Origin of the sequence: Sorangium sp. So ce1335 (assembly GCF_051521615.1) — a bacterium.
Classification (GTDB): domain Bacteria; phylum Myxococcota_A; class Polyangia; order Polyangiales; family Polyangiaceae; genus Sorangium.
The window spans coordinates 3,828,529-4,059,214 of sequence record NZ_CP150363.1 but is presented as its reverse complement, the minus strand read 5'-3'; the positions used below and the strand labels follow the sequence as shown (position 1 = coordinate 4,059,214).

154 protein-coding genes (2 of these 154 running past the window's edge) are annotated in these 230,686 nt (G+C 72.8%); 71 read left to right on the top strand and 83 right to left on the bottom strand.

Translation table 11 applies throughout. The features are described 5' to 3' along the window. Both WMF24_RS15020 and WMF24_RS15015 read right to left on the bottom strand, forming a co-directional pair. A protein-coding gene (locus tag WMF24_RS15020) for a fibro-slime domain-containing protein (RefSeq protein WP_437737087.1) crosses the window boundary here: on the bottom strand, nt 1-700 show its 5' portion. Its footprint begins 182 nt before the window's first position; the window shows 700 of its 882 coding nt (coding positions 1-700); it begins with the start codon at nt 698-700; the stop codon falls past the left edge of the window. A 207-nt stretch (nt 701-907) separates the two neighbouring features. Further along, the gene (locus WMF24_RS15015) at nt 908-1,735 is read right to left on the bottom strand and encodes a hypothetical protein (protein WP_437737086.1); all 828 of its coding nucleotides are present in this window, start codon (nt 1,733-1,735) and stop codon (nt 908-910) included. Between the two features lie 117 nt (nt 1,736-1,852). Here WMF24_RS15015 and WMF24_RS15010 point away from each other — a divergent pair, with 117 nt between their 5' ends. Beyond that, nucleotides 1,853-2,620: a hypothetical protein gene (locus WMF24_RS15010; RefSeq protein ID WP_437737085.1), complete on the top strand. Its 768-nt coding sequence runs from the start codon at nt 1,853-1,855 to the stop codon at nt 2,618-2,620. 154 nt (nt 2,621-2,774) lie between these two features. Here the strand turns inward: WMF24_RS15010 and WMF24_RS15005 are convergent, their stop codons facing one another. The 3 genes from WMF24_RS15005 to WMF24_RS14995 form a co-directional block, all read right to left on the bottom strand. Further along, complete coding sequence (locus WMF24_RS15005; RefSeq protein WP_437737084.1) at nt 2,775-4,610, bottom strand: L,D-transpeptidase; 1,836 nt, start codon at nt 4,608-4,610, stop codon at nt 2,775-2,777. Nucleotides 4,611-4,914: 304 nt separating this feature from the next. Further along, complete coding sequence (locus WMF24_RS15000; RefSeq protein ID WP_437737083.1) at nt 4,915-6,279, bottom strand: DUF1552 domain-containing protein; 1,365 nt, start codon at nt 6,277-6,279, stop codon at nt 4,915-4,917. Further along, nucleotides 6,276-7,970: a DUF1592 domain-containing protein gene (locus tag WMF24_RS14995; protein WP_437737082.1), complete on the bottom strand. Its 1,695-nt coding sequence runs from the start codon at nt 7,968-7,970 to the stop codon at nt 6,276-6,278. Before WMF24_RS14995 ends, WMF24_RS15000 begins: the two co-directional genes overlap by 4 nt. A 316-nt stretch (nt 7,971-8,286) precedes the next feature. Here WMF24_RS14995 and WMF24_RS14990 point away from each other — a divergent pair, with 316 nt between their 5' ends. From WMF24_RS14990 to WMF24_RS14980, 3 genes are all read left to right on the top strand, one after another. Beyond that, the gene (locus WMF24_RS14990) at nt 8,287-9,651 is read left to right on the top strand and encodes a hypothetical protein (RefSeq protein WP_437737081.1); all 1,365 of its coding nucleotides are present in this window, start codon (nt 8,287-8,289) and stop codon (nt 9,649-9,651) included. A 16-nt stretch (nt 9,652-9,667) separates the two neighbouring features. Beyond that, the gene (locus tag WMF24_RS14985; protein ID WP_437737080.1) at nt 9,668-10,291 is read left to right on the top strand and encodes a hypothetical protein; all 624 of its coding nucleotides are present in this window, start codon (nt 9,668-9,670) and stop codon (nt 10,289-10,291) included. 108 nt (nt 10,292-10,399) lie between these two features. Next, nucleotides 10,400-12,835 carry a hypothetical protein gene (locus tag WMF24_RS14980; protein WP_437737079.1) on the top strand — a complete coding sequence of 812 codons (2,436 nt, stop codon included), beginning with the start codon at nt 10,400-10,402 and terminating at the stop codon, nt 12,833-12,835. An 86-nt stretch (nt 12,836-12,921) separates the two neighbouring features. Here the strand turns inward: WMF24_RS14980 and WMF24_RS14975 are convergent, their stop codons facing one another. After that, on the bottom strand, nt 12,922-14,484 hold the full coding sequence (locus WMF24_RS14975; protein WP_437737078.1) for a tetratricopeptide repeat protein: 1,563 nt from the start codon (nt 14,482-14,484) through the stop codon (nt 12,922-12,924). Nucleotides 14,485-14,857: 373 nt separating this feature from the next. On the opposite strand from WMF24_RS14975, the gene WMF24_RS14970 reads away from it, so the two are divergent. Both WMF24_RS14970 and WMF24_RS14965 read left to right on the top strand, forming a co-directional pair. Next, the gene (locus WMF24_RS14970) at nt 14,858-18,889 is read left to right on the top strand and encodes an RHS repeat-associated core domain-containing protein (RefSeq protein ID WP_437737077.1); all 4,032 of its coding nucleotides are present in this window, start codon (nt 14,858-14,860) and stop codon (nt 18,887-18,889) included. A 42-nt stretch (nt 18,890-18,931) separates the two neighbouring features. Continuing rightward, the gene (locus tag WMF24_RS14965) at nt 18,932-20,257 is read left to right on the top strand and encodes a hypothetical protein (protein WP_437737076.1); all 1,326 of its coding nucleotides are present in this window, start codon (nt 18,932-18,934) and stop codon (nt 20,255-20,257) included. Nucleotides 20,258-20,338: 81 nt separating this feature from the next. On the opposite strand, the gene WMF24_RS14960 is transcribed toward WMF24_RS14965, so the two are convergent. From WMF24_RS14960 to WMF24_RS14950, 3 genes are all read right to left on the bottom strand, one after another. After that, nucleotides 20,339-21,826 carry a hypothetical protein gene (locus WMF24_RS14960; RefSeq protein ID WP_437737075.1) on the bottom strand — a complete coding sequence of 496 codons (1,488 nt, stop codon included), beginning with the start codon at nt 21,824-21,826 and terminating at the stop codon, nt 20,339-20,341. Between the two features lie 310 nt (nt 21,827-22,136). Next, complete coding sequence (locus WMF24_RS14955; RefSeq protein ID WP_437737074.1) at nt 22,137-23,045, bottom strand: hypothetical protein; 909 nt, start codon at nt 23,043-23,045, stop codon at nt 22,137-22,139. Next, entirely contained in the window at nt 23,042-24,568 is a 1,527-nt protein-coding gene (locus WMF24_RS14950) for a hypothetical protein (protein ID WP_437737073.1), read from the bottom strand. Before WMF24_RS14950 ends, WMF24_RS14955 begins: the two co-directional genes overlap by 4 nt. Before the next feature lie 351 nt (nt 24,569-24,919). Here WMF24_RS14950 and WMF24_RS14945 point away from each other — a divergent pair, with 351 nt between their 5' ends. Then, entirely contained in the window at nt 24,920-28,810 is a 3,891-nt protein-coding gene (locus WMF24_RS14945; RefSeq protein ID WP_437737072.1) for a serine/threonine-protein kinase, read from the top strand. 237 nt (nt 28,811-29,047) lie between these two features. On the opposite strand, the gene WMF24_RS14940 is transcribed toward WMF24_RS14945, so the two are convergent. The 8 genes from WMF24_RS14940 to WMF24_RS14905 all read right to left on the bottom strand — a co-directional run bounded on the left by WMF24_RS14940 (nt 29,048) and on the right by WMF24_RS14905 (nt 53,897). Continuing rightward, nucleotides 29,048-30,706, bottom strand: coding sequence for a protein kinase domain-containing protein (locus WMF24_RS14940; RefSeq protein ID WP_437737071.1), 1,659 nt, complete (start codon nt 30,704-30,706; stop codon nt 29,048-29,050). Between the two features lie 191 nt (nt 30,707-30,897). Further along, nucleotides 30,898-42,456 (bottom strand): tetratricopeptide repeat protein, encoded by an 11,559-nt coding sequence (locus WMF24_RS14935; protein ID WP_437737070.1) that lies wholly within the window; start codon nt 42,454-42,456, stop codon nt 30,898-30,900. Nucleotides 42,457-42,532: 76 nt separating this feature from the next. After that, nucleotides 42,533-43,441 (bottom strand): tetratricopeptide repeat protein, encoded by a 909-nt coding sequence (locus WMF24_RS14930; protein ID WP_437737069.1) that lies wholly within the window; start codon nt 43,439-43,441, stop codon nt 42,533-42,535. A gap of 612 nt (nt 43,442-44,053) precedes the next feature. Beyond that, nucleotides 44,054-46,087 carry an AgmX/PglI C-terminal domain-containing protein gene (locus WMF24_RS14925; protein ID WP_437737068.1) on the bottom strand — a complete coding sequence of 678 codons (2,034 nt, stop codon included), beginning with the start codon at nt 46,085-46,087 and terminating at the stop codon, nt 44,054-44,056. Between the two features lie 89 nt (nt 46,088-46,176). Next, entirely contained in the window at nt 46,177-46,404 is a 228-nt protein-coding gene (locus tag WMF24_RS14920; RefSeq protein WP_437737067.1) for a hypothetical protein, read from the bottom strand. Nucleotides 46,405-46,829: 425 nt separating this feature from the next. Then, nucleotides 46,830-48,290: a tetratricopeptide repeat protein gene (locus WMF24_RS14915; RefSeq protein WP_437737066.1), complete on the bottom strand. Its 1,461-nt coding sequence runs from the start codon at nt 48,288-48,290 to the stop codon at nt 46,830-46,832. 11 nt (nt 48,291-48,301) lie between these two features. Then, nucleotides 48,302-52,153: a hypothetical protein gene (locus WMF24_RS14910; protein WP_437737065.1), complete on the bottom strand. Its 3,852-nt coding sequence runs from the start codon at nt 52,151-52,153 to the stop codon at nt 48,302-48,304. 85 nt (nt 52,154-52,238) lie between these two features. Next, entirely contained in the window at nt 52,239-53,897 is a 1,659-nt protein-coding gene (locus WMF24_RS14905; RefSeq protein WP_437737064.1) for a tetratricopeptide repeat protein, read from the bottom strand. Nucleotides 53,898-54,536: 639 nt separating this feature from the next. On the opposite strand from WMF24_RS14905, the gene WMF24_RS14900 reads away from it, so the two are divergent. Together WMF24_RS14900 and WMF24_RS14895 are read left to right on the top strand one after the other, a co-directional pair. Beyond that, nucleotides 54,537-55,397, top strand: a complete 861-nt coding sequence (locus tag WMF24_RS14900) for a hypothetical protein (RefSeq protein WP_437737063.1) — start codon at nt 54,537-54,539, stop codon at nt 55,395-55,397. 7 nt (nt 55,398-55,404) lie between these two features. Continuing rightward, complete coding sequence (locus tag WMF24_RS14895) at nt 55,405-55,956, top strand: YraN family protein (protein ID WP_437737062.1); 552 nt, start codon at nt 55,405-55,407, stop codon at nt 55,954-55,956. Nucleotides 55,957-56,088: 132 nt separating this feature from the next. Here WMF24_RS14895 and WMF24_RS14890 read toward each other — a convergent pair whose 3' ends face one another. Together WMF24_RS14890 and WMF24_RS14885 are read right to left on the bottom strand one after the other, a co-directional pair. Further along, the gene (locus tag WMF24_RS14890) at nt 56,089-56,958 is read right to left on the bottom strand and encodes a HAMP domain-containing protein (protein WP_437737061.1); all 870 of its coding nucleotides are present in this window, start codon (nt 56,956-56,958) and stop codon (nt 56,089-56,091) included. A gap of 76 nt (nt 56,959-57,034) precedes the next feature. Further along, nucleotides 57,035-57,811, bottom strand: a complete 777-nt coding sequence (locus tag WMF24_RS14885; RefSeq protein ID WP_437737060.1) for a HEAT repeat domain-containing protein — start codon at nt 57,809-57,811, stop codon at nt 57,035-57,037. Nucleotides 57,812-58,320: 509 nt separating this feature from the next. Between WMF24_RS14885 and WMF24_RS14880 the strand changes: the two genes are divergently transcribed. The 9 genes from WMF24_RS14880 to WMF24_RS14840 all read left to right on the top strand — a co-directional run bounded on the left by WMF24_RS14880 (nt 58,321) and on the right by WMF24_RS14840 (nt 69,826). Continuing rightward, a complete protein-coding gene (locus tag WMF24_RS14880; RefSeq protein ID WP_437737059.1) occupies nt 58,321-60,090 on the top strand; it encodes a carboxypeptidase regulatory-like domain-containing protein in 1,770 nt (589 codons plus the stop codon). A 137-nt stretch (nt 60,091-60,227) separates the two neighbouring features. After that, a complete protein-coding gene (ftsY, locus tag WMF24_RS14875) occupies nt 60,228-61,592 on the top strand; it encodes a signal recognition particle-docking protein FtsY (protein ID WP_437737058.1) in 1,365 nt (454 codons plus the stop codon). Nucleotides 61,593-62,017: 425 nt separating this feature from the next. Then, nucleotides 62,018-62,944, top strand: a complete 927-nt coding sequence (locus tag WMF24_RS14870; RefSeq protein ID WP_437737057.1) for an outer membrane beta-barrel domain-containing protein — start codon at nt 62,018-62,020, stop codon at nt 62,942-62,944. 140 nt (nt 62,945-63,084) lie between these two features. Beyond that, entirely contained in the window at nt 63,085-63,885 is an 801-nt protein-coding gene (locus tag WMF24_RS14865; RefSeq protein ID WP_437737056.1) for a hypothetical protein, read from the top strand. 161 nt (nt 63,886-64,046) lie between these two features. Further along, nucleotides 64,047-64,808, top strand: coding sequence for a HEAT repeat domain-containing protein (locus tag WMF24_RS14860; protein WP_437737055.1), 762 nt, complete (start codon nt 64,047-64,049; stop codon nt 64,806-64,808). A 172-nt stretch (nt 64,809-64,980) separates the two neighbouring features. Next, nucleotides 64,981-66,723 carry a hypothetical protein gene (locus WMF24_RS14855; protein ID WP_437737054.1) on the top strand — a complete coding sequence of 581 codons (1,743 nt, stop codon included), beginning with the start codon at nt 64,981-64,983 and terminating at the stop codon, nt 66,721-66,723. Between the two features lie 11 nt (nt 66,724-66,734). Next, nucleotides 66,735-68,270 (top strand): cytochrome c3 family protein, encoded by a 1,536-nt coding sequence (locus tag WMF24_RS14850; RefSeq protein WP_437737053.1) that lies wholly within the window; start codon nt 66,735-66,737, stop codon nt 68,268-68,270. Between the two features lie 108 nt (nt 68,271-68,378). Continuing rightward, entirely contained in the window at nt 68,379-68,633 is a 255-nt protein-coding gene (locus tag WMF24_RS14845; RefSeq protein ID WP_020735484.1) for a hypothetical protein, read from the top strand. Nucleotides 68,634-68,710: 77 nt separating this feature from the next. Next, on the top strand, nt 68,711-69,826 hold the full coding sequence (locus WMF24_RS14840; protein ID WP_437737052.1) for a hypothetical protein: 1,116 nt from the start codon (nt 68,711-68,713) through the stop codon (nt 69,824-69,826). Between the two features lie 28 nt (nt 69,827-69,854). On the opposite strand, the gene WMF24_RS14835 is transcribed toward WMF24_RS14840, so the two are convergent. Beyond that, nucleotides 69,855-70,751, bottom strand: a complete 897-nt coding sequence (locus WMF24_RS14835) for a diguanylate cyclase (RefSeq protein WP_437737051.1) — start codon at nt 70,749-70,751, stop codon at nt 69,855-69,857. A 77-nt stretch (nt 70,752-70,828) separates the two neighbouring features. Here WMF24_RS14835 and WMF24_RS14830 point away from each other — a divergent pair, with 77 nt between their 5' ends. Then, a complete protein-coding gene (locus WMF24_RS14830) occupies nt 70,829-71,602 on the top strand; it encodes a DUF3105 domain-containing protein (RefSeq protein ID WP_437737050.1) in 774 nt (257 codons plus the stop codon). Between the two features lie 71 nt (nt 71,603-71,673). Then, nucleotides 71,674-76,101 carry a sigma 54-interacting transcriptional regulator gene (locus tag WMF24_RS14825; protein ID WP_437737049.1) on the top strand — a complete coding sequence of 1,476 codons (4,428 nt, stop codon included), beginning with the start codon at nt 71,674-71,676 and terminating at the stop codon, nt 76,099-76,101. Between the two features lie 21 nt (nt 76,102-76,122). On the opposite strand, the gene WMF24_RS14820 is transcribed toward WMF24_RS14825, so the two are convergent. The 6 genes from WMF24_RS14820 to WMF24_RS14795 all read right to left on the bottom strand — a co-directional run bounded on the left by WMF24_RS14820 (nt 76,123) and on the right by WMF24_RS14795 (nt 83,101). Continuing rightward, nucleotides 76,123-76,851 (bottom strand): SCO family protein, encoded by a 729-nt coding sequence (locus WMF24_RS14820; protein ID WP_437737048.1) that lies wholly within the window; start codon nt 76,849-76,851, stop codon nt 76,123-76,125. A gap of 51 nt (nt 76,852-76,902) precedes the next feature. Next, nucleotides 76,903-77,904: a heme o synthase gene (gene cyoE, locus WMF24_RS14815; protein WP_437737047.1), complete on the bottom strand. Its 1,002-nt coding sequence runs from the start codon at nt 77,902-77,904 to the stop codon at nt 76,903-76,905. Between the two features lie 360 nt (nt 77,905-78,264). Beyond that, nucleotides 78,265-79,602, bottom strand: coding sequence for a hypothetical protein (locus WMF24_RS14810; protein ID WP_437737046.1), 1,338 nt, complete (start codon nt 79,600-79,602; stop codon nt 78,265-78,267). Between the two features lie 24 nt (nt 79,603-79,626). Then, a complete protein-coding gene (locus WMF24_RS14805; RefSeq protein ID WP_437737045.1) occupies nt 79,627-80,133 on the bottom strand; it encodes a T3SS (YopN, CesT) and YbjN peptide-binding chaperone 1 in 507 nt (168 codons plus the stop codon). Nucleotides 80,134-80,177: 44 nt separating this feature from the next. Then, a complete protein-coding gene (locus WMF24_RS14800) occupies nt 80,178-81,935 on the bottom strand; it encodes a hypothetical protein (RefSeq protein ID WP_437737044.1) in 1,758 nt (585 codons plus the stop codon). A 320-nt stretch (nt 81,936-82,255) separates the two neighbouring features. Beyond that, nucleotides 82,256-83,101 carry an SDR family NAD(P)-dependent oxidoreductase gene (locus WMF24_RS14795; protein WP_437737043.1) on the bottom strand — a complete coding sequence of 282 codons (846 nt, stop codon included), beginning with the start codon at nt 83,099-83,101 and terminating at the stop codon, nt 82,256-82,258. 264 nt (nt 83,102-83,365) lie between these two features. Here WMF24_RS14795 and WMF24_RS14790 point away from each other — a divergent pair, with 264 nt between their 5' ends. Continuing rightward, on the top strand, nt 83,366-84,160 hold the full coding sequence (locus WMF24_RS14790) for a J domain-containing protein (protein ID WP_437737042.1): 795 nt from the start codon (nt 83,366-83,368) through the stop codon (nt 84,158-84,160). Between the two features lie 30 nt (nt 84,161-84,190). Here WMF24_RS14790 and WMF24_RS14785 read toward each other — a convergent pair whose 3' ends face one another. Both WMF24_RS14785 and WMF24_RS14780 read right to left on the bottom strand, forming a co-directional pair. Further along, nucleotides 84,191-84,925: an OAM dimerization domain-containing protein gene (locus tag WMF24_RS14785; RefSeq protein WP_437737041.1), complete on the bottom strand. Its 735-nt coding sequence runs from the start codon at nt 84,923-84,925 to the stop codon at nt 84,191-84,193. A 350-nt stretch (nt 84,926-85,275) separates the two neighbouring features. Further along, complete coding sequence (locus WMF24_RS14780) at nt 85,276-86,820, bottom strand: lysine 5,6-aminomutase subunit alpha (RefSeq protein WP_437737040.1); 1,545 nt, start codon at nt 86,818-86,820, stop codon at nt 85,276-85,278. 147 nt (nt 86,821-86,967) lie between these two features. Between WMF24_RS14780 and WMF24_RS14775 the strand changes: the two genes are divergently transcribed. From WMF24_RS14775 to WMF24_RS14760, 4 genes are all read left to right on the top strand, one after another. Next, on the top strand, nt 86,968-87,549 hold the full coding sequence (locus WMF24_RS14775) for an FxsA family protein (RefSeq protein ID WP_437737039.1): 582 nt from the start codon (nt 86,968-86,970) through the stop codon (nt 87,547-87,549). A 482-nt stretch (nt 87,550-88,031) separates the two neighbouring features. Next, a complete protein-coding gene (locus WMF24_RS14770; RefSeq protein ID WP_437737038.1) occupies nt 88,032-88,547 on the top strand; it encodes an NUDIX hydrolase in 516 nt (171 codons plus the stop codon). Between the two features lie 335 nt (nt 88,548-88,882). After that, nucleotides 88,883-89,566 (top strand): oxidoreductase, encoded by a 684-nt coding sequence (locus tag WMF24_RS14765; protein WP_437737037.1) that lies wholly within the window; start codon nt 88,883-88,885, stop codon nt 89,564-89,566. 171 nt (nt 89,567-89,737) lie between these two features. Next, nucleotides 89,738-91,930, top strand: coding sequence for a RecQ family ATP-dependent DNA helicase (locus tag WMF24_RS14760; RefSeq protein ID WP_437737036.1), 2,193 nt, complete (start codon nt 89,738-89,740; stop codon nt 91,928-91,930). Nucleotides 91,931-92,078: 148 nt separating this feature from the next. Here WMF24_RS14760 and WMF24_RS14755 read toward each other — a convergent pair whose 3' ends face one another. The 4 genes from WMF24_RS14755 to WMF24_RS14740 form a co-directional block, all read right to left on the bottom strand. Then, nucleotides 92,079-92,291: a hypothetical protein gene (locus WMF24_RS14755; RefSeq protein ID WP_437737035.1), complete on the bottom strand. Its 213-nt coding sequence runs from the start codon at nt 92,289-92,291 to the stop codon at nt 92,079-92,081. Nucleotides 92,292-93,043: 752 nt separating this feature from the next. Continuing rightward, nucleotides 93,044-94,099, bottom strand: a complete 1,056-nt coding sequence (locus WMF24_RS14750) for a tyrosine/phenylalanine carboxypeptidase domain-containing protein (protein ID WP_437737034.1) — start codon at nt 94,097-94,099, stop codon at nt 93,044-93,046. Nucleotides 94,100-94,303: 204 nt separating this feature from the next. Continuing rightward, entirely contained in the window at nt 94,304-95,623 is a 1,320-nt protein-coding gene (locus WMF24_RS14745) for a PhoH family protein (protein ID WP_437737033.1), read from the bottom strand. 170 nt (nt 95,624-95,793) lie between these two features. Further along, complete coding sequence (locus WMF24_RS14740) at nt 95,794-97,155, bottom strand: sigma-54-dependent transcriptional regulator (protein ID WP_437737032.1); 1,362 nt, start codon at nt 97,153-97,155, stop codon at nt 95,794-95,796. 464 nt (nt 97,156-97,619) lie between these two features. On the opposite strand from WMF24_RS14740, the gene WMF24_RS14735 reads away from it, so the two are divergent. Then, nucleotides 97,620-99,296, top strand: coding sequence for an aminotransferase class I/II-fold pyridoxal phosphate-dependent enzyme (locus tag WMF24_RS14735; protein ID WP_437737031.1), 1,677 nt, complete (start codon nt 97,620-97,622; stop codon nt 99,294-99,296). 64 nt (nt 99,297-99,360) lie between these two features. Beyond that, nucleotides 99,361-100,095 carry a glutathione S-transferase family protein gene (locus WMF24_RS14730; protein ID WP_437737030.1) on the top strand — a complete coding sequence of 245 codons (735 nt, stop codon included), beginning with the start codon at nt 99,361-99,363 and terminating at the stop codon, nt 100,093-100,095. 16 nt (nt 100,096-100,111) lie between these two features. On the opposite strand, the gene WMF24_RS14725 is transcribed toward WMF24_RS14730, so the two are convergent. Next, nucleotides 100,112-101,716: an alpha-amylase family glycosyl hydrolase gene (locus WMF24_RS14725; protein ID WP_437737029.1), complete on the bottom strand. Its 1,605-nt coding sequence runs from the start codon at nt 101,714-101,716 to the stop codon at nt 100,112-100,114. Between the two features lie 399 nt (nt 101,717-102,115). On the opposite strand from WMF24_RS14725, the gene WMF24_RS14720 reads away from it, so the two are divergent. From WMF24_RS14720 to WMF24_RS14705, 4 genes are all read left to right on the top strand, one after another. Continuing rightward, nucleotides 102,116-103,015, top strand: coding sequence for a hypothetical protein (locus WMF24_RS14720; protein WP_437737028.1), 900 nt, complete (start codon nt 102,116-102,118; stop codon nt 103,013-103,015). A gap of 156 nt (nt 103,016-103,171) precedes the next feature. Continuing rightward, nucleotides 103,172-104,632, top strand: a complete 1,461-nt coding sequence (locus tag WMF24_RS14715; RefSeq protein ID WP_437737027.1) for a serpin family protein — start codon at nt 103,172-103,174, stop codon at nt 104,630-104,632. Between the two features lie 61 nt (nt 104,633-104,693). Further along, entirely contained in the window at nt 104,694-105,863 is a 1,170-nt protein-coding gene (locus WMF24_RS14710) for an acyl-CoA dehydrogenase family protein (RefSeq protein WP_437737026.1), read from the top strand. 76 nt (nt 105,864-105,939) lie between these two features. Beyond that, nucleotides 105,940-106,995 carry an LNS2 domain-containing protein gene (locus tag WMF24_RS14705; RefSeq protein ID WP_437737025.1) on the top strand — a complete coding sequence of 352 codons (1,056 nt, stop codon included), beginning with the start codon at nt 105,940-105,942 and terminating at the stop codon, nt 106,993-106,995. An 87-nt stretch (nt 106,996-107,082) separates the two neighbouring features. On the opposite strand, the gene WMF24_RS14700 is transcribed toward WMF24_RS14705, so the two are convergent. Further along, on the bottom strand, nt 107,083-108,330 hold the full coding sequence (locus WMF24_RS14700; protein WP_437737024.1) for a vWA domain-containing protein: 1,248 nt from the start codon (nt 108,328-108,330) through the stop codon (nt 107,083-107,085). Between the two features lie 295 nt (nt 108,331-108,625). On the opposite strand from WMF24_RS14700, the gene WMF24_RS14695 reads away from it, so the two are divergent. Further along, nucleotides 108,626-109,225 carry an HAD family hydrolase gene (locus WMF24_RS14695; RefSeq protein WP_437737023.1) on the top strand — a complete coding sequence of 200 codons (600 nt, stop codon included), beginning with the start codon at nt 108,626-108,628 and terminating at the stop codon, nt 109,223-109,225. 48 nt (nt 109,226-109,273) lie between these two features. Here the strand turns inward: WMF24_RS14695 and WMF24_RS14690 are convergent, their stop codons facing one another. Next, nucleotides 109,274-109,945, bottom strand: a complete 672-nt coding sequence (locus WMF24_RS14690) for a DUF2293 domain-containing protein (RefSeq protein WP_437738807.1) — start codon at nt 109,943-109,945, stop codon at nt 109,274-109,276. Nucleotides 109,946-110,100: 155 nt separating this feature from the next. Between WMF24_RS14690 and WMF24_RS14685 the strand changes: the two genes are divergently transcribed. Beyond that, nucleotides 110,101-110,667 carry a class I SAM-dependent methyltransferase gene (locus WMF24_RS14685; RefSeq protein ID WP_437737022.1) on the top strand — a complete coding sequence of 189 codons (567 nt, stop codon included), beginning with the start codon at nt 110,101-110,103 and terminating at the stop codon, nt 110,665-110,667. Between the two features lie 113 nt (nt 110,668-110,780). Then, nucleotides 110,781-111,602: a fumarylacetoacetate hydrolase family protein gene (locus WMF24_RS14680; protein WP_437737021.1), complete on the top strand. Its 822-nt coding sequence runs from the start codon at nt 110,781-110,783 to the stop codon at nt 111,600-111,602. Nucleotides 111,603-112,003: 401 nt separating this feature from the next. Here WMF24_RS14680 and WMF24_RS14675 read toward each other — a convergent pair whose 3' ends face one another. The 3 genes from WMF24_RS14675 to WMF24_RS14665 all read right to left on the bottom strand — a co-directional run bounded on the left by WMF24_RS14675 (nt 112,004) and on the right by WMF24_RS14665 (nt 116,124). After that, the gene (locus WMF24_RS14675; protein ID WP_437737020.1) at nt 112,004-113,464 is read right to left on the bottom strand and encodes a serine/threonine-protein kinase; all 1,461 of its coding nucleotides are present in this window, start codon (nt 113,462-113,464) and stop codon (nt 112,004-112,006) included. Between the two features lie 170 nt (nt 113,465-113,634). After that, a complete protein-coding gene (locus WMF24_RS14670; RefSeq protein ID WP_437737019.1) occupies nt 113,635-114,498 on the bottom strand; it encodes a hypothetical protein in 864 nt (287 codons plus the stop codon). A gap of 9 nt (nt 114,499-114,507) precedes the next feature. Then, nucleotides 114,508-116,124 (bottom strand): hypothetical protein, encoded by a 1,617-nt coding sequence (locus tag WMF24_RS14665; protein ID WP_437737018.1) that lies wholly within the window; start codon nt 116,122-116,124, stop codon nt 114,508-114,510. Between the two features lie 119 nt (nt 116,125-116,243). Between WMF24_RS14665 and argJ the strand changes: the two genes are divergently transcribed. The 6 genes from argJ (at nt 116,244) to WMF24_RS14635 (ending at nt 121,815) form a co-directional block, all read left to right on the top strand. Next, a complete protein-coding gene (gene argJ, locus WMF24_RS14660) occupies nt 116,244-117,419 on the top strand; it encodes a bifunctional glutamate N-acetyltransferase/amino-acid acetyltransferase ArgJ (RefSeq protein WP_437737017.1) in 1,176 nt (391 codons plus the stop codon). A 340-nt stretch (nt 117,420-117,759) separates the two neighbouring features. Then, nucleotides 117,760-118,653, top strand: coding sequence for a hypothetical protein (locus WMF24_RS14655; RefSeq protein ID WP_437737016.1), 894 nt, complete (start codon nt 117,760-117,762; stop codon nt 118,651-118,653). 176 nt (nt 118,654-118,829) lie between these two features. After that, nucleotides 118,830-119,426, top strand: a complete 597-nt coding sequence (locus tag WMF24_RS14650; RefSeq protein ID WP_437737015.1) for an OmpH family outer membrane protein — start codon at nt 118,830-118,832, stop codon at nt 119,424-119,426. Between the two features lie 38 nt (nt 119,427-119,464). After that, nucleotides 119,465-119,932, top strand: coding sequence for a 3-hydroxyacyl-ACP dehydratase FabZ (gene fabZ / locus WMF24_RS14645; protein ID WP_437737014.1), 468 nt, complete (start codon nt 119,465-119,467; stop codon nt 119,930-119,932). A gap of 19 nt (nt 119,933-119,951) precedes the next feature. After that, complete coding sequence (locus WMF24_RS14640; protein ID WP_437737013.1) at nt 119,952-120,677, top strand: TlpA family protein disulfide reductase; 726 nt, start codon at nt 119,952-119,954, stop codon at nt 120,675-120,677. 28 nt (nt 120,678-120,705) lie between these two features. Beyond that, nucleotides 120,706-121,815: a dipeptide epimerase gene (locus tag WMF24_RS14635; protein WP_437737012.1), complete on the top strand. Its 1,110-nt coding sequence runs from the start codon at nt 120,706-120,708 to the stop codon at nt 121,813-121,815. A 158-nt stretch (nt 121,816-121,973) separates the two neighbouring features. Here the strand turns inward: WMF24_RS14635 and WMF24_RS14630 are convergent, their stop codons facing one another. Both WMF24_RS14630 and WMF24_RS14625 read right to left on the bottom strand, forming a co-directional pair. Continuing rightward, nucleotides 121,974-122,648 (bottom strand): pseudouridine synthase, encoded by a 675-nt coding sequence (locus tag WMF24_RS14630; protein WP_437737011.1) that lies wholly within the window; start codon nt 122,646-122,648, stop codon nt 121,974-121,976. Nucleotides 122,649-122,662: 14 nt separating this feature from the next. Next, entirely contained in the window at nt 122,663-123,871 is a 1,209-nt protein-coding gene (locus tag WMF24_RS14625; RefSeq protein ID WP_437737010.1) for a protein phosphatase 2C domain-containing protein, read from the bottom strand. Between the two features lie 391 nt (nt 123,872-124,262). Here WMF24_RS14625 and WMF24_RS14620 point away from each other — a divergent pair, with 391 nt between their 5' ends. Both WMF24_RS14620 and WMF24_RS14615 read left to right on the top strand, forming a co-directional pair. Beyond that, a complete protein-coding gene (locus WMF24_RS14620) occupies nt 124,263-124,412 on the top strand; it encodes a hypothetical protein (RefSeq protein WP_155799138.1) in 150 nt (49 codons plus the stop codon). 277 nt (nt 124,413-124,689) lie between these two features. Further along, nucleotides 124,690-125,655 carry an FHA domain-containing protein gene (locus tag WMF24_RS14615; protein WP_437737009.1) on the top strand — a complete coding sequence of 322 codons (966 nt, stop codon included), beginning with the start codon at nt 124,690-124,692 and terminating at the stop codon, nt 125,653-125,655. A 41-nt stretch (nt 125,656-125,696) separates the two neighbouring features. Here WMF24_RS14615 and WMF24_RS14610 read toward each other — a convergent pair whose 3' ends face one another. The 7 genes from WMF24_RS14610 to WMF24_RS14580 all read right to left on the bottom strand — a co-directional run bounded on the left by WMF24_RS14610 (nt 125,697) and on the right by WMF24_RS14580 (nt 132,344). After that, nucleotides 125,697-126,836 (bottom strand): acyl-CoA dehydrogenase family protein, encoded by a 1,140-nt coding sequence (locus tag WMF24_RS14610; RefSeq protein ID WP_437737008.1) that lies wholly within the window; start codon nt 126,834-126,836, stop codon nt 125,697-125,699. 78 nt (nt 126,837-126,914) lie between these two features. Next, a complete protein-coding gene (locus tag WMF24_RS14605; RefSeq protein ID WP_433936012.1) occupies nt 126,915-127,058 on the bottom strand; it encodes a hypothetical protein in 144 nt (47 codons plus the stop codon). Beyond that, entirely contained in the window at nt 127,058-127,336 is a 279-nt protein-coding gene (locus WMF24_RS14600; RefSeq protein WP_437737007.1) for a CcmD family protein, read from the bottom strand. The genes WMF24_RS14605 and WMF24_RS14600 overlap by 1 nt, the downstream gene beginning before the upstream one ends. Nucleotides 127,337-127,340: 4 nt before the next feature. Then, nucleotides 127,341-128,093: a cytochrome c biogenesis protein CcsA gene (gene ccsA, locus WMF24_RS14595; RefSeq protein WP_437737006.1), complete on the bottom strand. Its 753-nt coding sequence runs from the start codon at nt 128,091-128,093 to the stop codon at nt 127,341-127,343. Between the two features lie 147 nt (nt 128,094-128,240). Further along, nucleotides 128,241-129,626: a TolC family protein gene (locus WMF24_RS14590; RefSeq protein WP_437737005.1), complete on the bottom strand. Its 1,386-nt coding sequence runs from the start codon at nt 129,624-129,626 to the stop codon at nt 128,241-128,243. A 59-nt stretch (nt 129,627-129,685) separates the two neighbouring features. Next, nucleotides 129,686-131,182: a sigma-54-dependent transcriptional regulator gene (locus WMF24_RS14585; protein ID WP_437737004.1), complete on the bottom strand. Its 1,497-nt coding sequence runs from the start codon at nt 131,180-131,182 to the stop codon at nt 129,686-129,688. Nucleotides 131,183-131,198: 16 nt separating this feature from the next. Beyond that, a complete protein-coding gene (locus WMF24_RS14580; RefSeq protein WP_437737003.1) occupies nt 131,199-132,344 on the bottom strand; it encodes a diguanylate cyclase in 1,146 nt (381 codons plus the stop codon). 90 nt (nt 132,345-132,434) lie between these two features. Here WMF24_RS14580 and WMF24_RS14575 point away from each other — a divergent pair, with 90 nt between their 5' ends. Beyond that, the gene (locus WMF24_RS14575) at nt 132,435-133,406 is read left to right on the top strand and encodes a COX15/CtaA family protein (protein WP_437737002.1); all 972 of its coding nucleotides are present in this window, start codon (nt 132,435-132,437) and stop codon (nt 133,404-133,406) included. Between the two features lie 41 nt (nt 133,407-133,447). Here WMF24_RS14575 and WMF24_RS14570 read toward each other — a convergent pair whose 3' ends face one another. Then, entirely contained in the window at nt 133,448-134,155 is a 708-nt protein-coding gene (locus tag WMF24_RS14570) for a hypothetical protein (RefSeq protein ID WP_437737001.1), read from the bottom strand. Nucleotides 134,156-134,215: 60 nt separating this feature from the next. Between WMF24_RS14570 and WMF24_RS14565 the strand changes: the two genes are divergently transcribed. Then, nucleotides 134,216-134,791, top strand: coding sequence for a DUF99 family protein (locus tag WMF24_RS14565; RefSeq protein ID WP_437737000.1), 576 nt, complete (start codon nt 134,216-134,218; stop codon nt 134,789-134,791). A gap of 48 nt (nt 134,792-134,839) precedes the next feature. Here WMF24_RS14565 and WMF24_RS14560 read toward each other — a convergent pair whose 3' ends face one another. Further along, complete coding sequence (locus tag WMF24_RS14560) at nt 134,840-136,309, bottom strand: hypothetical protein (protein ID WP_437736999.1); 1,470 nt, start codon at nt 136,307-136,309, stop codon at nt 134,840-134,842. 272 nt (nt 136,310-136,581) lie between these two features. Here WMF24_RS14560 and WMF24_RS14555 point away from each other — a divergent pair, with 272 nt between their 5' ends. The 4 genes from WMF24_RS14555 (at nt 136,582) to WMF24_RS14540 (ending at nt 145,838) form a co-directional block, all read left to right on the top strand. Then, a complete protein-coding gene (locus WMF24_RS14555) occupies nt 136,582-137,151 on the top strand; it encodes a bactofilin family protein (RefSeq protein WP_437736998.1) in 570 nt (189 codons plus the stop codon). Between the two features lie 168 nt (nt 137,152-137,319). Further along, nucleotides 137,320-138,156, top strand: a complete 837-nt coding sequence (locus WMF24_RS14550) for an SRPBCC family protein (protein ID WP_437736997.1) — start codon at nt 137,320-137,322, stop codon at nt 138,154-138,156. 498 nt (nt 138,157-138,654) lie between these two features. Beyond that, nucleotides 138,655-141,786: a PD-(D/E)XK nuclease family protein gene (locus tag WMF24_RS14545; RefSeq protein WP_437736996.1), complete on the top strand. Its 3,132-nt coding sequence runs from the start codon at nt 138,655-138,657 to the stop codon at nt 141,784-141,786. Further along, complete coding sequence (locus WMF24_RS14540; RefSeq protein ID WP_437736995.1) at nt 141,783-145,838, top strand: UvrD-helicase domain-containing protein; 4,056 nt, start codon at nt 141,783-141,785, stop codon at nt 145,836-145,838. The genes WMF24_RS14545 and WMF24_RS14540 overlap by 4 nt, the downstream gene beginning before the upstream one ends. A 42-nt stretch (nt 145,839-145,880) precedes the next feature. Here WMF24_RS14540 and WMF24_RS14535 read toward each other — a convergent pair whose 3' ends face one another. The 5 genes from WMF24_RS14535 to WMF24_RS14515 form a co-directional block, all read right to left on the bottom strand. Then, on the bottom strand, nt 145,881-146,672 hold the full coding sequence (locus WMF24_RS14535) for an SDR family oxidoreductase (RefSeq protein WP_437736994.1): 792 nt from the start codon (nt 146,670-146,672) through the stop codon (nt 145,881-145,883). Between the two features lie 13 nt (nt 146,673-146,685). After that, a complete protein-coding gene (lon, locus tag WMF24_RS14530) occupies nt 146,686-149,100 on the bottom strand; it encodes an endopeptidase La (protein WP_437736993.1) in 2,415 nt (804 codons plus the stop codon). 52 nt (nt 149,101-149,152) lie between these two features. Further along, nucleotides 149,153-149,989 (bottom strand): hypothetical protein, encoded by an 837-nt coding sequence (locus tag WMF24_RS14525; protein WP_437736992.1) that lies wholly within the window; start codon nt 149,987-149,989, stop codon nt 149,153-149,155. 101 nt (nt 149,990-150,090) lie between these two features. Beyond that, nucleotides 150,091-152,055: a hypothetical protein gene (locus WMF24_RS14520; RefSeq protein WP_437736991.1), complete on the bottom strand. Its 1,965-nt coding sequence runs from the start codon at nt 152,053-152,055 to the stop codon at nt 150,091-150,093. Beyond that, nucleotides 152,055-153,059: a PEGA domain-containing protein gene (locus WMF24_RS14515; RefSeq protein WP_437736990.1), complete on the bottom strand. Its 1,005-nt coding sequence runs from the start codon at nt 153,057-153,059 to the stop codon at nt 152,055-152,057. Before WMF24_RS14515 ends, WMF24_RS14520 begins: the two co-directional genes overlap by 1 nt. Nucleotides 153,060-153,213: 154 nt before the next feature. Here WMF24_RS14515 and WMF24_RS14510 point away from each other — a divergent pair, with 154 nt between their 5' ends. Together WMF24_RS14510 and WMF24_RS14505 are read left to right on the top strand one after the other, a co-directional pair. After that, nucleotides 153,214-154,959, top strand: a complete 1,746-nt coding sequence (locus WMF24_RS14510) for an OmpA family protein (protein ID WP_437736989.1) — start codon at nt 153,214-153,216, stop codon at nt 154,957-154,959. 75 nt (nt 154,960-155,034) lie between these two features. Next, nucleotides 155,035-157,401, top strand: coding sequence for a thrombospondin type 3 repeat-containing protein (locus tag WMF24_RS14505; RefSeq protein WP_437736988.1), 2,367 nt, complete (start codon nt 155,035-155,037; stop codon nt 157,399-157,401). Nucleotides 157,402-157,488: 87 nt separating this feature from the next. On the opposite strand, the gene WMF24_RS14500 is transcribed toward WMF24_RS14505, so the two are convergent. The 3 genes from WMF24_RS14500 to WMF24_RS14490 are packed head-to-tail and all read right to left on the bottom strand — an operon-like array spanning nt 157,489 to nt 161,089. Next, nucleotides 157,489-158,418, bottom strand: coding sequence for a hypothetical protein (locus WMF24_RS14500; protein WP_437736987.1), 930 nt, complete (start codon nt 158,416-158,418; stop codon nt 157,489-157,491). After that, on the bottom strand, nt 158,415-159,491 hold the full coding sequence (locus tag WMF24_RS14495; protein WP_437736986.1) for a PEGA domain-containing protein: 1,077 nt from the start codon (nt 159,489-159,491) through the stop codon (nt 158,415-158,417). The genes WMF24_RS14500 and WMF24_RS14495 overlap by 4 nt, the downstream gene beginning before the upstream one ends. Continuing rightward, nucleotides 159,488-161,089 (bottom strand): serine/threonine-protein kinase, encoded by a 1,602-nt coding sequence (locus tag WMF24_RS14490; protein WP_437736985.1) that lies wholly within the window; start codon nt 161,087-161,089, stop codon nt 159,488-159,490. Before WMF24_RS14490 ends, WMF24_RS14495 begins: the two co-directional genes overlap by 4 nt. A gap of 274 nt (nt 161,090-161,363) precedes the next feature. Here WMF24_RS14490 and hisB point away from each other — a divergent pair, with 274 nt between their 5' ends. Together hisB and hisH are read left to right on the top strand one after the other, a co-directional pair. Then, nucleotides 161,364-161,951 (top strand): imidazoleglycerol-phosphate dehydratase HisB, encoded by a 588-nt coding sequence (gene hisB, locus WMF24_RS14485; RefSeq protein ID WP_437736984.1) that lies wholly within the window; start codon nt 161,364-161,366, stop codon nt 161,949-161,951. Between the two features lie 2 nt (nt 161,952-161,953). Beyond that, nucleotides 161,954-162,631: an imidazole glycerol phosphate synthase subunit HisH gene (hisH, locus tag WMF24_RS14480; protein WP_437736983.1), complete on the top strand. Its 678-nt coding sequence runs from the start codon at nt 161,954-161,956 to the stop codon at nt 162,629-162,631. 39 nt (nt 162,632-162,670) lie between these two features. On the opposite strand, the gene WMF24_RS14475 is transcribed toward hisH, so the two are convergent. Beyond that, the gene (locus WMF24_RS14475; protein ID WP_437736982.1) at nt 162,671-163,552 is read right to left on the bottom strand and encodes a sensor histidine kinase; all 882 of its coding nucleotides are present in this window, start codon (nt 163,550-163,552) and stop codon (nt 162,671-162,673) included. Between the two features lie 366 nt (nt 163,553-163,918). Between WMF24_RS14475 and WMF24_RS14470 the strand changes: the two genes are divergently transcribed. Further along, nucleotides 163,919-164,395 (top strand): pyridoxamine 5'-phosphate oxidase family protein, encoded by a 477-nt coding sequence (locus WMF24_RS14470; RefSeq protein ID WP_437736981.1) that lies wholly within the window; start codon nt 163,919-163,921, stop codon nt 164,393-164,395. Between the two features lie 130 nt (nt 164,396-164,525). On the opposite strand, the gene WMF24_RS14465 is transcribed toward WMF24_RS14470, so the two are convergent. The 8 genes from WMF24_RS14465 to WMF24_RS14430 form a co-directional block, all read right to left on the bottom strand. Further along, nucleotides 164,526-165,341, bottom strand: a complete 816-nt coding sequence (locus tag WMF24_RS14465; protein ID WP_437736980.1) for a Cof-type HAD-IIB family hydrolase — start codon at nt 165,339-165,341, stop codon at nt 164,526-164,528. 192 nt (nt 165,342-165,533) lie between these two features. Further along, nucleotides 165,534-166,418, bottom strand: a complete 885-nt coding sequence (locus WMF24_RS14460; RefSeq protein WP_437736979.1) for a PP2C family protein-serine/threonine phosphatase — start codon at nt 166,416-166,418, stop codon at nt 165,534-165,536. 550 nt (nt 166,419-166,968) lie between these two features. Beyond that, the gene (locus WMF24_RS14455) at nt 166,969-169,482 is read right to left on the bottom strand and encodes a penicillin acylase family protein (RefSeq protein WP_437736978.1); all 2,514 of its coding nucleotides are present in this window, start codon (nt 169,480-169,482) and stop codon (nt 166,969-166,971) included. 981 nt (nt 169,483-170,463) lie between these two features. Continuing rightward, nucleotides 170,464-171,129 carry an HAD-IB family phosphatase gene (locus WMF24_RS14450; protein WP_437736977.1) on the bottom strand — a complete coding sequence of 222 codons (666 nt, stop codon included), beginning with the start codon at nt 171,127-171,129 and terminating at the stop codon, nt 170,464-170,466. Nucleotides 171,130-171,324: 195 nt separating this feature from the next. Next, a complete protein-coding gene (locus tag WMF24_RS14445) occupies nt 171,325-172,362 on the bottom strand; it encodes an aldo/keto reductase (RefSeq protein ID WP_437736976.1) in 1,038 nt (345 codons plus the stop codon). A gap of 289 nt (nt 172,363-172,651) precedes the next feature. Further along, complete coding sequence (locus WMF24_RS14440; RefSeq protein WP_437736975.1) at nt 172,652-173,200, bottom strand: non-canonical purine NTP pyrophosphatase; 549 nt, start codon at nt 173,198-173,200, stop codon at nt 172,652-172,654. Between the two features lie 6 nt (nt 173,201-173,206). After that, the gene (locus WMF24_RS14435; protein WP_437736974.1) at nt 173,207-174,049 is read right to left on the bottom strand and encodes an SIR2 family NAD-dependent protein deacylase; all 843 of its coding nucleotides are present in this window, start codon (nt 174,047-174,049) and stop codon (nt 173,207-173,209) included. Nucleotides 174,050-174,177: 128 nt separating this feature from the next. Then, complete coding sequence (locus tag WMF24_RS14430) at nt 174,178-176,313, bottom strand: response regulator (protein WP_437736973.1); 2,136 nt, start codon at nt 176,311-176,313, stop codon at nt 174,178-174,180. A gap of 763 nt (nt 176,314-177,076) precedes the next feature. On the opposite strand from WMF24_RS14430, the gene WMF24_RS14425 reads away from it, so the two are divergent. The 7 genes from WMF24_RS14425 to WMF24_RS14395 all read left to right on the top strand — a co-directional run bounded on the left by WMF24_RS14425 (nt 177,077) and on the right by WMF24_RS14395 (nt 184,923). Further along, the gene (locus WMF24_RS14425; RefSeq protein WP_437736972.1) at nt 177,077-178,228 is read left to right on the top strand and encodes a formylglycine-generating enzyme family protein; all 1,152 of its coding nucleotides are present in this window, start codon (nt 177,077-177,079) and stop codon (nt 178,226-178,228) included. 104 nt (nt 178,229-178,332) lie between these two features. After that, nucleotides 178,333-179,970, top strand: coding sequence for a protein kinase domain-containing protein (locus tag WMF24_RS14420; RefSeq protein ID WP_437736971.1), 1,638 nt, complete (start codon nt 178,333-178,335; stop codon nt 179,968-179,970). Between the two features lie 76 nt (nt 179,971-180,046). Beyond that, nucleotides 180,047-181,045, top strand: a complete 999-nt coding sequence (locus WMF24_RS14415; RefSeq protein ID WP_437736970.1) for a hypothetical protein — start codon at nt 180,047-180,049, stop codon at nt 181,043-181,045. 139 nt (nt 181,046-181,184) lie between these two features. Beyond that, nucleotides 181,185-181,910 carry a 1-(5-phosphoribosyl)-5-[(5-phosphoribosylamino)methylideneamino]imidazole-4-carboxamide isomerase gene (gene hisA, locus WMF24_RS14410; RefSeq protein ID WP_437736969.1) on the top strand — a complete coding sequence of 242 codons (726 nt, stop codon included), beginning with the start codon at nt 181,185-181,187 and terminating at the stop codon, nt 181,908-181,910. 37 nt (nt 181,911-181,947) lie between these two features. Further along, complete coding sequence (locus WMF24_RS14405; RefSeq protein ID WP_437736968.1) at nt 181,948-183,729, top strand: tetratricopeptide repeat protein; 1,782 nt, start codon at nt 181,948-181,950, stop codon at nt 183,727-183,729. Beyond that, entirely contained in the window at nt 183,719-184,375 is a 657-nt protein-coding gene (gene pgsA / locus WMF24_RS14400; protein WP_437736967.1) for a CDP-diacylglycerol--glycerol-3-phosphate 3-phosphatidyltransferase, read from the top strand. Before WMF24_RS14405 ends, pgsA begins: the two co-directional genes overlap by 11 nt. Nucleotides 184,376-184,419: 44 nt before the next feature. Then, nucleotides 184,420-184,923 carry a hypothetical protein gene (locus tag WMF24_RS14395; protein ID WP_437736966.1) on the top strand — a complete coding sequence of 168 codons (504 nt, stop codon included), beginning with the start codon at nt 184,420-184,422 and terminating at the stop codon, nt 184,921-184,923. A gap of 2 nt (nt 184,924-184,925) precedes the next feature. Here WMF24_RS14395 and WMF24_RS14390 read toward each other — a convergent pair whose 3' ends face one another. Continuing rightward, the gene (locus WMF24_RS14390; protein WP_437736965.1) at nt 184,926-187,208 is read right to left on the bottom strand and encodes an MYXO-CTERM sorting domain-containing protein; all 2,283 of its coding nucleotides are present in this window, start codon (nt 187,206-187,208) and stop codon (nt 184,926-184,928) included. A 223-nt stretch (nt 187,209-187,431) separates the two neighbouring features. On the opposite strand from WMF24_RS14390, the gene epmA reads away from it, so the two are divergent. The 3 genes from epmA (at nt 187,432) to WMF24_RS14375 (ending at nt 189,743) form a co-directional block, all read left to right on the top strand. Continuing rightward, nucleotides 187,432-188,718, top strand: a complete 1,287-nt coding sequence (gene epmA, locus WMF24_RS14385) for an EF-P lysine aminoacylase EpmA (protein ID WP_437736964.1) — start codon at nt 187,432-187,434, stop codon at nt 188,716-188,718. Beyond that, nucleotides 188,715-189,266, top strand: a complete 552-nt coding sequence (locus tag WMF24_RS14380; protein ID WP_437736963.1) for a hypothetical protein — start codon at nt 188,715-188,717, stop codon at nt 189,264-189,266. Before epmA ends, WMF24_RS14380 begins: the two co-directional genes overlap by 4 nt. An 84-nt stretch (nt 189,267-189,350) precedes the next feature. Further along, nucleotides 189,351-189,743: a DUF423 domain-containing protein gene (locus tag WMF24_RS14375; RefSeq protein WP_437736962.1), complete on the top strand. Its 393-nt coding sequence runs from the start codon at nt 189,351-189,353 to the stop codon at nt 189,741-189,743. A gap of 64 nt (nt 189,744-189,807) precedes the next feature. Here the strand turns inward: WMF24_RS14375 and WMF24_RS14370 are convergent, their stop codons facing one another. The 3 genes from WMF24_RS14370 to WMF24_RS14360 form a co-directional block, all read right to left on the bottom strand. Continuing rightward, nucleotides 189,808-193,107 (bottom strand): efflux RND transporter permease subunit, encoded by a 3,300-nt coding sequence (locus WMF24_RS14370; protein ID WP_437736961.1) that lies wholly within the window; start codon nt 193,105-193,107, stop codon nt 189,808-189,810. Further along, on the bottom strand, nt 193,108-194,334 hold the full coding sequence (locus tag WMF24_RS14365) for an efflux RND transporter periplasmic adaptor subunit (RefSeq protein ID WP_437736960.1): 1,227 nt from the start codon (nt 194,332-194,334) through the stop codon (nt 193,108-193,110). A 445-nt stretch (nt 194,335-194,779) separates the two neighbouring features. After that, nucleotides 194,780-199,336: a DEAD/DEAH box helicase gene (locus tag WMF24_RS14360; RefSeq protein WP_437736959.1), complete on the bottom strand. Its 4,557-nt coding sequence runs from the start codon at nt 199,334-199,336 to the stop codon at nt 194,780-194,782. A gap of 125 nt (nt 199,337-199,461) precedes the next feature. Here WMF24_RS14360 and WMF24_RS14355 point away from each other — a divergent pair, with 125 nt between their 5' ends. Both WMF24_RS14355 and WMF24_RS14350 read left to right on the top strand, forming a co-directional pair. After that, nucleotides 199,462-200,115 carry a Uma2 family endonuclease gene (locus WMF24_RS14355; RefSeq protein WP_437738806.1) on the top strand — a complete coding sequence of 218 codons (654 nt, stop codon included), beginning with the start codon at nt 199,462-199,464 and terminating at the stop codon, nt 200,113-200,115. A 259-nt stretch (nt 200,116-200,374) separates the two neighbouring features. Beyond that, entirely contained in the window at nt 200,375-201,622 is a 1,248-nt protein-coding gene (locus tag WMF24_RS14350) for a serine/threonine-protein kinase (protein WP_437736958.1), read from the top strand. A 55-nt stretch (nt 201,623-201,677) separates the two neighbouring features. Here WMF24_RS14350 and WMF24_RS14345 read toward each other — a convergent pair whose 3' ends face one another. From WMF24_RS14345 to WMF24_RS14330, 4 genes are all read right to left on the bottom strand, one after another. Then, nucleotides 201,678-205,553: a M36 family metallopeptidase gene (locus WMF24_RS14345; protein WP_437736957.1), complete on the bottom strand. Its 3,876-nt coding sequence runs from the start codon at nt 205,551-205,553 to the stop codon at nt 201,678-201,680. 451 nt (nt 205,554-206,004) lie between these two features. After that, nucleotides 206,005-206,916, bottom strand: coding sequence for a hypothetical protein (locus WMF24_RS14340; RefSeq protein ID WP_437736956.1), 912 nt, complete (start codon nt 206,914-206,916; stop codon nt 206,005-206,007). Then, a complete protein-coding gene (locus WMF24_RS14335; protein ID WP_437736955.1) occupies nt 206,906-207,655 on the bottom strand; it encodes a hypothetical protein in 750 nt (249 codons plus the stop codon). The genes WMF24_RS14340 and WMF24_RS14335 overlap by 11 nt, the downstream gene beginning before the upstream one ends. Continuing rightward, nucleotides 207,652-208,578, bottom strand: coding sequence for a ParA family protein (locus WMF24_RS14330; RefSeq protein ID WP_437736954.1), 927 nt, complete (start codon nt 208,576-208,578; stop codon nt 207,652-207,654). The genes WMF24_RS14335 and WMF24_RS14330 overlap by 4 nt, the downstream gene beginning before the upstream one ends. A 351-nt stretch (nt 208,579-208,929) precedes the next feature. Between WMF24_RS14330 and WMF24_RS14325 the strand changes: the two genes are divergently transcribed. Further along, nucleotides 208,930-209,688 carry a CDP-alcohol phosphatidyltransferase family protein gene (locus tag WMF24_RS14325; RefSeq protein WP_437736953.1) on the top strand — a complete coding sequence of 253 codons (759 nt, stop codon included), beginning with the start codon at nt 208,930-208,932 and terminating at the stop codon, nt 209,686-209,688. A gap of 583 nt (nt 209,689-210,271) precedes the next feature. Here WMF24_RS14325 and WMF24_RS14320 read toward each other — a convergent pair. Then, the gene (locus WMF24_RS14320; protein WP_437738805.1) at nt 210,272-210,838 is read right to left on the bottom strand and encodes a GNAT family N-acetyltransferase; all 567 of its coding nucleotides are present in this window, start codon (nt 210,836-210,838) and stop codon (nt 210,272-210,274) included. Here WMF24_RS14320 and WMF24_RS14315 point away from each other — a divergent pair. After that, nucleotides 210,808-212,490, top strand: coding sequence for a L,D-transpeptidase (locus tag WMF24_RS14315; protein WP_437736952.1), 1,683 nt, complete (start codon nt 210,808-210,810; stop codon nt 212,488-212,490). The genes WMF24_RS14320 and WMF24_RS14315 overlap by 31 nt on opposite strands. 287 nt (nt 212,491-212,777) lie before the next feature. Then, a complete protein-coding gene (locus tag WMF24_RS14310) occupies nt 212,778-214,079 on the top strand; it encodes a UDP-glucose dehydrogenase family protein (RefSeq protein ID WP_437736951.1) in 1,302 nt (433 codons plus the stop codon). A 77-nt stretch (nt 214,080-214,156) separates the two neighbouring features. Here WMF24_RS14310 and WMF24_RS14305 read toward each other — a convergent pair whose 3' ends face one another. The 6 genes from WMF24_RS14305 to WMF24_RS14280 form a co-directional block, all read right to left on the bottom strand. Beyond that, entirely contained in the window at nt 214,157-215,650 is a 1,494-nt protein-coding gene (locus WMF24_RS14305; RefSeq protein WP_437736950.1) for a sigma-54-dependent transcriptional regulator, read from the bottom strand. Next, a complete protein-coding gene (locus tag WMF24_RS14300; protein ID WP_437736949.1) occupies nt 215,647-217,971 on the bottom strand; it encodes an ATP-binding protein in 2,325 nt (774 codons plus the stop codon). Before WMF24_RS14300 ends, WMF24_RS14305 begins: the two co-directional genes overlap by 4 nt. 267 nt (nt 217,972-218,238) lie before the next feature. Further along, the gene (locus tag WMF24_RS14295; protein ID WP_437736948.1) at nt 218,239-220,212 is read right to left on the bottom strand and encodes a S8/S53 family peptidase; all 1,974 of its coding nucleotides are present in this window, start codon (nt 220,210-220,212) and stop codon (nt 218,239-218,241) included. Beyond that, on the bottom strand, nt 220,209-221,315 hold the full coding sequence (locus tag WMF24_RS14290) for a hypothetical protein (protein WP_437736947.1): 1,107 nt from the start codon (nt 221,313-221,315) through the stop codon (nt 220,209-220,211). Before WMF24_RS14290 ends, WMF24_RS14295 begins: the two co-directional genes overlap by 4 nt. A gap of 144 nt (nt 221,316-221,459) precedes the next feature. Continuing rightward, nucleotides 221,460-221,768 (bottom strand): hypothetical protein, encoded by a 309-nt coding sequence (locus WMF24_RS14285; RefSeq protein WP_437736946.1) that lies wholly within the window; start codon nt 221,766-221,768, stop codon nt 221,460-221,462. Between the two features lie 309 nt (nt 221,769-222,077). Beyond that, nucleotides 222,078-223,556: a DUF4178 domain-containing protein gene (locus tag WMF24_RS14280; RefSeq protein ID WP_437736945.1), complete on the bottom strand. Its 1,479-nt coding sequence runs from the start codon at nt 223,554-223,556 to the stop codon at nt 222,078-222,080. A gap of 65 nt (nt 223,557-223,621) precedes the next feature. Here WMF24_RS14280 and WMF24_RS14275 point away from each other — a divergent pair, with 65 nt between their 5' ends. From WMF24_RS14275 to WMF24_RS14265, 3 genes are all read left to right on the top strand, one after another. Then, the gene (locus WMF24_RS14275) at nt 223,622-225,220 is read left to right on the top strand and encodes a polyamine aminopropyltransferase (RefSeq protein WP_437736944.1); all 1,599 of its coding nucleotides are present in this window, start codon (nt 223,622-223,624) and stop codon (nt 225,218-225,220) included. A 4-nt stretch (nt 225,221-225,224) separates the two neighbouring features. Beyond that, on the top strand, nt 225,225-226,904 hold the full coding sequence (locus WMF24_RS14270) for an FAD-dependent oxidoreductase (protein WP_437736943.1): 1,680 nt from the start codon (nt 225,225-225,227) through the stop codon (nt 226,902-226,904). A 251-nt stretch (nt 226,905-227,155) separates the two neighbouring features. Continuing rightward, entirely contained in the window at nt 227,156-227,974 is an 819-nt protein-coding gene (locus WMF24_RS14265; RefSeq protein WP_437736942.1) for a PP2C family protein-serine/threonine phosphatase, read from the top strand. A gap of 118 nt (nt 227,975-228,092) precedes the next feature. Here the strand turns inward: WMF24_RS14265 and WMF24_RS14260 are convergent, their stop codons facing one another. Both WMF24_RS14260 and groL read right to left on the bottom strand, forming a co-directional pair. Then, a complete protein-coding gene (locus WMF24_RS14260; protein ID WP_437736941.1) occupies nt 228,093-228,860 on the bottom strand; it encodes an MBL fold metallo-hydrolase in 768 nt (255 codons plus the stop codon). A gap of 367 nt (nt 228,861-229,227) precedes the next feature. Further along, nucleotides 229,228-230,686 carry the 3' portion of a chaperonin GroEL gene (gene groL, locus WMF24_RS14255; RefSeq protein ID WP_437736940.1) on the bottom strand. The gene runs 230 nt beyond the window's last position, so 1,459 of the gene's 1,689 nt are visible here — the last part of the coding sequence; its start codon lies off the right edge, out of view — the gene reads right to left on this strand; it ends in the stop codon at nt 229,228-229,230.

Sequence of the window (230,686 nt, the reverse complement as noted above, 5' to 3'; positions counted from 1 at the left end):
CGATCGCGAGGTGGCCGTTGATGAAGGTGAAGAGGTCGTCGTCGCCCGAGAAGGTGAACACCTCGCCACCCTCGTATTCAAACTTGGTGCGGAGCTCGAGCGTGAAGTGGTAGTTGTGGAGCCGCTCCTCGTTGCCAAACCCCATGTCGTCGATCGGGAAGAAATCGGAGCTGTCGTACGTGGACGTGCCATCCCCGTTGTCGGCGAGCGGGATCGATATCTGGACGGCGGTGTTCACGTCGGGCACGTCGCGGAACCACTGATCGAAGGCCTCCTTGCCGGTCGTGGTCCGCGTGCCCTCGACGTCGCCCGCATACACCGGCTTGCCGTCCGCGCCGAGCAGAGCCTCCACGAAGCCCCGGTCCTCCCCGAACCGGCCCGCCTCGAAATCAGGGTGCGTGTCCTTGAAGTCGCGGACGATCGCGATGAGATCGCTGCCACAGGCGTCGCCCGAGCCCGGGTCGCCGCCCGAGCTCGAGCTACCCCCGATGTCGCCGAAAGAAGGGTCCTCCCCGAAGTCGCCGCCGCTCGTCGTCCCGCCGCTCGTCGTCCCGTCGCCGCCGCTCGTCGTCCCGTCGCCGCCGCTCGGCGTCCCGGCGCCGTCGGAGCCAGCGTCGCCGTTCCCCTGTGCACATGCGGTCGCCGCCACGAGGGCCACGAGCGCCGATACCGCCACCACCATCCGCCGATAAGCCATCATGTCTTGCCCCTTTTCCCGGCCGCCAGAAGCCATCGAATCCGCATGGGACGCCGTCGGAGGCCCCACGTCGCCAGCGTCCTCCCCCGTGGGCAGTGGTGGGTCGAACGGGTCAAAAATTCTTCGACAAAGAACGCTCGGCGTCCCCGGCCGGCAACCCCGGAGACACGCTGCATCAGGAGCAGAAAGTTCAAGCGCGTCTGAAGCCCGTCACGGCCTTTCGACGCCGCGCGACGTGCCGCTCCGCGCAGGGACTCCGTAAAAGTAGTACCCCTTACCCCACAGCGGGAATCGGTACGTGCCGTACTCCCAGGTGAACCTGTCGCCGAGCGGGGCGACCATCTCCCGCAGCTCGGCCTCGGAGTAGACGCGCAGCGTGCTCACCACGCCGTCCCACACGCTGGCCGCGGCGGCGATCGGCGTCGCCCACGTGAGCCACGCCTTGGCGGCCCGGGAGCGGCGCGTGAGCAGCGGGTTCGCGGCGAGCGCGGCCACGCCGACCGGGACCATCGGCAAGAAGCCGAGCGGCGTCCGCTCGAACCCCTCGGACAGGAAGATGCCGGACGAGCCGCGCGCCGCGTCCGCCAGGATGGCCCGCGCGAGCTCGGGAGAGAAGTGGTGGAAGGCGTTGATCATCAGCCGCGCGCGGCCCTCGGCGAGCGCCGGCGGGATGCGCGTCGCGTCCACCGGCGAGGGCTCGAAGGCGACGAACGCCGGGTGCCGCGCCGCCGCCGCCGCCCACGCCTCGGGCTGCGGCAGGAGATCCGTGAGAACGAACCGCGGCGGCGTCGCGCCCGCGCGCAGCAGCTCGCCGATGAGCACCTCCGACGGCCCGGCCGCGCCCGCGCCGAGCTCGATCACCTCGGTCGCCCCCGAGGCGGCAAGGAAGCGCCGGAACGGCTCTATCAGGCCGCGCAGCATGCCGCCCCACCGGATCGTCCGGCTGAGCGACTCGATGATGAGCTCGCGCAGCGGGCCTGGCGACCACGGCGAGTCGTTCCACTCGAACAGCGAGAGGCGAGGAAGGGAGCGCGGCATCGGTTGGTCGTGGGCCTGGGGTCGGCTCGTCGTCAGCTGCCGTCGGTTGGCGTCAGCCACCGTCGGTCACGGCAACTTACCGTCGACCGCCGCGGGTGGCGGCGCCATTCTGCACGCATGAACTTCCTGCTTCATCGCCACCTCGCGGCGCGCGACCTCGGCTCGGTCGCGGCTGGCGCGGGGGCGATGCTCCCGGACCTCTGGCGCATGGCCGACCGGCGCGTGAGGCCCGCGCGGGCAGCCGATCGCCCCGCCGCGCCGCCGTCTCGCCTCGCCGAGGTGCTGGCCGGCATCGATCACCACGTCGCCCTCGACCGCTGGTTCCACGCCGCGCCCGTCTTCGTCGAGGGCGAGCGCCGCCTCGCCGCCGCGCTGCGCGGCGCCTCGATCGGCGCGCCGCGGCTCCCGCTGTTCGCCCACGTGCTCTGGGAGATGTGCCTCGACGGCGCCCTGTTGCGCCGCACCGGGCTCGCGCCCGTCCTCGACGCCCTCCGCGCCGGTCTCGCCGCCATCGACGGCGCCCCCAGCGAGGCCGCCGCGTCCCTCCACCACTTCGACCGGCGCGCCCCCTCCCCTGCCGGCGCGCCCTCCGATGCCCTCTCCTCCGCCGGGGCCCCCTCGCCCGCCGCCCTCGCCGACCGCGCCGCCTTCGAGGCGCGGCTCCGGCGCATCTGCGACGACCTCGCGCGCGGCCCCTGGGTCGCCGGCTACCAGGACGGCGCCGGCCTCGCGCAGCGCCTCGCTGGCGTGCGTTCGCGCTTCGGCATGCTCCCGTTCACGCCGGAGCAGCACGACCGCCTCGCCGCCCTCCTCGACGGCCTCGCCGGCCCCGCCGACGACGCGCTCGACGACCTCCTCCGCACAGCGCCCCCCGGCGCCTACTGAATCGCCCCCTCTCTCTCTCTCTCCAGACGGCGATCGCGGCGGTCGCCCGCACAGGAGACGGGCCCAGATCGGCGTTTTCGGCGCGGAGGCGTACTCTTGTACGCCGAGCACCGAAAACGTCGAGATGGGCCCGTATCCGAAGCGGGCGACCGCCTCATTCGTGGATGATGATCGTGGTGCCTTCGCCCATCTCCTCGCCCGTGTTGATGGCGTGCCAGCCGCGCGGCACCTGGGGCTCGGTCCACATGAACACGCGGTGGGCGTCGATCGGCGACAGGTTGATGCAGCCGTGGCTGCGCGGCGTGCCGAAGACGTCGTGCCAGTAGGCCGCGTGGAGCGCGTAGCCGCTCGCGAAGTACTGGATGTACGGCACGTCCTTGAGGGCGTACGTCCCCTCGCCGCGGCGCCGCGTGACGCCGTACTCCCCGTCGCCCTTGCGGGGGACCTTCGCGTCCGCGTCGGGCTTCGCCGCGGCGCCCGGCTTCTTCGCGGAGCGCTCCTTCGAGGGGCCGCCCTTGTCCGGCTTCGCCCCGCGCGACGACGACGGCGCGTCGGCCGTGGTGTCCGCGCGGCCGCCGACGCTCGACGACTCGTTCGAGTCCATCGTCGCCGTGATGTGCTTGTTGCGCATGCGGAAGACGCCCCGCACCGTGGCCGTCGTGGTCTTGGGGTCCCCCATCCCCGCCTGGCCGGTCGAGACGAGCGTGGCGTAGACAGGGCGCTTGCCCTCCCAGAGGACCAGCGTCTGGTGCTGGATCGAGACCTCGATCCACTTCTCGCCCTTCTCCGCGACAGCGGGCCACGCGGACGGCGCGACCGCCAGCCCCACGTCGAGCTGGCTCACGTACCGCTGGTCCTTCGTGCGGTAGTACTTCACCCCCTCGATCCGGCGCATCCTGCCGGACAGCGAGATGATCTCGCGGAAGGGCAGCTCCTTGCCCGGCGTGGCCTTGTCGCCCTGGATCTGCACGTCGCGCGCGTTCCGCGCGCGGACGAAGGCGAGCGGCAGCGTGAGCTGATCGTTCAGCTCGACGCCGTGCCAGGGAGAGCCCGTGTCGGGCTTCACCTTCGTCGTCGGAGCGAGCCGCAGATCGGTGGTGATCGCGAACCGCCGGTTCAACGACTCGGGCCCTGTCGGGAACGAGCCGATGAAGGAGAGGCCCGTGAAGCGCCGCGCGCGATCGGCGAACACCGCGTAATCCGGGACCTTGAAGTCGCTGATGTTGCGGATGAGGCGCTTGCCGCCCTCGAGCCAGAACGGGATCGGGTCGTTCTCCCCCTCCCCGCCGAACAGGGCGCCCTCGCCGAGCTCGAGCGAGTTCTTCCCGAGGCCCAGCTCGCCGAGCTGCTTGCCGGGCAGCGGCACGCCGCGCCCGTCGAGCGCCACGTCGTTCGCGCCGAGGACGACCCGCTGCACCGTCGCCTTGTTCTCCTCGAACCACGCGAGGTGCTCGTCGAGCTTGAACTCCGACTTGCGCTGCTCCTCGGCCGTGGGCACGCGCAGGTAGAGCGGCAGCACGGCGCGGACGAACCCGTACCTGTACGGGAGCGCGGTCCTCAGGTTCGGCCCCGGGCCGGCGGCCTTGAGGATGGGATCGTCGAGGTCGAGCGTCGCGTCCTCGCCGACGCAGAGGAAGCCGCGGGGCTCGATCTCGTACCAGCCGCCCGGGCAGCCGGCGGTGCCGGCGGGCTCCGCCGAGCGCGCCACCCTGGAGCCCACGCGCAGGTAGCCGAGCTTCTTCGACGTGTCGCGCGGCTCCTTGTAGACGGTCGCCACGAAGGCGGTCACGCCGAGCAGCGGCTTGTCGCTCGGCGGCTCCGTCGCGGCGAGGACCGGCGCCTCCGCGGCGGTCGCGGGCGCCGCCGCGGCCGCGTCGTCGGCCACGGCCGTGGCCCCGGCGTCCGCCGGCGCGTCCGCGGGCTTCTTGCACGAAAGCGCCCCGCACGCCGCCGCAGACAGCGCCGCGAGGCGCGCGAGACGAGGAATCAAGCGCGCTGCGCGCATCGAGCGCAGCGCACCACGAGGCTTCCCGGAGGACAGCAGGCCGCCCATGCGGGCGTACTTGCCAAAATCGGCGCGCGACGAAAAGCCCAAAACACCCGCGGCCGGCGCGCGGCGGTCCAGCGCCGGGCGCGCGGTCCGCCGCCCGACAGCGCGCGCGGTCGGCCCGCGGCCGGCGCGTTGTCCACCGCCGGGCAGTCCACCGCCCGGCAGCGCGCGCGGTCGGCCCGCGGCCGGCGCGTTGTCCACCGCCGGGCAGCCCACCGCCGGGCCGCGCGGCGCCGCCCGCGGCTCAGGCCAGGAGGCCGGGCAAGAGCCCCGTGCAGTACGCGGGGTTGCCGAAGGTCGAGACCTCCACGCCCATCGCGTTGCACAGCGTGACGAGCAGGTTGTTGTGAGGGTCGCCTGCGTAGCGCAGGTACCTCCCGGTCCGGAGCGCCCCGCCGGCGCGCCCCGCGATCACGTACGGCATGTCGCGCCGCGAGTGGCTCTGCCCCTCCGAGATGTCGGTGCACCAGAGCACGATCGTGTTGTCGAGCAGCGTGCCCGCGCCCTCCGGGACGGCGTCGAGCTTCCCGAGCAGGTACGCGAGCTGCTCCGCCTGCCAGCGGCCGATGTCCACGAGCTGCTGCTGCTTGTCCGCGCTGGACGGGTTCGAGTGCGAGAGCGCGTGGTGCGTCTCTGACTGGCCCAGCCAGGTGAACACTTTCCCCGCCTCCGTCGCGCTCCACTGGATCGACGCGATCCGCGTGAGATCGCACGCGAGCGCCATCGCGAGCAGATCGACCTGGAGCCGCCCGATCGCCGGGAAGCTGTCGTTCGCGTACACGTCGACCGGCTCCCCGAGCTCCGGCAGCGCGCACGCGCCGCCGAGGAGCCCCGGCGCCTCGAGGCGCGCCTCGATCTCGCTCAGGGCCTCCAGGTGGTGCTGAAGCTTCTGCCGGTCCTCGCCCCCGAGCTTCCGCGAGAGGGCGCCGTAGTCCTCCATCACGTCGCCGAGCACCCGCCGCCGCAGCGCGCGCCGCCGCGCGAGGTCCGCCGGATCGGCGCTGAGATCGGTGAACAGCCGGTCGAACGCCGCGCGCGGATCGTCCTCGGGCGGGACGGGCTGGCCCGGGCCCCGGTACGAGATGCGCGACGAGACGTTCGCGTACTGGACCTGGACGCCGAGCTCGAGCGACGAGAGCTTCGTGCGCTGCCCGAGCTGCGCGGCGAGGAACTGGTCGACGGAGATCCCTCCGCCCCAGCCGACCCGCGCGGCGGGGTTGCAGGCGTAGGGGAACAGCGTCCCCTCCTGGAGCTCCGTGCCGGTGAGCGCCTGGCCGATGCCCTGCTGGTGGGGGTCGCCCGGCCCGCTGTGGGCCGACTCCATGTCGACGCCCCCGAGGACGAGCAGCTTGTCGCGGTAGGGCGCGAGCGGCGCGAGGATCTCGCCGAGCTCGAACGCCGTCTCGGTCCCCGTGGGCTGCCAGGCCGGCTTCACCGTGCCGAGCCCCGTGAAGAAGACGACGAAGCGCTTCGGGAACTCGACGGCGCTCGCCGATCCGCTCATCGCGTCGAGGAACGGGAGCGCGACGGCGAGCCCGCCGGCCCCGCGGAGGAACGTGCGGCGGTCGAGGAGACGCCTCGACGGCCGGGGGCGCGCGGCGCCGCTCACGGCGCCCCCCCGGCGCCCGGCGCCCGGCGATAGCGGAACGCGTCCGTCTGCGTGAGCGCCACGAGCAGCGCCTTGATGTTGTACCCGCTGTCGGCGAACGCCTGCTGGATCTGGGTCATGCTGCACTCGTCCTCCGCCTGCTCGGCGCGGCCGTAGCCGAAGCGGAACCACTGCGTCGCGACGCACTGGCGCACCTCGTCGCTCTCCGCGAGCCGGTGCGCGAGCTCCACCGCGCCGTCGAAGGGCCCGTCGGTGCCGCGGCTCCCGGCGATCTCGCCGCGCGCGTCGACAGGGACCTCCTGGTCGGTCTCGCGGTAGAGGCCGACGCCGTCGTAGTGCTCGAACCCGAAGCCGATCGGATCCATCAGCCGGTGACAGCCCGCGCACGCCGGGTCCTGCGCGTGCTGCTCGAACTGCCGGCGCGTCGGGATGCCCGGCCTCACCGCGGGCGGCCGGATCTCCACGCCGGGCGGCGGGGGCGGCAGGGTCTGGCAGAGCAGCCGCTCGCGGACGAACTTGCCGCGGTGGATGGGCGAGGACTGGTCCGGCTTCGCGAGCACCGACAGGAGGCTCGCGTGCGTGAGGAAGCCCGCGCGCTGCGCCGGATCGAGCGGAACGACGGCGAAGTCGCCCGGCGCCGCCGCGCCGTCCGCCGGCGCCTCGACGCCGTAGAACGCGCGGAGCTCGGCGTTCATCAGCGAGTAGGGCGCCGTCAGCAGGGTCGCCACGTCGCCGGCCTCGTCCTCGAACACGACGTGGTCGAGGAACGCCTCGGTCTCGGCGCGGAGGAGCGCCGGGAGCCCGTCGTGGAAGCGCGGGTAGACCGCCGCGTCCTTGGCGATCGTGTCGATGTGCGTGAGCTTCAGCCACTGCGTGTGGAAGTTCGCGACCGCGGCGCGCGCGCGCGGATCCTCGAGGAGGCGCCGCGCCTGCGCCGCGATCTGCGCCGCGGTGCGCAGCTCGCCCGCGTCGGCCGCGGCGAACAGCGCGTCGTCGGGCATCGAGCTCCAGAGCAGGTACGACAGCCGCGAGGCGATCTCGTGATCCGACAGCGGCGCGACGCCCTCCCCGGCGGGGTCCGGCATGCCGAGCTCCACGCGGTAGAGGAAGTGCGGCGACTGGAGCATCGCCTGGACCACGACCTCGACGCCGGTCGAGAAGCCGTGCTCCTCGTTCCCCCAGGCGAAGAGCCGCTCGAAGCGCTCGATCTCCTGCGGCGTGAGCGGCCGGCGGAACGCGCGCTTGCCGAGGCGCTCGATCACCTCCGCGGCGCACGCGTCGGGCCCCTGCACCGCCGGGTCGCACCGCCCGAGGAGCCGCCCGAGGTCCTTCACGGCGCGCGCCGCGACCGCCTCGGAGGCCTTCATGAGCTGCTCGGCGAGGAGCGGCGTGACGCCGAGCGCCGCCGCCTGGTTGTTGAACCCGAGCGCCTCCTCCTCGACGACGAAGGCGTCGGCCGGCGCGCTGTCGTCGCCGAGCAGGTCCCGGATCGTGTTGTTGTACTCGAAGCGCGTCATCCGCCGGAGCGGCGAGGCGCCCGGCCGGATCTCCGCGCAGCGCGGCGCCTCGTGCGCCGCGCCGTCGTCGGGCTTTCCGGAGCAGGCGACGGCCGTCGCGAGGATCATCGCGAGCCCGAGCGTGCCGCCGGCCCCGCGCTCCGCGCGGCGGCGCCGTCCTCTTGACCGATCCATAAGCCCTCTCCCCAGGACGTGATGGCCCACGATGCATCGCGTTGCAACGCGGGGCATCGGGCGACGACTTTTCTTACTTCACTGAAGGCAGTCACGGAAGGAGCCGCGGCCGCGAGACGCCGTGAGTCCGGCAGCAACGTAGTCTCCTAGCGACACTGCGCGTCGCTGGAAAGATCGCCCAGCGCATCGAAATTACGCTGGATTCTGTGGGGTGGCAGCCTGTAGGCTCGCGCGCGTGCAAGCTCCGGTCGACGTCATTGCCGCTAGCGAGAGGCCCGTGCGCAAACCCTCCAGGACCACAACGCTGTTCCTTTCTATGAGCCTCTGCGGGCGGATCCTGCTCGGGCTCTCCGCCGCGACCGCCGTCACGTTCGCGATCGAGCCCGTCACGCTCGCCGCCCCGAAGGCGTCGAAATCGATCGCGGTCCACATCGAGGGCCCCAACGCGGCTGCCATCCGCGAGGACATCCTCTCCCTCGTTCCGGAGACGCTCGAGGTCGTCGACCGAGGCGACTTCTCGAAGGCGCTGAAGGGCGCCGGCCAGACGAAGCCCGCCGGGGACACGCTGCTGTCGAAGGCCCAGCGCAAGAAGGTCCTCGACCGCATCCGCAAGGCGGGCAAGGCCGTGAAGGCGGAAGGGGTCATCTACGGCGTCTCGCGGACGAACAAGAAGAAGAAGAAAGAGGTCCACCTCGTCTACGTCGACGACAACGCCGGCGACCTCGCCGTCGACAGCGCCGTGCCGGCCGCCGGCTCGCGCGACGACCGCAAGAAGGCGCTGGAAGAGCTGCTCGGCCCGACGCTGGCGCAGATCGCGCCCCCGCCGGCCGAGGAGGAGAAGCCGAGCGGGGACGGCGAGGGCGAGGGCGGCGAGGGCGGCGACGGCGAGGACGGCGGCGGCGACGGCGAGGAGAAGGGCGGCGACGAGGACGGCGGGGACAGCGGCGGCGGCGGCAAGCGCAAGCGCAACGACGTCAACTCGGCGCTCTTCTCGGTCGAGCTCGGCGTCGAGTTCGTCGGCCGCTGGTTCGACTACTCCGATCCGCGCACGAACAACCTCCGCCCCTACAGCGTCTTCGGGCAGCCCGCGCTGTCGGTCGCCGGCGAGGTGTACCCGCTCGCGTCGACGGACATCCCGGTGCTCAAGGGCCTCGGGATCACCGCGGGGTACGCGCGCGCACTCGGCCTCAACTCGGCGGTGGGCGGCGGCGATCCGATCAGCACCACCTACCAGCGCATCAACCTCGGGCTCCGGGAGCGGCTGTCGCTCGGCGAGGCGTCCCAGCTCGGGATCTCCGCCGGGCTCCGGTTCGTGACCTTCGAGATCGAGGCGCCGGCGGATCTCGCCCGGACGGTGCCGAACGTCGACTACACGCTGTTCCGCGCCGGCCTCGACGGGCGCTTCCCTGTCGGCCCCGTCGCGCTGGCGCTGGGCGCCGAGTACCTCCTGCCGCTCTCGTCGGGCCCTGTCTACGATCGGTTCACCGCGGCGAGCGTGCAGGGCATCGGCGCGATGGCCGGGGTGATGGTGCCCATCGCGACCGGCATCGAGGGGCGCGTGCTCGTCGAGTACGCGCGGTTCTTCTCGTCGTTCCAGCCCGAGCAGGGCGACGCTTACATCGCGGGCGGGGCCATCGATCAATACCTGGGACTGCGGCTCGCGGGAGCCTACGTCTACTGACAGAGAGAGGTACCACGTGACGTTCCTATCTTCACTTCACGGGCGCACGGCGTTCACCGTGGCCACGCTGCTGACCGGCGGCGCGCTCCTCATCAGCTGCGCGGGGACCCTCGACGACGACGAGTTCCCCCCCGGCGAGCAAGGCGCCGGCGGCGACATCCAGGGGACGCCCAGCGGCACCCCCGCGGCGAGCGGCAGCGGCGGCGGCACCCCCTCGGCGACGACCGGCGGCGACCCCGCCGCCACCACGGCGGCCACCGGCGGCGAGCCCGCCGCCACCACCGCGGCGACCGGCCCCGACGCGGCGACCACCACGAGCGCGGCCACCGGCTCCGAGCCGACGGGGTGCGCCGAGGCGACGACGCTCGTCGCAGAGAAGTGCGCCACCTCGGGCTGCCACGACGCGAACTCGAAGGCGGCCGGCCTCTCGCTCGCCGCGGGGTGGGAGACCGCGGTCCGGAGCCAGGCCTCCGTGTGCGGCGGCATGGTGCTCGTGCCGGGCGACCCGGACGCCAGCTCGATCTACGCGAAGGTGCAGCCGAACGTGCCGTGCGGCGGCCGGATGCCGTTCGGCAAGGCGGCGCTCGGCGACAGCGAGATCGCGTGCCTCCACGACTTCATCGCCGCGCTCGCGCCCTGAGGAGCTGAATGGGCCTCTGACCGCCGCGGAAGGCGCGGGCGGGGCGGTCGTCCCCTGGATGAGACCGCCTCGTTGGCGCCCCGACGGGCAGAGGCTACGCTCGCCGCGATGCTGCGCCGGCGCTCGTTCTGGATCGCCGCGGCCGCCGTCGCCTACACCGCCTTCGCCGCGCTCCGGGCGTCCGGCGGCCACGGGCCCGCGTGGCTCGCCCTGCTCGGGCTGCCGGCGCTCCTCGCCCTCGGCTTCCGGTGGGTCGAGCGGCCGCCGCGCGGCGAGGACCGGATCGAGCCGGCGGCGCGCAGCGCGGCCGCCGTCTGCCTCACCGGCGCCGCGATGCTCGCCGCGGCGCGCAGCGGCCCCACGGGCCTCGCGCTGATCGCGCTCGGCAACCTCGGCGCCGCGATGGCCTCGATGGCCGCGCTCGTCGGCCTCGCGCGGATCGCGGGCCTCGGCGGCCTGCTCGAGCCGCCGCCCAGCACGCGGCGCCTCGACGCGGCGGCGTTCGCCTCGCTGTTCTGGACGGTGGCGGTCGCCCTGCCCGCGGTCTCGGCGGTGGCGCCCGCGCGCGCGGAGGGCCTCGATCCGCTGCTCGTCCACTACGCGACCTCCGCCGCGTCGCTCGGCTCGCTCGCGGTGACGCTCGTGGCGCTCGCGCGCCTGCGCATCGCGCGGCGGCTCGAGCTCGGCGTCGCCGACCGCGTGGAGGCGGCGCTCCTGCTCTCGGCGACGGCGCTCGCGGTCGGCGTCGCGGCGGCGTTCGTCGGCGTCGCGAGCCCGGAGGCGATCTTGCCCGTCACGAGCGCGGTCGCGGCGGTGTGCGTCGCGCTCTGCACCGTGGCGGCGGACGCCGCGCAGGTCTCGCGCGCGCTGCGCCTCACGCTCGCCCTCGCGGCGCTCGCGACCCCGCCGGCGCTCCTCGTCGTCTACGCCGTGCACGAGGCCCCGCGCGGCGATCTCGGGCTCCGCGGCGCGCCGCAGTCCTCGATCGGCGTCGCCGTGTTCGGCGCGTGCGCGATCTGCGCGCTCGCGGGGCTCGCGGCGCCGGCCCTCGCGCGCCGGTTCGCGCCGGAGGGGGCGCGCTGGCTCGGCGCGTTCGACGCCGCGACGCGCGCGGCCATGAACCCGGAGCCGGAGGCGGCGCTGGAGACGGCGCTCTCCGCCCTGCGCGAGGCGTCGGACGCGGGCACGGCGGGGCAGGCCCCGCCGGCGCTGTACCTGCTCTCGCCGCCCGAGCGGGTGACCGTCGATCGCGCGGGCTACGCGCGCACCGAGCCGTCGCAGGTGCCGGCGCGCCTCATCGAGCTCGCGCAGGTCGAGCCGGAGCGCGTGCTGCGCGTCGAGGCCGCCGAGGCGGTCGAGGTCCGGCGCCCGGAGGTGCGCCCGCTGCTCGCCTGGCTCGCCGAGCGCGACGTCGGCGTCGTGGCGCTCGTGAACGACGCGGAGGGCCCGATCGGGGCGCTCGCGATCCCGCGGGGCCGGCGCGCGTCGCCGATGACGCTGGAGGAGGTGAACGGGCTGCGCGCCCTCGCCGACCGGCTCGGGGCGGTGATCGCCGTGTCGGCGATGCTGTCCGGGTCGCGCGGCCGGGAGGTCGCCGCCCGTCGCGAGGCCGAGGAGCGCGCGCGCGAGGTGGCCCGGCTGGAGCGCGCCGTGGCGCAGAGCGCGGGGCGGTTCCGGGCGATCGCGGCGCTGCTCGCGCGGCCGGCGCGGGCGGCGGCCTACAGCCCCGCGGCGCGCGCGGCGATCGAGCAGCTCGAGCGGCTCGGCGAGGCGGGCGGCCCGGTCACGCTGCTGACGGCGCCCGGCATCGACGCGGTGGCGTGGGGCGCCGTGGTGCACCTGAGCTCCGCGCGGGCCGCGGGCCCGCTGGCGATCGTCGACGGCGCGGCGCCCGCGCCCGAGGCGTTCGCGCAGCCGTTCCCGCACGCGCGTGGCGCCTCGGCGGAGCGCGACGGCGCGGCGGGCGTCGAGGAGGCGCCGCGCGCGCTCGTGCTGTGGCGCGATCCGGACAGCTCGCCGATCGAGGCGGCGCGCGGGGGCACGCTGCTCATCCTCGACGCCCAGGCGCTGTCGGCCGAGGTGCAGAGCTACCTCGGCGCGGCGTTGCCGGACGACGTCGGGCTCGTCGTGGCGGTGCCGCAGACGGTCGACGCGCTGGTGGCGACGGGCCAGATGAGCGAGCGGCTCGCCGACCGGCTCGGCGATCGGGCGGTCGCGCTGCCGTCGCTCGCGTCGCGCGCCGAGGATCTCCGGGCGCTCGCGCTGGATCACCTCGCGCGCATCGGCGTCCGCCTGCGCGGCCGCCCGTTCGGCCTCGACCTGCGCGCGCTGCAGGCGGTGCTCGATCACCCGTGGCCGGGCAACGACGCGGAGATGGGCGCGGTCCTGCTCCGCGCGGCGCTCGTGGCCGAGGGCGACGTGGTCGGCGAGAAGGAGCTCGCCGCGATCGGCTTCGCCCCGCCGGCGGCGCCCTCCGAGCGGCCCGACGGCGTCTGGAGCGAGCCCCGCCGCGCCCGCCGGCGGCGCGCGAGCAAGGCGGGGTAGCCGGGCGGCCGGTGATGCGCGGTCCGCGTGGGGGGACGCCCGCCGGCGTGCGCCGCCGCGTGGAGGGACGCCCGCCGCAGGGATCGCTACGCCTCCGGCTGGAGCCGCCGCGCGGCCCTGGGCGGCACGCCGGGCCGTAGCTGGGCGGGCCGCAGCATGTCTTTCTGGAAGAAGTGCGCGAACATGTGCTGGCAGCCGGGGCAGGGGCTGATGGGATCGCCGGCGTCGAAGTACCTCGACGCCTCGGCCTGGATCGCGATCCCGCCGTCGGGGAGTTCGCGCAGCGCCTGCCGGACCCTCGCCTCGCCCGCGATCCCGGGTGGGAGCCTTCGCTCGCGCTCCCACGCCATGAGGTAGTCGCTGATCGCAGGGGGCGCGGAGCACCGGCGCGCGTCCACGGGGATCTTGGCCGGCTCTCCCCTCGAGAGCTGCTCGATCCAGTCGCGGTACCACGCGGTGAAGCTGTCGTGGGTCGGGAGCAGGCCCGAGCCCGCCGCGCGGAGATCGGCCCAGACGCTGCCGGCGCGCGGGCCGCGCACGACGAGCACGGAGAAGTAGCCGCAGCCCATGTGCGCGAGCGCGATCGTGCCGCGGACCGCCTCGTCGGCCCGGAGCGCGGCGCGCTGGGATGCGCTCATCGCCCGCGGCTCGGGCCGGTAGGGCCGCGTGTGGGGGAAGTCGCCCGTGAGGCTCTCGAGCTGCCCCGGGCCGTCGAGCGGCAGGAGCCCGTGGTAGGGGCCCGCGCCAGCGCTGCCGACGCGGGTGAGGAACGCCGCGTAGTCGGCGGGGATGCGGGCGCCCGAGGACGCCTCGATGCGGCGGAGCTGCTCCGGCGCGAGCGGCGGGAGGAGGCGGTAGCCGTGCTCGCGGGCGCCGAAGCGGTTGAGCCACGGGTCGTGATCGCGGTGGACGTGGGCGAGCGCCTCGGCGACGCCTGCGATGAAGCCCTCGACGACGGCGACGGGCGCGGGATGGTGGAGCCCTTCGGCGCGCAGGCGCTCGAGCGATCGCGCGGCGCCGACGCTGTCGGGATGCGCCTCGTGGTACGCCGCGAGCTTGTCGTACCAGGAGGCGTCTCCATCGCGCACGGCGCGGTGATAGGCGTAGGCCGGGAAGGCCACGGGGTGGACCGGTTGCTGGTCGAGGACGGCCTCGAGGTGGCGCAGCCCCTCGTCGGCGCGGCCGGCTTCGCAGAGCATGGCGCCGAGGTCGCAGCGGGCTGAGACGTCGGCGGGGTCGAAGCGGGCGGCGGCCTCGAACGCGCCCTGGGCCGCGTCGATGTCGCCTCGCTCCCGGAGGGCATACGCGAGGCTAACGGCGGTGGCGAACGAGGGGTCGAGCTCGAAGGCGCGATGGGCGGCGCGGAGGGCGTCGTCGAGGCGGCCGAGCTTGCGGAGGTAGATGCCGGAGACCCACGCGACCTGCGGGTGGTCCGGGTGGCGCGCGCGGAGGGCGTCGAGGACGGGCAGCTTGGCGTCGAGGGAGCGGCGGGCGCCGGGGTCGAGGCGCTCGTCGGGGAAGCGGCTGAGGAGCTTCACGAGGCGGTAGACGGCGGCGTCGACGTCCATGCGCGCGACGCTGGTCGGGGTGAGCTCCGGGGCGCCCTGGCGCGGCGTGGGTTTCTGCTTGCGCCGCCCCGTCCTGGCCATGGGCGGGGACGGTAGCGCGTCTCGGCGGGGGGCACCAAGGAAGGCAGCCGGGCGGGTTGCGCGACGCGCCCGGGGAGAGTGGGGCACCTGGCGCGCATGGGTCGAGATGGGATGTCCGGATGGGCGGGCGGCGTGTCCGGATGGGCGAGGGCATGTCCAGATGGGCGGGCGGCGTGTCCAGATGGGCGGGCGGCGTGTCCAGATGGGCGGGCGGCGTGTCCAGATGGGCGGGCGGCGTGTCCAGATGGGCAGGCGGCATGTCCAGATGGCGGGCCCGCGTGTCCAGATGGCCGGCGGCGTGTACGAGCGAAGCCCTGAGACCGGGAGCTGCGCGCGGCTTGCAGCGGGCGCTCCTGCCGCCGAGCATCCCCGCATGGCACGAACAGCCCCCTTTCCGAACGCGCTGCTGATCCCCGGCATGAACCCCGGCGTCTTCATCCTGGGCGGCGGCGGAGCCGGCGGCGGCGGCAACGGCCGAGGTGGCAACGGCCGCGGCGACGGCCAGGGCGGCGGCGGCAAGAACGGCGGCAACGGCGCGCGCGGCGGCGGCAAGGATGCAGGGAGCTGCGGGCCGGGCAGCGGCGGCGGCTGCCCCAACCCATCGCACGGCAGCGGGGGCGGCACGCACGCCGGCGATCCGGTTGATCCGATCACCGGGCGCGTCACCACGGTCGCCGTCGTCGACCTGGCGCTGCCCGGCACGATCCCGCTCGTGATCAGGCGCAGCTACAGCTCCGGGCTCGTCGAGGAGGACGTCGGCCTCGGCTTCGGCTGGACGCACTCGCTCGCGTGGCAGGTCGAGGAGAGGCGCCGTGGGCTGCGCATACTGGAGCCGCACGCGGCGCCGACGGCGCTGCCGAGGAAGCTCGAGCCGGGCGAGTCCGTGCGGCTCCCGTGCGGCGTGCTGACCCGCTGTGCGTTGGGCTACGCGCTCGCCGCGGACGGGCTCGCCTACCTCTTCGCCGAGCCCCGGGGCAGCCGGTGGCTGCTGAGCCGGATCGTCGATCTCCACGACAACGTGATCGAGCTCGTCTACGAGGACGGCCGCCTCGCCCGCGTGATCGACAGCGTGGGCCGCGTCGTGCGGGTGCGGCGGCACGAGGACGGACACATCGCCGCCTTCGAGGTCAAGAACGCCTCGGCGCGAGGGCGCTGGGAGGCGCGGCGCAGGTACGCGTTCGACACGCGCGGTGATCTGGGCGCGGCCGAGGACGCCGCGGGGCACGCGCACCGCTTCGCCTACGACGAGGACCACCGCCTGGTGCGGCGCGAGGAGCCCGGCGGCCTCGTGGCGGAGTTCCGCTACAAGGACCAGCGCTGCGTCGAGGCGTGGTGCCACCGCGCGGGCAACGACGCGCTCGACGACGACGTGCCGGAGGCCCTGCGCGACGGATCGCCGGCCAAGGGGTTCCTGCACGTCAAGATCGACCGCCACGACGGCGCGCACGCGGAGGTGATCACCTCGCGCGCCATCCGGCGTGTCGACGGCAACGTCTTCGGCAAGCTCGACACGATGGTCTGGGGCGGCGGCAGCGGCGTGCATACCTTCCGCTACGACGACGCTGGCGCGCTGCTCGAGTACGAAGACGCGCTGGGTCAAGTGTTCCGCTGGGAGCGGGACGCCGACGGGCGGCTGCTGGCTGAGGTGGACCCCGTGGGGAGCAGGACGGACTACGAGCACGACGCGCGCGGTTTCGTCTCGGCCATGGTCGACACGCTCGGCGGCGCCGCGCGCTACGAGCGCGACGCGCGCGGCGACGTGATCGCCGTCCATGACGACGCGGGCTTCGTGGTGGGCTTCGCCTACGACGGCCGCGGCCTGCTCGTCGGCGCCACGTTGCCGAACGGCGGCGAGACGCGCATGGAGTACGACGCGCTCGCGAACCGCGTCCGCGTCATCGAGCCCGACGGCGCAGAGCGGCGCATCCGCTACGACTTCCTCGGCCGGGTCATGGGCTCCGTCGACGAGCGCGGGCTCGAGACCCGCTTCGCGTACGACGCCTGCGGCCGGCTCGCGGCCGTGTTCGGACCGGACGGCGGCGTGACGCGCTACGACTTCGACATCGATGGAAACCTGGCGAGGATCACCGACGGCGACGGACGCGCCACCTCGCTGCGCTGGGGCGGCTTCCATGTCGTCACCGAGCTCCTCCGGCCCGACGGCAGCAAGGTGCGGTACAGCTACGATCGTGAGCAGGACCTGGTGCGCATCGCCAACGAGGCCGGAGAGGAGCACCGGATCGAGCGCGACGCCGAGGGGCGCATCACCGGCGAGCGGACCTTCGATGGGCGCGAGATCCGCTACAGGCTCGATCTGCTGGGCAGGATCACGCGGGTGGAGCGGGGAATCGACAAGGTCGATCTCGAGTACGACCCGCTCGGCAGGCTCGTCAAGCGCACCACCTCCGATGGGCGCGAGGACGTGTTCGACTACGATCCGCTCGGCAGGATCGAGCGCGCGGCCAGCGGCGACGTCGAGTGCGTGTACGCCTACGATCTGCGCGGACGCGTGACGGCCGAGGTGACGCGGCGGGGCGCCGAGGTGCTCGCGGCCTTCGCCTGGACCTACGACGCCATGGGCAAGGCCACGAGCGTGCGCGGGCCGGACGGCGAGGTGCGCGTCGAGCGGGATCGGAGGGGACGGCCGATCTCGGCGTGGATCGGCGGTGAGCGCGCGCCGGTGCGCTTCGGTTACGATGCCGCGGGGTTCGAGGTCGAGCGGCGCTTGCCTGGTGGCGGAACCATCGCGACCGACGTCAACGCCGAGGGTCTCGTGGAGCGCCGGCGCGCGCTCGGCAAGCCGACGGCGCCGCACGTTGGGCCGGGCGAGCCGCCGTGGGTCGGGCCGCTCGTGACGCCCGAGGCGTGGCGCAGGACATACGCGTGGTCGCCCGCGGGGAGGCTCCGCGCCGACGAGGACCTCGGCGGCGGCAGGAGAGAAGTGCTCCGCGATACGAACGGCCGCGTCGTCGAGCGGCGCAAGGCGGCCAAGCCGGCCGAGCGGTTCCGGTTCACCGCGGCGGGCGAGGTGGAGCGGGACGGCGAGCAGCGGACGTACGCGCCGGGTGGGCGCTTGACGGAGCGCGCGACGGCACGACAGACCGTGCGCTACGAGCACAGCGAGCGCGGCGACGTGGTGCGAAGGCGCGCGAGCGAGGTGCGGGCCGATGGCGAAGGCGAGCAGGCGCCCGAGCGCGCGTGGATCTACGCATGGAGCGCCGACGGGCGGCTCCTGGAGGCGCGGACGGCGGAGGGGAACGTGATCTCGTTCGCCTACGACGCCTTCGGCCGAAGGATCGAGAAGCGCGTCGCGCAGGGTGGGAAGGTCGAGCGCGTGATCCGGTACGCCTGGCGCGGCGACGTGCTGGTCCACGAGCGCACCGAGCGCACGCGGGATGATGGCGAGGCGACCGCTGTCGAGGAGCGGAGCTACGTCACACTGCCGGAGGCCGCGCTGCCGCTCGCCCAGCGGGACGGCGCCGTGGGGCCGCTCAGGTACTTTATCCATGGGGTCCATGGGTTCCCCGAGGCGCTCGTGGAGGGCGACGGGCGCGTCGCGGCCGAGATCGAGGCGGGGCTGTACGGCGGTGTGCCCGACGAGCATGCCGGGATCACGCCGCTCAGGTTCCCGGGGCAGTACGCCGACGACGAGACCGGGCTCTACTACAACGGTCACAGGTACTACGACCCGGAGGCGGGGGCGTACCTCAGCCCGGAGCCGATCGGGATCGAGGGGAGCCTCAAGCCGTACGCGTACGTCGACAACTACCCGCTGGAGTGGGTGGACGCCGATGGTCTCGCGCGCATGGAGTGCACGATCACGCGCACGGATGGCTCGACGATTACAGGTACTAGCCGTGGGCGTCCTCGCAGCGATCTCCACCCTGCCGTTCAGGCGGCGCTCCCCCCCTCGAACGCTCGTGGCCAGGACGCCAGCGTGCAGCCGCAAAACTGCGCAGAGCCCCAGGCGCTGAGCGACCATCTGGAGGATTGGCAGAACCGGACCGGCCTGTCGTGCCGTCCCGGAGATCCGGGCTGGAGGAGGAACCTGCGTGCGGCCATGGGTGAGATTGATCCGAACGGTGGCATTGCTTCATCCATGGGAGGAACGCCGAGGGCGTCCTGCCCCAACTGTTCGCAGACGATTCCGCGACTTTACGCGCTCGCCGGCATGGCTCCGCCGAACAGCGTGATCGCGCCGGGACATCAGGATCAGGAGCGCAACGGACCTCAGACAAGGACCACGAGACCTGCGGGCGGTTTCCTGTCTGACCCGGGTAACCGCGCAGCTTCCAGCTTCAACGACTCCCGAAACCGCGGCGGGACCCCGGGCAACGTCCCCGGACGCGGCGGCCTCGGCACGTGGACGTACGATGAAGAACGCGGATTCTGGCATCGCCATTGAGGTGCCCCGGCGCCCGCACCAACACATCGAGGGACAGACGCCATGTCAGATTCCAGGATGCTCGGAGAGCCTCGCGAACGACTGAACGGCGGCGCGTTCGAGCTCGGGCTATGCCAGCCGGGCAGCGCACGGCACGCCGAGCTTCGCATCCTCGGGAACGTGTTCGAGCAATCCACAGGGGATGTTGGCTCGCAGGAGACCAAACGCCGGACGTACGCGAGCGCGATCGTCGCCGTAGCCGCCTTCGAGCATTGCTTGGCAAAGCTCATGACTGCGGGATTCCGCTACGCCTCGCCCCCCCGTTCGCCCTACGAGGACATCGAGGAGCTGATCGACGACGAGCCCGACGAACCCGCAGGCTATCTCCTCCTCGCGGAGTCGCTCCGGGCCTGCGCGGACCCCCGCGGGGAGCTCATCGAAATCGCCGCGACGCGCATCGAAGCGGACTCCCCGGAGCTGAACGAGCGCGAGGAAAAGCTGCTCCAGGCGCACGGAGCTCGTCTCTTCGGCGCGCTCGATGACGTGCGGCGTGCTCTACCGGGCACGTTCTCGTACGAGCGTTTCCTCGGCTTCGTCCGCGATGCCTGCGTGGCCGACGCCGATGCGGCCGCGCTGGCCGACGTGTTCGAACCGCCGCTGCTGCAGGTCGATCCGCGCGAGCTCGGCTTCGATCCCCGCGTGGAGCGGCCAGCCCCGCACACCTACGCTGTCCACGCGCTCCGCCGCTTGCTATGCCACCCGGCCGGGCGCTTCCTCCGCCGCCTGCGGATGGAGATCCGCGAGGAGATCGAGCCCATCCTGTCCTTCCTCGTGGAGCACGGTCGCGTCGACCGCGTCTCGCACCTCGCGGTGACCTCACGAGCGGGGCGTGCGCTGGGCGCGTGCTTTCCGGAGCTCCACGCCCTGGCCTGCTACGCGAGGGGGCTCGATCGCTGGCTCGCAGCGCCGCTGCCCCGGCTTCTACATCTCACCGTGCGCTGGGAGCCGGCGACGCTCTCCTCCGTGCTCGCCGCGCTCGATGCAACCCGCCTTCCGTCGCTCCAGCACGTCGCCTTGTGGGACACGCCACTCGACGCGAAGTCGACGGCGTTGGTGCTCGATCATCCCGTCATCGCACGGCTCACCCGCCTCGATCTATGGTCGCAAATCGCGCCTCAGCGCGGCATGTACGAGGCGGTGCTCTTAAGGCGCCGAGAGCTTCAGCATCTGGAGCGCCTCGTCCTCGCGCTCCATGGCGCGCCAGCCGAGCTCGTCGCACGATTTGCTGACTGGCCAGCCGTGGTCTGGGCGGACCGGAGCCGCTCCGGCCTCGAGGAGGCGGATCGAGAGGCCATCGCAGGCTTCCCTCTTGGAGGATTCTTTTTTTAGGCCGAGCGGTAGCGCGCGACGCGGATGCGACGGGGATGATGCGGAGACCAGGGAACGCGAGCTCCTCGACCTGGAGCGCGGTCAGTAAAAGCGGTAGCTGAGGCTCGCCGGCGCGACGAGCACGAAGCCGTCGAGCCCCTTCATGAAGGTCGGCGAGACGCTCAGGAGAAGCGCGCCCGACGTCCAGCGCGCGCTCGGCAGATCCGCGAGCACGAGCGACACATCGACGCTCCCGCCGAACGCGAACGTCTCGACGAGCGCTGTCTCGGGCAGGGTGCCCTCGCGCGCTGTCACCTCGACCTCGGTCCGGCCGTAGTTGAGATCGACGAGCTCGGACGGGATCTCGCCCTTCACGCCGGTGATCTTCGCGTTCTGCCCCACCGCGCCGGCGAGCCCCGAGAGGCCGAGCCAGAGGCGCCCGAAGCGCATCGCGAGGGACGGGCCGCCGACGGCGAGGTAGCCGCCGCCGAACCGGTAACCGCCGAGCGCGCGGACGCCGAGGTGCACCTCCTCGGAGAGCGCCAGCCCCACGAAGGCCTGGCCCCCGGCGAACGGCCCGACCGCCGGATCGAAGGCCGCGCGGCAGACGTCATCGTTGCAGGGCGCGATGAGCTCGCCCTCGGGTACGTTGTAGCTGTACGAGTACGAGCTCAGGTTGCCGAAGCTGCCCGCGTCGATCAGCCCGATCAACGCGCCGCCGGCCAGGCCGGCCTCGACGACCAGCGCCCCGGCGTGCCGGGGCGAGGCGTCCTGGGTCCGCTCCGGCTCCTCGGCCGCGGCAGCATCGGCGGACGCCGCGGCCGTCTCCGCCCCCGCCGCGCCCTTCCCTGGCCCCTCCGCGCCCTTCTCGGCCCCCGCTGCGCCGCCCTTCCCGGGCCCCGTGGCTGCCGCGTTCCCGGCCCCCGCCGCGCCCTTCCCGGCCCCCGCCGCGCCCTTCCCGGCCCCCGCCGCGCCCTTCCCGGCCCCCGCCGCGCCCCTTTCCGGCGCCGCGGCGACCGGCGCCGCCTCCTTCACGGGCGCCTCCGCGGCCTTCGCCGGCTCCGGCGCGGCCGAGCCGTCCCTGGCCAGCGCGGGGACCGTCACGGCCTTCCGCTCGCCCCGCTTGATCGAGACCTTCCCCTCCCACCGCTTTCTGCCGGGGGCGGCCGCGCTCACCCTGTGCTCACCGGGGTCGATCGGCCTGGCCTGGCCAAAGACCCCGCTGTCGACCGGCGCCCCGTCGAGCGTCACCTCGAGCCCCTCGACGGCGGCGGCCCGGGGCACGTTCACCGTGAGCCGCGGGAGCCGCAGCTCGAGCCGCGCTCCCCTCGCCTTCGCGTCGGCCTCGAGGCGCTTGTTGCCCTCCTTGCGCGCCGCGGCGCCCAGGTCGATGTACTCGGCCCAGGCGGTCGCGATCTTCCCCTGCTTCTCGTGGCAGGTGGCGAGCGCGAGGAGCGTCGACGACCTCGGGCTCAGCCGGTAGCTCTCCTCGATCTTGGGGCAGGCCTCCGCGAGCTTGCCCTTCTTCATGAGCTGCTTGCCCTCGTCGAGCAGCGCGTCCGCCTGCGCGAACGCGACCCCGGGGCTCACCGCGAGCGCCAGCGCGAGCGCCGCGCCTACGACGCGCGCGCTCGAGCGCAGAGCGCGCCGGGCCGCCTCCTCAGGGCGACCACCGAGACGGAAGGAGTGCCAGGGGAAAGAAGGGGTCTTCTCGGCGGGTTCAGCGTCTTGCCGGTTCAAACGGTTCGTCGCTCCGGAGCGATGCTCGTGACGTGAAGTCGAAGGCACGATGAGCGAGACGGCGGTCTCTCTCGAGCGACCGGAGCGTATCACGCCCCGTTTGCGCCGATCAAAGCCGCGCGGCGTGGCGCGGGGCCGCCGACCGCGCGCCCGCGCGCGCTCACGCCGCCCCGGAGCGCTCGTCGAGCAGCTTGATCCCGGCGGCGACCTCGCTGGCGAACGACTCGGCGATCGCCCGGGCCTGACCGAACCGGGACGGGACCTCCCGGGCGGCGCGCGCGAGCGCGGCGACGGCGAGGTCGTGGGGCTGGCGCACGAGGAGGCGGTACGCGAGGGTCCGGCCAGGGGGGGTGGCGACGATCGCCAGCGTCGAGGCCGACCACGCGAAGGGCGGGCTCTTCCGCGTCGCGGTCGCGAGATCCGTGAGCGGCGTGCGCGTCAGCCAGAGGGAGAGCGCGTCGGCGAAGTCCGCCGGAGCGAGCCCCGGGATGCCGTGGGCCATGTCGGCGAGGTCGACGCGCCGGGTATCGACCTCGACGCTGCGGAGCTGCCGCCAGCGGAGCAGGCGCGCGGGCGGGCGCTGGCCGCGGAAGCTCGCCCGGCCCGTCCACCAGGTGACGAGCGCGTCCGTGCGGAAGCAGTCGAGCACGCGCGCGAAGGTCGCGTGCCGCGAGAGCGCTGTCGCGACGTCCGCGGGCGCGGGCACGAGCTCGCAGAGGTCGCGCACGCTCGCGAGCAGGCGGGGATACCGGCTGCGCGTGAGGGCGCCGGCGAGCTCGTGGTTCGTGAGCTGGAGCAGGTCGTTCAGCGCGGCGAGGAGCGCCCAGTCGGCGGCCGCGAGCTCCGGGAGCGTGTCGACCGGGGCGACGAGGCGCGCGACGCGGACGCGCACGAGGTCGATGCGCGAGCCGAGATCGCGATCGATCGCGCCCGCGCCGTCTCCGAGCAGGAGCGCGAGCCGGACGCCGAAGGGGCGCACGAGGTGGACAGGGCCGCCGAGGACGAGCGGGGCGAGCACGCTCGCCTGGAGCTCTGTGATGCGCTCGGCGATGGCGTCGGGGCCGCTCATGCCCGGCCGGCGCCCGGCGGGAGCGCCTTCGGCTCGGCGGACGCGTCGGGCGGCGCGAGGTCGCGGAGCGGCCGGATGCCGACGCCGCCGAGGACGACCTCGGGCAGCTCGGTGGCCAGCGCGGCCGTGAGGCCCGTGGAGTGCGCGGCCACCGGCGTCCACTGCTGCGCCTCGAGGAGCGCCGCCTCCAGCGGGACGAACGCGTCCTCGGCCACGCCGACAGCGCGCCCGTCGCGCCCGATGAACAGCGCCTGTCCGGCAGGGGCGCCGAGCGCGCGGAACAGCACCGCGGGCGCGACCGCCGGGACCGCGTCGTAGCCGGCCGGGATGTAGAGGCCCGGGTGGATCTCGCGGAAGAACTCGCCGACCGGGATGCTCTCGACGCCCGTCGGGTGGCGGAGGAAGGCGCCGGAGGCGGTGAAGGCGATGCGGGCGCGGCGCAGGGTGTCGGGGCCGAGCGCGTAGGCGACGTGCCGGAGGAGCTGCATCTCCTCCGGCCGGATCCACGAGGCCGTCACCGACCGCCACGGCTCGGAGCTCGGGACGAGGCGGAGCGACAGCACGACCGACGCGGGGCGCTGGGCGTCCGCCGCCGCCCGCGCCACGGCGGGCTCGCGGCTGAGCTCGACGCGCGCGAACGCGGAGACGTCCCCCATCGCGGGCAGCTTCGCGATCTCCAGCGCCTCGCGGCCCTTGCCGCGGAAGAGCACGAGGCCCGCCTCGCTGAACACAGGGCAGGCGCGGAGGTTCACCGGGTGCCGGAAGCCGATCTCCACCGCGGCGCCCGGCGCGACCGGGACGAAGTAGCCGAGGCCCGGCGTGCCCGTGAGCAGCGGGACCATCCGGCCGGGGATCGACGGCACGCGGAAGAGGTACCGGAGCACGGGGGCGTCGTCGAAGCTCGACTCCGGCGGCCACTCGCAGAGGCCCACCTCGGCCTCGACGCTGCTGCGGGAGAAGTAGCGGATCAGCGCCGGGCCGAGCCCCGACTCCGCGAGGAGCCAGCGCGGGCCGGGCTCGCGCCCGGCGGCCGGATCGAGGTGCGGCTCGAGCCGGAGCAGGAGCCCGCGCACGTCGAGGCGCCGCTCGACCTCGTACGTCTGCGAGAAGGCGTTGTGGTAGAGCGAGAGCGCCGCGTCGGTCGGCAGGATCTGCGGGACGTCGTACCCGAACGGCGCGGCGGCGTCGCGGTACTGGACGAAGTGCCGGCTCGTCCCCGTGAAGCAGTAGCCGCCCGCCAGCCGGGCGATCTCCGCCACGCGGTCGAGGCGGTCGCTGCTCTCCGCCGCGAAGAGGAGGGTGACCTCCCGGGCGCCCAGCTTCGACCGCACGATCTCGACGACGAGCGAGCGGAGGATGTCCGCGAGCGAGCCCTGCCGCGTGTAGAGCGCGAGGAACGCGACGAGCCGGTCGATCGACGGCAGGAGGACGAGCCCCTTGGCCCCGAGCGCGACGCCCTTGGCATCGAGCCCTAGGCCGGGCGTGCGCAGCCGGGTCTGGTGAACGGCGACGCGATCGAGCATCGAAATGGCTCCCGACGTTGGCGCAGAGGGCGACCGTAGGAGGTGCCGTCGGATCCGTCAAGAAGGCCCGGCGAGCTCGATCGACCGGCGCGGCGCGGCGCGACCACGCCGCGCGCGGCGTGGTCGCGCGTGGGCGTGGTCACGCGCCGGGTCGCGCCGCGCGCCCTCGCCGCGCTGACGCCGGCCGCGCGCAACCGCGACACTGGAACTGCCAGGAGCGACGGCGTACTCTCCTCTCCGATGCGCCCTGTCGGAACACCGCAGGCCCACCCGGCCCGGCGCCCCGAGATCGCCTCCCCGCCGCGCCGGAGCGCCCGCGGCGACCATCCCGTGCCCCCTCTCGGATAGCGCATGGACACCGTGCGCATCGAGCCAGCAAGGCCGCTCGTCGCGGGCCGCTTCCACATCGAGCGCGAGGTGGGCCGGGGCGGCGTCGGCACCGTGTACCGCGCGTTCGACGTGCAGACCGAGCGGTACGTCGCGCTCAAGATCATCGCGACCGTCGGGGTCGACGCCGAGGGCCAGGCCCGCCTCTCCCGCGAGGGGCAGGTCCTCTCGGAGCTCGATCACCCGGGGATCGTGCGGGTCGTGGCGTTCGGGACGCTGGAGGCGAGCGCGTCGGACGCCGAGGGGCGCCGCATCGACGAGGGGGCGACGTTCGTCGCGATGGAGTGGCTCGACGGGGAGGACCTGGCCACGCGCCAGCGGCGCTCCCCGCTGTCGCTGCGCGAGGGGCTCGAGGTCGGCCGCCAGGTGGCGAGCGCGCTCGCGGCCGCGCACGACGCGGGCGTCGTCCACCGCGACATCAAGCCGTCGAACATCCTCCTGCTCCGCGGGCAGCCGGACGGGGCGATCCGGACCAAGCTCGTCGACTTCGGCGTGGCGTCGTCGAAGGAGGTCGTGCTCACGACCGACGTGGGCGGCCTCGTCGGCACGCCCGCGTACATCTCGCCGGAGCAGGCGCGCGGCGACGCGACGGTGGACGCGCGCAGCGATCTCTACTCGCTGGGCGCGACGCTGTTCGAGCTCGTCTGCGGCCGGCCGCCGCACATGGGGCCGACCTCGATGGCGACCCTCGTGCGCCTGGCGACGACGCCCGCGCCGCGCCTCTCGGAGTTCCTGCTCGACGTCGTCCCCGCGCTCGACGACCTGATCCACGACCTCTTGCTCGCCGACAGGGAGCTCCGGCCGAGCTCGGCGCGCGAGGTGGCCGAGCGGCTCGCGGCGCTCGTCGGCGAGCCGCACCTGCCCACCCCGTCGCCGCTGCGCGTGAGCGACAACCCGCCGGGGGTGATGGGCACGCGGCTCGTGACGACGATCGTGGCGCTGCACGTGGCCACCGGGGAGGAGCGGCAGCGGGAGCTCGAGGCGCTGCGGCGCCGCGGGGCCGACGCGCTGCCGCTCGGCGCCGACTCGATCGCCGCCCACCTCGGCGTGCGCCAGGCGCACGGCGACGAGGCGTCCCGCGCCCTGGAGCTCGGGCTCGCGCTCGGCGAGCGCGGCGGCCGCGTGGGCGTCGCCTCCGGCCGCATGCGCGTCGACAGGACGCGCTCGGCCGGCGAGGTCGTCGACCGCGCTGTCGCGCTCGCGCGCGAGGCGGGCCTCGGCCGGGTCCTCGCGGACGCGACGACGGTGGAGCTGTCGCGCGGGCGCTTCCTGTGCGAGCCCCAGGAGGGCGGCGCCGTGCGGGTGCTCTCGCGCGCGCCGAAGCGGCCCGACGCGCAGACGCCGTTCGTGGGGCGCGACGCCGAGCTCATCAGCACCGTCGCGGCGTTCGACCGCTGCGTGGAGGAGCGGACGCCGGTCGTCGTGAGCATCTCGGGGCCGCCGGGGATCGGCAAGAGCCGGCTCGCGCGGGAGTTCGTCGCCCGCATCGCGGATCGCCCCGACCCGCCGCGGCGCGTCCAGCTCCGCTGCGAGTCGTTCGGACGGGCGCAGGCGCTCGGCGTCGCGACCGACGCGCTGCGCGTGCTCATGGGCCTGCCGAAGGGCGCGTCGCTGGAGCAGGCCGACGACGCCGTGCGCGCGCGGCGGCTGCTCCACGGCGACGGCGGGCTCCTCGCGCGCCTGCTCGCGAACCAGCCGTTCCCCGACGGCGTCGACCTGCGCGGCGCGCGCGATGCGCTGTACCTGTCGATGACCGACATCGCGGTCGGCGCCGCGTCGGTCGAGCCGTGCGCGCTGCTCGTCGAGGACGCGCAGTGGGCCGACCCGGAGAGCGTCGCGTGGCTCGACCACCTCCTCGGGCGGGCCACGGGCAGGGCGCTCTTCATCATGCTCATGGTGCGCCCGGCGTTCTGGCGCGACCAGGGCCAGCGCTTCGCCGGCCGCGACCACGTGCGCGTGGAGCTGCGCCCCATCGCGCGGCGGGCCACGCGCGAGATCGCGCGGGCCGTCTTCAGCGCGGCGGCCGCCGAGCGGCCGGTCGACGACGCGGCGCTCGACCGCGTCGCGCAGCAGGCGGCAGGCTCGCCGCTGTTCGCCGAGGAGCTCGCGCGGGTCATCGCCTCCGGCAAGGACGCGGCCACGGCGCCGACCATCGAGGCGGCGATCCAGGTGAGCCTCGACGCGCTCGACGAGGGCACGCGCGAGGCGGTCGTGCGCATGAGCGTCTTCGGGCTGTCCGTCTGGGACGTCGGCCTCGCCGAGGTCGGCGTCGTCGAGCCGCCGGCGGCGCTGAAGAAGCTCATGGCCGCGGAGCTGCTCGTCGAGCAGCCCGCGTCGCGCTTCCCTGCCGCGCGCGAGTACCTGTTCAAGCACGCGCTCGTCCGCGACGTGGCGTACGCGTCGGCCGGCGAGGAGCTCCGCCAGAAGCTGCACGCGGCGGCCGCGCGCTGGCTCGATCGCATGGGCGAGGACAGCGCGACGGTGGCGCAGCACTTCGACCTAGGCGGCGAGCACGAGGAGGCGGCGATCCGCTGGGAGGCCGCCGCGCGGCGCGCCCTCGCGACGAACTCGCTCCGCGACGCGGTCACCATGGCCGATCGCGCGCTCGTGTTCGCGCCCGACAAGCCGACGGCGTTCGCGCGCGCGGTGCTCCTCGAGGAGGCGTACTCGCGGCTCGACGCGCGGTCGCCCGAGCGCGACTCCGCGATCCGGGCGATGTGGGAGAACGTCTACGACGAGGCGAGCGAGCTCCGCACCCTCACCGCGCGCGCCCGCTACGACCAGGCCTGCGGCTCCGGGATCGACCTGGAGGAGCGCCTGACGGCGCTGCGCGACCGCGCGCGGGCGATCGATCTCGTCGAGGAGGAGGCGCAGTGCTCGGCCACGCTGGCGCAGGTCCACGCGTTCGCCGGGCAGCTCGCGATGGCCGAGCAGGAGGCGGCGCACCTGCTCGACCTCGCGGCGCGGCGGGGCCTCGTGTGGGCGGCGGTCGACGCCTGGCAGACGCGCGCGGTCGCGCACCAGACGCGCGGCGAGCCCGCGGCGGCGCTGGAGGCGCGGCGGAACGCGGCGCGGGCCGCGCGCCGCGCGGGGCTGCAGGAGCGGGAGGCGATGCTGACGATGAACGTCGGCTTCGCGCTCACGACCATCGGCGCGCGGGCGGAGGCGCTCCAGGAGATCGAGGGGGGCATCGCCCGGGCGCAGGCGATCGGCAGCTCCGGGGCGGTGCGGCACGGGCAGATGATCCTGCTCTGCTGGGCGGCGACGTTCGGGCCCGAGCCGCGGCTCGACGCGGGGCTCGCGGAGCCGCGCGCGAGCGCGGACGAGGCGGCGGGGAGCATGTGGGTCGTGCGCGACCGGGTGACGCTCGGCATCCTGTTCTACCGGGGCTGCGAGCTCCTGCGCTTCGAGTCGTCGGGGCTCGCGCGGGCGCGCTCGCTGCTGAAGAAGGCGACGGAGGCCTACCGGGTCACGGAGAACCGCGACGTGTTGCCCGTGGCGCTCGGGTTCTGCGCCGAGGCGGAGCGCCGCTTCGGCAACGCCGAGCAGGCCCGCGAGATCGCGCGGGAGGCGGCGGCGCTCGTCGAGGCGGGCGCGCCGAGCCTGCTGAACGAGGCGCCCATCTACCTCGCGCTCCACGACGCGTGCGTCGACATGGGCGACCTGGAGGGCGCGCGGGAGGCGATGGAGCGCGCGATGCCCCCGCTCCTGCGCCGGCTGAAGGGGCTGGAGGGGACGCCCTACGCGAGCTCGTTCCTGCTGAACCTGCCGCAGAACTCGGCCCTGCTCGCCGCGGCCGAGGCGTACGGCTGCGTGCCGCCGCAGCTCGAGGCGATGATGAACAGCAGGCCGTAGGGCCCGCGCGCGCTGCATGGCGGCGCGGCCAGAGGCCTGCGGCGCGCTGCATGGCGGCGCGGCCAGAGGCCTGCGGCGCGCTGAGATGGCGGCCAGGCGCCAGAGGCAGCGACGCGCTGCATGGCGGCGCGGCCAGAGGCCTGCGGCGCGCTGAGATGGCGGCCAGGCGCCAGGGCCGGGGACAGCGGCGCGACATGCGGGCCGCGGGCGGCTACGGAGCGCCCGCGGCCCTGCCTGTCACTTCCGGGGCGACGTGCCGCCCCCCTTGGGGGTCGGCGCCTGCGCCACCGGGCGCAGGTTGATCGTCAGCACCTCGTCGCGCGTGAACACAACGAAGCGCGCCTCCGGCGTGTACCCGTCCGCGGTGACCCGAATGCGGTGTCCGGTGCCGTCCCGGCTGAACCGCGCGAAGAACGGGTTGCTGGGGAGCTCGACGTCGTCGAGGTAGATCTTCGCGTCGAGCGGCGTGGCGATGATCCGGAGCTCGATCAGGTTGGCGATGGGGGCAGGCGTCGGCCCGGGGCCAGGTCCCGGGCCCGGACTGGTGGGCTCGACGGCAGGGATCTCGTCCTGGGGCCCCGGCGGCGGCGTCCACTTCATCGTGATGACCGCCCACGCGGCCCCGGCGATCAGCAGCACGGAGAGCACGGCGATCCCGGCGGTCCACAGCGCCTTGCGCCGGGTCGACTGCGTGTTGGCGACCATGATCGTGGGGATGGTCTGCCGGTTCGAGATGCTGTCCTCGCGCGCGCCGTCGTCGCCCAGCGTGTGGTCCGGCACCGGCTGCGCGAAGTGCTGAGACATCTGAGACATCTGAGACATCTGAGATGCCATCTGCGACATCGGCATCCGCTGCGACCACGGCGCGGCGCCGCCGCGCTCCTCGAGCACCGGCAGGATCTCGAACTCCTCCGGGCTGTCGGCCGTGTCCGCGTGGAGCCGGCCGAGCTGATCGCTGATCGCGGACCGCACCTCCGCGCGGCGGTTCGCGAACGTCTCCCCGATGAGGCGGCCGATCTCCGCGGACGAGGGGCGCCGCCCCATCGTCGCGAGGTACGCCTCGACGTCCTCGCGCATCTGGGCCGCGGTCGCGTACCGGTCCTCGGGCCTCATCGCGAGCGCGCGCGAGCAGATCCGGTCGAGCGCCTCGGGCGCCGCGGGCCAGCGCTCGCGGAGCTGCGGGATCTCGCCGAACGTGAGCCGCTGGAGGATCTGCACGTCGGAGAGATCTCCCCAGAAGCGCTCGCCCACGACGAGCTCCCAGAAGATCAGGCCCATGGAGAAGACGTCGGCGCGGCGATCCACCATCGTCGCGAGGGCCTGCTCCGGCGCCATGTACCGGATCTTCCCCTTGACGACGCCGGTGCTCGTGTCCGCGTCGCGCGTCGCCCACTTCGCGATGCCGAAGTCGACGACCTTCGCCTGCCCGTCGTACGTGACGAAGATGTTGTGCGGGCTGATGTCGCGGTGGACCACATGGAGCGGCTGCCCGTTGAAGTCCATGAGGTCGTGCGCGTAGTGAAGCCCGGCGAGCGCGTCGGAGAGGATCGCCAGGTAGACCGCGCGGTGCCGCGAGGGGTCGAGCTTCCGGCAGATCCGGTCGAGCGAGTGCCCCTCGAGGTACTCCATGACGATGTAGTACTGGTCGTCGATCTGACCGCACTCGTACGTCTGCACGACGTTCGGGTGGTTCAGCCGCGCGGCCAGCCTCGCCTCGTCGAGGAACATCGCGTTGACCTCGGGCTCGGTCGCGATCCCCGGCTTCAGCCGCTTGATCACGACCAGCTTCTCGAACCCGAGCGGGCCGCGATGGGCAGCGAGGAAGACCTCGGCCATCCCTCCCTGCCCCAGCTTTGCGATCAGCCTGTATCTCCCGAAGCCTCTCGCGGACTGCACGGGGAGCCGGACGATCATCGATGACGAGGTCACAGCACCCGATCGTTCGTAAGGATTGCTGACTCGTCAAGCAGACTCATGGAGATGTGCATCTCGACCGACACCCGGGGCCTGGAGCGGGCGGCTCCCGGCCCCGGGTGCTCCGATGGTTGAGGAAAATTCCGCTGGCTGGGCCTGTACTCCGCGGGCGCTCAGCCCTCGCCGATGGCGATGCCGAGCGCCTGACGCAGCGCGAAATACTGATCGCTTGTCGAGAAGACGATGAGCTCCTTGAGCTTGTCCTGGGGCGGGAGATCCCCGGGCTGCTGCGGCTCGGCGGCGATGATCTTCTTGGCGATCTCGAGATCGCCCGAGAGGAGCAGGCCCGCGCGCGCCGCCGTGATGTCGACGCACTGGACCCACCGCTTGATGTTCGCCTTCGCGCCCTCCGCGAGGAACTTCTTGACCACCATGCGGAGGCCCTCGAGCTGCATGGGCTGCATGAACCCGCGGAGCGTCTGCGCGGTGGCCATGATCTGCTTCTCGATGTCCTGAGGCACCGGCGTCTCGGGCGCGACGAGCTTGATCCCCGCGAAGAGGAGCACCGTCAGCTCGGTGACCGTCGGGAACAGCGTCTTGATGTAGTGCTCGCCGCGGTACATCGCGAGGTGCTTGCCCACGATGAACGTGAGCTCCTGCGGCGAGAACCCGGTCAAGACGGTCTGCCCCGCGACGGACGCCGGCTGGTCGTTCGCCACCGCGACGAGCGCGCCGGGCACGTCGCTGCGCACGTAGAGCCGCGGCGGCGTGATCCCGAGGACGTTGGCCGCCCAGCCGAAGGTCCGGGCGAACGTCACCGTCGACGTCGCCGGATCCTGCAGGAACCGCTGGTCGAGGACCGGCAGCTCGCGGCGCTGCTTCAGCGTCTCGATCTTCGCCCTGAGCGCGGCGCCCGCGATCATCTCGAAGATCTTGCCGACGTAGAGGTTCTCCTCCTCGTGGAACAGGTTCCTGATCCACTGCTCGTTGTCGAGCCGGCTCTTCGCCTGGATGAGGCCCTGCGGGCGGTAGTCCTCGAAGTACTGCTGCTCGTCCGGATCGGCCTTGCGGAGGAACGAGAGCGCCGCCGCGACGCACCAGGCCTGGTCGTACTGCTTGCCGTCCACGTACAGGCGGTAGAGCCGCTTGTACGGGTCGATCTTCATCGGATCGAGCTTGACCATCGCCTGGAACTCGCCGGTGGCCAGATCGAACTGCTCCGCCTGCTCGTAGAGCTCCGCCAGGATCAGGTGCTCCGTGGCGTCCTCGGGCTTGAGCCGCGACGCCATGCGGAACGTCTCGACCGCGGCCGTCCTGTCGCCGAGCCGGTCGCGGTAGATGAGCCCGAGCGCGTGCCAGAGGCTGTACTCGAGGTCCGTGTTCCCCTTGCCCGCGACCCGGTGCAGCATCTTGCGGTACGCCCGCTCGAGCTGCTTCCACTCCTTCTGCGCCGTGAGGATCTTGTTGATGCGCTCGAAGGCCTCGAGGGAGTGCGGGTTCAGGTCCAGCGTGTCGTTGAACAGCTCCACCGCGCGCGCCGGGTCCTCCAGCTTGTCGCGGTAGATCTGCGCCATCGTGTAGAGGTAGCGGCTCTTGCGATCCGGCTGCGACTCGAGGTCGGCGATCTGCTGGAGGCACTGCACCATGCGCTCCCACTGCCCCGTGCGCTGGTAGAGCTGGAGCAGCTTGTGGAGCAGCACGTGGTTGTGCGGCTCCAGCTCGAGCGCCTCCTCGAGGGCCTCCACGCCCTTCGGGATGTTGTTCTCCTTGTCGACCCAGATGTCGCCGATCTCGTTCAACATCTTGAACCGCTCGGGGCCGTCCACGATGTTGTCGAGGATCTGCCGCTTGTAGTGGCAGACCTGCTTCCAGTCCTTGAGCGCGTCGTAGACGGCGACCATCGCCTCGAGCGTCGGCCGGTGCGCGGGATCGGCGCCGAGGGCCTTCTCGAAGTTGTTGACCGCCTGCTTCGCCTGCCCCTGCGCCTGCTTGATGCAGCCGAGCTTGTAGTAGACCGTGGCGCGCTCCTCGGTCTCGACCTCGTCCAGGCTGGTCAGCACCTTCTGGTAGTTCGTCAGCGCGCTCGCCCAGTCGCTGAGCTTGAAGCTGACGTCCGCCAGACCCCGGATCGTCTCCTGGTCGGTCAGGTCGAGGTTGTGCGCGGCCGTGTACGCCTTGAGAGCCGCCTCGTCCTTCCCGAGCCGCTCGAGGACCTTGCCGAAGGTCCGCTGCAGCCGGTGCTGCTCCGACCTGTCGCGCTTGCCGCTCTTCCGGACGAGCATCTCCGCGAGCGGCTCGGCCTGGGCCCACCGCTCCGTGGAGACGTACTCGCCGAGGAGCGGCATCGCGGCGTCCTCGTTGTCGGGGTCGCTCTGGAGCGCCATCTCGTACGCCTGCACGGCGAGCGCGTGCTCGCCGAGCATGTCGTCGCGGAGCTTGCCGAGCTCGACGAGCAGCCGCGCCTTGGCGCGGGGCGCGTCGGTGTTCATCTGCTCCTGATCGAGGTAGCGCGCCGCCCGATCCCAGTCTGCCGCGTCGATCGCGATGACCCGCAGCGCCGCCAGCGTCGGCACGTGGGTCGGGTCGAGATCGAGCGCCATCTCGAACCGCTCCTGCGCCTGCACGCGCTCGCCGAGCTTCTCGTCGAGCTGCCGGCCGATCCGGTAGTACATCTCGACGCGCTGCTTGCCGTCGGCCGTGAGGTCGGCGACGCGCGTCATGTACTCGATGGCCTTCGACGAGTTGTCCTGCTTCTCGTAGAGCTTCGCCAGCGCCTCCAGGGCCGGGATGTGCGTCTCCTGGATCTCGACGATGTTCAGGTAGGCGTCGATCGCGCGGTCGAGATCCTCGATCTCCTCCGCGTAGACCTTCGCCGTCTGGGCCCAGAGCTCGATCTTCTTCTGGCGATCCTCCGCGGCGTTGATGTGGCGGTCGTACGTGTTGATGAGGTCGTGCCACTGGCGGAGCCGGCGGTAGCAGCGCTCGAGGGCCTCGAGCGCCGGCTCGTGCGACGGGTCGATCTCGACCACCTGCTCGAGCCGCGCGGCCGACAGATCGGGCTTCAGGAACTGCTCCTCCTGGAGCGTCGCGATCTTCATCAGCACGTCGATGCGCTCGCGCTCGGTGGTGACCACGTCGAGCTGCATCTCGAGGACGCGCACGAGATCCGGCCACTGGTGCGTGGACGTGTACACGCGCTCGAGCCCCCGCATGGCGAGGAGGTTCGAGGCGTCGATCTCCAGCACCTCGCGGTAGACCGCGCCGGCCTTCTCGATCAGGCCGAGCTTGGTCTCGTAGAGGCCGGCGGTGCGCAGCTTCACGGACGCGACGACGTCGGGCTCGGTGACCGCCCGCGCCTTACGGAGCAGGACGTCGACGAGATCGTTCGGCTGATCGCGGTCCGTGTAGATGCGCTCCAGCGCCTCGAGGGCCGGCAGGTGGAGCGGATCGACGTCGAGGGCGCGGCGGTAGAAGCTGAGCCCCTGCTCGACCTCGCCCATGTGCTTCTCGAGCACCTCGCCGAGCTCGGTCAGGATCTCCTTCCGGTCGACGTCGGTGACCGCGACGTTGAGGGCGCTCGTCAGCATCTGGCCCTGCTGCTGCCACTGGCCGGTCTTCTTGAGGTAGTTGGCCATCTGGCGCAGCACGGCCACGTTGTTCGGGTCGTACGCGAGGATCTGCTGGTAGTACGGCTGGGCGTACTCGGGGTGGCCGAGGTCCTCCGCGTACCACTTGGCGAGCCGCAGGCAGAGCGTGATCTTCTGGAGCGGCTGCGTCTGCTGCTGCAGCCAGCCGTTCACCGTCTGGACGAGCTCGGGCCAGCGGTTCGTCGCCTGCGCCATGCGCTCGAGGTAGCGGACCGTGTCCATGTCGGAGAAGTCCATCTCGAACGCCGTGAGCAGCGCGTCGAAGGCCTGGGGCTTGTCCTCGAGCTGCTCCTCGAAGACCCGGGCCACCTTGCGGAGGATCTCGGTCTTCTCGTGCACCTCCTCGCGCGACTCGAGCCGCGCGAGGTAGAGCTCGATGAGCGGCTCGCTGCGCCGGGCCGCGTCGTGGAGCTGCTCGAGCGCCGCGAACGCCTGGTCGTGCGTCGGATCGAGCTCCAGGACCTTCTCGTACGCGAGCGTGCCCCGGTCCCTCTCCTCGACCTGGTGCTCCCAGATCTGCGCCACCTCGAGGTACTCGCGGATCTTGTCGGCCGGCGACTCGTAGGCCGCCGCCCGGCCCATCTTGACGTCGATGACCTCGACCCAGCGCCCCTCGGCCCGGAGCAGGTTCTCCAGGGCGGCCATCGCCTCGAAGTCCTTCGGGTCGACCTCGAGCAGCTTCCGCCACGCGTCGATCGCGTCGTAGGACTGCCCGAGGACGTGCTGGTAGGTCGTCCCGAGCTCGCGGTAGAGCGCGATGACGTTCTCGGCCGGCAGGATGTCCCGCGCCCGATCCACCGTCTGGTGGAGCGCGCTCACGATCTGCTCGGGCTCGTTGCGAAGCCGCCAGATCGCCGCGATGGCGTAGAGCGCCTCGAGGTTCGCGTAGTCGATGTCGAGGACGCGCTGGTAGTCGTCGAGCGACGAGTCGTCGCGGCCGAGCTGCTCGTGGAACAGCTTGGCGCGGCGGAGCAGCACGGCGACGCGCGACTCGTCGTCGGTCGCGATGTCGTAGTGCCGCTCGAGGACGTCGCAGAGCTCGGCCCACTGCCCGACCCGCTCGTACAGGTTGGACAGCGCCCCGAGCGCCTCCGGATCCTCGCCGCGGAGGTCGAGGACGCGCTTCCACGTCTCGACCGCGCCCTGGACGTCGTTCAGCCGATCGGCGAGCAGGTGCGCCATCTTGGCGCGGATGTCGGCCTCCTGGCTGTCGCCCATCGCGTTCTCGAGCTCCCGCTCCAGCACGACCTTGAGCTGCGTCCACGCCCCCTTGGTCGTGTAGATGCGCTCGAGCGCGCTGATCGCCTGCTCGTTCGTCGTCTCGAGCTCGTCGAAGATCCGCCGGAAGGCGCGGATGGCGTCGTCGAGCTGGCCGAGCCGCTCCTCGTACGTCTGGCCGAGCCGGAGGTACAGGTCGACGAGCTCGGGGCGGTCCTCGGTGGCGCGCACGCGCTGCTCGAGGACGCTCGCGAGCTCGGGGTACTGCTCGAGCTGCGTGTAGATCCGGTCGAGGTTGGAGAGCGCCTCCGCCTCGAGCGGCTCGATGCCGAGCACGTACCGGTACGTCTCCTCCGCCTTCGCGACGTCGCTGAGATCGGTCTCGAAGACGCGCGCCAGCCGCTTGCCGATGCTGGTCTGCACGTCCTTGTCGGCGTGGATGCCCAGCACGTCGGCGTACGCGTTGGCGAGCATCTCCCAGCCGCCGTCGACCGAGCCGGCGAGCCGCTCGACCTCCTCGAGCGTCTTCTCGTCGCGCGGGTACTCCTTCAGCGCCCGGATGTAGACGCTGAGGGCCCCGTCGACCGAGATGAGCCGCTCCTCGTGGAGCTCGCCCAGCCGGTAGTACATCGCCAGCCGGTCGGGCTCCTGGGTGAGGTGCGCGAGCTCCGCCTCGAGGACGCCGCCGAGCTTCTCCCACTCGGCCGCGGCCTGGTAGAGCGGCTCCAGGATCGCGCCGATCTCGATCTGCTTGATCCCGGCCGCGAAGAGCCCCTCGAGGGCCTCCAGCGTCGGCGTGTGCTCGGGGGCCGCGGTGAGCACCTCGCGGTACGCCGCGATCGCCGCGGGCAGGTCGTTGAGCCGCGTCTGGTGCACCACGCCGAGCCGGTACTTGAACTCGAGGATCTCGTCCGGCGACTGCGCGATCTCCGCCTCGCGCGAGAGGATCTCGACGAGGTCGCTCCACCGCTCGGTCGCGGTGAACAGGCGGTCGAGCGACGCGATCGCGGCCTGGTTCTCCGGATCGACCTCGAGCACGCGCCGGTAGCGCGCGACGGCGCTGTCGATGTCGTCGAGCTGCGTCTCGAAGATCTGCGCGAGCCGGAGCCCGAGCTCGACGAAGCGCGACGGCTCCTCGCCGAGCCGGCCGAGCTCCGCGTCGTAGAGCGCGGCGACCTGCGGCCAGCGGTTCACCATCATCGCGAGCCGCTCGAGGTTCGCGAGCGACTCCTCGTTGCCGATGTCGCACGTCACCGCCCGCGCGTACGTCTCGAAGGCGGAGAGGTGATCGCTCAGCATCTCCTCGGAGAGGCGCGCGACGCGGTGGAGCAGATCGACCTTCTCGTACGGGTCCTCGGCCACCCGGACCCGGACCTCGAGCACGCTGATCAGCTTCTGCCACTCGCCGGACGCGTCGTAGATCGGCTCGAGCACCAGGGCGGCGCCGAGCGCGTCCCGGCTCCCGTCCTTGATCTGCTCGAGCGCGCGGAGCGTCGGCTCGTGATCGGGCATCTGCTGCAGGAGGTCGCGGTAGAGCTCGATGGCGCGGGGCACGTCGTCGAGGTGCTTCTCGTAGAGCTCCGCGATCCGGTACTGGTAGCTGATGCCCTCGGCCGGATCCGACGTGATCTCGGCCTCGTGCTGGAGCACGCTGAGCAGCTCGAGCCAGTTCTGCGAGGTCTGGTAGAGGACGTCGAGCCGACCGAGCGCCTGGAGGTCGTCCGGATCGATCTCGAGCACCCGCTGGTACGTGTCGATCGCGCTCGCCACGTTGCCGAGCTCGCGCTCGTACACCGCGCCGATCTGGTAGTAGATGCGCTTCTTCTCGCCCGAGTCGAGCACGAGGTCGGCCTTCTTCGCGTAGACCGAGAGCAGCTCCTGCCAGCGCGAGAGGCTGAGGTAGAGCTTCGTCAGCGCGTCGATCGCCCTGAGGTCCTCGGCGTCGAGCTCGAGCACCTTGCCGTAGACGGCGATCGCCTGGTCGTGCCGCTCGAGCACCTCCTCCTCGATGCTCGCGGCCTGGAACAGGGCGAGCTTCTTCTCGTTGAGATCGTCGAGGATGTCCGCCTTCTGCTGGAGGATCTGCGACAGCTCGTTGTAGCGCTCCGACGTCCGGAACAGCCGCTCGAGCGACTCGGCGGCGTGCAGGTTGCGCGGATCGATCTCGAGCACGCGCCGGTAGTGCCCGACGGCGCTGTCCATGTCGCCGAGGTCGCTCTCGTAGATGCGCGCGCTCATCGTGTAGAGCGTGCTCGCGAGCTCCGCGTCGGTCTGCTGCGCCGCCAGGGTCTCGAAGACGCGCGCCAGGTCGGCGAAGCGACCGGTCGCGCGCGCGAGCCGATCGAGCCCCTCCTGGGTCGACTCCGAGGCCGGATCCTGGCTCAGCGCCCGGGCGTAGGTGTCGAAGGCCGAGTTGAGATCGCCGCCCGCGTCCTCGTAGAGCACGGCGATCTGGTGGAGCAGCTCGACGCGACGGGTCACGTCGTCGCTGCGGCGCACCTGGACCTCGTGCACCCCGATGAGCTTCTGGAAGTCGCCCGACTGGCGGTACAGCGGCTCGAGGATCTCCGCGATCGCGACCTCGTGCTCGGGGAGCTTGCCGAGCCGCTCCAGGGCCTCGAGCGCCTCGACGTTCGTCGGCTCGCGCTCGAGCACCTGCCGGTAGATGTCGATCGCCGAGTCGACGAGCCGCATCCGCGACTCACGGAGCGCGGCGAGCCGGAGCATCAGCCGGATCTGCGCCTGCTCCTCGACCGCGATGCTGAGCTGCGCCTCGAGGTTGTCGGCCAGCTCCTCCCACATGCCCTGGCGGCTGAAGAGCCCGTCGAGGGCGGTCAGCGCGACGAGGCTCGTGTCGTCGATGGAGAGGACCTCACGGTAGGCGGCGATCGCCTCCTCCGGCTGCCCGAGCCGCTGCTCGTAGACCTCGGCCATCTGCGCGTAGAGGCCCTCGCGCTCGGAGGGCTCGTGAACGAGCTCGATGCGGCGCCGGTAGACGCCGATGAGATCGCTCCACCGCTCGGTGCGCCGGTAGAGCGCGTCCATCGCCTCCAGCGCCTCCGAGTCGGCGGGATCGATCGAGAGCACGCGGAGGTAGCCGTTCGCCGCGTCATCGACCTTGCCGAGCCGCTCGTGGATGCTCGCGAGCCGCATCCAGTACTCGCGGCTCAGCCGCGCGTCGCTCAGCGAGTCCGCGATCTCGCTGAAGATGACGTCGAGCCGGTCCCAGGCGCCCGCCTGCGCGGCGAGCGACTCGAGCTCCGCCCGCGTCTCCGCGTGCGACGGGTCGTCCTTGAGCGCCCGCGACTGCGCGTCGAACGCGCGGCCGAGGTCGTTCAGGCTCTCGGCCGCCGTGCGCGCCACCTTGCGGAGCAGCGAGACGCGCGTCGCGGTGTCGCCCTCGGCCGCCGCGAGGATCTCGAGCGCCTGGATCAGCTTCTCCCAGTCGCCGCGCCCCTCGTAGATCTCCTGGAGGATCGCCGCCGCCTCGGCGCGCAGCGACTCGTTCGAGAGCAGCGCCTCGAGCGCGAGGCGCGCCGCGTCGTTGCCCGGATCGAGGATCAGGATTTCCTTGTAGTTCTCGAGCGCTCCGGCCGCATCGTTCAAGTGCTTCTCGAGGGTGCTCCCGAGGCGGAACTTGAGGTCGATGAGCGCCTGCTCGTCCTGCGGGGAGTCGATGCGCTTGCGGAGCACGTCGACGTACGACTCCCAGTCCTGCTGCTCGCGGTAGAGCTTGTCGAGCGCCGCGAGCGCCTGCGGGTCGGTGGGCTCGTCGTCGAGCACCTGGCGGTACGTCGCGATCGCCCGCGCCGCGTCGCGCAGCTCCCCTTCGTAGAGCTCCGCGATCGCGTAGAGGATCTGCTTGCGCTCCTCGGGCTCGGTGATGATGTCGAGCTTCTTCTCGTAGATGCCGAGCAGGTCGCCGAACCGCCCCGTCTCGCGGTAGAGGCGCTCCAGCGCGCTGATCGCGGCCTGGTTCTCGCCGTCCGCCTCGTACACGGCGCGGAACTGCGAGAGCGCCTCGTCGATCCGCTTCACCTCGTCGAGCAGCACGCGCCCGAGCCGGAGCCGGAGGTCGACGCCGAGCGCGATGTCCCCCTCCCCCTCGGCGCGCGAGATCGCCGTCGAGTACGCGTCGATGAGGGCGTCCCACCCCTCGGTGACGCGCGCGGCCCGCTCGACGTCCTCGATGCACTGCTCGTCCTGCGGCGCGATCTGGAAGGCGGAGAGGTAGCGCTCGAACGCGCGCTGCGGCTCCTTGAGCCGCGTCTCGTAGAGCGCGGCCACCTGCCGGTAGAGATCGAGCCGCGAGGCGTCGTCCTGGTCGTGCGAGAGCTTCACCTCGATCGCGCCGGCGAGCCCCTTCGAGTTGTTCGCCTGCGTGTAGATCGGGATCAGCGCCTCGGCCGCGGCGAGGTGCGAGCCGTCGATCGAGAGCACCTTCTCGTAGGCGCGCGCCGCGCGATCGGCCTTCTGCTTCTGGTTCATCCAGAGCTCGGCGATCTTGAGCAGCAGGCTGATCTTGGCGGCGTCGTCGGTCTCCTTCGCCTCCTGCGACTCGAGGACGCGGATGAACTCGTCCCACTTGCCGCTCTCGGCGTAGAACACCTCGAGGTCGTCCCAGCGCTGGAGCTGGAGGTACGCCTTCTTGAGCGCCTCCTGGGCCTTGCGGTCCTGGGGGTTGAGCGCGATGACCTCCTGCCAGGCGCGGACGGCGGCCTCGTCGTCCTTGAGGCGCTCGCCGTAGAGCTGCGCGAGCTTGCTGAGGAGCGCGAGCTTCTGGGTGCTGTCGAAGGTCGTGTCGACCTGCTTCTGCAGCACCCGCGCGAACGCCTGGTAGTCCTTGTTCTTCTCGTAGAGCCCGGCCAGCGCGTTCAGCGCCTCGGGGTTCTCCGGGTCGTTCGCGAGGACCTCGTCCCAGAGCTCGATGCAGAAGTCGACCTTCTTCACGCGCTCGGACGCGAGCTTCGCGATCTCGAGGTACTTCGCCGCGCGCTCGCCGCCCTCCGGGAGCGCCGCGGCCTCGCGGCGGAGCAGCCCGATGAGCTTCTCCCAGTCGCGCCGCTTCTCGTAGCTCTGGCGGAGGAAATCGATCGCCTGCGTGTGCTCGCCGTCGATCGCGAGGATCGCCTCGTAGCACTTCACCGCCTCGGCCGCGTTCGAGAACTTGCCCGAGTAGAGCTCGGCGGCCTTCGAGTAGTTCTCGATCTTCTCGGCCGGATCCGACACCGCCTCGGCGATCTCGATCAGCGTCTTGACGTACTCGTTGTACCGCTTGGCCTGCTCCTGCTTCTGGGCCTTGGCCTTGAGCTCTTCGACCCGGCCCGCGACCTCCGCGGCGGGGGGCGGCGGCGCCGTCGGGCGCCGGCCGACCTCGGAGTCGGCGGGCCTGCTCTCGGCGGGCGCGCGCGCCGGCGGCGCCGGCTCTGCCCCGACCACCGAGGTCCTCGCGCCGCCGTCGTCCGACGAGGCGTCGGCCGGGACGTCCGCGGGCGTGCTCGCCCTGCCGCTCACGGGCGCGGGCGCGCTGACAGGCGCCGGCGCGCTGACCGGCGCGGGCGCGCTGACCGGCGCCGGCGCGCTGACGGGAGCGCGCACGCTGACCGGCGCGGGCGCGCTCACGGGGATCGGCGTGGCATCCGCCGCGCGATCCACAGGGGCGGGGGCCACGGGGGCGGGAGCCACGGGCGCGGGGGCCACGGGCGCGGGCGCGGCGGCCGCGAGAGGCGCGGCGGCGACGGCCGCGGGCGGCGCGGCGCCGGAGAGGCGCTCGCCGATCTGCGCCTCGAACGCGCTCACGCTCGGGTGCGTCGGGGCGACCGCCGAGAGCCGCTCGAACCAGCTCCTCGCCCGGATGAGGTTGCCGAGCTGCCGCCAGGCGATGCCGCCCGCCTGCGCGATCATGTACGGGGAGCTGCCGTTCTGGTTCGCGACGCTCTCCGCCAGGGCCGCGACGCGCTCCCAGTTGCCCTCCTTCGTCCCCCAGAGCTCGCGCAGGTAGGCGAACGCCGCCTCGTTCGACGGGTCGTACCGGAGCGCCTCCTCCAGGAGCCTCGAGCCGTTCTCGACGTTCTGGTGCCGCGTGGCCCAGCGGACGCCGAACTTGAACGCCGCCTCGCCGCGCGCCACGCCGGTGCGCGCGTCGAGGATGCGGCGCTGCGTCTCCACGAGGACCTGCGGCCGCTCCTCCTCGGCGAGCAGCCCCTCGAACATCGCCGCGGCCTGCTTGTCGGAAGGCGACGCCTCGTACGCCCTCCGGAGCAGATCCTCGAGCTGACCGCGATCGAAGCGCTTCGCGAGCCGCGCCGCGCGCAGCAAGAGCCGCTTGCGCTCGCTCGTGGTCGCGGCCGCGTCAGCGGCGTCGACGAGCTCCGCCATGTGCGCCGCCCACGACGACTGATCGACCTGCATGTCGCCGAGGCAGGCGCGCGCCTCCTCGCTCGTGCCGCCGGACACGCCGAGCGCGCGCGCGTACGTCGCCGTCGCTCGCTCGAAATCGCCCGCGTCGCAGAGCACGTCGCCGAGCTCCACGAGGAGCTCGGCGGCCTGGGTGCCCTCGGGGGCGTTCCTCAGCTCGAGCTCCAGGAGCTTCTGGACCATGTTGGTCTTGCCGAGGTCCCAGTAGATGGAACGAGCCGACTCCAGCGCTTCGAGCAGCGCTGGATTCAGTTTGTAGGCGTCCTGGAAGTGCTTCAGCGCCTTGACGGCCTGAAGGAACTTCTCCTCGAGCAGCCGCCCGAGCTTCAGGTGATATGCCGCCTTCCGGGTCGCGTCCCCTTCGGCCGCAATCCCCTTCTCGAGCTCCTCGACGAGCCCTTGCCAGTCATGAACCGACTCGAGATGATTGAGACGCTGCGCAAGATCCATTGATTATCGACCCTCGGCCCCGACCTTCGAACGGATTGAAACGCTCACGTGTCCCGCGCGGCGCGCGGCATCACGGCTACTGGCCACCGAGCCGCGCGACGAGCGTGTTCGCCGTCTCGCACTCGGTCTTGAAGCTCGCCGCCCTTGATCCCTTGCAGGCGCGCGTTGTGAACCCCTTGAGCATCTGGATCGCCTCCTGCTTCCGCGGCGGATCCAGGGTCGCGTACGTGCTCCCGAGACTCCAGAGGATCTGTACGGACTCGGGGCCGTCCTGCGGCGCAGCCGCCTTGGCGGCCTCGAGCTCAGCCACCATCTCCGCGGTGGATCCGCGCTCCTGGTAGACCGACGCGAGCAGGCTGTGGACGCCGAAGAGGTACTTGTCCCCGGGCTTCGCGAACGACTTCGCCTCCTTGAGCACCTGCTCGGCCTCCTTCGCGTAGCCGAGGCGGATGTACAGGTCGGCGAGCGCCGCGTAGTAGCGGATCTCGTTCGGGTTGTGCTCGATCGCCTTGGTGAGGTTCTCGAGCGCCTTCTGCTCGTCGTCCGTCCAGAGGTAAACGTTCCCCAGCTGCGAGTAGCAGTCGGCGAAGTTGGGGTCGTTCTCGATACACTTCTGGTAGGGCTCTTTGGCCTCTTCGTAGGAGATCGTCTTCTTCTTCGCCTGCTGCTCCAGCGCCCAGCCCCGCTCGAACCAGTAGTTGGCGAACTTCGGAGCGATCTGCGTGGCGCGCGCCAGCGTCGACGCGACCTTGTCCCACTCATCCCTCTTCTTGTAGGCCATCGCCAGCTTGAAGAAGATGCGGTGGTTCGTGGGGTCGAGCTTTGTGGCTTGCTCGTACTTGGTGGCCGCCCCTTCGGGATTGACGGCGACCTCCTTGTCGGCCTGATTCGCCAGGATCACGGCCTCCTGCCGATGCCGGGAGCAGCCCAGCCCCGCCGCGCTCGCCGCGACCAGCCCAACCATCAAGAATGCCCCAAGCTTCATCTCACTCACCTTTCGAGTGGAGCCGGCACCGTCGGCTCCTCAGTGATCCTGGGCGTCGCGCCGCCCTCTCCAGCATCCCGGCAGCGGCTGCGCCGCTCCGTGTCAGCAACCCGGAGCCGGCTGCGCCGCTCCGTGTCAGCAACCCGGAGCCGGCTGTGCCGCTCCCTCCGCAACCCGGAGTCGGCGGCGCCGGCTCCGTCCACAACCTGGAGCGGGCTGTGCCGCTCCGTCCGCAATCCTGGAGACGGCTGCGCCGCTCCTTCAGCAATCCCGGGGGCGGCTGGCGCCGCTCCGTGGTGTGGCACCGTCACAAGCGTCCTGAGGTGGCGCGCGTTCAACCTCGCGCGGCGTCGCGAGAATAGGCGGATGCAACCGCGGAAGTCCAGGGCTTCAGACCCCGCTCCTGCGCGGGTCTGCACGGCGTTCGGGCGGCGCCTGCCCCCCTCCCCCGCGGCGCGACGCGCGACGACCGGGCCACCCTGCCGCCGACCCCCGCGCGACCGCCGGGGGCGCCGAGCGGCCCTCCGCTCCGGCCGCGTCCGGCGCTCGAAATGGCAAACGCCCTACACGGTCCGTGCAGGGCGTTCACACGCGGCGCGCTGTCAGGCGAGCTCAGCCGCCGGGGCTGAGCATGATCGGGTAGACGACCGTGACGATACCGCCCTCGGGCTGCGGGAACGACAGACCGTAGAAGGCCCGCACCACGCAGGAGACCACGCCGTTGTCCGGCAGGTCCGAACCGCCGTTACCCACGTTGGACACGGCACCATCGCGGCCGATGACGAAGCGCACCGCGACGCGGCCCTGGAGGTTCGGGTTGTTCCTGAGGCCGTTCTCGTAGCAGAGCCGGAACCGACCGAAGTTCTGGCGAACGATACGCTGGATGACCTCGGGCGGCAGACGGCCGCTGACGCTCGTCGCACCCATACGCACCTGCGGCGGCTTGGTGCGATGCGACCCACCGAGGCGGCCATGGCCGGAGCCGAAGCCCTGGCCCGTGCCGGTGCCGGCGCCGTGGCCGATGGTCCCGATGTTGCCGAGGCCGATACCCTCGCCGCGACCGCCGCCGCCCTCGCCGATGCCGGAGAGGCCGAGGCCGCCCGCGCCGAACGAGTCGCCGATCTGATCGCCCCACATGTTGCCGCGGGCGCTCAGCGGATCGTTGCCGAGCGAGTCGTCGCGCCCCCACGGCGCGGTCGGGGCGTTCGGATCGCCGCCGGCGCCGGCGTTGAGGAGGCCGATCATGCCGAACTCCGCGGCGTCGCGCAGCGCCGCCTGGCGGGCGATGTGCGGGTCGGGGTTGTCGGCCGGGCCCTGGACGCCGTAGCGGTTGCCGGTGGCCTTGGTGTTCGGGTTGCCCATCGAACCCTCTTCACCCTTGGCGCGCGTGCCGGTGCCGCCCTCCTTGTTGTCCGCGGCGTTCTCGGCGACCTGCTCGGTCTCCTTCTCCTCCATCTCCTTCTCGGCGGCGGCCGCGAGGTACTGCTGGATGAGGAACTGCTGGTCCGCGGAGATCCCGTCCTCGCCCGTGTCGCCGAGCGGCGGCATGAAGAAGGCCATCGCCGCGAGGAGGCCGAGGTGCACCGCCATCGACAGGCCGGTGTACAGAAGGCTCTGCGTGTCGAGCTGGAAGTGGCCGGCCACGACGCGGCCCGCGTTCACGGCGGACACCTGGAAGATGATGCCGTCGAGCTCGACCTTCGCCTTGGCGCCGGACGGGAGCGACATCTGGTAGGCGCCCGAGAGCTCGGAGCACGGCTGGGCGCGCCCCTGGTCGATCGCCTGCTGCAGCGTCAGCTTGGCGTGCCCCGGGACCTCGATCGTCCCGGTCGCGCGGGGCAGGAGCACCACGGAGACCGAGCCGCCGCGGTCCGCGAGGATGATGGGCGCGCGCGTCGTGCCGAGCTTCTCCGACGGGATGAAGTAATCGCACTTGAAGTTCTTGCCCTCCTCCTCACCGACGTAGAAGGAGCGCGGCGGGGTGAGGTGCGCGACGTGGAGCACGGCGGCATCCCACATGATCATGATCTCGACGGACGCCGCCGGGACCTCGACCTCCTCGCTCGGCACGTCCGGCCCGTTCTTCACGAGCGTGTACGTGTAGGAGCCCTCCGGCGCGTCCGGCGGCACCTCGTCGACGGCGGGCGCCGACTGCGCGAACGGGTTGTTGTAGGCAAACGGGTCCGCCCCCGCGGTCGCGGCGAACGGGTTCGCGGGCGCGGCGGCGAACGGGTTCGCGGGCGCGGCGGCGGCGAACGGGTTCGCGGGCGCGGCGGCGAACGGGTTCGCGGGGACGGGCTTCGCAGGGCCCGCCGCCGCGGCGACCGCCACCGGCTCGGCGCGCTCCAGCATGATCTTCGTGCCGCCGATCTGGAGCTGATCGCCTGGGCTGATCTTGCACTTGTTGACGCGCGCCCCGTTCACCATCGTCCCCGGCTCGTTGCCGAGATCGATGAGCGTGATGTCCTGCGGGGAGGCGACCTCGATGACCGCGTGCATGCGCGAGGCAAGCTCGTCATCGACACGCAGATGGCTCTTCGCGTCCTTGCCGACCTTGACGATATCCTGCGTGATCGTCTCCCGACGGACGAGCGCCTCGTTCTGGTAGAGCGCAAATGTGAGAGCGACCCTTTGCTTGCCTTCCATCTCCGCCAGCCTTCCCTATGCGCTCCGCGGCGCACGCCCCCAGCATCTGGGGATAAATCGACAGGGCAGGTCCCAACCTGCCCGGTACATCAGAGGTTCTCGACCGACTTGAGCATCTCCGGGACGAACGAGGTGCGGGGCCGGATCAGCGTCGTCCGGACCGGGCCGGGACGAACGCGGATGGTGGCGTCGTTGGGGCCGAACCCGCCGGCGTTCAGCGGATCGTCGGAGAACTCGTACCCGTAGCCCTCCTCCTTCTTCCCACCGCCGCCGCCCGTCGCCTGGGCCTCCTGCGCGAACGCCGATGAGGCGACCATGCTCGTAAGAACGGCAGCCACGACTCCCGCACCCAATCGGGTCAACCCTCTCATTCCAGCCTCCTCAGAATGTTCCGACGCAGTTACAGTGCCATTGTACCGCCTCACGCGGCGGCCGGTCAACCAGCTTCGCAAGCCATCGAGGCGGCAAAGAGCACGACCCACGTTCGCCTCGACAACCGATTCAACCCAAGGTTCCCAGAGCGGTGCCACGAAAGTGATCAGCCCCCCTCTCCTTGATGCGGCGGGCATACGGCGCGCGCGCGACGAGAGAGGGGGGCTGGCTGCGCTGTCCGACGCGCTGCGGTGAGGTCGATGCACCTGTCGAGCTCGCCTGGAAACCTGTGGTATTCCTGGCTCGCACTCCTGGGCTCGTGCCGCTCATGACGTGCGTCGGACAGCGCTCGGGACAACGCTCCTGCTGCTTACGGAGCCGGAGTGGCTCCCTCCTCCTCGCTCCCGGCAGCAGCCTCCTGCTCGGCCTCCTTCGTCTTCATGTCGGCCTCGGCCGCCTTGCGCTCGGCCTCGGTCTGCTTGTTGAAGGCGATGATCTGGTCGATCTCCTCCATGCGCTCCTTCGACCGCTTCACCGCGTCGGCGAACTCGGCATTGGAGCCCGCCTTCTGGATGAACTGGCCGAAGAGACCCTTCGCCGACTGGAGGGCGCCCTCGGCGGCCTTGCCGCCCGACTTCGCCTTGTACTCCTGGGTGAGGATCGCCTCGTTGTAGTAGGTCTCGGGGCGATCGGGGGCGATCCGCTTCGCGGCGTCGAGCTCCGCGCTGGCGGCCGCCACCATGTTGTCGAAGTTCGCGTCGTCGATCTGACCGCGCAGGGCGAGCGCGAGGCCCAGGTGAGCGTCGTAGTCGTTCGGACGCATCTTCAGGGCCGCGCGGTACGCCTCCTCCGCCTGCTGGAACCCACGGAACTGGAGGTTCACCGCGGCGTAGTTCATCTGCGCCTCGTAGAAGGTCGGATCGAGCTTCCGGGCCAGGTTGAACTCCTGCACGGCGCCGTTCAGGTTCGAGAGCTCGACCTGGATCATGCCCGCGGTGTTGTGGATCGGCGCGTAGTTCGGGTTCTTGCGGATGGCCTGGGAGCAGACGAGCGCGGCGAGCTCCAGCGCCTGCGTGTCGACCTTCTTCTGCTTGCTGACGTTCGTCGCGACCGCCTTGCCCGACTTCCGGCCGGCCTTCTGCTTCGCCGTCTCCAGGTAGTAGATGGCGAGCTGGTTGAACGCCGGCATGAAGGCGTCGTCGACCGCCAGCGCGCTCTGGATGTACCGCTTCGCGCGCTGGAAGTCGTTCGGGCCGTCGCTGTCGGCGACCTGGTTGCCGCGCTTCATGTACAGGAGCGCGAGGTGCACGAGCGCCTCGACGTTCTTGTACTGGGCGTCGACGACCGCCGCCTGGCGCATCTCGCGGATCGCCTCGTCGATGTTCTTCTCGCCCGATTCGGCGAAGTTGTAGAGCGCCACCTGGACGCGCGCCGGGTGGAACTTCGGGTTCTTCTGGAGCGCCTGCTGGAAGTGCTGCTTCGCCTCCGGGTGCTTCTTGCAACGCTGGTACGCGAGCCCCGCGTTGTAGATGGCCTCGGCGAACGTCGTGTCCCCCTGCTCGTCCGCGGCGTCGAGGAAGAGCTGGGCCGTCGAGCTGCACGTCGCCTCGGTCCAGTCGTCCGCCTTGTCGTGCTGGACCATGGTGTCCATGGCGGTCTTGAACTTGTTGGCCGCCGCGACCGACACGGCGTTGCCCTTGCTGTCCGTGAGCGCCTTGCCGGTCGTGGGATCCTTCGCCCCGCGCGCCGTGCCGCCGGCGCTCCCGCCGCCACAACCCGTGGCGGCAAGAAGGAGCACCGCGACCGCTGCCAATGACGTGATGCTTCTCATGGTTCGCTCCATCACTTCTTGCGTCGGGTCGTGGCCCGATCGAGCGCCGAGCCTTCCTTGGAGGCGCCGGGACCCGCCGGTGCTTCCTTCTTCTCGTCGCCCTCTTCCTTGCCGGCAGCCGGCTTGTCAGCGACCGTCAGCGCCTCGCGGTACGCGGTCCCGTCGAGGTTCAGCGGCGCGGGACGATCGCTCAGGCCGGAGTTGACGCGCGACGGGGAGCCGCGGAATTCGTCGATGAGGTGGTACTCGGCGCCGTAGTTCTTCGACAGCCACACCTCGCAGGTGCGCGAGTAGTCGTCGAAGTACTGGTACTTCACGGACAGGTCGAGGCAGGTCTTGAACGCGCCCTTCGCCATCTGCTTCTGCGGCTCGCTCGCTTCGTCCAGGCGCGAGTAGTACTCGCCCCGGATCTCGTCGTACGAGACGTCGGTACCCGGCACCATCCCGCGGCCCTTCCACTCCTTCGGGATCGGCGCGGCGCGGAACTCGGCCACGAACTTGCCCCACATCTGGCCGACGCGCGCACCGGCCGCGATGACCCACTTCGGCGGAGGCGTCGGCTCCAGCTTGAGGATCTTCTGGTACTCCGCGTCGGCCGCCTCGATCGCCGGGCGCTTCTTCTTCACCCAGTCGGCGACCTTCGTGTTGATGTGCTTGAGGACGTCCTCGCGGTTCCCGGCGCCCTTGTACTCGGGGAACCTGATCTTATCGACCTCCTTCCGCTTCTGCTCGGCGAAGTGGAAGTAGGCCTCGCCCACGGCGGTCAGCACCTTGCCGAGCCGGCGCAGCTTCTCCGGCTCCTCGCCGCCGATCGCGTCGAGCTTCTTCAGCGCGGCCGCCGGGTCCTTCCAGTAGTTCCGGACCTTGTTGTACTCGGCGTTCGCCGGGGTCACGCTCTTCGTCTGCAGGAGGACGCGCGCGTACATCGTGTGCGCCTGGACCTGGACGTCGAACGTCGCGTTGCGGTCGATCTGCGGCATCGCCGTCGACAGCCGCCGCCGCGCCTGATCCCAGTCCTCGCGGTCGATGTAGTGCGCGCCGATCGCGAACGCGATCTGCGCCGTCTGCGCCGGCTTCGCCCTGCCGTAGTTCTTGTTGAAGAGGTCCGCGTCCTTGATCGCCTGGTCCTCCTGGCCGAGGCCGAGCCGCAGCACGACCGCGTCCTGGAGCGCCTCGGCGGCCTTCTCCCCCTTCGGGTTCTCGCGGGCGTAGCGCTCGTACCAGTTCGCCGCCTCGTCATAGACCGCGATCGCCTGGTAGTTGCCGCCGATCTCGTAGATCGACGTCTTCGCCAGCTCGGTGTTGTGGAGGTTGTACCGCGGGTCGAGCAGGATCTTGCGCGCCGCGATCGACTTCGCGATGAGGCGAGCGGCCTGGAACGCCTTCGCGGCGTTGTAGAGGATCTCCTCGCTCTTCTCGCAGGCGGGCTGCTTGGCCTCGCAGGCGGCCTCGCCGTACTTCTTCCACATGTCCATGTACGCGACGGCGGCCTTCTCGTAGTTCTTGAGGGCCTCGACGCCGCCGGACGCGTCCGCCGCCTCGACGAGCTTCTGGGCGCGCAGGCGCTCGATGTCGCGCTGGATCCGGATCAGGATGCCGCACTGCTCGGCGTTCTCCTTCTCCTTGCCGCCCTTGCAGTAGAGATCGATGAACTTGGGCACGTCCGCGGCCATGTCGTCGTAACAAGACGGACGCGGCGGGTCCATGTTCGCGCCGAGGACGTTGAGCGACTCGAGGTAGAGCTGCGAGGCGTAGATGCCGACCTCCTTGTCGGCGTGGTTCAGCGCCACGTCGCGGAACGCGAGCGCGGCCTCCTCCCAGTGCTGCGCCTCGAAGTACGTGCGGCCGCGCGCGTACTTCACCTCGACGTACTGCTCCTGCGCCTCCTTGTCGTTCGCGGCGGGCTTGATGTAGCAGACGTACCGGTTGAAGGCGGTGATCATGCCCTTCTGGGAGTCGCTGAACTCCTTGGGCTGGAACTTCGCCTTCTCGGCCTTCTTGTCCTTGTCGCCCTTCTTGCCCGTGCCGGGATCGGGGAGGTTGCCGCCCCCCTTCCTGTCAGAGCCGTCCTTGTGGGTCTCGGTGTAGATGTTCTGGTAGCAGAGCACCGACGCGTACGCGGCCTCGGCCGCCTGCGGGCCGTTCGGGTCCTCGGCGACGACCGAGTCGAACGCGGGGCCGCACTTGGCCCAGTCCTTCTGGAAGTACAGAAGGTCGGCCATCGCGTACTTGATCTTGAAGATGTTCGGCCAGTCCTCCTTCAGGATGCGGGGGAACTCGAACTTGGCGAACTGCTCCTGCTTGAAGTTGTTGACGACCTTGTCGTAGAGTTGCGCGGCGAGCTGCATCGTCTTCTTGTCGCCGGTGCCGCGCACGCCGCCCGAGCCCACCGCCTCGAGGTGCCAGGCCATCGCCGTCTCGGTCAGCAGACCGGCGGTGATGTTCGAGCACTTCAGCTTGGCGTCCGCCGGGTGCCCCTCGTTCTGGAACTTGTTGTGGACGTCGAGCTGGCGCCCGAGCACCTCCGTGATCTGGTCCTTGTTGCCAGACTTCATGGCGAGCGTCGCCTCGGCGATGTGCCCCTGGTAGACGCAGGACTTCGGGCCCCGATCGCGGGTCATCAGGTCGGTGTAGAGCTCGATGCCCTCCCGGTAATGACCGGTGTCGAGGTAGCTCATCCCGAGGTCGTCCATCATCTTGAACGTCTTCTCGGAGCTGCCGCCGGCGTCGCCGCTGAGCGGCCGGAAGAAGTCGTGCGACTTCCGCGGGTCGCCGGCGAGCGCGTAGACGGGGATGATGTCGCGACGCGCCGACACCGCGAGCTGGGCCGCGTTCGGCATCTGCTGGAACTGCTGGCCGTACTCGATCGTCTTCTTGAACTCGCTGATCGCGCGGGCGAAGTCGCCCTTGTTCCAGTAGACGTACCCGAGCTTGTAGTGGGCGTAGCCCCAGACCTTGTTCTCGGGCGGCGGGTACTGCGTGACCTTGACGTACGACTGCTCGGCGAGGTCCCACTTGGACGGGTCGCCCTGCGCCTCGTTGAAGAAGAGCTCGCCGAACGCGAGGTACGCGTTCGGGATGTACTTCGAGTTCGGCCAGTTCTTGATGAGCTCGAAGTAGACCTTGCGGGCGTCCTCGAGCTGCTGCGCCTGCTCGTACTCGTAGGCGAGGTAATAGAGGACCTCGTCCGTGCAGCCCGTGCTCTTCGCGGGGTCGGCCGCGTTGGTGCTCTGGCAGTACTTCGGGTACTGCGTCTTGAGGTTCGTGTAGTACTTGATCGCGCTCTTCCGCGCGGCGACGAGGATCTTGTCGGCCTTGCTGGCCTCCGCCCGGAGCCCGGCGGCCGCCTTCGGGTTCTTCCGCTTGGCCTCGTCGGCCTTGATCTGCGCCTCGGTCTTGTCGCGGAAGGCCGCCGACTCGAGCTCGACGTAGCCCTCCGCGAGCCGCCGCATCAGCTTCGGCCGATCCGGCGCGTTCTTCGGCGTCGAGGCGAACAGGCTCTCGAGGCCCTGGATCTCCGTGATCAGCAGGCTCCTCACCTTCGGGGCGAGGCGATTCCGCCGCTCGTCGCGCTGCGCGGAGGCCTGCGAAGCGGTCGGGTTGGCCGGCTTCGTCACCTGGTCCCGCTTCTTCAGGTTCATCCCCTGCGGGGCCGACTTGAAGCTCACCTGCGGCTTCTTGCCCGCGGACACCGTGAGCTTCCCGCCCGGACAGGCGGCGATCGCGTCCTTCGCGGGCTGCGTGATGCACGCGTCGGCCGCGGACGCGGGGCTCGCCGTCGCCGCGCACGCCGCCACGGCCAACGTGCCTGCCGCCGCGCGGAGCGCATGCAGTACACTGAACTTCGACTGCTTCATCTCCATCTCCGTCCCTCCGCCACGGACCCCCGTGAGGAAGCGCTTCCTGCCCCGCGGCCCACGGCCGCGGGGCAAACCATGATGAAACCTCTCACTTGCTGCATTTCGACGTCACGACCTGCCGGTAGAAGCCCAGCTCATCGCGCCAGTACTCGCCGTCGAACGGCCACAGCACGTGCTCGTCGTCGGGCTTGACGACGCCGTAGGTGAGCGCGTCCTCCTTCGAGAGCTGCCCGCTGACGACCTGCTGGTCGAGCTTGTTCCTCTCGGCCGCGGTGATGTCGATGAGGATCTTCGACGAGTCGCGGAGGTGCTCGTTGAGCTCGTCGAGGTTGCGCTGGTAGCGCTCCCGTCCGAGCGTGCCGGCGTTCCGGACCGCGAGGCTCCGCGCGAACTCGAGGGCGTCGGTCACCTCGCTGCCCACCGGGGAGTTGCGGAAATTCGCGGGCGCCTTCTTGAACCGCGCCGCCTCCTCGTCGAGCACGCGCACGTACTCCATGTTGCGGCGGAGCTGGCGGTCCGAGAGCGCGTTCTCGACGATCGGGCGGACCGTCGGCGACAGGTTGGCCTTGCCGTCGCTCACGTCCTTCAGGAACTGGAAGAAGCGCTCCTCGTTCCCCTCGCCCTGGAAGCGGGTCAGGATCGCCTCGAGCTCCTTCTTGATCGGCTCGTACTTCTTCTTCATCTTCGCGACGATCGTCGTCGCGTCGCCGTACTGGCAGATCGTGAAGGAGACGACGGCCTTCAGGATGTCGGCCTCGGGATAGAACGAGTTCGGGAAGTAGGGCGACTCGATCGTGTGGATGTTGCCGAGGGCCTGCGGGTACAGCCCGGCCATGAAGTACGCCCAGGACTGCTCGAAGAGGCTGTCCAGCCAGTACTCGCTCGCGACGTCGACGCGGTTCCAGTACTTGACGGCGGCCGAGAGCTTCGCGGCGTCGATCGTCGGGACGTTGTTGTCGTCGAGGCGGACAGACGCGGAGTAGTAGGTCCGCGCCATCGAGAGGAACGCGAGGTCGCGCATGCGCGCCTCGTCCTCGACGCCCTCGACGCCGTCGTCGATCGCCTGCACGATGCGCTGGAACGACTTGACCGCCGGCACCGACTTGCGGAGCTGGACGTACGAGATGCCGCTGAAGAACTGGGCCTGGACGTAGTACTTGCTGTTGGGGTCGACCTTCGCGAAGAGGCTGATGGCCTCCTCGTAGTTCCGGTTCCGGTACTTGTAGCGGCCGAGCAGGTAGTTGAGCTGCCAGTAGAGGTCGCGCTGCTGGGGGTTGTTGAACCGCGCGATCTGCTCGGTCTTGTACTTGCCGACGCGCTCGATGATGTCCGCCGGCTCGGGGAGCTGCGTCGCGAGCTTGGACAGCCAGAGCAGCGTCTCGTTGAACTTGAGGTGGTTCGGCTTGTCGGCGATCTGCGAGAAGATCGCGTAGCTCGCCTGGTAGAACTGCAGCCGGTAGAGCGCGATCGCGAGGTGGTACTGCGCGATCTGCCGGTTGCCCTCGTCATCGCCGGTGTCGCCGTCGACGACGCGCTTGAGCTGGAGCGCGGCGTCGCTCCACCGCTCGCTGTCGAACAGCCGCTTGCCCTGCGCCGCCTGCTCGGTCATCTGGCCCGCGGTCACGGGGCCAGCATCCTCGTCGAGGTTGATCTCCTTGTTGGGCTTCGTGCCGCCCTTGGCGTCCGCCTTTTCAGCCGCGACGGGCTTACCCTTGCCCTGCGCATGCCCCATGGCGGGGGTGAGCAACAGGGCAGAAGCTACAAGGCAGATACTCGCCACCCGGTTCCGCATCGTCGTTCCTCGCTTTCGGCGACGTAAAGATCGTGGCCCCTTCGCCCCGTTCGCGGCTCCACACACCGGAAGCGCGCGCCGTAGACCCCCGAGGCGACTCGGTCGAGAACCAAAAAGTTCAATGAGAATCAACGGATACTTGCGTGTGGCCGGGGATGGTAGGATTGTGGCGCGCGGCTTGTCAAGCGATGCCAACGGTCGGGCTGCTCTACATTCCGGCCCTCAGACACGGGGCCCCGCGTCGAGCTTGGGGTGGCGCACTGCGTAGGAGTCGAGGGTGGAATGTTGGAACCGAGGTGCGCTTCCCTCACGGGCGCGCCGGCGCGGCGCCACGGGCGACGGCGCGGCGGTCAGGTGACGGGCGGCTGCCAAGGGAGCGACCGGCGCGGGGTCGAACGGTCCGCGCGGGCGACGGCCCCCCAACGTCGGCGGTGGCGCGCTCCATCCGGCAGTTGACGCTCCCGGCGCGGTTCGTCTAGGGTCCAACCGCTGACGTTGTGCCTTTGAGCACCTCGACTTGAGCGTTTCTTGCCTCCCGTCCGCGCGCCTCTGCCGAGGCGATGGCGCGCACCGCCGCCGAAGGAGCACGTTCTGATGACCCGTTCCATTCTGTCCGGCCTGCTCGGCCTGCTCAGCGTCGTCGCTATGGCGAGCCTGCCCTCCGCGTGTGAAAGCGGCGGCGTGGGCGACCCGTGCCTGCCCGAAGACGAGTACGATCCGCAGTTCGCTGGCTTCAAGGTGACGGAAGAGAACATCGAATCGCGGTCCTTCCAGTGCCAGACGCGGATCTGCCTGGTGAACCACTTCCAGGGCCGCGTGAGCTGCCCGCGCGGCCAGGAGGCGCCTGCGACCTGTAAGCCCGGCGAGGGGGGCTGCACGGACTGCAGGCCGTCAGGAACGTACGCGCCCGACTGCGATCCGACGACGGATGACGCGGGCGCGGGCCAGTGCCTGAGCGGCGCGTGCGATCCGACGGGCTCCTTCTGCCGGTGCGACGGCACCGAGGACTGCCCGAGCGATGATTGGGTCTGCCTCGAGGGGGTGTGCACGCTGCACATCTGCCGCGACGGCTTCGAGGGCTGCCAGGACCCGACGAAGTCGCCGGAGGAGAACGAGGGCAAGGCCTGCTGCGTGCCGGGGACCGAGGATCCCGTCGCGTCGCCTGTCTGCGGCCAGTGCGGCGCCGACTCGAACCGGAACGCGGAGCAGGCGGTGTACTGCTCCTGCCGCTGCGGCGTGGCCGAGGGCGAGCGGGAAGAGGACTACCAGGACTTCAACTTCTGCGAGTGCCCGCAGGGCTTCGAGTGCGCGGAGATCCGTCCCAACGTCGGGCTCGGGGATCGGAACATCACCGGCAAGTACTGCATCAAGCAGGGCTCGCAGTTCAGGGGCGAGCAGGACTGCGGCCAGGTGCAGGGGCGGTACAATTCGGAACAGTGCGAAGGCACCCCGTAGGCGTCGGGTGACGGGCGGCCGCCCCCCGCGCAGCCCTCGACGAGCGCCGGCCGATCAGGCCGGCAGCTCCCTCCCCTCAGAAGACGGATCCAGCTCAACCGAAGGCCGGCGCTCCGGGCGCGCGGCGCGCGCCGAGCGCGCCGAGCGCGCCGAGCGCGCCGAGCGCGATGATGCGCCGCGCGCTCCGGCGATCGAGGACGCCCGGCGTGCGCTCGGGGCGCGCGCGGAGGACGCCGTCGTCGCTTACCTGGCGGCGCAGGGGCTCGAGGTCCTCGCGCGCAACGCGCGGGTCGGCCGGCTCGAGATCGACGTGATCGCGCGCGACGGCCCGGTCATCGCGATCATCGAGGTGCGGACGCGCGGCGCCGGCTCGTACGTCCGCGCGCTCGACAGCATCGACGCGGGCAAGCGCGCCCGCGTGCGGCGCGCGGGCGAGCAGCTCTGGCGCGCGCGCTTCTCGCGCGTGCGCGGCGTGGAGCGGATGCGCTTCGACGCCGCCTCGGTGACGTTCCTCCCGGACGGCGAGGTCGCCGTCGAGCACATCAAGGCCGCTTTTTAGGCGCGGGGCTCGCCCGCGCGGCGACGGACAGCCGGGCGGGGCTGCGCGGGCCGCGGAGGCTTTTCTCTTTTCTGGGTTGATTTCAGGGCGGTTTCGAGCGGCTGCGGGGCAGCTCGATGGAGTGCGCACGCGTCAGGCGTCGAGCTGCTCTTGCATCTCGCTGCGGAGGCGCCGGAGCTGCGCGAGGCCCTCGGCGTCGACCTCGCGCGCGCTCTTCGAGGCGCGCGCGTCGGCCTCGATCTTCTCGAGGATCGCATCCATCTTGGCGATCTTGGCCTGCTGCCGCGCGCGCAGATCCTCGACCATCTTCTCGAACGCCTCGAAGAAGTGCTGGAGCTCGTCGCCCTTCCGCAGCCGCTCGCGGACGACGAGCTTGCCCTCGCCCACCTGGCGGAGCAGGCGCTTCATCTTGAAGATCGGGCCGGCGATCTTGTGGGTGAAGACGATGCCCGCCACGCCGACGCCGAGGACGAGCAACGACAGGAGCGCGACGATGAGGCGGAGCAACATCTGCTGGTTGTGCGCGACCTCGGCGGCCTGCCGCTCGAGCGCCTCGGCGCGCTGCTGCAGCGTCGCCGCGTCGCGCTCGAGCCGCGCCTGCTCGTCCTTGAGCTTGCTCTCGTCGCGCTGCGCCGCCTCGCCGAAGGTCTTCGCGAGCTCGGGGTCGTCCTTGTACTCCTTCGCGATGTTCATCGCGACGACCTCGCTGACCCGCCGGCTCTGGACGAGCACCTCCTGGCCGCGCTTGACGGTCTCCTGGCCCTGACGGACGGTCTCTTGCCCCTGCTGCACCGCCGTGCGGCTCTGCTCGATGATCTTCGAGCTGGCGTTCCACAGGAGGACGCCGAGCGCCACGGAGAGCGCGAGGCTGATCCCCACGAGGAACCCCGTGTATTTGAGCTGAAATTTCTGATCGAGCAGGTAGTTCCGCGCGCTCCGCTGGTAGCGCGCTCTGACCTCCGGCGCGGAGGTCTGCGGGGCCGTGCTGGAAGCGTCGCTCATGGGATCCTCGAAGCTGGCTGGAGATGACAGGGGTCGTGACGCACTGGGAAAGCCAATGTCGAGCTGCGGTGACGCGTCAGAGCGAGGCCACGATCTTCTGGAAGGTCTCGACCGCGTTCTCGACGCACATCTTCATCAGGACGTTCTCGCTCTGGACGTCCTTCGTCGGGGTGCCGCTCTGCGTGAGCTTGGGCGCGAACTCACCCTGGAGCGACTTGGACGGATAGGTCCACATGCTGACGCGGACCACCTGCGTGAGGTTTCCGCCCTGGTACACGGCCGGCTCGACCGTGGCGAGGAGATAGAAGCCCTTCAGCTTCTTGCCGTTCAGAATCTTCTTGCCTTGAGCCACCGTCTCGCCCTTGGGCGCGACGGCGTAGCCGGGCCTCGCGAGGATCTTCGACTGCATCGCGGCCCGGAGGAGCGGCTCGATCTCGGACTCGGGGCGGCCGGTCTTGTTCGTGATCTCGATCGCCACGTAGTACTTCGTGTCCGCGCCCGGCGGAGGCGGCGCCGCCACGCCGCCGCCAGACAGCGAAGCGATCGACTTCTGGATCTGCGACTTGACGGCCGGCGTCTGCTCCCGGCCCTCGGCCCGCTGCAGGCACGCGAGCCCCGCGGGCTTGCCGAGCTTGCCGAGCGCCGCGGCCGCCGCGACCTTGACCGACGCGTTGGCGTCCGAGAGGGCGTCGCAGAGCGGCTTCGTCGCCGCGTCGTCACCCGACGCGCCGAGCGCGAGCGCCGCCTGCGTGCGCACGCGGTAGTCGTCGTTCGTCTTGAGCTGCTGGGCGAGGTAGCTCGTGCGCTGTTCCGCGTAGAGCCTCGTGGGGATCAGCGAGAGTACGAGCGTCACAGCCAGCAACACGAGCACAGGAGAGGGGCGACGCATTCCACGTCCGACGATACACGAGCGCATCGCCGCCGTGGCGATCGGATGATCGCTCCTGCCCCCGAAAATCGGTGCGCACACGCTCGCACTTTTGCCTTGCATTCGCTCGCTCCTCGCTGCGGCCGGACTGAACGGTTTGACGCGCACTCCCCGCGGGGCTTCAAGGCCGTGAAGCATGGTGGGCACAGGGCGAACACGACATCACCATCCACTTATCCATATCGGCATCGGCGGCGCCGGACGCGCGCCGACGTCCGCGGCGTGCACGTCCGCTCACGTCCGCTTACGTCCGCGCTCGCCACGCGCCCTCGCGCTCGGCGCTCGGGGCGAGGTCGAGGCGACATCGAGACGAGGTCGAGGCGAGCGGGCGCGAGCGCGGCGCGGCGGCGGCGCTGCTTCTCCTTGCCCGGGCTCCGCCCGCGTGACGAATAATGCGCGATCATGACGACGGGCTCGCCGGAGGCTTTCGGGAGATGAGCGCCGTGACGCGATGGTGGCCGGGGGTGCTCCTCGCGACGACCGCGCTCGCCGCGGCGCCCTCCGCGCGCGCGCAGACGCAAGGTGCGCCGCTGCGCATCCATGTGCGAGGCAGCGCGCAGATCGACGCGGTCGCGTGGACCGAGCCCGACGGGTTCGTCGTGCGCGGCAGCGTCGTCGACGACGCGCGGAGCGCGATCGCGCAGGCGCCGATCTCCATCGAGGCGCTCTCGAGCGGCGGCGCGCCCGTGGACCTGCCGCCGGCCGAGGCGTGCGCGGCCGAGGGCGCCGGCCGCGCGCGCGAGCACCGCGCCTCGCAGGGCGGGTACGTGATCGCGACCGACGAGCGGGGCGCGTTCTGCCTGCGGGGGCGCGCGCCGCTCGCGGACGCGACGCTGCGCGTCCGCTTCGCGGGAGGCAAGCTCCACGAGCCCGCCGAGGCGAGGATCCCGATCGAGGCGCACGCGGCGCCGCTCGCGCCGGTGAGCCTCCAGATCGATCCGCCGGTCGACGCGATCGATCTCGATCGCCCGACCGTCAACGTCACGGTGTCGCTCCGGATCGAGCGCAGCGCAGCGCTCGCGCGCGGCGCGCCGTTCGAGCGCGAGCGGCTCGCCGTCGCGCTCGAGGACGAGCGCGGCGCGAGGCTCGCGGAGGCGCCGACCGGCGGCGACGGCCGGGCGCGGTTCGAGCTCGCGACGGAGAGCCTCGGCGGCGCCGGGCAAGGCGTGCTGCGCGCGCGCTTCGAGGGGACCGACGCGCTCGCGAAGGCGAGCGTCAGCCAGGGGGTCATCCGGTACGCGCAGGTCGCGCTCGCGCTCGCGCGCCCCGTCGAGCGGGCGCGCGCGGAGGACGGCGTGCCGATCGACGTCGACGTGACGTCGTCCCGCGGCCCGGTCGACGGCGGCGTGGTCGAGGCGCTGCGCGCGGGGGAGCCCGTCGGCGCGGCGGACGTCACCGCCGGCAAGGCGCGGGTCATCGCCGCGTTCACCGCCGAGCGCGAAGGGACGGAGCCGATCACGCTCCGCTACGTGCCCGCCGCCCCGTGGTGGATCCCCGGCGCGGAGCTCGCGATCGACGTGCCCGTCGCGGGCCCCGGCGTGTGGCGGCAGGTCGCGCTCGGCGCCGCCGTCCTCGCGATCGCGGGCTGGGTGCTCGGCGGCTGGCGCCGGGCCCCGAAGCGCGCGGAGCCGCGCGCGAGCGACGAGAAGCCCGCCGCGCCGCCCGGCCGCGCCGGCGTGCGGATCATGGGGCCGATCGAGGACGCGACCGGCTGGCGCGGCGTCGTCTCCGACGCCCACGACGGCGCGCCCATCGCGCGGGCCGAGCTCACGATCGTGGTGCCCGCGTTCGACGGCAGCGGCGTCGTCGCGCGCGCGGTGACCGACGACGACGGCGAGTTCTCGATCGAGGCGCCGCACCGGAGCGACGCGAAGCTCGTGGTGCGCGCGGCGACGCACAGCAGCTACGAGCAGGCGCTCCCGCCGCCGAGCAGGCTGGGCATCGCGCTGGTCACGCGGCGGCGCGCCGTGCTCGACCGGCTCGTACGCTGGGCGCGGCGGCAGGGCGCGCCGTTCGAGGGGCCGCCGGAGCCGACGCCCGGGCACGTGCGCCGCGCGGCGAGCAGGGCCCAGCAGCACGAGGTGGAGCTCTGGGCGACCCGGATCGAACACGCGGCCTTCGGGCCCGAGCCCGTGGACGAGCGGGTGGAGCAGGAGCTCGGCGCGTCGGAGCCGAAGCCGGGCATCTCGCAGCTCGCCCCGTGAGCCGGGCGGCGCGCGGCGGCCGCTCCGCCGCCGCGCCGGCCTCGTGTTTCGATGGCCGGATCGGGCGACCCCTCGAGCGCACGTTGACGTATGGGGTGCGTCCCATATAGTCGGGCCCCTCGCCGGAGAACGCCAACGTGGAAATCGCCCTAATTATCGTCGGCCTCGTCGTGGTGGCGGCGATCGTCTACTTCGTCACGAAGAAGGCGGCGCCACCCGAGATCGAAGCGCCCCCCGAAGCGAAGAAGCTCCCGGAGAAGGCGAAGCAGCCCACCGCCAAGCCGGCCGACAAGCCGCGCCCGCAGAAGAAGCCTCCGGCGGAGGAAGAGCCTCCGGCGAAGGCGAAGGAGCCCGCGCCGCGGGAGGAGCCGCCCGTCGCGCCGCCCGCGCCGCGCGAGGAGGCGCCCGCCGCGCCGCCTGCCGCCGAGCAAGCGGCGCCCGAGGCCGCTGCGCCCGTCGTGGTGGAGGAGGCTCCCCCCGCGCCCGTGGTCGAGGCGCCGGTCGCCAGGCCGGCCGCGAGGCCCGCGCGGGAGACGACGCCCCCGGGCGCGCGCAAGCGCGACATCGAGGGGCTCCGCAGGGGCCTCACGAAGGTGCGCGAGAGCGAGGGGTTCTTCGGCCGGCTCAAGGCCCTGTTCGCCGGCAAGAAGGAGATCGATCCCAACGTCGTCGAGCAGATCGAAGAGGTGCTGCTCACCTCCGACGTCGGCGTGAAGACGACAGAGCTCCTCCTCGACGAGATCCGCTCGGCGCTCAGCAGGAACGAGCTCGCCGACACGGACAAGGTCTGGGACGCGCTGCGCGAGCACGCGAAGCGGATCCTCCGCGTGGGCGCCGGCGGCGGGCTCTCGCTGAAGACGCAGCCCACCGTCGTGATGGTCGTCGGCGTCAACGGCGTGGGCAAGACGACCACGATCGGCAAGCTCGCCACGCAGCTCAAGGCCGAGGGCAAGACGGTGGTGCTCGCCGCGGGCGACACGTTCAGGGCGGCGGCGGTGCAGCAGCTCAACGTCTGGGGCAAGCGCGTCGGCTGCGAGGTCGTGCGCGGCAAGGACGGGGCGAACCCCGGCGCGGTGATCTTCGACGCGATCCAGAAGGCGAAGGACACGGGCGCCGACGTGGTGCTCGCCGACACCGCGGGCAGGCTGCACACGAAGACGAACCTCATGGAGGAGCTGGCCCGGGTCGCGCGCACGATGAACAAGGCGATGGAAGGGGCGCCCCACGAGACGCTGCTGGTGCTCGACGCCACGAACGGACAGAACGCCATGCAGCAGGCGGCGCTCTTCAAGGAGGCGCTGCCCATCACCGGCATCGTGCTGACGAAGCTCGACGGCACCGCCAAGGGCGGCGTCATCCTCGGCATCTGCGCCGAGCACGGGCTGCCGGTCCGCTACGTCGGCATCGGCGAGCGCGCGGAGGATCTCCGCGAGTTCGAGCCCGACGAGTTCGTCGAGGCGATGCTCGGCCGCGCCAGCGGCTCCGAGGACGCGGCCGCCTGACGCGCGGCGGGGCGCCGCGCGCCCCGATCGACCGATCTCTACGTCACCCCCCAATCACTTTTCTCGACAGCGGTCCAAGAAACGGGCGATGGTCGTGGGGGCTCGGGCCGCCGCGGCCCCGCCGCTGGACCGTCAGGAGCCGCCATCGTCATGTACGCCCGTCGCACGCACATCGGCGGATCCGAGCCTGCGGTGATGTTGCAGTCCATCCGCGGGTCGGCGCGAGTCGACCGGGCGCGCCGTCGACGGCCCGCCACGGTCGTCCGTGGCAAAAGGATTTGGTTGTTGATCCTTCGATTTTCGGCGTGATATAGTCCGTCGGGCTTGGCGGTTGACCGAATTAACTAATAAATTCGAGTAGTTAGGAAGCTGTACTACCTGGGCGATCGATCGCTCGCATCGCACGGACTTCGGAAGGGATGGCGATGAACCAGGCTCGCGTGGGGCTTCTCGTTGCGGCTGCGCTGGTCGCGGTGCCGCTCACGGCGTCAGCTCAGCAGAATGAGCAACCCAAGGAAATCAACCTCGACGAGCCAGAGACTCCTGCCGAGGGCACGGAGCCGGCGGAGGCCCCGGAGGCCGGGGCCGAGGGCGACGATGAGGCGGGGCTCGGGGACATCTGTAAGATCGACCCGTCCGCGTGTCCCACGATCGACCTGAACAAGGAGGCCGCGAAGGAGCTCAACCCTGAGACCTACGCGGTGCAGCAGATCTACGCGCTGCGCTATCACCGCTTCGAGGTGAACCCGTACTTCGGGTTGACGATGAACGACCAGTTCGTCGGTCACAACGGCCCCGGGCTCGCGGTCAACTGGTACCTGACCAACGTCCTCGCGATCGGGGTCAACGGCAACTGGTACGGCGGCCTCAACACCCCGTCGGATTTCAACTTCCAGACGAGCAGGGCGGCCCGTATCGGTGAGCCGATCACCGAGTATCAGTGGAACGCGAACGCGAACTTCACGTACGTCCCCGCGTACGGCAAGTTCGCCGGGTTCAGCGACTTCATCTTCCACTACGACTTCTATGTGCTGGGCGGCGTCGGCGCGATCTCGACGCGCCCCATGGCGGTCGTCGATCCGGACAACCGCACCTTCGAATGGAAGCCGAAGCTCGCATTCCACGTCGGCGGCGGCCTCCGCATCTTCTTCAACCGCTGGTTCGCGGCCATGGCCGAGGTCAGCGACTACATCTTCTTCGACGAGCTCGAGAACCCCAGAGTCGTTCAGGGCCGTGAGCAGGACAAGAGCACGTGGCTCGCCGAGGGGAACAGCTTCACCAACAACGTGCAGGCACAGGTCGGGTTCTCGGTCTTCCTGCCGTTCTCCTGGGAATATCGGCTGCCGAAGTGAGGCCTTTGGACGTGGGGACGCGCGGACGCCGAGCGCGTGACATTGGGATGATTCAGCCAAAGACGGGGACAGGCATGATGCGTCGATTCGTCCAGAGCCTCTGCACCGTGGTGGCAGGGCTTACCGGCTGTGCACTTCTGATGACGGCTGCGCCCGCGGAGGCGCAGGAGATTCAGCTCACGGGCCCTCTGGCCGGTGCGCCCGCCGTGCGGAAGCTCCGGCTCCACCGCGACGGGCGGTTCGAGGTCGCGCCAGGCGCATCGTTCACGCTGCTCGACGAGTACCGGCGGACGATCATGCCGGGGATGCGCCTCACCTACCACCTCACGGACTGGTTCGGCATCGGCGCCTGGGGAGGCTACGGCTTCCAGTACAACACCGGGCTGACGGACGAGCTCCAGCGCGTGGCGATCGACGCCCGCGACTGCAGAAACCGTTCGTTCACGAAGGAGTGCCAGCTGACCCGGGTCAACCTGACACGGGGCGACCTCACGAAGGATCAGCTCGGGCAGATCCAGTGGGTGGCGGCGCCGCAGCTCACGTTCGTCCCCTTCCGCGGCAAGCTGGCGCTGTTCGCCGAGCTCTTCGTGGACACGGACGTGAACTTCTTCGCGGGCTACGCGGCGATCGGGGTGAAGGAGCGCAAGCAGTGCACCGAGAACTGCGCGAACACCTTCGGGCTCGAGAGCCGCCTGGCCTTCGCGCCGACGTTCGGCCTCGGCCTGAACTTCTACCCGGCGGACTTCCTCGGCTTCGGCGCGGAGTGGCGCGCCCTGCCGTTCTCGTGGAATACTTCGGGCTTCGACAACCACGGGCTCGGCACGGACGAGGCGTTCCCCGACAACAAGGTGGACGACAAGGACCGCGAATTCCACTTCACCAGCATGGTGACCGTGAGCTTGAGCATTCAATTCCCCACCGCCATCAAGACGACGGAGTAGACGGCTGCGCCGGCTCGGCTCGGCCGAGCCGGCTCGTCCGGAGCAATCCGGGCGAGGATCCCACCTGCCGGGGGCTGCAAGCCCGGCCCTCGGCGGTGGAGACCGGCGGCTACGCCGGGTAGCTCGGACCGCGGCGGCGGGACAGCCACCAGAGGTCAGCGTTGGGTATTTTCGATTTTCTCCGCAAGAGCAATCCCCCTGCCGGAGGCGCGTCCTCCGACAAGAAGGTGGCCGGTCTGGCCAAGGTCGTCGCGGACAAGCGGGCGCAGACGTACGACCGCCTCGACGCCATCCAGTCGCTCGCCGCGATGAAGAGCGCGGACGCGGCCGCGGCGCTCCTCCGGCGCTTCACCTTCTCGATCGACCCCTCGATCACGGATCAGGAAGAGAAGGATCTGGCGTTCCGGGGGATCGTGGACGCCGGCAAGGACGCGGTGCCGGCCGTCGTCGAGTTCTGCCTGAAGGCCGAGGCGCTCACCTGGCCGCTCAAGGTCCTGCGGGAGGTGCTCGACGAGGCCGATTACCGCACCGAGCTCGTCCGCCTGCTCGATCGGTTCGACACCGAGTATGCGCGCAACACCGAGCCGAAGCAGCAGCTCATCGTCGCGCTGGGCGGCATCAAGGGCGACGACGTGCGGGTCGCGGTGGAGCGGTTCCTCGACGACGTCAACGAGACCGTCCGGTTCCACGCCGTGCAAACCATCTTCGCCCAGGAGAGCGAGGCGAGCGTGCCGGCGCTGGTGAAGATGCTGCCCGCCGAAGAGTCGGTGCGGGTGAAGAACAAGGTGGCCGAGGGGCTGTTGGCCCGGGGCTGGACGGTGCCGGCCGAGCTGCGGAGCAGCGCGAACGAGGCGCTCCAGGACTCGAACGGCTTCAGCGTCGGCGCCGACGGCAAGCTCCGGAAGGCCGCCGGCTACGGCTGACAGCGCGCTTTTGTGACAAGGCTGCTCGTCCTGCGATCGGGTTGACAGCATCGCCGCGCGTGGACGAAACTCCGCGCCATGCTTGTTCAGCCCTCGGCGGCTGCTGAGCGCGAAGGCCGCGCACGCCGGCCCGCACAACAGGAAGCACCACAGGAAACGGAGCGCAGCGTCCGTGATTGAGCACCGCTCGTCGATGGCGGAGCTCCCGTCACGACGCCGTGAGCCGCGCCCTCGCTCCGGCGGGGCGCGGCCAGCCCCTCCCCGACGGAGCGCGCGGCGCGTCTCGCTGCCGCGCGCGATCGCCGCTGCCTGCCTGCTCCCGTGCGCGCTCGCGCCGCGCGGCGCGGCCGCGGCCGACTTCCAGGTCGAGTCGACGACGGGCGTCCAGGCCTACGAGGTCGCGAGTCCCTGGGGGAACACGAACATCGAGCGACGGCGGCTCCTGCAGACGCTGGGGCTCGCCGTCTACAACCTCCAGGGCGACTCTGCCCCGGGCGAGGCCGACTACTCGGCGACCCTGCGGCTCCGGCTCGACGCGGACTTCGGGGTGAACGGCCACCTCGAAGGCCCGTACCAGGGCGGCGAGACCGACTACAGCGTCGCCGGCGGCTCTCGCTTCATCCCGGGGCTGGAGGAGGCGCCGCTCGACCTGATGTACGCGTACTTCGAGGGTCGGAACGTCGCGAACGGGTGGCTCGGCTTCCGGGTCGGCCGGCAGTACATGAGCGACGTGCTCGGGTGGTGGTCGTTCGACGGCGCGCTCCTCCGGGTGACGACGCCCTACTACGTCCAGATCGAGGCGTACGGCGGGCTCGAGCAGCGCGGTGGACTGCCGCTCTCGACGTCGCGCTACGAGCGGCAGGGCGTGTGGCGCGGCAGCCACCGCGGCTTCGGCAGCGACAAGACCCGGCCCGGCAGCCTCGCCGACTACCCGTCGTACAACGAGGCCGGCCTGGCCCCGGCGTTCGGCGTCGCGCTCGAGAGCGCCGGTCCGAGCTTCCTCCACGGCCGGCTGACCTACAGGCGCGTCTACAACCTCGGGACCACGGTCGGCCGGCAGTTCCCGGACCAGGACGGCCGCGTCCACACGGTCGAGGGGTCGCGCATCTCGCAGGACCGGCTCGGGTACGCCGCCGACATCAACAAACCGGATCTCGGCGGCATCAAGGGCGGCGTGACCTACGACTTCTACAACCAGCTCGTCGGCTCGTTCTACGGCGGCCTGGAGGTCTACGCGGGCAGCCGCGTCACGCTGGGCGCGGACATCGACTACTTCGTTCCGACGTTCGACGCCGACTCCATCTGGAACTGGTTCACCCACGATCCGATCACCACGATCACCGGGCGGGCGTCGGTCGACATCACCCGCGAGGTGGACCTCGCGGCCTGGGGCGGCACGCGGATGTGGATCGCCGAGGGGAACCCGGAGGAGTTCGGCGCCGATCAGTGCGAGATCGCGACGGGCCGGCGGGATTGCCTCGGGACGACGGTGCTCGATCCCTCGAGCGACAGCAGGCTCGAGGGCTACGCGCGCGACGAGGAGAACCGCGCCGCGACGATCACGACGGACGTGCTCGCGAACCTCGCGGGCCGCTACCGCACCCGCACGACGTCGGTCGAGCTCCGCGGGATGCTGCAGACCGGCGAGCGCGGGCGCCGGACGGGGGCCGATCTCTCGGGAGAGCGGCGGCTCCACGGGCAGCGCTACGCGCTCGGGGCGCGGGTGTCGCTGTACAACTGGGAGGACCCGCTCCGGCCGGACCGGGGCGCGACGTCGTTCGGGTATGTCCTCGGGGCGGGGTACCGGCCGGGTGAGGCCGCGGACTTCAAGCTCGAGTGGGAGCACGACATGAATCGGCTGGTGGGCCAGCGCTTCCGGGTCGTCGGCCTCGTGAACCTGCGGGTGGCGCCGTGAGCGAGGATCGGATGGAAGCAGGACAGGACGGCCGGCGCGAGGCCGCAGGGCAGGACGGCCGGCGCGAGGCCGCAGGGCAGGACGGCCGGCGCGAGGCCGCAGGGCAGGACGGCCGGCGCGGGGCGCGGCGCGACGAGGTGAGGTTCGTCCCCGGGTGGGTGGCGATCGTCGCGTGCCTGGGCGCGCTGGCGCTCGCGATCGTGGGGCCCGAGGCGGCCGCCCAGCCGAAGCCGGCGGCGACCGCGGATGCGGAGGACGAGAGCGAGGAGGCGGCCGACGACGCGGAGGGCGCCGAGGAAGGCGAGGGCGAGGCGGCCGCGAAGCCGCCGCGCGGCGCGTATACCTCGGGCCTGCACCCGATGCCCGGCGATGCGGAGGTGCCGCTCGCCTGGATGCCGCCCGGGACGAGCGCGACGCCGACCCCGAGCGACGAGATCTATCCCCCGCAGACGCTGACGATCCGCTTCAACCACAAGACGCACGTCAAGGGGCTGCGTCAGACGTGCAAGTCGTGCCACGCGGGGGCGTACACGAGCAACGCGGTGTCGGACCGGCTGCTGCCGAGGCCGGCAGAGACCTGCGACAACTGCCATGACGTCGATCACTCCGACATCACCCAGGTGAAGGCGGGGACGAACGAGAACGGGCAGTGCGTCTACTGCCACATCGGCGAGGACGCTGGCGCCGGCGGCAAGGTGGCGCCGCTCGTCCTGCCGCACGCGAACCTCCGCTTCCCGCACCAGAAGCACGTGGGACGCAACATCAAGTGCAGCCAGTGCCACGGTCGGGTCGACCGGCTCGAGCTCGCCACCCGCGAGCAACTGCCGCGCATGGCCGGCTGCTTCACGTGCCACAACATGAGCGGCGCGGCCCAGGGCGACGCGAAGAGCGACTGCGACGTGTGCCACCTGACGCGCCCCGACGGGCGGCTCGTGACCACGTTCGCCACGGGCGATCTGCTTCCGCCCCGGTGGCTCCACAACGCGGGGCACACCCCGGACTGGCTCGAGCGGCACAAGCAGATCGCCGCGAACGACAGCGCGTTCTGCGGGACGTGCCACACGGAGAACTACTGCACCGACTGCCACGACGGGAAGGTCCGTCCGCGCAACGTGCACCCGAACGACTTCCTCTCGATGCACGCGCAAGCGGCCAGACAGGACAATCCACGCTGCGTGAGCTGCCATCAGGAGCAGACGTTCTGTGCAGACTGCCACCGCCGGACGGGCGTGGCGCGCGACGCGCCGAGCGCGACCCGTCCCGCGGGGCGCCGCTTCCATCCGCCGCCGGCGGAGTGGACGAACGCGCCGCGCAGCGCGAAGCACCACGCCTGGGAAGCCGAGCGAAACCTGAATGCGTGCGTTTCTTGCCACACCGAGCGGGACTGCGCGACCTGCCACGCCACGCGCGGCGCATCAGGCGGGCAGGGGCTGAACCCGCATCCGCTCGGGTTCGAGAGCAAGTGCAAGACGGCGTTCTCCCGGAACCCGCGCCCGTGCCTCGTGTGCCATCAGTCGAGCGACATGTTCGTCCAGCGTTGCCAATGAAAAGTCAAAATCGGTCAGTATATTCCTTGCCCTGGCCTTCCGGCGACGGGTATAGCGAAGTGCGCGCGGCTTCCCTGACGATCGCCGCGAACGCCAAGGAGAACGGGCGTGAAGGAGCTGATCAAGTACCTGATCGACAACCTCTATCTCGATTTCCAGGGGGAAATCACGCTGGAGACAGTGCGGGGCTTCCTCCGCGAGGACGACGGACGGGAGGCGCGCCAACTTTTGTCGAAGCTCATCGAGGAGAAGGGGGTCGACGACATGCTGATCACGCTGGCCGACTGTCTCAAGGAACACATCCAGAGCGGGGTGAACGAGAAGGTCGTGCGCGAGCAGCTCTCGCTCTACGCCGAAAGCTGAGCAGGACGGCGCGCGCGGCGCGCCTTGCTCCCCTCCCCTTCTGCCTGCTCGCTGCCCTCGCCACGTCCGGCTGCGACGTGGGCGAGGCCTCGTACCAGCGGGCCGACAGCCCTCCCGTGCAGCTGCTCGAGGCGCGGGCGACGACCAGCCTCGACCAGAACTACCAGCCCGTCCGCACCCCGCTCGATCCGAGCGGCGCGATCCCGGTGCTCTCCACAGCGAGCATCGTGCTGAAGTTCGATCGCTTCCTGCTGCCCCGCTCGGTCGGCGGCGCGGCGCTCGCCGACTTCGTGTGCCTCTCGGGCGACCTGGCCGCAGAGGTCCGGACGCCGGCGGACTGCGTGAACCCGATCCCGCTCGCGGCGACGTACAACCCGGTGCAGCGGGAGGTCATCCTCCGCCAGGTCGAGGGCATGCAGGGCCTCGTCCCGGGGAGCCGGTACGCGCTCACGGTCCTCGGGCCGGTCGACGAGGACGCGCCGTCCGGCGTCCGCGCGTTCGACGGCGCGCCCCTGCGCGACAATGTGCGCATCGAGTTCACCGTCGCGGCGACGAACCCGCCGCAGGCGACGCCGGAGTTCAGGATGCCGGGCGGCGACTTCTACTGCCAGCGGGACCTGGAGTGCGTGATGGAGAAGTGCGACGACGACCCGGTGTGCACCATGTGCGTGAGGGGCGCGGCGTATGTCCTCTTCAGCTGCGCGGGCTGCCACATCGATGGGAACGCCTCGGCGGGGCTGAACCTGAACGTGGGGGCGCCGCTGTTCAACAACGTCGCGCCGCTCCTCGAGACCGCGATCGGGCGCGCCGCGCACCAGACGCAGGTGGGCGAGCACGCGCACCTGGCCGAGCAGACCCCGGAGCGCTTCGGCCGGGCCATGCCGATCATCGACCCGAACAACCCGGGGAACAGTTACCTGCTCTACAAGATCATCATCGGGGAGAACGCGATCGACCCCTCGTTGACCGGCGAGGCGGCGGAGCAGCTCCGCGAGGAGATCGAGCGGCTGCGCGCCGCGTTCGTCATGGGCGTGCCGATGCCCCCCCCGGAGTGGGGCATCCCCCAGTTCCGGTTCTTCCCCGAGAAGCCGGACGATCCGACCCTCACGCAGTACGTGGACGGGATGGACATCCTGTCCGCGTGGATCCTCGCCGGCGCCGTGCCGCGCGACTGCTCGATGCCAGCCCCGTGAGGGGCCCCGCGACGGCGCCCGCGCGCCGTCACATCACGCGATTCCGCCCGCCCTTCTTCGCGTGGTAGAGCCGCTCGTCGGCGCGGCGGTAGAGCTCCATCGGCGAGACCGGCGCGTCCGGCGTGACGGCAGCGACGCCGAAGCTCGCGGTCACGGCGATCTCGCCTTCCTCGAAGCGGAAGGGCGTACGCTCGACGAGGGCGCGCAGCTTCTCGGCGACGAGGCGCGCGCTGTCGAGCGGGATCTCCGGGACGAGCAGCGCGAACTCCTCGCCGCCGACGCGCGCGAGGATGTCGTCGCGGCGGACGTTCGCGGCGGCGAGCGCGGCCATCTGGCGGAGCACCGCGTCGCCCGTGAGGTGCCCGCGCGTGTCGTTGATGCTCTTGAAGTGATCGATGTCGAACATGACGAGCGAGAGGTGGCGGTGGTAGCGGCACGCCCGCGACACCTCCCGCTCGAGCGCGACCTCGAAGGAGCGCTTGTTGTGGACCTGCGTCAGCCCGTCGAACGTCATCAGGCGGTAGATCTCTTCGTGGTACGAGAGCTCGACGTTCCCACCCTGGATGAACTTGAAGATCGTCCGGCCGATCTTGACCTGATCGCCGTCCTTGAGGACGCGCTCGTCGACCGAGACGTCGTTCACGTAGGTGCCGTTGGTGGAGCCGAGATCGCGGACGACGTAGCTCATCCCGGTCCAGGAGATGCGCGCGTGGCGCCGGCTCACCGCCTCGTCGTCGAGCGGGATATCGGTCTGTATCGCGCGCCCGCACTCGATCGATCCAGTGCCGAGCGCGATGCGGCGCCCGAGCTCCGTGCCGTAGATCACGACGAGGCACGCGGTGCCGGGCTCCACCGGGATCGCGGGCGGCGCGATCGAGGTGCAGGTGACGAGCGTCTGCCGATGATCGTTCTCTTGCTTCGCCACGCTGGAGGACCCAAGTACACCAGAGCCGGCCTCGCAGGGCAACGCGCGTCGCGCGTCGGACATGGTAGCCTGCGGCCATGAAATGCAGCGGTTTCGCGCGGATGTGTGGCGCTGTCGCGGCGGCGTCCGCCGCGCTGCTATGCGGGTGTGGCCAGAGCGCGCCCCCGGTCATCCACGACGAGGGCGACGCGTCGACGCCGCCGGAGCAGCCCGAGCCCATCACCCTCTTCCCGGACGCGCCGCCGCTGCCGGGTGAGACCGAGTGCAAGGTCGTGATCCAGACGGGGATCCCCGTGCCCTCGGCGCTCCACGTGCCGGCGTGCACGCCCGTCCAGTACGCGACGAACCCGCCGAGCGGCGGAGATCACTGGAGCTCGTGGGCCGCGTACAAGCGCTACGAGGCGGAGGTCCCGCGAGAGCTCTACGTGCACAACCTGGAGCACGGCGCGATCGTCCTCGCCTACCGGTGCCCCGCGTCGGGCTGCGCGGAGGTGACCGCGATGCTCGACAAGGTGCGGACCGAGGCCGCGTCCGATCCGCGGTGCCTCACGCTGCCCGGAGGGCCGGAGGCGCGCCTCGTGATGACGCCGGACAGCGCGCTGGACACGCCGATCGCCGCCGCGGCCTGGGGCGCCACGTACACGGCGACGTGCCTCGACAAGGCGTCGCTGTCGCGCTTCGTGGCGGACAGCTACGCCAGGGGGCCGGAAGACACGTGCAGCGGCGCGGCGGCCGTCGACGTGGATCGGCCGGACGGCGGCGCGCCGCGCTGCGACGAGGCGCTGCCCGACGCCGACGCGCCGGACGCGTCCGGCGCAGCGGCGGCCGGCGGCGGCCCCCCGGGGCTGTAACCGGGTTGACAGGTACGCCGCATACCGGGACCATTCGCGGTATGCTCGATCCATCGACCCTGCCAACTCGGTTGGCAGAGCGCTTCCGTCTGCTGGAGCTCGCGGGATCCGGCGGATCGGCCGAGGTCTGGAGGGCGGCCGATCTGGAGCGCGGCGGCGCGGTGGCGCTCAAGATCGAGCGGCGCGACCGCGGCGCTTCCCGGGAGGAGCGCGCGGCCGCGCGGCAGGCGCTCGCCCGCGAGGCGCTGTACGCCGCGCTGGCGCTGTCGCCGCGGCTGCCGGAGCTCGTCGACGTCGGCTGGCTCGCGGGGCGGGACGGCGTCGCGCGCGCCGAGGGCGCGCCCGGCGACGACGGGCGCGCGTTCGTGGCGATGCGCTGGAGGGAGGGGCAATCCGTGGCCGAGGCGGCGCGCGGGCTGCCTCCCGGCGAGCGCGCGGCGCTCGCGCTCGCCGTCGCGCGCGACGCGGGCGAGGCGCTCGGCGACCTGCACGGCATCGGCCTGGCCCACGGAGACCTCAAGCCGGAGAACCTGATCCTGACGCCGGAGGGGCGGGTCGGGATCATCGACCTGGGGCTCGCCTGCTCTCTCCACGAGACCTCCGTGGAGGGGGCGACGCTCCGGTACATCGCGCGCGGCGACCCGGAGCTCGGGGACGCGCGGGCGAGGGATCTGCTCGCGCTGGGGACGCTGCTCGCCGAGGTGGCCTTCCCCGGCGTCGTGGCGGCCGCGGCGGATCCGATCGCGGCGGCGCGCGCCGCGGTGGCCACGGAGAGCGCGGCGGGGGCGCCGCTCGACGCGATCTGCAGGGCCCTGCTGTCGCCGAGCCCCGCGGCGCGCCCGTCCGCCGCGTGGGTCACCGAGTCGGCGCGCGGCGCGCTCGCGGGGCGGCGCGCGCCGACAGGGCGCGCCGGCCGCGAGGACCCAGGCGCGGCGGGCGCAGAGCGCGACCGGCAGGACCGCGACGCGCGCCGCGTGCGCGCGGCGTACCTGCGCCTGCGCCGGCACGAGCTCGAGACGGCGCTCGGGGTGCGCGACGACGTCGCCTCGTGGCTCGAGGACGCGTTCGCGGTCGTCCAGCGGGCGCGCGCGCTCGCCAGCGCGGAGCCTGGCGCGGCGCGCGCGGGCGACGGCGCGGCGCGCGCGGGCGCAGCCGAGGGCGGGGCGCAGTGGCTCGGGCGGCTCGGCCCGGATCGCGTCGCGCGCTGGCTCACCGCGCTCGTGGGGACCAGCGCCGCGGCGTGGCCGATGGGGGTCATCGCGTCCGTGCCGGAGCGCGCGCTCGCGGACGCGCTCGCTTCGCTGGCGCGGCAGATCCCGCCGCGGGCATGGACGCTCGCGGACGTCGAGGCAGCCGCGCTCGGGGACGGGGCGCGGCGGCGGCGGACCGCGGCGAAGGATCACCGCGGCGACGGCGACGGCGTCGCCGCGGCGGAGCGCATCGGCGCCGCGGAGGCGGCGGAGCTCGCGCTCGCCATCGCGCGGGTGCCGCCGGATCCGCTGGCGATCGAGGCGATCGAGCAGCGCCACGACGCGCCCGCCAGCCTCGTCGTCGCCGCGGCCAACGCGCTCCGGCTGCACGGCGATCTCGGGCGCGCGCGGAGCCTCGTGCTGCGCGCGTGCGTGCGGGACGCGACGGACGCCGCGCCGATCGCCGCGGAGGTGCTGCGGCGCGCCGGCGACCGCGCCCTCGCCGAGGAGCGCGCCCGCGCGGCCGTCGACGCCGGCGCGGACCCGGAGGGGCGCGCGCGCGCGGTGCTCGCGCGCATCGCCATCGACGCAGGAGCGCTCGGGACGGCCGAGGCGCTGGCCGGGAGCGAGCTCACCACGCCGCTCTGCGAGGTGCGGGCGCTCCTCGCCGTGGTGCGCGGCGACGCCGCGCGCGCGCTCGCCGAGGTGGCGCGCGGCGAGGCGCTCGCGGGCTCCGTCGAGGAGCTCGCGCGCCTGGCCGCGGTGCGCGGCTACGCGTGGCACGCGAGCGATCCGGAGCGCGCGCACGCGTCGTTCAGCGCCGCGGCCGACTACGCCGTCCGCGCCGGCGCCGTGGTCGAGGAGGCGACCTACAGGACCGGCGAGGCGGCGGCGGCGGTGGACCTCGGCGATCTCGGCGGCGCGATCGCGACCTCGACGCGCGCGGCGCTGCTCTGGGAGCACCTCGGCCGGCCGGCGCAGGCGGCGCGCGCGCTGCTGGCGTGCGCGGCGGCGTACGCCACCGCGGGCCTCGCGCACGAGACCCGGCGGATGGCCGAGGAGGCCATCGCGCGGGCCCGCGACGCCGGGGACACGAAGGCCGAGGCCTACGCGCTCTGGGCGATCGCGGACGTGGCCGCCGCGCGCGCTGACGGCGCCGCGGGCCCGGACGCCGGGGCGCAGCTCGGCGCGCGCGCGGCGGCGGCGCGGGCCGCGGCGCTGCTCGCCGGCGGCTCCGCGGACGACACGCTCCGGGCGGCGGCGCGGCTCCTGCGCCACGACGCCGACGAGCTCGACGGCGCGCGCGTCGAGCAGCTCGACGAGCTCGCGAGCAGCCCGGAGATCGCCGCGGCCTCGCGGCTCGACTGGTGGGGCGCGCGCGCGGCGCGCGCGCTCGCCGTGGAGGAGGCAGGCGCGGCTCCCGCCGCCGAAGATGCGCCTGGCGCGGCGGCGCGAGCGGCGGCAGAGGGCCCCCCCGATCGCGCCCTCGCGGCGCTCGCGGCGCTCGCTGGCGCGCGCGCGCCGATCGCGTCGCGCGGCCCGGCGCTCGCGGCGGCGCACGCGCTCGCGGTGCGGGCCGGCCAGACGGACGTCGCGCACCGGGTGCTCGCGGCGCTCGCCGAGGCCGCGCGCGAGCTCTGCAGGCGCAACGCCGACGCGGGCTCGGCCGGGACCGCCGTGCCCGGCGCGCCGGAGATCGCCGGCGCGGTCCGATCGCTGCCGTGGGTCGCGCGCGCGCGGGCGCTGCCGGAGAGCGGCCTCCGGCCCGAGCAGGCGCGCGATCTGGAGGTGCTCGTCGGCGCGCTCGGCGAGCGCGAGCGGCTCGCGCCGCTGCTCGACCGCGTCGTCGACGCGCTCGTGCTCTGGACGGGGGTCGAGCGGGGGCTCTTGCTCCTGCCCGCCCCGAACGGGCGGCTCGTCCCGCGGGCGGCGCGCAACCTGGCGCGCTCCCGCCTCGGCGCCGAGCAGCTCGAGCTGTCGCAGACGCTCGCGCGCCGCGCCCTGGAGGCGCGCGAGCCGGTGGTCGCCGTCGACGCGGCCGGGGAGCTGCCGAGCGTGCACCGCAGCGTGCACGCGCTGAAGCTGCGGAGCGTGCTGGCCGTGCCGCTCATCGCGCGCGGCGAGGCGCTCGGGGTCGTCTACCTCGACGACCGCGTGCGCCGCGGCGCGTTCGGGGCCCAGGAGCTGCGGTGGGCGCGCACCATCGCGTCGGTCGCGGCGCTCGCGATCGCCGACGCGCGCGCGCAGGTGGAGCTGCGCCGCGCCGCGCGGCGCGCGGAGCGCGCCTCGTCGCGGCTCGCCGAGGAGCTCGCGCGGCGCGAGGCGGAGCTCGACGCGGCGGCGCTCGAGCTCGCCAGGGCGCGCGGCGGGCGGGACACGCGCTACAGGTACGACGCCATCGTCGGCGAGAGCGAGCCGGTCCGCGCGATGCTGCGCCTCGTCGATCGCGTGACCGCCTCGGACGTACCGGTGCTCGTCGTCGGCGAGTCCGGCAGCGGCAAGGAGCTCGTGGCGCGGGCCATCCACCAGAACGGCCCGCGCGCGGCGCACCCGTTCGTGACGGAGAACTGCGGCGCGATCCCGGAAGGGCTCCTCGAGTCGGCGCTCTTCGGCCACGTGCGCGGCGCGTTCACGGGCGCGGAGCGGCCGCGCGCCGGGCTCTTCGAGGTGGCGGATCGGGGCACGCTGTTCCTCGACGAGATCGGGGAGATGAGCCTCGGCATGCAGACGAAGCTGCTGCGCGTCCTCGAGGACGGCCTCGTGCGGCCCCTCGGCTCGGAGCGGGCGCGCCGGGTCGACGTGCGCGTGATCGCTGCGACGCACAGGGACCTCGAGGCGCTCGTCCGCGCGCGCGCGTTCCGCGAGGACCTCCTCTACCGGCTGAACATCATCACCATCCGGGTACCGCCGCTGCGCGAGCGCGCGACGGACGTGCCGCTCATCGTCCGGCACCTCATCGCCAAGCACAGCCGCGCCCCGATCCGGGTCACGCGCGCGGCGATGGATCGCCTCTCGGCCCACGCGTGGCCCGGCAACGTGCGCCAGCTCGAGAACGAGATCCGGAGGGCGATCGTGCTGTGCGACGGGACCGTCGACCGAGAGCACCTCTCGCCGGAGGTCGCGCACGGCGGCGCGGCGCCGCGCGAGCTCGGCCTCAACGTCCGGGCGCGCATCGACGCGCTGGAGACGGAGCTCGTGCGCGACGCGCTCGAGCGCACGCGCGGGAACCAGACGCAGGCCGCCAAGCTGCTCGGTCTGTCGCGGTTCGGCCTGCAGAAGATGATCAAACGGCTCGCGATCGCGGTGTGAGCCGCCCCCGCGCGAGCGCCGTTACTTCACGAGGGCGCCGGCGTCGCGCAGGATCGCGGAGATCCCCTCGTCGTTCGCCTCGTAATAGCCGCGGATCGCGCCCTCCTTGTCGACGAGCACAAGGCGCTCGCCGTGGAAGATGCTGAAGATGCCGGGGCTCGACTCCTTCTTACCCATCGCGATCTTGAAGCCGCGCACGATCGTCGACTCGATCTGATCGAGAGGGCCTGTCAGCAGCGTCCACCGCTCGAGCGGGAGCTGGTTCGATGCGGCGTAGGCCGCGAGCACCTCCGGCGTGTCGTTCTCCGGGTCGACGGTGAACGTCGCGAGGTGGAGCGCGCCGCCGAGATCGCGGCTCCGGACCTCGATCTCCTTCATGCGCTGCGTGAGCTTGGGGCAGACGGTCGGGCAGGTCGTGAAGATGAAGTCCGCGATCCACACGCGGCCCCGGAGCTGCTCCAGTCCGAAGCGCTGGCCCCGCTGGTCCGTCAGCTCGAAGGCGGGCAGCGGGATCCGGATGGCCGGCGGCTCCGCGGCGCCGGGGCGGATGGCGCGGCTGACGAGGAAGAGCGCGACGAGGCCGACGAGCGAGGTGAGCGCTATCCAGAAGAGCGGCCGCCCGGCGAACGCCCCACGCCGGGGCCGCTCCGCGTGGCCGCCCTGCGGCGGAAGCGGCTGACTGATCGGTTGCGCGAGCTCTGCGAGAGGAGGAGCGCCGTTCGCCTGGCGCGTCGGCTCCATGGACGCCATCGGCCGACGCTTAGGAGCCGGTCCCCGGCGCGTCAAGCCGGGCGGGCCCGCTCACGCGCCGATCATCAGCGCGGCGAAGAGCAGCACCAGATACACCATGGAGGACACGAAGACCCCGCGGGCCCAGCGATTGCCCGTGCCCGGACGGAGCCCGTAGGCGCCGAGGCCGAAGAAGGCGCCGCCGAGGACGATCGCCGCGCCGAGATACACAGGACCCCCGACGCCGAGGGGCACGAGGAGCACCGACGTGAAGACGAGCAGCGCGAGATAGCCGACCATGTGGAGCCGCGTTGTGCGATCTCCCTTCTCGACCGGCAGCACCTTGAGCCCCGCGCGCTTGTACTCCTCCCGACGGAACGTCGCGATGGCCAGGAAATGCGGGATCTGCCAGAGGAACATGACGGCGAAGAGCAGGAAGCCGGGCGCGTCGATGCGCCCGGTGACGCTCGTCCACCCGAGCAGCGGAGGGATGGCGCCCGGGATCGCGCCGATCGGCAGCGCGAGCGTGGTCCGGCGCTTGAGCGGGGTGTAGACGAGCACGTAGCTGAGCAGCGCCAGCGCGGCGAGCGCGCCCGTCGTCGCGTTCACCCACACCAGCAGCAGCGGAATCGACGCGGCCGACAGCGCGACGCCGAACCAGAGCGCCACCTCGGGCGCGAGCCGCCGCGCCGGCAGGGGGCGGCTCCGCGTCCGCTCCATCAGCACGTCGGTGTCGCGCTCGATGTACATGTTGAGCACGTTGGCGCCCGACACGACGAGGACCGTCCCGAGCAGCGCCAGCAAGAGCTGTGTCGTCGGGACCGCCGCGCGCTCGATCGCGGCCTCTCCGGCCAGCCCGGAGCGCAGATAGCGGCTCGCGACCCACATGCCGCCGAGCATCGTGGCCACGACCATGCGCGTGATCCGCGGCTTGGTGAGGCTCACCAGATCGGCCGCCACCTTGAGCAGCGGGCGCGCGCTCGTGCGAAGCGCGCCGCTTTCATCGCTCGAGGAAGGCTCTGCCTGCCGGACGTACGGGACCGCAGCCCGCTCCGTGACCTGTTCGGCGCTCATGGTCACGCGGACACCTCGCTGTCGCGCCCGGCGCCCACGCCCGGCGGCAGCGCGACACCTCCGAAGACCCCCGCTCGAGGGGTGGCCAGGCCGGAAAACGACTTCATCGCCGGTGCGAGGGTGACTGGAAAGAACAGCATCTGGGCCGGGACATTAGCGCGCGCGACGCGCCTCGGGGAGTCGAGATCGTCAGTCGTTCGCGCTCGCCTCCGCTAGGGAACGAGCCGCCGTTCGGCAATGGTCACGGCGCGCCGCAGCGGCTCCGTCGCGCCCAACACCTGTCCACAGGCCGGCAGTTCCAGGCAGGGTGTGCACGGTGTTCCAGCGGCGAGGCGTCCTTAACGAGTGTCGTCGCTCGCGTCAACCTGAGGCGCCCCCGGTGGGGTCCGGCTTCCCGGCCTCCGGGAGCGCGCTCGAGGTGCGCTCGCGCTCGCTCGCGAGCACGGCCGCCCAGAACCCGCGCTCGTCGCGGGACGCGAGGGCGACGCAGAGGGCGGCGATCACCAGCGACAGCGCGCCGAGCGGCACCTCGGGGGCGCTGCGCGCGACGAGCAGCAGCGCGAGCGCGCCGCCGAGCGCCGGCAGCCGCGGCGGGGCGACCAGCGCGAGCGCGACAACCACAACGGAGAGCGCGGCGGCGAAGAGCTGCATCGAGAACGGCACCACCGGAGCGGGGCGCGTGAGCAGCCGGTCGAGCGCGCGGCGGAAGAGCGCCTCGACCATCGACGCGTCCTCCGCGGCGCCCGCGAGCGCCGCCCGCGTGGCGAGCAGCGCCGAGGCGAGCGCCGCGAGCGAGAGGGGGCTCACGAGGCGCGGCCCGGGCCGCTCGGGCTCGGCGTCGCGCGGGCGCGCATCGCGGCCGGCGCCGAGCGCGACCGTGGCGACGAGGACCGCCAGCGCGTCGAGCGCGAACGCGGCCGTGGCGACGGAGCTCGTCGCGCCGGCGAGCGCCTTCGAGCCGCGCTCGTTCGCCCACACGGCCAGCAGCACGCCGGTGAGCCGCACGAGCGCGGAGGCGCCGACGAGCCCGAGCGCCGCCGCGACCGGCCGCATGAACGGCACGCGCAGCGCCTCCCAGGCGCTGCCGAGCGCGAGGACCGCCGCGCTCACGCCGATGAGCGCGGCCGAGAGGTCGGGCACGCGCTGCACCGTCGCGTGCAGGACGACGAGGATCACGAAGCTTCCCGCGACGACCGCGGCGATCCGCAGCGTGTAGGGGACGCGGCTCCGGACGACAGCGCTGATCAGCGCCATCGCCATCACGATCGCGCCGATCGCGAAGAGCTGCGAGGCGCCGGCGCCGGCGAGCTCGACCGTGTGGGCGGCGCGCTCGATGCCCACCGCGAGGCCGACCATCGCAGGCGCGAGCATGCGGCCGAGGAGCATCGCGAGGAGGGCGAGCACGGCGAGCGGCCGGATCAGCGCGAGCACCGGCATGCCGGCGAGCGGAGGCCGCGCGGCGGCGGAGGGCCGTCCATCGGCGGGCCCGGCGGCGGCGGGCCCGGCGGCGGCGGGCCCGGCGGCGGCGGGCCCGGCGGCGGCGGACGGCGCGTCGCCGCCCTCCTCGCGGCGCGGTGGGGCGGCGGCGGGCTCGGCGGGCGGCGCGTCGCCGCCCTCCTCGCGGCGCGGTGGGGCGGCGGGGTCCGGCGCGGCGGAGGGAGGAGGGCCTTCGGGGGGAAGATCGATGTTGAGGAGCATGAAGTGAGGAGGTGCGCCCGTCGCTCAGCCCTTGTCCCAGGCGCGGGGGACGGCGTCGAGATCGGTGAAGACCGCGGCGGTCGCGGAGGCGTCGATCAGGTCCTGCATGCGCTGGCCGCCGGCCTCCTCGACGATGCGGTCGTCGTACTCGTCCGCGAGCACCGACAGATCCCGGAGGGCGACCAGGATCTCGTCGGCGTCGAGCGTCTCGCCGCCGAGGAGCGTGTGAACGATGACGACACACGAGCCCTGCGCGACGTAGCCGAACGCGCCGAAGCGGATGCGCGCGTTCAGGCGGAGCAGCTTCATCGCGAGATCCGGCGTCATCTCGACGCCGCGGGCGAGCTGCGCGACGAGCCGCACGAGCGCGCGATCCGGCGCCCACGGCAGTACATGCAGGTAAACGTACGCGGTCCCCTGCCGGACCACGTAGAACTGCGGCTCGACCCGGGTGAACGCCGGGGAATCCGCGAGCGCCGCCTCGATGCGCGCGATGGTCACTTGAACGGCCGCGTCGGAATCCTTCGACATGACGCCGAGGATACATCGCCGCGGTCCCGATGCAGAGCCGGGACCTATCGCCGGAGCGGAAGCAGCGGCCCCGGAGGCGCCATCGTCTTCTCGTCGCCCGGGACGGGCCGCGGCGGCCTGCGCACAGGCGGCGGCTCGACCGGCGTGGCCTGGGACGGCGCCTTCAGCAGGAAGGGGCGGGCGTTGCGGGTGGAGCACGCGTCGTACGGATCCCGGTGGAACTCCCAGTGCAGGTACACGTTGCCGTCCGGCGACACGATCGCGTCCGGGGCCTTTCCGAACGGCGACGCGCGGTGCACCGAGCTCAGCGCGACGATGTCGAACGCGGTCATCCCGCTCGGCCGCGTGACGCCGAGACGCACGATGCTGCCGCTGTCCTTGTTCAGCACGATCTCCAGGTGCGTCACCCGGTTCTGGTTGAACGCGTGCCCGGCGGGCAGGCTCTCGAGCGACGCGAGGAACTCCTCCGCGAAGATCGGGTGGAGCCGGTTGTGGATCATGTTGATGTACGTCGCGAACGGCACCCGCGCGGCGTTGAGGGAGGTCTGGTTGCCGGGCTTGACCGAGGGGTCGTAGTTCTCGATCGCGGCGCGCCACTTCTTCCACTTGTCCGTCGTCTCCCACGAGCCCCGGTGCGCGCTCTTGCGGGAGGCGCCGTCAGCGGCCCGCTCCGCCTTGAGCTTCTCGTTGCCCACGGCCGCCTGCACGCCGGCCATGTTCAGGTTGAGGTTGGGCCCGCCGGGGAGCCCCGGCGCGCCGAGGCCGATCGAGCCGACGCGGACCGGGCTCTTGTACGGCTGCGGCGTCGCCTTCTTGCCGGCGACGCGGCTCTTTCCGTCGCCGCCCGGGTTCGCCGGGTCGAGGGAGTAGCCCCCGTGCGCGCTGTCGACGACCTCGGGCGACGCCGGGCCCGCGCCGCCCGCGGCGCCCTTGTCCGGCGGCGGCACGGCGGCGGGCGGCGCCTGCGCGACGCGGCCGCCGCCGCTCGCTCCCGGCACGCTCGGCGGCGACCCCGACCGGGCGGCCTGCGCGGCCTTCGCCGGCGACGCCGGGCTGTGGTGCTCCGCGCTCTCGCTGTCGGGGTTGTTCTCCCCGGGCGCGTTCTTCTCGTTGCCGGCCCTCTCCTCGCTGTGGCCGCTGTGATCGTGGTCGCTGTCGCCGACCTTGTCCTTCGGCCCCATCGGGCCGGACGGCGTCCCGGGCGTCGGCGTCGGATCGTCCTGATCCTTCGAGCGGATCTGCGCCATGGTCTCCTCGGCGACCTTGTTGGCGTCGTCCGCGATCCGGCTCGCCTCGGGGTTGTCCTCCTGGTCCTTCTCGACGTGCTGGCGGACGGCGATCCGTCGATCCGGGGGCGGCATCGGCGGCGGCGGCACCGGCTTGGCCGGCACCACCTTGACCACCTCTTCCTTCGGCGGCTCGGGCTTGGGCGGCGGGGGCGGAGGGGCCTTCGGGCGAGGCGACTCCGGCCTGGGCGGCGGCGTCTGGGCCACCTTCGCCGGGTCGGGCTTCTGCTGCGGATCGGGCGGCGTGTCTTTGTCCGGCTCGCTGTCGGCGGAAGGCGGCCGCTCCGGCGGCGCGACCGGGGCGGGAGGCGGCGTGGCCGCGACGCCGTCGGTCAGCACCTCGAACGTCATGTCGCCCGGCCGGAGGCCCTGCCGCACCGCGTGGACCATCTGGCGGAGCTGGGCCCGGTCCTCGATGACCTGCGCCACCTCGACGGCGCCGCCGCCGCCCGCCATGTGCGCCACGATCGCCGCGCAGATCCAGAGGGCGAGCGGGATGTGGGCGTCGCGGGCCATGGAGCTCAGCGCCTCCGCGCTGCAGAGACGGCGCCGCGCGAGGGGGCGCAGCCGTAACAGCAGCGAACGACGGTCACCGGTGGCACCTCCAGACTCCGCGTGAACGACCTGCTCGAACCGTACGAACCGTACGCCGACCGCACGCCGATGCGCCGATCGCACCCAGGAAGCGGTTCGAACCTAGCATCCGGGGATCAGCACAGCAACGGTCGGCGCGCCCCAGATCCGTCGCATCTGCCGCGTCCGCCGCGCGCCGCGCGCCGACCGGCGCCTCCGCGAAGCCCCCGCGCCGGCGCGCGCCGGTGGTTCCGATGTTGCCATCAGAGCTTGTTGATGGCGTCCCAGTGATCGGCGATCTCCTGCGCCGTCCAGATACCGCCCTCGTCCTTGAACTTCCCGGGGCTCTGGACGACCTTGTAAATGTACATCTGCGCGCCGGCGACCGCGAGGACGTTGCCGGTGCGGTCGGCGCAGAGGTCGGACGCGAGGAACAGCGCCGCGGGCGCGACGTGCGCCGGCGTCAGCGTGTCGCCGGCCGACTGGAACATCGGCAGATCCTCGGTCATGCGCGTCCTGGCGATCGGCGCGACCGCGTTGACCGTGATCCGCTGCTTCTGGAGCTCGATCGCGGCGGTGCGGGTGAGCCCGTAGATGCCGGCCTTGGCAGCGGAGTAGTTGGCCTGTCCGAAGTTGCCGAGCATCCCCGAGACGCTCGTTGTGTTGACGATCCGCCCTCCCCCGCCCTGCGCGACCATCTGCTTGGCGGCGGCCTGCGTGCACAGGAAGGTCCCCTTCAGGTGAACGGCGATGACGGCGTCCCACATCCCCTCATCCATCTTGAGGAGCGTCTTGTCGCGGAGGATTCCCGCGTTGTTGACCAGGATGTCGACCCTGCCGAACGCGTCGACGGCGGTCTTCACGATCCTCGCCGCGCCCTCGGGGGTCGTCACGCTGTCGAAGCTCGGCGCGGCCTGCCCGCCCGCGGCCCGGATCTCCTCGACGACCTGCGACGCCATCGCGTCGCTCGAGCCCGCCCCGTCGCGCGCGCCGCCGAGATCGTTGACCACGACCTTCGCGCCCTCCCGGGCGAAGAGCAGCGCCTCCTCGCGGCCGATCCCGCCGCCGGCGCCCGTGATGATCGCGACCTTTCCGTCGAGCAAGCCCATCGCAGATTCCTCCTGATCCGCGCGCCGGCGCGGTGCGCCGGGCCGTTTGCGCGCGGAGCTTCGCACACCGGGCCTCCGCCCGGGCGCACATTCGTGCGCGCGAGCCCGTGATCTCTCGATCTTGCGAGGCGCGCGAGGCGCACGGGGCACGCGCGGGCGGGCCCTTCCGCGCCGGTCCACGCCGGCCGCCCGACCACGCCGGGCGCGCTCTGCCGCCGCTGCTTGTTTGGCCGATCGCGGGTTGCGATGGTAACGCCGCGTTCGATGCAACTGCCCAGCCGCCTCTCCACGTCGACCCTGGGAGACCTGCTCGGCGCGCTGTACCGTGAGAAGACGACCGGGCTCCTGGAGCTCTGTGAGCTCCGGACGCCGAGCGGCTCCACGGTGCCCGGCCGCCAGCATCGGATCCAGCTCTTCTCTGGCCTCGTGACGGCCGTCGAGACGCCGCTCCGGGTGCCCCGCATCGGCGAGATCCTCGCGCAGGACGGCTCCGCGCCCGGGCCGTCGATCCAGCGGCTCGCCTCGCTCGTCGCGGCGCACCGGGGGCGCCGGACCGGCGAGGTGCTCGTGGCCGCGGGGCTCATCCCGGAGAGCGCGGTCGAGCGCGCGCTCCGGATCCAGCTCCGCGCCCGCCTCGAGGCGCTGTTCGCCATCGAGGAGGCGACCATCTGCTTCCACACAGCGAGGCCGCTCGCCGGCGCGCTGCGGCAGACAGGCCCGCTCTCGCCGAACGATTTCCTCCACGGCCGCCCGCGCGCGCGGGACCGCCACCGGCGCGTCGCGGACGTGGGGGCAGCACACCGCGCCTCGTCGAGCGCGCCGCCGCGCGGCGCAGCGGGGGGCGCGCCGCGGGCCGCCCGCGTGGACGAGCCGCGCCGCCGGGCGCTCGCCGTGCTCGGCCTGCGCGAGGGCGCGAGCGAGATCGAGATCCGCCGCGCGTTCCGCCGCCTGGCCGCGGTGATGCACCCCGATCTCGGCGGCGCGCAGCCCGGCGAGCACGCCCGGCGCACCGCGCGGTTCGCCGAGCTCTCGGCCGCCTACCACCTGCTCGTCGCCTGACCGCCTGCCACCCGCTCGTCGCCTGACCGCCTAGGCCCTGCCCACGAGGCGCTCGACGAGGAACGACGCCACCGTGATCGGCTTCGTTCCCGGGCCGAAGCCGGCGTCGAAGCCGAGCTCGACGGCGAGGTTGTGATCGATGCGCGGGCCGCCGAGCAGCAGGATGACCTTGTCCCGGAAGCCCTGGCGCGTCGCCATCTCCACGAGCGCCGCCGCGTTCTCCTTGTGGCAGTTGCGCTGCGTGATCACCTGCGAGACAAGGATGGCGTCGGCGCCGAGCGCCCTGGCCTTCTCGCACAGCTCGGCGTTCTCGACCTGCGCGCCGAGATTGTGGGCGTCGAAGCACTTGAAGCTCTCGAGGCCCTTCTCTCCAGCGAACCCCTTGTAATTCAGGATCGCGTCGATGCCCACGGTGTGCGCGTCGCTGCCCGTGCAGGCGCCAACGACCACGATCTTGCGGCCGAGCTTCTTCGCCTGCGCCTCGATCTCGTCGCGCGTGAGCGGCTGGGCGGCGAGCTCCTGAACCTCGATGTCCGAGATGTCGACCCCGTGCTGGGAGTGTCCGTAAACAACGAAATAGGTGTGCTCCCGGCTGGCCTGTTCCATGGCCGTGACCAGCGGCTCGCGCAGGCCGTGCGCCTCGGCGAAGCGCTTCGCCGCCTCGCGCGCGCGGTCGCCCGGCAGGACGCGGAGCGTGAACGACATCTGGACCATCCCGTCGCCCTCGCGGTCGCCATACGCACGCAGGATGTTTCTCGGTGCCATGCTCACCTCCGTCTTCAGGGGACGGACTGCGCCGCTCCCTCGTTGACAGTAGCGCCAGGCGGCCTCGCGCGGCTAGGGCTATCGCGTCATCGAGCGCGGACGAAGACGACACGAAAGCTCAGGGAGCATGCCTTTTGAAGACTCGAGTGACGTGGCTTCCCGGGGCGGTCCGAGCCCGCCTCCGGCGCCGGCGCGGAGCTCGAACGAGCACGGATCATCCCGCCTGGACACCAGGATGAGAGTTCCCTGGTTTTCCTGGCGTCCCCGGCGCCTCGGCGGCCGTCCTCCGTTCCTTCCGTTCCCCTCGAACCCCGCGTCAGCGCTGCGACGAGAGCGGCGCATCGCAGCGCCTAGGAGCGCTCCAGCACCTCGAGGATCGGGTTGAGGTACTCCGGGTGCCGCGCCGCGACGCCCGCGTACCCCTTCCCCCCGGTGCGCGTGCGCTTGACGTCGCCGAAGGCGCCGCGCCCGATCGCGTCCCACAGGGTGTCCCTCTCGACCTCGCGCAGCAGCGCGTGCGCCTTGTCGAGGACCTCGCGGGCGCGCGACTCGACGATGCCGCCCGGCTTCCACTGGATCTCGTCGCCGAGGTGCCGCGCCGCCGTGAAGATGTAGCGGGCGCTCTTCAGCGACAGATACCGGTCCATGAGGAGCGGCGTGTGGACCGCCTCGCTGAACATCCCGAGCAGCTCGATCGACTGGCCCGTCGTGATGCCGACCAGGTTGAACATCGCGTCGTGGACGTGGCTGTGGAAGATGTCGCCCGTCTTGAACTTGGTGGGCGGCATCCACTTGATCGGGTGTCGATCGAAGATCTGCCGGACGAGCTGGGCCTGCGCGAGCTCGAAGAGGAGGCTGTCCTCCAGCCAGGGGTTGATCTCGAAGGCGTGGCCGAGGCCCATCTGCTCCTCACGGAGGCCGGCGCGCCGGGCGAAGGCCTCGTTGATGAACTGCGACGCGAGCACCGTGTGGGCCTTCTCGACCGCGTCGGCCGTCGTGAGGTAGTTGTCCTCCCCCGTGTTGATGACGATCCCGCTCCTCGCGATGATCCTGCGGGAGAAGTACTGATCGACGAACGTCCGCTGCATGTTGATGTCGCGGAACAGGATCCCGTACATCGCGTCGTTGAGCAGCATGTCGAGCCGCTCGACCGCCGCCATCCAGGCGATCTCGCTCATGCACAGGCCGGACGAGTAGTTCGTCTGCGCGAGGTAGGTGCCGGTGTCGCGGGCCGCCTCGTCCGTGGCGCGGCGGATGATCCGGAAGTTCTCCTGCGTCGCGTACGTGCCGCCGTACCCCTCGGTGGTCGGCCCCTCGGGGACGTAGTCGAGGAGCGACTGCGCTGTCGCGCGGATCACGGCGACGATGTCGGCCCCGGCGAAGCCGGCGGCCTTGGCCTGGACGGCATCGTCGTAGATGTTGCCGGTCGCCACGATGACGTACTTGAGCGGCGCGGCGCCGACCCGGTGAGCGGCCTTGTTGGCCTCGCGCTCGTCGCGGGCCCTGTCGATCCGGGCGATCGCCTCCCGCGTCGCCGCCTCGAGCGCGCCGCGCGCCTCGGCCACGGACGGGCCCTGTTCGAAGTCGGCCGACTCGCTGAAGGCCAGCATCTCCGCCGCCTCCTGGACCGAGGCGGCGCCCTCGGAGAGCGCCCGGCCGAGGTGGTACGCGACGCCGCGGCCGATCTGCCCCGCCTTATGGATGCGATCGACGAGCGCGTTCGCGAGCGGCGTCCCCTCGGCGTCGGCCCCGACAACGCCGTAGGCGCGGGCCACGGTGCGCTCGACGCCGACCGTCGTGTGGCCGTCGATGAAGCGCTGCACCTCGTCGGCGATGTCGGCCGCAAATGCGCGGCACGCCTCCACTTTTTCCTGCTCCACGGGGACGGTGGTCATGGATTTCTCCGGGGCAGGCGGTCTTAGCGCACTCTCACCGCGGCCGGTACTCCGGCGCGGGATCCGCGGCGGAGCGGCCGGCCGCGAGGGATGACTGCGCGCGGCCATGCCGCGTGCGCCGCGCGGCGGGCGGCGCTAGACGGGGTCATGGGCAAGCTCATCCTGCTCTTCACGGTGGTCCCGATCGTGGAGCTCTGGCTGCTTCTCTCGATCGGCGACCTCATCGGCTTCTGGCCCACCGTCGCGTTCGCGCTGGGAACGGCGGTCTTCGGCGCGGCGCTCGGCAAGCGCGAGGGGCTCAAGGTGCTCGCCGCCTGGCGGGGCGCGATGGCGGAGGGCCGCATCCCCGACGAGGGGCTCACCGGAGGGCTGCTCGTGCTCCTCGGCGCGGCGCTGCTCGTCACGCCGGGCGTGCTGACCGATCTGGCGGGGATCCTGCTCCTGCTGCCGCCCACGCGCCGCCGGATCGCGGCGCTGGTGCGCGCCCGGCTCGAGCAGCGGGTGGCGGCGAGCGCCGCGGGGTTCGGCGGAGGCGGCCCGGGCGCCGGCACGTTCTTCAGCATGCGGGTCATCGACATCGGCGGCGCGCCGTTCGGCGGGCGCTCCGGCGCGCCGTCCTGGCGACCTCCGCCGCCGGGGCAGGTCATCGACGTCGAGGCGGCGGAGGTGACCGACGACGACGCGCCCGGCGGACCGGCACACCAGACGACGCGACGACTGCCCCGCTGACGCCCCGGCGACGCAGACCCCCGGCGAGCCCATCCGCGCTCGCCGCCCCCGGGGCATCAACGCTCCTTCGTCGCCTCTCCGACAACCTCCCTTCCACGCCTCCACGCCCGCGTCAGCAGCTCGCGAAACGCGCAAGCAACAGCGCCATCAACAACACAAGTTGATGATTCACGATCGGGCTGCACGAATGAAACGACAAAGAAACAAAGCCTATTGTAGGCTCCTCAACGTCGTCGGAGCGATCCGACAACTCAGGAGAAGCGACATGAAGATCTGAGCCCGTACAACGCGACGTGACAACGCACAACGACCCCAGCGCAACACCCTATGCTAGATCCAGCTCGAACCGTGATCCCATCGACCCAACCGCGCCGCTCGGGGAGCGGCACGACGAACGGCTCTGGCACGGCGTCCAGCCCTGAGCCGCGCCGGCGGGCGACGAGCCGGCGGCCCCACCTCACGCTGTCGAGGGGGGTGACCCGATGAGGCTCTTCAAGTCCGTGGCCGACTGGCTGCTCGGGCACGTCGATCCGAGGGAGCCGATCGGCAGCTCGCTCATCAACGCCATCTCGCGGCTCCCCATCCACCTCGCCGCGGACGCCGTGTGCCTCCGGAAGAACGCCGACTCCGGCGCCCTGGAGGTGCTCTTGACCCAGCGTGGAGCATCGGAGTCGGAGCCGGGCGCGTGGGGCTGCCCCGGGAGCGTCCTCTCGCCGGGCGAGCAGCCCGAGCACGTCCTCGATCGGGTCGGGGTGGCGATCTCCGACTTCACGTTCATCGGCGACTATTTCTCGGCCGCAGCGCGCGGCTGGATGCTGTCCCGGGTCCATCAGGCGAAGCTCGCCGAGGTCCCGGCCACGGGCACCTGGTGGCCCGTCGAGCAGCTCCCGAACAACATGGTTCCCAAGCACCGGGAACAGGTCATCCCGATGGCCGTCAAGGCGTTCCACGCCCAAAGGACGAAGAGCTCCCAGAAGGTCAGCCCCATCCCCGCGTGAGCAGCGCGCGCCGCGCTGCGCGACCAGGCGGCTGTAGAGCCCGCACACACGAAGGAAGGAAGCGTGGGTGCTCCGCGCAGGCTGGCCGCCCGCGCCGCACGCGGTCGGCCGCCATCGCCCAGGCTGGCCCCGCGCTGCGATGGACGATCGCGGTGGCCCAGGCCGGCCGCCGCGCTGCGCGGGCGGACGCTCGCTGTCACCCGGGCGCGCCGCGCTCTGCGCTGGTCGGACGATCGCTATCGCTCACGCGCGGCTTCGGTTACGCTGCGCGGTACGGCTGTGGATCCCCGCGGCGGCGCTCTCTCCGCAGGCGATTCTGCAGGGACATGGAGCTCATGACGGTCGACAAGACAGCCCTCATCGTGGGAGGAACAGGCCTCGTCGGCGGCCATTGCTTGCGCCTCCTCGTGCAGCAGCCCGCGTACGCGCGGGTGGTCGCCCTGCTGCGCCGCCCCGCCGCGATCGAGGATCCGCGGCTCTCCCAGCGCATCGTCGACTTCGACCAGCTGGACGGCGCCGAGTTCGCCGGCGTCACCGACGTGTTCTGCGCGCTCGGGACGACGATCGCCAAGGCCGGCTCCGAAGAGGCCTTCTATCAGATCGATTATCGTTACCCGATCACCGTCGCCAGGCTCGCCGAGAAGGCGGGCGTGAAGCAGCTCGTCATCGTCTCCTCCGTGGGCGCCGATCCGCGCTCGACCAGCTTCTACCTGCGCGTGAAGGGGGAGCTCGAGCAGGAGCTCTCCGCCGCGAGCTTCGCGTCGGTGCACGTCATGCGCCCGAGCCTGCTGCTCGGCGAGCGGGGCGAGGTCAGGAGGGGTGAGGCCATCGGCGTCGCGGCGGCGCAGACGCTCCGGTTCACGATGAAGGGCGGCCTGCGCAGGTACCGGCCGATCGACGCGAGGACCGTCGCCGGCGCCATGGTCGCGGCCGCGCTCCAGGGGAAACCCGGACGCCACGTGTATCACTTCGACGACATGGAAACGCTCGCCAAGGGCATCGGCGTCGTCCAGGCCTGATCGCCGCCCCCGGGCCGCGCCCTGCGCCCGGCCGGACAGGCGTGTCGCCGCTCGCTCCGGCCGGCGCGGGGCCTCCCGAGGCCGCCATGGCGCCGCCACCCCTGCCGCGACGCAAGCGCGCGGAAGTGCTAGGGCTGGCGGCGGGCACGGCGCTCGCTGGAGGCCGCCGCCATGGTCTTCGCGGAGCCCCCCTTGTCGATCCCGATCGAGCGCCTCACCCCTTCCCTGCTGCGCCCTCCAGAGGGCGCGCCCCCGTCGATCGACGCGGTGCTCGCGGAGCGGTTCGGCATCGCCTCGTTCCGGCCATGGCAGCGCGAGGCGATCGACGCCCTGCTCGGGGGCGCGGGGCGCGTCCTCGTCGTCGCGCCGACCGGCGGCGGCAAATCGCTCTGCTACCAGCTCCCGGCCGTCGCCCTGCCCGGAACGACGCTCGTCCTGAGCCCGCTCATCTCCCTGATGGAAGATCAGGTGCGCGCGCTCGAGGCGCGGGGCATCCCGGCCACGTTCGTCGCGTCCAGCCTCTCGCGTGAGGAGAACGGCCGCCGCCTCGCCGCCCTCCGCCGGGGCGAGTACAAGCTCGTCTACGCGGCGCCCGAGCGCCTCGCGCTCGACGGCTTCCTCGAGGCGCTCTCCGCGAGCCGGCTGTCGCTCGTCGCCATCGACGAGGCGCACTGCATCGTGCAGTGGGGGCACGACTTCCGGCCCGACTACCTGCGCATCGGCGCCGCGCTCGCGCGGCTCCGCCCGCCCCGGGTGCTCGCCTGCACCGCGACAGCGACCCCCGACGCGCGCGACGAGATCATCCGCCGCCTCGGCTGGCCGCTGCCCTCGTCCGGAGGCGACGGCGAGGCGGAGGACGAGGGCGGGGCGCGCGCGTCGCGCGGGTCGGACGAGCCGCCGCCCACGGTGATCCTGCGCGGGTTCGCGCGGCCCAACCTCCACCTCCAGGTCTCCGCGGTCGACGGCCCGCGCGAGGCCGGGCGCCGCGCGGCGCGGGCGCTGTCGGACGCCCTCGGCGACCCGGGTCGGCCCCGCGGCGCGGGCATCGTCTACGCCGCGACCCGCAAGGGCGCGGAGCGGCTCGCCGAGGCGCTCCGCGACGCCGGCTGGAACGCGGAGGCGTACCACGCCGGCCTCGCCCCCGAGTCGCGCGCGCGCCTGTCGGCCGGCTTCGCCGACCGCAGCCTGTCCGTGGTCGTGGCGACGAACGCCTTCGGCATGGGCATTGATCGCCCCGACGTCCGCCTCGTCGTGCACGCCCAGCCGCCGTCGTCGATCGAGGGCTATTACCAGGAGGTCGGGCGCGCCGGCCGCGACGGCGATCCGGCGCGCGGCCTCCTGCTCTTCGCGCCCGCGGACATCGCGCTGCGCCGCCGGCTGTGCCAGCTCGGCGAGGGGGGCGTGGAGGCGAACCCGGAGGACGCCGCGCGCGCCTGGGGGCTCTTCCGCGAGCTGCTCCGCTACATCGACGCCGCGACGTGCCGGCACGACTTCATCCTTCGCTACTTCGGCGACGAGGCCGAGTCGCTCGGCGGCTGCGGCCACTGCGACGTCTGCCTCGAGGTCGACGCCCTCGAGGCGAGCGACCCCGCCGCGCTCGCCCGCGACAACGATCTCGTGCGACGCGCGCTCGCCGGCGTCGCGCGCGCGAAGGGCGGCGCCGGGATGCAGGCGATCGCGTCCATGCTCGTCGGCGAGTCGAACGAGCGCGTCCGCCGCATGGGGCTCGATCGGCTCTCCACGTTCGGCGTCCTCGAGAAGAAGAGCCACGACGAGGCGATGTCGATCCTGCGGGTCCTGCTCGCGAACGGCTGGATCGATCTCACCACCGGCGAGTTCCCCGTCCCCCTCGTCACGCCGTCGGGCTGGCGCGTGATGCGCGGCGAGGTGCCCGCGCGGGTGCGGCTCCCGCTGCCCGCGGCGCGCCGGAGGCCGCTGCGCCGCGCGGCGCCGGGCCCCTCGCCCGCCGCGCGGCCGTCGCCGGCGACGGCCGCGGCCTCCGGGCGCGCGCGCGCGGAGGCGGCCGCGCCCGTGTCATGGGCGGCAGCGCCCCACGCCGGCGCGGCGCCCCCGGAAGCGGCCGCTCCCCTGCCCGCCTCGCGCGCGGAGGCGGCGCCCGACGCCGATCTCGACGAGCAGGACGTCCCGCTGTTCGAGGCGCTCCGCGCCCACAGGGCCGCGCTCGCGAAGGAGAAGGCGCTGCCCGCGTACATCATCGCGCACGACAGGACGCTCCGCGAGATTGCCCGGATCCGGCCCGTGTCGCTGGACGATCTCGCGCTCGCGCGCGGGATGGGGCAGGCGAAGATCTCGAGCTATGGGGAGGGCATCCTGCGCGTGGTGCGGGAGTTCTCGGGGCCGTGATCGCCGGAGGGGCGCTCGGGCGCGGGGAGCGGCGGGGTCCGCGCGAAGGGGCGCCCGGGGCGATGTGAGGGCGCGGGAGGGCGGGAGGACGCTGGAGGCGTCTGCGCCGTTCTCCACGCTGCCCTGGTCGACGCGGCGTCGCCTCCGTTCAGGCGTGACCTGCGACGCGGAGCTCGGCGATGAGCTGGCCGTCCAGGCTGACGAACGTCGTGAGCCGGCCCTCGACGTTGATGAACACGTCGAGCATCACGCCGGCGCCGAGGTCGACGACGTGCAGGTCGCCCTTGAGGACCACCGTCGGGGCCTCGCTCCCCCTCGGCGCCCGCCTCGGGCCCCGCTCCATGGTCTTCTTCGAGTTCATGTCCCCCTCCGCCCGCTGGCCTCTCCGTGCCGTGTCCTCCCGGAGCCGGCTCCGCGCGGCGCGCTGTCGACGGGATCGAGACCCCGCGCGCGGGACACCTTGCTTCCCGGCGGACACGACAAGCGCGTTCCATGCCGTGCTCGTACGGCTGAAGTGATCCTTCCCTTCACGCAGCCCCCTTTCCCTCCGCTCGCTGACCGGCGGTACCTCCATTTCACTGGATAGGCTTCGCGGGAAGGCATGAAGTTCGGGGGATGATCGGAATTTTCTTCCCGGCTTCCCAACCTCCGGCACGAATCCGGCAACCCGGTCGCCAGCTCCCCGCTCACCCCGGACTCGGTCGGCCTCAACCTCGGTCGGCGGCGAGACCCCAACCTCGGTCGGCCTCAACCTCGGTCGGCGAGACCCCAACCTCGGCGAGACCCCAACCTCGGCGAGACCCCAACCTCGGCGAGACCCCAACCTCGGCGAGACCCCAACCTCGGCGAGACTCCAACCTGGCGAGACCCCAACCTCGGCGAGACCCCAACCTCGGCGAGACCCCAACCTCGGCGAGACCCCAACCTCGGCGAGACCCCAACCTCGGCGAGACTCCAACCTGGCGAGACCCCAACCTCGGTCGGCGAGACCCCAACCTCGGTCGGCGAGACCCCAACCTCGGTCGGCTCAACCTCGGTCGGCCTCAACCTCGGTCTGCGGCGAGACCCCAACCTCGGTCGGCCTCAACCTCGGTCGGCCTCAACCTCGGTCGGTCAGCTCACCCGTGCCCAGGACGCAAGCGACGCTGCCGCGGTCACGGAGACCCTTCCCGACGCGAGCACCTGGCCGAGCGCCGGTTGCGCCAGGAGCAGCGCCTCGACCCGCAGCAGCGCCGGCAGGTAGACGACCTCCCGCGCCAGGCCGCCGCCCCGGTGGACGCGCGCCGCGATGCGCAGGGCGTCCCCGGTGGAGCGCGCCCCGTGCGCCTCGATCAGCCGCGCCGTCTCGACGAAGCCAGCCCCGCGCTCGACGCTCCTCGCGGCCAGGTGGCGCAGCCCGAGCTCGCTCCGGCGCGCGCCGACCAGGTAGCCCGCGGCGCGCTCGCGCGCGAGCGCCCAGCCCTCCTGATCGTCGCCGCCGTTGGCCGTCCCGATCGCGAAGATCCCGAGCGGCAGCGCCGCCGCGCGCAAGCCGGGCGCCGCGTGCCCCTCGATCTCGTGGAGCACCGTGCGCTCCACGTCCTCGCGCGTGAGCATCCGGCCCCGCGCGATCTGGATCACCCCGTCGCCCGTCGCCGCGAGCGGCGCGATGTCCGCGATCACCACCCGCAGCGGCAACCGCCGCGCCCCGATCTCGCGCCGCATCCGCGACACGAGCGACCCCGGCGCGCGCGCGTCGTCGCTCCGCACCCGCGCCTCGTCGCGCGCCGCCGCGCCCGCCTCCTCCTCGACCCAGGCCGCGGCGAGCGCGTCCGCCTCCTCGTCGAACGCGTCGCGCGCCGCGTACCGCAGGCGCGCGGCAGCCCAGCACCCGGCCCCGCCCGCGGCCTCGCAGATGGCGGCCTCCGCGGCGAGCTCGCGGGCGCGCCCCGCGTACACAGCGCCGAGCTCCCCCTGCTCCGCGAGCCGCTCGGCGGCCGTCTCCATCGCCCTCCGCACGTCGCTGTGGTCCTGCGCCGGCGCGTACGTGAAGCGCGGCACCTCGCCGCCGCTCCGCCCCCACGACGAGGCGAGCCGCGCGAGCTCCTCGACGAGGTTCACCGGCGTGCTCGCGCCCACGACGCGGATCCGCCGCGCCGCCGCGCCGAGGAGCCGGTCCGCGTCCGGCACCCAGGCCGGCGGTGCAGGCGGCTCCGCCGCTCTAGCCCGAGGACGCCGCGCCACGCTCCTCCGCTCCTTTCACGCTCACCCGGCCCCCGCCCGCTCGGTGCCAGCTCGCCCCGCCCCCGCCCGCTCGGTGCCAGCTCGCCCCGCCCCCGCTCGCTCTGTTCCCGCTCGCCCCGCCATCGCGCCGCGCGCCCGGTGCTTCCCGCCTCAGAGCAGGTTCGCCGCGAGCTCCGCGAGCTCGCTGCGCTCGCCCTTGGCGAGCACCACGTGCCCCGCGATGCGCTCGCGCTTGAACCGCTCGGCCACGACGAGCAGGCCGTTCGACGCGTGGTCCACGTACGGGTTGTCGATCTGCTGCGGATCGCCGGTCAGCACGATCTTCGTCCCCTCCCCGCACCGCGTGATGATCGTCTTCACCTCGTGCGGGGTGAGGTTCTGGGCCTCGTCCACGATGAGGTACTGGTGCGGCAGGCTGCGCCCGCGGATGTACGTCAGCGGCTCGACCTGGATCCGCCCGCTCTCGAGGAGCTCCACGAAGCCGCGCGCGTCGCGCCCCGGCTTCGTGCCCCCGTTCGAGAAGAGGAACTCGAGGTTGTCGAAGATCGGCTGCATCCACGGGTTCAGCTTCTCGTCCACGTCGCCCGGAAGGAAGCCCAGATCGCGCCCGAGCGGCATGATCGGCCGGCTCACGAGCAGCCGGCTGTAGGCGTTGTCCTCCGTCGTGCGCTTGAGCGCCGCCGCGAGCGCCAGCAGCGTCTTGCCCGTCCCCGCCTTGCCGACCAGCGTGATCAGCCGGACGGAATCGTCGAGCAGCAGGTCGAGCGCGAAGGCCTGCTCCTTGTTGCGCGGCCGGACGCCCATCACCCCCTCGCGCCCCACGCGGAGCGCGACGATCTGCCCACGCGCCGCGTCGAAGCGGCCGAGCGCCGTGTGGCTCGGCGCCCCCGCGTCGCGGAGGAGCACCGCCGCATTCGGCAAGAGTTCCGCGAGGTTGGGGCCGGCGAGGAAGCCGTTCTGGAAGAACGCGTCGACCTCGGCGCCGGGCACCTCGAGCTCGACCACCGACTGCTCGATGGACGGGTCGTGCACCCGCTGGTTCTCGTACGTCTCCGCCGGGATCCCGAGCGCGTCGGCGCGGATCCGGAGGTTCGTGTCCATCGTCACGAAGATGGTCGGCCGGTCCTTGTGCCGGTCGCGGATGTCCATCGCCGTCTGCAGGATGGCGTTGTCCTGCGAGCCCGACTCCAGCCCCACGAGCAGCTCCGGCCGCCGCTCCGGGATCGCGATCCGCAGCGTGCCGCCGCTCTCGAGGAGCACGCCTGTCGCGAGGGTGCCGGCGCCGCGCACCTCGTCGAGCAGCCGCGCGATGGTCCTCGCATTGCGCCCGCGCTCCGAGCCCTCCCGCTTGAACTGATCGATCTCCTCGATCGCGTAGATCGGGATGATGACGTCGTTGTCCTCGAACTTGAAGATCGCGTGAGGGTCGTGGAGCAGGACGTTCGCGTCGAGAACGTAATTCTTCTTCATGGGTGGGGCGCGACGACGTACCCCCCTGGAGGGACGGGCGCAAGGGAGCTGTTGTGTCGCCCGCCCCCGGATGTCGTCACCCGTTGATCGGCGGGCGCCCCTCCCCGACATCCGGGGAAATCACGCCCTTCGCCTCGGCCGGATCGCCATGTTCCGGGCGTCCGTGGCGGTCAGAGATCGATCCGGTAGTCCTTGATCTTGTAGAGCAACGCCCGGTGGCTGATCTCGAGCACCTCGGCCGCCTTGGTCCGGTTGCCCTTGGTCTTCTGGAGCGCCCGCCGGATGAGGATCTCCTCGATCACGCGCGACGTCTTCTTGATCGACAGCTCCCCGCTCGTGAGCTGCATCTGGATGGGGTCGCGCGCCTCGCGGATCCGGTCGGGCAGGTCGGCCTCGCCGATGCGCTCGCCCTCGCAGAGCACCATGGCGCGCTCCACGGTGTTCTCCAGCTCGCGCACGTTCCCCGGCCACCGGTACTCCAGGAGCAGCCGGCGCGCCTCGGGCTCGAAGCCGCGGATGTTCATGCCGAACCGCGCGTTGTTCCTCGCGAGGAAGTGGTCGAGCAGGATCGGGATGTCCTCGCGCCGCTCCCTGAGCGGCGGGATCGCGATCGGGAGCACGTTGATCCGGTAGAACAGGTCCTCCCGGAACCGGCCGGCCTGCGTCTCGGCCGAGAGATCGCGGTGCGTCGCCGCCAGGATGCGGACATCGACCTTGATGTCCCGGTTGTCCCCCAGGCGGCGGATCGTCTCCTCCTGGAGCACCCGGAGCAGCTTCACCTGCAGCGACAGCGGCAGCTCGCCGATCTCGTCGAGCAGCAGCGTGCCGTGGTTCGCCTGCTCGAACAGCCCCGCCCTGTCGTTCATCGCGTCGGTGAACGCGCCCCGCTTGTACCCGAAGAGCTCGCTCTCCAGGAGGTTCTCCGGGATCGCCCCGCAGTTCACCGCCACGAACGGCCCCCCGCGCCGGCCCGATCGCCGGTGGATCGCCCGGGCCACGAGCTCCTTGCCCACGCCGCTCTCGCCCGTGATGAGCGCCGTGGTCTTGTACTCGGCCACCTTCGCGATCGTCTTGAAGATCGCCTGCATCGGCGGGCTCTTCGCGAGGATCTCCTCGAAGAAGTTCTCCCGCCGGATCTCCTGGCGGAGCGCGCGGTTCTCGCGGCGCAGCGCCTCCCGCTCCTCGGCCTTGCGGAGCGTGAGCAGCACCTCCTCGGCCTTGAACGGCTTCTGGATGTAATCGTAGGCGCCCGCCTTCATCGCCTCGATCGCGAGGTCGATGTTGCCATAGGCGCTCATCACGATGACGGTGGCCTCGTTGCCCTTGGCCTTCAGCGTCGCGAGCAGGTCGAGCCCGCCCATCTTCGGCATCCGCACGTCGGTGAGGATGACGTCGGGCCCGAACGTCTCGACCATCGCGAGCGCCTCCTCGCCGCTCGAGACCGCCTCGACCTCATAGCCGTCTCGCTTGAGGAAAGTGCGCACCACGAGGCGCAGGTTTTCTTCGTCGTCAACGACCAGGACACGGCGCATAGACCCTGAAAACTTTTCCTACACCGGCGCGCAGCACTCCGCAATGAGTTGCACCTCGGCCCATGCCGCGGTGCGCCCATCTGCCGCCCATTCGCGGGCGGCGCGCCCGGGTACAGGCCCGCCCGCGCGCCCGGGTGCGGCCCTCGGAGCGGCTCGGTGCGGCCCTCGGCGCGCCCGGGTGCGGGCACGGCGCGCGGGGGAGGCGGGCGGGCTCTGCGAAGGACGTCGCGCACCGCGCGAAGCCCGCTGCGCGAGTCGGGATGCGCCTGCGCGGCCGATGCGCTGCGCGGCGCCGCGGTGACGTCGTGCGGGCGGCGGCCGTGCCAGTTGACGCCTGTCGCGCAGGCTGCTTTAGCGGCGACGCGCACCGGGATCGAGCAGGGCCGCGCGCGGCCCGGACGACGCCGGCGCGGCTTTCGCAGGCAGGACTGCGTCCCTTAACCGATCGCGTGAGGAGCCACGGCATGAGCATGAAGGATCGTCTGGTCGACCAAGCAAAGAAGCTCGCCTCGTCGAGCACGGTCGTCCGTGTCGTCAGCAACGATCGCGTGATGCGGCTCGCCACCGGGGTCATGGACGCGAAGAACCGCCTGCGCGCCGCCCGGGAGCGCGCGGCCGAGGCGTGGGACATCCTGCTCAACGGGCACGCGCTCCCGAACATCGACCCGGCGCTCGACGACGAGGCCGGCGTCCACGGGGCGACCCCGGCCCGCGCGGCGCCCTCCCGACCCGCCGCCGGCGGCGCGGGGCTGTCGACCGTGGAGGAGACGGTGAGCGCCAGGGCGCAGCCCGCCGCCGCGCGCGCGCACGTGAACGGCGTCGGCGCGAACGGGGCGGCCAACGGCGCGGGCGCGAACGGCGCCGGCACCTACGTCGCGGCGGCGGCCGAGCAGCAGCTCGCGACGCAGATGGCGGCGCGGACGTCGCTGTCGCGGATCGGCGGGCGCGACGTGTTCGAGAAGGCGTACAAGTTCATGACGGCGGACAACGCCCGCGCCATGGGCGTCTACCCGTTCTTCCGACCGCTCGACTTCAACAACGGCCCCGAGGCCCAGCTCGAGGGGCGGACCGTGATCATGCTCGGCTCGAACAACTACCTCGGGCTGACGACCCACCCGAAGGTGCGGGAGGCCGCGAAGCAGGCGATCGACAAGTACGGCACGAGCATGACCGGCTCGCGGCTCGTGAACGGGTCGATGCGCCTCCACAACGAGCTCGAGGAGAAGCTCGCCGCCTACCACGGCAAGGAGGCGGGGCTCGTGTTCACCACGGGCTACCAGGTCAACATCGCCACCATCTCGGCGCTCCTCAGCAACAAGCGCAGCGTCGCGATGATCGACAAGGACGATCACGCGTCGATCTACGACGGCGTGCGGCTCGCGCAGGCGGCCGGCGCCCGGATGGTGCGGTACAAGCACAGCGACCCCGCGGCGCTCGACAGCGCGCTGTCCGAGATCGCCGACACCGAGGGGGCGCTCGTGATCACCGACGGCGTCTTCAGCGCCCAGGGCGAGATCGCGAACCTGCCCGGCATCGTCGAGGTCGTGAAGAAGCACAAGGCGCGGCTCCTCGTCGACGACGCGCACGCCCTCGGCGTCATCGGCCCGGGCGGCCGCGGCACCGCGGCGCACTTCGGCCTCGGCAAGGACGTCGACCTCATCGGCGGCACCTTCTCGAAGTCGCTCGCCTCGATCGGCGGCTGGCTCGTGGGCGAGCGCAAGGTGCTCGATTACATTCAGCATTTCGCCTACAGCTTCCTCTTCGCGGCGAGCGCGGCGCCGCCCTGCGTCGCCGCCGCCATGGCCTCGCTCGAGGTCATGCAGGAGGAGCCCTGGCGCCAGGAGAAGCTCCGCGAGAACTTCACCTACATGCGCACGGAGCTGCAGCGGCTCGGCTTCGAGCTCGGCAAGACCGAGACGGCGGTCATCCCCATCTACATCCGCGACGACCTCAAGACCGTGATGATGTGGAAGTCGCTCCTCGACGACTACTCCCTCTACGTGAACCCGTTCATCACCCCGGGCGTCCCGCCCAAGCAGCAGGTCCTCCGCACGAGCTACATGGCGACCCACGAGCGCAAGCACCTCGATCACGCGCTCGAGGCGTTCGAGAAGGTCGGCAAGAAGTTCGGCGTCATCTAGCCGGGTCACGGGCGGGCGGCCCGGGCGGCTCTGCGCCCGACGCCGCCCGTGGTATCGGGGAGCGATGACGATCGTCCTGCACCGCTTCCCGCTCAGCCACTTCTCCGAGAAGGCCCGGGCGGCGCTCGACTTCAAGGGGCTCGAGTACCGGATCGTGGATCACCGGCCCGGTCCCGAGCAGATCGCCATCTACCGCCTCTCCGGCCAGCGCAAGCTCCCCGTGATCGAGCACGACGGCACGGTCGTCGCGGACTCCACCGAGATCGCCCTCTACCTCGAGCGCACCTTCCCCGATCGCCCGCGCCTGCTCCCCGAGGACCCCAGCGCGCGGCTCGAGGTGCTCGCACTCGAGGCGCAGCTCGACGACGCGCTCGGCAGGTGCGCGCCGCTCGTCTGGGTGCGCCACGCCGTCCGCGACGAGCGGTACCTCGACGCGCTGGGCGCCGCGACGACGCCGCTCGTCAGCCTCGGGCTGCGCGCCCTGGCCGCCGTCCTCCCGCTGGCCGAGGCGCGGCTCGGGCCCGTCCAGCGGCGGCTCGACGACGCGGAGAGCACCGTGCGCGCCACGCTCGCCGACCTCTGCGCCCGGCTCGAGACCTCGAGGTATCTCGTCGGCGACCAGCCGTCGCTCGCCGACATCGCCGCCGTGACCCTCGTACACCCCATCAAGTTTCCGCCGTCGCGGCACCTCTTCCAGCCGGCGCTCGCGGGCGCGTCCGTGCACAGCATCGCCGAGCACCCCGACCTCGCCCGCTTCTTCGAGTTCCGGGACGGCTTCTACCGAGACCACCTCCACTGAGCGGCGCGCAGGCCCCTCAGCCCTGCGCCGCGCTGGCCTCGGCGATGAGGCCCTCATCCGGGCGCAGCTCGGCGATCGGCGGGAGCCGCTCCCCGGCTCGGTCGAGGCCCGTGGCCAGCAGGATGCGCCCGCCAAAGGCGCCGCCCGGCAGCTCGATCCGGCGCGGCTGCGAGGACAGGTTGAGCACGACGACGAGCCGGCGGCCGTCGCGCGCTCGCTGGTAGGCGAGGAGGTCGTCGCCCGCGACGATCGGCGCGTAGCTGCCGACGGCGAGCGCCGGCTCGGCCCGCCGGAGGGCGATGAGCGCGCGGTAGAGCGACAGGATCGACCGCGGATCGGCGCGCAGCGCCGCGACGTTGGTGCGATCGGCGTCGGCCGCGAGCGGCAACCACGGCGCGCCCGTCGTGAAGCCGCCGTTCGGGCCGCCGTCCCACTGCATGGGCGTGCGCTCCGGATCGCGCCCGACGCCGAGGCCGGGCACGTTCTTCTCGAACGGGTCCTGGACAAGCTCGGGCGGGATCGGGACGTCGCTCATCCCGATCTCGTCGCCGTAGTAGAGCGTCGGGGTGCCCCGGAGCGTGAGGAGCAGCATCGCCGCGACGCGCGCCTGGGCGGCGCCGATACGGCTCCTGATGCGGGGCTTGTCGTGGTTGCCGAGCACCCAGTTCGGCCACGCGCCCGGCGGCAGCGCCGCCTCGTACTCCCGCACGATCTCCGCGATCGCCCGCGCGTCCCAGGGCGCGCCGATCAGGTGGAAGTTGAAGGGCAGGTGCATGCCGGACAGGTCCTGTCCGTAGTAGGCCATCAGCCGATCGAACGGCAGGTAGGCCTCGCCGATCAGCACCCGATCGTCGTACGCGTCGAGCACGCGGCGCATGGCGGCGACGGCCTCGTGCACCTCGGGGCGATCGGTCGTGTACAGCCGGAGCAGCCTCCGGTGCGGCGGCATGCCGGGCTTCCAGTGGGGGTTCGGCGGGTTGTCGCGGAGCTCGCTGTCCTTGATGAGGTGGTGAATGGTGTCCACGCGGAAACCGTCCACGCCGCGCTCCAGCCAGAAGCGCAGCACATCGAGCATCGCGTCGCGCACCTCGGGGTTGCGCCAGTCGAGGTCCGGCTGCTCCTTCAGGTACGCGTGGTAGTAATACTGGCCCGTCGCGGCGTCCCACGCCCACGCGGGGCCGCCGAACTCGCTGAGCCAGTTGTTCGGCGGGCCGCCGTCCGGCGCCGGATCGCGCCAGATGTACCAGCCGCGCTTCGCGCTCGCGCGCGACGCGCGGGACTCGACGAACCAGGGGTGCCGATCGGAGGTGTGGTTCGGCACGTAGTCCAGGATGACCTTGAGGCCCGCGGCGTGCGCGTCGCGCACGAGCGCATCGAACTCGTCCAGCGTGCCGAAGCGGGGATCGACGCCGCGGTAGTCCGAGACGTCGTAACCGAAGTCGGCCATGGGCGATGTGTAGATCGGAGAGATCCAGATCGCGTCGACGCCGAGCCACGCCAGGTGGTCGAGGCGGGACCGGATCCCGCGCAGATCGCCGATGCCGTCACCGTTCGAGTCCATGAACGAGCGAGGGTATATCTGATAGACGATCCCCCGCTGCCACCAGCGTGCATCGAGCATGTCGCGCGCCCCGTTGGTACCTGTCGCGACGCGACGATAGCACGCGATGGCGGCGCCACGGGGGCGCCGCGCTGCCCGCCCGCGCCCGGCAAGCTCGACAGGGCAGCTCGGCGTCGCCCGGCGAGGCCCCCGCGGCCGTGGCCGAGCGGCGGGCCCGCGGGCGCGCCGCCGGGACCGCAGCGCACGTGGCGGGCGCCGCCGGGACCGCAGCGCAGGTGGCCAGCGCGCCGCCTCGCTCACGGCGCGTCGCGGGCACGACGTTTATCGCTCGCGCCCGTGCACATCACCTTTGCGTATTTGCTCACCACTACGTTAGTGTCTTCCCGCTGCCGTTACGTTGCATGTTGCACGCACGTTTCATGTTGCTTTCACGCCATGTTGCGCAGAGGAGGCAGTTCAATGATGGATAAGGGTATGGGGAAATGTTGCGCGGCGCTCGCTTGCGTCGCGGGGTTGCTCGCGTCCCCGGCCGCGTGGGCCCAGGATCCCGCGCCGCCCCCGGCTGATCCGGGCGCAGCAGCGCCCCCGGCGGAGCCGACCCCGCCGGCGCCGACAGTGGAGCCGACCGCGACCGCGCCCGCGCCCGCGAGCGACGCGGGCGCCACGGCGCCCGTCCCGCCGGCGCCGGGCACCGCCGAGCCGGTCGGCGAGCCGAAGGCCGAGCCGAGCCCGATCGCGAGCTGGTTCCGGATGGACATGGACAACCTCGGTCTCCAGCTCTGGGCCGGCGCCTCGCACCAGCTCGGCCCCATCAGCCTCTCGAGCGACATCTACATCACCCCGCTGCTCGGGACCGCGGAGTTCGACATCGGCCCCGCCTTCACGTTCGGCCCGGTCACCCTCAACCCGATGGTGGGCTTCGCGTTCAACTTCCTCACGCAGCAGCCGGCGGCGCTCGTCGCCCCGCAGCTCTTCACCTACGTCGACGCGAAGCCCGTTTATTTCGAGTCGTGGATCCTGGGCTCGTTCTCCAGCATGTTCAACGAGACAGCGTCGGACTACTTCTACTCGCGGGACTTTCTCCTCTTCTACCCGACCGACGATTTCGGCATCGGCCCGCACCTGGAGCTCACGATCGAGGCCAACGAGATCAACATCGCGGACGACCCGGCGACGGCGGATGTGAACGAGGCGAGCGTCGATGAATCCGGCCTCTCCAGCCTGCAGATCGGCGGGGCGATCGGCCTGAACTACGGCACGGGAAACAAGCTGCTCCTGTATCTCGGCTACGAGACGCAGGCGGAGAGCCAGCTCGGCGACAAGCTCGCTGGCCGGTTCACCTTCATCCACAACTTCTGAAGTGGCGCCGGGTCGCGCGGAGGGCCCGTCGCGCCCCGGCCCCCTCCACGCCGCCTCCGCGCAGGGCGGACGCGCGCGACCGGGGCCGTCTCTCGCGCGCCGCCCGCGGGCTCGGAACGGCTTCCCAGCGCCCTTGTGCGCTGGTACCGAGGCGGCATGGCCAAAAGGTTCCTGTTCGCCACCGCGCTGTGCAGCCTCCTCGGACTCGGATGCCAGGCCCAGAGCAACGTCCCGCTGCCCGCGTCGGAGCCGGGCGCCGCCGCGTGCCAGCCCGCAGACTGCGGTCCGCTCGCGAAGATCGCCCGCATCTGCGACGACGGATCCACCGCCTCCCCGCAGTGCGCGCGGGCCGAGGGCGGCGCGTGCCGCTGGGAGCACGTCTGCCCCGGCGCCGCGCCGGCCGCCGCGACGCCGGCGCCCACGCCGAGCCAGCCCGCCCCGCCCGAGGCGCAGCCCGAGGGCGCGCAGCAGCCCACGCCGGCGAGCTTTGCCGACGCGAACGCGGCGTTCGCGCAGCGGCTCCACGGCAAGCTCGCCGCCACGACGGGCAAGCTCTTCTTCTCCCCCGCGAGCATCTCGACGGCGCTCGCCATGACCTACGCCGGCGCCCGCGGCGAGACGGCGGCCCAGATGGCGAAGACGCTCGAGTTCACCCTCCCGCCCGAGGCGCTGCACCCCGCGTTCGGCGGGCTCGTCAAGGAGCTCACGCAGGCGACAGGCCCCAGGGCGCCCGAGCTGCGGATCGCCAACCGGCTGTGGGGCCAGGCCGGGCTGACGCTCGAGCCCGCGTTCCAGAGCACCACCCAGCAGCACTACGGGGCCGGGATCGAGCTCGTCGACTTCAAGGGCGCGAGCGAGCAGGCGCGCGCGCGGATCAACCAGTGGGTCGAGCAGCAGACGAACGCGAAGATCAAGGACCTGATGCCGCCGAACAGCGTCACCGCGCTCACCCGGCTCGTCCTCACGAACGCGATCTACTTCAAGGGGAAGTGGGCGACCCCCTTCGACAAGAAGGCCACGAAGAACGAGCCGTTCACGGTGAAGCCCGGCACCGCGCCGGCGGTGCCGATGATGCGCAAGACCCTCCAGGCGAGGCTCGGGCAGGCGGCCGACGCCTCGGTGCTGGAGCTCGCGTACGAGGCGCAGAACCCCGAGCGCCCGCTGGCCATGGTCGTCATCCTGCCCTCGCAGGCCGACGGGCTGCCGAAGGTGGAGCAGCGCCTCTCGGCCGGGCAGCTCAAGGGGTATGTCGATGCGCTCCAGCCGGCGCGCGTCGACGTGGCGCTCCCACGTTTCAAGATGACCGCGGAGTTCGAGCTGTCGAAGGCGCTCAGCGAGCTGGGAATGCCGCTCGCGTTCGACGACACGAAGGCCGATTTCTCCGGGATCACGCGGGCGGAGCAGCTCTTCATCTCCCAGGTGCGCCACAAGGCGTTCGTGGAGGTCAACGAGGAGGGGACCGAGGCCGCCGCCGCCACCGGCGTCGCCATGGCGACGCGGGCGGCCCCGGCGCCGCCGCAGGTGTTCCGCGCGGATCGCCCGTTCGCGTTCCTGATCCGCGACGTGGCGACCGGCGCCGTGCTGTTCATGGGCCGCGTGACCGATCCGCGGGGATGAGCCGTCTTGCCGGTCTCGCTGCGCCCCGATACTCCTCGATGTCGAGGAGCGAACGACGACGATGACCAACGAATACGCCGCGAAGGTGCTGCAAGCCGTCCGTGACCTGGCCCCGACGATCGCCGCGCGCGGAGCGGAGCTCGACGAGGCGCGGCGCCTCCCGGCGGACCTGCTCGGTGAGCTGAAGGCCGCGGGCTGCTTCCGGATGTTCCTGCCGAGGAGCCACGGCGGCTACGACGTCGACCTGCGCACGGGGATGGATGTCCTGGAGACGCTCGCACGCGCCGACGGGGCCACCGGCTGGACGGTGATGCTCGGCTCGGAGAGCCCGCCCCTCTTCGCGCTCCTGTCGCGCGAGCGCTTCGACGCCGTCTACGCCAGCGGGCCGGACGTGATCATCGCCGGCGCGTTCAACGCGCAGGGAGAGGCCCACGCGACCGAGGGCGGCTACCGCGTCACGGGGCGCTGGGGCTTCGCGAGCGGCTGCCAGCACGCCGACTGGCTGTTCGGGAACTGCGTGATCATGGACGGCGGCCGCCCGCGCATGGGGGCGGGGGGTGATGTACCCGAGATGCGGGGCATGCTGTTCCCGGCGGGCGAGGTGCGCATCCTCGACACCTGGTCCGTGCTCGGCCTGCGCGGCACGGGCAGCCACGACATCGCTGTCGAAGGGGCGTTCTGCCCGGCGGAGAACAGCGTCGACATCTTCCAGGGCCAGCCGTCGGTGCCCGGCCCGAGCTTCGTCGCGCCGGTGCAGCACTTCGTGCTGCACATGGGCGCCGTCGCTGTCGGCATCGCCCAGGGGGCGCTCGACGACGCCGTGACGCTCGCGACATCGGGCAAGAAGCGGCTGTATGCGCGCGCCGAGCTCGCGGGCTCGCCCGTCTTCCAGGTGCACCTCGGCCGCGCCGAGATGAGCGTGCGCGCCGCCCGCGCCCTGCTCCGCGACACGGCCGACGAGTTCTGGGACGCGTGCGTCAACAACCCCGGGGCCGCCATGGCCATGGCGCCGCGGATCTCGGGCGCCCTCGCCTGGGTGACGGAGGTTGCCGCGCGGGCCGTCGACGCTTGCTACAACGCCGGAGGCGGCGGCGCCGCCCGGAATGCGTCGTCCCTCCAGCGGCGGTTCCGGGACATCCACACGTTCTCTCAGCACGCCGCCGCCGCGGAGGGGTGGTTCGGCCAGGCCGGCGCCGCGCTCCTCGGGCGCCCCACCGGCTACTGGACCTGACGTCGCGCGGGCCCCCGGCGCGCGCCGCCCGAGGGAGCGCGCCGCGGCCCGCCGCCGCGGTATAGGTGATCCCGCCTTGCGCTCCGCTCCGCCCGCATCGCTGGCCCTCGCGGCCCTGTCGCTCGTCGCCTGCGCCGGCGCTCCTCCTCCCGTCGCCGAGAGCCCCGCGCCGCCGGCCCGAGCGGGCGCCTGCCCCGCCCGGCCAGCGTGCGACGCCCCGCCGCCGCTCGCCCTGCCGCGCGGGTTCAGGCACACGCGCTCGCGCCTCGTCGCGAGCGGGTGGCCGCGCCACCGCGGGCGCGACCTGTTCGTGCGCGCCGACGGGCCCCAGTGGGCCATCGCCAAGTTCGCTTACGGGCCGTTCGACGACGATCTCGAGGACGAGGACGTCGAGGCCTATCTCCTCCGCGGCTGCAGCGGCGCCTGGGAGCGGCTCGGCGCCTTCCGGACGAGCGACGACGACCACCTGCACCCGACCGTCGAGGGGGTCCGGGACACCGGCGGGCGCATCTACCTCGATCTCACCGCGGGGCGGCGCCTCGGGGTCGGCCGACACCGCCTCCACCTCGTCGTGGCCGGCGACGGCACGAGCGCGGATCTGTTCATCGAGGTCCTCCCTCCGGGCGCGCGGGTGGCGGTCACGGACGTCGACGGGACGCTCACCTCCAGCGAGGTGGCGATGGCCGGCGAGCTCTTCGGCGGCGGCCCGCCGGCCGCGCACCCCGGCGCCCCGGAGGCCATGCGCGCCCTGGCAGCCAGCGGGGTGTACCTCTTCTACGTGACCGCGCGCCCCGAGTGGCTCGTGGCCAGCACACGGGTCTGGCTGAGCGAGCGGGGCTTCCCGCCGGGCATCCTCCACACGACCGTGGGCGTCACGGGCGCTGCCGGCCGGGCGGCGGCCGCTTACAAGACCGTCGAGCTCGCGTGGCTCAAGGCGCGCACGGGCGTCGTTCCCGCCTTCGGATTCGGCAACATGCCGAGCGACGTGGCGGCCTACACGGCCGCCGGCATCGCCCCCGCGCGGTCCTATTATCACAAGCTCGGCGGCGACCTCCGCGGCGGGGTCGGCCACGACGACTACCGACGCCTCGTCCCGACGCTCTTCACCCCGCCCGCCGCGTGCCCTCCTTGACCGCTGGGCGCGGCGACCTCCGCGCGGCGCCTCACGCGCGCGCCGGCGGGCCCCGTCGAGGGCGCGCCGGCGGGTGAGCGCCTCCGCTCAGAGCGGGACCTCGATCACATCCTCGCAGGTGAAGTCGACGCCCAGGGACACCTCGAACTGGGCCTGCACCGCGGCGCACGTGTCGTTGCAGAGCACGATGGCGGTCGGGTTCAGCGGCACGTCGTAGCGCCACGCGTTCTCGGTCGTGCAGGCCTGGTCGTAGGCGAGGCTCGTCGGGGCGCTCGTCGCGGCGCTCGTGTACGTCACGACGACCTTCTGCTTGTCGAACGTCCTCCCGTCGGGCGCCGGCGGGATCGGGATCGTGCACGAGACGGCGGCGCCGCGGATCGCCTCGATGGCCTCCGTGAACGCGGCCGACGTCGCGGCCGCGTTGCCGGTGTCGAGCATGAACGCCTCCCCCGTGCCGCCCGCCTCCGCGATCTGGTGCAGGTTGGTGAGGCTCGGCGGCGAGCCCTCCCCCGGCGGGCTGTCGACCCCGATCACGAAGGTCGAGATCTCGCTGGCGAGCGCCGCGCCGACGCGCTCCACGACGGCCTCGATCGAGTCCGTCGCGTCGCGGCACTCCTGCGGATAGCCGTCGGTCACGAGCACGATCGCGTATTTCCCGGGGTTCCGCTCCCGCTCCGCCTGGATGAACTCGAGGATGCCATCCATCGCGTAAGCCGTCGGCGTGCCGATGCGCCAGCTCCGGTCGTCCGGGGGCGTGACGGCATCGATCGCCTCGCCGAAGGCCGGAGAGGGCAGCAGCGTCATCGGGACAGCCGGGGTCGTGTACGCCTCGCTCGAGCACATCTCCCGCCGCCCGCCCGGGCCCGGGAAGAACGTGAGCGACGCCATGAACCCCGTCGACGCGGTATCCAGGAAGAACTGCTTCGTCGCGGCGACGACGGGATCCCACTTGAGCGCCTTGCTGCGCCACTCGACGTCGTTCGCGCCCATGCTGGCCGACACGTCGAACGCGAAGGCGAGATACACCTGTTGAAATCCGGCCTCGGACGTCTTCGTTGCGCACGCGTCGCCCGTCGTGCCGCCGGTGCCGGTGCTGCTCGCGCTACCGCCCGGGTTCAGATTGCCTGCCTGACCAAAACCGCTGTCGGAGTCCCCTCCTGTTCCACTTCCACTTCCGCTTGTGCTCCCGCTCGTGCTGCCGCTCCCGCTCGCGGCCCCGGCGCCGGCGCTGTTCTGAGAGGCGTCGGCGCCGTCCTCGGCACCCGGGTTCACGCTGCACGCCGCGCCGACCGCGGCGACCAGCGACAGAGCGATGGCCATCGTGGGCAATCTCATGTGCTGACTCCTCTCCAAGCGCACACCAGCGCCCTGCGCTGGCGCGAAAGCAACGCGACGCGTGAGGCTCCCGGGGGTCGGCCCCAAGCCGGCTCGTGGCGCCGGGACCCTCATGACCAGACCAGGGCGGAGTATATGCGAGAAAGCCGGCCAATGCTCCACATATGCGCTGCCGATAACACGTTGTCACAGAGCACCACCATCGCAACTCACCCGTGTGGACGAAAGTTGCGCTGTGTGCGCATGTGACCCGCGTTCTTATACCGCGCGGCGCGGGTGCTAGGCTCCGCCGCGCATGGTGCGCGCCGTCTGTTTCGATCTGATGGACACCGTCCTCTACGACCCCTATCGCGAGGCGCTCGCCGCGGCGATCCGCGCCGTCACGCCTGCCGAGGTCGCCAGGCACCGCGACCCGACGTGCTGGCCCGCGTTCGAGATCGGCGAGATCGACGAGGCCGAGTTCGTCCGCCGGTTCTTCCGTGAGGGCGCCGAGGGCGTCTCCTTCGATATCGAGGCGTTCAACCGGGTGCGGCGCGCTGGATATCGATTTTTGCCGGGCGTGCGGGAGATCGTCGAGGCGCTCGAGGGCCGCGCGCTGCGGTTCGTGGCGAGCAATTACCCCGTGTGGGTCGAGGAGCTGCGCGAGACGTTCGCGCTCGACGCCCTGTTCGAGGGTGTCTATTCGAGCCATCACCTGCGCGTGCGCAAGCCGGCGCGCGAGTTCTTCGACAGGCTCGTGGGCCGCATCGGCGTCGCCGCGGGCGCGTGCCTGTTCGTCGACGATCGCGCGGAGAACTGCGACGCGGCGGTCGCCGTCGGCATGCGCGCGCACCGCTTCGACGGCGCCGCGGGGCTGCGCGCCCGGCTCGTCAGCGAGGGGCTGCTCGACGGCTGAGGCGCCCGGCCGCGCCGCGCCAGGGCGCGGGGGCCGGCGCCGCCCGCGTCAGGGCGCCGCCGCGCAGAGCGGGCACGACGCGCTCGCGTGCGGCGCGTCGACGCGGTGCAGGTCCAGCAGGGCCCGCGAGATCTGCGCGAGCTCGCGCCGCACCTCGCGGCGCATCCCCTTCACGCGCGGGATGCTCATCGAGTCGTAGGCCGTCGTCTGGTGCCGCATCCAGGCGATCACGGCCGACTCGGCGCGCTGCGCGACAGGGATGCGCTCCGTGCGGGCCACGGTGCCGCTGCCCACGGGGGTCGCGTGCTGCGTCACCTTCGCCGCGAGCGCCCGCGAGAGCGCGGCGTAGCGCGGCGAGAACCGGAGGAACGCGGCGACCTCGGCCTCGAACTCGCGCACGTACTCCGCCTGATCGCGCTCCCGCCGCCGGGCGTCCGCCTCCCGCTTCTGCGCGTAGGCCGGCGTGCTCCGCTCGGCGTCGAGCGCCGCCCGGGCGGCCTCGATCGTGGCCGCCGGCGCCCACAGCCCGCGGGAGAACGTCTTGTTCCCGCGCTTCTCGACGACCATCCAGGACGGGCCCGCGAGCTTCACCCGCCGCGTGAGCCCGGCGTCGCCCGGCGGGAGGCACGCCCAGCCTTCGGGGGGCGAGAGGAGCGCGCCGTCGGGCGCGCGGAAGCGGCGGGGATCCGGCGTGGGGGCCAGGGTCAGGCACTCGGGCATGGCAGGGCGGCCGGCGTGGTAGGCCAGGTCGTGCTGCGCGTCCAGCCGGCGGCGCGGGAGGCCCACGCTCGGCGTGCGTCCCTCGCCGTTCCTGGCCATCATCGCGCCGGTGTCGGGCGAGGCGCCGCGCGCGCCCGGGTGAGCAGGAGGCAAGTGTGTCGGACGACGATCGCATCAAGTGGGACGCTCGCTACCGCGACGGGGGCGCCGATCCGGGCGCGCCCTCGGCGGTGCTCACGGCGCTCGATCCGCTCCTGCCGCGGCGCGGGCGCGCGCTCGATCTGGCCGGCGGCGCGGGGCGGCACGCCCTGTGGCTGGCGCGGCGCGGGCTCGACGTCACCCTGGCCGACATCTCGGAGGTCGGGCTCGGCGTCGCGCGGAGCGCCGCGGCCCGGGAGGGGCTCGCGCTGCGCACTGTCGCGCTCGACGTGGAGCGCGACCCGCTGCCGGGCGGGCCGTGGGATCTGATCCTGATCTTCTACTTCCTCGAGCGCCGGCTCGCGGCCTGCGCCGCGGAGCTCGCCCCGGGCGGCCACCTCGTCGTCGTGCATCCGACGCGGTCGAACCTGCTGCGGCACCCTCACCCGAGCGCGCGCTGGCTCCTCGAGGACGGCGAGCTCCCAGGGCTGCTCGGCGGCGCGCTCGAGGTGGTCCGCCACGACGAGGGGTGGCTGGAGGAAGGGCGCCACGAGGCGCGCCTCGTGGCGCGACGGCCGGGGTGACACGGCCGGGGTGACAACGCCTCGGGCGTGACGGCGCCCGCGGCGCGGAGGCGCGGCGGCGCGCGCCGAACGCAGGTTGCCGCGACGCGGAGATCGCGCTTTGCTCTCGCGCCATGCGCATCGCCCGCCTCGTGCCCCCGGAACAGGATCGTCCGGCCTTCTTCGCCCGCCTCGAAGGCGCGGCCGCGCTCGTCTACGACGGGCCCCCCTGGCTCGGCGGCAAGACAACGGGCGAGGCGGTGGCGTGGACCGACGTCGACCTCGTCTGCCCCGTGATCCCCACGAAGATCGTCTGCGTGGGCCGCAACTACGCGGCGCACGCGCAGGAGCTCGGGAACGACATCCCGGTCGAGCCGCTCCTCTTCCTCAAGCCGCCCTCGGCGCTCATCGGTCCCGGCCAGTCGATCGTGCTCCCGCCGGAGAGCCACCGGGTCGAGCACGAGGCCGAGCTCGGCGTCGTCATCGGCCGCCGCTGCAAGGCCGTCCGGCCGGAGGAGGCGCTCGATCACGTGTTCGGTTACACCTGCATCGGCGACATCACGGCGCGGGACCTGCAGCGGAAAGACGTGCAGTTCACGCGGGGCAAGGGGTTCGACACCTTCTGCCCGGTGGGGCCGTGGATCGAGACGGAGGTCGATCCGGCGGCGCTCCGCGTGCGCGCCGTCGTGAACGCGCAGGTGCGGCAGGACGGGATGACGGCGCAGATGCTCTGGGGCGTGCCCGCGCTCGTCGCCTACATCAGCCGGGTGATGACCCTGGAGCCCGGCGACGTCATCGCGACGGGGACGCCCCAGGGCGTGGGGCCGCTCGCGCCCGGCGACGAGCTCGTCATCGACATCGGCGGCGCCGCGGCCGCGGCGCCGGGGATCGGCGCGCTGCGCGTCTCCGTCGAGGCGCCGACGCAGGCGCAGGGCAACGGCCGCAGCGCGCACTGAGCCGCCGCGCTCGACGGGACCTTCGTGGCCCCGGTGATGCCTGATCGGCTCACCCGCCGGCCCGCGCCTGCGGCGTCCTGACATCGCGCGGGCGCCGCCCCGCTGCCGTGGAGGGCCCGATCCGACGGACGAATCTGCCGGTCGAGCGAGCCTGTGCGCCCGCGGCGCGGCGTGGCAGGCCCTGTGCATTGCCCCGCAGGCGAGCGCATCAACATCCCCCATCCCATCGCTCTGGCCGTCGCGGCGCCCCCGTCACGGGGCGCGGCGCGCGCCGCAGCAGATACCGAGAGGTCACGATGACGTCTTCTGCGAGCTACCGGAGGTGGCACCCCATGGCCCTCCTCGCCTTCGGCGCGGGCGCCGGCGCGACGGCGCGCGCCTCCGCCGCGCCGGACGAGAGCTCAGAGCGACGCCCCGTCCCGGAGCACGATGGTCACGTGCGACAGCCCGGTCCCGGCGAGGAGCATGGCCTTCACGAGGAACTCGACCATGGTGTCGAGGCACTCGGCGGGTGAGAAGCCCGCCCGCCCCGCCCCGAGCAGCGGCAGCGCCATGCTCCGGAGCTTCATCGTGTCCGCGTGGTAGAAGCACCCTTCGAGCAGCCGCACGATGAGATCGCGCGTCGGGCGGTAGGTCGCCACGTGGTCCCAGTCGAGCGTGATCGCGTGGAACACGAACCGCGCGCTCAGCCGGCCGGCGGACGTGACGACCACCCCGCCGTGCCGCACGGGCACGTACTTGCGCGTCTCCATGTGGCACACGCCGCCGCTGCCGTGGTTGAGGGCGAACGCCACGCCGGCCGACATGGTGAGCTGCCCGTCGTCCGCGCTCACGAGCGCGTCGGCCGACACGGCCGCGATGTTCGCGCGCACGATCGCCAGCGTCCGGTCCCCGTGGAACTGGAACGCGGTCACCGGCCCGGGAGGGCCGCCCGCGAGGAGCACGGGGCGGACGCGCTGGTACTGCTCCAGGTACGTGCGGAGCGTCAGGTCGTGCGGATCCCCCCAGCGCGTGCTCTGCGCGCCCACGAGCGCGGCCTCGATCTCCTCGAACGACTGGAAGCGATCCTTCGGGTCCTTGGCCAGGCAGCGCTCCAGGACGGCCTGGATGTCCTCGTCGAGCTCGGGCCGGAGCGCGCGCGGCCTGGCCGGGATGTCCTGCCGGTGCGCGAGCAGCAGCGGGAGCAGCTCCTGCTCCTCGAACGGCCGCTGCCCCGTGGCCGCGTGGTAAAAAGATGCACCGTAGCTGTAAACATCCGCCCGCGTGTCGCTCTCCTGCGGGCTCCAGGCCTGCTCGGGCGCCATGTAGTACGGCGTGCCGAGCACGGTCCCCATGGCCGTGAGGGGCTGCTCGCGCAGGGCCGAGGGCCCGGTCGTGGCCGTCAGGCGCGCGAGGCCGAAGTCGGCGACCTTCAGCTCCCCGGACGGCGCGATCAGCATGTTGGACGGCTTGAGGTCGCGGTGCATGACCCCGAGCTCCGTCGCGGCGGCCATGCCGCGCGCCGCGTGGAGCATGTAGCGCCGCAGATCGTCGAGCGGCAGCGGCCCGCCCTGGAGCCGCGCGGCGAGCGACGGGCCGCCCACGTACTCCATGACCATGAACGGCGACCGGTTCGAGAGGAAGCCGAAGTCGTAGCAGCTCACGACGTGCGGCGACTTGATGAGCGCCGAGATGCGCGCCTCGCGCAGCATCCGCTCCCCCGCGTTCGGGTCCGCGTGCCCCGTGAGCACCTTGATCGCCACGGTCCGCGCGAGCGCGAGGTGGCGCGCGCGGAAGACGGCGCCCATCGAGCCCACGCCGAGCAGCCCCTCCACGCTGTACCGGCCCGTGAGCTCCCTCCCCAGCGTTGACGCGTCGATCATGAACGAACCTTCGCTCCCCCCTCGGGGATGTTCGGAACCCCGCGCGCCGCGGTCAAGGGGCACGGCGCGGCGGGATCGGGACAGCGCGGCGGTCATGGTCCACGGCGTCGTCGATGGAGGATCGCCCATCGCGCCGCGCCCCTCGTCGGTCCTCGTCGGTTCTCGTCCGTTCACCCGCCGCCGCGCGGCCTCTCCCGGCACGCCCGGATGAAGCCGAGCTCGCTCTGCCCCGCCTCGATCCGATCGATCCACCACGCGAGCCCCGGGTACCGCGTCCGGATGATCTCCGCCTGCTCCGCCAGGCGCGCCGCGTCGCCCCGCGCGGCGTGGAGCTCGGCCCGGAGCGCGTGCGCCTCCGGCGCGTAGACGCCGTCGAGGGCGTCGAGCAGGGCCGGATCCACGTCGCAGAGCGGCTCCGGCCCGTACATCAGGGCGCGCAGGATCCGGTTGAAGCGCAGCGGATCGCCCGGCTCGACGCGCCCCGAGAGCGGCGCGCCGCCGTCCGGGGGCAGGTTCGTCCAGCGGCCCCACGAGCCGGCGCGGGCGAGCTCGGGCGCGAGTCGCCGGAGCTCTTGCTGCTCCTCAGGGCTCGGCGCCGCGAGCTCGATCGGCGCCGGCTGGCTCTCCACCCGGTCGGGCGGCGCCGCGTAGACGATCGTCAGCGTGTAGCTCCCGGGCTCGATCCCCGCGGGCAGGTACGACGAGACGTCGATGAGCATGCGCCGGCACGCGCCCGGATCGAGGAAGAACATTGGCGTGCCGAGCTCACGGCTCACGATCGCCGAGGGCTCGAACCTGACGACCTCCTCGCCGGTGTCCGCCCGCGCGAGGCGGACGCCGATCGCGCCCGCGTTGCCCGCCCAGCTCGGGCGCGGCAGCCGTAGCATGCAGGTCCCGGGTCGATCGGCGCACACGGTGATGGCCACGTGCAGCGGAAAGCCGAGCACGTAGCGGCGATCGTGATCGAGCGAGCGCAGCGCCAGGCCGGGCGGGCCGGGCGGGGTCGCTTCGTCGCGCTCGAGGTCATCCGACATGACAGCCCCTCATCTCCATCGAAGCCCCCTGTTGTCCTCCAGGCGCACGCGCCGCGTCTCCTTCACGTGGCGCCCGCACAGATCGGCGCCGACCCGACCGGCCGTCCCGGGGATGAGCTGCTGGTCGGCGTCGATCATCCAGTGGGATCGATAGTTCATGCAGCACGTGGTCCGGCGCGGCGTCCGGTAATCGAAGTAGCCGCATTTGTGCGGCATCCCGAAGGCGTGCGTGAGCTCGTGGACGATCGTGTGGAGCGTGCTTTGCTCGAAGCCGGGCCGGGGCTCTGCGAGCGCGGGGTCCCACCACGCCCGGTGATGGGTGAAGAGGATGGTCCTGCCGGCGAAGTACCTCGCCGGGCCGATGTCGATCGTTGGGCTCATGCCGGCGGCGTAGGCGGCCCCCGGGCCCCGCACGTCGACCTGGACGCGCGTCGGGATGCCGTAGCCCGGCGGCTCCCACGCCGCGCCCCTGCGGCGGGCGCGGGGGAAGAAGAAGAGGCGGCTCCTGTAGGCGTGCGCCACGGACCCGTCGCCCGCGGTGAACTCGCTCTGGATGTCGTGCGGCTCGAGCCACAGGCGCGTCCGCGGCGGGTCCGAAAGGAGGGTGACGATCCCGACAGCGAAGCTCATCGCCTCACCGTCCCAGCGGAACGTGACGTGGCTCGCGTCCGGGTGCTCTCCCGGGATCTCGACGTATTCGCTGCGTCGCTCTCCCTCGCCGCTGTCCCGGATCGTGACCATCCCGGTGAACAGCAGCGCGCCCCGGGCCTGGGGCACGGGGTGCGGCTCGAGCGCGGCGATCAGGCAGAACCAGCCCGGCTCCCCGGCGTGGGAGAAGACCTCGGCCACGAAGCGGGAGGCCGCCTCTCCGAGCGTGCCCCCGTCGAGCGCGAGGTGCTGCTGGTCCTGGATCACCCGCTCCTCGGTGAAGTCGAGCTGCGAGAAGACCGGCTCGAAGTGCTTCGGCACCTGCTCGACGGCCAGCGGCGGCGCGCTCTCCATCCGGATGTACTCGACGTCGATCCGGCGCCAGAGCGTCATGATCCCCGTCTCGTCCCCGGACGCCTCCTCGAGGTCGTCGGCCTCGAGCTCCGCGCGGACGATCAGGTTGTCTCCGGCGATATCGGTCATGTGGCGCCGGATCTTGCTCCTCATCCCCTCGATCGCCGTGCTCGCGCTCGTCTCCGTCGCGTCGAGCAGCGCATGGCCCTCCACCTCTTCCCAGCCTGGGCTCCTGGCCGGCGTGCCCTCGTTGTCGTCTCCCGCCGGCCCCACGTAGCTTCCCTCGATGTCGTGATCGTTCTCGTCGAGCGTGGGTGCCCAGTCCGGGTGCACCTCCGGCCGCTCGTTGAACGGATCGTCCGGATCGCGCGTACTCCAGCGGATCCGCGCGCCCTCCGGGAGCTCCCCCTCGGGGCTCGTCACCTCGACGGTGATCTCGATGAGCTGCGTATTTCTTGCCCACCGCCCGTCGAGATCCCGGTTGATGTAGACGCGACCCTGGTTGTCGAGGCTCGTGTAGCCGGGGTTGTATCCAGCCGCCCGGGTCTCCCCCGGCGGCGCCGAGCTGTCCGGAAAGCCCGGCTGATACAGGCCCTTGATGTCGACGATCCGGACGGCGCTCATCGGAGAGAAGCATTGCAAATGCCACGCTCAGCTCGGACGCCTCCGGACGTCTCATCCGGCGTGGCGGGCCCATTGCCGCTTTCTCCCGGCGCCGGTTCGTGCATAGACTCCGCGCCCTCATGAGCTTTGAGCCAGTTGCAGGGTTTCGCTTCGGCGCCGTCAGCGCCGGGATCCGGAAAGACGGGCGCATCGACGTCGCGCTCGCGGTGGCCGATCAGCCGGCCGTGGTGGCCGGCATGTTCACGAGGAACGTGGTGCGCGCGGCGCCGGTGGAGATCGCCACGCAGCGCGTCCGGTCGGGGCGCGCCCGCGCCGTCGTCGCCAACAGCGGATGCGCCAACGCCTGCACGGGCGAGGCCGGCTGGAAGGCGGCCCTCGACACGACGCGCGCGATCGCCCAGGCCATCGGCGCCCCGGAGGACGAGGTCCTCCCCGCGTCGACCGGCGTGATCGGCGCCGTCCTGCCGGCGCACCGGATCGTCGAGCGGGTCCCCGAGCTCGCGGCGCGCCTGTCGCCGGAGGGGTACCACGACTTCGCCCAGGCGATCTGCACGACCGACCGATGGCCGAAGCTCTCGCAGCGCAAGCTGGGCGCGGGCGCCACGCTGCTCGGCATCGGCAAGGGCGCGGGCATGATCCACCCCGACGTGGGGCCCCCGCACGCGACGATGCTCGTCTTCCTGTTCACCGACGCCGTTGTCGACCTCGGCGACGCGAGCCAGGCGCTTGCGGCCTCGTGCGACGTGACGTTCAACGCGTGCAGCGTCGACGGGGACACGAGCACCAACGACACGGTGCTCCTCCTGTCCTCCGGCGCGTCGCAGCGCCGCGTCTCGCGCGACGAGCTCTCGGCGGGCCTCACCGAGGTCTGCGGCGAGCTCGCGCGCTCGATGGTCGCCGACGGCGAGGGCAGCACGCACGTCGCGGAGATCCGCGTCCGCGGGCTCGCGACGCGCGAGGCGGCGCGCGCCGTGGCGCGCACGGTGGCGACGTCGATGCTCGTGAAGACCGCGCTGTTCGGCAAGGACGCGAACTGGGGGAGGCTGCTCGCCGCCGCGGGGCGCGCCGGCGTCCCGTTCGACCCCTCGCAGGCCCAGGTCCTCGTGGGCGGGATCCCGATCGTGCGCAGCGGCGGGCCCATCGGGGCCGAGGCCGAGCGCCAGGCGAACGAGGTGCTCGCGCGCGACACCTACGTGATCGAGCTCGTGCTCGGCAGCGGCCCCGGCGACTTCTCCTACCTCACGAGCGATCTCGGGCACGGCTACGTCGACGTGAACGCCGGCTACCGCTCGTGATCGTCGCGGGGCGGCCGGCCGGGCCGCCCGCGTCGAGCGCGCCTTCGCCCTGACCGGACGCCCTGCCGCGCCTGGCAGCCGCCTGCCGCATTCCGGGGCTGGCACGCCGGCTGTTCTTCTCCTGACGCTTCCTGACGCTGCGCATCCCACGCCGGGCGCGCCGCGGGGCCAGTGAACCTCGCGCGACGAGCGCAGGTGAACGCAGGTTCACAGCGCGATGCGCCGGTCCGGCTTCCCGGCCGTCGCGCCCCGAAGGCCCGTGGCACGCTGCGTGTTAGCGCGCGGCATGGTAGTCGTGCGGGAGGGCCGCGCCGGTGCCGGCCGCCGCTGGAGGACTTCGATGCTTCTTCATTCCCCCCTTGCGAAGATCCTGGGCCGAGGCGCGCTGTTCCTTGGGTTCGCCGCGACAGCAGCGGGCTGCGGCGGCTGCGGTGACGCCACGCTCCAGTGCGACAGCGACGGCGAGAACTGCATGATCTGCGACGGCTACGGCTGTCACCCGGCGGAGCCCGACGTCGGCGGCGTTGGCGGGGGCCCGGCCAACCCGGGCCAGGGCGGCGCGGGCCAGGGCGGCGCGGGCCAGGGCGGCGCAGGCCAAGGCGGCGCGGGCCAGGGCGGCGCCGAGCCCACCTGCGACGCGGAGCTCACCACGTGCCCCTGCGACGGCGACGCCGCGTGCGACGACGGCATGCGCTGCGTCGATGGGCTCTGCATCGCGGCGTGCGAGTTCAGCTACCAGTGCGGCGCGGGCAGGGTGTGCGTGAACGGCGAGTGCGCCGAGGGCTGCTCCGACAGCGTCCCCTGCGCCGAGCCCGGCACGCGCTGCGACCGCGGGGTCTGCGTCCCCGACCCCGAGAACCCCGAGTGCGGCGACGCGGCGCCGTGCGAGGGCGGCGCGATCTGCGTCGACGGCGCGTGCACCACCGGCTGCGCGACGCACGCGGACTGCGCGGACGGCGAGGTCTGCAACGCGGTGACCGGCGCGTGCATGCCCGACCCCTCGCCGCAGCCCGGCTGTGGCGGCACGACCTGCGCGGCCCAGGGCCAGGAGTGCATGGAGGACGGCTACTGCCACTATCCGTGCACCAGCGTGCAGGCATGCCGCCTCATCGACAGCCGCTTCGTCCGCTGCGATGACGGCGTCTGCAAGACGCGGGAGGAGGTCGCGCCGGAGTGCTCCCTCGACGAGCCCTGCCCCGACGGCCAGGACTGCATCTCCGGCGCGTGCCTTTGATCCGCGGCCTCTGACCGAGGCCGCGCGGGCCGCCCTCCCGCCGCGCCGCCCGCCGTGGAAGAAGCGGTGAGGTGCGGCGCGGCCGGGCGACCCGCGGCGCCCTCCTCACCTTCCGCCTCTGCGGTCCTTGTCCCGCACACCTTGACCGTCCGTCATGTGGCGGGTAATCGCCTCGGATGGTCGCCCGCTCCCCCGTGCATCGGCCCGCCCCGCTCCTCGCCCGGATCGCCCGCGCCGCCGTCGTGTCGCTCGCCCTCGCCGCCCCGGGCGTCGCCGCCGCCGAGACCCGGATCGCCGTCGTCGACGTGCAGCACGCCGTGATGCAGACCGAGGACGGCATCCGCGCGCAGGCCACCCTGAAGAAGCTCTTCGACCGGCGGCAGCAGGAGCTCGACGCGAAGCAGACGGAGCTCCAGCGCGCGCGCGAGGACATCGAGAAGCAGTCGCGCGTGCTCTCGCGCGAGTCGCTGCAGAAGCGGATGGAGGACTGGCAGCGCCAGATGGTCGAGCTCCAGACCGTGTTCGTCGACTACAACAAGGAGCTGCAGAAGAAGCAGGGCGAGCTCACCGGGCCCATCATCAAGAAGATGATGATCATCGTCGCCCGGATCGCGAAGAAGTCGGGCTACGAGGTCATCCTCGACAAGCAGGCGGCCCCCTACGTGCGCGCCGATCTCGACCTCACGGAGCAGATCATCCAGCTCTACAACACAGGCGGGGGCGAGGACGACGCGGGCGGCGACAAGGCCGAGAACAAGGACGCCCCGAAGTAGCGCGCCGCGCGCGCGCCACGCCGTGAAAGGAGCCGGCCTTGCCTGACCGAACCCAAGAGCCCGTCTCGCTCGACATCCATCAGATCCTGTCGATCCTGCCGCACCGTTACCCGCTCGTGATGGTGGACCGGGTGACGCAGGTGACCGCCAACAAGAGCATCCGCGGCTACAAGTGCGTCGCCTACAACGAGCCCTGGTTCCAGGGGCACTTCCCCCAGCGGCCGATCATGCCCGGGGTGCTGATCCTGGAGTCGCTCACGCAGCTCGGCGGCATCCTCGCCTACGCGTCCGACCCGTTCGACGCGACGTCGAACCTCATGTTCTTCCTCGGCATCGACAAGGCGAAGTTCCGCCACACGGTGACCCCCGGCGACCGGCTCGATCTCTACGTCGAGGTGCTGCACCACCGCTCGAACGTGTGGAAGCTGCGCGGCGAGGCGAGCGTCGACGGAACGCTCTGCGCCGAGGGGGAGATGCTCGCGTCCATCGTCGACCGCGAGCCCTGACAGGGAGGATGATCGCGCCATGAGCCGGAGCCCGTCGTCGCCTCTTTCCCGCATCGCCGCCGTCCTGTGCGCCTCGCTCGCCCTCGCGCCCGCGGCCGGCTGCGGCGGCGCCGCGCCTCCCGCGCCCGCGCCCGTCGTCGGCGGCGGCCTGATCGGCGCCGCGGCGCCCGAGATCGCGGCCGAGATCGTGAGCGGCGAGGGGCCGTCCACGCTCGCCGAGGCGCGCGGCAAGGTGGCGATCGTCGACTTCTGGGCGACGTACTGCCACCCCTGCCGGAAGTCGTTCCCCGCGTACCAGAAGATCGTCGATCGCTTCGGCGCCGACGTCGCCGTGCTCGCCGTCGCGCTCGACGCCCCGGAGGACGTCTCGAAGGAGCAGCTCGTTGCGTTCGCGAACGAGGCCGAGGTCAGGTTCAGGATCCTCTGGGACAAGGACCAGAGCGCGGTGAAGAGGTACAACCCGCCGAGGATGCCGACCGCCTACGTCGTCGACCGGAGGGGCGTCGTGCGCCACGTCCACGCGGGCTACGAGGACGGCGAGGAGGAGACGATCTCCCGGGAGATCGAGGCGCTGCTCGCCGAGGCGGGGCCTGCTCCGGCCGAGGCGCCTCCCGCGGCGGCGACGCCTCCGGCCGAGGCGGCGCCTCCGGCGGGGCCCGCTCCGGCCGAGGCGCCTCCCGCGGCGGCGACTCCCCCGGCCGGGGCGGCGCCCGGGCCGGGCGACGGCGCCCGCCCCTCTCCCTGAGGCTCGTGCGGAGGCGGCGGCTGCCCTCATGTCCCCTACCCTGATCCGGCGCGTCTCGGTGGAGGCGCTCGACATCCCGCTGCACGAGCCGTTCGGCATCGCCGGCGGCGCGCAGGAGCGCGCGGCGAACCTCCTCGTCACGGTGGAGCTCGCCGACGGGACGCTCGGCTTCGGCGAGGCGGCGCCGCTGCCGGCCTTCAACGGCGAGACGCAGGAGGCGTCGCGGGCCGCGGCCCTCTCGCTGCGCGGCGCCGCGGTGGGCGCGGACGCGCGCGCGTGGCGCGCCATCGCGAGCGCGCTCCGCGCGGCCGCCCTCACGATGCGCGGCGGCGCGGGCGCGGCGCGCTGCGCGCTCGAGACGGCGATCCTCGACGCGCTCACGAGGCGCGCGGGCATGCCGCTCTGGGCCTTCTTCGGCGGCGCCGGGACGGCGCTCGCGACCGACATCACGATCACCACGGGCTCGCCGGAGCGCGCGGAGGAGGCCGCGCGGCGCGCCTCGGCCATGGGCTTCCGCGTCCTCAAGGTGAAGGTCGGCGGCCGCCTCGCCGCGTCGGACCCGGCGCGCATCGAGGCGATCTTCGCGGCGGCGCCGCGCGCGTCGCTGATCCTCGACGGCAACGGCGGGCTCACGGCGGGCGAGGCGCTCGCGCTCGTCGCGCACGCGCGCCGGCTCGGCGCGGACGTCGCGCTCCTGGAGCAGCCGGTGCCGCGCGACGACTGGGAGGGCATGAAGGAGGTCACGCGGCGCGCCGGCGTCGACGTGGCGGCCGACGAGAGCGTCACGTGCGCCGAGGACGTCGTCCGCATCGCGGCGGAGCGCGCGGCGACGGTCGTCAACATCAAGCTGATGAAGGGCGGCATCGCCGAGGCGCTCGACATCGCGGCGGTCGCCCGCGCGTCGGGGCTGCGGCTCATGATCGGCGGGATGGTCGAGTCGGTGCTCGCGATGACGACGTCGGCGTGCTTCGCCGCGGGCCTCGGCGGGTTCTCGTTCGTCGATCTCGACACGCCGATGTTCCTCGCCGAGAACCCCTTCGACGGCGGCTTCACCCAGGCGGGGCCCGCGCTCTCGCTCGACGGGATCGGCGCAGGCCACGGCGCCGTCCCGAAGCGCCGCGATCCGGAGGCTGGCTAGAGAGCAACAAACGGGTTGAACCCGCCTGAAACGAGCAGAACTTGGAACCGCCAAGACGCCAAGAAGGAGACAAGATCTTGGCGTCCTTGGCGCCTTGGCGGTTTATTTCTCGCTCGCTCAACGAGATCGTTGCTGTAGGCCTCGATCCCGGGGCGCCCTCAGGCCGCGGGCGCCGCGCCGATCCACGCGGGCACGCCGAGCTGGTCGAACGGGCCGCGCAGGTCGTCGGGCAGCGGCGCGGCGATGCGCAGCGGGGCGCCCGTCTCGGGGTGGGCGACGGCGAGCTCGGCCGCGTGGAGCGCGAGGCGGTGCAGCGCGTAGCGCTCGCGGAAGAGGCGGTTGTGCTCGCCCTTGCCATAGTTCACGTCGCCGATGATCGGGTGGCTGATGTGCTTCAGGTGCCGCCGCACCTGGTGCAGGCGGCCCGTGCGCGGGCGCGCCTCGACGACGGCGTAGCGCTCGAGCGCGTGGAGGCGCTCGAACTCGGTGACGGCCGGAACGCGCGGGCCGCCCTCGCGCCGCGGGATCGGGTGATCGATGCACCCGCGCTCCGGGGGCACGCCGCGGACGAGGGCCAGGTAGCGCTTCTGCGCGAGGCCCTGCTCGAACTGCGCGCCGAGCAGGGCGGCGGCGGCGGCGTCGAGCGCGACGAGCAGCACGCCGCTCGTCGCCCTGTCGAGGCGGTGCACCGGGAACACCTTCCGGCCCAGCGCGCGCTGGGCGAGATCGACGAACACGACCGGCGCGTCGCCCCAGCCGCGGTGCACGAGCAGCCCGGACGGCTTCGCGAAGGCCGCGACGCGGTCGTCCAGGTGGAGCAGGGGGAGCTGCATCAGGCGGGCCGCGCTCAGCCGGTCCCGAGCGCGAGGTAGCGCGCGAGCCGCTGGTACAGGGCGGCCGCGAGCTCGGCGTCGTGCTCGCAGACCTCGGCGAAATCGTCCTTGCGGATCCGGATGAGGCGCGTCCGAGTCGCCGCGACGGGCAGATCGCCCTTGCGCCGCGCGCCCACGAGCGACTCGGGGAAGAGCAGGCCGGACGACCCGATCCGCCGGCCGTCCGGCAGATCCACCGCCCCGTCGAGCACCAGGTAAGCGACGAGATCGCTCGCGACGTCGCGCGGGATCCGGTCGCCCGCGGCGAGCTCCACCTCGACGCCCGCGGCGAGCGCGCCGAGCACCGCGGCGGGGCTCATGCCGGAGAGCAGCGGGCACGCGGAGAGCACCGAGAGCTCGCGCGACGATGGCCCGGCGTCGTCCGCGCGCTTCACGAAGCGCTCCTTGATGTCGATGACGATCACGCTCGCGTTGTCGAGCCCGCCGCGCTCGCGCGCGTGCGCGAGGAGGCCGGCCGCGACGTCCTCGGGGCCGCCCTTCGCGCAGAAGCGCGACAGTGACGCCTCGCTGTCGATCGCGTTGTGGACGCCGTCGGTGCAGAGCAGGATGCGATCGCCGCGCGAGAGATCGACGAACAGGGTGTCGACGGAGACGGTGCCCGCGAGCCCGATCGCGTTCACGAGCGGGTTCCGGTGCGGCTTCCTCGCCGGCGTCGTCCTGCCGGCCGCGCGGAGCGTATCGTAGAGGGCGTGGTCCTGGGTGAGCTGGACGGTGGTCGTCGGGCGAACCAGGTAGGCGCGGCTGTCACCGGCGTGGGCGAAGAACGCCCGGCTGTGCGCGAGCACCACGAAGTCGAGCGTCGTGCCCATCCCCTGGTAGCTCGGCTCCTTGCGGCGCGCCTCGAGGATGGCGCCGTGCGCTGCCTCGGCCACGCGGCGGAGCAGCGCGAACACCTCGCGGCGCGCTTCGATGTTCGGGTCGGCCACGTACGCGTCGAGGATCGCGGCCGCGGGCGGGCCGGTCACCTCGTCGCGCACCGTGTCGATCGCGATCTGGGCGGCGACCTCGCCGGCGGCGTGGCCTCCCATCCCGTCCGCGATGGCGAAGAGGGCGAGCTCGGGGCAGCAGAGGAGCCGGTCCTCGTTGCTCGGGCGGACGAGGCCAACATCGGTCGATGCGGCGAACTCGATGCGGTAGTCGAAGCGCGGAAGGATCCGGGACACCGCGACCAGGATAGACACCGCCCGGGCGGCGTCAAAATCGCTCAGCGGCTGGCGACCGCGCGCCCCCGCGACCGCGCGACGCTCGCCCGCCACCGCGCTCGCCCGCCACCGCGCTCGCCCGCCACCGCGCTCGCCCGCCCGCGGTCGCCTGGGGCTCGCTGGGCTCCACCACCGCGCTCGCTCGCCCTCGGTCGCCCCGCCCCCCAGGCCGTGCGGGCCCTGCCGCCCCGGAGCGCGGCGGCGCGCTCCCGCGCGACATTACCGGGCACACGCCGGCGCGGGCAAGGCGCGCCATGCCGCCCCGCGCGGCGCGACCGTGCCCCCGGCGGACACACCAGCGTCCGACGCGCACGGATCCACGGTTGGCCCGAGTCTCGCGTCTTCGGGGGGCATGCAACTCATCGAAGTGGATGCCGGGCGCTTTCGGCTCGAATTCGGCGGCGGGCTCGGGCTGGAGGTCATCCTCCTGTTCAGCCGCTCGGTGGCCTTCTGGCGCTGGGGCGGCGAGCTCGTTGCGGAGGTCAGCGTCGGCGTGAGCTGAGCCGGACAGCCGTCGTCTCGACCGGAGCCCGAGCCACGCAGCAGATTCGAGGCGTCAGCGAAAGAGCCCCAGACAAAAAATTCCGGTAGGATTCGGCTCGACCGATGAGGCCTTGCTGCTGTCTGCTCTCCACCACGCCCCTTCCTGCCGCGGATTCACCGCAGGCCCGCGCAGCGATCCCGCGGTTCACGCCCGAGCTCGGCGGGCTGACGCGGCCGTCGCGACCGGCGCAGCGAGCGCTCTCGGGCGCGACGTCGCGCAGAAGCTGGAGCGCTCGATGAGCGTAGAACCGCGGATCGACGTCGCGACGATGCGGCGCGCCCTGTCCACCGCCGAGGCGGTGATGGCGCTGAACCCGCCCGAGTCGCCCATGGTCGAGGGATACCGCCTCTTCCGCGTGTCGGGCGGGGACGTCGCGTGGCTGGATCTGCCTGCGAACACCGGCGCGTACGCCGTGTTCGGCTCGCACCCGCGCTGCGACATGAAGTTCGCGTCGGGCGACGACGTGTGCGTGCGCCACCTGGTCGCCACCTGCTGCAACCTCGGCGACGGCGGCTTCGGCCTGCGGCTCATGGACCTCCAGACCTCGATCCCGTTCTTCGTCGACGACGACGTGCCGCGGCGCTCGATCGTGGTCAGCGGCCCGCTGCTCGTGCGCATCGGCAAGCACGTGGTCGGCGGCATCCCGGTCGGCCCGCGGGCCTCGTCGCGGGTGCTGCAGGTGAGCTCGTGCGGCATGAGCGAGCCGCCGCGCGGCCTCGAGAGCGTCTCGGAGAAGCCCGCCGTCGAGGGCGCCGCGCCCCCGGCGCCGACCGAGGGCATCACGACGAGCCACCGCTTCGCGCGCGGAGAGATCTCGCACATCACGTCGGTGCGCCCCGTCTCGCACATCGAGGAGATGGTCGCGCCGCGGGCGAAGACGGGGTACGTGCGGCTCACGCTGCAGTCGAGCGAGCGCAGCGCCGCGGTCGAGCTGCCCGAGCAGGCGCTCGACGACGGCGTGCTGCTCGGGCGCGCCGACAACTGCCTGGACCGCGGGCTGCGCGCCGTCCTGAGCACGCACATCTCGCGCACGCACCTCTTGCTCCTGCGCGACGGCAAGGACGTCATGGCGCTCGATCTCTGCTCGACGAACGGGACGAGGTACGCGGGCCAGAAGGTCCGCCGCGTGATGATCCCCGCCGAGGGCCTGGCCCTCACGCTGGGCCCAGAGCTGACGCTGATCTGGCACCCCCAGACGTGAGGCGGACGTGAGGCGGCCCTCTCGCGAGGGCGAGCTGTGCCCTACGACAGGAGCTGGCGCGCGATGACGATGCGCTGGATCTGGCTCGTGCCCTCGTAGATCTGGAGGACCTTCGCGTCGCGCATCATCTTCTCGACGGGGTACTCCTTCACGTAGCCGTTGCCGCCGAACACCTGGACGGCGTCGACGGCGGTCTGCATCGCGCTGTCGGCGCCGTAGGCCTTCGCGAAGCTCGAGACGATCGGGTCGCGCACCCCGTTGTCGAGGTTCCACGCGGCCTTCTGGTAGAGCAGGCGCGTGCCCTCCACGCGGATCGCCATCTCCGCGAGCATCCACTGGATGAGCTGGTGGTTGCCGATCGGCTGGCCGAACGTCTTTCGCTCCTTGGCGTAGGCGACGCACTCGTCGAGGCAGCGCCGCATCAGGCCCGTGGCGGCCGCGCCGATGTCGGGGCGGGTCTGGTTGAACGTCTCCATCGCGAGCTTGAAGCCCTGCCCCTCCGCGGCGAGGAGGTTCTGCTTCGGCACCTTCACGTCCTCGAGGAACACCTGGGCGGTGTCGCTCGCCCGCTGGCCGAGCTTGTCCTCCTTCTTGCCGACGCGGAGGCCGGGCGTGTCGCGATCGACGATGAACGCCGCGATGCCCTTGTGCCGGAGCTCCGGGTTCGAGGTCGCGAAGATCACGTAGAAGCGCGCGAAGCTCGCGTTCGTGATCCAGCACTTCTGCCCGTTCAGCACGTAGTCGTCGCCGTGCTTCGTGAAGCGGGTCTTGAGGCCGGCGACGTCGCTGCCCGCGTCCGGCTCGCTCGTGCAGTAGCTCGCCATGACCGGCTCGGCGGTGAGCATGCCGAGGTACTTCTTCTTCTGCTCCTCGCTCCCCGCGAGCTTGATGGGCGTGAGCGCGAGGCCGTTCGCGAGGAAGCTCGTCTGGATCCCGGTGCACCCGTACGAGAGCTCCTCGGCGAGCAGGGCGTTCTCGAACTCGCCCATCCCCGGGCCGCCGTACTCGGCCGGACACGTCGGGTTGACGAGGCCGAGGTTCCAGCCCTCCACGAAGACGTCCATCGGGAAGTACGATTTCTGATCGCACTCGGCCGCGATCGGGGTGATGCGCTCCTTCGTGAAGCGGCGCGCCGTATCGATGAGAGCCTTGTGCTCTTCGCTCAGAGAGAAATCGACCACCTGGGACCTCCGGCTAGTGGGACGGGCGCGGCGCTCGCCGCGCCCGCCGGCAACGCGGGACGAGGGCTCGCGCCCCCGTCACTCCTTCATCCTGCGCCTACGTCGCTCGAGCTCGGCGCGCACGGCGCGGCTGCCCAAGATGTAGCCGATGATCAGCCCCAGCATCAGCACCACCGGGATGTAGAGCGCGTGCTGCGGGGTCATCTCCCCGAGGTTCGGCATCAGGTCGTCCCCTGGCCCGAGCCGGCCCGCGCCCGCCGCACGGCGGCCTCGAGCGCGTCGATGCGCCGGTCGATCTGCTTCTGCCGGCGCCAGGAGAGGAAGATCATCGCGAAGATGATGAGCCAGATCGCGGCGTACGCCTCGACGAGCAGCTTCTCCCCGCTCTGCATCTCGTTCCCCCCCTGCACGGGGCGAAACGCCTGCGCTCGGTCGTCCGTTGTGGTGCCCGTCGGTTGCTGCAGGGCCGCGTGAGCGAACAAGGAATGAAGGGAATTCACGTTCTCAGTCCTCTCCGATGCCGGCTTCGAGGGCCTCCTGCTCGAGCTCCGCGAGCCGCGCGGACGCGAGATCGACGCGGAGGCGCGCCCACAGGAGCGCGAGGGAGAGCAGCGTGAACGAGAGGAAGCCGAAGCCGAGCGCCAACTTCATGTCAGGGTGCCCGAGGCCGCCGCCTTTGCCGGTGATGACCGTGGGGTGGTTACCGCCCCACATCTTCACCGAATAATGGATGATCGGCAGGTTGGCCGCGCCGAGCACGCCCAGGGCCGCGGCGAACTTGCGCTCGGCGTGGCTGTCGCCGGTGAAGGCGCGGAGCACGACATAGGCGATGTAGATAAGGACGCTGAGCAGCGAGGTGGTCAGGCGCGGATCCCACGTCCAGTACACGCCCCAGGCCTTCGCGGCCCACAGCGGGCCGGTGATGAGGACGATCAGGCCCATCGCCACGGCGACCTGCGCGCCGGACTTCGCCAGCGAGTCCCACCACTGAGTGCCGCGCGCGAGGTAGCCGGCGGAGCCGATGAAGCAGGCGGTCGCGCCGAGGTACATCGCGTACCCGGCGGGAGCGTGGAAGTAGAAGATCTTCTGCACGATCCCCATCGAGGCCTCCGTCGGCACGACGTAGGCGACGAAATGGAGGGTGCCGATGATGGCGGCGGCCGACGCGGCGAGCAGCACCGAGAACGCGACGCTGGAGGCGCCGGAGCTGCCGCGCGCGCTGGGACGCGCCGCGTCCCCGTTCGCTGCCAGGGCCATTCTGTGTGCGTCCTGCCGGTCGTCAGCTCCCATGCTGGGCCGCACGGTAGTGCCAAGGACGGCCGCGTTCAAGCCGCGGTGACGCGCGGAGGCCGGCCGGAGGAAGCGAGGGCGGCCCCCCTGGCTCAGCGCGTCCGGTCTCATGGCTCAGGTGCCGTCGGGCGCGATCACATCCCAGCCGGTCGCCTTCGCGAGGCGCGACATCGCCATGTCGAGATCCATCGTCGCGTTGAGCTGATTGAAGCGGTTGGTGGCGTACGCCTTGGCTGGATCGATGAGGTCCTTCTCGGCCATGGTCCCGACGTCGATCCCCTGCTGCACCATCACGAGCCACCGTTTGCCGTACCTGGCCGCCTTGGTGTAGGCGTCGAGGCGCCGCTGGGCCTCGACGACCTCGGCGTAGGCGGTCTCGACCTCGGTGGCGACGCCGCCCATGGCGAGGCGCTGCGTCGCGGCCATCTCCTCGAGCTGCGCCTCGGCGAAGCGGATGCGGGCCGATTGCGGGAGCAGATCGAGCTTCCATTGCAGCACGAGCGCGGCGCCGTAGTGGAAGTAGTTGCCCGGGTCGCTGGTGAACGGGTTGAGCTGATCGGCGACCTCGGGCGCGGCGCTCACCCCGGCCTGGAGGCCGAGGCCGATGTCGGGGAAGAGCTGCGCGCGCGCGAGCCGCACCTGCGCCGTCCGCGCGTCGAGGCCGGCGCGCGCCTGCGCGAGCTCGGGCCGGTACAGGCGCGCCGCGGTGAGGTAGCGGCTGACGTGCCCGAGCCGGTGCTTCGGCGGGCGGATCGGGACGTCGGGGATGTCGAGGTCCGGGACGCCCGTGTAGAAGCGCAGGCCGGCCAGCGCGACGGCGATGTACTTGTCGACCTCCGCGCCGCGCGCCTCGAGCTCGGCCCCGAAGGTCTGGAGCTTGAGGAGCTCGATGGGATCGCCCTCGTCGCGCTCGACCTGCTCCTCCAGGCGCTGGAGCGCCTTGTCCATCTCGCGCCGCACGTCCGTGAGCAGGGCCCGCGAGTCGCGCGCGAGCTGGAGGCCGAAGTAAGCCTTGCGGACGTCGAGCCGCACCGCGTCGCGCTCCTTCTCCACGTTCGCCTGGTTCACGCGGACGTTCGCCTCGGCGGCGTCCCAGAGGCTCGTGATCTTGCCGAAGGTCCAGAGCGGCACGACGCCGTCGATGTTCCCGCGCCAGGCCACGCCGAGGCTCGAGGTGAGCGAGACGTCGGTGTTGGGGCTGAAGACGTTGTTGCCGCGGACCGTGGGCGCGAGCGCGACGCCCCCGGTCAGCTTGAACTGCGAGAACGGGGCGTAGTGGGCCTCGTCGAGCTGCGCGCGGACCTGGTTCAGCTTCGCGCGGGCGGCGGCCACGTTCGGGTGATTGCGGTCGGCGAGCGCCAGGACGCGAGGGAGATCGTGGACGACCGCCGCTTGCCGCCGGGGCGCCTCGTCGGCAGCGGCAGCGGGGGACGGGGCGAGCCGGACCGCGAGGGAGACGGCGGCGGCGACAAGAGCACCTCGTGCAGCGCGTCGGGCCATTTTCGGCGCAACGTAGCACGAGCCGGCCGCGCGCTTGCGCCGCGGGGCGCGCGGCGCCATCAGTCCGCGTCGTCCGCGTCCGGCCCTTCCGCGGCCTCCCGCGCTTCTTGCGCCTCCCGCGCTTCCCGTGCTTCCCGCGACGGGTCCTCGTCGCCCCTCGACGCGATCTTCTTCTTGAGCCGGCGGAAATTCGAGCGATCCATGCCCGCCTGCCGCGCCGCTTCGCTCAGATTGTTGCCCGCGCGCTGCAGCAGGCGCCGGACGTAGATCCGATCGAACGCGTCGACGGCGCGCTCCTTGGCCTCCGCGTACGGGAGCTCGCAGAGCTGCGCCGGCAGGACGAGGGCGTCTCGAGGGGGGCGCTGCTCCGGCCCCGCGCGCCCGGACACCGAGCGCGGGAGGTCCGCGGGCAGGATCGCCTCGCCGCGCGCGGAGATCACGGCGTGCTCGATCGCGCTCTCGAGCTCGCGGGCGTTGCCCGGCCAGGCGTGTTCGCGCAGCAGGCGCGCCGCCTCGGAGCCGATCCGCGCGACGTCCCGGCCGTGCGCGCGCGCGTACCGGTTCAGGTAATGGCTCGCGAGCAGCGCGATGTCCTCGCGGCGCCGCCGGAGCGGCGGCAGCTCGACGACGATGACGCCGAGGCGGTAGAGGAGATCCTCGTGGAGCTGGCCGGCGGCGGCGCGCTCCCGCAGGTCGGCGGACGTCGACGCGATGACCCGGACGTCGACGCGCCGCGGCTCGCCGCCTGCCCTCGCGACGTCGCCGTGCTCGAGGACCCGGAGCAGCCTGGCCTGGGCCGCCAGCGACAGCGCCGAGACCTCGTCGAGGAAGAGCGTGCCGCCGTCCGCCGCCTCGACCAGGCCCGCGCCGGCGCGCCCGTCCGGCGCGGCCTCGCGATCGCCGCCGAAGAGCTCCTCCTCGGCGCGCGGCCCGGGGAGCGCGCCGCAATCGACGGCGACGAAGCGCCCTCCGGCGCGCGGCCCGCGCCGGTGGACGGCGCGCGCAACGAGCTCCCTGCCCGTCCCGCGCTCGCCGACCAGCAGGAGGGGCGCCGCCAGCGCCGCCACGCCGAGCGCCTTCCGGTACGCCTCCTGCATCGCGGCCGAGCTCGTGATCACCTCGCCGAGCTGCTCGTGCTCGCCGACGCGCTCCTCGAGCGCCCTGGCGCGGGCGACGAGCCGCCGGCGCTCGATCGCGCGCTCGATCACGATCGAGGCCGCCGCCTCCGGATCGACGGGCTTCATCACGAACGCGTACGCCCCGGCGCGCACGGCCGCGACCGCCGCCTCGACCTCGCTGTGGCCGGCCATCACGACGGCCTCGACGTCGGGGTATTTCGCCTTGATGTGCTCGAGCACCTCGGCGCCGCTCATGCGCGGCATGGCGAGGTCGAGCAGCACGGCCTCGACGCGGGTCGTCGCGAGCAGCCCGAGCGCGGCCGGGCCGTCCTCCGCCGTCAGGACGTCGAAGTCGCGCACGAGCGCGCGCGCCAGGCCGCGGCGCTGGGCCGGCTCGTCGTCGACCAGGAGGATGCGGGCGCGAGCGGCGGCGTTCACGAGGTGAAGCGGCGGACTAGAGCGGCTTGCGCGGGAAGGACGGGAGATCCGCGCCCCGGCGCGTCTGCGGCTCCCTCGCGTCGTCCTGGGCCGCGACGAAGGCGGGGTCGCTGGACCGCCGGAGCTTGCCGGGGGGCGGCGGGGCCGGCGGCTCGGCGCCCCCGGTCGGCGTGTAGATCTGGCCGTGCTGCTGGAAGACGCAGATCCGGTTGCCGCCCTCGCGCTTCGCCTGGTGGAGCGCGCTCTCCGCGGCGCGGATGAGCGCGTCCTTGCTGCGGACGTCGCGCGAGGGGTAGAGCGAGACGCCGATCGACACGCTGCACGGCCGCGTCGCGCCGCCGAACTCGACCGGGTTGCCGGAGGCCTCGCGCCAGATCCGCTCGGCCACGGTCAGCGACCCGGCGAAGTGCGTGCTCGGCAGGACGACGAGGAACTCCTCGCCGCCGTAGCGCGAGACGACGTCCACCTCGCGGACCGAGCGGCGGATCCCGTCGGCCACGCGCCGGATCACGGCATCGCCGAGCGTGCGCCCGCCGATCTCGTTCATCGCCTTGAGCCGGTCGATGTCGACGAGCACGCAGGCGAACGGCTCGTGGTAGCGCTCCGCGCGCTTGAACTCCTCGTTGAGCCGCGTGAAGAGGTAACGGTAGTTGTAGAGCCCCGTCATCTCGTCGTGGATGGAGAGCTGCTCCAGGTAGGCGCGCTGCGCCGCCACCTGGTCGTGCAGCCGCTTGATCCGCAGCATCGCCCCGACGCGCGCGAGGAGCTCCTCCTCCTCGAACGGCTTGCAGACGTAGTCGTCGGCGCCGATCTTGAGCCCCTCGACCCGGCTCGCCGTGTCGGTCTTCACCGTGACGAGCACCACGGGGAGGAACGACTCGGCGGTCATGCTCTTCAGGAGCCTGCACGCCTCGAGGCCCGTGAGCCGGGGCATCACGATGTCGAGGAGCGCGAGGTCGACGCCGCCGCGCCCGATGAGCTCGATCGCCTCCTGACCGTCGTCGACCGCCTCGACCTGGAAGCCGGCCTTGCTGAGCATGCTCACGAGCATCTGGCGCGCGAGCCGGTCGTCGTCCGCCACGACGATCCTGGGCGGACGGCTGCTCATGAGCTCGGCCGGCGCAGAGGGCGGAGCGCTCCGGATGTCCTCGCTGATCGGCACCGGCACATCCTCCCTTCGGCCGGGTCCGGGCGCAACGAGATCGCACGACGGCGGAGGCCGCCGCGCTGGTTTCGCGGTAAGGACCCCCTCATGACTCAGGCGCGGTTCTGGAAGCTCGCGGCGCTCGCGCTGGCCTTCACGCTCGGCGTGATCCTGTGGGGCGCGTTCGTGCGCGCGACCGGCTCGGGGGCCGGCTGCGGCAGCCACTGGCCGACGTGCAACGGGGACGTCATCCCACGTTCACCCAGCGCGGCGACCTTCATCGAGTTCACGCACCGGGCCACGTCGGGCATCGCGTTCCTGCTCGTCGCGCTGCAGCTCGTCTGGGCGTTCGTCGCCTATCCGGCGGGGCACCCGGTGCGCGGCGGCGCGTCCGCGTCGATGCTGCTCATGATCACCGAGGCGGCGGTCGGCGCCGGGATCGTCCTGCTCGAGTACGTCGCGCACAACGCGTCGGCGGCCCGCGCGCTCTGGATGGCGGTGCACCTCATCAACACGTTCCTGCTCGTCGGCGCCATGACCTGCACGCTCTACTGGGCGCGCGGCGGCCGGCGTGTGCGCCTGCGCGGCCAGGGCGCGACGGGCGCGCTGCTCGCCGCCGCCCTCGCCGGGGTCCTCGCGGTGGGCGTCACCGGGGCCATCGCGGCGCTCGGCGACACGCTCTTCGCGGCGAGCTCGCTCCGCGAGGGCATCGCGCAGGACTTCTCGCCGACGGCCCACTTCCTGCTGCAGCTGCGCACGCTCCACCCGGCCGTGGCGGTGGTCGTGAGCGGCTACCTGCTCTTCGCGCGCGGCGCCATCGCCGCCCGGCGCCCCTCACCGCTCGTCGAGCGGCTCTCGATGGCGACCGGCGGCCTCGTGCTGCTGCAGGTCGGCGCCGGGGTCGTCAACCTCCTGCTGCTCGCGCCGGTGTGGATGCAGCTCGTGCACCTCCTGCTCGCCGATCTCCTGTGGATGGTCCTCGTCACGCTCGCCGCGGCCGCGCTGAGCGAGCCGGCCGCGGCCGCCGACCCGGGCCCGCGCGGGGAAGAGAAGGCGCGCTCGGAGGCGGTCGCCGCCTGAAGGCGACCGCGCCGCCGCCCGGAGACCTCGGGCGAGCGGCGCTAGAGATCGCTCGCTCCCTCGTCGGCGCTGCCGGGCTCCTGGGAGATGGTGCGGCGGACCGCGCGCTGCCGCGCTCCCTCGGGCTGCGCCGCGGCGCGCTGGTCGGGGACGAACGCAGGAAAGTCGACCTGGAGCACCATGCCCTCCGCGGTCTCGATCACGCGGTGGGTCGCCTCGGTCGGCGCGCGCAGGTCGATCACCATGTCGAGGTCGTTGCCCTGGTCGACGAGCTGCACCTGCGTCACGGGGGTCGCGAAGAACGTTGTCACGAGCGGGAAGCGGTTCGTCTGGATCGCCGCGGCGCCCTTCATCCGGTAGACGAGGCGCCCCGCGGCCTTCGACTCGGCGACGTCGACCTTGCCGCCGTGGATCTGCACGAACACGCGCGAGCCCCCGGTCGGGAGCATGCGGAAGCCCGGGAACGTGGCGACCGGCCTCCCCTCGAGATCCGCCTTCGGCTTCGGCTTGCGCGCGCGACCGGGGCGCTGCCGGGCCGCCGGCGGCGCGCCGGCGGCGCTCGGACGCGGGGCGCCGGCCGCCGGCTTCGCCGCGGCGGAGGCGTCCGCGGGCGCCGGGGCGGTCTTCGCCGGCGCGGGGGCGGCCTTCGGGGCCGCCGGGGCGGCGGGGGGGCTCTGCGCGAGGGCGAGCGACGGGGCGAGGCCGAGCCCCAGCGAGAACATCACGGAGAGGTACCGGGGAGGTCGCACGATAGCAGTACAGCACGACCGCCCGGCCCGGCAAAGCCGGCGGCGCGATATGCTCGGCGCGTGCCGCCGCGCGCCCCTCGCCTGTCGCACGTCGTCGGCGTCGACGACGCCCCGTTCGCCCGCGAGCACCGTGGCGACGTGCCGGTCGTGGGGACGGTCTTCGCGGGCCTGCGCCTCGAGGGGGTGCTCTCCACCCGCGTCCGGCGCGACGGGCGGAACTCCACGCAGGCGATCGCCGCGATGGTCGCCGGCTCCCGCTTCTATCCCCAGCTCCAGGTGGTCATGCTCCAGGGCATCGCGGTCGCCGGCTTCAACGTCGTCGACATCGCCGCGCTGCGCGACGCCCTCGGCCTCCCCGTCGTGGTGGTCGCGCGGCGCCTCCCGAACCTCGACGCGATCCGCGACGCGCTGCTCTCGCGCGTCCGCGGAGGTCGCCGCAAGTGGGCGCTCATCGAGCGCGCCGGCCGCATGGAGCCCGTCGGCGGCGTGTACGTGCAGCGCGCCGGGATCTCGCTCGAGGACGCGAGCGCGCTCATCGCGCGGCTCTCGGTGCACGGCCACCTCCCCGAGCCCCTGCGCGCCGCGCACCTCATCGCCGGCGGGCTGACCACGGGCGAGAGCCGCGGGCGCGCGTGACCGCGCGCAACGTGCGTGGCCGCGCGCGCCCGCCGCCGACCGCGCTCGCTAGAGCCCGCGAAGGCCCGCAGCGCTGGCCGTGGCCGGCTCCTCGGGCTTCTCGCCGCGGCCGGTCACCTTCGAGTAGATGACGTCGAGGTTCGCGGTGATGTCGAGATAGAACTGCGCCTCGGGGCTGTAGAAGAAGCTCCTGCGGCCGCCGTCGAGCCCGATCTGCCGGTTTGTGTTGTTGTACCCGAGCGTGAGACCGACGACCTCGTAAACCGGGTAGCTCAGGCTGAGGTTGAACGCGGTCTGGGGGACGTAGGTTGTCCCGCCGGAGCCGTCGTACGGGGCGCAGCCGCCGAGGATCTCGACGCACCCCTCCCCGAACTCGTGCTTGAAATCGCTGAGCAGACCGACGCTCGTCGCCAGGGTGAGGTCCTTGTAGAGCGGCAGGCTGAGCTCGAGGCTCGTGGTCAGGCGATCCATGGCGAAGGACCACCCGGTGAGCTGCTCGTCGAGCGCGACCTCACCGCTCGGGGACTGCCGCGGTCGCCGGAGGTCGCCGTTCACCGGCGTGTACGACTCCGCGAACAGGTGGGCGTAGGTCACGCCGAACGTCGCCGTCACATGGTTGAGGCCGTCGGCCTTCGATCCGAGCAGCTTGACCTTCTGGATGAGCTGCGGGCCGAGCCCGACCGTGAAGTACTTGCCGGAGTTCCAGCTCGCCGGCGAGGTCGGCAGGGTCGCGCGCAGGCGCATGGCGGCGTCCGTCTTGTATTCGCCGCGGTTCGCGCCGCCGCTCTCCCAGAGCTCTCGGCTGTACCGGGCGTTGAGGGCGACGTCCTTGAATTGCGGCTCCCGGTAATCGGTCGTGATGTCGCTGTTCGTGAGCTCGACGACCCAGCCGATGTCGGCGGACACCGAGAGCTTGTCCTTGGGTCGGTCGAGCACATAGAAGTTCGGCCGCAGGGTGAAATCCCAGCCGTAGACCTGCATGGCAGGGATGTACTCGCCGCCGACGCCGAAGAGCGTCGTGCTCCCTCCCTGGTTCCAGGTGAACGTCGACCCGCGCCAGCGCAGGGTCGTCTCCTCTTCTTCTTCGAGCAGGGTGTCTGCCGCGGTGGCCTGGTTCCAGCGCACCGCCGGTGTTGTGACCGGCCCGACGTCGGGCCCCGGGGTCTTCGTGGCCGGTGGGGGCGTGGCCGCGGGCCCCGGCTCCGGGGGCGGCGGCGCCGGCTCCGCGGGCTGCGCCGCGACGGTCCCAGCAGGGACGCCCGGGCCAGCGGCAGGAGCGCCGGGAGCAGCGGAGGCACCGGGAGCAGCAGCGGAGGCGCCGGCGGCACCAGGAGCAGCGGTCGGAGCGGCGGCGGGGGCACCGGCGGGAGCCGGCGCTGCGTCGGCCGGCGGAGCTTGCTCGGCGGGCGGCGCCGGATCGGCCGGCGGAGCCTGCGGCGGCTCGGGCGGCGTCTGCGCGGACGCCACGGAGATGCTGCCCAGGACACCGGCAGCCACAAGCAACGATCGGAACGTCATCTCCACTCTCTCTCCTGGTCGCTTCGGACCCTCACCGCTGCACGACGCGCTCGGCCAGACGTCCGCCCGCCTCGCCCGCCGCCCGGCGCGTCGACGCGCCGGGCGATCTGCTCGGCCCGCCGCCTGTGCCCTGCAGAAATCGTACCCCGCAGCAAGATCATCTCAAAGCATCGAATTCATTGATGAAAATTGGCTGCACAGGCGGGCGCGTTACAGCGCTGACGCGCGCCCCCGTTGCGAATGTGACGATGCCTGAAGTAAGCCAACGGGCGATGGAGCCGACGTCCTTCCCGGGCGACAGAGACTCGCCCCTCTCCCCGCGATCCTCCGGAGGCCCCCGCGGCGACGACGCGGGGGGCCACCGGCCCACCGAGATCAACGCCCTCCTCGGCCGCGGGACGCACTTCGAAGGCAAGCTCTTCTTCGAGGGCCGGGTGCGCATCGACGGCAGCTTCCGCGGGGAGATCCGCGGCGAGGACGTGCTCGTGATCGGTGAGGGGGCGCTCGTGATCGGCGAGATCCACGTGGTGACGTGCATCGTCACGGGCGGCGAGGTCCAGGCCAGCATCCGCGCGCGCGACGCCATCGAGCTCTACGCTCCCTCCAAGGTGACCGGCGCCCTTCACGCGCCCGCCATTTTCATCGATCGCGGCGTCCAGTTCGACGGTTCGTGCAAGATGGCCCCCCTCGACGACGAGCCCGGTGAGCGGTCCGCGCGGCCTCCCGCGGCGTCCGTCGATCCGGACGCCGATGCCGCCCCGCAGGGCGCGAGGACCGCCGAGGACAGCGGCGCCCCCGCGCAGCGCGGCGTGACAGCGAAGCGCTCCGACGCCGAACGCTGAATTCCGGCCGCATCCGACGAATGCACACTTTCTGTGGTGTGCAGGGATGCGGCTGCCCGTTCAGCGAGTTACATGTAACGGGAGGCTGCGTCCTCGCCGCCCGAGGCGCACGCCCGCGGCGTGGTTGGCAACCACACGACGACGGACGCTGCTCGCACAGGAGAGTCCATGAAGAAGTGGTGGTCCCTGTCCCTGATCGCCTTGTCGCTTGCCGTCCTTGCCCTCTCGTATTCGCCGCGCCCGGCGTGGGCCGCGGACGCCGAGTCGGAGAAGCTCGCGTCGCTCGGGAGGGCGCTGCGGTACACGCTGAAGACCACCGGGCCGGCCTCCGCGATCGACACAGGGGGCGCGGCGATCCTCGTGAAAGCCCCCCTGCCGGCCGTCCGGAAGCTCGTCACCTCCTACGGTAACTACAAGACCTTCATCAGCTCCTTTGATCAGAGCCGCGTGCTCTCCAAGCGCAAAGGCACGAGCGAGGTGTATCTTCAGGTGCCCATCCTGAACGGCGCCGCGCACATCTGGACCGTCGCCGACATGTCGCCGCCAGCCAAGGACGGCTCCGACGAGGTGATCTCCGGGCGCTTCAAGCGCGGCAACGTCGCCGACTTCCGCGCCCGCTGGCGGCTCCGCGCCGTCGACGAGCATCACACGATCCTGAAGCTCGAGATCTTCGTCGCCCCGAAGCTCCCGTTCCCGCCCTCGGTGGTGACGACGCAGCTCGTCCGGGCGGCCGACAGGGCGGTGACCGCGGTGCGCGATCGCGCCGAGGGCAAGCCGCCCGCCGGCGCGCGATCGACCACCGCATCCACCGCCGCGCCCGGCGGCTCGGCGCAGGTGGCCGCGAGCGCGTCCGCTACAGCGCCGAGCGGCTCTGCCCCCGCCGGACAGAGCGGTGGGCAGGACAGCCGTGCGGCAGCCCCTGCCCCGTCGCCGGCCAGCATGTCGAACCTGCCGCCGGCCGAGGATGCCAGCGTGCACCGCGCCAAGGACGTGGCGCGCCGGTAGCTCGACGTCCGCCAACACGTCGCCGCGAGCCAGCAAATTCCCGGCGGAGCGCTCTGCCGCTCGTCTGTCCCACGTTCCCCACGCTGCTGTAGAGCCCGGCCAGACTCCTTTCATGAGTCCGGTCGCCGATGTCCCAGCACGCCAGGACGCTGCGCCTGTCGAACAACCGCAAATCGCCCGAGACGTGCATCAGCTCGCAAGTTCCATTGTGATTGCGAGGCTTTATGGGCCAATGCGGCTCCGTCCGCCCGCAGCTCGGAACAGGGTTCTCAACCTGCCTTCCGATCTTCCCACAGGAATTCCCACGTTCCGCGGGAGTTAATCAACACCCCATGCGCCCGACGGAGGTTGCGAGGGGACGGATGCATGAAGTAAAGGCTGTGCGGTGAGGTTCCCCTTGCCGGATGATCAGTCAGGCGCACGGGCGCCCTCTCCGCATCCTCCAGCAGTGTGGGGCGACCGGGCTGCCCAGGAGCGGCGCTCGGCCGGCTGGCGGCGGTGATCAGGACATCGCTCCTCCTCGTGCCGACCGAGCGGCACGTCGAGCGCGAGCTTGCCGCGACCGATCCGCGCGCCGCGGGCCAGGAGGTCCGCTCGCGGTGGAGCTTCGTCTCCGAGGCGCTCGCCCTGCTCGCGCCGGACGTCGCCATCGCGGGCCCCCAGGCCACCCGCCTCGCCACGCGGATCGCCCTCGACGCGCTTCCACCCGGCCGGCTGCGGCAGCCGGCCGAGCCCGCCGCGCGCGTCGCCCTCGCGCACGCCCTGGACCGCGCCCTCGGGGCCTTCCGGCGCGCCGGCACAACCCCGGCGGAGCTGCGGGCGCTCGGCACACCGTACGCGATCGCCGTCGGCGAGGTCCTCGAGCGGGCGGACGCTGCGCTGCAGGCTGCTCGCCTCGTGGACCCGCGCAGCGCGGGCTCCCTGCTCGCGCGGGCGCTCCGCGCCGCCGGCGCGTCCGGCGCGCCCCCGCTGCCGCGTAAGGTCACGATCCGCGGCGCCGTCGCCTGGGAGCCCGACGATCTGGCCTGGGTCGAGGCGCTCCACGCCGCCGTCCGCGCCCGCGACGGGGCGGGGGTCACCGTCGAGCTGCCCGCCCTCGAGGGCGACGCCGCGGCGCCGGTCGCCGATGCCCTCGAGCGGCGCTGGGCCTCGCTCGAGGATGCGCCGGAGATCGCGTGGGTGCCCGACACGGGCGCGGAGCCGCTCTCCGCGATCAGCGCCAGGACCGCGGAGGGCGAGGCGCGCGCCGCCGCCGCCGAGGTCGCCGCGGCGCTCGGCCGCGGGGTCCCGCCCGAGCGGATCGCCGTCGTCGTGCCCGCGCTCGACGACGCCGCGCTCGAGCCGCTCCGGGCCGCGCTGGCGGACGCGGGCGTCCGCTTCTGGGAGCCGCGCGGCCGCGCCGCCGCGAGCTGCCCCGACGGGCGCGTCGCGCTCGCGCTGCTCCGCCTCGCCATGGGGCCGGTCCGGCGCGAGCAGGCGATCGAGATCCTCCGCGCGCCAGGGGTCCACGCGGGCGCCTGGATGGACCGCGCGTCCGTCGCCGAGGCGGAGAAGCGCTCGGCCGAGCTCGCCCACCGGCTGCGCGACGTGCCGGTCGAGGTGGATCGCACGGGCCGGCTGCTCATCGAGAGCCTCGTCTCCGTCGTGGCGGCGCGGCGCGCGGACCGCCGCGCCGCGCCGACGCGGGCCGCCGGGCGCGCGGGGTCGCTCGACGAGGCAGAGCTCGATCTGGGCGCCGAGGTGCTGCGCCGCACGGGCGACGGCCACGGGGACGACGAGGAGGCGTGGATGCCGCACGCGCTCGAGCGGCTGCTCGCCAGCGCCCGCTGGATCGGCGAGGCGACGACGCGGCCCGAGATCGTGCGGCGGTTCCTGTCGCTCCTCGACAAGCTGGGCTTCGGCGAGCCCGGGGTCGAGGAGCTCCGCGCCGCGCTGCGCGGCGAGCGGCGGGGCGGCGGCGCGATCGCGCTCGAGGCGATGGGCGCGATGGGTCAAGGCGCGCGGGCCGCGCGCGCGATCCGTGAGCAGGCCGAGGCGCTCGCGCGGGCCGCGCGCGACCTCGGCTGCGAGGATCGGCCCGCGACCGTGGCCGAGGTCCACGCCGAGCTCGAGCGGGCCGCGGCCGAGCAGGGCGCGGGGCCGCGCGGCGACGCGGGCCGCGCCGGCGCCGTGCGCGTCGACGTCGCGGCCGGCTTCACGGCGCTCGAGCACGACGTCGTGGTGGTCACAGGGCTCGACGCGCGCGCCTACGGCGGGAGCCCCGGCGCGGACGAGACCCTGCTCGGCGAGGCGCTCCGGGCGCGGCTGCTCGCGCCGAGCCGCCCCGCGTCGGGGCGCGAGCGGCAGGCGGCCCAGCGCGCGGAGCTCGGCTGGGCGCTCGCCGGCGCGGGGAGCGTCGCGGTCTGCTTCACGCGCGGGGACGACAGCGAGCCGAACGAGCCTCACCCGCTCTTCGAGGCGATCGCCGCGGCCGGCGGGCGCCGCAGGACGGAGCCCGCCTCGCGCGTCGCGCCGGACGCGGCGGCGCTCGGAGCGCGCGACGCGGAGCTCATCGCCCTCGCGGGCGGCGGGCCGCCGGCGGCGGACATCGCGGAGCGCGTCCGGATCGAGCGCGCGCGCGCGGACTTCTTCCTCGATCCGCGGGCGCCGCTCGACCTCCACACCGGGCGGGTGCTCCTCGACCAGGATCCCGCGCTGGGCGCGCAGCTCAGGGCGGCGATCGGCGGGGCGCACCCGGGCCGGCCTATCGCCGTCACCCACATCGAGCGCGCGGTGGGCTGCGCGTTCGCGGGGTTCGCGCGCCGCGTGCTCCACGTGCGCCGCGCCGAGGACCTCGCCGAGTCGGCCGACGCGCGCGAGCGCGGCACGCTGATCCACCGGGCCCTGCAGGCCTCGTTCGAGGCGCTGCGCGAGCTCGGCCCGGACCGCGACCCGGCCGAGCAGCTCGCCGCCGCGCGCGCGGCGGCCGAGGCGGCGCTCGGCGTCTCGGCGCCGATGGCCCCGCTCCGCCGCGAGGCGGTCGAGAAGGCGATCGCGGACGTGATGGAGGTCGTGGTCCGCGCCGTCGACGGGGAGGAGTCGTCGCCGGAGCTCCGCTTCTTCCTGGCCGAGCGGCGCTTCGGCGCCGGAGAGCCGCCCCCCTGGCAGCCGCTCGAGCTCCCCCCGTCGGACGACGACGAGGAGGGCGCGGCCGGCGCGCCGAGCCTGTGGGTCGACGGCCAGATCGATCGCATCGATCGCTCGAGCGACCAGCGCGTCGTGCGGGTCGTCGACTACAAGACCGGCAAGCTGCCCGACGCGAAGGAGCGGCGGCGCGCGCTCCAGCTCCCGCTGTACAGCGCCATCGCGGCGCGCGCGCTCGGCGCGGAGGAGGTGCGCGCCGTCTACATCAGCGTGCGCCAGCGCGGGCTCGTCGAGCTGTGGCCGCGCACGGCCGAGGAGCAGCGCGCGCTCGCGGAGGGCTGGGCGGAGGCCGCGCGCACGGCGCGGGCGGCGGTCGTCGCGCTCTGGCACGGCAGGGCCGCGCCGCGGCCGGCGCTGCCGACGCTGTGCGCGCGCTGCGACGCGCGCGACGTGTGCCGGCGGCCCGCGGTGGTGCCGACCGACGAGGCCGCGGAGGAGGTCGCGTGAGCGCCGCGCCGCACGGGGCGGAGCTCGCCGAGGGCGACGCGCTCATCTACGCCTTCCGCCGCAACGTCGTCGTCGCGGCGAGCGCCGGCACCGGCAAGACGCACCGGCTCACGGCGCTCTACGTGCTGCTCACGCTCGGCCTCACGTCGCTCGGCCGGCCCGACGCCGCGTCCGCCGCGCCGCCGGTGCCGCCGGACCGCATCGTCGCGACGACGTTCTCGCGCGCCGCGGCGCGCGAGATCGCCCACCGCGTCGAGCGCTCGCTGCGGGAGATCGCCCGCTGGGACGGCGAGGCGAGCATCCCCTTCGCCGACATCCTCCGCGCGCGGCAGGCGGCCGTCGGCGCGGGCGGCGAGGCGCTGCCCCTGGCCGAGCTGCGGAGGCGCGCGGAGGAGGCGCTCGCCCGCCTCCCGGCCGCGCGCATCGACACGCTGCACGGCGTGGCCAAGCAGATCGTGGACCGGCACGCGATCGCGATGGGGCTCTCGCCCTCGGCGCGGATCCTCGATGAAGAGGAGGCGCAGGCGCTCAGCGACCTCGCGGTCGACGAGGCGCTGAGCCGCGCGCTCGCGGAGGGGGGCGAGCGCGCCGAGGCCGCGCGCGCGCTCGTCGCCGCGACGGGCAGCGTGGAGGCCGCGCGGAGCGAGGTGACGCGCCTGCTCGACCGGCTCGACGAGGACGGCCTCACGCCGCGCCGCCTCGCCCTCTCCGACCACGCCGCCGAGGCCCGCGCGCTCGCGCGGGAGCTCCAGCGCCTCGCCGCCGAGAGCGCGGCGCTCGGCAGCGCCGCGTTCCGCGAGCCGGCGGCCGCGCTGGCGGCGGCGCTCGGCGGCGAGGGCGCCGCGCCGTTCCCGACCGGCGCGGCCGGCGCCGCGCTGATCGAGCTGCTCACGCAGCGCAGGCCGCACAAGAGCAAGTGCACGCCGGCCGACGAGGCGCTCCTCGCCTTCCGTGAGGCGCTGCCGGGCGAGACCCACCGCGACAAGGCGCAGCAGCTCCTCGGCTTCCTCCGCGAGGCGCCCGCGCTGTCGCGGCGCGAGGCGCGGATCGTCGATCTGCTGGAGGAGATCCGCGAGCGGCTCGCGGCCATCCGCCGCACCGAGGGCGGCCTCGGCTTCGGGGATCTGCTGCGCGCCGCCCGCGACGGCCTGCGCGACGACCCGGCGATCGGCGCGGCGGTGCGCGAGTCGGTCGACGTGCTGCTCGTCGACGAGTTCCAGGACACGAGCGCGGTGCAGCGCGATCTCGTGTACCTGCTGCGCGAGCGGGACGACGCCGCCCTCTCGCGCCCGGCCGGCGCCGCCCCGACGGCCGCCGGCCTGCGGGGGCACGGGCTGTTCCTCGTCGGCGACCGCAAGCAGTCGATCTACGGGTTTCGCGGGGCCGACGTCGCGATCTTCTGCCGCGTGTGCGCGGAGCTCGCTGGCGCCGCCGCGGGCAGGGCGCTCGAGCTCTCGCCGTCCCTCTGGTCGCGCGATCCGAGCGCCGATTTCGTCGCCCTGCGGGAGAGCCGCCGGTCGACGCCCGAGCTGCTCGCGTTCATCAACGCGTTCTCGGGGCGCGATTTCTCCCAGGACCGCACGCGCGAGGGCGGCGACGGCGCGACGCGCGAGTTCGAGATCGCCTACAGCGCGGCGGAGCACCTCGTCGCGGCGCCGGGCGGGGCCGCGCAGGGCCCGACGGACGTCGTGCTCCTCCACGACGACGGCAGCGCGCCGGACGGGGTCGACGCGCTCGTCCGGGACGCGCGGGGGCAGCTCCGGGAGGCGCTGATCGCGGCCGCGTACATCGCGCGGCGCGTCCGCGGCGCTGGCGGCGCTGCGGGCGGCGACGGCGCCGCGCGGGAGGCCGCGGGCGGCGATCTGCGCTTCCGCGACGTCGCGGTGCTCGCGCGGCGCCGGAGCACGATCCCGCTCGTCGAGCTCGCCCTCGCGCGCCTCGAGATCCCGTACGTGGTGGCGGGCCGCGCGCTGTTCGACGCGGCGGAGGTCCGCGACGTCGCCGCGATCCTCCGCCTGCTGCTCGATCCTCAGGATCGCCTGGCCCTCGCGACCGTCCTGCGCGGGCCGATGGTGGCGCTCTCGGACACGGCGCTCGCGATCCTGGCGCCCCCCGGCCGTGGCCTGACGGTCCCGCTGCTCGGCCGCTGGCCGAGCGCCGCCGCGGCGCCGGGGGGCCGGGCGCCTTCGCCGGACGACGCCGTGCCCGGGGACGCGCGCCCGCTCGCCGCGATCGCGCGGCTGCCCGCGGCCGATCGCGAGCGGCTCGAGGCGTTCCGCGCCCGCTTCGCCGGGCTGCGCCGCGCGGCGCTCCGCTCGACACCAGGGGAGGCGATCCGCGCCGCGGTCTCCGCGTTCGATCTCGACCGCGTCCTCGCCGCGCTCCCCCGCGCCCAGGCGCGGATCGGCAACGTCGATCGGCTGATCTCCATCGCCCGCCGCCGGGGGGGCTCGCTCGCGAGCTTCGTCCGCTGGCTCGATCGCCGCATCCGCGACGAGGCGGACGAGCCGGAGGCCGCCGTCTTCTCGCCCGACGACGACGCCGTGCGGCTCACGACGATCCACGCCAGCAAGGGGCTCGATTTCCCGGCCGTGGTGCTCCTGGATCTGAACGCGGAGCCTCGCGCGGACCAGCCCGGCCTGAGCTACGTCCCCGCCGCCGGAGACCGCGCCGCCGCGCTGCTCGTGCGACACCACGCGCGGCGCGCCGACAGGCCGTCGCGGGCCGGCTCGCTCCACGACGCCGAGGCGTCGGCGCACGGGCCGTCGTGGCCCATCAGCACGCCCGCGCTCCAGGCGGCGCGCGCCGAGGTGCGGGCGCGGGAGCGCGCCGAGCGGCAGCGGCTCACCTACGTCGCGATCACCCGCGCCCGGCGCGAGCTCGTGCTCGTCGGCGCCGCGGCGAAGCCGCGGGGCGGCTCGGCGTGGCTCACGCTGACGGCGAACGCCGAGCCGCGACCCACGCCGGCCGAGGCCGGCGCCGCGCCGCGAGCCACGCCGGCCGAGGCCGGCGCCGCGCCGCGAGCCACGCCGGCCGCGGTCGATACCCAGGCGCCCGCGCCGCTGGCCGGCACGATCAGCGCCACGCTCGCGGCCCGCGCGCTCCTCGCCGAGGCGAGGCCGCCGGCCCCTGGCACCGACGCGTACGCCCGCGCCGCGCCGATACCGCCCGCACCGCCGGCCGCAGCGCCCGCGCGCGCGCAGACGGTGCGGATCGCGACGGCGTCGCTCGCGACGTTCCAGGGGTGCCCTCGCCGCTTCCGGTTGAGGCACCTCCTCGGCATCGGCGAGCCCGCCGGCGAGGGCCAGCTCGGCCTGTTCGACGTCGAGGGCCCGCCCGAGCTGCCCGGCGAGGAGCGCGTCGAGCTCGAGGACGGCGCGGACCCGCGCCCCCCCGGCCGCGCCGCGCACCGGGTGCTCCAGCGCTGGCCGCGCGCGCGGTGGGGCGAGCCGACCGACGCCGCGGACGTCGGCGCGCGGCTCGCCTTCGAGGGGCTCGCGCCGCACGGCCCGGACGCGCTGCGCGCCGCGGAGGGCATCGCGCACTTCCTGGGAGGACCTTACGCGCGGCAGGTGCGGGAGGAGGAGGCGGCGCTGCTGCGGGAGGAGGCGTTCGTGCTCGACGTCGAGCCCCAGAGCGCCGGAGAGCGGCGCGGGGCGAGGCTCGCGCTGGCGCTCGCGATCGACCTCGCCGTGCTGCATCCCGGCGGGCTCATCGACGTCATCGAGTACAAGCGCGCGCGCCCCCGGGCAGATCTCGCGCCGTACGAGCTCCGCCTGCGGGCGAGCGCGCTCGCGCTGAGAAAACGCCACCCGGATCGACCCGTCCGCGCCGGCGTGCTCTTCCTCGGCGCCGCGACGGAGCCCGCATGGATCAGGGGCTCGGGCGAGACGGGGACGATCGCGGACGACGAGCACGCCCGGTTCGAGCGCGAGCTCGCCCGGCTCGCCGAGCGCTTCTCCGAGGCGCAGGGCGAGGGCCGCTTCGACGGGGTGCCGGTCGAGACCTGCCGCCGGCTACGCTGCGGGTTCGTGCGGGCGTGCCACGGCTAGCGCCGCGCACCGGGGAGCCCCGCCAGGGACCCCCCGCGCGGCTCACCAGCTCGCCGGGGCCCTGTCGCGGAACACGCCGCCCTGCGGGCCGTCGCTCGGCAGCAGCGCGAGCCACACCGGCGTCTCGGCCCCCTCCTCCACCGACCGCGGCGCGTTCGCGCCGCCCATGTCCGTGCGCACCCAGCCCGGACAGGCCGCGTTGCAGAGGATCCCGCGCCCATCGCCCGCGAGCTCCCTCGCGAGGACGCCGGTGAGCGCGTTCAGCCCGATCTTCGAGACCGCATAGGCCGACGACGGCCACCCCTCGGCCGTGTGCCGCCCCGCGCGCACGTCGTCGACGAACCTGCGCATCAGCCCGACGAGCTCATCGCGCCTCAGGTCGTCCTTCCCGAGCTGTGCCCCGAGCGACGCGGAGACGCTGCGCCGGTCTCCGAGCCCGCTCGTCACCATGACGACCCTCCCCTCTGGCCGCATCAGCGGGAGGAGCGCGTCCGTCACGCGGAGCGGTCCGAAGAAGTTGACGTCGATGGTGGCGCGCGCGACCTCGGCGTCGAAGCCCTTCATCGCGATGCCCGCGTTGTTGACGACGATGTCGACGCCGCCGTGCTCGGCCGCGAGCGCGCGCGCGAGATCCGCGACGCTCGCCTCGTCGGACACGTCGAGGCGCCGGGGCTCGACCGAGAGCCCCTGCTCCGCGAGCGCGGCCGCGGCGGCGCGGCCGCGGCCCTCGTCCCTGCTCCCCAGCACGACGTGGACCGCGCGGCGCGCGAGCTGCCGGCAGATCTCGAGCCCGATCCCCCTGTTGCCGCCCGAGACCACGGCCACCCGCTTCATCGCGCGGTCTCCCTCACGCCCCCGCCTGCTCCTCGAGCTCGTCCGCCGACGCGCTCTGCGCCGGAGAGCGGCGCGGGGGCTCGAGGACGAGCGGCAGGATCTCCTCCATCGAGGACACGAGCGTGATCTTGATCTGATCCTTCACGTCCTGCGGCACGTCCTCGAGGTCGCGCCGGTTCTTCGCGGGGATGAGCACGTGCCGGATGCCGGCGCGGTGCGCCGCGAGGAGCTTCTCCTTCACGCCGCCGACAGGCATCACCCGCCCGCGCAGGGAGATCTCCCCCGTCATCGCGACGTCGCTCCGCACCGGCGCGCCGAGGAGCAGCGACGCCACCGCGGCGAACATCGTCACCCCGGCGCTCGGCCCGTCCTTCGGCGTGCCGTGCTGCGGGATGTGGACGTGCAGATCGATCTCCTTGAGCCACTCGGGATCGAGGTGCAGCCGGTCGGCCTTGCTGCGCACGAAGCTCACCGCCGTGCTCGCCGACTCCTGCATCACGTTCCGCATGTTGCCGGTGAGCACCACGTTGCCCTTGCCCGGCATCTTCGTCGCCTCGATGAAGAGGATCTCGCCGCCCGCCGGGGTCCACGCGAGGCCGGTCGCGACCCCGGGCTGGAGCGTCCGCTCGGCCAGCTCGGGCCGGTGCTTGTGCGGGCCGAGCACCTGCTCCACGTGCTCGGGCGTCACCACCTCGCGCACGTCCTGGCCCTCGGCGACCTTCACCGCCGTCGCGCGGCACACCGCCGCGACCTGCCGCTCGAGGCCGCGCACGCCCGCCTCGCGCGTGTAATGGTCGACGATCGACGCGACGCCCGCCTCCGTGAACTCCAGGCGCTCGTCCGTGAGCCCGTGCGCCGAGAGCTGCTTCGGCACCAGGAACTCCCGCGCGATCCCGAGCTTGTCGGTCCGCGTGTAGCCGGGCACCTCGATGACCTCCATGCGGTCGACGAGCGGCCCAGGGATGCCGTCCCAGTTGTTCGCCGTCGCGAGGAACATCACCTGCGACAGATCGAACGGCAGGTCGAGGTAGTGGTCCTGGAACGTCGAGTTCTGCTCGGGGTCGAGCACCTCGAGGAGCGCCGCCGCCGGGTCGCCGCGCAGGTCGACGCCCATCTTGTCGACCTCGTCGAGCACGAGCACCGGGTTCCGCGTCCCCGCCTTCTTGAGCGCCTGCAGGATGCGCCCGGGCAGCGCGCCGACGTACGTGCGCCGGTGGCCGCGGATCTCCGCCTCGTCGCGCACGCCGCCGAGCGCGATGCGCTCGTAGCGCCGCCCCATGCTGCGCGCGATCGACTTGCCGAGCGACGTCTTGCCGACGCCCGGCGGCCCGATGAAGAGCAGGATCGGCCCCTTCTTGTCCGAGCGGAGCTGCCGGATCGCCGAGTACTCGACGATCCGCTTCTTCACCTTCTCGAGCCCGAGGTGGTCCTCGTCGAGGCAGCGCCGCACGCTCTCGACGCTGAGCTTGTCCACCGTCGTCTTGGACCACGGCAGATCCGCGATCCACTCGAGGTACGTCTTCGTCACGTTGAATTCGGCCGACTGCTGCGCCATCGAGCGCAGACGGCTGAGCTGCTTGCGCACGACCTTGTCGACCTCCGGCGGCACCTTGGCGCGCCGGATGCGCTCGCGGAGCTCCTCGATCTCGTCGTCGTCGCCGCCCTCGCCGAGCTCCTCCTTGATCGACTTCATCTGCTGCCGGAGGATGTACTCGCGCTGCGACTTGCCCATCTCCTCCTGCACCATGGAGGAGATCTCCTTCTTGACCCGCAGCACCTCGAGCTGTCGGCCGACCATCGCGAGCACGAGGCGCACGCGCGCCTTCACGTCGAACGCCTCGAGGATCTCCTGCTTGTCGCCGACCGACGCCTGCGCCTGCGGGAAGTTCGAGGCGATGAGGTCGGCGAGCGCGCCGGGCTCGCGCACGTTGTCCAGGATGCCCGCTGTGTCGCGCGGCAGGTTCGGCATGAGGCCGAGCACCTCGCGCGTCGCCTCGCGCAGGCCGGCGCCGAGCGCCTCGAGCTCCACGTCGCGCACGAGGGACTCCGGGATGCGCTCGATCCGCGCGCGCATGTACGGCTCCAGCGAGAACGCCGCCTTCACCCGGAAGCGACCGAGCCCGTTCAGCACGACGGAATAGTTGTTCGGCCCGAGCCGGATGACCTTCACCACGCGCGCGATGGTCCCGACGGAGTAGAGCTCCTTGAACGTCGGCTCGTCGACGTCCGGCGACCGCTGGCTGATCACCCCGACGAGCGCGCGCTCCCGGCCGAGGAGATCCTCGACAAGGCGGACGCTCCGAGGCCGTCCGACGTTGATCGGCACGACCGACATCGGAAACAGGACCGAGTTGCGGAGCGGGAGGATCGGGACGCTGTCGGCGTCGGGCGAGGGGGGCGTTCGCGAAGAAGGATCGCCTGTCGGCATACGGACAACCCTAGTACAGCGCTCTTCGCGAAGCCATGTCGCGGGCAAGCCGCTAGAAGTCCTTGATCTTCCAGACCCCGTGCTCTCGGATGAGAGCGACCGTGCCACCAGCGCCGTAGGACATCGACGCGCTGTCCCCGGTCTCCTCGATGGTCGCGGTCGGCAGCGCCGCCTTGATCGCCTGGACGACCCGGTTGATCTGCTCCCGCTGCGGCCCCTCCCAGGCGGCCTTCAGCTTGTCGGGCGTGAGCTGCGCCGCCCCGGCCGTCCCGGGCCGACCGCCGGCCTTTTGCGACGCGTCAGCGCGCGCGCTGCCCGCCGCGCCCGCGGGCCCAGCGGGCTGCGCCGCGCCCTCTCCGGCCGCAGCGCTCGCCTCGCCGGCGGCTGCGCCCGCCTCGCCGGGCGCGCTGGCCGCCGGCTCGCCGAGCCCTTCCTTCTCGGCGTCGGGAACGTAGCGCATGATGACGTCGTAGCGCCGGCGCTCGAAGGCGCGCAGGAACCCCACGAGGGCCTGCCGCGGCGTCGCCTGGCCGTAGAGATCGACCGCCGCCGCGTCGAGCCGCCAGCGGCCCCCCTCGAAGACGAGCAGGAGCTCCTCGCCGTTCGGCATGGTGACCGTCGCGGTCACCACCGGATCCGCCGCGGGCCGCGCGATGGCGCGGGCGATCTCGAGCGCGTCGTCCGGGTTGTCCCGGACCGCGCGCCGGAAGGCCTCGAGCGACATCGAGCGCTTGGCCTCGTCCGAGAGCAGCCGGTAGGCCGCGTCGACGCGCCCCTCCTGGAGCGCCTGCGCGTAGGCCCGGAGCGTGTCGCTCGGGCCCTGCTGGGCGTAGCTCGATCCGCACGCGGGGAGCGCCAGCAGGAACAGGAGAAGGGCCGTTCGCTTCACGGATCCGGCCATAGCACACGCGGCGGCGAGCGCGCAGGCGGCGCGCGGCGGGGGCGCGCGCCGCGCCTCGATCCGCGCCGCGCGCCCGCGCGACGCCCGTGTCACTTCGCCAGCTTCAGGACGGCCCCGTCCCTCACCGGCGTGCCGTCGTCCTGATCCGGCGAGCCCTCGTTGATCCAGTAGACGGCCGCCGCGTCGACAGCGACGCTGCCCGGCCGCTGCTGCTGCGAGGCCAGCACCTCCGGCTCGCCGCCGTCCTTCGGCATGCGCACGACCGTGCCCGCGTCGCGCCGGGTCCAGTAGATGTGGTCCTCGTCCAGCGCGAGCCCGTTGAGCTGGCCCTGGCCCGACGCGATCTCGGCGGCCTCGCCGACCTCGTCCTCACCCAGCGCCGCCCGAAAGACGCTGCCGCCCTCGAAGCTCGCCCAGTAGACCGCCACCGCGTTCCCCTGGCCGTCCGCATCGAGCGCGATCTCCCGCGGGGTCAGCTGCTCGGAGGCGACGAGCAACGTGGCCCCTCCCCTGCTGCACGCCACCGCGCCGTCGGTCCTGCCGAGCGTGCCCTGGTAGGTCCAGCACACGGTGTCCCCGGCGCTGGCCACGCGGTAAGGCGACGCGACGACCGCGGCGGGCGGCGCGAGCTCCTCCGGCGCGCCGAGCTCGACCTCGGCGCCGGCGCCGCTCAGCGTCGCCCGGAAGACGCCGCCGCCCCAGAGCTCGGTCCAGGTGAGCGTGTCGCCGGAGAGCGAGAGCCCCTCGGGCTGCTCGAGGTCCTCGAGCAGCGCGCGCGGCTCGCCGCCAACGAGCGGGGCCGCCATCAGCGTGCCGTCCTCCGCGTTCGTCCAGAGGACGACCTGCCGCGCCTCGTCGATCGCGAGGTCCCGGGGCGAGGCCTGCGCCGCGCCGAGGATCAGCGGCTCGCCGCCGCCCTGCGGCGCGACCTTCAGCTCGCCGTCGCGCCGGGACATGCCGGCGTCGTCGAAGGTGGCGCCGGAGATCCAGGCCACGCCGCCCGCGGTCACGCGCAGCGACACCGGGTGGACCTGCGCGACGGCGACAGGGATCGGCGCCGACGCGTCGGGCTCGGTGTACTGGCCCCCGCCGGACGCCGACCAGGGGCCACACGTCGGCAGGTCCGTGCCCTTCCTGCGGCACTTTCCCTCGCCGGCGGGCGCGATCGCGATCCCCGCGAGCTTGCCCTGCTGCGCCCGCCGGCACACCTCGACGGGCAGCCGGAGGACGTTGCCGTCCTCGACCCGGAAGCCCGCGTCGCTCTCGGCGTCGAGCGGCACGAAGCACGCGCGCTCGCCGCAGATGCCGCCGCCTTGCGTGAGCAGCGCGACGTTGATCTCGCCGCCCGGCGCGGCGGCGAGGCAGGAGGTCTCGTCGGCGGCGAAGGCCTCCAGATCGACCGGCGCCGACGCGGCGGCGGCGAAGCACCGGAGGGTGTCGAAGCAGAGCCCGTCGCTGTCGCCGTCGCCCCCGCCGAACACGGCCGCGGCCTCGTACTCGGGCAGGGCGCGCGCGTCGATCTCGCGCGGCACGCACGAGCCGGCGACGCAGCTCTGGCCCTCGGGGCAGCCGTTCTTCACGCGCACGTTGCCCTGCGCGTCGCGCAGCGCGTTGCCCTGCGCGTCGCGCTCGACCTCGGCCGAGCCGTCGCAGAGGAACTGGATGGGCATGTGGAGCGTCGCGGTGCGGCCCTCCGGGACGGTCGTCACCACCTCGCGGAGCAGCCGCACCCCGTCCTTCCCGCCGCGGCTCGCGATGACGCGGACCTGCAGCGCCTGCGTCGGATCGTCCGGGGTGAGGAAGCCGAGCGTGGCCGGCAGGCGGATCGAGCCCTCGCCGCCGAGCCGCTCGAACGTCTCGTCGTAGACGACCGACCCGTCGAGCGTCGCCTCCACCCGGATCGTGTCGATGTCCTTGGGCAGCGACATGTCCGTCTGGAAGACGACCATGAGCTGCCCCTTCTCGCCGCCGCAGGCCGGGACCCCCGCCGCCGCCGCGAGGGTGAGCAGGCACACCGCCGCGATCGAACCCGCCCTCGTCCGCCTCGTGCGCATCAACGCCTCCTTCCAAACCCGAGCGGGACCGTGCCGAGGCTGCCCTGCTCGGCCGGCGTGCCCGGCTCGAAGAGCAGGGCGCCCGCGACGAGCGCGCCGGCGAAGATCGCCGCGCCGCCGCCGATCCATAGCCATCGGCTCGCGCCGCCTCGCTCCGGCGCGCGCTCCAGCGAGACGTCGATGCGGCGGAGCTCCTCGTCGCGCACGAGGATCGAGACCTCGTGGGGCGTCATCCCGGGCGCTGTCACGCGCAGCGCGTGGGTCCCGCTCGGCACCGATCCCTCCCAGCGGCCCTTGCCCACCACCTTGCCGTCGAGCGCGATGAGGTCGTCCTTGCCGGCGACGATCGCGAGCCTCCCCCGGTGCACAGCCCTGTCGAGCCGCGCCAGGAGGGCGACGCGGCCGCCGCCCACCACCTTCTGCCGGCGGACGAAATCGACGAAGCCGGGCTTCGACACGCGGATGAGGCGCTCGCCGATGTCGATGGGCACCGGGGCCTCGATCGGCGTCGTCCCGACCGGCTCGTCGTCCACGAACACCGTCGCCCCCGGCTCGCTCGCCGTGATCTCGAGGTGGGAGACGTACGCGCCGGCCGCCTGGATCAGGTCGGCGATGTCCTGCCGGTCGCGCGCCGACAGCGCGGCGCCCGCCTCGACCTCCATCCGGCGCAGCGTGGCGAGCATCTTCGCGTAGCGCCGCAGGTTCTTCTGGCAGAGCGCGACGTTCCAGAGCAGGCGGTGATCGCGCGACAGCTCGTGGGCGCGCTCGAAGCGCGCGAGCGCGCCCGCGTAGTCGCCCTCCTTGAACAGCGCCGTGCCCGCCCCGTGCTCGGCCTTCGCCATGCCGGTCAGCGACTCCGAGAGCGGCGTCTCGGCCGGCGCAGCGGGCGCCGGCTGGGCCGACGCAGCGGGCGCCGGCTGGGCCTGAGCGACGCTCGCCGCGAGCCCGACGCTGAGCGCGGCCGCGACGGCGCGCCACCCCTGGCCCAGGTGCTTCCCTCGCATCGAATCTCCTTGCTCCGGCGGAGACAGTCCTCGCGGGCCGAGCTCCGGTCGCCGCGATGCTACCCGATACGCGCGCCACGCGGACAACAACGGAAACGTCATGGACGAATCGCCTTTGCTCCGCCTGCGCTGGCGAGGATACCATCCGGCGCTCATGAGAGGCCTCATCACCGCGGGCGCGGCGCTCGCGGGCGCGCTCGTCGGAATCGCCCTGCGCTCGTCGCCCGCGCGCGCAGAGGGGCCTGGCGCCGTCGCGCTGAGCCGGTTCGAGCCGACCCCCGCGGTCGACCCGCTGTTCGCCGTGCCGTCGCCGTTCATCGGCGGACACCTCGTCCCGCGCGGGCTCGTCGTGCTCGATCACGCGGAGGATCCGCTCACGATCTCGGATGGCGCGGCGCCCGAGCGCCCGGTCGTCGACAGCCAGTCGCTGCTGCACGTCGGCGGATCGCTCTCGCTCTGGGATCGCCTGCTCGTCTCGGCCTCGCTGCCGCTCGTGCTCGCGCAGAGCGGCGACGGCCCTGCCGCCGCGGCCGGCATGGGCGCGCCCGAGGCGCCGCCGTCCCCGGCGATGGGCGATCTGCGCCTCGGCCTGCGCGTCCGGCTGCTCGGCGACGAGGGCGACGCGCTCCAGATCGGCACGGGCGCGGCCCTGCACCTGCCCACGGGCGCCTCGGACGCGTATATCGGCGAGGGCGCGGTCCGCGTCACGCCGCAGATCCTGCTCGGCGGCCGCGTCTCGCGCGCGGTGTGGAGCGTCGCGGGCGGCGCGGTGATGCGGAGCTCCGGCAACCCGTCGACGCTCACCTACGGCGGCGGCGCGGCGGTGCTCCTCCTGGACGAGCGGCTCCAGGTCGGCCCGGAGCTGTACGCGGAGACGATGCTGCAGGGCGGCTCGCTCGCGCTGACCGGGAACGAGCGCGTCGCGGTGGACAGGACCACGAGCGCCGAGCTGCTGCTGAGCGCCCGGCTCCGCCCCCTCGCGGGCCTCGTCGTCGGGGCGGCCGCCGGGCCGGGGCTCGGGGAGGCGATCGGCACGCCGTCGTTCCGCGCGATGGCGATGGTGGCGTGGGCGCCTCCCGCGCCCCCGCAAGAGAGCGCGGCAGACCCGGACCCGGACGCAGACGGCATCGCCGGCCCCGCGGACGCGTGCCCGTACGCGCACGGGGCGGCCAGCGCGGACGCACGGCGAAACGGCTGCCCCGTCGAGGACCGCGACGAGGACGGCGTCGCCGACGAGGACGACCGGTGCCCCGACGACGCGGCGGCGGGCGGCGGCGATCCGGCGCGGCGCGGCTGCCCCGCGGACCAGGACGGCGACGGCTTGCCCGACGCGCTCGACGCGTGCCCCGCGGAGAAGGGCGACGCCGCGGGCGGCGCGACGCGCCCCGGCTGCCCCGCCGCGGCGCCGAGCGAGCCCGCGGACCAGGACGGGGACGGCCTGCTCGACGACGCCGACGCGTGCCCCGCGGAGAAGGGCCCGGCGAGCGACGACCCGGCCGCGCGAGGCTGCCCGACGCGGGTGCGGGTGCAGGGCGCGCAGGTCGTGCTCCTGGAGCCGGTCTTGTTCCGCGTGCTGAAGAGCGACCCGGCGCCGATCGACCCGAAGAGCGAGGCGGTGCTCGCCGAGGTGCGCGACGTGATCGCGCAGCACCCGGAGTGGGCGAAGATCGAGGTGTCGGCGCACACGGACGGCGCGGGCAACGCCAGGTTCAACGAGACGCTCTCGGCGGCGCGCGCGGAGGCGGTGCGCAGGTGGCTCGCCGACCGGGGGATCGCGGCCGAGCGGCTCGTGGCGAAGGGATACGGGTCGAGCCGGCCGATCGCGGACAACAAGAGCGCGGCCGGGCGGGAGAAGAACCGGCGGATAGAGATCCTGGTCCTGGAGAAGAAGCAGCCCTGAGGCCGCGATGTCCGGCGCCGTGACGGCGACGGGCCCGGTCGGGTCGCGAGGCGCGGCCCGGGGAGCAAGAGGGAGATGATGAAGCGAACCGTCATGGCCACAGCGCTCGGCATCACGCTGGCGATCGCGACGGCGCCGCGCAGCGCGGCGGCGCAGTGCTCCAGCGCGGGCCCCTCTCAGGAGCTCGTCGATGGCCTCAACTTCCTGTGGGATGTCTACACGGACGGGGTGATCCAGGGCGGGACCAACGACGCCTTCGACACCGGCATGCGGCTGCGGGTCGACGATGTCTTCTTCCCCGCCTCGGACCGGGCGGCGGCGGAGATGGATGGGCGGCAGATCGTCCACGGGCCGGCGCTCCTCGGACGGCTCGAGGTCACCCGGAAGGTGTACGTGCCCGCGGACGCAGGGTGGGCGCGCTTCCTGGAGATCTTCCACAACCCCACCGGCGGCGCGCTCACCGCCGTCGTGCGGATCGAGACGAACGTCGGAGCCGACCGCGGCACCGTCATCACGCAGTCGCACAGCGGCGATCGGGAGTTCACGCCGGCGGATCGATGGCTCGCCACGGACGACGTCGACATGGCCGGCGATCCGAGCCTGCACTTCAACTTCCATGGGCCCTCCGCGTCGCTCGCGCCGAAGAGCGTGGGGATGACCGTCTTCGACTGCGCGGGGACCGAGGGGCCCTTCGTCGAGTTCGTCCTGCCGGTGCCGCCCGGAAGGACGCAGGTCCTCATGCACTTCGGCGGCCAGCGCGGGAGCCAGGCCGAGGCGCACGCGAGCGCGATGTCCCTCGACACGGTCCCCGAGGAGATGCTGCTCGGGATGACGAGGGCGGAGCGCGTCGGCGTCGTCAACTGGGACATCGACGACGGCATCGACGACGACAGCGACGACGACGGGGCGAACGACGCCGAGGACAACTGCCCGTCGACGCCGAACCCCGATCAGACAGACACCGACGAGGACGGCGCCGGCGACGCCTGCGATCCCGACGACGACGGCGATGGCGCGGCCGACGCCGAGGACAACTGCCCGTCAACGCCGAACCCCGATCAGACAGACACCGACGAGGACGGCGACGGCGACACCTGCGATCCCGACGACGACGGCGACGGCGTGCCCGATGCCGCCGACAATTGCCGGCTCGTGCCCAACGCCGATCAGACAGACACCGACGAGGACGGCGCCGGTGACGCCTGCGATCCAGACGACGACGGCGACGGCGTACCCGACGCCGGCGACAACTGCCCGCTCGTGCCCAACGCCGATCAGTCCGATCTGGAGGGCGACGGGGCCGGCGACGCCTGCGATCCAGACGATGACGGCGACGGCGTGCCCGACGCCGCCGACAACTGCCCGTCGGTGCCCAACGCGGGGCAGGAGAACAACCCCGCGGAGTCGCCGCCGGACGACATCGGGGACGCGTGCGACAGCGACGACGACAACGACGCGCACGTGGATGGGGGCGACAACTGCCCCCTCGTCCCCAACCCCGATCAGGCCGACGAGGACGCGGACGGCCGGGGTGACGCGTGCGATCTGAACGCCAGGGACATGGATGACGACGGCGTGGAGGACGGCGTCGACAACTGCCGCGCCGTACCGAACCCCGACCAGGCCGATCTCGATCGCGACGGGGACGGCGACGCGTGCGACGACGACGACGACGGCGACGGAACCCCGGACAGCACGGACAACTGCCCGGTCGCGTCGAACCCGAGCCAGAACGACGCCGACGTCGACGGGGCCGGCGACCGCTGCGACGACGATGACGACGGCGACGGCGTTCCCGACGCCGACGACAACTGCCCGCTCCTGTCGAACGGCGCGCAGGAGGACACGGACGGCGACGGCGTGGGCGACGCATGCGCCTGCGACGCGCCGCCGAAGCCCGACGGTACGCCGTGCGACGACGGCGATCCCTGCACGCTGACCGACGCCTGCCAGGGCGGCGTCTGCAAGGGCAGCGATCCGCTCCAGTGCGCGCCCTCCGGGGACGTCTGCACCGCTGCGCGGTGCCATCCGAGGTACGGCGAGTGCGCCCTGTTCCCGAACGAGGGCGCCCGCTGCCCCGGCGGCACCTGTGTCGCCGGCGGCTGCGTGCCGGACGGCGCGGGCGCTGGAGGCGGGGGCACAGGCGGCGACGGTGAGGGTGGCGCGGGCGGCGGCGGCGACGGGGGTGACGGCGAGGGCGGCGGCCCCGGTGCGGGCGGCGACGGGGGCGCCGGCCAGGGCGGCGGCATCGGCGCGGGCGGCGACGGGGGCGCTTCGCAGCCCGGCGGCGGCACGCCGCGGGCGCACGGCAACGGCTGCGGGCTCGCGGCGCGCGCCGAGGGGCCGCCGGCGTCCTCGTCCGTGGGGTTGCTCGCCGCGATCGCGGCGCTCCTCGCCGGTCGCCGGCGTCGACGGGGCGACGCGCCCACATCGGCCAGGTAGCGACGGAGCGCTGCGCCGGCGGCTCCGGCGCTCCGCGTGGCCTGATCCGGGCGTTGTTCGGGGCGCGCAGGGCGACGCCCCCTCGGGTCAGGGCGCCTTCGACCCCGACGCCGACCACGGCCCGCACGTCGGCAGCCCCGCGGTCTTCTGGGCGCATGCCGCCGTCGTCGGCGCCGTCAGCACGGCCGCGATCCTGTCCGCCATCCGCCCGCACACGGCGGGCGGCAGCGCGATCCGCCCGTCGTCCTCGACCCGGAAGCCGGCGTCGCTCCCGGCGTCGAGCGCCACAAGGCACCGCTTGTCGTCGCCCTCGCCGTCGTCGCAGATGCCGTCCCCCGCGGCGGTCTGCAGCGCCACGTTCAGCGTGGCCCCGCGCTCGGTCGCGATGGTGCACGTCTCCCGGTCGACGTCCGCCGGCGTCCCGTCCTCGAAGCAGGTCGTCACGTCGAAGCACTCCCCGCTCCCGTCGCCGGCGCCGCCGCCGTAGACGTCCCCCGGCGCGTAGTCGGGCAGCGCGCTCGCATCGATCTGGCTCGACACGCACGCCCCCGCGACGCAGGTCTGCCCTTCCCCGCAGAGCGTGCTCACGACGTCGCCGCTGCCCTCGCTGCGCGCCGAGCCGTCGCATAGGAAGTCGAGCGGCAGGGTCAGGAGCACGATGCGATCCTTCGGGATCCTCGTGACCGCCTCGCGCAGGATCCGCACGGGGCCGAGCGCGTCGTTGACGCGGGCGCTGACCTTGATCCGGATGGCTTCCCCCCCGTCGCCGGACGAGAAGAAGCCGATCGTCGCCGGCAAGCGCGCGGCGGCGTCGGCCTCGCCGAGCCGCTCGTAGGCCTGCTCGAATTTGCGCGTGCCGCCCTCGAACACCTGGACCTGGAGGACGTCGAAGTCCTTTGGCAGGGCCAGATCCGTCGAGACGGCGACGACGATCTCGTCGGGCGCAGAGCAGCCTCCGCACGCGAGCGCGCCGAGCACGACGAGCGCGACGGGAGCGAACCGGCGGCCGCGGATCATCGGCCCCCCCCGAACGGGATCACGAAGGTGGCGCCGCCGCCTCGCGCGGACAGGGCGACCGAGCCGGGCGACGTGTTGCCGCTCACCGGCGCGTCCCCGTCGAAGGCCCCGAGGCTCAGGAGGACCACGCCCGTGAGCGCGACGACGCCGCCGCCGATCCAGATCCAGCTCTCGAGGTTGCTGTCCTTGGGCAGCGGCTGAAGCGAGATCTGCACGCGGCGCGTCTGGTCGTCGTGGATCATGACCTCGGACTGGTGCGACGCCATCCCGGACGCCGTGACGCGGAGCGCATGCCCGCCGCTCGGCACCGGGCCCTCCCAGGTGCCGCGGCCGACCACGCGGCCGTCGAGCGAGATGACGGCATCCGGCGGCGCCGCGACGATGAGCCGGCCCTGGTGGACCTCTCTCTCCAGCGTGGCCTTGACCGTGACCACGCCGCCGCCCGCCACCTGCTCGGAGACCTCGACGTCCTTGAATCCCCTCTTCGTCACGCGGATCTTGCGGGTGCCGATGTCGAGCAGCACGGGCTCGCGCAGCGGGGTCTGGCCGACCTCCTCGCCGTCGACGAGGACGGTGGCGCCCGCCTCGCTCGCCTGGAGATCGAGGCGGCTCACGTAGGCCTTCGTCGCCTCGATGAGCTCGGCGGCGTCCTTGCGATCCTGCTCCGTGAGCTGCGGGCCGGCGTCGCGAAGGAGCTGCTCGATCGTCGCGAGCAGGCGCGTGTAGCGCTTCAGGTTCTTCTGGCAGAGCGCGATGTTCCAGAGCAGCCGCGGGTCGCGGGAGAGCTCGTAGGCGCGCTCGAACTTGATGATCGCGTTGCGGTAGTCGCCGTCGTTGAAGAGGATCCGCGCCGCCTCGTACTCGGCCTTGGCCTCGCCCGTCAGCGTCTCGGACAGCGGGCGCGGGGCTGCGGGGGCGCTCGCAGCGGGCGCGGGCTGCGCTCCAGCGGGCGCGGGCTGCGCTCCAGCGGGCGCGGCCCCGGTCAGCGCGGCGCCGCCGAGCGCGAGCGCGGCCGTGATGCGGAGACACCTGCGGCGCCACCGGGGGAGTCGTTTATTTTCAGGCAAGCTCACTTGGGTGCTCTCTCGTTGAGCCGGTCGAAGACGCTGGGGTTCGCATTCCCCTGCGGCGCGGCCGTCGTTGTCGACGGGGCGGCCGAGGACGAAGCTGCCGTGGCGGGTCGAGCCGACGCCGACCCCGCCGGGGCCGTCCGCCGGGGCGCCGTGGGCGCGGGGGTCGCGGTCGTGGCCGCCGGCGACGCCGATGCGATCGCCGGCGATGCCACCGGTGCGGCCGCGGGCGCCGATGCCGTCGCCGGCGCGGTCGCCGTATCTGCCGGCGCTGCCGCGGTCGCGGCGGTCACGATCGGAGCGACCGGCGGAGGCGCCGCGGCCGTGGCGGGCGCGGACGGCCCGGCGGTGGTTGTCTCGGCCAGGGCCGACGGATCCGCCGGATCGCTGCGGAACAGGACGAGGCGCAGGACCCCGCCGAGCACCGCTGCGACGCCCACCCCGGCGAGCGCGAGCACGAGGCCCGTCCGCTTGCGACCGGCGGACGCGGAGCCCGCGGCCGCCCAGCCGGGCGCCGTGGCCGCCGAGGGGCCGACCGCGGCGCCGGCGGTCGCGGCCGCAGCGGTGCCGGCCGCAGCGTCCGCAGGCGGCATGACGCTGCCCCGCGCCTGCGCCGTCGGCCCCGGGGGGACGCTCATCCGCTCGCGCGCGGCGCTCGCCCTGTCGCGCCAGGCGACCGCGGGCACGAGCCCCAGCGTCCGCTCGATCCGCTCCAGCGAGGCCAGCGCGAGCGGAGGACCGAAATCGACGATGGCGCCCGCGAGCTCGGCGACCGACCTGAAGCGCTTCGCGACGTCCCTCTCGAGGCAGCGAAGGATCGCCGCCTCCAGGCCCGGCGGCAGGTCGCGCCGGAAGAGGCTCGGAGACGGCGGCGCCTCGGTGTTGATCATCAGGATGAGCTCGGACAGGGAGCTCGCATCGAACGGGACGCGCGCCGTGAGGAGCTGGTACAGGATGGCGCCGAGCGACCAGATGTCCGCGCGCGTGTCGACCGTCCGCGCCGAGCGCATCTGCTCCGGCGCCATGTAGAGCGGCGACCCGAGCACCATGGCCGTCTTCGTCAGCCCGAGCTCCGGCTCGGCCCCGGCCGCCGACGGATCCGCCAGCGCCTTCGAGATGCCGAAGTCGAGCACCTTCACCATGCCGCTGCCGTCGGCCCCGCGCGTGAGGAACAGGTTCGCCGGCTTCAGATCGCGGTGGATGATGCCGGCCGCGTGCGCCTCGGCGATGGCCTCGCACGCCTCGAGCACGTAGCCGACGGCCTCCTCCAGCTCGAGCGGGCCGCGCTCCCGCAGCGTCTGCTGCAGGTCGCTCCCCTCCAGGTACTCCATCACCATGAACGGCGCGCCGGTCTCGAGCGTGCCGACGTCGAGCACGCGGGCGACGTGCTCGCTCTTCAGGCGCACCGCCGCGCGCGCCTCGCGCACGAAGCGCTCCACCATCTCGGCGTTGGCGCCGGGATGGAGCAGCTTGATGGCGACCCGCTGCTGGAGCTGCTCGTGCAAGGCGGCAACGACGACGCCCATGCCCCCCTGCCCGAGGATGCGCTCGACCCGGTATTTTCCCGACAGAACTTGACCTTCGGCAACCGGTGCGCTCACGGACGCTCCTGCGCTGGGGCTGCCTTCGGGCGCCACCATCGCCACGTTATCCAGGGGCCACCTTATTCCATCCGGCGCTGGCCTCCAAGACTTGCCGGCCGGCACCGGGAGCCGCCGGCCGGGCAGCTGGGGCCTGATGAGCCGGACAAGACAGACGTGTTCAGACGTCGACCTGGCCACGACGGCGGCCGCGGAGCCGGCCCGGGCGCGCAGCGGACGGGCGGCTCATCCGTGGCGCTCCCCATGGCGGTCCGGGGCGACTACCCTACGCGCCATGCCCCGCATCGCCAACGTCGAGCGCAAGACGCGCGAGACCGACATCCGCATCGAGATCGATCTCGACGGCCAGGGCCGCTCGTCGATCAAGACGCCGCTCCCCTTCCTCACGCACATGCTCGATCAGATCGCCCGCCACGGCCTGTTCGACCTCACCATCCACGCCGAGGGCGACGTCGAGATCGACGGCCACCACACGACCGAGGACTGCGGCATCACCCTGGGCACGGCCGTGCAGCAGGCGCTCGGCGACAAGGCGGGCATCGCGCGCTACGGCGAGGCGACGCTCCCGATGGACGAGGCGATGGCGCAGTGCGCGCTGGATCTCTCCGGCAGGCCGTACTTCGTCTGGCGCGTGCCGCTGCCGAAGGCGAAGCTCGGCACCTGGGACGTCGAGCTCGCCCCCGTGTTCTTCGAGGGCTTCGCGCGCGGCGCGGGCGCCAACCTCCACGTCCGCCTCATCGAGGGGGACAACCTCCACCACATCGTCGAGATCTGCTTCAAATCCTTCGCCAAGGCGCTGATGAAGGCGACCCGGATCGAGCCGCGCGTCGCCGGCATCCCGTCCACCAAGGGGAGCCTCTGACCATGCAAGCGATCGCTCTCGTCGACTTCGGGATGGGCAACCTGCGCTCCGTCGAGCGGGCGCTCCTCCAGGCCGCCGGAGAGGCCGGCGCGCCGTGCGCCGTGACGCGCACGGGCGATCCGGAGCTCGTCGCGCGGGCGGACAAGGTGGTGGTGCCGGGCCAGGGCGCCTTCCGCGACTGCGCGGCCGCGCTGGCGAACGGCCTCGGCGAAGCGCTCCACGAGCAGATCCGCAAGGGCACCCCGTACCTCGGCATCTGCCTCGGCATGCAGGCGCTCCTCGACGCGAGCGAGGAGGCCGAGGGCGCGCGAGGGCTCGGCGTGTTCCCCGGCGTCGTCAAGCGCCTCACCCCGGCGCTGAACGTGGCCGAGGCCGGCGCGCCGGCAGGCGAGCCCTGGTCCGGGATCAAGATCCCCCACATGGGGTGGAACCGCATCGCGCTCACCCGCGAGGTCCAGGGCCCGCTCCGCGCGTTCGCCGGGGAGAACCCGTTCGTCTACTTCGTCCACAGCTACCACGCGGTCCCCGACGACCCCACGCTCGTCGCGGCGACGACGCAGCACGGACCGCACCGGATCACCGCGGCGATCGAGCGGGACAACGTGACCGCGACGCAGTTCCACCCCGAGAAGAGCCAGGAGACCGGCCTCCGCCTGCTCGTCCGGTTCCTCGGCGGGTGAGCCGCGGCGCCAGGGTTCGGCGCGAAGCCTCGAGAAAACCTAGTGCGGGCGGTGCGCTCGGTGGTGCGCGAGCCCGAGGTGCGCGCGCCGCAGCTCCGGCTCGCGCGCGGCCAGGCCGCGCCGTGACGGGAGCGCTCGCCCCTTGCGCGCCGCGACCCCGCGCTCCGTCGGCCGCGGCGTGAGGGGGAGGTCGACGATGAACGCGGCGCCGCGGCCGAGCTCGCTCTCCACGCGGATCGCGCCTCCGTGCGCGCGGACCGCGGCGTGCGCGATGTAGAGGCCGAGCCCCAGGCCGCCGAAGCGCTCCACCGGGACCGCGCGCTCGAAGCGCGCGAAGATGCGCTCCTGGTCCTCGCGCGCGATCCCCATGCCGTGGTCGCGCACGATGAGCCGCGCCCACAGGCGCGTCGCGCGCACCTCGACCGAGATCGGCTTGTCCTCGCCGAAGGTGATCGCGTTCTTGATCAGGTGGAAGATCATGCGCTCGAGCTGCGATCGGTCCCACCGGCCGACCACCGCGCCCTCGGCGGCGACCGCGATCGCGCCGCGCGCGGCCGGCCGGTGCGCGGCGGCGGCCGCGACCGCCTCGCGCACGAGCACGGCGAGATCCACCCGCTCGCGGGCCGGGGCGCGCTGGACCGGCTCGGCGCGCCGCGCCTGGAACATGTCGTCGCACAGCCTGGCGAGCCGGCCGAGCTGACGGTCGAAGACGGCCAGCATCGCCGCCGCCCACGCCGGGGTCTTCTCGGGCTCGCGCTCGCTCATCCGCTTCGTGAGCTGGAGCTGGAGGAGCAGCGAGGTGAGCGGGGTCCTGATCTCGTGCGCGGCGAGCACCAGGAACTCCTCCGGGAGCCGGGCAGCGTCATCGTGGCTCGCGACGGCGGAGGCGAGATCGTCGAGGTTGGGGCAGAGCGCGGTCATGGCAGAGCCTGATAGCGGATCCGAGGTGTGCCCTGCGATGAGCAGGATGCGTGCCGTCCACGCGCCTTCGCCGACTGGCACTTCCGACATGGATAAGGTCCTTTCGGCCGAGCGGACGCGCGTCATGGCGTCGCCTCGCGCGCTCGTCCCGCCCGCCAACTGCGCAAATTCCCGCTGTCAGTGAGCCTCGGGACAGCGGCGGCTCGGGAGGCGCCGTAGCGCCGGTAGGCCGCGGCGCAGGCCGGTGCGGGCTCGCCCTTGCTTGCGGGTCGGGGCCCGCGGACAAGCTTTGTGGTCATGCAACACCAGAGTGGAGAGCAACACCAGAGTGGAGAGCCCGGAGCCAGGGCTCAGGCCCGCGGGTCGATGAGCGAGCTGCGCGCGCTGCTCCGGGAGTTCGACACCGCCATGCTGGTCACGATGACCCCGGAGGGGCTGCTGCGAGGGCGGCCGATGGAGATCCAGGAGCCCGCCGAGCTGATGGATTGCGATCTCTGGTTCGTGACGCAGGAGGAAACGCCGAAGACCGGCGAGATCGCCCGCGAGCACCAGGTCGCGGTCTGCTGCTACAGGCCGCGGGATCGGGCGTACGTCTCCATCTCGGCGCGCGCGACGATCGACAGGAACGAGGAGAAGATCCGGAGCCTGTGGAAGCCGTCGTGGAGGGCGTGGTTGCCGGACGGCCCCGAGCACCCGCACGCCGCCCTGCTGAAGCTGAGCGTCGAGCGCGCCGAGTACTGGGAGCCCGAGGGCGGCCGGCTCCGGATCCTGTACGAGAAGGCCAAGGCGCTCGTTCAGGGAAAGCCGGCGGACGAGAAGCTGAATCCACCGAAGCACATCTGAGCGCCGCGCCGGCCTGCCGCCACGGCTCGGCCGCGTCTGGCCCCTGGGCTTCCTCCGCTGTGACAATCGTCGTATCCGAAGGGGCGCTCGGGCGTGGCGCGGCCACGGAGCACCGAAGCAGGTGGACGACTCAGGGCGACGGGAGCAGGCCGAAGAGGCGACCGAGCGCCTCGGTGAGCGAGCCGTCGTCGTTGCTGCCGACGACCAGCTCGGCGATCTGCCGGAGCGATCGCGGGCCGTGGCCCATCGCGATGGGATAACCGCACGCCTTCAGCATGGGGATGTCGTTCTCGCCGTCCCCCGCCGCGGCCATCTCCCGCGCGGACAGCCCCCTGGAGGCGGCGATGAACGCGAGCGCGCGCCCCTTGTCGATCTTGCTGCGCGTGATCTCGATGTAGTTCTGCTTCGAGCGCGCGACGGCGACGTCGTCGTCGAACGCCTCGAGCTCCTCGGCGAGCCGTGCGCCGTCGTCGCCTCCCTCGTCGGTGATCATCAGGATCTTTTCGGTGACGGGGCGGCTCGCGAAGCCGACATCGACCGTGGGCGCAAAGCCGATGATCTCCGCCTCGCCCCAAACGCGCCGATCGACGGACTGAACGATCCAGTCGAAGCCCGCGTAGAGGTTCAGGCTGACGCGATCGTCTCGCCCGTAGCGCGCCAGGAGGCGCTCCACGCTCGCCTGCGGCAGCGGCGAGCGGTCGAGGATCTCCCGGCCGGCGCCGAAGACGAAGGCCCCGTTCAGCGCCGCCCAGGGCCCTTCCAGCCCCAGGTCGCCGGCGATCTCCTCCACGGAGCGAGGGGGGCGCGAGCTGATCAGCGTCAGCAGGATCCCCTTGCGGGTCAACGCCGAGCACAGCGACCGCATCTCCGCCGACACCGAATGGTCGGATCGCAGCAGCGTCCCGTCCAGATCCAAGGCGACGCCCCGAAGTGCTCCCGAGCTCATGCGCGCTCTCCTGTCCTGCCGCCCGCCACTAGCACGGCCGAGCCCGGGCGCGCGATATGTCCGGAGGAACCTCGCCGCGCGCCGCGTCGGATCGTGACGCCGGCGGCGACGCGCTCGCCCCATCGCCGCGAGGCGCGCGCAGGCGGGCCCGAACGGGTGAGAGGTCGCTCGGCGGCGCCGGCGCGGCGACGCTCAGATCTTCTTCTTCGGCTCGAACTCCGTGACCGTGTGGAGCGTCTGGGCGGCCCTCTCGCCCCTCCTCGGCGGCGTGAGCCCCTCCCCGTGCACCTCGGCGACGATGGCCGTGATGTTGTCCTCGCCGCCGCGCTCGTTCGCGAGCGCGACGAGCCGCTCGCACGCGGCCTCGATCGAGGGACCTCGCTCGATCACGGCGAGCATATCCGCGGCCGAGAGCTTGTTGGAGAGCCCGTCCGAGCAGAGCAGGAAGCGATCATCACGCCGTAGATCGAGCCGCGCGACGCTGGCCTTGACGTCAGGGTCCAGGCCCATCGCCTGGAGCAGCATGCTCCGCATCGGGTGGCGCTCCGCCTCCTCGGGCTGGATCATGCCGGCGTCGATGAGCGCCTGCACGAAGCTCTGGTCGTGCGTGATCTGGAGGATCTGCCCGTTGCGGATCAGGTAGGCACGTGAATCGCCCACCTCGGCGACGTGCGCCTCCGTCCCGTGCACGCAGACCGCGGTGAGCGTCGCGCCCATGCCCTTGCGGCCCGGCTGCTGCGAGGCTTGCCACACCTCGCGGTTCGCTCGCTCCACGGCGACGAGGGTCGCTTCGTCCCAGTTGCCGCGCGCCGAGGCCATGGCGCGCCGCAGCGCCTCGACGACAAGGGCGCTCGCGACCTCGCCGGCGGCCGCGCCGCCCATACCGTCGGAGACGGCCAGCAAGACGGGATAGGAGGCTTCGAAGGTGACCGCCTGGGCAGGCGGCGCTGTCTTGGCGACCGACGTGAGGTGCGCGATGAGGAGCGTGTCCTCGTTGTTCTTACGAACACGGCCAACGTCGGTAATACCACAGGCCCTCACCGTGATGTCCTCAGCTCGCAGTGCCGTCGATGTCATGTATTCTCTCCTGTTTCGTTGCTTTCACCCACGGATCGGCCATCCCCCCGGGCAGCAGGATTGTAACCGTCGATACGTGCTCGCCGCTGAGATCCAGCGCGCGTATGCCGGTGCCTCCTGGACTTCCTGATGCGCATAGGGCGGAAGCGCAGAAACTGTCGTGTGATTCACACACACGCGCGAAAATCGTCGATCAGCCGTGGGTGCGTCGCACGTCTCCGCCATCGATACGTCGTCTGGTGCGGCGGCGGGCCACGTCAAGGAGGGCGTCGCGACCTGACCGACGTCGGCGCCTCGCCCTCATGAAGGAGAGGCCTTGCCACCTGGTCGGCGGCGGCACCTGGCGGTGGCGGCTCCAGCCGGACCGATGGCCCGACGGGCTGGAAGTGGAAGGAGGCTTCGAGGTCGGGCGCCGGGCAGACGCCCGACCCATGTGAGACGCGGGGGCGTCTGATCGTCAACGCGTCGGGCTCGGTCGTCGAAGATGGGGGGGACCGCCGTCAGGTCGGGCTCCTGATGGGGCAACGACGATCAGGTCGTCTCGGTCAGCTCAAGGGATCGCGGCGGGAGTGAACGGCATCGGGAAGATCTGCCCCTCCCTCCACGCCTCGGCGTGATCCGCGTAGTGGCACGTGCGCGGGTCGCCGCTCATGCCGGTGCTCATCACCCCCAGCGAGCCGTCGAGCGGCGAGAGGTTCCAGACGAGGCGCGTCGCGCTGAGCGCGTCCTGATCGAGCGCGCCCCGCACGCCGCCTTTGCTCTCGAAATCACCGGGCGGAAGATCCAGGATCCCCACCTTCGCGAACCAGCCGCCGATGTTCACCGTCTCCACGTCGCCGGCCGCGGGGAACGTGCCGATGGCGAAGCGGTCGTCCTCGCCCGCGAGCGGGTGGTTGTAGGTCAGCGTGTGAATCCCGCCCCACGTCCACGCGCTCACGTCCGGGCCCAGCGTGTCGCGGAGCATCGCGTCCGCCTGGCCGAGCGCTGCGCGAACGGCCTGGTCCCGAGCGGCCGTCGGGTCGATGCCCGGCTCGATGCCGAAGTACGGCGCGCGCGGGTTCTCGAGCACGTCCATGAGGCCGGCGAGCTGGTTCGTGAGGAACACGCTGGGCGCGAAGAGCTCATACTCCGCGGCCCCGACCACGTCCCTCACCGTGTTGCGCAGCAGGATCAACGTGAGCATCTCGTAGACGGCCGCGCCCTGGCTGCTCGCCGCCGCGTTTCCGTCCCACGCTTGCAGGGCCGCCATCGCAGCGGCCGCGCTCGGATCGTCGGCCGGCAGCCCGACGCGCCCGAGCGCAGCCAGGTAGATATCGCGCAGCGGCAGCCCGATGGTGGTCTGGGTGTCGAGCTGGATCGACGCCATGTCCTGCGGCGTGAGCGGCGCCGTCGCCGTGGTCAGGCGGGTGGTGATCCGCTGCGCGCGCCACGGCATGTCCCAGTAATTGGCGAGGTGGATCGGCCGCCCCTTGGGGGCGTAGCTCCGCGGCACCATGCGGTGATTGGCAGTCACCAGGATGTGCGAGGGCGGATCGTAGACCGAGGGCAGCTCCGCGTCGGTAGCGTACCCGGTCCACTCGTGTCCACCCGTCCCGGGCACCGGGTAGAGCGCGTTCAGCGGGCTCTCGCGCTGCGGCGCGAGGCCCGAGTTCTGATAGCCGATATGGCCGTGCTGACCTGTATAGTCCGCAAAGATGAAGTTCCAGCCGATGCTCTGCTTCAGCGCCGCCGCCCTGAACTGCGTCCAGTTCTTCGCCGCCGGCATCTCGAAGAAACCATCGACCTTCCACTCCGGCTGCCCCGCGGTGGACTTCAAGGCGAGCGTGCCGACCCCATCCAGCCCGTCGAGGCCGTCGTTGATGACTGGCCCGTGCGGCGTCGAGCGGAACGTCCGCTGGACGTCCGGCTGTCCCTTCACGCGGATGGTCTCCACGCGCGTGGTGACCGGCCTCCACTGGCCGCCCACGAGCACCTCCTCGCCCCCTCCGCTCGCCTCGCGGAGCGTCTCTATATAGAGATCCACGCTGTCGAACAGCGAGTAGGTCGGCACCCAGGCGATACGCTCGGTGTGGCCGCTGATGAACCCAGGGAACCCGGGCACCATCCAGCCCGCCACGTTGTACTGCCCGGGCACGTTGAGCTGCGCCACGTAGACGGCGGCCGGGGTCGAGTGAGGGAAGTGCGGGTCCGTCGCCAGGAGCGGCTTCCCGGTGGACGTGAGGTGCCCGTCGACGGCCCAGGCGTTGCTCGCGCGCCCGCTCGCGGGCGCCATGCGCAGGAGCTGCTCCGCGAGCTCGCGCGGGCCCTCCAGGCAAGACGGCGGTGGCGGGTTGACGATGGCCGCCGAGGGCGCGCTCGGGCCGGGCGGCACGAGGAACTGGGAGATCGGGTTCAGGTTGCCCTGCGCGTCGAACATCGACACATGGTCCGGGGCCTCCTTGATCAGCGTCGTCGAGACCTCCGTCCCGGCGATCCCGGCCACCGCCGCGCGCTCGAGTTTGGTGAACCACGTCAGGGTGTCGAACGTGACGCCCACGTAGATGTAGGCGAGGACGCTATCCTCGGGCGTCCACGGATCCGGCTGATACCCCAGGGTCTGGAACTCGAGAGGCAAGCCGCTGCTCGAGAACTTCGCCCTGGCGATGTACTGGTTCACGCCCGAGGCGCAGCCCTGCAGGGCGCGCTTCGTCCGGGAGGTCGCCGTCGCGTAGCGCGCCGCCGCGAAAGCCTGCAGGTTCTGTGCGCGCGCGAGGAGGTCCTGCTCCAGGATGCCGTTGTCCTCGCCGGGGCCGTAGATCTCTGCGAGGCGCCCCTGAGCGCTGCGGCGCAGCACGTCCATCTGGAAGAGCCGATCCTTCGCCATCGCGTAGCACAGGCCGGCGTAACCGGTCTTCTCGTCCCACGCGGTCACGTGGGACATCCCTTGATTGTCCACACGGATGTACGCCACGCCCAGCTCGTCGATCGCAACGGCGGTTTGCTCATCCGGCAACTCGCCATCGTGGGCAACGCTGCACGCAGCAGCAGACAACAGGAATGCCACGCCGGTCATTCGCCTGATCATACAGCTCTCCTTCTGCTGGCCGTTCTCGCAACAGCCGCAATTTACAGTTCACCTGCACCACGTCCGCCCTGCGCCGCTGAGGCTTCTCCGCTGCGAATTCACAGAGAGCGGCCAACGGTGCGACATGCCGCTTCAGACGCACGAGCGCGCGTCAAAGCGGCCACCGAGGCAACGGACAAGACGAACGGGCGAGCCTCCTCTGTCGCTCTCACACACCCGAGTTAAGCGGATACGAACTAACCAATACGATCAGAAAGTCAAGCTCTTCTTGCTATTCAGTCCCGTGCTCGTCCCGTGCTTGTCCGGTGCTTGTGCTGTTCCTGGCCGTGTTCCTGGCCGTGTTCCTGGCCGTGTTCCTGCCTTGCCACCGATACAGCCGGGCTGTATGCCGCCGCTGATAGGCACCGTCTAAAGCGATCTAGGTGCCTCGCTGCGTGTGTACTTCTCGCAAAACCTGCAATCTAGCACTCTCTTGCAGGCGCGCCACGCCGGAACTGAGCTCGACCGGACAGACGCCCGCACCGATCGAGGTGCTTTCCCGTGCCCGTACACACGGCACGTCCCGTGCCCGTACACACGGCACGTCCCGTGCCCGGCACGTGGAGCAAGGTGGCTCCCGCCGCAGGTGCGTCGCAGGAAGTCGTCCGCGGCATCACCGAGAGCAAGGAATCGTCGTCGACGCCACAGGTCATGCTCCGAGAGAGCGCTGCGCGCGGCGTCCACTGGCACGCGGGGCCGGACTGGCGCGGTGAAGCCTACGGAAGCCGCGCTCCCCGTCAGCGCTCCGAAGGCAACGGCGAGGACGTCATGAGGCTCCAGGATGTGTCTCGACGCCGACATCACGGAGGCATACAGCTCCGGCACGAGAGCACCGGAGCGACCGAGATGACCTGCCCCGCCCTGCGTTGGTATCAGAGCGGCGTGGAGGGGAGGCCCGTGCCCTGGACGCGGCGTGGACGAGGAGACGCCTTGGCGAGGAGCTTATCGATGGTCGCGCGCGGCGCGGTCGTCGATGGACGCGCCGCCGTCGAGCGCCGCGCAGATCTCGGTGAAGCTGTCGAACGGCGTGCGCGGCACCCCGTCGCGGGCGCAGAGCGCGTCGAGCGCGCTGCCCCGCACCGCGAACACGCGGTCGCAGCACCGCGCAGCGGGGTAGTCGAGGCGACCGTCGCCGATGTAGACCGTGGCGGTCTCGCCGGCCGCCGCCTTCAGCTGATCGATCACGCGAACCTTGAAGTCGTCCCCGGGACCGAGCCGCACCGCCTCGGGGACCGTCACCCGCCAGCGCCCGTCGAAGACGGCATCGAAGCAGGAGAACGCCGTGCCGGGCGGCAGAAACTCGCGGATATAGAACGGCAGCCCGTGGCTGATCACGTGGAAGACCCACCCCCGGCGGGCGCAGAGCGCGAGCAGGTCCTCGAAGCCAGGGCGCAGGGCCGCGTGGGGGCGCAGCTCCTCCAGCAGCTCGGCCGCCGAGCGCCCGACATCGGCGTAGCCGCGCTGGAGGAGCTCGAGCGGCGTGAGCTGCCCCTCCGCGACAGGCCTGAGCAGCGCCTGCCGCCAGTCATAGGTCAAGTGGGCGTCCCAGACCCGGTTCGTGAGGTCCGCGCTGGTGATCGTTCCGTCGAAGTCGCTGAGGATGAGCACGGCGCTGATTCTGCACGTCCGGACACAGGACGCCACCGCTCCGTCGCCCGCTCGTCTCGCTCTCGCCGCGTCGCACCTGATCGGGGTTGAGAGGGCAAGGTGTCCTCCGGCCGCGGACGCGAGCTACGCGCCGTCAGGCCATGACGCTCGAACCGCGACGGTCCCCGACGACCGACCCGTGACCGGCCGTGACGCTCACACGGCGACCGGGAACGGGTTCCGCTCGGAGAACCCGGTCTGGTGAAAGTAGGGATATGCAAGCCGCGTCTTGCTCGCGGCCTCGAGCTTCGCGACCTGCTCTGCCGTCAGATTCCACCCGACCGCCCCAAGATTCTGCCGGAGCTGCTCCTCGTTCCGGGCGCCGATGATCACGTTCGCGACGCTCGGCCGCTGCAGCAGCCAGTTGATCGCGACCTGCGGGACGGTCTTTCCCGTCTCCTTCGCCACCTCGTCGAGCGCGTCGACCACGCGGTAGAGGTACTCGTCGTCGATCGGCGGCCCGCCCTCGGCGGCCAGCTTGTTCCGGAGCCGGCTGACCTCCGGCAGCGGCTGCCCGCGCCGGATCTTCCCGGTCAGGCGCCCCCAGCCGAGCGGGCTCCATACCACCGCGCCGACCTTCTGATCGAGCGCGAGCGGCATCAGCTCCCACTCGTAGTCGCGCCCGATCAGCGAGTAGTACGCCTGATGCGCCACGTACCGAGCGAGGCCATACTTCTCCGAGATCGCCAGCGACTTCATCAGGTGCCACCCGGAGAAGTTCGAGCAGCCGAGATAGCGAATCTTCCCTGCTCGCACGAGATCATCCAGCGCGCCGAGCGTCTCCTCGATCGGCGTGAGCGCGTCAAAGCCGTGGAGCTGGAAGAGATCGATGTAATCCGTCTGGAGCCGGCGCAAGCTCCCCTCGACCGACCGCATCAGATGGTGTCGCGAGGAGCCGACGTTGTTCGGGCCCGCGCCCATCCGGAAGGTCGCCTTCGTGGAGATGATGACCTGATCCCGCCGGCCCTTGATCGCCTGGCCGAGGATCTCCTCCGCGAGCCCGTCGGAGTAGACATCGGCGGAGTCGAACATGTTCATCCCGGCCTCGAGCGAGATGTCCACGAGGCGGGTCGCCTCGGCCACGTCGCTCGCGCCCCACCCCTTGAAGAACTCGTTGCCTCCGCCGAACGTCGCCGTCCCGAGGCTCAGCACGGGAACCTTGAACCCTGAGCCGCCAAGCAACCTGAACTCCATGGATCTCCTCCGCGCTGACTGGGGGGTGACCTCTGGACGCAGGGAGAGGGATGCCGGACGTCAGGCTCTCGCTCCCTTGCCGCGGTCGGAGAAGGTAGGAACTCCAACACGATACGAAAGTCAAGCGCCTTTATCGCGGCACGCCCTCTTTACAGCGGCGCCAGAGCTCGCGGGGCGCTTCAGGGTTCGTCCGTGTCGGCAGATGTGGGGAATCAGCGGTGGTGTGGGCGCGCCCTGGGAGGCCCGGCGCAGCGGGTCGTCACGGCGCCCTGGGTGCGCCGGAGCGCCGTCAAAGGCCGATGTCGCTCCGGAACGCCCGCAGGGCCTCTGCGCTCGCCGAGCAGCGGAGGCGCTCGTCGCGGGGCATCTGCCCCAGCGTCCGCGTGTGCCCCGCCGGGATGAACATCGGCTCCCAGTGCGTGCCGCCGTCGCCCCGCCGCTCGAAGGCGATCTCGCCGAGGACGCTGCCCGTGTAGACGCGGAGCGTCCGGCCGTCGCAATAGCACACCTTCTGGACGACGTGCGCGGCGCGGGAGAGCCCCGGTGGAATGAGGGAGCATATCCTGTCTTGCAGCCGCTCCCAGAACGGCTTCACGAGCGGGCCGGGGAAGCCGTTCAGGTGCTCGATGAACAGCCCACCATGCTCCACGAAGAGCGGCACGAGCGCCACCCGGTAAGCGGCGATGGCCTTCTCTCGTACGACGGTGTCGAGGTCCGAGGAGAGGACCTCGGGCACATCGAGGCGCAGCAGGCGGAGCGGCGTCGGGCCGTCCTCCCACGCGTGGATCATGTCCTCGAGCTTGCGCTCGCTCCAGGAGACGAAATAGACCATGCCCATCGCCCCTCACCCGTCCAGCGCGTCGAGCAGATCCACGACGCTCTTCGTCTTGTCGTTCGGGTCGAGCTCGATCACGTCGATGTGCCAGTCCTCGAGCAGCGCCGGCTGGACGAGCCCGGCGCCGAAGGTCGCCCAGTAGCCGCGGCGGCTCGGCGCGCGCTTCGAGCCTGGAGAGCTGCCCTCGATGCGCATCTGATCCATGCGATACCAGATGTAACGGATGTCCACGTCGCTGAAGCTGTAGCCGAGGAACAGGAAGCTGTTGCTGAGCAGATCGGCCCGCAGGCGCTGGTCGGGCGCCGCCTCGAGCCGGAGGCGGCTGAAGTACTGGGCCTCCGTCAGCACGACCGTCTCGGGCCAGTCGAGATCGCCGTGGAACTTGATGACCTGGCACACGCCCCTGGCTGGACACCGCTCGAAGTGGTCGAACTTGGAGAGGGCGACGACCTGCTTGCCCGCGTCGCGCAGCGCCTCCTCGATGTGGTGCTCGAAGTTCGTCGTGTAGATCGTCGCGAAGTCGCGGCGCGCCAGCGCCCTGTGCTGGGACGAGCTCCTGCGGCGCTCGTCGACCTCGCGCGCGTGGAAGCGCGCGCGCATCTCGGCGATGAAGCTGTCGAGTCCGCCCTCGCACTCCCGGGCGAAGAAGCCGGCGAGCTGCGGGGGAAGACCGTGGAGCTCGAAGAGCGCGGGCTCGAAGCCGAGCGCCTCGCCCATCCATCCCATCAGCTCCTTCCACATCGGCAGCTGGAGCGGGGCAGAGAAGCCTGCGCCAAGAAAAGGGATGAGTCGGCCTTCCCGGTACGCCTGCCGGAGCGGGCGCGCCGCTTGCTCGATCGTCAGCACAGCCATCGTCGGCGAGCGATGGTATCTGCCCGTCGACCTCGCGCAACCGGCGCCGGCCCGGCCGGGGGCCTCCCGGCGCTGCCGGGGCCGCTCGACCAGGGCGGCGACCCGCATGCGCGCAGCGCGTCGTCCCGCTATGGGCGGGAGAGCTCGGCCCTGCCGAGGGTGGCCAGGCTGGCGATCGCCTCGATGAGCGCGGCGGGCTCGACCGGCTTGGTGATGTGTACCTGGTACCCCCCGGAGAGCGTCTGCTCGCGCGCGCTCTGGCCGGCATGGGCGGTCAGCGCGACTGCGGGCGTCTTGCCGCCACGCTCGGCGGGCAGCGCGCGGATGCGGCGGATCAGGGCGTGACCGTCCTCGCCGGGCAGGCCGATGTCGCTCACGATGACGTCCGGCCGCCACGGCTCGACCAGCTCGAAGCCCTCCCGCGCGGCCCCGGCCACGCGGACCTCGGCGCCCGCCCCGGCGAGCAGGCGCATCATCAGCTCCCGCATGTCGGGCTCGTCGTCGATCACGACGACGCGCACGCCGTCCAGCGCCCGCGTCGAGGCCGCCGCGCCGCCCCGCCTCGGGGCGTCGAGACCCGGCGCAGGGGGCTGCTCGACCGCCGGCATGAGGGGCAGCTCGACCGTGAACGTCGCGCCCCTCCCCGGCCCGTCGCTCTCGCCGCGGACCGTGCCGCCGTGCAGCTCGACGAGGTGCCGCACGATGGAGAGCCCGAGCCCGAGCCCGCCGCGCTCGCGCTGGATCGAGCCGTCGGCCTGGCGAAACCGCTCGAACACGAGCGGCAGAAACTCCGCGCGGATCCCCTCCCCCGTGTCGCTGACGCGGATCTGCGCCATGCCGCCGACCTCCTCCAGCGAGACGGTGACGCGCCCGCCGGAGGGCGTGAACTTGATGGCGTTGCTCAGCAGGTTCCAGACGACCTGCTGCAGGCGGCCGCCGTCGCCCCAGACCCTCCCGATCGACGGGCTCGACGACATCGAGACGCTGACGCCCTTCGCCCTGGCGGCCAGCGTCAGCGTATCGAGCGCCGCGCCGAGGACGGCTTCCAGGCAGACCGGACGCGCCTTCAACGTCATCTTGCCGGTGACGATGGCGGAGACGTCGAGCAGATCCTCGATGATCTGCAGCTCGGCCCAGCCGTTGCGCTCGATCGACTCGCAGCCGCGCCGCAGGGTGGCCGCGTCCACCATGCCGCTCCGCAGGAGCTGCGCCCAGCCGACGATGGAGGTGAGCGGCGTGCGCAGCTCGTGGCTGAGCGTGGCGAGGAACTCGTCCTTCAGGCGGTCAGCGGCCTCCGCCTTCTCGCGCGCGGCCTGCTCGCGGGCGAGGAGCGCCTCCCGCTCCTCCTCCGCGCGCTTGCGCTCCGTGATGTCGGTCGATATCCCGCAGACGGCGTAGGGATGCCCGGCGGCGTCGTACAACGGGCATTTGACCGAGATGTACGTGTGGAGGCCGTCGTCCTGCATCACGTGCTCCTCGGCCTGCCGCGGCGCCCCGTCCTCCAGCACCCGCCGATCGAGCGCGCGGAACGCGTCGGCCTGCGCGCGGGGGAACACGTCGTGATCGGTCCGGCCGAGGATCGACGCCTCGGTCACGTGGAAGAGCCCCTCGTAATGGCGGTTGATCAGCAGATACCGCCCCTCCGCGTCCTTCACGTAGACGACGGCGGCCGAGTTGTCGATGACGGCCCGGAGGAGCTCCTGGCTCTCGCGCAAGGCCACGAGGGCCCGCTTGCGCTCGGCGACCTCCTCCTGGAGCGCGGCGTTCGCGGCGGCGAGCTCGGTCGTGCGCTCCGCGACCCGCTGCTCCAGGGCGCCGTGGGCGAGCCGCAGCGCGGACTCGAACTGCTCGCGCGCCGCGATCTCGCGCTGAAGCTGCGCGTTTTGCGCCTCGATCTTCCTGCGCATCGCGTGCATCGTGAGGTGCGTCTTGACGCGCGCGACGACCTCGTCGAGCTGGAACGGCTTGGTGACGTAGTCGACGCCCCCGGCCTCGAACCCGGCGACCTTGTCGGCGGTCTCCGCCAGGGCGGTCATGAAGATCACGGGGATCTCCCGGGTGCTCGCGCGGGATTTCAGGCGCCGGCACGTCTCCAGGCCGTCCATCCCCGGCATCAGCACGATGTCGAGCAGGATCAGATCCGGCTGCAGGAGCTCGGCCCGCTCGATGGCCTCCTCGCCGTCCTGCGCGATCGCGATCTCGAACCCCTGGTCTTCCAGGTGAGCGATGGCCACCGCCAGGTTGGCTGGGACGTCATCGACCATCAGGATGGTGTCCGTTCGAGCACCCGTCGATCCGGTCATGCCCATGGGCTCGGCCCGCCATTCACTGCAGACTCCGCGTCCGCGCGCTGTCGACTGTGCTGTGTGCATCCCCTCCCCGCCCGCGCTCCTCGGCCCCGCGCGGAGCGGCGAGCGCGTCGCGCATCGGCCCCTCCGCTCCGCCGTGACCCGCTTCCCTCACGCTCGCTCGCTGCTCCGGGCCGCGTCGAACCCGAGCCCGATCGCGACTTTACCAGCACCCGTCGGTGCTCCGCCACGCCGTTCGCGGCCGGCGCTCGTTCCCTCGCTCTCGCCGCGCGGCGCCCGGAGAGCACGCCCGAGGCGTTCCCGGAGCGGCAGGGACCGCGGAGTCCGCTCGGCAGCGCCTGGGCGACGGGCGCCCAGCATGGGCGCAGGCGCCTCGCGCAGGCGACGCCGCGCAGGCGACGACAGCGACGCCGCGATCCGGATCGGCGGTGCGCTCTTGCGCTCGTCTGCGACTCGCCACGTCCGCCTGCATTCGCCACGTTCGGTCGCGCGCGACGGCGTTCGGGTGAGGCCGTGTCGATCGACCATCGCGCATCGAGGAGCGTGGGAGTCGCTGCGCGCATCTCGAGTCCACACCTCCAGGAGAGACACGCGTCAGGCTCGCTCGATGGCTCCGCGCGGGGATGCGGTAAGGTCGAGGGCCCGGGACGCGAGGACCAGCCCGCCTGGCGCCGCGTTCGACAGCAGACGGGGCGATTGCCGTAGGGAGAGAAAAAAAATGAAGAAGAGCAGATCTGCCGTGGCGATGTGGGCGGCGTCGTGCCTCGTGATCGGCGCGTGCACGTCGATCGTGGGGGTGGACAAGCCGTACCACCTGGATGGGGACGGAGGCGCCGGCGGGGACGCGAGCGGCGGCGGCGGGAGCGGCGGCGGCGGCGCCGGTGACGACGCGTGTACACCGGACGAGGTGCGGTGCCGCGAGAACAGGCCGCAGACGTGCGATGAGACGGGCCACTGGCAGGACGAGGACGAGTGCCCCTCGGCGGCGCCCCTGTGTCAGGACGGGCTCTGCACCAGCCCGCGGAGCTGCGAGGAGCTGGATGCGATCTGCGGACCGCGCGGGGACGAGAGCTGCTGCGCGAGCCTCGTGGTGCCCGGAGGCACGTTCGATCGGGGCGCCGCCGAGCCGCGCCTCGCGACGGTGAGCGACTTCCGGCTGGATCGATTCGAGGTCACGGTGGGGCGGTTCCGGAAGTTCGTCTCGGAGTACCCGGCGGCCTGGCCGGCCGTGGGGGCGGGGGCGCACCCGAAGATACCCGGCAGCGGGTGGCGCGCCGCGTGGGATGCGAACATGCCAGAGGACCGGCCAGCGCTGCTGGCGTCGCTGCACTGCGAGGATCCCTATCACTCATGGACAGACGAGGTGGGCGACTACGAGCTCCTGCCAGTGACCTGCGTGAGCTGGTACGTTGCGTTCGCGTTCTGCGCGTGGGACGGCGGCCGATTGCCCACCGTGGCGGAGCGGCATTACGCGGCGGCCGGCGGGGACGAGCAGCGGCAATATCCATGGTCAGGCCCGAACAGCGCTCCGGAGCCCGACGAGAGCTACGCGGTGTTCGGTTGTGGCCTCGATGGGTCGTGCGAGATCGAAGACCTCCAGCCGGGGGGGTCGCGATCGCCGAGGGGAGACGGGCGATGGGGGCACGCGGACCTGGGAGGGAACGTGTGGGAGTGGGTGCTGGATTCGTACGCAGAGGACTACCCTCTCGAGTGCGATGACTGCACTGTCATCACCCCGGACGCGAACCACATGATCTGGGGCGGGGGCTGGCGGAGCGAGAAGGCGACCTTGCTCACCGCCGCCTTCGAGGAGCGCTCCCCGACAGGGGAATACGCTGGCGCCGGGCTGCGGTGCGCGAGAGCGCGGTGATGGGGCGTCGAGGCCCGCGCGTGCCGCCGGGGACGGCGGCACGCGCGGGCCTCCGCCGATCCTGGATCCTTGACGCGACCGCCGTCGCGCGCGACCCTCCCGCCGTGTCGGCCACGCTCGCGGACGGAACGGTCTTTGCGCACCGCTATCGCGTCGTGCGCCTCCTCGCCCTCGGCGCGATGGGGTCCGTGTACGAGGTGGTGCACATCGAGACGAACCGCCGGCGTGCGCTCAAGGTGATGCACGCGTACCTCTTCCAGAGCGAGGAGATGCGCAGCCGCTTCAAGCGCGAGGCGCAGATCACGGCGGACATCGAGAGCGAGTACATCGTCGACGTCTTCGACGCCGGCATCGACGAGGCGACAGGGATGCCGTTCCTCGTCATGGAGCTGCTGCGCGGCGAGGAGCTCGGCAAGCGCCTCAAGCGCCTCGGCAGGCTGCCGCCCGGCGAGGTCGCGACGATCGTGCAGCAGACGGCGTCGGCCCTCGACCGGACCCACGCGGCGTCGATCGTCCACCGGGACCTGAAGCCCGAGAACCTGTTCGTGACCCAGCGGGACGACGGGACGCCCCGCATGAAGATCCTCGATTTCGGCGTGGCGAAGCTGCTCGCCGAGGGCGGGACCGCGGCCGGCGTGACGCGGAGCCTCGGGACGCCCATCTACATGGCGCCCGAGCAGTTCCGCGTGGACTCGAAGCTCACGAGCGCCGTGGACATCTATGCGCTCGGGATGATGGCGTACACGCTGCTCGTCGGGACGCCGTACTGGAGCCCGGAGGCGATCGGCGCGGGCGACGTGATCGCGTTCGCGCTCGTGGTCGTCCACGGGCCGCAGGAGGCCCCGGTGAAGCGGGCGATGGCGCATCGCGTGGTGCTGCCGCCGAGCTTCGACGCGTGGTTCGCCCGGGCGACGGCCGTCGATCCGGCGGCGCGCTTCCGCTCCGCGAGCGAGGCGGCGCAGGCGCTCTCCGAGGTGCTCGGCGTCGCCGCGGCGAGCAGCGGGCCGGTGGCCCACGCGAGCGCGGCGCCGCCCTGGTCGGTCGGCAGCTCGCCCGCGCCGGTGCTCGCGACGCCGATGCCGGCGACGACAAGGACGTCGGCGCCCGCGATCGGGGCGCCCGGGACATCGGCGCCCGCGCTCGGGGCGCCCGGGATGACGGCGCCCGCGATGATGGCGCCCGCGGGCGCGGCGCAGGCGACGACGGCGCCCGCGATGGCGGGCGTGGCGCCGATGGGCCCTCCGGATCACCCGACCCGCGCCGCGGGCGCGCCGCTGGCGGCGACCATGATGGAGACGTCGGTGACCTCGGTGACCGGCGGGCCGCTCGTGCCGGTGAGGCCGAGCCGGACGCCGGTGGTCGCCGCGGCGGTCGTCCTGGGGGTCGGGGTGCTCGGCGTGGGGAGCTGGCTCGTGCTGCGCGCCGGGGCCGAGCCCGGGGCGGTCGTGACGGCATCGCCGGACGACGCGGCGCCGGACGCCGGCGCGGCGAGCGCCGCGGTGACCCCCGCGTCGAGCGCGCCGCCGCCGCTGCCGGCGCAGCCATCGACGCCAGCACCCGACCCGGCGCCGTCGTCCGCCGCGTCCGCCGCGGAGCCCGCCCCGCCCGCGCCCAGCGCGAGCGCCAGCGCAGGGCCGCCCGCGCGCGCGACCGCGCCCCCGCGGACCGCGCCGAAGTCGACCCCGGCCGAACGACGGCCCCCCCCGCCTCGCCCCAAGGTCCCCTTGCTCGGGCGGGATTGAGATCCATTTCCGCCGCGATGCCGGCCCGATCCTCGATCACGCCGGTTGACCCTTCGCCCTGTGGATACGCCAGAACATGACACGTCGCCTGCGCCGGATCGCTCCTCTTGCCCTCCTCGTCCTTTGCCCGCTCGCCGCCGTGACGCCCGCCGCAGCGCAGGAGAGCGCGGCGGCGGAGGCCCTCTTCGATCGAGGGCTCGCCGACATGGAGGCGGGCAAGTACGAGACGGGTTGCCCGGCGATCGCCGAGAGCCACCGGCTCGAGCCCAAGCCGGGGGCGCTCTTCACGCTGGCGGTCTGCGAGTCGCGGTGGGGCCGCGTCGCGAGCGCGTTCACGCGCTTCGGGGATTACCTGGCCCTGCACGAGCAGATGACGCCGTCGCAGAAGAGCCTGCAGGGCGAGCGCGCGAAGGTGGCCAGGCAGGAGCGCGAGCGGCTCGCGCCGCTCGTGCCGGAGCTCTCGCTGTCGCTGCCGCCGGGCTCCCCCGCGGGGACGGTGGTGAAGCGCGACGGCCGCGTGGTGGACGGCGCCCTGCTGAACAAGGGCGAGCCGGTGGATCCGGGAGAGCACGTCGTGTCGACGCAGGCGCCGGGAGGGCCCGTCTGGGAGACGCGGATCCAGATCGCCGAGGGCGAGAAGAAGCGCGTGGAGCTCCAGGTGAACGGCGCCTCGACGGCGGCGCCGTCCGGCGGCGTCTCGGGGCGGCGGACGGCCGCCTTCGTGGCGGGCGGCGTGGGCGTGGCGGGGCTCGTGCTCGGGGGGGTGATGGGCGCGCTCACGCTCGGCAAGAAGAGCATCGTCGAGGAGCACTGCGGCAGCGGCATCGGCGTGAGCGACGAGACGGCCTGCGACCCGATGGGGATCGAGGCGTCGGAGAGCGCGAGCACCACGGGGCTCGTGAGCACGATCGGCTTCGGCGTGGGGCTGGCCGGGCTCGGAACGGCGGCGGTGCTCTTCTTGACCGAGCCGAAGCAGGGCGAGGGGGCCGCCGGCGCGACGTCAAGGCGGATCCGCGCCGGGGTGCTCGCGGCAGGGCCGGGCGGCGTGGTGATCGGCGCGCGCGGGGCGTGGTGATCGGCGCGCGCGGGGCGCGGTGAGCGGCGCGCCGGGCATCATGAGCGGCGCGCCGGGCATCGTGATCGGCGGCGCGCGCGGCCGCCGACCGCCCTCGCCGCCCCTATCCGCGGGCGCAGAGGCGCGCTAGACCCGCCGCGTGCAGCTCATCCCCGCCATCGATCTTCTCGGAGGCCAGGCCGTGCGCCTCCACCAGGGACGCTACGATCAGGTCACCGTCTACGACCAGGACCCCGCGGCGCTCGCCGCACGCCTCCGCCGCGCCTGCGATCGGCTCCACGTCGTCGATCTGGAAGGAGCCCGGGCCGGCATGCCCGTGCAGGCCGACGCGGTGCGCGCGATCATCGCGGCGTTCGCCGTGGACGGCGGCAGCGTGCAGGTGGGCGGCGGCATCCGCTCGGCCGCCGCGGCCGAGAGCTACCTCGCGCTCGGCGCCGACCGCATCGTGCTCGGGACCGCCGCGGTGAACGACCCCGCGCTCGTGCGCGACCTCGCCGGCCGCTTCCCCGGGCGCGTCGTCGTCGCCGTCGACGCGAAGGACGGGCGCGTGGCCGTGCAGGGCTGGGAGCAGGTCTCCTCCGTCACGGCGCTCGACGTCGCCCGCGCGCTCGCCGGCTCCCCGATCGCCGCGCTCCTCTACACCGACGTCTCCCGCGACGGGACGCAGGTCGGGCCCAACCTGGAGGCCACGCGCGAGCTCGCCGGCTCGTGCGGCTTCCCGGTGCTGGCCTCCGGCGGCGTCGGCTCGCTCGCTCACCTCCGAGCGCTCGCGCAGATCCCCGGCGTCAGCGGCGTGATCGTGGGCCGCGCCCTCTACGAGGGGGCGTTCACGCTCGCCGAGGCGATCGAGGCGGCGAGCGCCTGACGGCGCGTGTGCGTTTTCGTGTACGATCCGGCCGACGATGCCCGAGCGCGACGACCCCCGGCCTTCCACCCGCGAAGTCGCAGCGGAGGAGTTCCTGTTCCACCTTCACCGGGGCAGCGAGCTCCTGCAGGACAACCGGGTCCACGCCGCGAAGGCTGAGCTCGAGCGCGCCCTGTCGCTCCAGCCGAGCGATCCAAAGGGGCAGGATCTCCTCGGCATCGTCTACTTCCGGCTCGGGCTCTACCCGCGGGCGATCGCGATCTACGAGCGGCTGATCCAGGCCCACCCGGAGGCGGTCGAGCCGCGCATCAACCTCGCGCTCTCGTACCTCAAGACCGGGCAGCCGGCGCAGGCGCGGGCCGAGCTCGAGAAGGCGCTCGAGCAGAACCCGAGGCACCAGCGCGCCTGGGGTTATCTCGGGCTCGCGTTCCAGCGCATGGGCGATTACGAGCGCGCGAGCCAGGCGTTCGCGGCGGGCGGCCACGACGCGATGGCGCGCCGCCTGCTCGACATGACGGGCGGCGGCACGGGCAGGTACCCGATGGAGCCGCCGGACACCGAGGATCAGCCGCCGGTCGAGGCCAAGGCCGAGGCGCGGGCCGAGGTCCAGCGCGCCGCGGGCGAGGCGGTGCAGGCGCTCGACCGCGCCGGCGCGGGCTTCCGGCACGACTCGGATCTTCCGCGCATCCCGTCCGGGACCTGGTCGGCGATCGAGCCGGGCCGCGAGACGATGCCGACCATCCCGGCGCCGCCGTCGGTCCGGAGCCTCGGGGCGGACGGGCGCGCGGGCGCCGCGGGCCTGAACAGAGCGCCCGGGCCGAGGGGCAGCGCGGCGCCGACGGTCCCGTCGATGCCGGCGGTGCAGGCGCCGCCCGCAGGGGGCGCGCAGCCCGGCGCGCGCCGCGGCTCGATCGCGCCGGAGGAGCCCTCCCCCACGGGCCGCTTCTCGATCCGCGGCTCGGTCGCGCCGGAGGAGCCCTCCCCCACGGGCCGCTTCTCGGTCCGCGGCTCGATCGCGCCGGAGGAGCCCTCCCTCACGGGCCGCTTCTCGGTCGCCGTGCCCGCGACGAGCGAGGCGGCGCTGGCGAGCAGGAGGGTCGCCGGGCGATCGTCGTCGCTACCGCCGCCCGCTGCGGCCCCCGCGACACCGCAGCCGGCCACGGCGCCGCTCGTTGCGCAGCCGCCGGAGACGCTGCTCGGGCTCGTGCGCGAGCGGATGCTCACCTTCCCGCGCGACGTCGCGGTCGCGCGGCACGCGACCGGCGTCGTCCTCGTCCAGGCGGCCAAGGGCTTCGTGGCCCGGCTCGACGCGCTGCGCACGATGAGCGTGCACTCGGGGACCGCGACGCACGTGCTGAAGCGGCAGGCGCGCGGCCGCATCTTCGACGAGCCGCTCGGCGGGCCGAGCACGCCGTTCGTCGAGATCGGCGGGCGCTGCGAGCTCGTGCTCGGCGCGCCGGAGGGGCGGCGGCTCCACGCCGTGACGCTCGGGGAGGAGCCGATCTACCTGCGCGAGGACGTCCTCATCGGCTTCGAGCTGCCGATCGGCTACGAGAACGGCCGCCTGCCTGCCGGCGACGGCGAGGCGGTCGCGATGGTGCAGCTCCGCGGCCGCGGCCATGCGGTGCTGTCGGTGCCCGAGCGCGCGGCCGCGCTGGAGATCACCCCGTCGCGGCCGACGTCGACGCGGGCGACCTCGGTGCTCGGGTGGATGGGGCGGCTCCTGCCGCGCACGCTGCCGGCCACCGAGGCGCCCGGAGGGATGCAGGGCTTCGTGACGTTCGGTGGAGAGGGGATGGTTCTCGTCGATGGTCGCTAGCGCGGACACGTCCCTGCGGGGCATCAAGGCGCAGCGGCGGCGGACGCTCTGGGAGGACGCGAAGAACCTCCCGAACCTGCTCACGTTCGCCCGGATCATCATGATCCCGGCCGTCCTGCTGCTGCTCTCGAGGGGCGCGCCGCGGGACTGCTTCTGGGCCGCGTGCGTCTACTCGCTCGCGGCGCTCACGGACATGCTCGACGGCTACCTCGCGCGGCGGCAGGGCCTCGTGAGCGTGCTCGGCAAGTTCCTCGATCCGCTCGCCGACAAGCTCATCGTCGCCAGCACGCTGGTGTGGCTGGTCCCGATGGGCCGCATCCCGGCGTGGGCGGTGGTGCTGCTCATCTCGCGCGAGATCACGATCACGGCGCTCCGCTCGATCGCGTCGACGGAGGGGCTCGTCATCGCGGCGGGCGACGGCGGGAAGATCAAGACGGCGCTGCAGATGATCGGCATCGTGTGCCTGATCCTCGGCTACCCGTACCATATCCACCTCGGCGTCGACTTCGGCGAGGTCGACGTGGTGCACGTGGGGCGGCTGCTCATCTATCTGTCGCTCATCTTCTCGATCACGAGCGCGGCGCAGTACATGGGCCTGTTCATCGACGCGATCGACGCCAAGAACCGGGCGGCTCCTCCGCCGTAGATGGGCGATAGGCAAGCTCGCCTGGTTCTGCTAGACCAGCGCGCGTGAAAGCCCTGAAGACGTCGCGCAACGCCCTGCGCCCCGCGCTCCTCCTGGCCGCGCTCGCCGCGGCCGTCCTCGCCTCCGCCGCGAGCTGCAGCGACCAGCGCGAGGGCGAGCCCTGCGACATAGCGAACCGCAGCGAGGACTGCGCGGCCGGACTCGAGTGCACGGCGATCGGCCAGCAGCAGCAGCAATACCGCTGCTGCCGACCCGGCGTGATCACCCAGGCCTGCGATCCCTCGCTGGAGCCGACGACCGGCAACACGAGCAGCACCACCGGGACGGCGACGGGCACCGGCGGCGCGGGCGGCGGCACCGGTGGCGCGGGCGGCGGCACCGGCGGCGCGGGCGGCGGCACCGGCGGCGCGGGTGGTGGCGACGGCGGCGCGGGTGGTGGCGACGGCGGCGCGGGTGGTGGCGACGGCGGCGCCGGCGGTGGGACCGGCGGCGCCGGCGGTGGGACCGGCGGCGCCGGCGGTGGGACCGGCGGCGCCGGCGGGCGTTAAGTCTAGTCGAGCGTCCGCGCGCGCACGCGCCGCCTGAGCACGGCCGCTGCGGCGAGCGCGGCCCCCGAGAGCGCAGCCCACGGCGCGGCGGGCGCGCTCGGCGCGCCGGCCCGGCACGCGCACCCCTCCTCCCGCGGCCCCGCGGGCGGATACTTCGTCGGCCCCGGGGTCGCGCCCGACGAGCCGGTCTCCGGCTCGACCGGATCCACGGGATCCACCGGCTCGACAGGCGGCTCGACCCCGATGTCCTCGCTCTCCACGGTCAGGAGGCTGGCCGGACAGTTCCCGTGACCGATCACCATGTAGTACGTCTGCGCGGGGTCGAACGGCGGGTCGGAGGTCTCGTCGATGACGATCTCCTCGTACGTCTTCGTGATCTTCTTCACACTGTAATCGTACAGTGTGGCCTCGGGCAGGAAGCCGGTGGACGAGAAGCCCACGTGGCGGGCGGTCCTCACGTAGATGTTCCACTCGAGATCCCGACCGCCGACGGGCTGGAGCTGCGCGATGAAGCGGATGCCCTTGGCGGTCGGGTCCGGCGTGCTCTTGAAGTGGAAGAGGCTCTGGAGGCTGATCTGCCCGCGGGCCTCCTGGCACGTCGCCCCGGTGCCCAGGGCCAGCGAGTCGATGCCGAACATCTGCGTGCGGCGCGCCTTGCCGCCGCTCAGGTCGAGCACCTCACCGCAGTCGTCCAGGCCACGGCTCTTGATGATCGCGTCGACCGCGGCGGCGTCCGCCGCCGAGAGCTCGCCGGTGCTCACGAGGTCGCCGGCCGCCGTCTGGAGCGCCCGGGCGAAGTCGTCGAGCGAGGCATTGCTCGTCAGCAGCGTCATGGCGCTCCAGACCAGGCTGTCGCCCACCACCTGACCGAACTTCTCGCGCAGCGCCCACGCGAGGCTGCCGATCATCTCGCCGTCCTCGTGCACCTCGCCGAACAGATCGTCAGGGCACGTCTTCTGGTCGTCCGAGAGATCGCGCTCCATCCCGAAGAGCTCGAGCGACGCCTCGCCGACCGTCGGGTCGCCGTTCACCGAGCACGCGAAGTAGTCCGCGAGGCCCTCGTCGATGCTGCCGCCCCACGGGGAGAGGCCGTACTCGTTGATCGCGAACTGGCCCTCGTTGTAGCCGACCGCGTTGGACGAGATGTAATGAGTGAACTCGTGGAGGAACACGTCGGAGTCGTCCGAGAAGTCGAAGCGCGACCCCTGGCCGATGGCGATGAGGTTCGGCGCGCTGAAGGGCGCCCCCACGCCTTGCGGCGAGTAGAACGCGTTGTCCATCGGCCGGCCCGACTCCAGCATGTTGGCGACCGCGACGACCTTCCAGCGGGGCGACGTCATGTCGAGCTGATGCGTCGACCTGAAGTAATCGCGCATCCGGGTGAGGTGGTAATAGATGCCGACCTGCGCGAACTGGTCGTGCGCGTCGCTGGCGTCCGTGGGGGGATTGTAGAGGAAGTCGTCTCCCGAGTTCGGCTCCACGCGCTGCTCCAGGGTGAGCGGGACGCCGGACAGGAGGTCGCCGTCCACGTAGTTCGTCACCTCGAGGTTGCCGCTCCAGCCGCGCAACCTCTGCGGATCCGCGGCGTCGAGATCGGTCAGCTCGCGGTCCTCGACCTCGGGCGTGACCGCGGCGCTGATCGGGTAAACGCGCCCGCGCACGTCCACCGCGAGCGGCCGCCGGTGCACGATGCTCCCGGTGTGCGCGTCCACGAGGTAACGATCCCCGCCGCGCTCGGACCGGACGTCGACGACCCAGACGAGCTTGCCGGGCGTCTCCGCCTCGGGGAACACGGCGAGCGACGCGCTCGGCCGCTCTGCCAGCGTCATCCCGTACGTCGCCTCGACCAGCTTCCGCGCGGCATCCTCCCGGTATTTCGGCGCCGTCGGCACCGAGAGGTCCCGCGCCACGTCGAGCACGACGACCGTCACGCGGCCGTCCGGCGCGACGCGGACCGCCGCGGAGGCGCCGAGCACCGGCAGCCCCGCGTGGAACTGCTCGAACCGGACGGTGCGGTGCGCTCCGGCGAGGAGCTCCTTCTCGTAGCGCAGCGAGACGCCGTGAAGCCCGAGCTCGGCAGCGGCGTGCTTCAGATACGTCTCCGCCGCCCCGCGCGCGCCCGCCGCGCTGCGCGCGGAAGCGGAAAGGGCCGCCGCGCTGCGCGCGGAGAAGGCCGCCGCGGGCGAGCCCGGCAGCACCGTATGCCAGTCGGACGCGACGGCAGTCCTCGCGGAGACCAGGGTTGCGAGCGCGGTCAACGGAAGCAAGAGGGGCTGTCGTCGCATGGTTGTTCTCTCCGGCTGGGTTTCTGCAAGCTGCGCTCGCGTGAGGCGCGGCGAGGCCGGACCGACGAGCGCGACCAACGTATCGAGTTACGTTGGGTCTTCAAGGAGGCGCGAGGCGGCGCCCTCTCGGAAACGTGAGGATCTGTGGCCGTCGTTGGCTCCTTGCCTGACGTCTTCGGTGGACATGCGTGGTATGTCTCGGTGAGCTCCGGCGCAGGTCCTCGTGGGTCTCTCTGAAACCAACATCTCGACCGGGTTCCCCGAGACGTTCGCCCCGAGCGACGTTGTCTCCGCGCGGGCGCCGCTGCCGGGGCGGGTGCGCGTCGGCGGCCGCGTGCTCGAGGTCGAGGAGGGCGCCGTCGTGCTCGGCGACGCGCTCGGCGCGCTGCGCGTCGCGCTGGACGGCGCGGGCGCGGCGCCGCTCGAGGTCGGCGATCTCGCGGTCGTCGAGGGGGCGCCGGCCGGCGGCGCGCTCGCCTCCGCGCGCGTCGTCGAGCGGATCGCGCCGCGGAGGCCGCCGCGCGGGCGCGCGGCCGCCGCGGCGCCGCCGTCGAGCGAGACCGAGCGCGCGATCCACCGGGGGCGCGGCGCGGCGCTCGCGCGGCGCGCGGCGGCGCTCGCGGCGATCCGGGCGCTGTTCGCCGAGCGCGGGTTCCTCGAGGTCGAGACGCCGAGCATGGTCCCCTCCCCCGGGCTCGATCTGCACCTCGACGCGTTCGAGGTGCAGGCGGCGCGCCCGACATTCCTGATCACGAGCCCGGAATACCAGATGAAGCGCCTGCTCACGGGCGGCGTCCCGCGCTGCTTCCAGCTCGCGCGCTGCTTCCGGCGCGGGGAGCTCGGGGACCGGCACAACCCGGAGTTCACGATGCTCGAGTGGTATCGCGCGTTCGCGGGTGTGGACGAGGTGATGTCCGACACGGAGGCGATCGTACAGCGCGTCGCCGCCGCGCTCGGCGCGGAGGGCACGATCTCGGCGTCCGGCAGGGCGGTGAGCCTGGAGCGGCCGTTTCCGCGCATCACGGTCGGCGAGGCGTTCGCGCGCTGGGCGGGCGTGCCCGCCGACGACGCGATCGCGCTCGCGTCGAGCGACGAGGAGCGCTTCTTCCGGCTGCTCGTCGACGTGGTGGAGCCGGCGCTCGCGGCGCTGCCCCGCCCGGTGTTCCTCGTCGATTTCCCGGCGCCGTTCGCGTCGCTCGCGCGGCTCAAGCCCGGCGATCCGCGGGTGTGCGAGCGGTTCGAGCTGTACGTCGGGGGCGTCGAGCTGTGCAACGGCTTCGGCGAGCTGACCGATCCGGTGGAGCAGCGCGCGCGCCTCGTCGCCGACCAGGCGGCGCGGACGGCCCAGGGCAAGCCCGTCTACCCGATCGACGAGCGCTTCCTCGACGCGCTCGAGGAGGGGATGCCGCCCGCGGCGGGCAACGCGCTCGGGGTCGATCGCCTCGTCGCGCTGTGCCTCGGCGCGGCGTCGATCGGGGACGTGCTCGCGTTCCCGCACGGCTGGCTGTGACCTCCGCGGCGGACCCCGAGGGCGGCGCGCGGCTCTCTCCGGAGGCGCTGTCGCGGCTCGCCCGCAAGTACAGCGCGATCGCGGAGCTCCGGCGCGCGCGGTCGGCCGGCGAGCCGATCCCGGGCAAGGAGGTGTTCCGCGCGCTCGCGGGGGAGTTCCCCGGCGCGCTCAACGAGCTCGACAACCTCTCCCTCGGCGAGATCGAGCGGCGGCGCGAGGCGCTCGCGCTGGCGCTCGCCGGGGGCCCGGAGGAGCGCTGGATGGCGTGGATGCACGGCTACCACACGCTGATGCGGGCGGCGCTCTACGTGAAGATCCGCGTGGCGCGGCGGGAGGAGCTCTCGGCCCCCGAGGCGGCGGCGCTCGCGGAGAGGGCGGCGAGGCACGCCGGCGCGCCGGTCGACGCGGCGTTCGTGCTGGAGGTCATGGCGCCGCCGGACGGGCGGCTGAACCGCCTCGTCCTCGGCCGCCTGGCGGCGGCGTCCGGCGCGTCGGCCGCCGAGATCCGGGGGACGATCTTCCCGCGGCGGGCGGCGCAGGGCGGCTGAGGCGCGCCGCGCTGGCCAGGCGCGCGGCGACCGGGGCACCGTCCCCGGTGACGCGACGTGGCCATCGGCTAAGCTCCGCGCCCCATGGAACGCCTGTTCTTCCTCCTCTCGGGCGCCTACGGGTTCCTCGCTGTGGCGCTCGGCGCCTTCGGCGCTCACGGCCTCAAGGCGCGGCTGGACGCGCTGCCGGACGGCGCGCTGCGCGCGTCCTGGTGGCAGACCGGCGCCCAGTACCACCTCGCCCACGCGCTCGCGCTCGCGCTCGCCGCGCACCTCGCCGCGCGCACCGGCGGGACGGCGGCGACCGTCGCCGGCTTCTGCTTCGCGGGCGGCGTGCTCCTCTTCTCCGGCAGCCTCTACGTGATGACCCTGACCGGCCTCCGCTCCCTCGGCGGGATCACGCCGCTCGGCGGGCTCTTGCTGCTCGTGGGCTGGGCCTCGGTGGTCGTGGCGGCGCTCGGCATCGCGAAGGGCTGACGGGCCCCGGAGGAGGTCTCCGGCCCGATCGCGCGGGGCCGACGGTCGGTCGCCCCGCGCGCCGTCACGTCGTCCGCCGCAGCCGGCCGAGCCGCGCGGCCGCCCGGTCGCGGAGCGCGCCCATGCGGGCCTGGATACGGCCCCAGCGCTCGCTGTGCGCGAGGTCGTCGAGGAGCGAGTACGAGACCGGCGTGACGATCAGCGTGAGCAGCAGGCTGAGCGACTGGCCGCCGATGACCACCACAGCGATGGCGTGGCGCTCCTCGGCCCCGGGGCCCGTGCCCAGCCAGAGCGGCAGCATGCCCGCGACGAGGGCCAGCGTCGTCATCAGGATGGGCCGGAGCCGATCGCGGTTCGCCTGGAGGATCGCCTCCGCGCGCGGCATGCCCTCGGCGCGGAGCTTGTTCATGTGGTCGACCTGGAGGATCGAGTTCTTCTTCACCACGCCGAACAGGACCAGGAAGCCGAGCGCCGAATAGAGGTTCAGCGTGTTCCCTGTCGCCCACAGGCTCAGCAGCGCGAACGGCACCGACAGCGGCAGCGAGAGCAGGATCGTGATCGGGTGAACGAGGCTCTCGAACTGCGACGCGAGGATCATGTACATGAGCACGATCGAGAGCAGGAACGCCCAGATGAACTCGCCGAACGTGCGCTCCAGCTCCGCGCCGCGGCCGCGCACGCTCGTCGTGTACGCCGAGGGCATGTCCATCTCGCGCGCGGCGCCGCGCAGCGCCTCCAGCCGGTCGGCGAGCGCGTAGCCGGGCGCCACGCCCGCGCGCAGGCTCGAGACCCGCTGGCGATCGAGCCGGTCGATGCGCGACGGGCTCTTCGCCTCCTCGATGCGCACGAGGTTGTCGAGGCGCACGAGGTCGCCCCGGAGCAGCGGCGCCCCCGCCGCGGGCGCCGTCGCGCCGCCGGCGCTGCCCGGCTGCTGCGCCGCGGACGGGCGCACCGTCCGCGGCACGTAGAGCCGGCGGACGGCCGACAGCTCGTCGCGATCCTCCTCGAGGAGCCGGAGCTGCACGTCGTAGTTCTCGTTCGCCTCCTCGTCGCGGAAGCGCGACACCTCCTGATCGCCGCCCACCATCAGGCGCAGCGCGCCCGCGATGTCCTCCGTCCGCACCCCGAGCGCCGCGGCGCGCTCGCGATCGATGAGCACCCGGAGCTCGGGCCTGTCGATCTTCAGCGTCACGTCCGCGTCGACGATGCCGCCGAGCTGCGCGGAGCGCTCCCGGAGCTCGTTCGCGTAGCGCTCGAGCGCCTCGATGTCCGGCCCCTGGATCGCGAAGTCGATCTCGAAGTTTCCGCCGCCGATGTTGAACGACGGCACGTTGCGGACCGAGATCCGGAGGTCCGTGTACTTGCGCAGCTTGCGCCGCACCTCCTGCATCACGTCCCGCTGGGCGTAGTTGTCCTTGAACGCGCGGAGCGGGTTGCCCGAGATCGTCTCCCGGAACAGCCGCGTCAGGGAGAACGTGCGCTCGTCGTGCGGCGCGATCCGGACGAACGCCTCGCCCGAGCTGACGCCGCCGATGAAGCCGCCGCCCGCCGTGGCGAGCACGCTGCGCACCCCCCGCACGCTGCGGACATCGTCGCTGATCTGCCGCATCACGTCGTCCATCGCGCCGATGCTCGCGCTGAGCGGGGCCGAGACGCGGATCTCGAACTCCGCGTCGTCCGCGCCCGACGGGATGTACTCCTGCTTGACGAGCCCGTAGAGCGGCGCCGCGGACGCCGTGACGAGGAGCGCGGAGACGGCGACGAGCGCGCGGTGCCGCATCGCGAACGCGAGGGCGCCCGTGTACCGGGCCTCGAGCCGGCCGTAGAAGCCCTGGCGCGTCTTCACCTCGCCGCCCGCCGCCCCCGCCTCGTGCGCGCGGCTCGCCTCCTTGCGGAGCAGGCGCGCGCTCATCATCGGCGTCAGCGAGAAGCTGACGAGCAAGCTCACGAGGATCGCGACGGTGGCCGTGATCCCGAACTGGAACAGGAACCGCCCCGAGATCGACGACATGAACGACACGGGGACGAAGATGACGACGAGCGACAGCGTCGTCGCGAGCACGGCGAGGCCGATCTCCTGCGTGGCGGCCCGCGCCGCCTCGAAGGAGTCCATCTTCTTCTCCTCGACGAAGCGGAAGATGTTCTCGAGGACGACGATGGCGTCGTCGATGACGATGCCGACCATCAAGACGAGCGCCAGCATCGTCACGCTGTTCAGCGTGAAGTCGAGCGCCCACATCATGCCGAACGTCGCGACGACCGACGTCGGGATGGCGACCCCCGCGATGATCGTGGATCGCCACGACCTCATGAACAGCAGCACGACCGCGCACGCGAGGAAGCTGCCGAGGACGAGGTGGACGTTGATCTCGTGCAGCGCCGTGTAGATGTAGCCCGACTGATCGCGGATCACCTCGAGCTTCACGTCCGCCGGGAGCTGGTCGGAGAGCTTCGCCACGTTCGCCTTCACGGCCTCGATCACCGCGACCGTGTTGGCGCCCGACTGCCGCACGACGTCGAGGACGACGGTGGGCTTGCCGTCGAGGCGCGCGAGCGACCGCTGCTCGTAGGTGCCGTCCTCGGCGCGGCCGATGTCGCGCACCCGGATGGGCCTGCCGTCGACGCTGGCGACGACGAGGTTGTTGAAGTCGCCCGCGTTCCCGAGGCGGCCCATCGTGCGCAGCGTCCGCTCTTCCTCCTTGCCGGTGACGTTGCCGGCGGGGATGTTCGCGTTCTGCTGGGCGATGGCCTCGCGGACGGCGGTGACAGGGAGGCCGTAGGCGGCGAGGCGATCGGCGTCGAGCCAGATCTTGATCGCGCGCTCCTGCCCGCCCACGACGCGCACCTCGCCGACGCCCGACGAGCGCTCGAGCTGCACGCGCACGAGCTTGTCCGCGATCTCGGTGAGCTCCCGGATCGAGCGATCGGCGGAGAGGGCGATCGTCATCACGGGGGTCGAGTCGTTGTCCTGCTTCGCGATGATGGGCGGATCGGTGCCCACGGGCAGGCTGCGCAGCGCCGCCTGCACGCGGTCGCGCACGTCCTGCGCGGCCGAGTCGACGTCCCGGTCGAGGTTGAAGGTGGCGATGACGACGGAGCTGCCGCTCGACGAGATCGAGCGGAGCTCGGTGATGCCCTCGACCGTGTTGACCGCCTCCTCGATCTCCTCGGTGATCTCCGCCTCGACGTCCTCGGGCGCGCCGCCGGGGAGCGTGGTGCGCACCGAGACCGTCGGCAGGTCCACCGCGGGGAAGCGATCCACGCCCAGCCGGAAGTACGCCACGGCGCCGACGACGATGAGGGCGAGCCCCAGCATCGCGGCGAACACGGGCCGCTGGATGCAGATCCTGGCGAGCGTTTGCATCTAGCTCCCCTCCACCACGCGCACCGGCTGCCCTTGCTGGAGCGAGCCGGGGCGGGCGACGACCGACTCGCCCACCGCGAGGCCGGAGACGATCTCGACGCGATCTCCCGCGGTCTTCCCCGTGACGACCTGCTTCTCCTTCGCCTTGCCGTCCTCGACCGTGATCACCTTCGAGAGGCCGGCGAACCGGACGATGGCGGTCGCGGGCACGGACGGCGCCGGCCTGGAGTCCACGATGATCTGCGCCGTGACGAGGCTGCCCGGCCGCAGGTGCCCTGGGTTCTTGATGTCGCTCTCCACGAGCAGCGTGCGGCTCTGCGGGTCGATCGCGGGCGCGAGGCGCGCGACCGTCCCCGCGTGGACGGCGCCGTCCCCCGGGACGGTGACGCGCACCTGCTGCCCGGCGCGCACGCCGGCCGCCTCGGTCTCCGGGATGGCCACGCGCAGCCGCAGCGGATCGATGCGCACGATGTCCGCGACAGGCGCCCCTGCGGCGAGGAACTGGCCAACGCTCGCCCGCCGCACCTGGACGACGCCGTCGATCGGCGACCGCACAACGGCGTCCGCGAGCTGCTGCCGCGCCATGCGCAGCTCGGATTGCCGCTGGCGCACCGTCGCCTGACGGATGCGCACCTCCTCGCGGGCGGACTGCACGGCCGTCTCGGCGCGGACCGCCTCCGCCTCGGCCGCGTCGAGGTCCATGCCCGACATCAGCCCTTCCCTGGCGAGGCTCCGCGCGCGGACCTGGTTCGCCTGCGCCTGCTTCCACGTCGCGAGGGCCTCCCGCACGACGGCCGTGCCCTCGACGTCGAGCTCCCCGTCAGGCCCGTCCGGAGGCAACCCGAGCTGGGCGCGGCTCTGCGCCAGCGCGGCCGCGGCCTGCTCGATCCGCAGCTCGTAGTCCCTCGTCTCGATCTTGGCGATGACCTGATCGCGCTGGACGGGGCTCGCGAGATCGACCGAGATCGACGCGAGCCGGCCAGGCACCTTGGCCCCGACCGTCACCTGCTCATCGGCGTCGAGCGTCCCCGAGATGTCGATGGTCCGTTCGACGACGAGCTCCGTCACGGGGGCCAGCGTCACCTCCTTGGCGTCGGGCGCAGCCTTGTCCGCCTTGCCACCAGACTCGGCCTTCGAGCCGCCGGGCTCAGCCGATGCACCCTTGCCGCACCCGAGACACTGCAACACGGCCAGGAGCGCGGCCCACACCGTCCACGGCACCTTCACGTGGCCTGAGGTGCGGATCGGGGCGCGGCGCGGGGATGTGGGCGGAAGTCGAAGCGCGGGGCGGGCAGTCCACATGCTGGTGGCCTCGGATGACAAGGAACGCCCCCCCGAGCGCGTTGTTGGACGACGATATTGACGCATCAGCCCTCGGGCGCAACGCGCGCGTCGACGCTCACGGGCACCGTGCCGCGCATGGAGCCGGAGGTGAAGAGCGATGACGTGGTGTCCAGGGCAACGTGACGGCCGAGAGCATCGCGAGGACACGAGCGACCGAATCGCGACGACACGTGGCGAGGTGGCGTGATGGCATGGCGCGAGTACAGAGGCGAAATCGACGCCACGTCTCTGCCGAGGGCGCGCGGCGCCCGCGCCGGTTGGCGGCGTGACACAGCCTCTGTGGCGCTCACCGGGATGACGGTGGTGAGGCCCTGTTCTCGCGGAGAGGTCACATCGCCGCGCCGGAGACGGCGGCCACCGCGCGCGGCCGCTCGCCCGGCGCCGCCGCGAGCGGCAGGAGCGGCACGCCGTCCCGGTAGATGACCACGTTGCCGAGCACGGCCGGGATGCGCGGCCCCGGCGTCACGATGCCGACGAGGTTCAGCGGATCGCACGCGCACAGCTGGACGATCTCGCCCGACGGCGGCTCGCGCCGGACGGCGCGGAGCGCGTCGAGCGCCTCGGGGAGCGCGAAGTGCTCGCCGACGAAGCCGGCGATGAGGTGCCCGCCCCTGAGCTCCCCCGCCATCTCGAGCCGCCGGTAGACCCGGAGCAGGTCGCGCCACGCCGGCGGCCGCGGCTCGCGCGCGAGCAGCTCGCGGCAGACCACGCCGTAGCGGCGGAGGTACTGGAGCGCGAGCGCCTCGACGACGTCGGGCCCCTCGGCCGCCTCGCCGGCGGCGCCTGCGGCCGGCGCGGGCGCGTCCGGGCGCGGCCGGAGGAGCGACCATCGCCCCGATGCGACCGGGCCCGCCCGGCGCCCTCCGCCCCGCAGCCGCCCGGCGCCCAGGGCGACGGCCGCGCCCCCGCCGCCGCCGAGCAGCGAGCGCAGGGCCGCGAAGCCGTCGCCGGTCACGAGGCCGGCGGCGACGAGCTCCCAGAGCGCCTCCTCGACCTCGGCGCGCGAGCGGCCCGCGCCCGCGACGATGTCGTCGAAGAACGACGCGCCCGCGCGCGACAGGAACGACAGCACGCCCTGCGCCGGCTCGGAGAGCGACGCCGGCGGCGGCTCTCCCTCGGGCTCGCGCGGCGCGAGGAGCCACGGCAGGTCGCGGCGCAGCGCCAGCGTGATCGGCGCCGCGCGCGTGGGCGCGCCCGCCTCCCGCGGGACCACGCGGCCCCAGGCCACCTCGCCGGACAGGCACAGCGCGTCGAGCAGCCCCTCGTCGTACCCCGCCACGCGGGCGGGAAGCACCTCCCGCTCCCACGCCCCGGCGGCGAGCTCGAAGCCCTGGAGCTGCTCGATCACGCGCCCCAGCCCCCCGGGCCCGCGCGCCTGCGTTCCGGGCCGCACGCCCTGCCACCCGAGCAGGAACCGGATGAGCTCCGCCGCGGTCGCCGGCTCGATCGCCTTGCGAAGGCCGGTGACCGTGCGGCGGTGGATGCGGGCGAGGAGGCGGCGGTCGCACCACTCGATGGACAGATCGGACGAATCGCCCGGCGCCCCCGGCGCGCCGGAAGCTTCCGGCGCGCCCTGAGCGCCCGGCGCGTCCGCCTCGCCCGCGCCGGCGCGCGGCGTCCCCGCCGGCGCGCTCGACCGGAAGCGGCCGCGCAGCGCGCCGCCCGCGAGCTCGATCCGCGCGAGCGCGGACAGCGCCTCGTGGACGGGCACGTCGAGCCGGCGCGCGAGCTCCCCGGTCGACACCGGCCCCGCGGCGCTCAGGAAGCCGCGCACGAGCGCCGTGATCGCGGCGCCGCGATCGGCCCCGTCCGCCGCGCGCAGGGCGGGCGGCACCGCGACGTCCGGCGCGAAGACGGCCTCCGGCCAGATCGCCTCGACCAGGGGCCGCCGTTCGGTCGCGACCCAGCGCGGCGCGCGCGGCGCGTCGACGCCGCCCCCGCCCGCCGTCGCGCCGCCCCCGCCCGCCGACGCGCCGGCGCCGTCCGCCGGCGCGCGCACCTCCGCGGCCCTCCCGGCGGCGCAGAGCGCCTCGAAGAGCCGCGCGAAGCCGCTCCGGACGCCCTCCTCCGCGGGGAGCGCCACCCGGTCGAGCAAGAGCTCGTGCAGCTCGTCCGCGTCGCGCACGCCCGGACGCGCCTCGGCGACCACCTCGGCGATGACCTCCGGAGCGAGCCCGCCGAGCCGCTCGGCGACCTCCGCCGGCAGCCCGCGCCGCACCCGGACGGCGCGCGCGCGCCGCTCCTCCAGCGGGGCGTCGTCGAGGAACGCGTAGGGGTTCGCGTTCAGGATCTCGTGCGAGAAGACGCTCGGCTCCGGCGTGTCGAGCGCGACGACCCGGATCGCGCCGCTCCGCAGGCCGACGAGCAGCGCGCGCAGCCCCTCGACGTCCATCAGCTCGACGAGGCAGTCGCGCAGCGCCTCGCGCACGAGCGGGTGATCCGGCGGCTCGATGTGCGCGAAGATCCCGTGGTTGTCCTGGCAGCCCTGCTGCTCGGGGAAGACCGAGAGCAAGAGATCGTCCGCGCGCATGCGCTGGAGCGCCGGCGGCACCCGCCGCCCGCCCCGGAAGCGCAGCAGCGCGAGCGCGCGCGACGCGGCCCAGCGGAAGCGCGTGCGGAACATCGGGCCCTGGAGCGCCGCCTGGACGAGCACCTCCTCGAGGCCCTCGGGGCGGACGAGATCGAGCACCTCCTCGATCGGCAAGCCGTGCTCCGCGGACAGCGAGAGCAGCACGCCGTCGTCGGTCGCCGCCGCCTGGAGCTCGAAGTCGAACGACCGGCAGAAGCGCTTGCGGAGCGCGAGCCCGAGCGCGCGGTTCACGCGGCCGCCGAGCGGCGTGTGGACGACGATCTGCTGCCCCCCCGCCTCGTCGAAGAAGCGCTCGACGACGACGGTCGCGCCGCCTGGCACGGCGCCGAGCGCCGCGCGCCCCGCCTCGATGTAGTCGCGCACGAGCAGCGCCCCGCGCGCGTCGAGCGCGCACTCCTCCATGAGCCACCGCGCCGCCGTCGACCGCGCCGCGCGCGCCTCCTCGCCGCCGCCCTGGCCCCGCTGCGCGCCGCCCTGCCGCGCCGCCGCGCCCTCGGCCCGCTCCTCGTCGAGGCGCGCGGCGACCTCGGCGCGCAGCGCGGCGACCTCGGCCGACAGCTCCGGCGTGCGCGCCGGCGCCTCGCCAAGCCAGAACGGCACGGTGGGCGCGGCGCCGTGCGCGTCCTCGACCCACATCTGCCCGCCCTCCAGCCGGAGCACGCGCCACGACGTGTTGCCCAGCAGGAACACGTCGCCCGCGGACGACTCGATCGCGAAGTCCTCGTCGAGCGTGCCGACCTTCGTGCCGTCGGGCTGGAGCACCACGTCGACGGCCGCGATGTCCGGGATCGCCCCGCCCGAGGTGAGCGCCGCGAGCCGCGCCCCGCGCCGCCCGCGCAGCCGGCCGCCGATCGCGTCGCGGTAGACGAGCGACCCGGCCCGCTGCCGCGCGCCCCGCGCCGCCGAGGCGCCCTCCTCCGCGGCGGACGCGGCGCCGCCCGACACCATCGCCACGACCGCGTCGAAGTCGCGGCGCGACAGGCCCTCGTACGGCGCGGCCCGGCGGACGAGCTCGTAGAGCCCGTCCTCGTCCCGCTCCTCGCACGCGCACGCGGCGATGATCTGCTGCGCGAGCACGTCGAGCGGCCCCTCGCGCGACGTCATCCGATCGAGCTCGCCGCGCCGCGCCGCGCGCACGATCGCCGCGCACTCGACGAGCTGGTCGCGCGTCAGCGGGAAGAGCCGCCCGCGGGGCGTCGCGGCGAGCGCGTGGCCCGATCGGCCGATGCGCTGGAGCGCGACGTTGATCGACCGCGGCGAGCCCACGAGGCAGGCGAGGTCGACGGCGCCCACGTCGATGCCGAGCTCGAGCGACGCCGTCGCGACGACGACGCGGAGCTCCCCCGCCTTGAGCCGCCGCTCGGCCGAGAGCCGCCGGGCCCGCGAGAGGCTGCCGTGGTGGGCCGCCACGACGTCCTCGCCGAGCCGCTCGGCGAGCGCGTGCGCGACCCGCTCGACGAGCCGGCGCGTGTTGACGAAGACGAGGGTCGACCGCGCCCCCTCCGCGAGCGCGGCGATGCGGTCGTAGATCTCGGCCCACTGCTCGTTCGTGCAGACCGCGCCGAGCTCGTCGCGGGGCACCTCGACGGCGAGGTCGAGGTCCCGCCGCTGCCCGACGTCGACGATCTCGGGCAGCGCGCGCGCGCCGGCGACGAGCCGCGCGGCGATCTCGATCGGCCGGACGGTGGCGCTGAGGCCCACGCGCTGCGGCCGGGCGCCGCCGCGGCTCACGACGAGGTCCTCGAGCCGCTCGAGCGTGAGGGCGAGGTGGGCGCCGCGCTTGTCGGCGGCGACGGCGTGGACCTCGTCGAGGATCACGGTGCGCACGCCCGCGAGCGCGCGCCGGCCCGACTCGCTCGTGAGCAGGATGAACGCCGACTCCGGCGTCGTGACCAGCACGTGCGGCGGCCGCGCGGCCATGGCGCGCCGCTCCTGCGCGGGGCTGTCGCCCGTCCGCACGACGGCCCGGATGCCCGGCGCGGCGAGGCCGGCCTCCTGCATGGCCGCGGAGATCTCCGCGATCGGCTGCTCCAGGTTGCGGTGGACGTCGTGGGAGAGCGCCTTCAGGGGCGAGATGTAGAGGACGTCCGTGCGGTCCTCGAGGGCGCCCCGCGCCGCGTCGCGGACGAGCCGGTCGAGGCAGAAGAGGAACGCCGCGAGCGTCTTGCCGGCGCCTGTCGGCGCGCTGATCAGGGTGTCGCGGCCGGCCGCGATGACCGGCCAGGCGCGCTCCTGCGCGGGCGCGGGGGCGCCGAAGCGCCCGCGGAACCACCGGTCGACGACGGGGTGAAACATCCCGCCGAGGGTAGCCGGCGCGGCCGTGGGGAGGAAGCGGGAGGCCGCCGGCGCCGGGCGGCCGCGGATCCCGGCGATGCCCGACGGAAGCCCGCGGCCGGCGTGCTACGCTGGACACCGTCGTGATGGTGCAAGTCGCGGTCGAGATCGGGCACAGCGCGGCCAGCCAGGCGGAGGCCAGGCGGAGGCTGACCCTCGCCGACTGGGCCAGCCTGCCGGAAGACGAGCCGGGCGAGCTCGTCGACGGCCTTCTCGCGGAGGAAGAGGTGCCCGACGCGGTTCACGAGGTCATCGTGACCTGGGTCATCGGCGTGCTCCGGCTCTGGCTGATCCCGCGGGGCGGGCTCGTGCTGGGCTCCGACGCGAAGTTCGCCGTGGCGTCCTCCACCGGCCGGAAGCCCGACGCCTCCGCGTACCTGCCCGGGAGCCGCAAGCCGCCGCGCCGCGGCGTCATCCACGCCCCGCCCGACATCGTCGTCGAGGTGATCTCGCCCTCGCCGCGCGACGCGCGCCGCGACCGCGTGGAGAAGCTGCACGAGTACGCGCGCTTCGGGGTGCGCTGGTACTGGCTCATCGACCCGCAGGCGGCCACGCTCGATCTCCTCGAGCTCGGCGCGGACGGCCGCTACGTGCACGCGCGCGCCGCCGCGGTCGGCGCGGTCTCCGGCGTCCCTGGCCTCGAGGGGCTCACGCTCGACCTCGACGATCTCTGGGGCGAGGTCGAGCGGCTCGGCCCCGAGTCCGGCGAGGCGCCGCTCGTCGAGCAGCGCTCCGAATAACGGCGCACCGGCGGATCGTCGATCGATCCGGTCCCGGCGCGCCCCGCGCCCGCTCGCCGCGCGCGAGCCCCCGCCGCCGTGCCGCCCTCCGTGCCGCCGCCGTGCCGCCGCCGTGCCGCCGCCGTGCCGCCCTCCGTGCCGCCGCCGTGCCGCCTCCGTGCCGCCTCCGTGCCGCCTCCGTACCGTTCGAGCGCTGCCGGCCCCTCGCATGCTCGTTGACCGCGTGCGGCGGCGCCGCTTCCATGAGCGCGAGGATTCCATGAGCAGCGACACCGCCTCACGACGCGTGGGGACCACGATCCGCAACAAGTGGACGCTGGAGCGGCTGCTCGGCGCGGGCGGGATGGCCGCGGTCTACGTCGGCGTCCACCGGATCGGGCGCCGCGACGCGCTCAAGATCCTGCACCCGCAGGCGGCGAAATCGAAGGAGATCTGCGACCGGTTCGAGCGCGAGGCGCAGGCCGCGAACCGCTTCCACCACCCGGGCGCCGTCGAGATCCGCGACATCGACGTCGCCGAGGACGGCGCGCCGTTCCTCGTCATGGAGCTGCTCGAGGGCGAGTCGCTCGCCGAGCGCGAGCGCCGCCTCGGCGGCGTCCCGCTCGCCGAGGTGCTCCGCTCCACCGCGCAGGTGCTCGACACCCTCGACGCGGCGCACGCGCAGGGGATCATCCACCGCGACATCAAGCCGGCCAACCTGTACGTCGTCCGGGACGACCCGGGGACCACGCCCCTGCCCGGCCTCGGCCCGCGCATCAAGGTGCTCGACTTCGGGCTCGCGCGCATCCGCCAGGACTCCAGCCTCCAGGGCGAGCTCACGCGGATGGGCATCGTGCTCGGCACGACGCCGTACATGCCGCCGGAGCAGGCGAAGGGGCGCGACATCGACGCGCGCGCCGACCTGTTCGCGATCGGCGCCACGATGTTCCGCCTGATCGCCGGCCGCCACGTGCACGAGGCGAGCACCGACTTCGATCTCCTGCTGAAGATGGGCCGGGAGCCGGCGCCGCCGCTCGCCCAGCGCGCGCCGCGCACGCCGCGCGACGTGTGCCTCGTCGTCGACCGCGCGCTCGCCTTCGACCGCGACCAGCGCTACCCCGACGCGCGCCGCATGCTCGAGGACGTGCACGCCCTGCTGCGCGGCGAGCCGCCACCGTACGCGTCGCGGTTCGCGCACGCGCTCGATCCGGACGCGATCACGCTCCACGGGCGAGAGGCGCCGGCCGGCCCCCACGAGGACGCCGGGCCCGCCACGATCCCCAGGGCCCCGGCGAGCAGCCCGACCGTCGTCGACACCATCGCCGTCGAGTGGAGCGACGAGCCGCCGCTGAGCGTGGACGCGGTCACCACCGAGTGGGAGGGCCCGGCGAGCGCCAGGGGCCCGGCCAGCGCGAAGGGCCCCGCCGCGAAGGGCCCGGCCAGCGCGAGGGAGGACTCGATCGCTGTCGAGTGGTGCGAGGAGCCGCCGGACGCGGGCGCGCCCGGCTCTCACCCCGCGCGACGCTGAGCGCCGCGGCCGCCGGTCAGGCGACCCCCCCGGCGCTGAGCGCCGCGGCCGCCGGTCAGGCGACCCCGCGGCGACGCCGCCGTCCGATCAGCGCCATCGCCAGGAGCGCGGCCAGCGGCCCCGCGGCGGTCGGCGCCGTCGCGCCGCCGGCGACCTCGCAGCCGCAGCCGTCGTCCTCGCCGGACGGCGCGGGGTTGTCGGTCGGCGCGTCGGCGCCGCCGCTGCCGCCCGCCCCGCCCTCGCCGCCGGAGGCCCCGCCGTCGCCGCCGGTGCCCTCGCCTCCCTCGCCGCCTTCACCGCCCTCGCCGCCGGCGCCGCCCTCGCCGGTCGGCGGCTCACCGCACCCGGGCGCGTCGGGGACGATCGCGCCGAACGGCCGGTTCGTGACGCCGCGGAGCTCGATGTCGTCGATCTCCCAGCCGAAATCGCCCGCGGCAGCGTCGGTGCCGATGCGGAAGCGGACCTTCACCGTCTTGCCCGCGAACGCCGTGCCGAGGTCCAGCGTCACCTGCTCCTGCGCCGGCCATTGCTCGTTGGCGCCCACGAAGCCCTCGCGGCCGGCGAGCGGGTTCACCGACGGCTCGTCGACCGTGTTGCCGATCGGCCCGCCGTACCCCGGATCGGCGAACGCCGCGACGTCCTTCCACGTCGCGCCGTCGTCGTCGCTGATCTCGATGAGCCCGCCGTCCCAGTGGATCGCCGCCTCGGCGTCCGTCGCCGGCGTGATCTCGAACGAGTACCGGTGGCTGAAGGTGATCACGAGCGGCTCGGTCGTCCCGACCGAGAGCGGCGGCGAGACGAGCTGCGTGTCGGACAGGCTCGGAAAATCGACGCCGCGCCACGCGTGGTTCGTCAGGTCGGTCTTCTCGCGCGACCAGATGGAGTCCGCCTCCTTCCCGGTCGCCTCCCAGACGGGCACCTCGCTCTCGACCGAATCGACGGTCGACGTCCCCGGCGCGTCGTCGACGTGGAGGCGCGCCCCGACGACGCCGACGACCTCCGTCTCGCACGCCCGGGGGGCGACCACCTCCACGCGGAGCTCCAGCGTCTCCATCGCGGCCACCGCCTCGTCCGCGTCGACCCGGATCTCGACGGTCCCCGCCCCGAACGGCGGGATCTCGGGCAGCACGACCGCGGTCCCGTCCGGGAACGACACGTGCTCGTTCGTCGAGGAGACGGTCGCCGCGGCGCCGCGGAGCGGTATCGGGCCCGCGTTCCGCACCTCGAGCCTCACCGTGCCGCGCTCGCCCGCGTCGAGGAAGCCGTCCTCGTCGCACGAGCGCACGCCGTCCCGCGGCTGCCCCAGCGACACGGCGGCGCGCGGCGTCAGATCGAAGCCCTCGACGACGCCGACGAGGTCGTCCGACGCGCGCGGCGCGGACACGGCGCACGTCCCTGCGCCCCGCCGCGCGAAGCCGTTCGCGAGCGCGATCATGTCGCCCTCGCTGCGCGCGTACGCGGCCGCGAGCAGGGCGTCGCGCTGCTCGGTGAACGTCGCGTCCGTCGGCGCGAGCTTCATCCCCGCCACGACGATGTCCGACATGAGCCGCCGCGCCTCCTCGTACGTGTAGACGCGGCCGCCTTCGTCCTCGCGCGTGAGCAGCCCGACGTAGGCCTCGAACAGCATGAGCGCCCAGATCTCGCCGGCGTTGTGGACCTCGGAGTTCTCCGTCCCGCCGCCCTCGTTCATCGGGTGCTCCGGCAGCGCCTCGCCGTCCGAGATGTGCTTGAACGTGAGCCCGTTCTTCGCGAGGTCGACCGTGTAGGGCGCCCGGCGGCCGCCGAAGTAGCCGCTGTCGCCGCTCTCCTCGGACGCGTAGATCGACGTCGCGAAGATGCCGCCGAGGTCGTCGCCCTCGCGCAGCGCCAGGTGCAGGGCGATGAAGTCGCCCCAGCCCTCGCTCTGCGCGTCGCACTGCGTGGTGCCGCACTGGGTCAGGCGCCGGTGGATGAAGTGCCCCCACTCGTGGGCGGCGACGGTGTTGTCGATCGTGCCGTCGCGCACGACGCCGAGGACGCGCTCCATCGCGGCCGTGACCGGCCCCTCGAGCAGCGCCGCCTTCAGGGTGCTCCCCTCCTCGAACGAGATGGAGAGCGCCGGGATGGTCACCACGGCGTCCTCGGGCGCGCCGTTCCCCATGGCCGGCGCGGGCGCGCCGGGCGCGTTGTTGGCGAGGACGAGGGCGACGGCGCCGGCGGCCTCGGCGTTGACGGCCTTCTGCTTGAAGGTGCAGCCGCCCCGATCGACGAGCAGGATCTTGCCCGTGACGTCGTGGAGCGGCGCCTCGCACCCGTCGCGCGTGCCGTCCACCGCGTCGTCCGGGATCGGGTCGACGCCGTCGTCGACGAGCGCGACGTCGGCCGACACGTTGAAGTTCTCGGCGCCGAACACGGCCGTGGCGGTGCTCAGGCTCGCGCCGCCCGGCGCGACGGTCAGCGTGCGCCGGACATCCTGGCTGTTCCAGAGGTACATCTGCATCCGCGGCGACGCGCCGTCGGACATCGCCGTCATGTTCGCGTTGTTGCGCGGCCGCTCCGCGGTGAGCGCGCCGTCCTGCGCCTCGGCGAGCATCGGATCGCCGCCGAGGCCGCCGCGGCCTTTGTTGTCCTGCTGGGCGTTGCCGGCGACCTCGGTGAAGCCGGAGTCGTAGTACCAGTCGTGAAGCCAGTTGTTCACGTAGAAGAGCTGGGTCACGGCGGCCATCGTCTGCGCCTCGCTCGCCAGCGGATCGAGCAGGGGGTCGTAGACATGGTCGAACGTCCTGTCCGAGGTGGTGATCGCCCGGAGGTCGCCGTTCGAGTAGCCGTCGGGGTCCTTGTGGTCCGCGTACGCGTCCACGTTGTTGCCGCGGGTCTGGACGGCGCTCGGCGGCAGCCACGGATCGACGCCGCCGCCCGGCCTCGTGTTGAACCCCTCCATCGAGACGAGCTGCGCCGGGACGAACGCCGGCTGGGATCCGTCCGGCTCCCCGGTCGGGTGCGGAAGGAAGTCGGCATGCGGCCCGTCGAGGGGCCGGCCGTTCCCCGTCGTCTCGGCCCACACGCGGTAGGTGAACGCGTCGTTCTCGACGAGGTTGCGGCGGTAGAGGACGCGGCCGTCGTCGGCCGCGATCACGTGGTCGTAGGCGTCCGAGGAGACGGACTTCACCTTTCCCGAGATGAACTCGACGAAGTACGCCGGCACGAGCCTGTCCGGCATCGGGAACTGGACCTTCTTCACGCGGGCCGGCTCGACGAGGTGGAGGCCCGCGGCCCGGAGCGCGCTCTTCGGCGCGAGGTCGAACGCCTGGTAATCGCCCGTGTCGCGCTTCGTGTCGACGACGCCGCCCGGCCCGGGGTGGATCCCGTAGAGGTCCTCGAGCGCGGCGGCGAGCGCCTCTGCCGGCGACAGGCGGAACGCGCGCCGCGTCGAGCTCGCCTTTGCGGGCACGGCGGCCGGGTGCAGGTTGCCCGAGATGGCGACGAGCTCGAGGTTCTGGCGCATGAGCACCTTCACGTCGGTCTGGAACACGTCGGCGCCGTCCACGCGCTGGCGCAGCGTGACGATGACGGGCCCCTGGCCGAGGTCGTGGACGTGGACGACGCGCGCGGTCCCGAGCGCGGCCCTGGACAGGCCGTAGGTCTCGGCGAAGCGGACCAGGTGGAGCCGCGCGGCGGCCTCGGGGCTGACGCCCGCGACGCCGGCGGGCGCGCCCCCCTGCGCTGCCCAGAGGAAGCTCGGGACGCCGCGCTGCTCGTCGATGGCCGTGACGATCCCGCCCGCGCGCGCGGCGCGCGCGGCGGCCGCGGCGCGCGCATCCGCCGGGGCGCTCGCGGCCTTCGGCGCGAGCAGGTACGCGTTGAGGTCGGGCAGCTTGCCGGGCTGCGCGTGCGCGAGCGGGCCTGCGAAGAGCGCCAGCGAGAGCGTGAGACCGCGAATGGAACGCTTCATCCGATCTTCTCCGTGCGCGACCGTGCGCAGCTGAACAGCGGTGTTTCCCGCCGGATGGCTCCGTTCCCGTGGGAACTCGCCCGTTCAATGAAGCACCTTTGATAAACGTTCTCGCCGCACGAGGGAAGCCGCTCGGCGACGCGCGCAGCGGCCTTGCCGGGCGCCGGCGATCGCGACAGGAGCGGGCGAACGCGGCCGACGGGCTCTGCGCTACCTGAGCGAAGCGCGGGGGAAACAGGTCTGTGCAGCGCGTGTTCCACCGCGAGGAGGCGCCCGGAGCGCCGGAACGATTCAGGCGTGCGGCACGAGCGCGTGCGAAGCGGACGCGGCGCGGGACGGGCACCGGAGCAGCCCCGGCTGGGCCGCGCAGGTCGAGAAGCGGCGCGGCGGGAGGTCGGAGGAGGGCCGCCGTTTCAGCTCGACGGCGGCCGGAGGGTGCTGCTGATCGCCCTCAGCGTCGGCCAGGATTGAGCGCAGAAACCTGCGACTTCATTGACGATCTTGGGCTCGCGACAAGCGTGAGCCCCCTCCTGTCGAGCAGCAAGCCATCGCTCGTCGGAAAGGGCTTGCGCTTCCGCTCCCGCCAGGCGCGGAGCGCTGCAGCGCGCTGGTGCTGGGCCCACGTCACGGGAACGGACTCCATGCAGCGCAGAAAGCGGGCGCGCCCGCCGGCGTCCATCGCGTCACGCAACATGAAGCGCCGGATGGGCTGCGACACGAGCAAGTAGGGCCCGAGGTGATACAGCGCCAGGAGGAGCAGGCAGGCCTCGCCGAGGCGCCGGAGCGCGGCATCGAGGTCCCGGGCGCGCTCCGCATCGAGGGCGATCGAACGGATGTTCCAGTAGAGGCTCCGGTAGCGCGCGGTGGAGCCGTGCACGAAGCGGCTCGACTGCTGGTAGGCGTGCTCGACCTCGGAGAACAGAAAGCCCGTTTCGGCAGCGTCGCCGAGCGCAGGCTGGAAGTGTGGAAGGCGCTGGATCTCCTTGAGCAGGTCGGCCCAGACGTCTCTCACGTCCTCCTCGGGGAGGAGGGAGCGGGCAACGAACAGGGAGGGGCGCGAGTCGAAGTAGCAGTGCCGGACGAGGTTCTCCAGGAGGCTCCGGGCGTGGACATGGGCGGTGCGCTCCACCCCGAGCGCGCCTGCGTGCAAGATGGCGAGGATGTCCGCTCGTGCCGCGTCCAGGAACGCCGGGACCGTCGCGAACCCGCTGCAGTGCCACGCGAGCCAGTTCAGGTAGGCGAGCGTCTGCTGGGAGGCCGCGAGCTCCGAGCCGGCGCCTCCGAGCCGGCGCGAGACCTGCCGGCGAACCTCCGCGAGCAGTTTCTCGCGGGGCGAGTCGCGGCGCTGTCGCTTACTCGCCATGGGCCTTCTTGTTCCTCCGGCGTGTCTCCGCGATCGCCCGGTCGGCAGGGCCGCGCAGGCCTTCGGACAGCAAGCCGTCCGTGATCTCATCGATCTTCTCGGACGCAAGCCGCTCCGCGTCCTTGATGAGCCGCTCGGCGAGGTGCTGGCGCGACTCTTGAGCCTTGTAGGGCAGCGGAGTGGGCGCCCACCTGGTTCGGAGCTGCGCCATGGAGTACAGCGTCGGCAACATGATCACGTTGTCGGCGAGTGCCGAGATCGCGAGCCGGCGGAGAAGTGCCTCGATCCTTTGCTCATGATCCGGCCCTGCAGCACGAGACGCAACACGGAGCATATCCGCAAAATTGGACACTCTATTTGCGGGACTGGAATATCTGCTCTCCACCCAAGCAAGAATTTGTTCGACTGTGTCTTCGAACGTTGAGTTTGGTAATAGGCCAGCAAGGTTCTCGCACCAACCGCGAATGAGCTGCTCGACACCGGCATTGGCTCGGGCAAGCTCAATGAGCTCTTTCCTCACGATCTCGCGCAATCCTTCGAACGACACGGGCTCCTGGTCCCCAGGGCTTTGCTGCCGCTTGAAGTCGCGGAGCAGCTGGAGGACCTGCGCCAGCTCCTTCTGCCCGCCGAGGATCGCCTCGGCGGCCTGGAAATCGTCCGCAGAGTGCTCCTCGATAAGGCTCAGCAGCGCTCGCGATGCTCGTACACCATCACTGCCTCTACGCTCGGCGCTCGTCACGGCGCACCTCCCAGAAGACCCACCTCCTGCGCGACCGCTTCAAGCTCGTCGATGAGCCACACGTGGTCCGGATTGCCGGAGAACGGCAGCGGCTCGTTCCGCTCGAACGAGTCACGGTAGGCTTCATCCCTGGAGATCACCGCGGAGAGGCAGCGAACCGCAGGCTTCTGCGCCGCGCACAGATCGCTGATCGCCGTCACGTACCGCTCTGCCTTGGCACGCTGAACGGCGTCGCTCGACGGCGGGAACATGCTCAGCACGACCCCGGCGACCTTCGCCTTGATGTCCAGGACCTTCTTGTACTCCCTGAGCGCTCTCATCAGGAGCGGCAGCCCGTGCAGCGAGAACTGATCCGCCGTCATCGGGACCAGGATCTTGTCCGCCGCCTTGAGCGCCGCCAGGCTGACGCTGCTGATGCTCGGCGGGCAGTCGATGACGACGTGCTCGTACGCACCGCCGGCCCTGGGCAGCCACTTCTTGATGCGCGACACGACGATCTCCGCCGCGATCTCCTGCACCTCGAACATCCTGGCGCTCCCGCACACGAGGGTGAGCGAGCCCCCGCCGGCGCACGTCCGCACGGGCTCCAGGTAGTCGCTCACCTTGCGCAGCGGGCCGTGCGGCTTCCCGCTCACCACGTCGAAGTACCGCACGTCGCCATGGAACAGATCGTGGAGGTTGCCTTCCCGGCGCGCCTTGTCCTCGCGCGTCCTCGCCTCGAAGCGCTGGTCGCTGAGCAGGTACAGGCTGGCGTTGCACTGCGGATCGGCGTCGATCAAAAGGACGCGCCGGTGGTGCCTCTCGGCGAGGAGCGCGGCCAGGTTGACGGCGATCGTCGTCTTGCCGACCCCTCCCTTGATGTTCTGCACCGCGAGGACGCTCTGCTTCGGCCGGTCCGGCATGCCGGTGGGAGCATACGCCACGGCCGTACCGCCCGGAAGTTCCGGCGGAATACAGGAGTACCTGGGGAAGCGAGGCGGCCGAGATCGCACCTCGCACGCAGAGCTCCCCCGTGGGGCAGGCCGGCTCAGCGCCGCCGTGACGCGCCACCACGCGCTGCACCCCAGGCGGTCACGGCAGCCCGAGGTGGTCCGCTCGGCGATGGCGAGTTCCCGAACGGCGAGCCCAGGCGGTCGGGCCCGGGCTGGGGCCATCGCTTCCGACCGGGTGCGATCGGTGGCCACGCCCTCGAGGTGCCGGTAGCTCCGACGGATCGCGACGGTTCACCGCCGCTGTTTCGTCCGTGGGCGACGCGGTACTAGGATGCGCCGCGCATGTTCGGCGAAGCGAAGCAGATCTACCTGGCCACGCGGAAGAAGCACGATCAGCTCTTCAACACGTACGTGATGCGCCCGCTCGCCGGCGGCGTCGTCGCGCTGCTCGCGCGGACCTCGATCACGCCCAACCAGGTCACGCTGCTCAACCTCGCCGTGTTCGTCGTGGCGGCGGCGCTGCTCGTCGCCGTGCCCACGGCGGCGGGGGGCCTCGCCGCGATCGCCGTGCTCGAGCTGAGCTACCTCCTCGACTGCGCCGACGGGATGCTCGCGCGCCACAAGCAGCTCGCGTCGAAGGAGGGCCACCTCTTCGACTTCTTCACGGACGAGCTCAAGGCGGTGCTCCTCTCGGGGGCCCTGTCGATCCGCCTCTTCCGCGCCGGCGGGCTCGGCCTCGACGCGGCGCTCTGGCCCGCTGGCGACGCGCGGTTCCTGCTCGCCGGCGTGGTCGGGGTCGCGGTGATCGCCTCGGCGATCTCGCTGACGAACTTCGTCCGCCGCCCCGAGATCAGCGGCAAGGAGACGTCCGTCGCCGCCTACTACGAGACGGTCTCCGAGGAGCGCCCCCGGTCGCCCGTCGCCCGGGCGGCGGGGCTCGTGACGACGTTCCTGCGCTTCTTGAACCACTATCCGAGCCACATCTGGGCGTTCGCGATCGCGGACCGGCTCGACGTGTTCTTCTGGATCTACGTGCTGATCAACCTCCTCTACCTGGCGAGGGGCTGGCTCGGGCTGCTGCTCAGGTTCGGCCGGTCCTAGGACACGATCACGTTGATCGAGCGAGAAATGAGCCGCCAAGGCGCCAAGGACACCAAGAAGAAGACAATTTCTTGGCGTCTTGGCAGTTCGAAGTTCTGCTCGTTTCAGGCGGGTTCAACCCGTTTGTTGCTCTAGCGCCCGGGAGGCGGTTCCGGTCGATCCGGAACCGAACGGGGAGGCCTCCGAGGCCGAAGATTGCAGGTCGCGACCTGCTCGCGCCCCCTCGCGAGGGGGTCCGGTCGATCCCAGACCGAACCGGAGGGCCTCCGAGGCCGGCGCCGGCAGGTCGCGACCTGCCAGCGCCCCCCGCGAGGGGGTCGCGTCCGATCCGAGACCCTGCGGGAGGGCCTCCGAAGCCCGCGCCGGCAGGTCACGACCTGTCCGCGCCCCCTCGCGAGGGGGTCCGGTCGATCCGAGACCCTGCCGGAGGGCCTCCGAAGCCCGCGCCGGCAGGTCACGACCTGCCCGCGCCCCCCGCGAGGGGGTCCGGTCGATCCCAGACCGAACCGGAGGGCCTCCGAAGCCAGCTCCGTGAGGTCTGGACGGTCGTCGCGCCGGACAGCGCCTCGGGCGGTCGCGGACCTCACCCGCCGAGCCGCATCAGCCCGGCCTCGGTCGGCCCGAAGCCCGAGCCCCGGTAGAAGCCCGCGAGGTGCGGCTCGAAGTCCACGTGCAGCCAGCGCATACCGCGCTCGCGCGCCACGGCGGCCGCGCGCGCCACGAGATCGCGCCCGACGCCGCGGCGCCGGTGAGCCGGGTGCACCGTCGTGTCCAGCAGGAAGGCGTGGATGCCGCCGTCCCACGCCAGGTTGACGTAGCCGATCAGGCGCTCGTCGGCGAACGCGCACACGAAGGCGAGGCTGTGCGCGTGCCGCCGCGCGAAATCGGTCGGCTCGTGCGCCGGCCAGGAGGCGGCGAAGAGCGCATCGATATCGTCGTTGCTCACGGCGGGGCTGATGCGGTGTTCGATCGAGTGCACGGTGTGGGCCCTCATGATCGCCGGCGCCGCGCTCGGCGCCAGGGCGAGCTGGAAGCTCCGGCGCGGCCCCGCCCGACGTCGCCAGAGGCCCGCCGAAAACTGGCCTCCCTCCCCCGCCCGTGCATTAGGGTCGTCCCGCCATGGACACGCCGCCCCGAACGCGCGCCGCAGCCACGCCCGCGGCGAGCCGCCGTGCCTTCGCGCTCCTCGCCCTCGCCGCGCTCCTCCCGGGCTGCGGCCAGTCCGGGAGCGCCCCCGACTCGCCGGTCGAGCTCCAGGCCCCCGGCGACGGCCAGAAGCCCGCGAGCGCCTCCTCCGCCGCCGCCGCGGCGTCCGCCGCCGCCCCGGCTGCCGAGGACGAGCCGCCGCCCGGGCAGCCCGTGGGCCCGCCCATCGTCTCGCTGAGCGGCGTCGCCACCCCGCCCCCGCCGCCCCCCGAGGGCAGCCCGCGGCTCGCCAGCATCGCGATGCTCACCCGCGTCTACGCGCGGCCCAGCACCAGCGCGAAGCGGGTCGGCTTCCTCCGCGCCGGCGCCATCGTCGAGATGGACCCCGAGCCCGCCGGCACGGACGGGTGCCCCGGCGGCTTCCGCAAGATCAAGCCGTTCGGGTACGTGTGCCTCGGCCCCGACGCGACGCTCGACCTCGATCACGAGATCGTCCGCGCCGCGTCGCGCCGCCCCGACGTCACCCACAAGCTCCCGTACATGTACGGCATCGTGACGCGCGGCGGCCCCGCGTACGCGCGCATCCCCACCGAGGAAGACGTCGCGCGCCACGAGCCGAGCCTCAAGAAGCACCTCGACCGCTGGGCCAAGGACGAGCAGAGCGGCGCCACCTACGGCCTCGACGTGTGGCTCAAGTGGCGCACCGAGCCCGCCCCGCCCGCGCTCGAGGCGCTCGCGCAGCGCATCACCGACCGCGACATCCCCTGGTTCTTGCGCGACGGCCGGCGCGCCCCCAACCTCTCCGGCCTCATCAAGACCGACGACGCCGTGAAGATCGACGAGATCTCGCGGCGCAACGGCATGGGCTTCATCGAGTCGTTCCTCCACGAGGGCCGGCGCTACAACGTCACGACCGATCTGCGCGTCGTCCCCGCCGACCGCTTCCGCCCCATCCGCGGCTCCGACTACCACGGCGTCGAGATCGGCAAGGACATCGACTTCCCCTTCGCGCTCGTGCGCCGCCCCGGCGGCAAGCGGTGGCGCGTGGAGGGCAAGAAGCTCGTCGCGGCCGGGGAGCTCGAGTGGCGCGCGGCCGTGCCGCTGACCGGCAAGCAGCAGTTCTTCGGCGGCAAGCTGCACTACGAGACGAAGGACGGCGAGTGGATCGACGACCGCCACGCCGGCCGCATCGACCCCGCCAAGAAGATGCCGGCGTGGGGCAAGAACGGCGAGAAGTGGCTCGACGTCAGCCTCACGAAGCAGGTGCTCGTCGCCTACGAGGGCACGAAGCCCGTCTACGCCACGCTCATCTCGAGCGGCGAGGCGGGGCTCGAAGATCACGAGTCCAGCACCGCGACGAAGCGCGGGATCTTCCGCATCCACACGAAGTACGTCTCCATCACCATGGACTCGGACACCGCGGGCGAGGAGTTCGAGCTGCGCGACGTGCCGTACGTGCAGTACTTCGAGGAAGGGTATGCGCTTCACGGCGCCTACTGGCACGACAAGTTCGGCCGGCCCAAGAGCCACGGCTGCCTCAACCTGTCGCCGGAGGACGCGCGCCGACTCTTCTTCTGGACCGAGCCCGCCGTCCCGCCAGGGTGGCACGGCGCCGCGCGCTCGCTCACCGGAACCGTGGTGTTCGTGCACCCCTGAGCCGCGCCGCGCCGCGGAGATCCAGCGGCGCAGCCGGCGCTCTGGCGACCGACGCTCCAGCCGTGACGCTCCAGCGGCCGACGCTGCAGCGGCGGACGCTACAGCGGCCGACCCTGCGTCGGCGCTGCGGAGGGTGCAGCGCCGACGCGCGTCGAGCGCCCGCGGCCCAGCGCCGGGCGGCGCCCGCGCGACGCCGTACGCTGCAGGGGCGGGACGGATCGATCGCAGGTCACACTTCGCGCGACTGCCCGCTCGAACAGCAGCGGAGTCGTGGTAGCGTCCCGCCCATGCAGCTTGTCGTCGTGGGAACAGGGTACGTCGGCCTCGTGGCCGGCGCGGGATTCGCGGATTTCGGGAACGACGTGGCCTGCGTCGACGTGTCCGCCGCCAAGATCGAGATGCTGAAGCGCGGAGAGATGCCGATCTACGAGCCCGGCCTCGACGTGCTGATCGCCAAGAACACGCGCGACGGCAGGCTCCGGTTCTCCACGGATGTCGCGGGCGCCATCCGCGACGCGGAGATCGTCTTCATCGCCGTCGGGACCCCCCAGGCCGATGACGGCTCCGCCGACCTCTCCGCCGTCGAGGCCGTCGGCGAGACGATCGGCAAGAACCTCAATGGTTACAAGGTGATCGCCACGAAGAGCACCGTCCCGGTCGGGACGGCGGACCGGCTCCGGCAGATCATCGGCGCGCACACGACGCAGCCGTTCGCCGTCGCGTCGAACCCGGAGTTCCTCAAGGAGGGCGACGCGGTGAACGACTTCATGAAGCCGGACCGCGTGATCATCGGCTCGGACGAGCCGAAGGCGCGCGAGATCCTGCGCAGCCTGTACAAACCGTTCGTCCGGGCGAGCGATCGCATCCAGCTCATGGACGCGCGGTCGGCCGAGCTCACCAAGTACGCCGCCAACGCCCTCCTCGCGTCGCGCATCTCGTTCATGAACGACCTGGCCGTGCTCGCCGAGAAGCTCGGCGCGGACATCGAGCTCGTGCGCAAGGGCGTCGGGGCCGACCCGCGCATCGGCACGAAGTTCCTCTTCGCCGGCCCGGGGTTCGGCGGGTCGTGCTTCCCGAAGGACCTCTCGGCCATCCTCTACACAGCGGCCTCGGTCGGGCACGACCTGGAGATCGTCCGGGCGACCGAGCGGATCAACGCGCGGCAGAAGCGGCTCCTCGGGAGCAAGGTGAGCGCGCACTTCGACGGCGCGCTGAAGGGCAAGACGATCGCTGTCTGGGGGCTCGCGTTCAAGCCGCAGACAGACGACATCCGCGAGGCGCCGGCGCTCACGCTCGTCGACGCGCTGCTCGAGGCGGGCGCGACGGTCCAGGCGCACGACCCGCAGGCGATGCCGAACGTGCGGGCGATCTACGGCAATCGCATCCTCCTCAGCGACAACATGTACGGCGCGGCCGAGGGCGCGGACGCGCTCGTCGTCGTCACCGAGTGGCACGAGTACCGGCGCCCCGACTTCCACCGGCTGAAGCGCATCCTGAGCGCCCCGGTGCTCTTCGACGGGCGCAACGTCTGGGAGCCCGAAGAGCTCCGCGGCATGGGGTTCACCTACACGGGCATCGGCCGGAAGTAGCGCGCCGCGCGCCGTCGCAGCTGCGCGCCCGCCACAGCGCGCGGCGCGCGCCCCGCTACAGCGCCCGCGCGCCGCGCTCAGGTGTCGCCCGGGTCCGACGGCAGCGTGAAGCGGCGGCTGCTCGGCGGCTCTTCTCCCCCGAGGTAGCGCGGCGCGTTCGCCGGCGACAGCCGCCGGCTGCTCGGCGGCTCCTCGCCGGTGTGCCGGTCCCAGCGCCGCTCGAGCATCTTCCGGTCGACGCCGATGAGCCGCGCCGCGGCCGCCTTGTTGCCCCCGCAGCTCTCGATCGCGTGGTGCAGCACCGCGCGCTCGATCACCCGCAGCTTCGACCCGAGCCGCTCGGGCAGCGCCAGCAGCGCGCGCGCCAGCCGGTCGATCTCGGCGGTGGCGTCGACGACCGGCCGCTCGCGCGCCAGCTCCTCGAGCGTGGGCACGTCGATGAGATCGTCGTCCGCGAGCAGCGCCAGCCGCTCGACGACGTTCCGCAGCTCCCGCACGTTGCCCGGCCACGGCCGCCGGACCAGCCACGCGATCGCGTCGTCGGTGTAGCGGAGCTTGCGCGGGAGCTCCGCGGTGAACGCGAGCAGGAGCTCGATGAGATCCGCGTCGCGCTCGGCCAGCGACGGCACGTGCACCGTGACGACGTTGAGCCGGTAGAACAGGTCCTCCCGGAAGCGCCCGTCGTGGATGCGCTTCTCGAGGTCGACGTGCGTCGCGGCGAGGACGCGGGCGCGGAGCGGGATCTCCGACTCGGCGCCGAGCGGGCGGAAGCGGCGATCCTCGAGGACGCGCAGGAGCTTCGCCTGGAGCTCGCCGGGCATCTCGGCGATCTCGTCGAGCAGGATCGTGCCCGCGCCGGCGAGCTCGAGCTGGCCGCGCATGCGCTTCTCGGCGCCGGTGAAGGCGCCGCGCTCGTGGCCGAAGATGAGCGACTCGATGAGCGTCCCCGGCAGCGCCGAGCAGTTGACCGCCACGAACGGCTCGCCGCGGCGCGAGCTCATCTCGTGCAGCGCGCGCGCCACCATCTCCTTGCCGCTGCCGGTCTCGCCGCGGATGAGCACCGTCTTGTTCGACTCGGCGACGCGCTCGATGATCCGGCGCACCCGCTCCATCGCCGCGGACGAGCCGAGCAGCGCCTTCGTGCCGAACGTGCGATCGACCCGCTCGCGCAGCCGCACCACCTCGCCCTTGAGCAGGAGCCGCTCGCGCTGCCCCTCGACGATCGGCAAGAGCATCTCCGGGCAGAGCTCGTCCTTCAGCACGTAGTCCTGGGCGCCGAGCCGCATCGCCTCGCGGATCTCGGAGAGCTCGCTGACCGAGGTGACCATCACCGCCGGCGTGTTGCGCCCCGAGGCCCGGACCCGCCGCAGGATCTCCAGGCCGCCGCGGTCGCGCGGGTCGTCCGACAGGCGCACGTCGAGCAAGAGGAGGTCCGGCGCGCCCCGCTCGACCGCCGCGAGGGCGTCGTCGAGGCCCACCGCCTCCAGCACCTCGACGTCGTCGAGCGCGGACAGGATCTGCCGCAGCGTGCGGCGGCCGCTCCGCTGATCATCGACGACGAGGATCTTCACGCGACCTCTTCCTCCGCCCCCTGGGACACGTCGGCGGCCGGGATCGAGATCACGAACCGCGTCCTGCCGTCGCGCCGGTCCGCGTCGATCGTCCACCCGTGGGCGCGGACGATGCGGTGCGTGATCGCGAGCCCGAGCCCCGTCCCGCCGGGCTTCGTCGTGTACCAGGGCGCGAAGATCCGCGCCGCGTCGCCCGCGATCCCGGGCCCGGTGTCCCACACGACGAGCTCGGCGCCGGCCTCCGTGGGCTCCCAGACGACGCCGATGGTCCCCTTCTCGCCCGCCGCGTCGAGGCCGTTCGAGAGCAGGTTGACGAGCACCTGCGTCGCCTGATCGGGGTCGCAGCGGAGCCTCCGGGCCGCGCTCACCCGCGCCTCGATCCGCCGCTTGCCGAGCTGGTCGCGCAGCAGCATCTCCGCCCGGCTCACGAGCTCCTCGACCGAGAGGCGGCGGCGCTCGAGCTTCCGGTGCGTCACCCGGCGCAGCCCCATCACGAGGCGCTCCAGGCGCTCGACCTCCTCGCAGCCGATCTCGACCTCCTCCGCGTCGAGGCGCTGGTCGCTCGACCCGCGCTGGAACACCGAGCGGAAGAAGTTGATCGGGTAGCGCACCTCGTGGGTGATCTCGGCCGCGAGCGTCTCGATGAGCGCCGCGCGCTCGTCGCGCCACGCGGCCGCCTGCTCGCGCCGCCGCCGCTCCAGCTCGGCGTAGCTGTGCGCGTGCGCCAGCGCGAGCGCCGCCTGGTTGCCGATCGTGCGGAGCAGGTCGAGGTCCTCGCTCGTGAACAGGGCGCCGCCGCGCTTCCTGCCCACCTCGAGCACGCCGAGCAGCCGGCCTCGGAACATGACCGTCAGCGACAGCTCGTTGGCGCCCGGGTCGGCCGCCTCGTCGAGCCCGATGAGCCGCTCGCCGCTGGCCTCGCCGGCCGCCGGCGCGTCCTCGCCGCCGGCGCTGCCCGCGGCGCGCGCGCCCGCCGCGTCGGCCGCGTCGACCGTGACGCGGCGGAAGGTGACCCACTCGCAGGGCAGCCAGCGCGCCACGGTGCGCTCGACCGCGGTCGCGACCTCCTCGGGGTCGATGACGAGCGTCAGCTCCTCGCTGAGCTGCTCGATGGTGGGCTTGTACTCGGCGCGCGCCGGGAAGAGCGTCCGGTCGCTCGCGCCCAGGGCGAACACGACGAGCCCGGCGCTGACGATCGCGGCGGGCGCGGCGACCTTGAGCGCGCCGAGCAGCGGCAGGCCGGCGTAGCCGGCGCTGGCGGAGCAGACGATCACCGTCAGCGCGACCATCATGCCGGCGATGATGGCGCGCGTGAGCGGGCGCGAGAGGAGCGCGCGGCTCCCCCAGAGGTCGTAGCGGATGGCCGCGATGACGCTCGAGACCGGGGTGAGGGCGAGCGCCGGGACCGCGAACCACATGAGCGTCGACGCCGAGACGCTGAGGATGGCCAGCATGAAGCCGAGCCCGATGGCGATGTGGGGCGGCGCCATCGCGATGAGCAGCGCGCGCAGCGTGCGCCGGCGATCCCCCTCCGCCATGACGAAGCGGACGACGAGGGTGGTCGCGAAGAAGAAGAACGACGCGACGAACAGCATCCCGCAGACGTTCCGGAGCGCGACGTTGGTCCAGCCCATGGCGTGCGAGGCGAGCAGGCTGGCGGCGAGCAGCCCGCCGAGCGCTTCCGTGATCCGGGCGCAGCCGGGGCAGCGCGCGATGAGCGGGGCGTCGTCCGGCAGCCGCAGCGCGAGGATGAAGAAGCTCGTCGGGACGAGCGCATAGGCGACGTGGAAGTACGGAACGAGGTCGCGCGAGCTGTGGTAGTCGAACAGGGTGAACAGGAAGAGCGCGCAGAACAGCGCGGTGCCCGCGAAGGCGCGGGCGAGCTTGCCGCGCGGGCTCGCGGTGAGCGCGATGAGCGCGGCGCCCACGTAGAGCGAGGCGACGACGATGAGGCCGGCGGCGAAGAACCACCAGGCGAGCGGGTCGAAGGGGGTGAGGGTGAGCTCGACGTCGCGCAGCCCGTCCCGCGTCTCGACGCGCGCGTGGATCGTGCGGCGCCCCTCGCGCGCGGCCTGCTCGACCGCGGTGTCCCAGGTGCTGGCGCGGTAGCGCCCCGCCGTGCTCTCGAGGCGCCAGCCGTTGACCGCGACGACGCGGTCCGGATACCGGAGGCCCTTCTGGAACCCTTCCCAGGACGGCAGGCCCACGCTCGAGACGACGCCGTCCGGATCGACGAGGACGCCGGGAAACGGGCGTTCATACCAGCTCAGGGCGTTCCTCATCCCGAAGCCGCCCAGCACGAGCGCCGCGATGACGACCACCGCAAGAAGCCAACGCCGATTCTCGATAGCTGGCATCGGGAGACACGGCGGCGCGCAAATTGCGCCCCGAGCCACCCACGATACGCTGGAACCCGGGGTGAACCAACGGGGCTCGCGCGCCGGACGGGACGCGGCGTCGCCGTCCCCGCCCGCCGGGGTGTGCTCCCGCGGCACGCTTCGCGAGGATCATTACGTTTCGAGGCGGAGATGTGCGGGGGATACGCCCCGGGAGGGGCGAGGGAGCGCGCCCGGGCAGCGCCTTCGTCGTCAGCCGTCCGGCGCGCGAGGCTCCGCGGCGCCGACGAAGACGGTGTAAGAAAGATCGCCGAACCGCGCCTCGATCGCCTCGACCGCGGCGGCGTCGCCCGTGGATCGCTCGAGCCGGTCGAGCAGGGCGGCGAGCTCGCCGCGTACGCGCGGCGAGGGCGCCGGCGCAAGGCGGCTCGCGGCGAGGCCGCGGACGAGGATCGCGAGCTGCCGCAGCACCGCGCCCGCGCCGTGGGCGCGCCGGCGTCGAGGGTCGCTCGCGATGAGGCGGGCGTGGCGGGCGAGCGCGCAGACGCCGTGGCAGAGGCTCGGGTCGGCGAGCAGCGCGCGGACCGCCCAGCGCGCGAGGCGGCGCGAGTACAGGCCGCGGGCGAGCCGGCGCTCGCCGCGGGCGTCGTGCCACGCGCGCGCGGCGCCGTCCTCGCCGAGGAGCAGCAGCGCGAGCGCGATCGGATCGCCTGCGGCGACGCAGGCTCGGCCGGCATCCATGCGGCCGTAGCCGTGCTTGGCGTTGTGGCCGTCCCGATCGCGCGCGTCGGGGAGGACATCCCAGGGATCGGCGAACGGCGCGGCCGACGCGGGCGCCGCGGGGGGCACCGGGTCGAGCGTGCGCGTGATGAGCCCGTCGAGCTCGGGCAGGCGCAGCGCGGGGTTCTGCGACAGGACGAGCAGCAGGGCGCCCGCGGCGAGGGCGGAGGCCCCGCTCGACTCGGCGTGGCAGAGCCGCTCCGACGCGGTCCCTGCTCCGGGCGCGGACGGGAGCGGGCAGGCGAGATCGTCGCCGGGCGCGAGCCACCGCACCGCGGGACCTCGGTTGGCGAAGGGGCGGCTGCGCCCCCGGCGGTCCCGCCAGAGGAACCAGCCGTCGCCGCGGGCGCTCGGGCCGATGCAGAACACCCGCGGGTCGCTCGCGGGCTCGCCGAGCCCGAGCGACAGGCTCGCGTGCAGCGACTCGGGGGGGCTCGACGCCTCGCGGCCGGTCGGGAACACGATCGGGCAGCCTCGCCCGCGGCGCCCGAGGCGGGCGGCGAACTCGATCGCGTCGTCCAGCATCGGCGTCGTCGAGCCCTCGATGTACGTGGCGCAGACGACGACGTCGGCGCCGTCGCTGACCGCCTGGACGATCGCGAGCGGGAGGGCCAGGACGCTCGAGCCCGCCTTCGGGATCAGGTAGAGCCGCGGCGAGGCGTCCGGCGCGACGCCGCGGAAGCCGCCGGGGCGGAGGCTCCCCACGGCCCACGCCACCATGAACACGCCGTGCGCCTGGCTGCGCGGCGGGTGATCGAGCATGACGAGCACCTCGTCGTCGAGGCCGAGCTCGTCGGCTGCGCGGGCGGCGTCGTCGATGACGCCGAGGCGCATCCCGGCGCCGCCCCCGCAGCGGCGGCGGTCGACGCCGAGGCCGCCGTCGTCGGCCCGCAGGAACCAGCGGCCGGGCGTGTCGGGATCGCTCCCCGAGGAGGCGCGGCGCGCGGGCCACCCGTCGGGCCGCGCCGGCGCGCACCTGGCAGCGACGAAGCCCGGGGCGACGGCGGCGCTCGGCCGCAGGGCCGAGGCGACGTAACGCACCGGGATCGCCGCGGCCGAGAGCGCCGCGGCGAGCTCGGCGCGCCGCCCGTGGCCGGGCGACCGGACGCGGAGCCAGAAGAGGGGCGCCCGCTCGAGGACCCGCTCGACATGCACCTCGGGCCAGCGCGCCGAGAGCGCCGCGGCCACGGCGTCGGGCGCCACAGGGCAGCGCGCAGCGACGACGACGTCGAGGGGGCCGCCGTCGTCGTCGCCCGCCGCGGTGGCGACCGGCGCATACCCGAAATCCCACGGGCGGCGCGGGGGGCGCGCCGCGAGCGGGACAGCCGGCGCCTCCGGTGGAGCGGCCGGCGCTTCCGGCGGAGAGCGCGGGTCGCCGCGCGGCGGGCGCGCGGCGCGGTCCTCCGGGGAGCTCCTCTGGGTGGCCGCGCCGCGGCCCCGGCTCATGCCAGCACGGCCTTGGCCCAGGCGCTGAGCGCGTGGGCGCGGTTGGCGAAGCCGGGGCTCTCGGCCTCGCATCGCGCGAGCTCCTGCGCCTGCGCTTCCCTCCCCTCCGCCCAGGCGGCGATGCGGCGGGCCCCGAGGACCGCGGCGCGTCGCCGCGCGGCGCGGAAGCACCGGCGCTCGCCGTCGAGCATCGCCGCGAGGACGCCGGACTCGAAGACCATGCGGCGGATCGGGATCAGCGCCGAGGGCGCGTTCGACGCCGGCGGCGGCTCGCTCTGCGACCTCGGGGTCGAGGCGATGCCCCAGGGCGGCGTGCCGAGCGGCCCGTACGCGACCGCGCCGCGGTGGCGTCCCCCGGCGGCTCCCTCCTGCGCGCCCCCGCCGGCGGGGGGCTCCCCGTGCGCCCGCGCCCGGAGCTCCGAGGCGAGGACGACGGCCCAGGCGCCGCCTTTCTGGTAGTCCTCCTGCCAGTCCATGACGTCGTCATGGAGCTGCAATCCGAGCCACACCGACGAGAGCAGCCGCGAGAGGACCTCGCGCTGCGCGGCCGTCCAGCCGGCGGCGTGCGCCAGCGCGAGCGACGCCGGGAAGCCGACGCGCTGCTTCCCGAGGGAGAGCGCGTAATAACGCCTGAAGCCCGCCGGCTCGCCGCTCGCGAAGAGGCTGCGCTCGGCCTCGATGGCGAGCAGCGTGGCGTCGTCTGCGCGGGCGAAATCGATGGCGGGGTCGTCGATGCCGGGCGCGACGCGGCGGAGGGCGTCGTCGCGCGCCCTCCTCGCGTGGGCCAGGATGGCCTCGAGCTGCCATGTCGGGCGGACCTGCGCGTCCTTGATGCGATCGGTGCCGAACGCCTCGATGACGGCGAGCAGGTGCGCGAGCAGGGCTTCCTGCACCGTGGTCCCCCGGATGCCGGGCATGGCCTCGGCGAGCAGCGCGGGCGCCGCCAGGGTGATCTCGTTGCTGAACACGGCGCTCCAGGGCACATCCCGCGATGGAGCGAGGCCGAGCGTGTGCGCCAGCCCCTGCGCGTCGGCGTGCAGCATCCCGGGGAGGGTCCGGCAGAACGCGTTGTAGAGCTCGTCCACCAGGAGCGCCTCATCCATGCGCGGGCCCCTCCGTCGCCGGGCGCGCCGCCCCGCCGCGCCTGCGCTCCGCGCGGGCGACGGTAGATGGCACCGGGGCGGAGCCGCGCCGGAGCGACGTACGCCGATGGCGGTGGATCCCCGCCTGTCTCCTTCGCCGTAGCATCAATAACCGTTCGCCTCCTTCCAGGGCGACAGGCACACGTTGAAGCGCTCCTCGACGACGATGGCCCGCCACTGGAGCACCTGGGCGGCGCTCAGCCCGTCGAAGAAGCCGCCGACCCACGAGCGGATTCGGCTGTTGAGCTGCGCGCGGACCCTTGCCGCCTCCGCCGGCTCCTCGTCGGCCTCGGGCCCGACGACGTAGAGGGCGAGGAGCTGCTTGAACTCGTCGAAGTGCTCCTGGTTCCGGAGCAGGGAGATGTAGAGCGCGCGCAGCTGTGCGTGCGGATCGACCGAATTCACGGTTTGCATGGGCCTCCGTCACCGGTCCGCGCCGGCGCCGGCGGCACATTGCACGTCACGGGCCGCCGCCGACCAGCGTGTAAACCGTTGAAATCATTCGACCGCTATCGGCGGCCGGCCGCGAACGGTACCCGAAACCGACCATCGGCTGCCCGAATCCGACCGCTCCGCTCTCCACGCGATCGCCCTCGCTGCAAGGGTGGACATGGCCATGTCCAGCCCTCGGCGCCCGCGACTCGGCACAAGCCGTATCGCGTCATCCGGCGCAGGACGACGCCACTCGATTCAAGTTCAACCGAATTGATCAGCGAAGCTGGATCACTTCCCGCCGCCGAAGCTCGGGCTGCTCCCGCCGGTCGGAACGAAGAGGATGCCTCCGCCCCCGCCGCTGCCGCCGCAGTCGCCGAGCGCGGCCAGGAGGATGAACACGATGATCACGACGACGACGATGACGAGGATCGTGCCGGCGCTCGTCCCCGATCCGCCGCCGAGCGCGGGGCTCGGCGGCGGGGACAGGTGGAAGGCGGCGGCGAGCTCCTTGCTCGGGAGCGGCGAGCAGAACGACACGCTGACCTCGGTCGGGGCCTGCTCGACGCTGATCTTTCCGCCCGGCCCCTGGTACTCGGTGGCCTGGACCGACTCGCCGATCTCGACCTTCCAGTAGAACTCGCCGATGACGTACTCCACCTCGGCGTGGACGCTCTGCTTCAGCGAGTACGTCTGTCCCTTGTAGGTCGCGACCGAGCCCATGGGCTGGACCTCGCCCGGTGAGAGCGGCGTCACGAGCTGCCACGCGCCGTCCTCTTCCATGAGCCACAGGTAGCCGACGCTCGGCCCGCCGTAGAGCAGGTACTCCCGCCAGCGGTAGCGCTCGCCCTCCACGGTGCAGCCGCGGATGACGAAGCCGATGCAGAGCACGCGCATGCCGCGGAGCTGGCCCTCGGCGCCGAGGGGGACGTACGGCTCCATGGGCGGCCGGGGGACCTGGCCGAGCGCCGTGAGGGCGCCCTTCGTGAGGTCGCTCGCGGTGCCGCAGTACCGGCAGACGATGCGCTCCGCGGTGCCGGGGGCGGCGAGCGGCAGGTTGCCGCCGCAGTTCGGGCACGCGACGGCCGTCACCTGCGCGGAGGCCGCCTCCACGGGCGCGCCGGAGTCGAGCCGCAGCACGGCCGGATCGAACTGCCGGCCGAGGTAGAGCTTCGGCGGGATGGTCCGGCCGTCGCCGTAGTCGAGCGTCCCGAACTCGCCCCGCGGCCCCGCGATGTCGACGAAGCCGGTCACGACGCCCGGCGGGGCGACGTACGGCATCTCGCCTTCGGCCGAGATGACGCGCCGGCGTCCGACCTCGACGACGGTGAACACCCCGTGCCCCTCGAGGTGGACGCGGCCGCCGGGCTGGAGGGAGGTCCACGGCGGCAGGCCGTTCAGCGGGAGCGGCGCCTCGCTCGTCGCGTACCAGCGCCCCTGGGCGAAGGCGACCCACGTCCACCGGCCGCTGGTCGGGAACGCGATGAAGATCTCCTGCCAGGGCGCGCCCGGCGCGCCGGCGCGGTCGAGCTGGACGCGGCCATCGACGACGAACGGCTCGTTGCCCCAGCGCCCCGTGACCCCGACCATGAGGGGCGTGGGGATCTCGACGAGATCGGCGACGCGCCCGATGGCGCGCAGGTCGCGGTCGGTGCGGGCGACGACGAACTTGCAGTGCTTGCACACCTGCGCCATCGCGCCCGCGAAGCGAAACGTGATCGGCGCGCCGCAGGAGGGGCACGCGGCTGCTCGGTCGAAGGGCGTGCTCACGCGAGCACCATACTAGAAGCGGACGCTAGCTGTGATCCAGCACGAGCGGTGGTAGGACCGCGCCGATGTCGGTCACCGAGGAGAGCTCGACGGGCGCCGCGGGCGCCGCTCCTGAAGGAGCAGGCGCCGCCGCTGCGCAGCCGCTGCCCCGGCTCGTGCACCCGGCGCTGCTCGCGAGCGTGTTCGTCATCGCCACGTCGGGGCTCATCTACGAGCTCATCACGGGCACGCTCGCGAGCTACGTCCTCGGCGACTCGGTGGCGCAGTTCAGCTTCGTCATCGGCCTCTACCTGTTCGCGATGGGGATCGGCTCGTACCTCTCGCAGTACATCGAGGGCCGCCTCCTCGAGCGCTTCGTCGAGATCGAGCTCGGCCTCGCGCTCGTCGGCGGGCTCTCCGCGCCGATGCTCTTCCGGGTCTACACCTCGCTCGGCGCGTTCCGCGCGCTCCTCTACTCGCTGGTGCTGCTGATCGGCGTGCTCGTGGGGCTCGAGATCCCGCTGCTCATCCGGCTGCTCAACTTCTCCCTCGACCTGAAGCGGCTCGTCGCGCGGGTGCTCACGCTCGACTACATCGGGGCCCTCGCCGCCAGCCTGCTCTTCCCCGCGATCTTCCTGCCGCGCCTCGGGATCCACCAGACGAGCCTCTTCTTCGGGCTGCTCAACGCGGCCGTCGCGCTCACGAGCACGTTCCTCTTCCCGCTCGAGCGCGCGGTCGTCGTGAAGCTGCGCGCGCTCTGCCTCGTCGTGATCGCGGGGCTCGGCGCCGCCTTCGCGCTCGTGTCGCGGTTCGTCGAGCGGTCGGAGGCGACGTACTTCGGGGCGCCCATCGTCTACGCGGCGCAGTCGCCGTACCAGCGCCTCGTCGTCACGCGGAGCCCGCGCACGACGCGCCTCTTCCTGAACGGCAACCTCCAGTTCTCGTCGGACGACGAGCACCGCTACCACGAGGTGCTCGTGCACCCGGCCGTCGCCGCGCTCGGGCGCGATCCGCGGCGCGCGCTCGTCCTCGGCGGCGGCGACGGGCTCGCCGCGCGCGAGCTGCTCCGGTACCCGTCGATCGAGCAGATCCAGCTCGTCGACCTCGACGCCGCGGTCACCGACGCCTTCCGCGACCTGCCGCTCGCCGCGGACCTGAACGGCGGCGCGCTCCGCGACCCGCGCGTCGTCATCCGCAACCAGGACGCGTACAAGTACCTCGAGGAGTCGACGGAGTCGTTCGACCTCGCGATCGTCGACTTCCCCGATCCGGGCAACTACGCCGTCGGCAAGCTGTACACGGACGCGTTCTACCACCTGCTCCGGGAGCGGATCTCCGTGCGCGGGCTCGCCGTGGTGCAGGCGACGTCGCCCCACTACGCGCGCGAGTCGTTCTGGTGCGTCGTGACGACGCTCGAGGCGGCCGGCTGGAAGACCGCGCCGCTCCACGTCTACGTGCCGAGCTTCGGCGAGTGGGGCTTCATCCTGGCCGGCGGCGAGGGGCTCGCCGCGCCCGGCGCCCTCCGGATCGATCCGTCGAAGCTCCGCTTCCTCGACTCGAGCGGGCTGCCGGAGCTCTTCCGCTTCCCGCGCGATCTCGGCCGCGTCGAGGCGCCGGTGAACCGGCTGAACGACCAGAAGCTCGTCTCCGTGTACACCCGCGAGTGGGCGGAGTGGTCGCGGTGAGCCAGTGAACCGCCGCGGCTTCTTGAGCTCCGTCGCCGCGGGCTGGCTCGCGCACACGGCCGCGCCGGGGCGGCCGCCGCTCGCCGGCGAGATCGTCGGCGCGGCGCACGGCGCGGGCCACCTGCTCCGCGGCGGCGCGTCGCGCGCGCCGGGCGCTCCGCGCGCACCGCACACGCGCGGTTCCGCGCACGGTTCCGGCCCGCCCGAGCGCGCGGACGTCGTGATCGTCGGCGGCGGGGTGAGCGGGCTGTCGGCCGCGTGGCGGCTCGCCGACGCCGGGCTGGATCTGCGGGTGCTCGAGCTCGAGCCGCGGCCCGGCGGCACGAGCGCGTGGGGCGAGGACGGCGTCGTGCCGTACCCGTGGGGCGCGCACTACCTCGCCGCGCCGAACGTCGAGGCGCGCGCGACGCTGCGGCTGCTCGACCAGATGGGCGTCGTCACCGGGTGGGACGCGGCGGGGCGCCCCGTGTTCGATCCGCGGCGGCTCTGCCACGCGCCGGCCGAGCGGCTGTTCTACGAGGGCGCCTGGCACACGGGCCTCGCGCCCGTCGACGCGCTCCCGGACGACGCGGTGGAGGAGCTCGAGCGGTTCCACGCGCTCGAAGAGGAGCTGACGGAGCTCACCGGCAGGGACGGGCGCGCGGCGTTCCAGATCCCGCTCGCGCGCTCGTCGCGCGATCCCGAGCTCCTCGAGCTCGACCGGATCAGCATGGCGGCGTGGCTCGATCGCGAGGGGTACCGCACGCCCTTCCTGCGCTGGTACGTGCGCTACGCGATGCTCGACGACTTCGGCGGCGAGCCGGAGGAGATCTCGGCCTGGGCGGGGCTCCACTACTTCGCGGGGCGCAAGGTGCGCACGCCGGAGCTCGCGGGCAGCCACTACCTGATCTGGCCCGAGGGCAACGGCCGGCTCGTGAAGGCGCTGCTCGAGCGCGCGGCGCCGCGCGTGTCGCTCGGCGCGCTCGTCACGTCGGTGCGCCCGCTGCCCGAGGGCCGCGTCGAGATCGGCTACATCGACGTGCAGCGCGGCGAGGCGCGCCGCGTGGAGGCGCGCGCCGCGATCCTCGCGATGCCGGCGTTCGTCGTGCGCCGGGTCCTCGACGGGGGCGCGGCGGGCGAGCTGCCCGAGCGGACCGCGTCGGCGTGGCTCGTGGCGAACCTCCACGTCGAGCGGCCCCTCGATCCGAACCACGCGTGGGATTCCGTCCTCTACGGCGCGGAGGGGCTCGGTTACGTCGACGCGCGCCACCAGCTCACCGATCTGGCGGCGGCGACGACGCAGCGGTCGCGCCTCGCGACGCCGATGCAGCGCACCGTGCTGACGTACTACCGCGCCTACGGCGGGCCCGACATGGCGGCCGCGCGCGCGGCGCTGCTCGGCGCGCCGTGGGCGTCGCTCGCGGACGGCGTGCTGCGCGACCTCGCGCCGGCGCACCCGCGCCTGCGCGACGACGTGGCGCGCATGGACGTCATGATCTGGGGCCACGCGATGCCGCGCCCGCGCCCCGGCTTCCTCGGCGCGCGGCCGTTCGATCCGCCCTGCGCGCTCTCGGAGCGCGTCGCGTGGGCGCACGTCGATCAGCCCGGGATGGCGCTCTTCGAGGAGGCGCAGGCGTGCGGCGTGCGCGCCGCCGAGACGATCGCGGCGGCGCTCGGGATCGCGATCGGCGAGAGCTGGCTCTGAGCTGGCGCGCGCGGCGCGCGCTCGAGCGAGCGGCGCGGCGCGCGCCCGGCGGGCAACCCCACGTCCCTTCGCATCTTTCAAGAGCAAAGTGCGCGCGGCGGGCGAGCGCCTCCGGGATGGTCCGCGGCCCCCGCGACCGGCCGCTTCCGGCGGGCGCGGACCGCCCCCGGTGGGAGATCCGGCCCAGGATTTCAGGTTTGCCCTCGCCTTGAACTTGCGCTGCCCCCCTGCTCCGCGTCTACTCTCTGCCCATGTTGCGGACCCGGTTTGCCGGGATGACGGATACCGGGCTCCTCCGGGACCACAATGAGGACAACCTCCTCGTCAGCGAGGAGTACCGTGTCGTGGCCGTGGCGGATGGCATGGGCGGACACCGCTCGGGCGATGTCGCGAGCCAGCTTGCTGTGAGCACCCTCTCGGACTTCCTGTCCGTGACGGTCGGGAGGGACGCGACGTGGCCGTTCCCTGCCGATCCGAACCTGACGGAGGAGGAGAACTACGTCGTCACCGGCCTGAGGCTGGCGAACCGGCGCATCTTCGATCGGTCGCTGAAGACGCTCGCGGACTTCGGCATGGGCACGACGATCGTGGCGGCGATGTTCTCCAAGGACGCCGAGCACGTGACGGTCGGCCACGTGGGCGACAGCCGCTGCTATCGCCTGCGCGACAGCCAGATCACGCAGCTCACGCGCGACCACTCGCTCGTCAGCGACGCGGCGCACATGGCGCCGTGGATGACCGAGGAGGAGGTCCGGCAGCTCCCGGCCAACGTCATCACGCGCGCGCTCGGCATCCGCGAGGACGTCCTCGTCGATCTCGTGACGGACGAGACGCGCCACGGCGACGTGTACCTGCTCTGCTCGGACGGCCTGTCCGGCCTCGTGAGCGACGATCAGATCCTCGAGCTCGTGATGTCCAGCGGCTCGCTGGACGCCGCCTGCAAGGCGCTCATCGACCGGGCGAACTACTTCGGCGGCACCGACAACATCACCGTCGTCCTCGCCCGCGTCGAGGAGGTCCCCGACGGCAAGCGCGCGTTCACCGACGAGCCCACGCAGGAGAGCCGCTAGCCCGCGTCGCCGGCGCCGGCCCCGGTCGCGCGGGGCCCTGCGCCGCGCGACGAACACCCCTCCCACGGGCCGGGCAGCCCGCCGCTCCGCCGCTCCGCCGGGTGGAGCCGGGGGCCGCCTACAGGACGAAGTGGTCCATGAGCTGGAGGACCTCCAGGTTCAGCCCCTTCAGCGCAGCGCACTCCCGCTCCACCTCGGCCTGGAAGACCGGCTTGATGTGGTAGAGCATCGTCGGCAGGTCCCTTGGCGCCCGGTACTTCTGGAGCTCGACGGCGAGCGTCTGGGGCGTGTGGTGGCCGCTCACCGTGGCGAGCCGCTGCTCCCGGTCGGGGAAGCTGACCTCCATGAGCAGCGCGCGGAGGTCCTGCTGCTGGTTCAGCACCTCCCAGAGCCGGTCCGTGGGCCCGGTGTCGCCGCTGTACGCGATGGATCCGCCGCTGCCCTCGATCACGAACGCCGACGCGTCGATCGTGTGCGTCACGTGGACCGCGCGCACCATCCGCCCGGCGACGGGCGTGGGGCGCTCCGGCTTGAGCTCGAGGTACTGGATGGTCGGCTGCGCGGGGGTCGGGATCACCGCGAAATCGGGCCACAGCACGTTGTTGAAGAAGTGCTTCTTGAGCGTCCGCAGCGTCTCGCGCGTGCCCGCGATGACGAGCGGCGGGCACCCGAGCTGGCAGCGGTTGTCGGCGATGGTGGCCAGGTCGCGGATGTGATCGAGGTGCGCGTGGCTCACGAGGCACGCCTCGATCCGCGCCTGCTCCTTCACCTCGAGCCCGCTCGTCAGCGAGCCCGCGTCGATCGCGAGGACGTCGTCGACGAGGAACGCGCACGTGCGATGCCTGGGGGTCTCGCCGCCGTGGCAGCCGATGACACGCAGCTCCACCGGGTCAGCTCTCTCCGCCGAGCTTCTGCGGCATCCTCAGGAGCTCGATGAAATCCCTGGATCGCCGCATGTCGGTCACCATGAACGCCGCCCCGGCGTGGGAATCGCCCCCGTGAAAGAGCACGTCGCCCGGCACGTACGCGCGGCCATGGCGGCAAATGACGATTCCGACATTGCCCGAGAGTCTAGCGCCGTGCGCGACCGCGGGTCAAAAACCCAGGCAAGAGCGCTCGGCCTCACAAAACGCGAGGGGCCCTCCAATGTGCTTTGGAGGACCCCTCGGCGCGCTGCACCGGCAGCGCGCGCGCTCGTCGACCGGCGCCGCCACCGCGGCGCGACGCCGGACCGAGCGCGCGCGGTCAGGCGATCAACCCATGTCGAAGTCGCCCATGCCGCCCATGCCGCCCATGCCGCCCATGCCGCCCATGCCGCCCATGCCGCCCATGCCGCCGGGGGCCCCGCCGGCCGCCGGCTTCTCCTTCTTGGGCTTGTCGGCGACGAGGGCCTCGGTCGTGAGCATCAGCCCCGAGACGCTGGCCGCGTTGGTGAGCGCGTGGCGCACGACCTTCGCCGGATCGATGACGCCGCCCGCGAGCAGGTCCTCGTACGTGTCCGTCGCGGCGTTGTAGCCGAACGTGGGCGCGCCCGAGCGGACCTTCTCCACGACCACCGTGCCGTCGATGCCCGCGTTCTGGGCGATCTGGCGGACCGGCGCCTCGATGGCGCGCCGCACGAGCCGCACGCCGGCGTCACGCTCGTCGTTGAACTTCAGCGAGTCGAGCGCGGAGGCCGCCCGGAGCAGGGCCACGCCGCCGCCGACGACGATGCCCTCCTCGACGGCCGCGCGGGTCGCGTGGAGCGCGTCCTCGACGCGCGCCTTCTTCTCCTTCATCTCCGTCTCGGTCGCCGCGCCGACCTTCACCACGGCGACGCCGCCGGCGAGCTTGGCGAGCCGCTCCTGGAGCTTCTCGCGATCGTAGTCGCTCGTCGTGTCCGCGATCTGCTTGCGGATCGCCTCGATGCGGCCCTTGATGGCGGTCTTGTCGCCCTGGCCGTCGACGATGACGGTGTTGTCCTTGTCGATCTCGACCCGCTTGGCGGTCCCGAGGTCGCGCACCGTGGCGCTCTCGAGCTTCTGCCCGAGGTCCTCCATGAACGCGGTCGCGCCGGTGAGGATGGCGATGTCCTTCAGCATCTCCTTGCGGCGATCGCCGAAGCCGGGCGCCTTCACGGCGGCGACCTTGATGGTGCCGCGCAGCTTGTTGACGACGAGCGTGGCGAGCGCCTCGCCCTCGACGTCCTCGGAGAGGATGAGCAGCTCGCGCCCCTGCTTCACGACCTGCTCGAGCAGCGGCAGGAGGTCGGCCATCGCCGAGATCTTCTTCTCGTGGACGAGGATGAGCGGGTTCGTGAGGACCGCCGTCATCTTCTCGGGGTCGGTCACGAAGTAGGGCGAGAGGTAGCCGCGGTCGAACTGCATGCCGTCGACGGTCTCGAGCTCCGTCGTCATGCGCTTGTTCTCCTCGACCGTGATCACGCCCTCCTTGCCGACCTTCTCCATGGCGTCGGCGAGGATCTGGCCGATCTCCTTGTCGCCGTTGGCGCTGACCGTGGCGACCTGGGCGATCTGGTCCTTGTCCTTCGTCGGCTTCGCGGCCTGCTGCACGGCCTCGATGACCTTCGCGACGGCGGCGTCGATGCCGCGCTTCAGGTCCATCGGGTTGTGGCCGGCCTCGACGAGCTTGAGGCCCTCGCCGAAGAGCGCCTGCGCCAGCACCGTCGCCGTCGTCGTGCCGTCGCCCGCCTTGTCGCTGGTCTTCGAGGCG

Bases quoted from the DNA above. Each gene is read 5' to 3' on its own strand.
- WMF24_RS15015 (WP_437737086.1), bottom strand. From the start codon at position 1,735: ATGCCGCGCTCCCTTCCTCGCCTCTCGCTGTTCGAGTGGAACGACTCG.
- WMF24_RS15010 (WP_437737085.1), top strand. From the start codon at position 1,853: ATGAACTTCCTGCTTCATCGCCACCTCGCGGCGCGCGACCTCGGCTCG.
- WMF24_RS14995 (WP_437737082.1), bottom strand. From the start codon at position 7,970: ATGGATCGGTCAAGAGGACGGCGCCGCCGCGCGGAGCGCGGGGCCGGC.
- WMF24_RS14990 (WP_437737081.1), top strand. From the start codon at position 8,287: ATGAGCCTCTGCGGGCGGATCCTGCTCGGGCTCTCCGCCGCGACCGCC.
- WMF24_RS14980 (WP_437737079.1), top strand. From the start codon at position 10,400: ATGCTGCGCCGGCGCTCGTTCTGGATCGCCGCGGCCGCCGTCGCCTAC.
- WMF24_RS14975 (WP_437737078.1), bottom strand. From the start codon at position 14,484: ATGGCCAGGACGGGGCGGCGCAAGCAGAAACCCACGCCGCGCCAGGGC.
- WMF24_RS14970 (WP_437737077.1), top strand. From the start codon at position 14,858: ATGGCACGAACAGCCCCCTTTCCGAACGCGCTGCTGATCCCCGGCATG.
- WMF24_RS14965 (WP_437737076.1), top strand. From the start codon at position 18,932: ATGTCAGATTCCAGGATGCTCGGAGAGCCTCGCGAACGACTGAACGGC.
- WMF24_RS14955 (WP_437737074.1), bottom strand. From the start codon at position 23,045: ATGAGCGGCCCCGACGCCATCGCCGAGCGCATCACAGAGCTCCAGGCG.
- WMF24_RS14950 (WP_437737073.1), bottom strand. From the start codon at position 24,568: ATGCTCGATCGCGTCGCCGTTCACCAGACCCGGCTGCGCACGCCCGGC.
- WMF24_RS14945 (WP_437737072.1), top strand. From the start codon at position 24,920: ATGGACACCGTGCGCATCGAGCCAGCAAGGCCGCTCGTCGCGGGCCGC.
- WMF24_RS14935 (WP_437737070.1), bottom strand. From the start codon at position 42,456: ATGGATCTTGCGCAGCGTCTCAATCATCTCGAGTCGGTTCATGACTGG.
- WMF24_RS14930 (WP_437737069.1), bottom strand. From the start codon at position 43,441: ATGAAGCTTGGGGCATTCTTGATGGTTGGGCTGGTCGCGGCGAGCGCG.
- WMF24_RS14925 (WP_437737068.1), bottom strand. From the start codon at position 46,087: ATGGAAGGCAAGCAAAGGGTCGCTCTCACATTTGCGCTCTACCAGAAC.
- WMF24_RS14920 (WP_437737067.1), bottom strand. From the start codon at position 46,404: ATGGTCGCCTCATCGGCGTTCGCGCAGGAGGCCCAGGCGACGGGCGGC.
- WMF24_RS14915 (WP_437737066.1), bottom strand. From the start codon at position 48,290: ATGAGAAGCATCACGTCATTGGCAGCGGTCGCGGTGCTCCTTCTTGCC.
- WMF24_RS14910 (WP_437737065.1), bottom strand. From the start codon at position 52,153: ATGGAGATGAAGCAGTCGAAGTTCAGTGTACTGCATGCGCTCCGCGCG.
- WMF24_RS14900 (WP_437737063.1), top strand. From the start codon at position 54,537: ATGACCCGTTCCATTCTGTCCGGCCTGCTCGGCCTGCTCAGCGTCGTC.
- WMF24_RS14890 (WP_437737061.1), bottom strand. From the start codon at position 56,958: ATGAGCGACGCTTCCAGCACGGCCCCGCAGACCTCCGCGCCGGAGGTC.
- WMF24_RS14880 (WP_437737059.1), top strand. From the start codon at position 58,321: ATGAGCGCCGTGACGCGATGGTGGCCGGGGGTGCTCCTCGCGACGACC.
- WMF24_RS14870 (WP_437737057.1), top strand. From the start codon at position 62,018: ATGAACCAGGCTCGCGTGGGGCTTCTCGTTGCGGCTGCGCTGGTCGCG.
- WMF24_RS14865 (WP_437737056.1), top strand. From the start codon at position 63,085: ATGACGGCTGCGCCCGCGGAGGCGCAGGAGATTCAGCTCACGGGCCCT.
- WMF24_RS14850 (WP_437737053.1), top strand. From the start codon at position 66,735: ATGGAAGCAGGACAGGACGGCCGGCGCGAGGCCGCAGGGCAGGACGGC.
- WMF24_RS14830 (WP_437737050.1), top strand. From the start codon at position 70,829: ATGAAATGCAGCGGTTTCGCGCGGATGTGTGGCGCTGTCGCGGCGGCG.
- WMF24_RS14820 (WP_437737048.1), bottom strand. From the start codon at position 76,851: ATGGCGTCCATGGAGCCGACGCGCCAGGCGAACGGCGCTCCTCCTCTC.
- cyoE (WP_437737047.1), bottom strand. From the start codon at position 77,904: ATGAGCGCCGAACAGGTCACGGAGCGGGCTGCGGTCCCGTACGTCCGG.
- WMF24_RS14810 (WP_437737046.1), bottom strand. From the start codon at position 79,602: ATGCTCCTCAACATCGATCTTCCCCCCGAAGGCCCTCCTCCCTCCGCC.
- WMF24_RS14805 (WP_437737045.1), bottom strand. From the start codon at position 80,133: ATGTCGAAGGATTCCGACGCGGCCGTTCAAGTGACCATCGCGCGCATC.
- WMF24_RS14800 (WP_437737044.1), bottom strand. From the start codon at position 81,935: ATGGCCCGCGACGCCCACATCCCGCTCGCCCTCTGGATCTGCGCGGCG.
- WMF24_RS14795 (WP_437737043.1), bottom strand. From the start codon at position 83,101: ATGGGCTTGCTCGACGGAAAGGTCGCGATCATCACGGGCGCCGGCGGC.
- WMF24_RS14790 (WP_437737042.1), top strand. From the start codon at position 83,366: ATGCAACTGCCCAGCCGCCTCTCCACGTCGACCCTGGGAGACCTGCTC.
- WMF24_RS14785 (WP_437737041.1), bottom strand. From the start codon at position 84,925: ATGGCACCGAGAAACATCCTGCGTGCGTATGGCGACCGCGAGGGCGAC.
- WMF24_RS14780 (WP_437737040.1), bottom strand. From the start codon at position 86,820: ATGACCACCGTCCCCGTGGAGCAGGAAAAAGTGGAGGCGTGCCGCGCA.
- WMF24_RS14775 (WP_437737039.1), top strand. From the start codon at position 86,968: ATGGGCAAGCTCATCCTGCTCTTCACGGTGGTCCCGATCGTGGAGCTC.
- WMF24_RS14770 (WP_437737038.1), top strand. From the start codon at position 88,032: ATGAGGCTCTTCAAGTCCGTGGCCGACTGGCTGCTCGGGCACGTCGAT.
- WMF24_RS14765 (WP_437737037.1), top strand. From the start codon at position 88,883: ATGACGGTCGACAAGACAGCCCTCATCGTGGGAGGAACAGGCCTCGTC.
- WMF24_RS14760 (WP_437737036.1), top strand. From the start codon at position 89,738: ATGGTCTTCGCGGAGCCCCCCTTGTCGATCCCGATCGAGCGCCTCACC.
- WMF24_RS14755 (WP_437737035.1), bottom strand. From the start codon at position 92,291: ATGAACTCGAAGAAGACCATGGAGCGGGGCCCGAGGCGGGCGCCGAGG.
- WMF24_RS14745 (WP_437737033.1), bottom strand. From the start codon at position 95,623: ATGAAGAAGAATTACGTTCTCGACGCGAACGTCCTGCTCCACGACCCT.
- WMF24_RS14740 (WP_437737032.1), bottom strand. From the start codon at position 97,155: ATGCGCCGTGTCCTGGTCGTTGACGACGAAGAAAACCTGCGCCTCGTG.
- WMF24_RS14735 (WP_437737031.1), top strand. From the start codon at position 97,620: ATGAGCATGAAGGATCGTCTGGTCGACCAAGCAAAGAAGCTCGCCTCG.
- WMF24_RS14730 (WP_437737030.1), top strand. From the start codon at position 99,361: ATGACGATCGTCCTGCACCGCTTCCCGCTCAGCCACTTCTCCGAGAAG.
- WMF24_RS14725 (WP_437737029.1), bottom strand. From the start codon at position 101,716: ATGCTCGATGCACGCTGGTGGCAGCGGGGGATCGTCTATCAGATATAC.
- WMF24_RS14720 (WP_437737028.1), top strand. From the start codon at position 102,116: ATGATGGATAAGGGTATGGGGAAATGTTGCGCGGCGCTCGCTTGCGTC.
- WMF24_RS14715 (WP_437737027.1), top strand. From the start codon at position 103,172: ATGGCCAAAAGGTTCCTGTTCGCCACCGCGCTGTGCAGCCTCCTCGGA.
- WMF24_RS14710 (WP_437737026.1), top strand. From the start codon at position 104,694: ATGACCAACGAATACGCCGCGAAGGTGCTGCAAGCCGTCCGTGACCTG.
- WMF24_RS14700 (WP_437737024.1), bottom strand. From the start codon at position 108,330: ATGAGATTGCCCACGATGGCCATCGCTCTGTCGCTGGTCGCCGCGGTC.
- WMF24_RS14695 (WP_437737023.1), top strand. From the start codon at position 108,626: ATGGTGCGCGCCGTCTGTTTCGATCTGATGGACACCGTCCTCTACGAC.
- WMF24_RS14690 (WP_437738807.1), bottom strand. From the start codon at position 109,945: ATGCCCGAGTGCCTGACCCTGGCCCCCACGCCGGATCCCCGCCGCTTC.
- WMF24_RS14680 (WP_437737021.1), top strand. From the start codon at position 110,781: ATGCGCATCGCCCGCCTCGTGCCCCCGGAACAGGATCGTCCGGCCTTC.
- WMF24_RS14675 (WP_437737020.1), bottom strand. From the start codon at position 113,464: ATGATCGACGCGTCAACGCTGGGGAGGGAGCTCACGGGCCGGTACAGC.
- WMF24_RS14670 (WP_437737019.1), bottom strand. From the start codon at position 114,498: ATGTCGGATGACCTCGAGCGCGACGAAGCGACCCCGCCCGGCCCGCCC.
- WMF24_RS14665 (WP_437737018.1), bottom strand. From the start codon at position 116,124: ATGAGCGCCGTCCGGATCGTCGACATCAAGGGCCTGTATCAGCCGGGC.
- argJ (WP_437737017.1), top strand. From the start codon at position 116,244: ATGAGCTTTGAGCCAGTTGCAGGGTTTCGCTTCGGCGCCGTCAGCGCC.
- WMF24_RS14655 (WP_437737016.1), top strand. From the start codon at position 117,760: ATGCTTCTTCATTCCCCCCTTGCGAAGATCCTGGGCCGAGGCGCGCTG.
- WMF24_RS14650 (WP_437737015.1), top strand. From the start codon at position 118,830: ATGGTCGCCCGCTCCCCCGTGCATCGGCCCGCCCCGCTCCTCGCCCGG.
- WMF24_RS14640 (WP_437737013.1), top strand. From the start codon at position 119,952: ATGAGCCGGAGCCCGTCGTCGCCTCTTTCCCGCATCGCCGCCGTCCTG.
- WMF24_RS14635 (WP_437737012.1), top strand. From the start codon at position 120,706: ATGTCCCCTACCCTGATCCGGCGCGTCTCGGTGGAGGCGCTCGACATC.
- WMF24_RS14630 (WP_437737011.1), bottom strand. From the start codon at position 122,648: ATGCAGCTCCCCCTGCTCCACCTGGACGACCGCGTCGCGGCCTTCGCG.
- WMF24_RS14620 (WP_155799138.1), top strand. From the start codon at position 124,263: ATGCAACTCATCGAAGTGGATGCCGGGCGCTTTCGGCTCGAATTCGGC.
- WMF24_RS14615 (WP_437737009.1), top strand. From the start codon at position 124,690: ATGAGCGTAGAACCGCGGATCGACGTCGCGACGATGCGGCGCGCCCTG.
- WMF24_RS14605 (WP_433936012.1), bottom strand. From the start codon at position 127,058: ATGCCGAACCTCGGGGAGATGACCCCGCAGCACGCGCTCTACATCCCG.
- ccsA (WP_437737006.1), bottom strand. From the start codon at position 128,093: ATGGCCCTGGCAGCGAACGGGGACGCGGCGCGTCCCAGCGCGCGCGGC.
- WMF24_RS14590 (WP_437737005.1), bottom strand. From the start codon at position 129,626: ATGGCCCGACGCGCTGCACGAGGTGCTCTTGTCGCCGCCGCCGTCTCC.
- WMF24_RS14575 (WP_437737002.1), top strand. From the start codon at position 132,435: ATGACTCAGGCGCGGTTCTGGAAGCTCGCGGCGCTCGCGCTGGCCTTC.
- WMF24_RS14560 (WP_437736999.1), bottom strand. From the start codon at position 136,309: ATGACGTTCCGATCGTTGCTTGTGGCTGCCGGTGTCCTGGGCAGCATC.
- WMF24_RS14555 (WP_437736998.1), top strand. From the start codon at position 136,582: ATGGAGCCGACGTCCTTCCCGGGCGACAGAGACTCGCCCCTCTCCCCG.
- WMF24_RS14550 (WP_437736997.1), top strand. From the start codon at position 137,320: ATGAAGAAGTGGTGGTCCCTGTCCCTGATCGCCTTGTCGCTTGCCGTC.
- WMF24_RS14535 (WP_437736994.1), bottom strand. From the start codon at position 146,672: ATGAAGCGGGTGGCCGTGGTCTCGGGCGGCAACAGGGGGATCGGGCTC.
- lon (WP_437736993.1), bottom strand. From the start codon at position 149,100: ATGCCGACAGGCGATCCTTCTTCGCGAACGCCCCCCTCGCCCGACGCC.
- WMF24_RS14520 (WP_437736991.1), bottom strand. From the start codon at position 152,055: ATGCGCACGAGGCGGACGAGGGCGGGTTCGATCGCGGCGGTGTGCCTG.
- WMF24_RS14515 (WP_437736990.1), bottom strand. From the start codon at position 153,059: ATGCGAGGGAAGCACCTGGGCCAGGGGTGGCGCGCCGTCGCGGCCGCG.
- WMF24_RS14510 (WP_437736989.1), top strand. From the start codon at position 153,214: ATGAGAGGCCTCATCACCGCGGGCGCGGCGCTCGCGGGCGCGCTCGTC.
- WMF24_RS14505 (WP_437736988.1), top strand. From the start codon at position 155,035: ATGATGAAGCGAACCGTCATGGCCACAGCGCTCGGCATCACGCTGGCG.
- WMF24_RS14500 (WP_437736987.1), bottom strand. From the start codon at position 158,418: ATGATCCGCGGCCGCCGGTTCGCTCCCGTCGCGCTCGTCGTGCTCGGC.
- hisB (WP_437736984.1), top strand. From the start codon at position 161,364: ATGCCCCGCATCGCCAACGTCGAGCGCAAGACGCGCGAGACCGACATC.
- hisH (WP_437736983.1), top strand. From the start codon at position 161,954: ATGCAAGCGATCGCTCTCGTCGACTTCGGGATGGGCAACCTGCGCTCC.
- WMF24_RS14475 (WP_437736982.1), bottom strand. From the start codon at position 163,552: ATGACCGCGCTCTGCCCCAACCTCGACGATCTCGCCTCCGCCGTCGCG.
- WMF24_RS14470 (WP_437736981.1), top strand. From the start codon at position 163,919: ATGAGCGAGCTGCGCGCGCTGCTCCGGGAGTTCGACACCGCCATGCTG.
- WMF24_RS14465 (WP_437736980.1), bottom strand. From the start codon at position 165,341: ATGAGCTCGGGAGCACTTCGGGGCGTCGCCTTGGATCTGGACGGGACG.
- WMF24_RS14460 (WP_437736979.1), bottom strand. From the start codon at position 166,418: ATGACATCGACGGCACTGCGAGCTGAGGACATCACGGTGAGGGCCTGT.
- WMF24_RS14455 (WP_437736978.1), bottom strand. From the start codon at position 169,482: ATGATCAGGCGAATGACCGGCGTGGCATTCCTGTTGTCTGCTGCTGCG.
- WMF24_RS14445 (WP_437736976.1), bottom strand. From the start codon at position 172,362: ATGGAGTTCAGGTTGCTTGGCGGCTCAGGGTTCAAGGTTCCCGTGCTG.
- WMF24_RS14440 (WP_437736975.1), bottom strand. From the start codon at position 173,200: ATGGGCATGGTCTATTTCGTCTCCTGGAGCGAGCGCAAGCTCGAGGAC.
- WMF24_RS14435 (WP_437736974.1), bottom strand. From the start codon at position 174,049: ATGGCTGTGCTGACGATCGAGCAAGCGGCGCGCCCGCTCCGGCAGGCG.
- WMF24_RS14430 (WP_437736973.1), bottom strand. From the start codon at position 176,313: ATGGTCGATGACGTCCCAGCCAACCTGGCGGTGGCCATCGCTCACCTG.
- WMF24_RS14425 (WP_437736972.1), top strand. From the start codon at position 177,077: ATGAAGAAGAGCAGATCTGCCGTGGCGATGTGGGCGGCGTCGTGCCTC.
- WMF24_RS14415 (WP_437736970.1), top strand. From the start codon at position 180,047: ATGACACGTCGCCTGCGCCGGATCGCTCCTCTTGCCCTCCTCGTCCTT.
- WMF24_RS14405 (WP_437736968.1), top strand. From the start codon at position 181,948: ATGCCCGAGCGCGACGACCCCCGGCCTTCCACCCGCGAAGTCGCAGCG.
- pgsA (WP_437736967.1), top strand. From the start codon at position 183,719: ATGGTCGCTAGCGCGGACACGTCCCTGCGGGGCATCAAGGCGCAGCGG.
- WMF24_RS14390 (WP_437736965.1), bottom strand. From the start codon at position 187,208: ATGCGACGACAGCCCCTCTTGCTTCCGTTGACCGCGCTCGCAACCCTG.
- WMF24_RS14375 (WP_437736962.1), top strand. From the start codon at position 189,351: ATGGAACGCCTGTTCTTCCTCCTCTCGGGCGCCTACGGGTTCCTCGCT.
- WMF24_RS14370 (WP_437736961.1), bottom strand. From the start codon at position 193,107: ATGCAAACGCTCGCCAGGATCTGCATCCAGCGGCCCGTGTTCGCCGCG.
- WMF24_RS14360 (WP_437736959.1), bottom strand. From the start codon at position 199,336: ATGTTTCACCCCGTCGTCGACCGGTGGTTCCGCGGGCGCTTCGGCGCC.
- WMF24_RS14355 (WP_437738806.1), top strand. From the start codon at position 199,462: ATGGTGCAAGTCGCGGTCGAGATCGGGCACAGCGCGGCCAGCCAGGCG.
- WMF24_RS14350 (WP_437736958.1), top strand. From the start codon at position 200,375: ATGAGCAGCGACACCGCCTCACGACGCGTGGGGACCACGATCCGCAAC.
- WMF24_RS14345 (WP_437736957.1), bottom strand. From the start codon at position 205,553: ATGAAGCGTTCCATTCGCGGTCTCACGCTCTCGCTGGCGCTCTTCGCA.
- WMF24_RS14340 (WP_437736956.1), bottom strand. From the start codon at position 206,916: ATGGCGAGTAAGCGACAGCGCCGCGACTCGCCCCGCGAGAAACTGCTC.
- WMF24_RS14325 (WP_437736953.1), top strand. From the start codon at position 208,930: ATGTTCGGCGAAGCGAAGCAGATCTACCTGGCCACGCGGAAGAAGCAC.
- WMF24_RS14315 (WP_437736952.1), top strand. From the start codon at position 210,808: ATGGACACGCCGCCCCGAACGCGCGCCGCAGCCACGCCCGCGGCGAGC.
- WMF24_RS14310 (WP_437736951.1), top strand. From the start codon at position 212,778: ATGCAGCTTGTCGTCGTGGGAACAGGGTACGTCGGCCTCGTGGCCGGC.
- WMF24_RS14295 (WP_437736948.1), bottom strand. From the start codon at position 220,212: ATGAGCCGGGGCCGCGGCGCGGCCACCCAGAGGAGCTCCCCGGAGGAC.
- WMF24_RS14290 (WP_437736947.1), bottom strand. From the start codon at position 221,315: ATGGATGAGGCGCTCCTGGTGGACGAGCTCTACAACGCGTTCTGCCGG.
- WMF24_RS14285 (WP_437736946.1), bottom strand. From the start codon at position 221,768: ATGCAAACCGTGAATTCGGTCGATCCGCACGCACAGCTGCGCGCGCTC.
- WMF24_RS14275 (WP_437736944.1), top strand. From the start codon at position 223,622: ATGTCGGTCACCGAGGAGAGCTCGACGGGCGCCGCGGGCGCCGCTCCT.
- WMF24_RS14265 (WP_437736942.1), top strand. From the start codon at position 227,156: ATGTTGCGGACCCGGTTTGCCGGGATGACGGATACCGGGCTCCTCCGG.